Origin of the sequence: Streptomyces sp. NPDC005774 (assembly GCF_042871645.1) — a bacterium.
Taxonomy (GTDB): Bacteria; Actinomycetota; Actinomycetes; order Streptomycetales; family Streptomycetaceae; genus Streptomyces; species Streptomyces pratens.
The window spans coordinates 169,458-398,358 of sequence record NZ_JBIAIV010000001.1 but is presented as its reverse complement, the minus strand read 5'-3'; the positions used below and the strand labels follow the sequence as shown (position 1 = coordinate 398,358).

The 228,901-nt window shown below is 71.0% G+C and carries 201 protein-coding genes and 5 pseudogenes (2 of these 206 only partly in view); 71 read left to right on the top strand and 135 right to left on the bottom strand.

The genetic code is table 11. The features are described 5' to 3' along the window. Positions 1–747 carry the start of a methylmalonyl-CoA mutase gene (locus ACFYQA_RS01840; RefSeq protein ID WP_388910078.1) on the bottom strand. It extends 852 nt beyond the left edge of the window, so the window shows 747 of its 1,599 coding nt (coding positions 1–747); it begins with the start codon at positions 745–747; its stop codon lies off the left edge, out of view. Between the two features lie 477 nt (positions 748–1,224). Between ACFYQA_RS01840 and ACFYQA_RS01835 the strand changes: the two genes are divergently transcribed. Next, positions 1,225–2,082, top strand: coding sequence for a L,D-transpeptidase family protein (locus tag ACFYQA_RS01835; protein WP_388910305.1), 858 nt, complete (start codon positions 1,225–1,227; stop codon positions 2,080–2,082). 223 nt (positions 2,083–2,305) lie between these two features. Here the strand turns inward: ACFYQA_RS01835 and ACFYQA_RS01830 are convergent, their stop codons facing one another. From ACFYQA_RS01830 to ACFYQA_RS01810, 5 genes are all read right to left on the bottom strand, one after another. Next, positions 2,306–3,454, bottom strand: a complete 1,149-nt coding sequence (locus ACFYQA_RS01830; protein ID WP_388910075.1) for a hypothetical protein — start codon at positions 3,452–3,454, stop codon at positions 2,306–2,308. Next, positions 3,454–4,128: an RNA polymerase sigma factor gene (locus tag ACFYQA_RS01825; RefSeq protein WP_388910073.1), complete on the bottom strand. Its 675-nt coding sequence runs from the start codon at positions 4,126–4,128 to the stop codon at positions 3,454–3,456. The genes ACFYQA_RS01830 and ACFYQA_RS01825 overlap by 1 nt, the downstream gene beginning before the upstream one ends. Positions 4,129–4,470: 342 nt before the next feature. Then, entirely contained in the window at positions 4,471–5,445 is a 975-nt protein-coding gene (locus ACFYQA_RS01820) for a hypothetical protein (protein ID WP_388910070.1), read from the bottom strand. A gap of 181 nt (positions 5,446–5,626) precedes the next feature. Then, positions 5,627–6,244 (bottom strand): RNA polymerase sigma factor, encoded by a 618-nt coding sequence (locus ACFYQA_RS01815; protein ID WP_388910067.1) that lies wholly within the window; start codon positions 6,242–6,244, stop codon positions 5,627–5,629. Positions 6,245–6,408: 164 nt separating this feature from the next. Next, positions 6,409–6,804, bottom strand: coding sequence for a hypothetical protein (locus ACFYQA_RS01810; RefSeq protein WP_388910064.1), 396 nt, complete (start codon positions 6,802–6,804; stop codon positions 6,409–6,411). A 239-nt stretch (positions 6,805–7,043) separates the two neighbouring features. Here ACFYQA_RS01810 and ACFYQA_RS01805 point away from each other — a divergent pair, with 239 nt between their 5' ends. Then, positions 7,044–7,538, top strand: a complete 495-nt coding sequence (locus tag ACFYQA_RS01805; RefSeq protein ID WP_388910061.1) for a DUF1877 family protein — start codon at positions 7,044–7,046, stop codon at positions 7,536–7,538. A gap of 79 nt (positions 7,539–7,617) precedes the next feature. Here the strand turns inward: ACFYQA_RS01805 and ACFYQA_RS01800 are convergent, their stop codons facing one another. The 3 genes from ACFYQA_RS01800 to ACFYQA_RS01790 all read right to left on the bottom strand — a co-directional run bounded on the left by ACFYQA_RS01800 (position 7,618) and on the right by ACFYQA_RS01790 (position 10,672). Further along, a complete protein-coding gene (locus ACFYQA_RS01800; RefSeq protein WP_388910058.1) occupies positions 7,618–8,211 on the bottom strand; it encodes a hypothetical protein in 594 nt (197 codons plus the stop codon). A gap of 106 nt (positions 8,212–8,317) precedes the next feature. After that, positions 8,318–8,890 (bottom strand): hypothetical protein, encoded by a 573-nt coding sequence (locus tag ACFYQA_RS01795; protein ID WP_388910055.1) that lies wholly within the window; start codon positions 8,888–8,890, stop codon positions 8,318–8,320. A 180-nt stretch (positions 8,891–9,070) separates the two neighbouring features. Further along, positions 9,071–10,672 carry a glycoside hydrolase family 20 protein gene (locus ACFYQA_RS01790; RefSeq protein WP_388910302.1) on the bottom strand — a complete coding sequence of 534 codons (1,602 nt, stop codon included), beginning with the start codon at positions 10,670–10,672 and terminating at the stop codon, positions 9,071–9,073. 339 nt (positions 10,673–11,011) lie between these two features. Here ACFYQA_RS01790 and ACFYQA_RS01785 point away from each other — a divergent pair, with 339 nt between their 5' ends. The 5 genes from ACFYQA_RS01785 to ACFYQA_RS01765 all read left to right on the top strand — a co-directional run bounded on the left by ACFYQA_RS01785 (position 11,012) and on the right by ACFYQA_RS01765 (position 15,247). Then, complete coding sequence (locus ACFYQA_RS01785; RefSeq protein WP_388910052.1) at positions 11,012–11,539, top strand: 2-oxo-4-hydroxy-4-carboxy-5-ureidoimidazoline decarboxylase; 528 nt, start codon at positions 11,012–11,014, stop codon at positions 11,537–11,539. A 286-nt stretch (positions 11,540–11,825) separates the two neighbouring features. Then, positions 11,826–12,206 carry a succinate dehydrogenase, cytochrome b556 subunit gene (gene sdhC, locus ACFYQA_RS01780; protein WP_074994201.1) on the top strand — a complete coding sequence of 127 codons (381 nt, stop codon included), beginning with the start codon at positions 11,826–11,828 and terminating at the stop codon, positions 12,204–12,206. A 5-nt stretch (positions 12,207–12,211) separates the two neighbouring features. After that, positions 12,212–12,694, top strand: coding sequence for a succinate dehydrogenase hydrophobic membrane anchor subunit (locus ACFYQA_RS01775; protein ID WP_042165370.1), 483 nt, complete (start codon positions 12,212–12,214; stop codon positions 12,692–12,694). 19 nt (positions 12,695–12,713) lie between these two features. Then, complete coding sequence (gene sdhA / locus ACFYQA_RS01770; RefSeq protein ID WP_388910048.1) at positions 12,714–14,468, top strand: succinate dehydrogenase flavoprotein subunit; 1,755 nt, start codon at positions 12,714–12,716, stop codon at positions 14,466–14,468. Continuing rightward, the gene (locus ACFYQA_RS01765) at positions 14,468–15,247 is read left to right on the top strand and encodes a succinate dehydrogenase iron-sulfur subunit (protein ID WP_332430216.1); all 780 of its coding nucleotides are present in this window, start codon (positions 14,468–14,470) and stop codon (positions 15,245–15,247) included. Before sdhA ends, ACFYQA_RS01765 begins: the two co-directional genes overlap by 1 nt. Before the next feature lie 115 nt (positions 15,248–15,362). Here ACFYQA_RS01765 and ACFYQA_RS01760 read toward each other — a convergent pair whose 3' ends face one another. From ACFYQA_RS01760 to ACFYQA_RS01750, 3 genes are all read right to left on the bottom strand, one after another. Continuing rightward, positions 15,363–15,629 carry a TM2 domain-containing protein gene (locus ACFYQA_RS01760; RefSeq protein ID WP_388910045.1) on the bottom strand — a complete coding sequence of 89 codons (267 nt, stop codon included), beginning with the start codon at positions 15,627–15,629 and terminating at the stop codon, positions 15,363–15,365. Between the two features lie 230 nt (positions 15,630–15,859). Further along, positions 15,860–16,276 (bottom strand): DUF2752 domain-containing protein, encoded by a 417-nt coding sequence (locus ACFYQA_RS01755; protein ID WP_388910042.1) that lies wholly within the window; start codon positions 16,274–16,276, stop codon positions 15,860–15,862. Further along, a complete protein-coding gene (locus ACFYQA_RS01750; RefSeq protein WP_388910039.1) occupies positions 16,269–16,724 on the bottom strand; it encodes a TM2 domain-containing protein in 456 nt (151 codons plus the stop codon). Before ACFYQA_RS01750 ends, ACFYQA_RS01755 begins: the two co-directional genes overlap by 8 nt. Positions 16,725–16,925: 201 nt before the next feature. Here ACFYQA_RS01750 and ACFYQA_RS01745 point away from each other — a divergent pair, with 201 nt between their 5' ends. Then, the gene (locus tag ACFYQA_RS01745; protein ID WP_388910036.1) at positions 16,926–17,336 is read left to right on the top strand and encodes a VOC family protein; all 411 of its coding nucleotides are present in this window, start codon (positions 16,926–16,928) and stop codon (positions 17,334–17,336) included. A gap of 115 nt (positions 17,337–17,451) precedes the next feature. Further along, entirely contained in the window at positions 17,452–18,291 is an 840-nt protein-coding gene (locus tag ACFYQA_RS01740) for a TetR family transcriptional regulator (protein WP_388910033.1), read from the top strand. Here the strand turns inward: ACFYQA_RS01740 and ACFYQA_RS01735 are convergent. Then, positions 18,284–20,713 carry an MMPL family transporter gene (locus ACFYQA_RS01735; RefSeq protein ID WP_388910299.1) on the bottom strand — a complete coding sequence of 810 codons (2,430 nt, stop codon included), beginning with the start codon at positions 20,711–20,713 and terminating at the stop codon, positions 18,284–18,286. The genes ACFYQA_RS01740 and ACFYQA_RS01735 overlap by 8 nt on opposite strands. A gap of 162 nt (positions 20,714–20,875) precedes the next feature. On the opposite strand from ACFYQA_RS01735, the gene ACFYQA_RS01730 reads away from it, so the two are divergent. Together ACFYQA_RS01730 and ACFYQA_RS01725 are read left to right on the top strand one after the other, a co-directional pair. Then, positions 20,876–21,565: a response regulator transcription factor gene (locus tag ACFYQA_RS01730; protein ID WP_386397911.1), complete on the top strand. Its 690-nt coding sequence runs from the start codon at positions 20,876–20,878 to the stop codon at positions 21,563–21,565. 56 nt (positions 21,566–21,621) lie between these two features. Further along, entirely contained in the window at positions 21,622–23,256 is a 1,635-nt protein-coding gene (locus ACFYQA_RS01725) for a sensor histidine kinase (RefSeq protein ID WP_388910296.1), read from the top strand. Positions 23,257–23,443: 187 nt separating this feature from the next. Here the strand turns inward: ACFYQA_RS01725 and ACFYQA_RS01720 are convergent, their stop codons facing one another. Then, entirely contained in the window at positions 23,444–24,826 is a 1,383-nt protein-coding gene (locus ACFYQA_RS01720) for a metallophosphoesterase (RefSeq protein WP_388910030.1), read from the bottom strand. A gap of 24 nt (positions 24,827–24,850) precedes the next feature. After that, the gene (locus ACFYQA_RS01715; protein ID WP_388910027.1) at positions 24,851–25,099 is read right to left on the bottom strand and encodes an SCO4848 family membrane protein; all 249 of its coding nucleotides are present in this window, start codon (positions 25,097–25,099) and stop codon (positions 24,851–24,853) included. A gap of 172 nt (positions 25,100–25,271) precedes the next feature. Between ACFYQA_RS01715 and ACFYQA_RS01710 the strand changes: the two genes are divergently transcribed. Further along, entirely contained in the window at positions 25,272–26,672 is a 1,401-nt protein-coding gene (locus ACFYQA_RS01710) for a D-alanyl-D-alanine carboxypeptidase family protein (protein ID WP_388910024.1), read from the top strand. On the opposite strand, the gene ACFYQA_RS01705 is transcribed toward ACFYQA_RS01710, so the two are convergent. After that, positions 26,620–27,531 (bottom strand): YihY/virulence factor BrkB family protein, encoded by a 912-nt coding sequence (locus ACFYQA_RS01705; RefSeq protein WP_388910021.1) that lies wholly within the window; start codon positions 27,529–27,531, stop codon positions 26,620–26,622. The genes ACFYQA_RS01710 and ACFYQA_RS01705 overlap by 53 nt on opposite strands. 125 nt (positions 27,532–27,656) lie before the next feature. Here ACFYQA_RS01705 and ACFYQA_RS01700 point away from each other — a divergent pair, with 125 nt between their 5' ends. After that, entirely contained in the window at positions 27,657–28,454 is a 798-nt protein-coding gene (locus ACFYQA_RS01700; RefSeq protein ID WP_388910018.1) for a decaprenylphospho-beta-D-erythro-pentofuranosid-2-ulose 2-reductase, read from the top strand. 27 nt (positions 28,455–28,481) lie between these two features. Here ACFYQA_RS01700 and ACFYQA_RS01695 read toward each other — a convergent pair whose 3' ends face one another. Next, a complete protein-coding gene (locus ACFYQA_RS01695; protein ID WP_388910015.1) occupies positions 28,482–29,060 on the bottom strand; it encodes a 2'-5' RNA ligase family protein in 579 nt (192 codons plus the stop codon). Positions 29,061–29,299: 239 nt separating this feature from the next. Beyond that, positions 29,300–30,313 carry a tryptophan--tRNA ligase gene (trpS, locus tag ACFYQA_RS01690; protein ID WP_388910011.1) on the bottom strand — a complete coding sequence of 338 codons (1,014 nt, stop codon included), beginning with the start codon at positions 30,311–30,313 and terminating at the stop codon, positions 29,300–29,302. 131 nt (positions 30,314–30,444) lie between these two features. Between trpS and ACFYQA_RS01685 the strand changes: the two genes are divergently transcribed. From ACFYQA_RS01685 to ACFYQA_RS01675, 3 genes are all read left to right on the top strand, one after another. Continuing rightward, the gene (locus ACFYQA_RS01685) at positions 30,445–31,005 is read left to right on the top strand and encodes an RNA polymerase sigma factor (RefSeq protein ID WP_388910008.1); all 561 of its coding nucleotides are present in this window, start codon (positions 30,445–30,447) and stop codon (positions 31,003–31,005) included. Then, a complete protein-coding gene (locus tag ACFYQA_RS01680; RefSeq protein WP_388910005.1) occupies positions 31,002–31,910 on the top strand; it encodes a hypothetical protein in 909 nt (302 codons plus the stop codon). Before ACFYQA_RS01685 ends, ACFYQA_RS01680 begins: the two co-directional genes overlap by 4 nt. 181 nt (positions 31,911–32,091) lie before the next feature. Continuing rightward, positions 32,092–32,805, top strand: a complete 714-nt coding sequence (locus ACFYQA_RS01675; RefSeq protein WP_388910002.1) for a hypothetical protein — start codon at positions 32,092–32,094, stop codon at positions 32,803–32,805. 63 nt (positions 32,806–32,868) lie between these two features. On the opposite strand, the gene ACFYQA_RS01670 is transcribed toward ACFYQA_RS01675, so the two are convergent. From ACFYQA_RS01670 to ACFYQA_RS01655, 4 genes are all read right to left on the bottom strand, one after another. After that, positions 32,869–34,317 (bottom strand): glycine hydroxymethyltransferase, encoded by a 1,449-nt coding sequence (locus ACFYQA_RS01670; RefSeq protein ID WP_388909999.1) that lies wholly within the window; start codon positions 34,315–34,317, stop codon positions 32,869–32,871. Between the two features lie 324 nt (positions 34,318–34,641). After that, positions 34,642–35,865: a glutathionylspermidine synthase family protein gene (locus ACFYQA_RS01665; RefSeq protein WP_388909997.1), complete on the bottom strand. Its 1,224-nt coding sequence runs from the start codon at positions 35,863–35,865 to the stop codon at positions 34,642–34,644. Positions 35,866–35,900: 35 nt separating this feature from the next. Then, positions 35,901–36,203, bottom strand: coding sequence for a hypothetical protein (locus ACFYQA_RS01660; RefSeq protein WP_388910293.1), 303 nt, complete (start codon positions 36,201–36,203; stop codon positions 35,901–35,903). 328 nt (positions 36,204–36,531) lie between these two features. Continuing rightward, complete coding sequence (locus ACFYQA_RS01655) at positions 36,532–37,905, bottom strand: PLP-dependent aminotransferase family protein (protein WP_388909994.1); 1,374 nt, start codon at positions 37,903–37,905, stop codon at positions 36,532–36,534. 47 nt (positions 37,906–37,952) lie between these two features. Between ACFYQA_RS01655 and ACFYQA_RS01650 the strand changes: the two genes are divergently transcribed. Then, positions 37,953–38,516 carry a carboxymuconolactone decarboxylase family protein gene (locus ACFYQA_RS01650; protein ID WP_388909991.1) on the top strand — a complete coding sequence of 188 codons (564 nt, stop codon included), beginning with the start codon at positions 37,953–37,955 and terminating at the stop codon, positions 38,514–38,516. 165 nt (positions 38,517–38,681) lie between these two features. Here the strand turns inward: ACFYQA_RS01650 and ACFYQA_RS01645 are convergent, their stop codons facing one another. The 12 genes from ACFYQA_RS01645 to ACFYQA_RS01590 all read right to left on the bottom strand — a co-directional run bounded on the left by ACFYQA_RS01645 (position 38,682) and on the right by ACFYQA_RS01590 (position 54,422). Further along, positions 38,682–39,638 carry an ABC transporter substrate-binding protein gene (locus ACFYQA_RS01645; RefSeq protein WP_388909988.1) on the bottom strand — a complete coding sequence of 319 codons (957 nt, stop codon included), beginning with the start codon at positions 39,636–39,638 and terminating at the stop codon, positions 38,682–38,684. A gap of 1 nt (position 39,639) precedes the next feature. Next, the gene (locus tag ACFYQA_RS01640) at positions 39,640–41,586 is read right to left on the bottom strand and encodes an ABC transporter permease (RefSeq protein ID WP_388909985.1); all 1,947 of its coding nucleotides are present in this window, start codon (positions 41,584–41,586) and stop codon (positions 39,640–39,642) included. Beyond that, positions 41,586–42,797: a glycine betaine/L-proline ABC transporter ATP-binding protein gene (locus ACFYQA_RS01635; protein ID WP_388909983.1), complete on the bottom strand. Its 1,212-nt coding sequence runs from the start codon at positions 42,795–42,797 to the stop codon at positions 41,586–41,588. Before ACFYQA_RS01635 ends, ACFYQA_RS01640 begins: the two co-directional genes overlap by 1 nt. Then, a complete protein-coding gene (locus tag ACFYQA_RS01630; protein ID WP_386397951.1) occupies positions 42,797–44,332 on the bottom strand; it encodes a GMC family oxidoreductase in 1,536 nt (511 codons plus the stop codon). The genes ACFYQA_RS01635 and ACFYQA_RS01630 overlap by 1 nt, the downstream gene beginning before the upstream one ends. A 279-nt stretch (positions 44,333–44,611) precedes the next feature. Next, positions 44,612–46,132: an aldehyde dehydrogenase family protein gene (locus ACFYQA_RS01625; RefSeq protein ID WP_388909980.1), complete on the bottom strand. Its 1,521-nt coding sequence runs from the start codon at positions 46,130–46,132 to the stop codon at positions 44,612–44,614. A 211-nt stretch (positions 46,133–46,343) separates the two neighbouring features. Next, positions 46,344–47,075: a hypothetical protein gene (locus ACFYQA_RS01620; protein ID WP_388909977.1), complete on the bottom strand. Its 732-nt coding sequence runs from the start codon at positions 47,073–47,075 to the stop codon at positions 46,344–46,346. 432 nt (positions 47,076–47,507) lie between these two features. Beyond that, a complete protein-coding gene (locus ACFYQA_RS01615) occupies positions 47,508–47,864 on the bottom strand; it encodes a hypothetical protein (protein WP_388909974.1) in 357 nt (118 codons plus the stop codon). Beyond that, complete coding sequence (locus ACFYQA_RS01610; RefSeq protein ID WP_388909971.1) at positions 47,851–49,572, bottom strand: hypothetical protein; 1,722 nt, start codon at positions 49,570–49,572, stop codon at positions 47,851–47,853. Before ACFYQA_RS01610 ends, ACFYQA_RS01615 begins: the two co-directional genes overlap by 14 nt. Before the next feature lie 216 nt (positions 49,573–49,788). Continuing rightward, positions 49,789–50,778 carry a malate dehydrogenase gene (locus ACFYQA_RS01605; protein WP_332430190.1) on the bottom strand — a complete coding sequence of 330 codons (990 nt, stop codon included), beginning with the start codon at positions 50,776–50,778 and terminating at the stop codon, positions 49,789–49,791. 533 nt (positions 50,779–51,311) lie between these two features. Next, positions 51,312–52,472, bottom strand: coding sequence for a DUF2690 domain-containing protein (locus tag ACFYQA_RS01600; protein ID WP_388909968.1), 1,161 nt, complete (start codon positions 52,470–52,472; stop codon positions 51,312–51,314). 485 nt (positions 52,473–52,957) lie between these two features. Beyond that, positions 52,958–53,401, bottom strand: a complete 444-nt coding sequence (locus ACFYQA_RS01595; RefSeq protein ID WP_388910290.1) for a DUF3017 domain-containing protein — start codon at positions 53,399–53,401, stop codon at positions 52,958–52,960. 166 nt (positions 53,402–53,567) lie between these two features. Then, positions 53,568–54,422 (bottom strand): bifunctional methylenetetrahydrofolate dehydrogenase/methenyltetrahydrofolate cyclohydrolase, encoded by an 855-nt coding sequence (locus ACFYQA_RS01590; RefSeq protein ID WP_386397969.1) that lies wholly within the window; start codon positions 54,420–54,422, stop codon positions 53,568–53,570. A 368-nt stretch (positions 54,423–54,790) separates the two neighbouring features. Between ACFYQA_RS01590 and ACFYQA_RS01585 the strand changes: the two genes are divergently transcribed. Then, positions 54,791–55,426: a hypothetical protein gene (locus ACFYQA_RS01585; RefSeq protein ID WP_388909966.1), complete on the top strand. Its 636-nt coding sequence runs from the start codon at positions 54,791–54,793 to the stop codon at positions 55,424–55,426. A gap of 390 nt (positions 55,427–55,816) precedes the next feature. On the opposite strand, the gene purH is transcribed toward ACFYQA_RS01585, so the two are convergent. Together purH and purN are read right to left on the bottom strand one after the other, a co-directional pair. Next, positions 55,817–57,403, bottom strand: a complete 1,587-nt coding sequence (gene purH / locus ACFYQA_RS01580) for a bifunctional phosphoribosylaminoimidazolecarboxamide formyltransferase/IMP cyclohydrolase (RefSeq protein WP_388909964.1) — start codon at positions 57,401–57,403, stop codon at positions 55,817–55,819. Further along, the gene (purN, locus tag ACFYQA_RS01575; RefSeq protein ID WP_386397976.1) at positions 57,400–58,038 is read right to left on the bottom strand and encodes a phosphoribosylglycinamide formyltransferase; all 639 of its coding nucleotides are present in this window, start codon (positions 58,036–58,038) and stop codon (positions 57,400–57,402) included. The genes purH and purN overlap by 4 nt, the downstream gene beginning before the upstream one ends. Before the next feature lie 422 nt (positions 58,039–58,460). On the opposite strand from purN, the gene ACFYQA_RS01570 reads away from it, so the two are divergent. Beyond that, positions 58,461–59,264 (top strand): hypothetical protein, encoded by an 804-nt coding sequence (locus tag ACFYQA_RS01570; protein WP_388909962.1) that lies wholly within the window; start codon positions 58,461–58,463, stop codon positions 59,262–59,264. 129 nt (positions 59,265–59,393) lie between these two features. Here the strand turns inward: ACFYQA_RS01570 and ACFYQA_RS01565 are convergent, their stop codons facing one another. Further along, positions 59,394–60,965, bottom strand: a complete 1,572-nt coding sequence (locus ACFYQA_RS01565) for a DUF6350 family protein (protein WP_388909960.1) — start codon at positions 60,963–60,965, stop codon at positions 59,394–59,396. A 96-nt stretch (positions 60,966–61,061) separates the two neighbouring features. Here ACFYQA_RS01565 and ACFYQA_RS01560 point away from each other — a divergent pair, with 96 nt between their 5' ends. After that, positions 61,062–62,246: a helix-turn-helix domain-containing protein gene (locus tag ACFYQA_RS01560; protein WP_388909958.1), complete on the top strand. Its 1,185-nt coding sequence runs from the start codon at positions 61,062–61,064 to the stop codon at positions 62,244–62,246. 111 nt (positions 62,247–62,357) lie between these two features. Here the strand turns inward: ACFYQA_RS01560 and sucD are convergent, their stop codons facing one another. From sucD to ACFYQA_RS01530, 6 genes are all read right to left on the bottom strand, one after another. Beyond that, on the bottom strand, positions 62,358–63,242 hold the full coding sequence (gene sucD / locus ACFYQA_RS01555) for a succinate--CoA ligase subunit alpha (RefSeq protein ID WP_332430180.1): 885 nt from the start codon (positions 63,240–63,242) through the stop codon (positions 62,358–62,360). 21 nt (positions 63,243–63,263) lie between these two features. Further along, positions 63,264–64,442, bottom strand: coding sequence for an ADP-forming succinate--CoA ligase subunit beta (gene sucC, locus ACFYQA_RS01550; RefSeq protein WP_332430179.1), 1,179 nt, complete (start codon positions 64,440–64,442; stop codon positions 63,264–63,266). A gap of 574 nt (positions 64,443–65,016) precedes the next feature. After that, positions 65,017–66,198 (bottom strand): VWA domain-containing protein, encoded by a 1,182-nt coding sequence (locus ACFYQA_RS01545; protein WP_388909955.1) that lies wholly within the window; start codon positions 66,196–66,198, stop codon positions 65,017–65,019. Continuing rightward, positions 66,183–66,323 (bottom strand): hypothetical protein, encoded by a 141-nt coding sequence (locus ACFYQA_RS01540; RefSeq protein ID WP_388909953.1) that lies wholly within the window; start codon positions 66,321–66,323, stop codon positions 66,183–66,185. The genes ACFYQA_RS01545 and ACFYQA_RS01540 overlap by 16 nt, the downstream gene beginning before the upstream one ends. Next, the gene (locus ACFYQA_RS01535; protein WP_388910287.1) at positions 66,320–68,809 is read right to left on the bottom strand and encodes a DUF5682 family protein; all 2,490 of its coding nucleotides are present in this window, start codon (positions 68,807–68,809) and stop codon (positions 66,320–66,322) included. Before ACFYQA_RS01535 ends, ACFYQA_RS01540 begins: the two co-directional genes overlap by 4 nt. 98 nt (positions 68,810–68,907) lie before the next feature. Beyond that, positions 68,908–70,053: an AAA family ATPase gene (locus ACFYQA_RS01530; RefSeq protein WP_388909950.1), complete on the bottom strand. Its 1,146-nt coding sequence runs from the start codon at positions 70,051–70,053 to the stop codon at positions 68,908–68,910. 133 nt (positions 70,054–70,186) lie between these two features. On the opposite strand from ACFYQA_RS01530, the gene ACFYQA_RS01525 reads away from it, so the two are divergent. Together ACFYQA_RS01525 and ACFYQA_RS01520 are read left to right on the top strand one after the other, a co-directional pair. After that, positions 70,187–71,545 (top strand): SWIM zinc finger family protein, encoded by a 1,359-nt coding sequence (locus ACFYQA_RS01525; protein ID WP_388909947.1) that lies wholly within the window; start codon positions 70,187–70,189, stop codon positions 71,543–71,545. Positions 71,546–71,795: 250 nt separating this feature from the next. Then, positions 71,796–73,415 carry a DUF5691 domain-containing protein gene (locus tag ACFYQA_RS01520; protein WP_388910284.1) on the top strand — a complete coding sequence of 540 codons (1,620 nt, stop codon included), beginning with the start codon at positions 71,796–71,798 and terminating at the stop codon, positions 73,413–73,415. Between the two features lie 152 nt (positions 73,416–73,567). Here ACFYQA_RS01520 and ACFYQA_RS01515 read toward each other — a convergent pair whose 3' ends face one another. Then, positions 73,568–73,984 carry a cobalamin B12-binding domain-containing protein gene (locus ACFYQA_RS01515; protein ID WP_386398211.1) on the bottom strand — a complete coding sequence of 139 codons (417 nt, stop codon included), beginning with the start codon at positions 73,982–73,984 and terminating at the stop codon, positions 73,568–73,570. A 458-nt stretch (positions 73,985–74,442) separates the two neighbouring features. Here ACFYQA_RS01515 and ACFYQA_RS01510 point away from each other — a divergent pair, with 458 nt between their 5' ends. Both ACFYQA_RS01510 and ACFYQA_RS01505 read left to right on the top strand, forming a co-directional pair. Continuing rightward, entirely contained in the window at positions 74,443–75,300 is an 858-nt protein-coding gene (locus tag ACFYQA_RS01510) for an esterase/lipase family protein (RefSeq protein ID WP_388909945.1), read from the top strand. A 198-nt stretch (positions 75,301–75,498) separates the two neighbouring features. Beyond that, on the top strand, positions 75,499–77,268 hold the full coding sequence (locus ACFYQA_RS01505) for a peptidoglycan DD-metalloendopeptidase family protein (protein WP_388909942.1): 1,770 nt from the start codon (positions 75,499–75,501) through the stop codon (positions 77,266–77,268). 257 nt (positions 77,269–77,525) lie between these two features. Here the strand turns inward: ACFYQA_RS01505 and pcrA are convergent, their stop codons facing one another. Continuing rightward, positions 77,526–80,063, bottom strand: coding sequence for a DNA helicase PcrA (pcrA, locus tag ACFYQA_RS01500; protein WP_388909939.1), 2,538 nt, complete (start codon positions 80,061–80,063; stop codon positions 77,526–77,528). Positions 80,064–80,540: 477 nt separating this feature from the next. Here pcrA and ACFYQA_RS01495 point away from each other — a divergent pair, with 477 nt between their 5' ends. After that, positions 80,541–81,752 (top strand): NlpC/P60 family protein, encoded by a 1,212-nt coding sequence (locus tag ACFYQA_RS01495; protein ID WP_388909936.1) that lies wholly within the window; start codon positions 80,541–80,543, stop codon positions 81,750–81,752. A 159-nt stretch (positions 81,753–81,911) separates the two neighbouring features. Beyond that, positions 81,912–82,928 (top strand): tellurite resistance/C4-dicarboxylate transporter family protein, encoded by a 1,017-nt coding sequence (locus tag ACFYQA_RS01490; RefSeq protein WP_388909933.1) that lies wholly within the window; start codon positions 81,912–81,914, stop codon positions 82,926–82,928. On the opposite strand, the gene ACFYQA_RS01485 is transcribed toward ACFYQA_RS01490, so the two are convergent. Continuing rightward, positions 82,906–83,259, bottom strand: coding sequence for a hypothetical protein (locus ACFYQA_RS01485; protein WP_055609795.1), 354 nt, complete (start codon positions 83,257–83,259; stop codon positions 82,906–82,908). The two genes, ACFYQA_RS01490 and ACFYQA_RS01485, sit on opposite strands and share 23 nt — an antisense overlap. 403 nt (positions 83,260–83,662) lie before the next feature. On the opposite strand from ACFYQA_RS01485, the gene ACFYQA_RS01480 reads away from it, so the two are divergent. After that, positions 83,663–84,715 carry an NlpC/P60 family protein gene (locus tag ACFYQA_RS01480; RefSeq protein ID WP_388909930.1) on the top strand — a complete coding sequence of 351 codons (1,053 nt, stop codon included), beginning with the start codon at positions 83,663–83,665 and terminating at the stop codon, positions 84,713–84,715. 49 nt (positions 84,716–84,764) lie between these two features. Here the strand turns inward: ACFYQA_RS01480 and ACFYQA_RS01475 are convergent, their stop codons facing one another. The 3 genes from ACFYQA_RS01475 to ACFYQA_RS01465 form a co-directional block, all read right to left on the bottom strand. Continuing rightward, a complete protein-coding gene (locus ACFYQA_RS01475) occupies positions 84,765–85,334 on the bottom strand; it encodes a hypothetical protein (RefSeq protein ID WP_388909927.1) in 570 nt (189 codons plus the stop codon). Positions 85,335–85,450: 116 nt separating this feature from the next. Continuing rightward, positions 85,451–85,699 carry a DUF397 domain-containing protein gene (locus ACFYQA_RS01470; protein WP_388909924.1) on the bottom strand — a complete coding sequence of 83 codons (249 nt, stop codon included), beginning with the start codon at positions 85,697–85,699 and terminating at the stop codon, positions 85,451–85,453. Next, entirely contained in the window at positions 85,696–86,451 is a 756-nt protein-coding gene (locus ACFYQA_RS01465; protein WP_388909921.1) for a helix-turn-helix transcriptional regulator, read from the bottom strand. Before ACFYQA_RS01465 ends, ACFYQA_RS01470 begins: the two co-directional genes overlap by 4 nt. A 194-nt stretch (positions 86,452–86,645) precedes the next feature. On the opposite strand from ACFYQA_RS01465, the gene ACFYQA_RS01460 reads away from it, so the two are divergent. Beyond that, positions 86,646–87,086, top strand: coding sequence for an ATP-binding protein (locus ACFYQA_RS01460; protein ID WP_388909918.1), 441 nt, complete (start codon positions 86,646–86,648; stop codon positions 87,084–87,086). Positions 87,087–87,124: 38 nt separating this feature from the next. On the opposite strand, the gene ACFYQA_RS01455 is transcribed toward ACFYQA_RS01460, so the two are convergent. Together ACFYQA_RS01455 and ACFYQA_RS01450 are read right to left on the bottom strand one after the other, a co-directional pair. Then, entirely contained in the window at positions 87,125–87,877 is a 753-nt protein-coding gene (locus tag ACFYQA_RS01455; protein WP_388909915.1) for a LuxR C-terminal-related transcriptional regulator, read from the bottom strand. After that, positions 87,874–89,166, bottom strand: a complete 1,293-nt coding sequence (locus ACFYQA_RS01450; protein ID WP_388909912.1) for a PspC domain-containing protein — start codon at positions 89,164–89,166, stop codon at positions 87,874–87,876. The genes ACFYQA_RS01455 and ACFYQA_RS01450 overlap by 4 nt, the downstream gene beginning before the upstream one ends. A 179-nt stretch (positions 89,167–89,345) precedes the next feature. Here ACFYQA_RS01450 and ACFYQA_RS01445 point away from each other — a divergent pair, with 179 nt between their 5' ends. Together ACFYQA_RS01445 and ACFYQA_RS01440 are read left to right on the top strand one after the other, a co-directional pair. Then, a complete protein-coding gene (locus tag ACFYQA_RS01445) occupies positions 89,346–90,791 on the top strand; it encodes a PspC domain-containing protein (RefSeq protein ID WP_388909910.1) in 1,446 nt (481 codons plus the stop codon). Continuing rightward, a complete protein-coding gene (locus ACFYQA_RS01440; protein ID WP_388909907.1) occupies positions 90,778–91,011 on the top strand; it encodes a hypothetical protein in 234 nt (77 codons plus the stop codon). Before ACFYQA_RS01445 ends, ACFYQA_RS01440 begins: the two co-directional genes overlap by 14 nt. A gap of 186 nt (positions 91,012–91,197) precedes the next feature. On the opposite strand, the gene ACFYQA_RS01435 is transcribed toward ACFYQA_RS01440, so the two are convergent. The 3 genes from ACFYQA_RS01435 to ACFYQA_RS01425 all read right to left on the bottom strand — a co-directional run bounded on the left by ACFYQA_RS01435 (position 91,198) and on the right by ACFYQA_RS01425 (position 94,196). After that, positions 91,198–91,728, bottom strand: coding sequence for a DoxX family protein (locus ACFYQA_RS01435; RefSeq protein ID WP_388909904.1), 531 nt, complete (start codon positions 91,726–91,728; stop codon positions 91,198–91,200). A 133-nt stretch (positions 91,729–91,861) separates the two neighbouring features. After that, positions 91,862–93,142 carry a hypothetical protein gene (locus ACFYQA_RS01430; RefSeq protein ID WP_388909901.1) on the bottom strand — a complete coding sequence of 427 codons (1,281 nt, stop codon included), beginning with the start codon at positions 93,140–93,142 and terminating at the stop codon, positions 91,862–91,864. Between the two features lie 253 nt (positions 93,143–93,395). After that, entirely contained in the window at positions 93,396–94,196 is an 801-nt protein-coding gene (locus tag ACFYQA_RS01425; protein WP_388909898.1) for a class II aldolase/adducin family protein, read from the bottom strand. A 183-nt stretch (positions 94,197–94,379) separates the two neighbouring features. Between ACFYQA_RS01425 and ACFYQA_RS01420 the strand changes: the two genes are divergently transcribed. After that, the gene (locus ACFYQA_RS01420) at positions 94,380–94,853 is read left to right on the top strand and encodes a pyridoxamine 5'-phosphate oxidase family protein (RefSeq protein WP_388909895.1); all 474 of its coding nucleotides are present in this window, start codon (positions 94,380–94,382) and stop codon (positions 94,851–94,853) included. Positions 94,854–94,974: 121 nt separating this feature from the next. On the opposite strand, the gene guaA is transcribed toward ACFYQA_RS01420, so the two are convergent. Next, positions 94,975–96,555 carry a glutamine-hydrolyzing GMP synthase gene (guaA, locus tag ACFYQA_RS01415; protein WP_388909892.1) on the bottom strand — a complete coding sequence of 527 codons (1,581 nt, stop codon included), beginning with the start codon at positions 96,553–96,555 and terminating at the stop codon, positions 94,975–94,977. 370 nt (positions 96,556–96,925) lie between these two features. Between guaA and ACFYQA_RS01410 the strand changes: the two genes are divergently transcribed. Next, positions 96,926–97,315, top strand: a complete 390-nt coding sequence (locus ACFYQA_RS01410) for a chorismate mutase (protein ID WP_388909889.1) — start codon at positions 96,926–96,928, stop codon at positions 97,313–97,315. A 694-nt stretch (positions 97,316–98,009) separates the two neighbouring features. Here the strand turns inward: ACFYQA_RS01410 and ACFYQA_RS01405 are convergent. Then, entirely contained in the window at positions 98,010–99,176 is a 1,167-nt protein-coding gene (locus tag ACFYQA_RS01405; protein WP_388909886.1) for a hypothetical protein, read from the bottom strand. A gap of 288 nt (positions 99,177–99,464) precedes the next feature. On the opposite strand from ACFYQA_RS01405, the gene ACFYQA_RS01400 reads away from it, so the two are divergent. Further along, positions 99,465–100,526 carry an LPXTG cell wall anchor domain-containing protein gene (locus tag ACFYQA_RS01400; RefSeq protein ID WP_388909883.1) on the top strand — a complete coding sequence of 354 codons (1,062 nt, stop codon included), beginning with the start codon at positions 99,465–99,467 and terminating at the stop codon, positions 100,524–100,526. 105 nt (positions 100,527–100,631) lie between these two features. Here ACFYQA_RS01400 and ACFYQA_RS01395 read toward each other — a convergent pair whose 3' ends face one another. From ACFYQA_RS01395 to ACFYQA_RS01360, 8 genes and pseudogenes are all read right to left on the bottom strand, one after another. Continuing rightward, positions 100,632–102,626: a GMC oxidoreductase gene (locus ACFYQA_RS01395; RefSeq protein WP_388909880.1), complete on the bottom strand. Its 1,995-nt coding sequence runs from the start codon at positions 102,624–102,626 to the stop codon at positions 100,632–100,634. A gap of 109 nt (positions 102,627–102,735) precedes the next feature. Continuing rightward, the gene (locus tag ACFYQA_RS01390) at positions 102,736–104,349 is read right to left on the bottom strand and encodes a succinic semialdehyde dehydrogenase (RefSeq protein ID WP_388909878.1); all 1,614 of its coding nucleotides are present in this window, start codon (positions 104,347–104,349) and stop codon (positions 102,736–102,738) included. Positions 104,350–104,453: 104 nt separating this feature from the next. Beyond that, a complete protein-coding gene (locus ACFYQA_RS01385; protein ID WP_388909875.1) occupies positions 104,454–104,600 on the bottom strand; it encodes a hypothetical protein in 147 nt (48 codons plus the stop codon). A 106-nt stretch (positions 104,601–104,706) separates the two neighbouring features. Continuing rightward, positions 104,707–106,536, bottom strand: a complete 1,830-nt coding sequence (locus tag ACFYQA_RS01380; protein ID WP_388909872.1) for a serine/threonine-protein kinase — start codon at positions 106,534–106,536, stop codon at positions 104,707–104,709. 183 nt (positions 106,537–106,719) lie between these two features. Beyond that, a pseudogene (locus ACFYQA_RS01375) lies at positions 106,720–108,078 on the bottom strand (serine/threonine-protein kinase); the annotation flags it as partial. A gap of 119 nt (positions 108,079–108,197) precedes the next feature. Continuing rightward, positions 108,198–110,045 carry a serine/threonine-protein kinase gene (locus ACFYQA_RS01370; protein ID WP_388909869.1) on the bottom strand — a complete coding sequence of 616 codons (1,848 nt, stop codon included), beginning with the start codon at positions 110,043–110,045 and terminating at the stop codon, positions 108,198–108,200. 167 nt (positions 110,046–110,212) lie between these two features. Beyond that, entirely contained in the window at positions 110,213–113,101 is a 2,889-nt protein-coding gene (locus ACFYQA_RS01365; protein ID WP_388909866.1) for a protein kinase, read from the bottom strand. Between the two features lie 153 nt (positions 113,102–113,254). Next, positions 113,255–115,261: a serine/threonine-protein kinase gene (locus tag ACFYQA_RS01360; RefSeq protein WP_388909863.1), complete on the bottom strand. Its 2,007-nt coding sequence runs from the start codon at positions 115,259–115,261 to the stop codon at positions 113,255–113,257. 192 nt (positions 115,262–115,453) lie between these two features. Between ACFYQA_RS01360 and ACFYQA_RS01355 the strand changes: the two are divergent. Next, a pseudogene (locus ACFYQA_RS01355) lies at positions 115,454–116,103 on the top strand (serine hydrolase). A gap of 121 nt (positions 116,104–116,224) precedes the next feature. On the opposite strand, the gene ACFYQA_RS01350 reads toward ACFYQA_RS01355, so the two are convergent. Beyond that, positions 116,225–117,931, bottom strand: coding sequence for a glycerol-3-phosphate dehydrogenase/oxidase (locus ACFYQA_RS01350; protein ID WP_386398052.1), 1,707 nt, complete (start codon positions 117,929–117,931; stop codon positions 116,225–116,227). A gap of 270 nt (positions 117,932–118,201) precedes the next feature. Between ACFYQA_RS01350 and ACFYQA_RS01345 the strand changes: the two genes are divergently transcribed. Further along, a complete protein-coding gene (locus tag ACFYQA_RS01345) occupies positions 118,202–119,410 on the top strand; it encodes a nucleotide sugar dehydrogenase (RefSeq protein WP_388909860.1) in 1,209 nt (402 codons plus the stop codon). An 876-nt stretch (positions 119,411–120,286) separates the two neighbouring features. On the opposite strand, the gene ACFYQA_RS01340 is transcribed toward ACFYQA_RS01345, so the two are convergent. From ACFYQA_RS01340 to ACFYQA_RS01325, 4 genes are all read right to left on the bottom strand, one after another. Beyond that, entirely contained in the window at positions 120,287–121,411 is a 1,125-nt protein-coding gene (locus ACFYQA_RS01340; protein ID WP_055630763.1) for a GuaB3 family IMP dehydrogenase-related protein, read from the bottom strand. 223 nt (positions 121,412–121,634) lie between these two features. After that, on the bottom strand, positions 121,635–123,143 hold the full coding sequence (gene guaB, locus ACFYQA_RS01335; protein WP_388909857.1) for an IMP dehydrogenase: 1,509 nt from the start codon (positions 123,141–123,143) through the stop codon (positions 121,635–121,637). A 175-nt stretch (positions 123,144–123,318) separates the two neighbouring features. Continuing rightward, positions 123,319–123,906 (bottom strand): sigma-70 family RNA polymerase sigma factor, encoded by a 588-nt coding sequence (locus ACFYQA_RS01330; RefSeq protein ID WP_386398060.1) that lies wholly within the window; start codon positions 123,904–123,906, stop codon positions 123,319–123,321. A gap of 595 nt (positions 123,907–124,501) precedes the next feature. After that, positions 124,502–125,113, bottom strand: coding sequence for a response regulator transcription factor (locus ACFYQA_RS01325; protein ID WP_003948568.1), 612 nt, complete (start codon positions 125,111–125,113; stop codon positions 124,502–124,504). A gap of 380 nt (positions 125,114–125,493) precedes the next feature. Here ACFYQA_RS01325 and ACFYQA_RS01320 point away from each other — a divergent pair, with 380 nt between their 5' ends. Beyond that, positions 125,494–125,892, top strand: coding sequence for a WhiB family transcriptional regulator (locus tag ACFYQA_RS01320; RefSeq protein WP_388909854.1), 399 nt, complete (start codon positions 125,494–125,496; stop codon positions 125,890–125,892). A gap of 169 nt (positions 125,893–126,061) precedes the next feature. Here ACFYQA_RS01320 and ACFYQA_RS01315 read toward each other — a convergent pair whose 3' ends face one another. Then, positions 126,062–126,958, bottom strand: a complete 897-nt coding sequence (locus ACFYQA_RS01315) for a LysR family transcriptional regulator (protein WP_388909851.1) — start codon at positions 126,956–126,958, stop codon at positions 126,062–126,064. An 81-nt stretch (positions 126,959–127,039) separates the two neighbouring features. Between ACFYQA_RS01315 and ACFYQA_RS01310 the strand changes: the two genes are divergently transcribed. From ACFYQA_RS01310 to ACFYQA_RS01285, 6 genes are all read left to right on the top strand, one after another. Then, on the top strand, positions 127,040–127,744 hold the full coding sequence (locus ACFYQA_RS01310; protein ID WP_388909849.1) for an MOSC domain-containing protein: 705 nt from the start codon (positions 127,040–127,042) through the stop codon (positions 127,742–127,744). Between the two features lie 290 nt (positions 127,745–128,034). Continuing rightward, complete coding sequence (locus ACFYQA_RS01305; RefSeq protein WP_388909846.1) at positions 128,035–128,808, top strand: SDR family NAD(P)-dependent oxidoreductase; 774 nt, start codon at positions 128,035–128,037, stop codon at positions 128,806–128,808. A gap of 291 nt (positions 128,809–129,099) precedes the next feature. Beyond that, positions 129,100–133,530 (top strand): BREX system serine/threonine kinase PglW, encoded by a 4,431-nt coding sequence (gene pglW / locus ACFYQA_RS01300; protein WP_388909843.1) that lies wholly within the window; start codon positions 129,100–129,102, stop codon positions 133,528–133,530. A 119-nt stretch (positions 133,531–133,649) separates the two neighbouring features. Continuing rightward, positions 133,650–134,990: an ATP/GTP-binding protein gene (locus ACFYQA_RS01295; RefSeq protein ID WP_388909840.1), complete on the top strand. Its 1,341-nt coding sequence runs from the start codon at positions 133,650–133,652 to the stop codon at positions 134,988–134,990. Further along, entirely contained in the window at positions 134,944–135,576 is a 633-nt protein-coding gene (locus ACFYQA_RS01290) for an RloB family protein (protein WP_388909838.1), read from the top strand. The genes ACFYQA_RS01295 and ACFYQA_RS01290 overlap by 47 nt, the downstream gene beginning before the upstream one ends. Positions 135,577–135,896: 320 nt before the next feature. Continuing rightward, the gene (locus ACFYQA_RS01285; RefSeq protein ID WP_388909834.1) at positions 135,897–136,895 is read left to right on the top strand and encodes a hypothetical protein; all 999 of its coding nucleotides are present in this window, start codon (positions 135,897–135,899) and stop codon (positions 136,893–136,895) included. Between the two features lie 48 nt (positions 136,896–136,943). On the opposite strand, the gene ACFYQA_RS01280 is transcribed toward ACFYQA_RS01285, so the two are convergent. Together ACFYQA_RS01280 and ACFYQA_RS01275 are read right to left on the bottom strand one after the other, a co-directional pair. Next, on the bottom strand, positions 136,944–137,540 hold the full coding sequence (locus ACFYQA_RS01280) for a hypothetical protein (RefSeq protein WP_388909831.1): 597 nt from the start codon (positions 137,538–137,540) through the stop codon (positions 136,944–136,946). After that, positions 137,527–140,391, bottom strand: coding sequence for a putative dsRNA-binding protein (locus ACFYQA_RS01275; RefSeq protein ID WP_388909828.1), 2,865 nt, complete (start codon positions 140,389–140,391; stop codon positions 137,527–137,529). The genes ACFYQA_RS01280 and ACFYQA_RS01275 overlap by 14 nt, the downstream gene beginning before the upstream one ends. A gap of 277 nt (positions 140,392–140,668) precedes the next feature. On the opposite strand from ACFYQA_RS01275, the gene ACFYQA_RS01270 reads away from it, so the two are divergent. The 10 genes from ACFYQA_RS01270 (at position 140,669) to pglX (ending at position 152,136) form a co-directional block, all read left to right on the top strand. Then, positions 140,669–140,893, top strand: a complete 225-nt coding sequence (locus ACFYQA_RS01270) for a hypothetical protein (protein ID WP_388909825.1) — start codon at positions 140,669–140,671, stop codon at positions 140,891–140,893. A gap of 61 nt (positions 140,894–140,954) precedes the next feature. After that, complete coding sequence (locus ACFYQA_RS01265; RefSeq protein ID WP_388909822.1) at positions 140,955–141,356, top strand: hypothetical protein; 402 nt, start codon at positions 140,955–140,957, stop codon at positions 141,354–141,356. 261 nt (positions 141,357–141,617) lie between these two features. Then, positions 141,618–141,845, top strand: a complete 228-nt coding sequence (locus ACFYQA_RS01260) for a hypothetical protein (protein WP_386398076.1) — start codon at positions 141,618–141,620, stop codon at positions 141,843–141,845. Next, on the top strand, positions 141,846–142,415 hold the full coding sequence (locus ACFYQA_RS01255) for a DUF6879 family protein (RefSeq protein ID WP_388909819.1): 570 nt from the start codon (positions 141,846–141,848) through the stop codon (positions 142,413–142,415). 36 nt (positions 142,416–142,451) lie between these two features. Next, on the top strand, positions 142,452–144,626 hold the full coding sequence (locus ACFYQA_RS01250) for an ATP-binding protein (protein ID WP_388909816.1): 2,175 nt from the start codon (positions 142,452–142,454) through the stop codon (positions 144,624–144,626). Continuing rightward, positions 144,610–145,179 carry a GNAT family N-acetyltransferase gene (locus ACFYQA_RS01245; protein ID WP_388909813.1) on the top strand — a complete coding sequence of 190 codons (570 nt, stop codon included), beginning with the start codon at positions 144,610–144,612 and terminating at the stop codon, positions 145,177–145,179. Before ACFYQA_RS01250 ends, ACFYQA_RS01245 begins: the two co-directional genes overlap by 17 nt. 87 nt (positions 145,180–145,266) lie before the next feature. Then, on the top strand, positions 145,267–145,587 hold the full coding sequence (locus ACFYQA_RS01240; RefSeq protein ID WP_360031854.1) for a DUF3293 domain-containing protein: 321 nt from the start codon (positions 145,267–145,269) through the stop codon (positions 145,585–145,587). A gap of 514 nt (positions 145,588–146,101) precedes the next feature. Continuing rightward, the gene (locus ACFYQA_RS01235; protein WP_388909810.1) at positions 146,102–147,289 is read left to right on the top strand and encodes an amidase domain-containing protein; all 1,188 of its coding nucleotides are present in this window, start codon (positions 146,102–146,104) and stop codon (positions 147,287–147,289) included. 39 nt (positions 147,290–147,328) lie between these two features. Then, positions 147,329–147,805 (top strand): hypothetical protein, encoded by a 477-nt coding sequence (locus ACFYQA_RS01230; protein ID WP_388909807.1) that lies wholly within the window; start codon positions 147,329–147,331, stop codon positions 147,803–147,805. A gap of 599 nt (positions 147,806–148,404) precedes the next feature. Beyond that, positions 148,405–152,136 carry a BREX-2 system adenine-specific DNA-methyltransferase PglX gene (gene pglX, locus ACFYQA_RS01225; RefSeq protein WP_388909804.1) on the top strand — a complete coding sequence of 1,244 codons (3,732 nt, stop codon included), beginning with the start codon at positions 148,405–148,407 and terminating at the stop codon, positions 152,134–152,136. Between the two features lie 72 nt (positions 152,137–152,208). Here the strand turns inward: pglX and ACFYQA_RS01220 are convergent, their stop codons facing one another. Further along, positions 152,209–152,412: a DUF397 domain-containing protein gene (locus tag ACFYQA_RS01220; protein ID WP_388909801.1), complete on the bottom strand. Its 204-nt coding sequence runs from the start codon at positions 152,410–152,412 to the stop codon at positions 152,209–152,211. Beyond that, positions 152,409–153,257, bottom strand: coding sequence for a Scr1 family TA system antitoxin-like transcriptional regulator (locus tag ACFYQA_RS01215; protein WP_388909798.1), 849 nt, complete (start codon positions 153,255–153,257; stop codon positions 152,409–152,411). Before ACFYQA_RS01215 ends, ACFYQA_RS01220 begins: the two co-directional genes overlap by 4 nt. A gap of 424 nt (positions 153,258–153,681) precedes the next feature. On the opposite strand from ACFYQA_RS01215, the gene ACFYQA_RS01210 reads away from it, so the two are divergent. Beyond that, complete coding sequence (locus ACFYQA_RS01210; protein ID WP_388909795.1) at positions 153,682–154,449, top strand: hypothetical protein; 768 nt, start codon at positions 153,682–153,684, stop codon at positions 154,447–154,449. Between the two features lie 346 nt (positions 154,450–154,795). Continuing rightward, positions 154,796–155,839: a hypothetical protein gene (locus tag ACFYQA_RS01205; protein ID WP_388909792.1), complete on the top strand. Its 1,044-nt coding sequence runs from the start codon at positions 154,796–154,798 to the stop codon at positions 155,837–155,839. A 359-nt stretch (positions 155,840–156,198) separates the two neighbouring features. Here ACFYQA_RS01205 and ACFYQA_RS01200 read toward each other — a convergent pair whose 3' ends face one another. Next, positions 156,199–156,423 carry a helix-turn-helix domain-containing protein gene (locus ACFYQA_RS01200; RefSeq protein WP_388909789.1) on the bottom strand — a complete coding sequence of 75 codons (225 nt, stop codon included), beginning with the start codon at positions 156,421–156,423 and terminating at the stop codon, positions 156,199–156,201. Continuing rightward, positions 156,423–157,043 carry a DUF2975 domain-containing protein gene (locus tag ACFYQA_RS01195; protein WP_388909786.1) on the bottom strand — a complete coding sequence of 207 codons (621 nt, stop codon included), beginning with the start codon at positions 157,041–157,043 and terminating at the stop codon, positions 156,423–156,425. The genes ACFYQA_RS01200 and ACFYQA_RS01195 overlap by 1 nt, the downstream gene beginning before the upstream one ends. Before the next feature lie 490 nt (positions 157,044–157,533). Between ACFYQA_RS01195 and ACFYQA_RS01190 the strand changes: the two genes are divergently transcribed. From ACFYQA_RS01190 to ACFYQA_RS01170, 5 genes are all read left to right on the top strand, one after another. Then, complete coding sequence (locus ACFYQA_RS01190; RefSeq protein ID WP_388909783.1) at positions 157,534–158,061, top strand: ATP-binding protein; 528 nt, start codon at positions 157,534–157,536, stop codon at positions 158,059–158,061. A 164-nt stretch (positions 158,062–158,225) separates the two neighbouring features. Further along, positions 158,226–162,206 carry a hypothetical protein gene (locus ACFYQA_RS01185; RefSeq protein WP_388909780.1) on the top strand — a complete coding sequence of 1,327 codons (3,981 nt, stop codon included), beginning with the start codon at positions 158,226–158,228 and terminating at the stop codon, positions 162,204–162,206. After that, complete coding sequence (pglZ, locus tag ACFYQA_RS01180; RefSeq protein WP_388909777.1) at positions 162,206–164,965, top strand: BREX-2 system phosphatase PglZ; 2,760 nt, start codon at positions 162,206–162,208, stop codon at positions 164,963–164,965. The genes ACFYQA_RS01185 and pglZ overlap by 1 nt, the downstream gene beginning before the upstream one ends. Beyond that, entirely contained in the window at positions 164,962–166,323 is a 1,362-nt protein-coding gene (gene brxD / locus ACFYQA_RS01175; RefSeq protein ID WP_388909774.1) for a BREX system ATP-binding protein BrxD, read from the top strand. Before pglZ ends, brxD begins: the two co-directional genes overlap by 4 nt. Continuing rightward, positions 166,320–168,572, top strand: a complete 2,253-nt coding sequence (locus ACFYQA_RS01170; protein ID WP_388909771.1) for a DEAD/DEAH box helicase — start codon at positions 166,320–166,322, stop codon at positions 168,570–168,572. The genes brxD and ACFYQA_RS01170 overlap by 4 nt, the downstream gene beginning before the upstream one ends. A gap of 229 nt (positions 168,573–168,801) precedes the next feature. Here the strand turns inward: ACFYQA_RS01170 and groL are convergent, their stop codons facing one another. From groL to ACFYQA_RS01150, 4 genes are all read right to left on the bottom strand, one after another. After that, the gene (groL, locus tag ACFYQA_RS01165; RefSeq protein WP_386398154.1) at positions 168,802–170,421 is read right to left on the bottom strand and encodes a chaperonin GroEL; all 1,620 of its coding nucleotides are present in this window, start codon (positions 170,419–170,421) and stop codon (positions 168,802–168,804) included. 117 nt (positions 170,422–170,538) lie between these two features. Next, positions 170,539–170,847 carry a co-chaperone GroES gene (gene groES / locus ACFYQA_RS01160; protein WP_055609712.1) on the bottom strand — a complete coding sequence of 103 codons (309 nt, stop codon included), beginning with the start codon at positions 170,845–170,847 and terminating at the stop codon, positions 170,539–170,541. 344 nt (positions 170,848–171,191) lie between these two features. Beyond that, positions 171,192–171,899: a polysaccharide deacetylase family protein gene (locus ACFYQA_RS01155; RefSeq protein WP_388909767.1), complete on the bottom strand. Its 708-nt coding sequence runs from the start codon at positions 171,897–171,899 to the stop codon at positions 171,192–171,194. 134 nt (positions 171,900–172,033) lie between these two features. Continuing rightward, positions 172,034–172,918, bottom strand: coding sequence for a polysaccharide deacetylase family protein (locus ACFYQA_RS01150; RefSeq protein ID WP_388910281.1), 885 nt, complete (start codon positions 172,916–172,918; stop codon positions 172,034–172,036). Positions 172,919–173,075: 157 nt separating this feature from the next. Here ACFYQA_RS01150 and ACFYQA_RS01145 point away from each other — a divergent pair, with 157 nt between their 5' ends. Beyond that, positions 173,076–174,296 carry a methyltransferase domain-containing protein gene (locus ACFYQA_RS01145; protein WP_388909764.1) on the top strand — a complete coding sequence of 407 codons (1,221 nt, stop codon included), beginning with the start codon at positions 173,076–173,078 and terminating at the stop codon, positions 174,294–174,296. A gap of 85 nt (positions 174,297–174,381) precedes the next feature. Here ACFYQA_RS01145 and ACFYQA_RS01140 read toward each other — a convergent pair whose 3' ends face one another. Together ACFYQA_RS01140 and ACFYQA_RS01135 are read right to left on the bottom strand one after the other, a co-directional pair. Then, positions 174,382–175,425 (bottom strand): LCP family protein, encoded by a 1,044-nt coding sequence (locus ACFYQA_RS01140; protein ID WP_388910278.1) that lies wholly within the window; start codon positions 175,423–175,425, stop codon positions 174,382–174,384. A gap of 398 nt (positions 175,426–175,823) precedes the next feature. Next, entirely contained in the window at positions 175,824–176,882 is a 1,059-nt protein-coding gene (locus ACFYQA_RS01135) for a LacI family DNA-binding transcriptional regulator (RefSeq protein ID WP_388909761.1), read from the bottom strand. A 206-nt stretch (positions 176,883–177,088) separates the two neighbouring features. Here ACFYQA_RS01135 and ACFYQA_RS01130 point away from each other — a divergent pair. Beyond that, positions 177,089–177,744, top strand: a pseudogene (locus ACFYQA_RS01130) (fibronectin type III-like domain-contianing protein); the annotation flags it as partial. 107 nt (positions 177,745–177,851) lie between these two features. Here the strand turns inward: ACFYQA_RS01130 and ACFYQA_RS01125 are convergent. The 4 genes from ACFYQA_RS01125 to tsaB are packed head-to-tail and all read right to left on the bottom strand — an operon-like array spanning position 177,852 to position 180,475. After that, positions 177,852–178,121 (bottom strand): hypothetical protein, encoded by a 270-nt coding sequence (locus tag ACFYQA_RS01125; protein ID WP_388909758.1) that lies wholly within the window; start codon positions 178,119–178,121, stop codon positions 177,852–177,854. After that, positions 178,118–179,233 (bottom strand): tRNA (adenosine(37)-N6)-threonylcarbamoyltransferase complex transferase subunit TsaD, encoded by a 1,116-nt coding sequence (gene tsaD / locus ACFYQA_RS01120; protein WP_388909755.1) that lies wholly within the window; start codon positions 179,231–179,233, stop codon positions 178,118–178,120. The genes ACFYQA_RS01125 and tsaD overlap by 4 nt, the downstream gene beginning before the upstream one ends. After that, the gene (rimI, locus tag ACFYQA_RS01115; protein ID WP_388910275.1) at positions 179,226–179,816 is read right to left on the bottom strand and encodes a ribosomal protein S18-alanine N-acetyltransferase; all 591 of its coding nucleotides are present in this window, start codon (positions 179,814–179,816) and stop codon (positions 179,226–179,228) included. Before rimI ends, tsaD begins: the two co-directional genes overlap by 8 nt. Before the next feature lie 5 nt (positions 179,817–179,821). Beyond that, entirely contained in the window at positions 179,822–180,475 is a 654-nt protein-coding gene (gene tsaB / locus ACFYQA_RS01110) for a tRNA (adenosine(37)-N6)-threonylcarbamoyltransferase complex dimerization subunit type 1 TsaB (protein ID WP_388909752.1), read from the bottom strand. Positions 180,476–180,722: 247 nt separating this feature from the next. Here tsaB and ACFYQA_RS01105 point away from each other — a divergent pair, with 247 nt between their 5' ends. Next, entirely contained in the window at positions 180,723–181,271 is a 549-nt protein-coding gene (locus ACFYQA_RS01105; protein ID WP_388909749.1) for a hypothetical protein, read from the top strand. Between the two features lie 52 nt (positions 181,272–181,323). Here ACFYQA_RS01105 and ACFYQA_RS01100 read toward each other — a convergent pair whose 3' ends face one another. The 5 genes from ACFYQA_RS01100 to ACFYQA_RS01080 form a co-directional block, all read right to left on the bottom strand. Beyond that, on the bottom strand, positions 181,324–181,509 hold the full coding sequence (locus ACFYQA_RS01100; RefSeq protein ID WP_388909746.1) for a hypothetical protein: 186 nt from the start codon (positions 181,507–181,509) through the stop codon (positions 181,324–181,326). Positions 181,510–181,687: 178 nt separating this feature from the next. Continuing rightward, positions 181,688–182,194, bottom strand: coding sequence for a tRNA (adenosine(37)-N6)-threonylcarbamoyltransferase complex ATPase subunit type 1 TsaE (tsaE, locus tag ACFYQA_RS01095; RefSeq protein ID WP_388909743.1), 507 nt, complete (start codon positions 182,192–182,194; stop codon positions 181,688–181,690). A 91-nt stretch (positions 182,195–182,285) separates the two neighbouring features. After that, a complete protein-coding gene (locus tag ACFYQA_RS01090) occupies positions 182,286–183,524 on the bottom strand; it encodes an alpha/beta fold hydrolase (protein ID WP_388909740.1) in 1,239 nt (412 codons plus the stop codon). 145 nt (positions 183,525–183,669) lie between these two features. After that, on the bottom strand, positions 183,670–184,845 hold the full coding sequence (gene alr, locus ACFYQA_RS01085; protein WP_388909737.1) for an alanine racemase: 1,176 nt from the start codon (positions 184,843–184,845) through the stop codon (positions 183,670–183,672). 142 nt (positions 184,846–184,987) lie between these two features. Then, entirely contained in the window at positions 184,988–186,502 is a 1,515-nt protein-coding gene (locus ACFYQA_RS01080) for an NAD(P)H-hydrate dehydratase (RefSeq protein WP_388909734.1), read from the bottom strand. Positions 186,503–186,718: 216 nt separating this feature from the next. On the opposite strand from ACFYQA_RS01080, the gene ACFYQA_RS01075 reads away from it, so the two are divergent. After that, positions 186,719–187,921, top strand: a complete 1,203-nt coding sequence (locus tag ACFYQA_RS01075) for a hypothetical protein (protein WP_388909731.1) — start codon at positions 186,719–186,721, stop codon at positions 187,919–187,921. 265 nt (positions 187,922–188,186) lie between these two features. Here ACFYQA_RS01075 and ACFYQA_RS01070 read toward each other — a convergent pair whose 3' ends face one another. Then, entirely contained in the window at positions 188,187–188,558 is a 372-nt protein-coding gene (locus tag ACFYQA_RS01070) for a holo-ACP synthase (RefSeq protein ID WP_388909728.1), read from the bottom strand. 171 nt (positions 188,559–188,729) lie between these two features. Here ACFYQA_RS01070 and ACFYQA_RS01065 point away from each other — a divergent pair, with 171 nt between their 5' ends. Then, positions 188,730–188,873, top strand: a complete 144-nt coding sequence (locus ACFYQA_RS01065) for a hypothetical protein (RefSeq protein WP_388909725.1) — start codon at positions 188,730–188,732, stop codon at positions 188,871–188,873. A 30-nt stretch (positions 188,874–188,903) separates the two neighbouring features. Here the strand turns inward: ACFYQA_RS01065 and ACFYQA_RS01060 are convergent, their stop codons facing one another. The 3 genes from ACFYQA_RS01060 to ACFYQA_RS01050 all read right to left on the bottom strand — a co-directional run bounded on the left by ACFYQA_RS01060 (position 188,904) and on the right by ACFYQA_RS01050 (position 193,071). Then, the gene (locus ACFYQA_RS01060) at positions 188,904–189,932 is read right to left on the bottom strand and encodes a S66 peptidase family protein (protein WP_388909722.1); all 1,029 of its coding nucleotides are present in this window, start codon (positions 189,930–189,932) and stop codon (positions 188,904–188,906) included. A 404-nt stretch (positions 189,933–190,336) separates the two neighbouring features. Further along, a complete protein-coding gene (gene glmS / locus ACFYQA_RS01055) occupies positions 190,337–192,184 on the bottom strand; it encodes a glutamine--fructose-6-phosphate transaminase (isomerizing) (RefSeq protein WP_388909719.1) in 1,848 nt (615 codons plus the stop codon). Between the two features lie 104 nt (positions 192,185–192,288). Continuing rightward, positions 192,289–193,071: a hypothetical protein gene (locus ACFYQA_RS01050; RefSeq protein ID WP_388909716.1), complete on the bottom strand. Its 783-nt coding sequence runs from the start codon at positions 193,069–193,071 to the stop codon at positions 192,289–192,291. A gap of 356 nt (positions 193,072–193,427) precedes the next feature. On the opposite strand from ACFYQA_RS01050, the gene coaA reads away from it, so the two are divergent. Further along, positions 193,428–194,417: a type I pantothenate kinase gene (gene coaA, locus ACFYQA_RS01045; protein ID WP_388909713.1), complete on the top strand. Its 990-nt coding sequence runs from the start codon at positions 193,428–193,430 to the stop codon at positions 194,415–194,417. A gap of 182 nt (positions 194,418–194,599) precedes the next feature. Here coaA and glmM read toward each other — a convergent pair whose 3' ends face one another. From glmM to rplM, 3 genes are all read right to left on the bottom strand, one after another. After that, positions 194,600–195,958: a phosphoglucosamine mutase gene (gene glmM, locus ACFYQA_RS01040; RefSeq protein WP_388909710.1), complete on the bottom strand. Its 1,359-nt coding sequence runs from the start codon at positions 195,956–195,958 to the stop codon at positions 194,600–194,602. Between the two features lie 424 nt (positions 195,959–196,382). After that, positions 196,383–196,919, bottom strand: coding sequence for a 30S ribosomal protein S9 (gene rpsI, locus ACFYQA_RS01035; protein WP_388909707.1), 537 nt, complete (start codon positions 196,917–196,919; stop codon positions 196,383–196,385). Between the two features lie 42 nt (positions 196,920–196,961). After that, positions 196,962–197,405, bottom strand: a complete 444-nt coding sequence (gene rplM, locus ACFYQA_RS01030) for a 50S ribosomal protein L13 (RefSeq protein ID WP_388909704.1) — start codon at positions 197,403–197,405, stop codon at positions 196,962–196,964. A gap of 464 nt (positions 197,406–197,869) precedes the next feature. On the opposite strand from rplM, the gene ACFYQA_RS01025 reads away from it, so the two are divergent. Beyond that, positions 197,870–198,751: a hypothetical protein gene (locus tag ACFYQA_RS01025; RefSeq protein WP_388909701.1), complete on the top strand. Its 882-nt coding sequence runs from the start codon at positions 197,870–197,872 to the stop codon at positions 198,749–198,751. A gap of 88 nt (positions 198,752–198,839) precedes the next feature. Further along, positions 198,840–198,962, top strand: coding sequence for a hypothetical protein (locus ACFYQA_RS01020; RefSeq protein ID WP_388909698.1), 123 nt, complete (start codon positions 198,840–198,842; stop codon positions 198,960–198,962). Between the two features lie 33 nt (positions 198,963–198,995). On the opposite strand, the gene truA is transcribed toward ACFYQA_RS01020, so the two are convergent. The 31 genes from truA to rpsJ all read right to left on the bottom strand — a co-directional run bounded on the left by truA (position 198,996) and on the right by rpsJ (position 216,753). Further along, the gene (gene truA, locus ACFYQA_RS01015) at positions 198,996–199,859 is read right to left on the bottom strand and encodes a tRNA pseudouridine(38-40) synthase TruA (RefSeq protein ID WP_388909695.1); all 864 of its coding nucleotides are present in this window, start codon (positions 199,857–199,859) and stop codon (positions 198,996–198,998) included. Positions 199,860–199,932: 73 nt separating this feature from the next. Continuing rightward, positions 199,933–200,466 (bottom strand): 50S ribosomal protein L17, encoded by a 534-nt coding sequence (rplQ, locus tag ACFYQA_RS01010; RefSeq protein WP_388909692.1) that lies wholly within the window; start codon positions 200,464–200,466, stop codon positions 199,933–199,935. A 114-nt stretch (positions 200,467–200,580) separates the two neighbouring features. Continuing rightward, the gene (locus ACFYQA_RS01005) at positions 200,581–201,603 is read right to left on the bottom strand and encodes a DNA-directed RNA polymerase subunit alpha (protein ID WP_042165128.1); all 1,023 of its coding nucleotides are present in this window, start codon (positions 201,601–201,603) and stop codon (positions 200,581–200,583) included. Between the two features lie 257 nt (positions 201,604–201,860). After that, positions 201,861–202,265, bottom strand: coding sequence for a 30S ribosomal protein S11 (rpsK, locus tag ACFYQA_RS01000; RefSeq protein WP_003956432.1), 405 nt, complete (start codon positions 202,263–202,265; stop codon positions 201,861–201,863). A 65-nt stretch (positions 202,266–202,330) separates the two neighbouring features. After that, on the bottom strand, positions 202,331–202,711 hold the full coding sequence (gene rpsM, locus ACFYQA_RS00995) for a 30S ribosomal protein S13 (RefSeq protein WP_065004465.1): 381 nt from the start codon (positions 202,709–202,711) through the stop codon (positions 202,331–202,333). Positions 202,712–202,918: 207 nt separating this feature from the next. Continuing rightward, positions 202,919–203,032 (bottom strand): 50S ribosomal protein L36, encoded by a 114-nt coding sequence (gene rpmJ / locus ACFYQA_RS00990; protein ID WP_003974245.1) that lies wholly within the window; start codon positions 203,030–203,032, stop codon positions 202,919–202,921. Positions 203,033–203,096: 64 nt separating this feature from the next. Beyond that, a complete protein-coding gene (infA, locus tag ACFYQA_RS00985) occupies positions 203,097–203,318 on the bottom strand; it encodes a translation initiation factor IF-1 (RefSeq protein WP_003948620.1) in 222 nt (73 codons plus the stop codon). A 424-nt stretch (positions 203,319–203,742) separates the two neighbouring features. Further along, positions 203,743–204,579: a type I methionyl aminopeptidase gene (gene map, locus ACFYQA_RS00980; RefSeq protein WP_332430077.1), complete on the bottom strand. Its 837-nt coding sequence runs from the start codon at positions 204,577–204,579 to the stop codon at positions 203,743–203,745. Positions 204,580–204,714: 135 nt separating this feature from the next. After that, a complete protein-coding gene (locus tag ACFYQA_RS00975; protein ID WP_388909686.1) occupies positions 204,715–205,368 on the bottom strand; it encodes an adenylate kinase in 654 nt (217 codons plus the stop codon). Then, positions 205,368–206,681, bottom strand: a complete 1,314-nt coding sequence (gene secY, locus ACFYQA_RS00970) for a preprotein translocase subunit SecY (RefSeq protein ID WP_388909683.1) — start codon at positions 206,679–206,681, stop codon at positions 205,368–205,370. Before secY ends, ACFYQA_RS00975 begins: the two co-directional genes overlap by 1 nt. Before the next feature lie 233 nt (positions 206,682–206,914). Beyond that, positions 206,915–207,370 carry a 50S ribosomal protein L15 gene (gene rplO, locus ACFYQA_RS00965; RefSeq protein WP_355243955.1) on the bottom strand — a complete coding sequence of 152 codons (456 nt, stop codon included), beginning with the start codon at positions 207,368–207,370 and terminating at the stop codon, positions 206,915–206,917. A 2-nt stretch (positions 207,371–207,372) separates the two neighbouring features. Continuing rightward, positions 207,373–207,555, bottom strand: coding sequence for a 50S ribosomal protein L30 (gene rpmD, locus ACFYQA_RS00960; RefSeq protein WP_042165115.1), 183 nt, complete (start codon positions 207,553–207,555; stop codon positions 207,373–207,375). Between the two features lie 2 nt (positions 207,556–207,557). After that, positions 207,558–208,163, bottom strand: a complete 606-nt coding sequence (rpsE, locus tag ACFYQA_RS00955; RefSeq protein ID WP_307067899.1) for a 30S ribosomal protein S5 — start codon at positions 208,161–208,163, stop codon at positions 207,558–207,560. Between the two features lie 41 nt (positions 208,164–208,204). Beyond that, entirely contained in the window at positions 208,205–208,588 is a 384-nt protein-coding gene (gene rplR / locus ACFYQA_RS00950; protein WP_055592173.1) for a 50S ribosomal protein L18, read from the bottom strand. Between the two features lie 3 nt (positions 208,589–208,591). Further along, positions 208,592–209,131: a 50S ribosomal protein L6 gene (gene rplF, locus ACFYQA_RS00945; RefSeq protein WP_386403474.1), complete on the bottom strand. Its 540-nt coding sequence runs from the start codon at positions 209,129–209,131 to the stop codon at positions 208,592–208,594. Positions 209,132–209,155: 24 nt separating this feature from the next. After that, positions 209,156–209,554, bottom strand: coding sequence for a 30S ribosomal protein S8 (rpsH, locus tag ACFYQA_RS00940; protein WP_332430061.1), 399 nt, complete (start codon positions 209,552–209,554; stop codon positions 209,156–209,158). 237 nt (positions 209,555–209,791) lie between these two features. After that, positions 209,792–209,977 carry a type Z 30S ribosomal protein S14 gene (locus tag ACFYQA_RS00935; protein ID WP_003948630.1) on the bottom strand — a complete coding sequence of 62 codons (186 nt, stop codon included), beginning with the start codon at positions 209,975–209,977 and terminating at the stop codon, positions 209,792–209,794. Between the two features lie 5 nt (positions 209,978–209,982). Next, on the bottom strand, positions 209,983–210,540 hold the full coding sequence (rplE, locus tag ACFYQA_RS00930; protein ID WP_386403469.1) for a 50S ribosomal protein L5: 558 nt from the start codon (positions 210,538–210,540) through the stop codon (positions 209,983–209,985). After that, the gene (gene rplX / locus ACFYQA_RS00925) at positions 210,540–210,863 is read right to left on the bottom strand and encodes a 50S ribosomal protein L24 (protein WP_332430057.1); all 324 of its coding nucleotides are present in this window, start codon (positions 210,861–210,863) and stop codon (positions 210,540–210,542) included. Before rplX ends, rplE begins: the two co-directional genes overlap by 1 nt. Positions 210,864–210,865: 2 nt before the next feature. Next, the gene (gene rplN, locus ACFYQA_RS00920; protein WP_003992364.1) at positions 210,866–211,234 is read right to left on the bottom strand and encodes a 50S ribosomal protein L14; all 369 of its coding nucleotides are present in this window, start codon (positions 211,232–211,234) and stop codon (positions 210,866–210,868) included. 136 nt (positions 211,235–211,370) lie between these two features. Then, on the bottom strand, positions 211,371–211,658 hold the full coding sequence (rpsQ, locus tag ACFYQA_RS00915; protein ID WP_386403465.1) for a 30S ribosomal protein S17: 288 nt from the start codon (positions 211,656–211,658) through the stop codon (positions 211,371–211,373). Then, entirely contained in the window at positions 211,658–211,882 is a 225-nt protein-coding gene (rpmC, locus tag ACFYQA_RS00910; protein WP_030831683.1) for a 50S ribosomal protein L29, read from the bottom strand. The genes rpsQ and rpmC overlap by 1 nt, the downstream gene beginning before the upstream one ends. Further along, positions 211,882–212,301 carry a 50S ribosomal protein L16 gene (gene rplP / locus ACFYQA_RS00905; RefSeq protein WP_004927269.1) on the bottom strand — a complete coding sequence of 140 codons (420 nt, stop codon included), beginning with the start codon at positions 212,299–212,301 and terminating at the stop codon, positions 211,882–211,884. The genes rpmC and rplP overlap by 1 nt, the downstream gene beginning before the upstream one ends. 5 nt (positions 212,302–212,306) lie before the next feature. Continuing rightward, complete coding sequence (gene rpsC / locus ACFYQA_RS00900; RefSeq protein WP_386403460.1) at positions 212,307–213,134, bottom strand: 30S ribosomal protein S3; 828 nt, start codon at positions 213,132–213,134, stop codon at positions 212,307–212,309. After that, a complete protein-coding gene (rplV, locus tag ACFYQA_RS00895; protein ID WP_030619142.1) occupies positions 213,134–213,481 on the bottom strand; it encodes a 50S ribosomal protein L22 in 348 nt (115 codons plus the stop codon). Before rplV ends, rpsC begins: the two co-directional genes overlap by 1 nt. 42 nt (positions 213,482–213,523) lie before the next feature. Beyond that, a complete protein-coding gene (gene rpsS, locus ACFYQA_RS00890; protein ID WP_388909672.1) occupies positions 213,524–213,805 on the bottom strand; it encodes a 30S ribosomal protein S19 in 282 nt (93 codons plus the stop codon). A gap of 12 nt (positions 213,806–213,817) precedes the next feature. Next, entirely contained in the window at positions 213,818–214,654 is an 837-nt protein-coding gene (rplB, locus tag ACFYQA_RS00885) for a 50S ribosomal protein L2 (RefSeq protein WP_388909669.1), read from the bottom strand. Between the two features lie 40 nt (positions 214,655–214,694). Beyond that, positions 214,695–215,114 carry a 50S ribosomal protein L23 gene (gene rplW / locus ACFYQA_RS00880; protein ID WP_332430045.1) on the bottom strand — a complete coding sequence of 140 codons (420 nt, stop codon included), beginning with the start codon at positions 215,112–215,114 and terminating at the stop codon, positions 214,695–214,697. Beyond that, positions 215,114–215,773 carry a 50S ribosomal protein L4 gene (gene rplD, locus ACFYQA_RS00875; RefSeq protein WP_332430043.1) on the bottom strand — a complete coding sequence of 220 codons (660 nt, stop codon included), beginning with the start codon at positions 215,771–215,773 and terminating at the stop codon, positions 215,114–215,116. Before rplD ends, rplW begins: the two co-directional genes overlap by 1 nt. An 8-nt stretch (positions 215,774–215,781) precedes the next feature. After that, on the bottom strand, positions 215,782–216,426 hold the full coding sequence (gene rplC, locus ACFYQA_RS00870) for a 50S ribosomal protein L3 (RefSeq protein WP_326754270.1): 645 nt from the start codon (positions 216,424–216,426) through the stop codon (positions 215,782–215,784). Positions 216,427–216,444: 18 nt separating this feature from the next. Continuing rightward, positions 216,445–216,753 (bottom strand): 30S ribosomal protein S10, encoded by a 309-nt coding sequence (gene rpsJ / locus ACFYQA_RS00865; RefSeq protein WP_014054162.1) that lies wholly within the window; start codon positions 216,751–216,753, stop codon positions 216,445–216,447. A 481-nt stretch (positions 216,754–217,234) separates the two neighbouring features. On the opposite strand from rpsJ, the gene ACFYQA_RS00860 reads away from it, so the two are divergent. After that, on the top strand, positions 217,235–219,016 hold the full coding sequence (locus ACFYQA_RS00860) for an NlpC/P60 family protein (protein WP_388909664.1): 1,782 nt from the start codon (positions 217,235–217,237) through the stop codon (positions 219,014–219,016). Between the two features lie 76 nt (positions 219,017–219,092). Here ACFYQA_RS00860 and ACFYQA_RS00855 read toward each other — a convergent pair. From ACFYQA_RS00855 to gdhA, 3 genes and pseudogenes are all read right to left on the bottom strand, one after another. Beyond that, positions 219,093–219,421: pseudogene (locus ACFYQA_RS00855) on the bottom strand (hypothetical protein); the annotation flags it as partial. Between the two features lie 103 nt (positions 219,422–219,524). Next, positions 219,525–219,857, bottom strand: coding sequence for a cupin domain-containing protein (locus tag ACFYQA_RS00850; protein WP_388909661.1), 333 nt, complete (start codon positions 219,855–219,857; stop codon positions 219,525–219,527). A gap of 131 nt (positions 219,858–219,988) precedes the next feature. Continuing rightward, a complete protein-coding gene (gene gdhA / locus ACFYQA_RS00845) occupies positions 219,989–221,347 on the bottom strand; it encodes an NADP-specific glutamate dehydrogenase (RefSeq protein ID WP_388909658.1) in 1,359 nt (452 codons plus the stop codon). A 1,018-nt stretch (positions 221,348–222,365) separates the two neighbouring features. On the opposite strand from gdhA, the pseudogene ACFYQA_RS00840 reads away from it, so the two are divergent. After that, a pseudogene (locus tag ACFYQA_RS00840) lies at positions 222,366–222,713 on the top strand (hypothetical protein). 210 nt (positions 222,714–222,923) lie between these two features. Here ACFYQA_RS00840 and ACFYQA_RS00835 read toward each other — a convergent pair. Together ACFYQA_RS00835 and ACFYQA_RS00830 are read right to left on the bottom strand one after the other, a co-directional pair. Beyond that, the gene (locus ACFYQA_RS00835) at positions 222,924–223,583 is read right to left on the bottom strand and encodes a response regulator (protein WP_388909655.1); all 660 of its coding nucleotides are present in this window, start codon (positions 223,581–223,583) and stop codon (positions 222,924–222,926) included. After that, entirely contained in the window at positions 223,556–224,845 is a 1,290-nt protein-coding gene (locus tag ACFYQA_RS00830) for a sensor histidine kinase (RefSeq protein ID WP_388909652.1), read from the bottom strand. The genes ACFYQA_RS00835 and ACFYQA_RS00830 overlap by 28 nt, the downstream gene beginning before the upstream one ends. A gap of 194 nt (positions 224,846–225,039) precedes the next feature. On the opposite strand from ACFYQA_RS00830, the gene ACFYQA_RS00825 reads away from it, so the two are divergent. Together ACFYQA_RS00825 and ACFYQA_RS00820 are read left to right on the top strand one after the other, a co-directional pair. Then, complete coding sequence (locus ACFYQA_RS00825) at positions 225,040–225,777, top strand: ABC transporter ATP-binding protein (protein ID WP_388909649.1); 738 nt, start codon at positions 225,040–225,042, stop codon at positions 225,775–225,777. Further along, positions 225,771–228,239, top strand: coding sequence for an FtsX-like permease family protein (locus tag ACFYQA_RS00820; RefSeq protein WP_388909646.1), 2,469 nt, complete (start codon positions 225,771–225,773; stop codon positions 228,237–228,239). The genes ACFYQA_RS00825 and ACFYQA_RS00820 overlap by 7 nt, the downstream gene beginning before the upstream one ends. Positions 228,240–228,282: 43 nt before the next feature. On the opposite strand, the gene ACFYQA_RS00815 is transcribed toward ACFYQA_RS00820, so the two are convergent. Then, on the bottom strand, positions 228,283–228,901 hold the 3' portion of the coding sequence (locus ACFYQA_RS00815; RefSeq protein ID WP_388909643.1) for a hypothetical protein. It continues 290 nt past the right edge of the window; the window shows 619 of its 909 coding nt (coding positions 291–909); its start codon lies off the right edge, out of view — the gene reads right to left on this strand; the stop codon is at positions 228,283–228,285.

Sequence of the window (228,901 nt, the reverse complement as noted above, 5' to 3'; positions counted from 1 at the left end):
GTCCATGCCGGCCGCGACCGCGGTACGGACGTACTCGATGCCGTCGGCCAGGGTGAACGCGATCTCCTGCGCCGGGGAGGCCCCCGCCTCGGCCATGTGGTAGCCGGAGATCGAGATCGTGTTCCACTTCGGGATCTCGGCCCGGCAGTACTTGAAGATGTCCGCGATCAGCCGCAGGGAGGGCTTGGGCGGGAAGATGTAGGTGCCTCGGGCGATGTACTCCTTGAGCACGTCGTTCTGGATCGTGCCGGTGAGCTTGTCGGCCGGGACGCCCTGCTCCTCGGCGACGAGTTGGTACAGGAGCAGCAGGAGGGAGGCGGGCGCGTTGATCGTCATCGACGTGGAGACCTTGTCCAGCGGGATCCCGCCGAACAGCACTCGCATGTCGTCGATCGAGTCGATGGCGACGCCCACCTTGCCGACCTCGCCCGAGGCGATCGGGGCGTCGGAGTCGTGGCCCATCTGGGTGGGCAGGTCGAAGGCGACCGACAGGCCCATCGTGCCGTTGGCGATCAGCTGCTTGTACCGGGCGTTGGACTCGGTCGCCGTGCCGAAACCGGCGTACTGACGCATCGTCCACGGCCGGCCGGTGTACATCGTCGGGTACACGCCCCGGGTGAACGGGAACGTCCCCGGTTCGCCCAGCTGCTCGGCCGGGTCCCAGCCCTCGAGGGACTCCGGCCCGTAGACCGGTTCGATGGGCAGTCCGCTCTCGGTGGACCGGGCACTGCCCGACTCGCGTGCCATGGTGTGTTGCCTCCCACCGAGCGGCACTGTCGGCCTGCTCGCCCGTTTACCGTCAGTTGCTCACCGGTCGGACCGCCTACCCGCCGGTAAGGACCCGTTCTTCCGACGGACTGTAGTCGCGGGGCACCCCCGAGTGCAGGGACGCGCGCTGGGACCTTCCTCACAGGGCCACCGGGACCCCGCTCACAGCGCTCGCCTCCGCCGCCGTCCGCCTGCCACTCACCACCATGCCCCCTGGTTCGGGAGCGGTCACGTCGGGGAGCATCTCGGGGGACGGCCCGCAGGGGCCGGTGAGGCGAGGGGGCTCGCATGCGTACTACGGGCACGGGGACCGAAGTGGCAAGGACCGGGCTCATGGGGGCGACGGCGCGGACCCGGTCGCGGTTCGGCACAGGTACGGGCAGGGGTACGGCCACGAGGGCCGTAGCCGTGGGAGTGGCGCTGGCCGCGCTGGCCGGGGGTGCGGTGGGCTGCACCGTGCAGCCCGTCGACGCGGACGGCGACGGGCGGTCTCCGGTACGCATCGAGCTGCCGAGCCGGACGCCGTCGGCGTACCGGCCGTCCTCCGATACGGGTTCCGATTCCGGATCCGATTCCGGCAGTGGTTCCGGGTCCGGGGCCGGTTCGGGGGCCGGGTCCGAGGCCGGCGACGGCGGGAGGGGCGAGGGCTCTGACGCCGATGACCGCCCGGAGAGCGTGCCGGCACGGGTGCTCTGGTCCCCCGGTGACTCGGGCCGTGACATCCGTGAGCTCCAGGCCCGACTGCGGCAGATCGCCTGGCTGTTCGACGGCCCCACCGGGACGTACGACGGTCCCACGCGGGAGGCCGTCGAGGGATTCCAGAGCAAGCGCGGGCTGCCGCGGACCGGACGGACCGACACCGTCACCTGGCAGCGGCTGCTCGGCATGACGCGCGAGCCGGGCCGGTGGGAGCTGTACCTGATGGGCGGCCAGCCGGCCGCCGCCCCCGACGCACGCTGCCGGACGGGCCGGGTGCTGTGCATCAGCAAGTCCAGCCGCACCCTGCGCTGGATGGTCGACGGACGGACCCTGACGACGCTGCCCGTCCGCTTCGGCTCCGACCCCACGCCGACGCGCGACGGCGTCTTCGAGGTCTACTGGAAGTCCCGCGACCACGTGTCCACGCTCTACGACTCGCCGATGCCCTACGCCATGTTCTTCAGCGGCGGCCAGGCCGTGCACTTCTCGGCCGACTTCGCCGCGCGGGGCTACGCCGGTTCCTCGCACGGCTGCGTCAATGTGCGGGACGAGGCGGCCATCGCCCGGCTGTACGAGCAGGTGCGCAACGGCGACAAGGTCGTCGTCCACCGGTGAGCGCCGCGGGCGTCCGGCGGTATCGGACGGAGGGGTGAGAAGGGCGCGGGCGGGACCGGGGGAACGTGTCCCGCCCGCGCCGAGTGCAGGAGCCACAGGTACGGGGGGAACCCGGCTCCGTGCGAAAGCCGATGACCAGTCGGCTCACTCAGTACTGCGCCCCGGTGGCCGAAAACGTCACACCCGGCGTCGCGCAAACGCCGAACGTCCGTAAGGTCGCAGGTCAGCCGGATGCGTCGGCACCCTTGCCCTTCTTACCTCCGTTGCCCTTGCCACCGTTGCCCTTGCCACCGTTGCCCTTGTTGCCGTTGGCGTTCCCGTTCCCGGCGTTGCCCTTTTTCCCGTTGCCCTTGTTGCCGTTCCCGTTCGCCGCGCCTTCGCTGCCGCCGTTGCCGTTCCCGTTGCCGTTCCCGTTGCCGTTCCCGTTCCCGTTGGTGCTCCGGCCGTTGCCGGTGTCGTTGCCACCGTCCCTCTTGACCGTGGAGCCGGAGTCGGGTCCGGAGCCCGTGCCCGTGTCGGCTCCGGAGCCGTTGGACGCCAGGACGTTCTCGCAGTACGGCCCGACATGGTCGGAGCCGCCCGCCGCGCCCTCCAGCAGGCGTCTGCGGTTGCCCGGGAGCTTGCGGCCGTCGCGTAAGGCGCGGCAGGCCGAGACGATCTGCTTCCCGCGGCCGTTGCCGGCCGCGAGGTCGCCGGTCTTCGCGCCGGGCTCCGCCGCGCCGCCGTCCTCGTCCTCGTCGGCGCCGGCACCCGGCCCGTCCTGCTGCCCGGGGTCGCCGTCGGTGTCCCCGGACGGCTTGCCCGGCTCGCCCCCGGCGCTGGGACCGCCCGACGCGTCCTTCTCCGACGGGTGCGGCGGCAGGGGCCGTTCGGGTGGGCCGGTGGCGGTGGCGGTGGTCGTGGCGGCGGGGCCGGAGACTCCGGACGGTGTCGACAGCACTCCGGTACCGGCCAGGACCGCGGCACCGCCGACCATGCCCACGGTCAGCGCGGCAGCCAGTCCGAAGCGCACGGGACGCGGCCGGCGGAGTGCCCGCTCGGCTCCGGGCCGGTCCGCGGACGGGTCTCCGATCCTGACCAGTCCGACGTCAGTGCACTGGGCGGACCCGGCCTCGGCGGCCTGTCCCGCCTGTCCCGCCTGTCCCGCCCGTCCCGCCCGTTCCTCGCGGACCTCGCGGAAAGCGGCCAGCGCGGCGGCCTCACCGGGGAGTTCCCCGCCGGCCGGCGGGGGTGGGGCGGACAGCGCGCCGAGTGTCCTCGAGAGCCGTTCGGTCTGATCGCGGTGGGCCGGGTCGACAGCTTCGGGTGACTCTCCGCTCAGCAGTCGCTCCGCCGTTTCGCGGTTCAGCCACCTGTACTGATCGTCGGCCATCACATGTCCTTCTGCGTCCGCGCTCGCATATGCGTCACACTCGCGGACGTCACCGCAGGGCGGCGTGGTTCTCTCTGGGGCGGGAGGGCGGCGAGCGCCCCTGCCGATTCCGGATGTGCTTCCGGATCGCCGTCGAGTATCTCAGCCAGCCGTCTCAGGCCCCGGTGCGCGGCCGTGCGTACGGCACCCGGCCGCTTGCCCAGCGTCTCGGCGGCGGTCCTCGCGTCGAGGCCCACGACCACCCGCAGGACAACGGCCTCCGCCTGGTCCTGCGGCAGCCGCGAGATGAGAGCGAAGGCGCCGTCGGTGGCCATCGCCTCGATGGCCTGGTCTGCGGTGTCGGACTCGGCGGGCCGCCCGGTCAGTTCGGTCTCGTCGCCGCCGATCGCGGGGCGGCGCCCGCGCATGCGGATGTGGTCGAGGGCGCGGTTGCGGGCGATCCGGGCGGCCCAGCCGCGGAACCGGTCCGCGTCACCGCTGAAGCGTTGCAGGTCCCGGGCTATCTGCAGCCACGCCTCGGACGTCACGTCCTCGGCGTCGAGTTCGCCGACCAGCGTGCGTACGTACCCCAGCAGCCGCGGGTGCACAGCCCGGTACACCGTCCGGAACGCGTTCTCGTCCCCGTCCTGCGCCGCCCCGACCGCAGCCGTCAGCTCCGCGTCGTCCCCCAGCACCGCGCACCCTCTTTGCGCCTAAGCCGGCGCCGCTCTCGCGGACCGGGTTCTCGCCGTCGTGGTTCCTCAACTGATGGTTGCGGTCTCTGGCCGCGGGCGGATCGTGGTCATGTGTCCGTCGCGGCCTGGCGCGAAAGGCACGTTACGACCTCAAACTCTCCCCGTCCATGTCCGTCCATGATCCCGTGCATGATTCAAAGAACCTGTGACCATGTGGTGTGACAGAAAACGCACTCGTGGCGCTGTAGGAATCACGGGCCGCCGCGCGGCCCGTGCCGCGCGACGGCCGGGGCCTCTCCTGTGGGGGGTGGCGGCCCTGGCCGTTGCCTTGGCAGGCGTGGGCTACGGCTTCTTCTCGCCGCCCGGCCGGTCGGACGCGCCATGACGACCGCCCGCACCGTTTCCCGAACCACCAATACCGTTGCCGGAGTTGCCTGCGTCGCCGGGCCGGTTCCCCGGCGCGTCGGTGCCACCGGGCTCCGCCCCGCCCGCCGCCGACCGCGACTGCCCGGCGCAGTGCGCCTCGACGTGCGCCGCGCCGCCCGCCTCCTCGACGAGCCGCTTGCGGACGGCCGGTTCGAGCGCCTTGCCGCGCCCCTCGGCCTTCTCGTACGCGCGGCAGTGGGCCTCGGTGTCCTTGCCCCGGAGCACGCGCCCCGGGGCGGTGGGGCCGGAGTCCGTGTCCGGGGCGGTGGGGGGCCCGCCGACCGACGGGTGCTCGGACGGGTGCTCGGACGGGTGCTCGGACGGGTGCTCGGACGGGTGCTCGGACGGGGCGGAGGTGACGGCAGGGGCCGGCAGGCGGACCCCGCCCTCCCAGGAACCGTCCGTCGCCGTCCCGGTCCCGCCCATCCCCGCGACGGCGACCCCTCCCATGCTGAGGCCGGCGACCAGGACGGAGAGGGTGACCCTCACCGAGAAACGGCCGAGGCGCGGTTCCCGGGGGCGCCAGTCGTCGCGGCGCCGGGCGCGGGTGGTGCGATGCGTGCCCGCGCCCTGCGCCTCCCGCGCCTCCCGGAACGCGGCCACGGCCCGCTGTTCGGACCCGGCGTCGACACCGTCCCTGATCAGGGCTTCGGCGAGCAGGGCCGCGAGACCGGCTGCGGCGGGGCCGACGACGTCACGGGCGGGATCCCGGACTGAGGCGGGTACGGGGGCGGAGGCAGACGCGGAGGCAGAGGCAGAGGCAGGTGCGGAGGCGAGACCGGGGCCAAGGCCGGGACGGCCCTGCCGGTCCGCGCGGCGGCCCCCCGACGCGGCCTCGGGGTGCCCATGCCGACGTCCGGGCGTCCCGCCGTCGTTCCTCCGTTCACCCATGTCCGTATCCGTCCCCGCTCGAGCCGTTCGATCCGTTCGGTCCACCCGGTCCGTTCGCCCGGCCGGGCGACATCCTCCGACCGACGCATACGTTCCGCACGCCCGGCCTGTTCAGACCGTCGAACCGGCCGTACGTCACGGGGCGGCCCCGCCTGCCGTCACGCGCCGTCCCGGTCACCGGTCACTTCGACTCACCCAGCGTCCGGGAGGTCTCATCCGTCACACTTTCGCCGCCCAGCTGCCTGGCCAGGCGTTTCAGCCCCCGGTACGCGGCCATCCGCACGGCGCCCGGCCGCTTGCCGAGCACGCGGGCGGCGGCGGGGCCGTCGAGGCCGACGACCACCCGCAGCAGTACGGCCTCGGCCTGGTCCCGGGGCAGCCCGGCGACCAGGTCCAGGGCGCGCTCGGTGGAGAGGGCCTCCAGTGCCTGGTCGTGCGTGCTCTGCGGGCCGGGAAGGTCCAGTACGTCCTGTTCCAGCGCCGAGGGCCGTGGCCGCGCCCGTTGCCGGCGCAGGTGGTCCAGTGCCCGGTGCCGGGCGATGGTCGCCGTCCAGCCCCGGAACCCCGCTCCGTCGCCCTTGAACCGGCCGAGGTCGCGGGCTATCTCCAGCCAGGCGTCCGAGGTCACGTCCTCCGCGTCGTCGCCGACCAGTCCGCGTACGTAGCCGAGAAGTCGGGGCTGCACGAGCCGGTAGGCCATGGCGAAGGCGGCCTCGTCGCCGTCCTGGGCCCGCGCGACGGCCGCGCCCAGTTCCCCGTCGTGCGCCTGTGCGCGGCGGGGGTGCCCTCCCTTGCCCAAGAACTGTCCTCGTCCGTACCGGTCCGTGCCGCGGCCGTCCGGCGCGCCATGTCGGGTCGCGCCCACGGCCCCAAGGTCATCAGCGTCCAGCGCCACGAAAATGTCACAGCCCGTCAGCTGCTCCGTGGGTGCCGTCCGACCGGGCCCGGGCGCCGCCCGTCAACTCAGTGGTCCCCGCCCGACGCGTCCCGGCACAGCAGGCGCAGGGACCCCTCGGCCGTGTAGCAGCGGCGGGCCTCCTCCACCGGGTCCCAGAGGCGGCCGTCGGGAGTACGGACCCAGTGCTCGCCGCCCGAGGCCCACCACTCGCCACCGGTCCGACGCACGATCACCTCGCCGGCGTAGGCGCCGAACCCGCGCAGCACCGTCTCCACGGCGGCGTACGGGGCCGCCTCCCGGCGTATGTCCTCGATGGCGCGGTCGACGCTCCACAGACTGCGCGCCGAGTAGTCCAGGCGCAGCCGCGCCCCTTCGCGCATCGCCGTCACGGTGTCCGCCGCCCACCGCACGGGCTTGGTCACGGCCGGGGGCCGGGGCTCCTGCCGGGTCGTCACAGTCATCGCGGTCTCAGTCGTCGCAGTTGTCACAGGCGTCACAGTCGTCACACCCGATAGAGCGCTCCGACCCGCGGTTTCGTCACCCGGATGTGCACGGTCGCGGGCAACCGGCGCAGAACCGCCCCTACTCCACCGCACCGCGGTCACAGGAGCGGCCGTTCCGGCGGGCGTCCGGCCCGGCGGGCGACAGGACGATCGGCATCGGGGTGACGGATCGGGTCCCGGCCGCGCTCATGTCTTCGATGAGTACGTACTTCCACTTCCGCGCCGTGCCGCCCCCGGCCCTGCGCAACAGTCCCGTCTGGCTGCTGCGGCTGTTCGAGGACGACTGGGACACCGTGCGCGAACGCATCGGCCGGCACCGCGAGGAGGTCCTCGACAAGGGCTACCTCGACCACGAGTTCCTCTACGCGGGCGCGCTCCCGCCGCACACGCCGGACGGACCGCCCGCGCACGTCGTGCTCGGTGGCCGGCCGGTCTTCGCGCCCGGTCCCGACCGGCCGCCGTTCCTGTTACTCACCGCGGCGCAGGCCGGCCGGGTCGCCGGCTTCCTGAGGGCCGCCGACTTCGACGCGCTGTGGCGGCGGGCCCGCGACCGGATCGTCCCGTGCCACGGCGACCCGGACATGGAGGGGCAGATACGCGGCATCTTCGCGGCGGCCCACCGCGACCTGACCGCGTTCTACACGCGCACGGCACAGCAGCGCGAGGCGGTGGTGAAGTGGCTGCTCCCTTGAAACCGACGGCAGCCGCACCGCCCCGGCCCTTCGTCCCCGCCCGGCCCTCGTCCCCGCCCGGTCCCTCGTCCCGCCCCGGTCAGCCGTCCCTGCGGTTCCGGCGGGAGAGGGCCGCGACCAGGACGCGCCGGCCCTCCGTCGAGACCTCCAGCGCGCGCCGCAGCCCGGCCGGGCCATGACCGGCCAGGATCTCCAGGACGGTGATCTGGCGACGCAGTTCGGCGGTGCAGAGCGGGGACAGGGGCAGGCCTTCCATACGGCCCTCCCGGGCCGCCTCGACCGCGTCCGTCACGTCCTCGGCGGGATCGCCGCCGTCCAGGATGCGGTGGACCCGCAGCGCGGTGACCGAGCAGGCGTGGGCCCACCCGCGCAGTGCGTCGGCGGAGCGCTCCGCCGGGGCGGTGGTGAGCATCCGGTGCGCGAGCGCCGCCGCCTCGGCGCCGCGCGTGCGGCCCGCGCCGTGCGCGCCGTGCAGCGCGTCGAGCTTGCCGCGGATCTGCTCCAGCCGCTCGGCCCACTCCTCGGCGGCGGCGTCCTCGGCGAGGCTCTCCCACAGGGGGCGCAGCGTCTCGTCGTCACCGCCCAGCAACGGCACGCAGCGGTCCAAACAAGCCACCCCACTCGCGGCCAGCCCTCGCTCGTCGGCCTGCGCGATCAGTTCCACCAAGCTCATCCACGTCTCCTCAGCGGGTCTTCGCAGGCCTCTGAAGAGGCCCTTGACGGACCTCACCGGTACGGAGGCCGCACTTTCCCTTACTGCGTGCGACGGGCCTGGAATGTCACAGGGGGACGACACCGAGCCGGTCGAGCAGTCTGAAGAACAGGTTTTCGGCCAGGGGATCGGGGTCGGGTTCGGCGGTCAGTACCTCGAGCAGTTCCTCCGCGGACACCATGTGTCCGGCCTCGGCGGCCCACTCGACGGCCCGGTCGGCGGCGTCCCCGGGCTCCAGGAAGTAGTCCTCCAGCGTGAGCCCGTCCTGCACCACGCCCTCCCCGCCCTCCCCGCCCCCGCCGGCGTCCGCCCCGCCGGTGCCGTCCGCCGTCGGGGCGCCGAGGTAGCCGGCCATCGCGGACCGCGCCAGGCAGGTCGTCCAGGCGCCGCTCCGAGGTGCCGCCGCCTCCACCACCACGCAGTCGCTGTCCATCACGTAGCCGAACAGCGCGGGTGCGCCGGTCTCCCCGGCGAGGTCGTTCATGTTCCCTATGCCGCCGTCGCCGCTCGGGTACTCCCAGACCTGCCATCCGCCCGGGGCCGACGTGCGCAGGGTCATCCCCCGGGCGCCGGCCAGCGCGTCCCGTTCGGCAAGCGGCCGCTCGTCACGGCCCACGACGAAATACCCCCAGTAGCCCATGTGCCGGCATCCCCCCGGTGTATCGGTTTCGGCTCGTCAGAAGACCACCACAGCCGTACGGAGGTTCGCAGGAATACGCCGTGATCCACCCCGCGAAACCCGAGCCCCAGCAGTTCCCTGCCCCTCCGGAACCTTCGGGAACCCACCGAAAGCCACCGGAACCGCCGCACCCGGTCCGGCTCAGTCCACCTCGTCCGCCAGGCTCCGGAACTCCGACCAGGACAGCGCCGGTTCGGCCGGGTCCCAGAGCTTCTGCACGGTCGCCCGCAGCGGCATCCTGATCCCGGCCGCGACCTGGTCCTCACTCTGCGAACCGGACAGGTCGCACCAGATGGCGAAGGACCCGCCGAGGATCTGACCGTCGTATTGGGAGGGCACGGCGGTGGTGCCGCGCAGCACGCGCGGCGTCCACTGCTCGTAGATCCGCTCCCCTGTCGGGTAGACGAAGTCGTTCGGCTCACCCAGCACGTAGTAGAGGAACTCGTCGTTGTAGTTGAGGACCTCGCGGCCCTCGCTCAGATAGTCCGCCGGCTGCCGGGCGCCGATCTCCTTGCCGGTCCAGTAGGCGACCTGGATGTCCTTCGCGGCCCGCACCGAACCGCCCTCGAAGAAGCCGTCGTTCCAGGCACGGAGCGTGCGGCCGTGGGCGCGGACGGTGTCGGCGCGGTCGTTGAGCCAGCTCGTGGCCAGGTCCTCGACGGTGGCTCCGGAGCCGTGCTCCTTCCGCGCGGCGGCGGCGAGTCCCGGGAACGAGGCCTCGGGGTCGGACACCACCAGCGCCTGGTACTCGTCGGCGCCGAGGTTCCACTGCGCGCCGGGGAACAGCTCCGCGTACTCGTTCAGCAGGTCGTCGACGATCTCGGCGGATTCGGGATCGGAGATGTCGATCGCCCCGCGCACGGCCCCGCCGCCCGCGTTGCGCAGCTGGAGGCCGGGGTGGGCGTCGATGACGGCGCCGAGGTGTCCGGGCGAGTCGATCTCGGGCACGACGGTGATGTGCCGGCTCGCGGCGAGGTCGACGATCCGCTTGACCTGCGCCTTGGTCAGATGCTGGTCGGCCACGATCTCCGGGTGCGAGTCGGACTCGATGCGGAAGCTCTGGTCGTCGGAGAAGTGCAGACCCAGTTCGTTGAACTTCAGGTCACCGAGTTCACGGACCCGGTCCTCGATCCAGCCGGCGGTGAAGTGCTTGCGCGCGATGTCCAGCATCATCCCGCGCCGCTGCTTGGCGGGCTCGTCGCGCACGACTCCCTCGGGGGCGGTCTCGGCGCCGCGGATCTGCTGCTTGAGGGTGCGGGTGCCGTAGAAGACGCCCGCCTCGGCGGGGGCGCTGACGGTCACCCGCCCGCCCCGCACGGTCATCGTGTACGACTCGGGGTTCGCGCCCTTGCCCTTGTTCAGTTCCAGGCGCAGGTCCCCGGCGCGCTCGTCGTCCTTCTTCCCCGCGTACGTCAGGCCCAGCTCGCCGGCTATGAGGCGGCCCTCGTCCGCCAGGGCCGGATCGCCGACGACCACCCGGTGACCGCGCTCGGGCCGCCAGCCGGGGCCACGCTCGGCACTGTGGTCGCGGACGGCGGGGATGGTCCGGGGCGCCCGGGACAAGGGGTAGGAACGGGTGGGGCTCGGCTCGGGCTCCCCGGACGGCGGCGAATCCGCCGTGTCCCCGGAGCGGGAGGCGGCGGAACCGGCCGGACCGCCGTCGTCGTCCGACGTCGCCCAGAGGCCGACGCCCACGCCGGACGCCGCGACCACCACGCCCGCCGCGAGGGCCACGACCAGCATCCGCCGCTGTCTCACCTGGTGCGCGGACGGCCGACGCCTGTGCTGCCTGTGCTGACTCACACACCCAACCTACGGCCCATCCGGGTGGCGGACGTCGACGAGCTGTTCCGAAACTCTCCCGTCCGGGTGAATCTCGACTATCGATCGGACATGTCATGGACTCACTCGATAACGTGTCGGCACAACTCTCACACCATCTGCCACTCGCCCCCCACCCCTTCCCCCACAGACACACATGTGACGCCCCGAGGACCCACGCTGCCTGCGTACCGTCTCCCACACCTCTCCGACCGGGTCGCCGTGCCCGAACAGCCACGCGGCACCCCCGGAGCACCCGGCATGCCCGGAGCACCTGGGGCATCCGGGGCGCCCGACACGCCCGGCGCCCCGTCCGGACTGGACCACTTCAACGCCGCGACCACCGAGGACGCCGAGCGCGCCCTGCTGGCCTGCCTGCACAGCCCCCGCTGGGCCGTGCGCGTCGCGGCCCACCGTCCGTACCCGGACCTGGAAGCCCTCCTGGCGGCGGCGGACGAGGCGGCCTACGACCTGCCCCGCGCGGACCGCGCCGACGCGCTGGCCTCGGAAGCCCTCCCCGGTCTCCCGGCGGACGCCTACTCCGCCGCCCACACGGCCCTGAACGCGGCCAACGTGGCCTACGAGAGCCGTTTCGGACATCCGTTCGTCATTTGCGTCGATGGTCTGAAGCCGGATGAGGTCCTGGACCACGTACTCGAAGGCATCCGGTCACGATTGGCCAACGATCCCGAGGAGGAGCGCCTGGTGGCGGCGGAGGAACTCCGGCGCCTGGCCCGGGGCCGCCTGGCCACTCTCCTCGCGAAGGACGGATCACCCGCGGCCCGCTGACGGCCCGCGTCATCTGCCCGAAGGCGGCACCAAACCCGCACCAAGTCGCATCAAGTCACCTGAAAACCACCTCGAGGGCGCCTCGGAACCCGTCCCGGCCGCCCGTCCCGCGGCCCGCCCCTCTAGCCCGTAAGCGTGCCAGTTCGATCACAGCGGCAGGGCCCCTGTCCACCCCGCGGCCATACGTGGCTACGATGCTGGGGGCCGGTGGACCGTACCCGGCCGGGCCCGACCGACATGGAGAAAGCCGGCGCGGCCCCAACCCCCGCTCCCGGAGGAAAATTCCGTGCCGGCTGGAACGCTGTACCGCGGCCGGGAAGGAATGTGGTCCTGGGTGGCTCATCGAGTCACCGGCGTCCTCATCTTCTTCTTCCTGTTCGTCCACGTGCTGGACACCGCCCTCGTGCGAGTGTCCCCGGAGGCCTACGACACCGTCGTGGCCACGTACAAGACGCCGATCGTCGCGCTGCTGGAGTACGGCCTCGTCGCCGCCATCCTCTTCCACGCGCTCAACGGCCTGCGTGTCATCGCCGTCGACTTCTGGCTCCAGGGCGCCCGGTACCAGAAGCAGATGCTCTGGACCGTCGTCGCCGTGTGGGTCGTGCTGATGATCGGGGCGCTCTACCCCGTGCTCGGCCACGCCGCTCGTGAACTGTTCGGGAGCTGACGCCAATGTCCACGACTGAATCCACCGCTTCGGGCATCGGCCCCGTCGAGGGCGCGTCGCTCTACTCGGTCGACAACCCGGCTCCGGTCATCGAGCCCCCGCGCAAGCGGACCAAGAAGACCCCGAAGACCACCCGGGGCAACTTCGAGATGGCCGCCTGGCTGTTCATGCGCCTGTCCGGCGTCGTCCTGGTCGTCCTGGTCATCGGGCACCTGCTGATCCAGCTCGTGCTGGACGGCGGCGTCTCCAAGATCGGCTTCGCCTTCGTGGCGGGCCGCTGGGCCTCGCCGTTCTGGCAGGTCTGGGACCTGCTGATGCTCTGGCTCGCGATGCTGCACGGCGCGAACGGCCTGCGCACGGTCATCAACGACTACGCGGAGCGCGCGAACACCCGGCTGTGGCTCAAGGGCCTGCTCTACACCGCCACGGTGTTCACCATCCTGCTGGGCACGCTGGTGATCTTCACCTTCGACCCGAACATCCGCTAGGCACGGGGCTGCGAGAATCATGAAGATCCATAAGTACGACACCGTCATCGTCGGCGCCGGTGGCGCGGGCATGCGCGCGGCCATCGAGTCGACGAAGCGCAGCCGCACCGCCGTCCTGACCAAGCTCTACCCCACCCGCTCCCACACGGGCGCCGCGCAGGGCGGCATGGCCGCCGCGCTGGCCAACGTGGAGGAGGACAACTGGGAGTGGCACACCTTCGACACGGTCAAGGGCGGTGACTACCTGGTCGACCAGGACGCCGCCGAGATCCTGGCGAAGGAGGCCATCGACTCCGTTCTCGACCTGGAGAAGATGGGCCTGCCGTTCAACCGCACCCCGGACGGCACCATCGACCAGCGCCGCTTCGGCGGCCACAGCCGCAACCACGGCGAGGCCCCGGTCCGCCGCTCCTGCTACGCGGCCGACCGCACCGGTCACATGATCCTCCAGACGCTGTACCAGAACTGCGTCAAGGAGGGCGTGGAGTTCTTCAACGAGTTCTACGTCCTGGACCAGCTGATCGTCGAGGTCGACGGCGTCAGGAAGTCGGCCGGTGTGGTGGCGTACGAGCTGGCCACCGGCGAGATCCACATCTTCCAGGCGAAGTCCGTGATCTACGCCTCCGGCGGCAACGGCAAGTTCTTCAGGGTGACGTCCAACGCGCACACCCTGACCGGCGACGGCCAGGCGGCCGTGTACCGGCGCGGGCTGCCGCTGGAGGACATGGAGTTCTTCCAGTTCCACCCGACCGGCATCTGGCGCATGGGCATCCTGCTGACGGAGGGCGCCCGCGGTGAGGGCGGCATCCTGCGCAACAAGGACGGCGAGCGCTTCATGGAGAAGTACGCGCCGGTCATGAAGGACCTCGCCTCCCGCGACGTCGTGTCCCGGTCCATCTACACGGAGATCCGTGAGGGGCGCGGCTGCGGTCCCGAGGGCGACCACGTCTTCCTGGACCTCACCCACCTCCCGCCGGAGCAGCTGGACGCCAAGCTGCCCGACATCACGGAGTTCGCGCGGACCTACCTGGGCATCGAGCCGTACACGGACCCGATCCCGATCCAGCCGACCGCGCACTACGCCATGGGCGGCATCCCGACGAACGTCCGGGGCGAGGTGCTGGCGGACAACACCACCGTCGTCCCCGGCCTGTACGCGGCCGGCGAGGTCGCCTGCGTGTCGGTGCACGGCGCCAACCGGCTGGGCACCAACTCGCTGCTGGACATCAACGTGTTCGGCAAGCGGGCCGGCATCGCGGCCGCCGAGTACGCGCACACCGCCGACTACCTCGAGCTGCCGGACGACCCCGAGTCCTTCGTCGTCGGGCAGATCGAGCGGCTGCGGTCCTCCACCGGCACCGAGCGGGTGGCCGAGATCCGCCGCGAGCTGCAGGACACCATGGACGCCAACGTCATGGTGTTCCGCACCGAGCAGACGATCAAGACTGCGGTCGAGAAGATCGCGGAGCTGCGCGAGCGCTACCTGAACGTCTCCATCCAGGACAAGGGCAAGCGGTTCAACACCGACCTGCTGGAGGCGATCGAGCTGGGCAACCTGCTCGATCTGGCCGAGGTCATGGCCACGTCCGCGCTCGCCCGCAAGGAGTCCCGCGGCGGTCACTACCGCGAGGACTACCCGAACCGGGACGACGTCAACTTCATGCGCCACACCATGGCGTACCGCGAGGTGGGCGACGACGGCTCCGAGTCGATCCGGCTCGACTACAAGCCGGTCGTCCAGACCCGCTACCAGCCGATGGAGCGTAAGTACTGATGGCTACCCCTGTTATGGACAAGGCGGACGCGGCCGGATCGCCCGAGCCCGGCTTCGGCGACTCCCCGTACATCACCGCGACCTTCCGGATCCGCCGGTTCAACCCGGAGGTCTCCGACGAGGTGGTCTGGGAAGACTTCCAGCTGGAGATCGACCCCAAGGAGCGCGTCCTCGACGCGCTGCACAAGATCAAGTGGGATCAGGACGGCACGCTGACCTTCCGCCGTTCCTGCGCCCATGGCATCTGCGGCTCCGACGCCATGCGGATCAACGGCAAGAACCGCCTGGCGTGCAAGACGCTGATCAAGGACCTCAACCCCGAGAAGCCGATCACGGTCGAGGCCATAAAGGGCCTGACGGTCCTCAAGGACCTGATCGTGGACATGGAGCCGTTCTTCCAGGCGTACCGGGACGTGATGCCCTTCCTGATCACGAAGGAGACCAACGAGCCGACGCGCGAGCGACTGCAGTCCGCCGAGGACCGCGAGCGCTTCGACGACACGACGAAGTGCATCCTGTGCGCCGCCTGCACGTCCTCGTGCCCGGTGTTCTGGAACGACGGCCAGTACTTCGGTCCGGCCGCCATCGTCAACGCGCACCGGTTCATCTTCGACTCGCGCGACGAGGCCGGCGAGCAGCGCCTGGAGATCCTCAACGACCGTGACGGCGTGTGGCGTTGCCGTACGACCTTCAACTGCACGGACGCGTGCCCGCGCGGCATCGAGGTCACCAAGGCGATCGCGGAGGTGAAGCGGGCGCTCATCACGCGCCGCTTCTGACCCCCTCCCCCGTACACGGCTGAGGCCCCGATCCGGTGGATCGGGGCCTCAGCCGTGTACGGCCGCCGTGTCCGGCCGACCGCCGCGCTCGGCCGCCGAAGCGGCCGGTGTCGCGTCAGCCGCGCAGGACGCGGCCCTGCTTGTCGGTACGGTCGTTGCTCACGAGGAACATGACGCCGTCGATCAGCGACCAGAGGCCGAGGCCACCGCAGGTGAGCAGCTGGGCCACACCGATGCCGACGGAACCGACGTAGAAGCGACCGATACCCAGGGTCCCCAGGAAGATCTGGAGAAGACCGGCGACGATCTTCGACTTGTCGGAGTAGGGACGGCCCTGCGGGTCGTGGCCGTAGGGGGCCTGGGGGCCGGCGGGGACGGTCATGGCGCTGCTCCTGGGGAGAAGAGTGTGACGCGCCGGGCAGGTTGCCCGGACGGCTCAGGAGGGACCACCGGAAACCCGCGTACGGATCCCGCGCAACTACTGCGCTGTAACTCACGGTTCGCAAACCGTCCCCCCTGCGCCAGAGGAGCGTAAGGGCCGATGATCGAACATGGAAGCGAAAAGTCGAATGTTTTCGTTCCGTGATCAACTAGGCGCGGTTTTTGCGCATTTCAGATGATATTGCGAGCCACCGTCCAGGCCATCGCCGCCGCGAGGATCGCCGCCTGGGCCCGGGGCGCGATCCGGGGCGCCCAGGCGCGGCCGCGTAGCCCTTCCAGCGTCCAGCGCCCCCACAGTGCCAGCGCGAACGGCGCGGCGAGCAGCAGGGCCCTGTTGTCCAGCCAGGCGGCGGCGAACTGGCCGTGCATCAGGTCGTACACCATGCGCGTGCCCCCGCAGGCCGGGCACAGCAGTCCGGTGACGGACCGCAGCGGGCACTGGGGCAGGAGGTGACCCGGCTCGTGCGGGTCGGTGCCCCACAGGTAGGCGGCACCCGCCACGCCCGCGGCCAGCACCGCGACGGGGGCCACCGCGGGATGCCACCGCGGCTGCCCCCGGGGCGGGGCGGGCGAGGCCGCGTCAGCCACGCAGGATCCGCCCCTGGGCGTCCGTGCGATCGTTGCTGACCAGATACATGACGCCGTCGATCAGCGACCAGAAGCCGAGCCCGCCGCAGGTGAGCAGTTGGGCGATGCCGATGCCGACCGAACCGGTGTAGAAGCGGCCGATCCCGAACGAACCGAGGAAGAGCTGGAGAATACCGGCGACGATCTTCGACTTGTCGGAAAGGGGACGCCCGTAGGGGTCGTACCCGTAGGGCGCGCCGGGGTCGGGAGCGCCGGGGAAGAACCCGGGGGGCGGGGGCTGCTGGAAGCCGGGCGGAGGCGGGTAGCCACCGGGCGGCGGGGGATAACCACCGGGCGACGGCTGGGATCCGGGCTGCGGATAGCCGTAGGGGCCGGACGGGCCGGCTCCGCCGGAGTTCGGGGGGCCGAAACCGGACGGATTGGACGGCTGCTGCGGCTGCTCGCTCACAGTGGGTCTCTCCTGAAAGATACGGATAACTGTCGGTCATCTTGCAGGACTCGAGCGGCAATGAGAAGCCGGGGCCCGAGCAGGGACTTTCCGGCATGGTCCGCCGGACAGGCTCCGAGGCCGCCCGCCCGGACGAGTGACCCTCCACCTCCCCGCCACCACCTGAGCCCGCTTTGCCCTGGTACCGCCTGATGTGACGTCATGTCAGACGATGAGTCCTACGAACTGCTCGGGTTCGACCATGTGCTGCTGCCCGTCGGAGACCTCGACGAAGCCGTCGGATTCTACGGCCGGGCCGGGTTCCCGGTCGGCTTCCGGCTGGACGAGGCCGGGATCGTTCTGCTGAAGGTGGGCGGCGAGACACCCGGGGTGCTGCTGCGGCACGAGGAGGGTCTGGGCTGCCGACCGCCGGCCCGGCTCTCCGCCCGGCTGTGGCTGGAGGTGCCGGACGCCCGCGTCGCCGCCGAGGTGCTGGAGAGCGCCGGGATCGGTCTGCGCGACGGGTCGTTCTCGGGCGCCACCGGCTGGACCGTCGAGTTCTCCGACCCCTGGGGGAACGTGGTGGGCCTGACCGACTACACCAAGCGCCCGGAACTGGGCCGACGGCCGTAGGCCCGGTCGGTGCGGGCGCCACGCCCCTCGCCGGCGCGGACCGCGAGGCCGCAGGGCCGGGCGTCGCAGGGCCCGCGAGCCCTGCGTGTCCGGGGGCAGGCCCTAAGCTCTGTCCGTGTCCGTGAAGAACGACGGCCCCGGTGACGGTGCCGCACTCAGCAAGTCCGAGCAGACCCGCGCCCTGATCCTGGAGACGGCCATGCGGCTGTTCCAGGAACGCGGGTACGACAGGACGACCATGCGGGCCATCGCCACGGAGGCCGGGGTCTCCGTCGGCAACGCGTACTACTACTTCGAGGGCAAAGAACACCTGATCCAGGGGTTCTACGACCGGATCGCCGCCGAGCACCAGCGGGTGGCCCGGGAGACCCTGGAGCGGGAGACCGATCTGGAGGCCCGGTTCGCGGGCGTGCTGAAGGCGTGGCTGGACATCGCCACGCCGTACCACGAGTTCGCGGTGCAGTTCTTCAAGAACGCCGCCGATCCGGACAGCCCGCTCAGCCCCTTCTCGCCGGAGTCGGAGCACGCGCGCGCGGAGGCGATCAGCGTCCACCAGGAGGTGCTGGCCGGTTCCGGGGCCAAGGTGCCCCCGGAGCTGCGGGAGGTGCTGCCGGAGCTGATGTGGCTGGCGCAGATGGGTCTCGTCCTGTATTGGATCTTCGACCGTACCGAGGACCGTGAACGCAGTTACCGCCTCGCCGAGCGTGGCGCCCGCATCACCGCGCGGGGCGTCGCCCTGGCCCGTTTCCGGGTCCTGCGCCCGCTGGTCCGCGAGGTCCACGACATGTTCACGGAGTTCCTGCCGGGGATGACCAAGATGCTGCCGGACCCGGCGAAGGACCGGGGGGCACCCGCCGGCCCCGGCGAAGAGTCCCACGGAGCACCCGCCGGCCCCGGCGAAGAGTCCCAGGGGGCGCCCGCCGGCAGCGACGGGCGCCCCGGTCCGGTCAGTTGACGGCGTCCACCTCACCGGGTGCGAGTTCCACGTCGTGCACCAGCGAGCCGCCGGGCACCGTCACCTGCCCCGCGCGGGAGCCGTACGGGGCCGCCGTCACCGCCAGCAGGTACCTGCCGGGGGACGGGACGGAGACGATGTACGAGCCGTCGGCGAGGGAGACGACCCGGTCCACCTGCCGCCCGCCCGAGGTCAGCAGGGTGACGGCCGCGCCGTCCACGGGGTCGCCGTCGACGGTGCGGACGAAGCCGTGCACGACCGAGGCGGCCGGAGTGGACCCCTCGCCGGGCGGCCGGGGGGCCGGAACCACGCCCGAGCCGTCCTCCTCCTTCGGCTCGACCGCGAGATGCGGCAGCCGCTTCTCCAGCCCCGCCGGCAGCCACCAGTTGGCCTTGCCGATCAGATGCATCGCGGCCGGTACCAGCGCCGTACGCAGGATGAACGCGTCCAGGGCGACGGCCGCGGCGAGCCCCACGCCCGCCATGCCCGCCCCGTAGTCGCCGCTGAGCACGAAGGCGAGGAAGACGCACACCATGATCAGGGCCGCGGAGTTGATGACGCGGCTGGTCTCCGCGAGGCCGACGCGCACCGCGCGGGCGTTGTCCCGGGTGTGCACCCATTCCTCGTGCATCCGGCTCACCAGGAACACCTGGTAGTCCATGGAGAGCCCGAACAGCAGCGACAGCATGATGATCGGCAGGAAGGCCGCGATGGGGCCCTCCCTGCCGAAACCGAGCAGGTCCAGGCCCCAGCCCCACTGGAAGATCGCCACCAGGACGCCGAAGGAGGCCGCCGCCGCGAGCAGGTTCATCACGGCGGCCGTCAGCGGCACCACCAGGGAGCGGAACGCGAGCAGCAGAAGCAGGAAGCCCAGGCCGATGATCGTGCCGATGAAGAGCGGCAGGCGGTCCCCCGTCACGGACGCGAAGTCCTTCGACACCGCCGTGACCCCGCCGACGTGGGCCTCGGCCCCCGCCTCGGGGATCACGTCCTCGCGCAGGACGTCGATGAGCCGGTCCGTCCGCTCGTCCTGCGGTGAGGTCGTGGGGACGACCTGGATGACGGTGACGCCGTTCGCGGGCGGCATCGAGGCGACCTGGGCGACGCCCTCGGTCCGCTCGACGGCCGCCACCAGGCTGTTCGACGCCTCGCCGTCCACGACCACCTGGAGCGGGCCGTTGAAGCCCGGCCCGAAGCCTTCGGCGAGCAGGTCGTAGGCCTTCCTGGTGGTCGTGGACGCCCCGTCGTTGCCCTGGTCCACGGTGCCCAGGCGCAGCGACAGCAGCGGGACGGCGAGCACGGCCATCAGGACCACGGCGAGGAGGGCGGTGGACCGCGGGCGGCGTTCGACACCGGCGGCCCAGCGGGCCGCGAGTCCGGTGGTCCGCTCCGTCTCCGGGCCGCGCGCGGCGAGCGTGCGGCGCTGGCGGCGGCTGAGCACCCGGTGGCCGAGCAGCCCCAGCAGCGCCGGCAGCAGGGTGACGGCCGCGAGCACGCTCAGCACCACGGTCAGTGACGTGCCGATGACGACGCCGTCCAGGAAACGCAGGTTCGTCACCAGCATGCCGGCCAGCGCGATGCACACCGTGCCGCCCGCGAACAGCACCGCCCGCCCGGAGGTGTTGAGCGCGGTGACGGCGGCCTCCTCCGGGTCGTCGCCGCGCAGGATGCCGCGCCGGTGCCGGGTGACGATGAACAGGGCGTAGTCGATGCCCACACCGAGACCGATCAACGTCGACAGCAGCGAGGCGAGTTCGGGCACGTTCGTGACGTGGCTGATCAACTGGGTGCCGAACATGCCGGTGCCGACGCCGAACACGGCGATCACGATCGGCAGCAGCATCGCGAGCAGCGAGCCGAACGCCACGAACAGCACCACGGCGGCGGCGAGGACGCCGACCAGTTCGGCCGTGCCGGTGGGCGGCTCCTGGACCCTCGTGATGGCCTGGCCGCCCAGCTCCACCCGGAGTCCGTCGCCCGCGGCGTCCTTGGCCGTGTCGACGACGTCCTCGACGAGTTCCTTCGGGACGGCGTCCGCCTGTTCGGCGAAGGTGACCTGCGCGTACGCGGTCCGCCCGTCCCGGCTGATCCGGGCCGCGCCCTGCGGCCCGTAGGGGCCGGTGACGTCACCGACGCCCTCCATGCGCCCGATCGCCGCCAGTGCGGGCTCCATCCGGGACCGCACGGACGCGTCCCGCACGGAACCGCCCTCGACCTTCCACACCACGGTGTCGGTGTCGCCGGCGCGTTCCGGGAACGCCTTCTCCATCAGGTCGTACGCCCGCTTGGAGTCCGTGTCCGGCAGGGAGAAGACATTCGCGTAATTGGTGCCCGCGCTGCTCGCCGCCGCCCCCAGTCCGAGCAGCGCCCCCACCCACAGCAACACGACCACCAGCCGATGCCGATAGCACCAGCGTGCCAGTACCGCCACGTTCAAGCTCCTTCGTCGCTCCGGAGGTCCCCCAGGTCCTCACAGCAGAATCGACGGCGGGCCCCGCGCGGGGACACGGCTCGCCCGGGACTCTCAAGGAACTCCAAAGCGGGAAGCGGTACGGCCCCGGGCGTCCGCACCGATACTGGGAGCATGACGACGGCTCCGGGAACCGTGCTGGTGGTGGAGGACGAGGAGAGCATCGCCGATGTCCTCGCCATCGCCCTGCGCTACCACCGCTTCGAGGTCATGACGGCCGGCACCGTCCGCGAGGCGCTCGCGCTGACCGAGCACACCAGGCCCGACGCGGCCCTGCTCGACGTGATGCTGCCGGACGGCGACGGCCGGGGACTGGGCCGTGAACTGCGGCTCCGCCGGCCGGAGCTGGCGGTGGTGTTCCTCACCGCCCGGGACGCCCCGGCGGAGATCGTCGGTGCGCTCGGCTTCGGCGACGACTACATCACCAAGCCGTTCAACATCGACGAGGTCGTCGCACGGGTCACCGCGGTGCTGCGCCGCACCAGGCCCGCCGACGTCCTGCCGCAGCGGGCACCGCTGCGTCACGGCGACCTGGAACTGGACGAGACGACGTACTCGGTGCGCCGCGCGGGCCGTTCGGTCGAACTGACCCCCACCGAGTACGCCCTGCTGCGCTTCCTGGTGCGCAACGGCGGCCGGATCGTGCCCAAGGACCAACTGCTGCGCCATGTCTGGCAGTACGAGCACACTCCGCCGGAGTCGACCGTCGTCGAGACCTACATCAGCTACCTGCGGCGCAAACTCGACACCCTGGGACCGCCGGTGATCACCACCCGGCGCGGGGTCGGATACGGCCTGACGTGAGGACGCCGAAGCCGCGACCACGCCGCGGCCCTCACCTCTTCCGGCTGCGCCACCTGGTGTGCTGCGAGCGGGGCATCCACTCCCTGCGCGGCCGGCTGACGCTGGCGAACCTGGTACTGCTCGCCATCGGCATCACGGCGGCGACCCTGGTGAGCGTGCTGGTCATGCGGTACTACCTGCTCGACCAGATCGACGCGGAGCTGACCCAGAACCGCGACTCGCTCGGCGGTTCCCAGCTGACGCTGCGGCAGATCGACTCGCTGAGCGTGCTGAGCTTCTTCACCGAGCGGGTGCATCCGGAGTGGAACGGGGAGAACCGCCCCGACTCGATCTTCGCCGCCGTCGGTCCCGGGGGCGAGGCCGTGGGCATCCTCGGCTTCGAACCGACCGCCGCCCAGCGCGCCCTGGCCGACGAAGTGGGCGACCCGCGCGCCCTGGTCCGGGACCCCGAGCCGCACGACCTCACCGTCCGGGGTGCCGCCTACCGCGCGACGGCCACGCAGCTCGGGGACGGCACGTACGTCCTGATCGCCACCTCCACCGAGTCGCTCCACGAGGGGGTCGCCAAGGCGATCAGGCTCGACGCGGCCATCGGGACACTGCTGCTCGCGCTGCTGGCCTGTCTGACGATGGTCAGCGTCCGCCGCCGGATGCGGCCGCTGGAGGACATGGTGGAAACCTCGTCGGCGATCGCCGAGGGCGATCTGACCCGGCGCGTGCCCTCCAGCCGGGACCCCATCCTGGAGGTGGAGCAGCTGCGGCTCGCCCTGAACTCGATGCTCCAGCAGGTCGAGTCGGCGTACCGCACGCGCGAGCGCAGCGCGGCCCAGCTGCGCCGGTTCGTCGCCGACGCCTCGCACGAACTGCGCACCCCGCTGGCCGCGATCCGCGGCTACCTCCAGTTGTACGACCGGGGGATGCTGCGCGAGCCGGCGGAGCGGCGCCGGGCCTGGGACAGGATGCTGGCGGAGTCCGACCGCATGGCGCGGCTCGTGGACGAACTGCTCGTGCTGGCCCGCCTCGACCAGCGGCCCGAACTGCGGCTGCGGAACGTGGACGTGTGCCGTCTGGTGCGGGATGCCGCCGAGGACCTGCGGGTGCAGCAGCCGGAGCGGCCGGTGACCGTCGACGCCGGGGGTGTGGTGCTGGTACGGGCCGACGAGTCCGGGCTGCGGCAGGTGCTGGGCAACCTGCTGGGCAACGTGCGGACACACACTCCCGCCGAGGTGCCGGTACGGCTCGGAGTGGCCCGCGCCGGCGGCCTCGTGCGGCTGTGCGTGGCGGACGACGGGCCGGGGCTCGGCGCGCAGGACGCGGCACGCCTCTTCGACCGCTTCTTCCGGGCCGGCGGCGGGGCGGGCAGCGGGCTGGGCATGGCGATCGTGCAGGGCGTGGTCCACGCGCACGGCGGCGAGGTGACGGTACGGACGGCCCCGGGCGAGGGCCTGGCGGTGACGGTGACGCTCCCGGCGCGGGCGGAGGCGGAGGTGCCGGCGGAGGCAGCGGTGCCGGCGGAGGCGGGGCCGCCGTGGGCGGAGGCGGCGGTGCCGGACGGGACGCACAGCGCCCTCGGTGCCGTCGGGGAGGCGCGGCCGGGTCCGGGGAGCCCCCTGGAGCCCGTCCCGACCACCGCCGGGGACGGTACCGGGGCGGTCTCCGTGGCCCGCCGGGAGGAGCACGGTCCCGGTTAGGGCCCGTCCGGTGCGGATGAGCGCGGCCCGTACGTCCCGTGGTGGGCCGGTGCGGCCCGCCGGCACGTCGGAAGGAGCGCCGATGCGGTGGTCCGGGTACGGGTTTCCCTGTTCCGGAAGCCCGGGGCCGGGGTCCCGGGACCGCACCGCAGGCCCGGGGGGTGGCCCCGGGCCTGCGGTGCCGCCGTCAGGTCTGCTTCGACGCCAGTTCGATCACCGTGATGTCCGACGGCGCGCCGATCCGGGTCGGCGGGCCCCAGGCGCCGGCGCCGCGGCTGACGTACAGCTGGGTGTCGCCGTAGCGGTCCAGGCCCGCGAGGGTCGGGTTGGCGGCGGCGGCGAGGTAGCTGGCGGGCCAGAGCTGGCCGCCGTGGGTGTGGCCGGAGAGCTGGAGGTCGACGCCGTGGTCGACGGCCTCGTGGACCATCACCGGCTGGTGGGCGAGGAGCACGCACGCGCGGGCCCGGTCCCGGTCGCCGAGCGCCCGCGCGTAGTCGGGTCCCTGGCCGTCGCTCTCGCCGGCCAGGTCGTTCACCCCGGCGAGGTCGAAGTGCGGGAGTTCCGTACGCGCGTTCTCCAGCGGGTTCAGGCCGAGCCGGCGCACCTCGTCGACCCACTCCTCGGCACCGGAGAAGTACTCGTGGTTGCCGGTGACGAAGAAGGAGCCGTGACGTGCCCTCAGCTGCGCGAGCGGGGCCGCGGCCGGGCCGAGTTCCTTGACCGTGCCGTCCACCAGGTCGCCGACGACCGCGATCAGGTCGGGCTGGGTCGAGTTGATCGTGTCGACGACCTTCTGCGCGAAGCCCCGGCCGAGGATCGGCCCCAGGTGGATGTCGCTGACCACGGCGATCCGGTAGCCGTGCGCCGCGCGCGGCAGCTTGGCGAGCGGCACGGTGACCCGCTTCACCTGCGGCCCGCGCACCACGCCGTACGTTCCGTACCCGACCGTCCCGACGGCCGCCACTGCGGCGGCCCCGGCGACCACCCGGGAGACGAACAGCCGCCGGGAGGGACCGGCGGGGTCCGTCGGGGTGGCGGGTTCCTCGGGGGTGTCGGCAGCGGGAGCGGGACCGGAACCGGGGGGCGTGGTGCCGGTCGGCGCGGAGGCGTCCGCGTCCGTCGGCTGTGACGTTCCCGGGGCGGGCGGTGCCGCGGGCTCGGCGGGCGGTGCGGGCGCGACGGCCGCCGCGCCCGCCGGTATCGGTGTCGGTGTCGGCTCCTGGCTCGGCGGCGTTGCCGTGCGCTGTGCCCGGCGCTCCAGGACCCGGCGCAGCACCGGGCGGACGGCCTCACCCACGAGCACCGCGAGGAGCAGGTAGAGGCACAGGGCCAGCCAGAGGTAACCGGGCCAGGCCAGGACCTGCTTGAGCCAGAACGGGGCACCGCTGCGCGTGGCGAAGAACGCCGCGAAGGTCAGCGCCCAGCCTCCGACGATCACCACCGCGCCGACGCGGCGCACGGCGCCCGGAGCCCTGGTCGTGTCGCGGAACAGACGGCGCCACAGGTACCAGTTGCCCGTCACCAGGACGGACAGGACCAGCAGCGCGACGAGTACGAAGACGATGACCACGGTGCGGTGTTCCCCAGATTTCCGTTACGACGTCCGTGACGTCCGGCTCAGTGCGCGCAGACCACGCAACCCGATGCCTCCGACGACCGTCCCCAATACGAAGGAGACGACGGCCAGCAGCAGATGGACCCAGAAATACGCCGTCGGCCCGCCGTCGTCGAAGGCGAGTCCGCTGCCGTCCTTGACCAGGTTCTTGACGAAAGTGATCCAGATGATCCAGCTCCATACCCCGAAGGCGAGCAGGAACCAGGAGACGGGGCGGCTGAGTTTCACCAGATCTGACCTTTCATCGCAATGCCGGGCGCCCGGATTCGGCCGGGGCTCCGGGGGCGGCCCCCCGGGCGGGCACGGCATGGTTCCAGTATCACCGGACGGTGTCCGGTTCCGTTCGCGGGGTGGGGAGGGAGGGGGGACTTCCTCAGGCACTGCATGTACGTTTCCGACCGTGCCCGCACCCAAAAACTCCATCCGGCGCTCGCTGCTGGTCACTTCCGCCATAGTGTTGTCCACCGCGCTGACCGCTCCCGTTGCCCTCGCGGCCCCGAGCCCGTCGGCCGACCCTTCGTCCATACCCTCGGCCGACTCCTCGGCCACGGCCTCGGCCGACCCGTCGAAGAGTCCGTCGAAGGACTCGAAGAAGTCGAAGGACTCGAAAAAGCCGAACGGCTCCAAGGCCGCTCCCCCGGCGAAGATGTCGACGGTGGGCGGCACCCTGCTCGGGCAGGCGGGGACCCAGGTCAACCTCGCGAGCGGCGTGCCCGTGCTGCCGAAGGGCCTGTCGGCCCGGTCCTGGATCGTCGCCGACGCCGAGTCGGGCAAGGTGCTCGCCGCGCACAACGCGCACTGGAAACTGGCCCCGGCCAGCACCCTGAAGATGCTGTTCGCCGACACCCTGCTGCCGAAGTGGCCCAGCTCGACGAAGCACAAGGTCGAGTCCTCCGACCTGGCCGGCATCGGCTCCGGTTCCAGCATGGTCGGGATCAAGGAGGACGAGACGTACACCGTCCACGACCTGTGGCTCGGGGTCTTCCTCCGCTCGGGCAACGACGCCGTGCGGGTGCTGGCCGCCATGAACGGGGGTGTCGAGAAGACCGTCGAGGAGATGAACGAGCACGCCGAGGAGCTCCAGGCCCTCGACACGGCCGTGGTGAGCCCGGACGGTTACGACGCCGAGGAGCAGACGTCGTCCGCGTACGACCTGACCCTGATCGCCCGTTCCGGGCTGCAGAAGAAGGACTTCCGGGAGTACGCCTCGACGGTCCGCGCGGACTTCCCCGGTGAGACGAAGAAGAACAAGAAGGGCAAGAAGGTCCGCGAGTCCTTCGAGATCCAGAGCACCAACCGGCTGCTGTCCGGCGACTACGACGTGCCCGTCTACGAGGGCATCGCGGGAGTGAAGAACGGCAACACCACCGACGCGGGCGCCACCTTCACCGGGGTCGCCGAGCAGGACGGCAGGGTCCTGCTCGTCACCGTGATGAACCCGGAGAAGAAGGAGAGCAACGGGGTCTACAAGGAGACCGCGAAGCTGTTCGACTGGGGGTTCGAGGCTGTCGGCAAGGTCGATCCGGTGGGTGAGCTGGTGCCGCCCAGGAGCGCCGTGCAGGCCGACGCCCGGCCGGGTGCCAGTGCCTCCCCCGGCGAGGCGGGTGGCACGGGCGAGGACGCGCCGGGCGCCGCGGGCAGCAGGCCGGTGGCGAGTGCCGCGGCCAGGGGCGGGGCCGGCGGCGTCGGCACCGCGCTCGCCGTCACGGGCGGGGTGTTGGTGCTGCTCGCGGGCGGGGCGTTCCTGGTCAACCGCCGCTGGCCGCTGCCGGATCTGGTGCGCCGCCGTCCGCGTTCGTGACTCCCTCGTTCTCCTGGCTCTGCGTCGCCGTCCAGGCGGCGCAGAACACGACCAGTTTCATGGTGAAGTTGATCCACAGCAGCAGGGCGACCGGGACACCGAACGCGCCGTACATGCTCTTCGCGGCCACGCCCTGCATGTAGCCGCTGAGCAGTAGTTTCAACAGTTCGAAGCCGACCGCGCCGATGAGCGCGGCCACGACCAGACGGCGGCGGGCGGGTTCGACTCCGGGCAGCGGCGACAGGACGTACAGCAGGAGCAGGAAGTCGGCGCCCGCGGCGACGGCGAAGGCCGCGATCCGCAGCACGATCCCGCCCCAGCCGCCCTTCTCCAGCCCGATGGCGTCACTGATCCAGCCGACCGCCGTCGAGGCGACCGTGGAGGCGACCAGGGTGACCAGGACCGCGCCGCCGAGCCCGACCAGGATGCCCGCGTCCTTGGCCTTGCGCAGGGCGGGGTTCTCCTCCGGGTCGGACAGCTCCCACACCGCGCGCAGGCACTCCCGCATCGATCCGGCCCAGCCGATGCCGGTGAACAGCAGGACGGCACCGGCGATGAGGCCGACGGTGCCGGCGTTCTCCACCAGGCTCCCGATGTCCAGCTGGTCGGAGATGCCGGGCACCTGCTCGGTGAGCTTGTCCTGGAGGGTGTCCTGCTGCTCCTGGCTGAGCATGGCGGCGCCGACCGCGGCGGCGACGGTGAGCAGCGGGAACAGCGCGACGAAGCTGGTGAACGTCATCGCGGCGGCCAGCCGGGTCCAGTGCACCCGCTCCATCCGCTCGTAGGACCGCCACGCGTGCGTGAGCATCAGCCGCGTGGCCCACGGGCCGACGACCGGGAGTTTCTTCAGCCAGTCCATGAACCGTCTTTGCCCCTGCGGGGGAAATCCCATGTCCGGAGCGACATCCCATTAATCACCCGTTCCGACGAGTGGTGCAAGGTTTCAAAACTAATCACCCATATAGGGGCGATACGGTCACCGACATGCCTGATGACACCGTCTCCCCCACGGGATGGGACCGCATCGCTCCCGCCGCGGCCCGGCTGCCCCGGTCCCTGCTCGTCCTCGGCGGCACGTCCGAGATCGCCCTGGCCACGGCCCGCCGGCTGATCGCCCGCCGCACCCGCACGGTGTGGCTGGCGGGCCGGCTCTCCCCCGCGCTGGAACAGGCCGCGGAGCAGTTGCGCGGCCTGGGCGCCCAGGTGCGCGTCATCGCCTTCGACGCCCTCGACCCCGCCTCCCACGAGAGCGTCCTCGGCGAGGTCTTCACGGACGGTGACATCGACATGGTGCTGCTCGCCTTCGGCACCCTCGGCGACCAGGCCCACGACGAGCGGTCGCCCCGGGCCGCCGTCCGGGTCGCGCAGACCAACTACACCGGCGCGGTCTCCTCGGGCCTCGTGTGCGCGGGTGCCCTCCAGAACCAGGGGCACGGCTGCCTGGTGGTGCTGTCGTCCGTCGCCGGTGAGCGGGCCCGCCGCGCGGACTTCATCTACGGCTCCAGCAAGGCCGGCCTGGACACCTTCGCCCAGGGCCTCGGCGACGCGCTGTACGGCACGGGCGCGCACGTCATGGTCGTACGCCCCGGCTTCGTCCGTACCCGGACGGCCACCGCTTCGCGCGGGGCGCCGCTCACCACCACCCCGGAGGCGGTCGCGACGGCGGTCGAGCTGGGGCTGCGCCGCCGCGCGGAGGCGGTGTGGGTGCCGGGCAGGCTGCGCGTGGTGATGTCGGCGCTGCGGCACCTGCCCCGGGCGGTGTTCCGGCGGCTGCCGGTCTGAGGCCCTGCGGGCCGGAGGTCGCAAAGATCAGTGCGCGGTGACGGAGCCTCGGTCGGCGCGGCCGGGCTGCGGGGGCACCACCAGCGAGCCGAACGGGAACTCCCGCAGCTTGCGCCACACCCCGTCGGCGCCCTGTTCGTAGAGCGCGAACCCGGTGCAGGGCCACCGCGCCTCGTAGTCGGCGAGTTCCTCGAAGGCGCGGTCCATCGCCGCCTCCTCGATGCCGTGCGCCACGGTGACGTGCGGGTGGTACGGGAACTGCAGCTCCCGCGCGACGGGACCGGACACGTCGCGGACCTGCTTCTGCAGCCAGGTGCAGGCCTCGGCGCCCTCCACGATCTGAACGAACACGACCGGCGACAGGGGCCGGAAGGTGCCGGTGCCGGAGAGCCGCATGGGGAACGGGCGGCCGGTCGCGGCGACCTCGCTCAGATGTGTCTCGATGGCCGGCAGGTCGCCCTCGCCGACCTCAGTCGGCGGCAACAGGGTGACATGCGTGGGGATACCGTGAGCAGCGGCGTCCCCGAAGCCCGCGCGCAGCTGCTGAAGCCGGCTGCCGTGAGGCTCCGGGACCGCGATCGACACACCGATCGTTACGGTCCCCACGTCGTCTCCTTCGTTCCGTCGTTGCCGTCGTTTCCGTCGTTGTGGTGGTGCCGGCCCGGGTGGTGGTACCGGTCCGGCACACAGCGGGTGGCCGCCGGAGCGGCCGCCCTCGTACCGACTGTACGACCACGGCCCGCTTCCGGGCAGGCGCAGCCGGAGTGATGTACGGCGCTCACCCGGTGGTACGAATCGGTACCGGGTCCGCGTTCAGTTCCGTGGTGACCGGTGCCGGGGCCGGGTCAGTGCTTGGCGGGCAGGAAACCCACCCGCTCGTAGGCCAGGGCGAGGGTCTCCGCGGCGACGGCGCGGGCCTTCTCGGCGCCCTTGGCCAGGACCGAGTCGAGCGTCTCGGGGTCGTCCAGGTACTGCTGGGTGCGCTCCTTGAACGGGGTCACGAACTCGACCATGATCTCGGCGAGGTCCGTCTTCAGCGCACCGTAGCCCTTGCCGGCGTAACGCTCCTCCAGCTCGGCGACGCTCGCGCCGGTGAGGGTCGAGTGGATCGTGAGGAGGTTGCTCACACCCGGCTTGTTCTCGGCGTCGTAGCGGACGACGGTGTCGGTGTCGGTGACCGCGCTCTTCACCTTCTTGGCGGTGGCCTTCGGGTCGTCGAGGAGGTTGATGAGGCCCTTCGGCGTGGATGCCGACTTGCTCATCTTGGCCGTCGGGTCCTGAAGGTCGTAGATCTTCGCCGTCTCCTTGAGGATGTGCGGCTTCGGGACGGTGAAGGTCGGGCCGAACCGGCCGTTGAAGCGGTCGGCGAGGTCGCGGGTGAGCTCGACGTGCTGGCGCTGGTCCTCGCCCACCGGCACCTCGTTCGCCTGGTAGAGCAGGATGTCGGCGACTTGGAGGACCGGGTAGGTGAACAGGCCGACGGAGGCGCGGTCGGCGCCCTGCCTGGCGGACTTGTCCTTGAACTGGGTCATGCGGGAGGCCTCGCCGAAGCCGGTGAGGCAGTTCATGACCCAGGCGAGCTGGGCGTGCTCGGGGACGTGGCTCTGGACGAAGAGGGTGCAGCGGTCCGGGTCGAGCCCGGAGGCCAGCAGCTGGGCGGCGGCGAGCCGGGTGTTGGCCCGCAGCTCGGCCGGGTCCTGCGTGACCGTGATCGCGTGCAGGTCGGCGAGCATGTAGAACGCGTCGTGCGTCTCCTGCAGGGCCACCCACTGGCGGACGGCGCCGAGGTAGTTGCCGAGGTGGAACGAGCCTGCGGTGGGCTGGATTCCGGAGAGCACGCGAGGACTTTCAGAGGCCATGGCCCCTATTCTCTCAGGTTCCCGAGAGCGGTTCGGAACCGACCGGGAGCAGATGGGAACCGGATCGTCCCCGGCGGTGTAACAAAAGTGTGAGGACGCGGGAGGGGGGCCGCATCGTCGATGAGACCGCGGTGATCACACGGGTACGCGCCGGAGAGCCGGAGGCGTACGCGGAGCTGGTGCGAGCCCATACGGGCATCGCGCTCAGGGCGGCCACCGCGCTCGGGGCGGGGGCGGACGCGGAGGACGTGGTGCAGCAGGCCTTCGTCAAGGCGTACTGCGCGCTGGGCAGGTTCCGGGACGGCATGGCGTTCCGGCCGTGGCTGCTGTCGATCGTGGCCAATGAGACGAGGAACACCGTGCGCGCGGCGGCCCGCCGGTACAGCCTCGCCGGCCGTGAGGCGGCGTTCGCGGAGGCGGAGCCGGTGATACCGGAATCGGTGGACCCGGCGGTGGTGACGCTGGAGACGGAGCGCCGCGCCGCACTGACGGCTGCCCTGGAGAAGCTGAGCGAGGAGCACCGTCTGGTCGTCACCTACCGCTATCTGCTGGAGATGGACGAGCGGGAGACCGCCCAGGCCCTGGGCTGGCCCCGGGGCACGGTGAAGTCGCGGCTGAACCGCGCCCTGCGGAAGCTGGAGCGTCTGCTGCCGGACTTCCGGCCCCGGGAAGTGGGTGACAACCGAGCATGAGCGAGTCGTACGACGATGGCGGCGCCACCGAGGGCGGGCGCGCCGAGACCGCCCGGCTGCGAGAGGAGCTGCGGGCGCTCGGCCGGTCCCTGGACGGGCAGGGGGGCGCGGGCGGGCCCGAGTCGATGGTCGAGCGGGTGCTGGAGCGGATACTCACCGAGGACGTGCCCGTTGCGGTGGCCGGACCGCCGGGTGCCGCGGAGCGGCTGCGGGGGGTACGGAGCTGGGCGCGGTGGCGGTGGCGGTCGCTGGCCGCCACACTGTGCGGGCTGCTGACGGTGCTGGTGCTGACGCCGCCGGTGCGGGCGGCGGTGTCCGACTGGTTCGGCTTCGGCGGGGTGGAGGTGCGGTACGACCCGTCGGCGGTGCCTTCTCCGGGCGCCGAGGTGCCGGGCTGCGGGCGGTCGCTGTCGCTCGCCCAGGCGGAGCGGCAGGCCGGTTTCGCACCGCTGGTGCCGGAGGCGCTGGGTGCTCCGGACGCGGTGACGGTGAGCGGGCTGCCGCGCGGCCGGTTCCTGGTGAGCCTGTGCTGGCGGGAGCAGGGGCGCACGATCCGGCTGGACGAGTTTCCGGCCCGGCTGGACGTCACGTTCACCAAGAGCGTGCGGGAGCAGCCGGTGCGGTTGTCACTCGGCGGAGAGGGTTCCGAGGGCGGTGTCCCGGATCCGGCGCTGTGGTTCCCACGGCCGCATCTTCTGAGCTTCTGGCTGGTGGACGCGGACGGCCACCGGTTCACCCGGGAGAAGCGCACCTCCGGGCCGACCCTGCTGTGGACCGACCGCGGCGGGAACGCCGGTACGGGGGATGCGGGTGAGGTAACGCTCCGGCTGGAGGGGGAGGCCTCGAAGGCACGGGCGCTGGAGATCGCGGAATCCTTGGAGGAGCTGGGCGGGGCGGCGGGCTGACAGCCGGCCAGATGTCCGAGTGCGCCCCGGAATTGGGCCTGTCCGACTGGGAACCCCGGTGGGCCGGACGGTGTACCAGAAGTGACAGGCGGCTCACGGGTGGGCCGTACGGGGATCGACCGGCCGAGTGGGGGTCCGGATGCGCGGATGGACAGGCAGGGTTCGACGTCTTACGGCGGGCATGGGCGCGTTGACGGCGGCGATGGCCCTGATGGTGTGGGGGGCGTCGCCCGCCTCGGCCGGGGGGCCGACGAGCGTACTGGTGGTCTCGCCGGAGAGCGGGGAGACCGCGTCTCTGTATCACGACGACAAGAGGTATGCCGAGTTGGAGCGGCTGCTCGGCTCGATCGGCACGGGCATGCGGGAGAAGCCGCCGGAGGCCCCCTCGGCCTCGGCCCGGCTGATCAACGTGACGTGGATGGTGCACGATGTGACGCCCTGGCGCGTGGACCGGGTCTTCCTGGCGGACGTGGGCCAGGGCGCGTGGATACACACGGCGGGGGATCTCGCTGAAACGCCGAACGGCCTCTGGCACCGCGCCGAGCACCCGTCGGATGTGCACAAGTTCCTGTTCGAGCTGGGCGTGATGGGCAAGAGGTCGGGCTCGGGATCGGCCCCCGGGCTCTACCCGGCACCGTGGCAGCCGGAGCAGGCCGGGTCGGGAAAGGAACAGGCCGGCCCCGGGACGGACCAGGGTGCGGCCGCGGCAGCCTCCGAGACCCATGCCGCACCGGCGACGGGCGACGGCACCGACTGGTGGTGGGCGATACCGGGCCTGGCGGCCGGAGCGGCACTGGCCCTGGTGCTGCGCCCGTACGTGTTGCGGTTGCCGCTGATCCGCCGGCGGAAGGACCGGGAGGATCCGGGACCGAGGCAGGAGCTGCTGGACGCCTGACGACGGCGCATGGCGGCCCGGCACAGGGCCGGACCGCCATGGGACGCGTCGAGAAGGAACTCCTCAGCCGAGGTCGATCTCCGGGTACAGCGGGAAACCGGCGACCAGGTCGGTGGCGCGGCGGGAGATCTCGTCCGCGACCTTCGCGTCGAGGATGTGCTGGGCCTTGGAGGGGGCGCCCTTGCTGGTGGTGCCGGGCTCCGTGGTGGTCAGCACACGGTCGATGAGGGCGGCGACCTCGTCCATCTCGGCGGTGCCCAGGCCGCGCGTGGTCAGTGCGGGGGTGCCGATGCGGATGCCGGAGGTGTACCAGGCGCCGTTCGGGTCGGCCGGGATGGAGTTGCGGTTGGTGACGATGCCCGACTCGAGCAGGGCGGCCTCGGCCTGCCGGCCGGTGAGGCCGTAGGAGGTGGTGACGTCGATCAGGTTGAGGTGGTTGTCACTGCCGCCGGTGACCAGGGTGGCGCCGCGGCTCATCAGGCCCTCGGCGAGGGCGCGGGAGTTGTCCACGATGCGCTGAGCGTAATCCTGGAAGGCGGGCTGCCGGGCCTCAGCCAGGGCGACCGCCTTGGCGGCCATGACGTGCGGGAGCGGGCCGCCCAGAACCATCGGGCAGCCGCGGTCGACCTGGTCCTTGAGGGAGTCGTCGCACAGGACCATGCCGCCGCGCGGGCCGCGCAGCGACTTGTGGGTGGTGGTGGTGACGATCTGGGCGTGCGGGACCGGGTCGAAGTCGCCGGTGAGGACCTTGCCGGCGACGAGACCGGCGAAGTGCGCCATGTCCACCATGAGCGTGGCACCGACCTCGTCGGCGATCTCGCGCATGATCCGGAAGTTCACCAGACGGGGGTACGCGGAGTACCCGGCGACGATGATCAGCGGCTTGAACTCGCGGGCGGAGGTGCGCAGGGCCTCGTAGTCGATGAGGCCGGTGGCCGGGTCGGTGCCGTAGGAGCGCTGGTCGAACATCTTTCCTGAGATGTTCGGGCGGAAGCCGTGGGTGAGGTGGCCGCCGGCGTCCAGGGACATGCCGAGCATGCGCTGGTTGCCGAAGGCGCGGCGCAGCTCGGCCCAGTCCGCGTCGGAGAGGTCGTTGACCTGGCGGACGCCGGCTTTCTCCAGGGCGGGGACCTCGACACGCTGGGCGAGCACGGACCAGAAGGCGACCAGGTTGGCGTCGATGCCGGAGTGCGGCTGGACGTAGGCGTGGCGGGCGCCGAAAAGCTCCTTGGCGTGTTCGGCGGCCAGCGACTCGACGGTGTCGACGTTGCGGCAGCCGGCGTAGAAGCGGCGGCCGACGGTGCCCTCGGCGTACTTGTCGCTGAACCAGTTACCCATCGCCAGGAGGGTGGCCGGGGAGGCGTAGTTCTCGGAGGCGATGAGCTTGAGCATCTCGCGCTGGTCGGCGACCTCCTGGCCGATGGCGTCGGCGACGCGCGGCTCGACGGCGCGGATCACGTCGAGGGCGGAGCGGAAGGCGGTGGAAGCGGTGGAGAGGGGCTCGGCGGGCATGAGGGACCTCCGGACGTGGCGTTCGGCGTTCACGGCATGGCGGCCCAGGCGCGCGGCACTCGTACCGGGCCCACAGCACGGCCCGGGGGCCGCTCCCCGATGGTCGGTCCCATCCCAGCACGCCAGTCACGGCCCACCGGTCAGCCTACCGGGCGGCGCGGAGCGCCGTGGTGGGACGTCCGCCATGCGAGCGGGCGCGTCCGCCCGACGGCTGCCGGTTGCCGGTTGCCGTCGGGCGGACGCGGGTTCGGTACGGCCGCTCGCGCGATTCCCCGCGTCCCTTGGAGGGCCCGCGGCCCTCCAAGGCGTCGGATCAGGGGGTGATCACAGGATCACGTGTGGGAGGAAGCGGGCGTACTCGTCGGTGATCAGGCCCGACGACTCGCGGATGCCGAGGCCGGCGGACTCGTCCCCGACCGTCCAGGCGCCGAGGACGACATGGTTGCCGTCGAAGTCCGGCAGCGGGGCGAACTGCTGGTAGCAGCAGGGTTCGTCGCGGACCACGGGGGCGCTGCCCGGCGAGTGGATCGTCACCCCTGCGCCCTCGCGGCCGAGCAGTGGTTTGGCCACGTAGCCGGTGGACGACGCCAGGTCGCGGGGGCCGTCGAGGTGGGCCGGGAGGAGGTTGGGGTGGTCCGGGAAGAGCTCCCAGAGGATCGCCAGCAGGGCCTTGTTGCTGAGCAGCATCTTCCAGGCGGGCTCGATCCACAGGGTGCTGCCGGTGCCGCCGCCGTTGTCGAGGGTGTCGAGGACATGGCCGGCGAAGCGGTCGGTGGTGAGCCACTCCCAGGGGTACAGCTTGAAGATGCCGCGGATGAACCGGAGGCCGTTGTCGACGAAGCGGCCGGAGAGCCGGTCCCAGCCGATCTCCTCCACGGTGAGCCACTCGGTGTCGAGGCCCGCCTGTTCGGCGGTCTCCTTGAGGTAGGCGACGGTCATGAGGTCCTCGCCGAGCACGTCGGCCGAGGAGTGGGCGAAGTACAGCGGGCTGCCCGGCGGGAGGAGCGCGGCCTGCCCCCGCCAGGCGTCGACGAGGCGTTCGTGCATGGAGTTCCACTGGTCGGCGCCGGGGAACCGTTCCTCCATCCAGAACCACTGGGGCGAGGCGGCTTCCACCAGGGAGGTGGGGGTGTCGGCGTTGTACTCCAGCAGCTTCGCGGGACCGGTGCCGTCGTAACGGAGGTCGAAACGGCCGTAGAGGGAGGGGAGTTCGGCCCGCCGTCGCCAGGCCTCGGCGACCGCGCCGGCGACCCGCGCATCGGTGATGCCGAGGTCGGCGAAGCGGTCGGCGGTGACGATGTGGTCGGCGGCCGCGAGGCACATGCGGTGCAGTTCCTCGACGACCTTCTCCAGCGCCTCCACTTCGTCAAGGCCGAAGACGTAGTACGCGCTCTCGTCCCAGTACGGGACCCAGGCGTCGTCGGGGACGGGGAGGCCCGCCGCCCGGTCGGCCTCGAGCGGTTCGGGCAAGGTGAGGGGGTAGATGAGCCCCTGTTCCTCGACGGTCTGCTGCCAGCCGGGGCGGGGTTCGATGGTGCGGCGTTCCACGGGCGGGTCCCTCGTTCCTTCGCTCGACGGGGTGGTCAGCCGCCGCTGCTGCCCGAGGACGAGCCGAAGCCACCCCGGTCGACGGCCTGGCTCCGGCTGAAGGTGCCGTCGTCGGCCCAGTCGTCACTGACGTCGGCGTCGTAGTACCAGTCGGCGTCGGCTTCCTTGCCGAGGGAACCGGAGGTTGTCGTGCAGTTCTCGTCGGCGACGATCCTGTAGCCGTTGAGGTAGTCGTAGCTGTCCCGGTCCACGCAGCGGCGGTCCGGCTCCGAACTGCACGCGGACAGGGCCGCCGCGAGGAGCCCCGCGCCACCGAGCATCACCGTGCCGGACCGCATCCGCCGCCGTGTCCGCGCCGCGGGTATCGCCTTCGGGGCCGTCTCCTGGGCCGCCCTCCGGCCCGCCGTCTCCTGGCCCGCCGTCTCCTGGCCCACCGTCTCCTGGTCCGCCGTCTCCTGCGCCATGTTCTCCGCTCCCCCGTGTGTGCCGCCTTGCCGCCGCGGTGCGCCGTGCTCCCCGGCTCGCGGCGGACAGCCTAGGCGCCGGCCGGCGGGAGGGGGCAGGGGATCCTTGAACGCGGCCTCGATCGGTCATGGTTGTGGGGCTTTTGGGATGGTGTGCACGCCTGCTGCGGCAGCCTGTCGGGCAGGGGCCGCGGCACATCCCTCAGGGAAGCGCCCGGCACAGGGCGTCCAGGGTCGCCGCCCAGGCGTGGTCCGGCGGGGTTCCGTAACCGACGACCAGGGCGTCCGGGGGAGCGACCTCGGCGGCGGGGTGCCGGAAGTACGCCAGGCCCATGACCGAGAGGCCCTGCCAGGCGGCCGCCCGGACGACCGACTGTTCGGTGCCCGACGGCAGTCGGAGTACGGCGTGCAACCCGGCCGCGATGCCCGTGACCCGTACGTCGGGTGTCCGCTCGGCGAGGGCCTCGACCAGGGCGTCGCGACGGCGCCGGTAGCGCAGGCGGGCGGCACGCACATGCCGGTCGTGGGCTCCGGAGGTGAGGAACTCGGCGAAGGTGAGCTGTTCGAGGGCGCTGACGGTCCGGGCGGCACCGTGTTCGACGGCCTCCGGCAGGAGGGACGGGGGAAGCACCATCCAGCCCAGACGGAGGCCGGGGGCGAGGGACTTGCTGACCGTGCCGAGGTGGACCACGTGGTCGGGGTCCAGGTCCTGGAGCGCCCCGACGGGCTGGCGGTCGTACCTGAACTCGCTGTCGTAGTCGTCCTCCAGGATCAGGCCGCCGGTGCGGCGGGCCCAGTCGATGACGGCCGCCCGGCGTTCGGGGCGCAGCACACCGCCCAGGGGGAACTGGTGGGCGGGGTTGAGCAGCACCGCCGCGGCGTCGCCGGGGTCGGCGTCGTCGGAGGGGACCGGGGTGGTGCGCAGTCCGGTGCGTTCGATCAGGTTCCGGTGTTCGGGGAGGCCGTAGGGCTCCACGGCGAGCGTGCGGGCGCCTCGGGCGGCGCGCAGGATGTCGCACAGCAGGCGGAGGCCGTGGGCGAATCCGGAGCAGACGACGACGCGTTCGGGGTCGGTGCGCACGCCCCGTACCCGTGCCAGGTAGTCGGCGAGGGCGGTACGCAGTTCGGGGCGGCCTCTCGCGTCGCCGTAGCCGAGGGCGTCGTTGGGGGCGGACGCCAGGGCCCGGCGGGAGGCCCTGAGCCACGCGGCGCGCGGGAAGGAGGCGAGGTCGGGGGTGCCGGGCGTGAGGTCGTACCGAAGCCGGCCGGACGGGCGTCGCGGGGCGGGTGGCCGTGCGGGCGGCCGGGGCACCGCGTGGTCGGCGACCCGGGTCCCGGAGCCCTGCCGTGCGGTCAGCCGGCCCTCGGCGACCAGATCGGCGTAGGCCTCGGCGACCGTGTTGCGGGCGATGCCCAGATCGGTGGCGAGGGCGCGGGAGGAGGGCAGCCGGGTGCCGGGGGCCAGCCGGCCGCTGCGGACCGCTTCGCGCAGGGCGTCGGTCAGGCCGCGGCGCAGGCCGGGACCGGCCGGCTCCAGGTGGAGGTCGATACCGAAAGTGGCCCAGGGTTTCGCCATGCGAGTGGACCATACTCCTGGGCTGCCTTGCTCCTACGCTCGAGGACATGACGACGACCACGAACGACGGCACGACGGCAACCACGACAGCGACCACGCCGGCGTCCACGAACGCCGGCGGAGCGACGGCCGAGGGGTACGCGCCCGAGCAGGCCCCCCGGCTGGACTGGTCCGCGCTCGCCCCGGACGTTTTCAAGGCGATGGTGCGCCTCGACGCGGCGGCCCGTAAGGGGATCGACCCGAAGCTGCTCGAGCTGGTGAAGATCCGGGCCTCGCAGCTCAACCACTGTGCCTTCTGCCTGGACATGCACAGCAAGGACGCGCTCGCGGCGGGCGAGAGCGTGGAGCGGATCGTGCAGCTCGCCGCCTGGGAGGAGTCGCGGCACTTCTACACCGCCAAGGAGCTCGCGGCGATCGAGCTGACCGAGGCGGTGACGGTCCTGACCCACAGGTTCGTGCCGGACGAGGTGTACGGGCGGGCCGCCGAGCACTTCGGGGAGGCCGAGCTGGCGCACCTGATCGCCACCATCACGGTGATCAACGCCTGGAACCGGTTCGGCGTGACCTGCCGACTCACCCCGGGCCACTACCGGCCGGGCTCGCACGCCTGACCGGCATCCGGCATTCAGCCCCCAACCCCCGGCACCCGGCACCCGCCGCATGACCGCATGTGTCGCGTGACAAGCGGCCCCGGGTTCACCTCGCTCGGTGGCCCCGGGGCCGCGCGTCATGGCCGGACCGGACCGGTCAGCCCGACGGTCGGTCCGGTCCGGTCCTCAGGACAGCCAGGCCTTCCAGGTGGACTCGTTGCCGTCCACCCATTTCTCCGCCGCCTCCTGAGGCGCCATCCGCTGCTCGGCGATCATCAGGGAGACCTCGTTCTGGTCCTCGGTCGTCCACCGGAACTTCCTCAGGAAGTCCGCCGCGTCGCCGCCGTCCTTCGCGAAGTCCGCGTTGAGGTACTTCTGCAGCGGGGTGTGCGGGTAGGCGCAGGCGACCTTCGCCGGGTCGGCGTCGCAGCCCTCTTCGTACTCGGGCAGCTTCACTTCGGTCATCGGCACCTTCGCGGACAGCCACTGGGGTGTGTACCAGTAGCTGAGGAAGGGTTTCTTCTCCTTGGCGAACTGCTGGATCTGGGTGATCTGCGCGGCCTCCGACCCGGCGAACACCACCTTGAAGTCCAGCTTCAGGTTCTTCACCAGTGCCTTGTCGTTGGTGAGGTAGGCCGGTGACCCGTCTATCAGCTGGCCCTTGCCGCCGCTCTCCGCGGTGCGGAACTGATCGGCGTACTCGTTGAGGTTCTTCCAGTCGGTGATGTCGGGGTGCTTCTTCGCGAAGTACGTCGGCACGAACCAGCCGATGTGCCCGGTGACCCCGAGATCACCGCCGGGCGTGATCGTCTTCTTGTCCTCGACGTACCGCTGCTCCTGATCCGGGTGGCCCCAGTCCTCCAGGATGGCGTCGACCCGGCCCTGGCTGAGCGCGTCCCAGGCGGGCACCTCGTCGACCTGCACGGTGTCGACGCGGTAGCCGAGTTCCTGCTCCAGCAGGTACTGGGCGACGGCCACGTTGGCCTGGGCGCCCACCCAGGACTGCACGGACAGGGTGACCGTCCGCGCGCCCTCGGCGTTGGCGAACGGCGAGGCCTGCTTGGTCATGTCGGCGGCGCCGCAGCCGGTCAGCAGGACGAGCGCGGACACTCCGGCCACGGCCGACGTCGTACGAAGTCGCATCTCAGGCTCCCTTCTTCGCGCGGCGTTCGGTGGGCTGGGTCACCCGGTCGAGCATCAGGCCCAGGCAGACGATCGCGGCTCCCGCGACCAGGCCGGTCGCCAGGTCTCCCTGGGCGAGGCCGAAGACGACGTCGTAGCCGAGCGCGCCACCGCCGACCAGGCCGCCGATGATGACGACGGCGAGGACCAGGACCACGCCCTGGTTGACGGCGAGGAGCAGCGCCCGACGGGCCAGCGGGAGCTGGACCTGGCGCAGTTGCTGACCGCTGGTCGCGCCGAGCGAGCGGGCCGATTCCATCGCCGCCGGGTCGACCTGGCGCAGCCCCTGGGTGGTGATGCGGACGACGGCCGGCAGCGCGTAGACGATGGCGGCGGCGACGGCCGGGGCACGGCCGACGCCGAACAGGGCGACGACCGGGATCAGGTACACGAACTGCGGCATCGTCTGGAAGACGTCCAGGACCGGCCGCAGCAGCCGCTCGACGCGGTCGCTGCGGGACGCGGCGAGACCGATCGCAAAGCCGATGACGAGGGTGACGGCGACGGCCGCGAGGACCTGGGAGAGCGTGTCGAGGGACGGGTTCCACACCCCGAGCACTCCGATGGCGGCCATGGCGAGGACGGCGGTGAGCGCGGTGCGCCAGGTGCCGATCAGCCAGGCCAGGGCGGCGACGACGAGCAGCACCGACCACCAGGGCAGCCACTGCAGTCCGTCCCGCACCGGGTCGAGCACCCAGGTGGTGAAGCGGGCGGCCCAGTCGGCGGTGCCGCCGACGACGGGGACACCCGAGTAGAGGTGGTCGGTCATCCAGTCGACGGCCCGGTTGACCGGTTCGGCGATCGTGACGACCCACCCGTCCGGCCACTCCAGCCGGTCCGCCAGACGTCCGGCGACCGCGACGGCCGCGGCGCCGGCTACGACGTACAGCCAGTGCGTACGGGGCCGGGGTGTCCCGTCGGTGTTCGCCCCGGCCGCGGCGGTGACGCGGTCGAGGACGACGGCGAGGAGCACGATCGGGATGCCGGCGGCGAGGGCCGCGCCGACGTCGACCGAGGCCAGCGCCTGGTAGACGCGGTCGCCGAGGCCGCCCGCGCCGATCACCGAGGCGATGACGGCCATGGACAGCGCCATCATGATCGTCTGGTTGAGGCCGAGGAGGAGTTCCCTGCGGGCCAGCGGGATACGGGCGGTCAGCAGACGCTGACGGGCACCGGCGCCGAGCGACTCGACGGCCTCCAGCACCTCCTTGTCGGCGCCGCGCAGGCCGAGCGAGGTCAGCCGGGCCATGGGCGGCGCGGCGTAGATCACGGTGGCCAGGACTGCGGCGGGGACACCGATCCCGAACACCAGCACGACCGGCAGGAGGTAGGCGAAGGCGGGGAACACCTGCATGGTGTCCAGCACCGGGCGCAGAACGCGGTCCAGGCGGTCGGAGAGTCCGGCGGCGAGTCCCAGCAGTGCGCCGAGGACGACGGACGCGATGACCGCGACCACCATCAGGGCGAGCGTCTGCATGGTGGGCACCCACATGCCCAGCAGACCGCAGGCGAGGAACGCGACAGCGGTGCCGAGCGCGAGCCGTACACCCGCGACCCGCCAGGCGACCAGCCCGGCGACGGCGGTCACTCCCGCCCATCCGACGGCGAGGAGGGCGAGGTAGACGGCTCGTACGGCGAGGACGACGACGTTGCTGACGTGGCCGAAGAAGTAGAGGAAGAGGGGGTGGGAGTCCCGGTTGTCGATGATCCAGTCGCTGGCGCCGGCCAGCGGTCCGGAGACGTCGACGGTCAGCGCCTCGGGCCAGCTGCCGCCGGCCCAGCGGGCGGTGGCGAACGGAACGAGGACCACGGCGGCCACGGTGAGCAGCAGAAGCTTGCGCACGGCGGCACGTCCGAGCAGGCCCGGCCGCTCGCCGGCCCGGGGGACGACTGCGGTGACGGTCGCCATCAGACGGCCCCCTCGGGGCGCTCCGTCCCTGCGGAGGGCTCGGGGGCGGCTGAGGGCTCAGGTGCGGCGGACGGTTCCGTGGCGGTGGGCGGTTCCGTGGCGGTGGGCGGTTCCGTGGCGGTGGGCGTCCCCATCCCCGCGACGACCGACAGCAGGGCGGCGGAGTCGACGATTCCCACGCAGCGGCCCTGGTCGAGGACCCGGGCCGGGGAGCCCGCGCGGGCGACGGCCTCGATGGCCTCCGACACCGTGGCGTCGGGGCGGACGGCGGGTCCGCTGCCGGCCTCGTCCGCCGACGAGGCCGGGCGCATGGCCGTACGGACGGTGAGGACCTGTTCGCGCGGGACGTCCCGGACGAAGTCGCGGACGTAGGCGTCGGCGGGCGAGCCGACGATCTCCTCGGGGGTGCCCAGCTGGACCACCTGCCCGTCGCGCATCAGGGCGATGCGGTCACCCAGCCTCAGCGCCTCGCTGAGGTCGTGGGTGATGAAGACCATCGTGCGGCCCTCCTCGTGGTGCAGTCGGATCACCTCCTCCTGCATGTCGCGCCGGATGAGGGGGTCGAGCGCGCTGAACGGCTCGTCGAACAGCAGCACCTGGGGGTCGACGGCGAGCGCGCGGGCGAGCCCGACGCGCTGGCGCTGACCGCCGGAGAGCTGGGCGGGTCTGCGCTGCTCCATGCCTTCCAGGCCCACCTTGGCGACGACCTCGGCGGCCTTCGCGCGCCGCCGCGCCCGGCCCATGCCCTGGATCTCGAGGCCGTAGGCCACGTTGTCCAGGACCGTGCGGTGCGGCAGCAGGCCGAAGTGCTGGAAGACCATGGCGGCCCGGTGGCGGCGCAGTTCGCGCAGCCGTGCCTTGTCCATCGCGCGCACGTCCTCGCCGTCGATGGCTATGGCGCCCGCGGTCGGCTCGATCAGCCGGGTCAGACAGCGCACCAGCGTGGACTTGCCGGAGCCGGACAGGCCCATGACGACGAAGACCTCGCCCTTGCGGACGTCGAAGCTCACGTCCCGGACGGCGACCGTGCAGCCGGTGCGGCTGCGCAGTTCGGCCGGATCGAGTGCGGTGAGCCCGGGGTCGCCGGGGACACGGCCGGCCTTCGGGCCGAAGACCTTCCACAGTCCGTCGACGGAGAAGACGGGCGGGCCGCCCTCCGGGCCGTCGGTGGTACCGGAGGACTGGGGAGTAGCAGAGGTCGCGGTACTCATCACACATCGCCTCCGATCAGGTCGACAGCACGCTCGCCGACCATCAGCACGCCGATCATCGGGTTCACGGCGGTCATGGTCGGGAAGACGGAGGCGTCCGCGATCCGGATGCCCTGCAGTCCGCGGATCCGCAACTCGGGGTCCACCACGGCCAGTTCGTCGGTCGCGGCGCCCATCCTGCAGGTGCCCGCCGGGTGGTAGACGGTGTGCGCGACCTTACGGGCGTACTCGCTCAGCTCCTCGTCTCCCGTGACGTCGGGGCCGGGGGCCACCTCGCGCTTGAGCCAGTGGGCCAGCGGTTCGGTCTTCGCGATCTCGCGGGCGATGCGGATGCCGTCGACGAGGGTGCGGCCGTCGTAGTCGTCCTCGTCGGTGAAGTAGCGGAAGTCCAGCGCGGGCTTGACCTCCGGGTCGGCGCTGGTCAGGTAGAGCCGGCCGCGGCTCTTCGGCTTGGGGATGTTCGGGGTCATCGAGACGCCGAACTCCGGCCGCTGGTAGCCGAGACGTTCCGGATTGTCCGTGAACGGGATCTGGTAGAAGTGGAACATCAGGTCGGGGCCCGCGTGTCCGGGGTCCCGGCGCACGAACAGGCCGGCGTCGGAGTCCATCGCGGAGTTGTCCGGGATGGGCCCGTCCGTCTCCCAGACGATCACCGACTCGGGGTGGTCGAGCAGGTTCTCGCCGACGCCGGGAAGGTCGTGCGCCACGGGTATGCCGAGCGCCTCCAGGTCGGCCTTCGGACCGATGCCGGAGTGCAGCAGGAGCCGGGGCGAGTCGACCGCGCCGGCGCACAGCAGGACCTCGCCCCGGGCCCGGACGAGGATCTCCTCACCGTCCTTGGTGCGGACGTGGACGCCCTCGGCGCGGGTGCCGTTCAGTTCCAGCCGGTACGCCCAGGTCTCCAGCATGATCGTCAGGTTGGGGCGTTCGTCCATCACCGGGTGCAGATACGCGACCGACGCCGAGGAACGCTTGTTGTTCTCCGGGTGGTAGGCGAGGTCGAAGAAGCCGACGCCCTCGTCGAACGGCTTCTTGTTGAATCCCTCGACGCGCGGCACGCCGAGCGTGGCCTGCGCGGCGTCGACGAAGTCACGGGCGATGGCGTTCCGGTCCTTCTCGTCGACCGGGACGATGTTGTTCTTGAGCCGGGCGTAGTACGCCTCCATCTGTACCGCGCCCCACCCCTGGGCGCCGGCCTGCTCCCACTCGTCCCAGTCGGACGGGAGCGGCTTGAACGCGATGAGGGTGTTGTGCGAGGAGCATCCGCCGAGCACGCGGGCCCGGCTGTGCCGGATGTGCGAGTTGCCGCGCGGCTGCTCGGTGGTGGGGTAGTCGTAGTCCAGCTCGCCGCCGAGCAGGCCCATCCAGCGGCGCAGGGTCAGTACGTCGTCGCGGCCGACGTCGCTGGGGCCGCCCTCGATGACCGCGACGGTGACGTCGGGGTTCTCCGTCAGCCGGGAGGCGATGACGGATCCTGCGGTGCCGCCACCGATGACGACATAGTCGTACGTGTGTTCGTGGGTGTGATCCGGCATGGGGTTACTCCTCCGGGAACTCGGAAACAAGAGGTGTCGGCGGAACCACGGGCGAAGCCCCGGGCAGGGGGATGCCCGAAGTGGTACGTCGTCACTCGGGACGCGCGGGGCGCGCGGCAGGTGAAGGGCTCCGGGGCGGGCGGCCCGGGGGAGGGTGCCCCCGGTGTGCCGTCCGGCGGCTGCGACCGCACGCGGGCGGCGCGGACGCCGTGCACGCCGGGTGCCTCCCGCGGGGCGTGGGTGCCGTGTTCACCACGGGTGCCGCTCGGTGGTGGCGGCTCAGCCCGCGAACCAGCGCACCGGCTTCGGCGCGAGGTTCTGGTAGATGTGCTTGGTCTCGCGGTACTCGGCGAGGCCCGCCGGGCCGAGTTCGCGGCCCACTCCGCTCTTGCCGAATCCGCCCCACTCCGCCTGCGGGAGGTAGGGGTGGAAGTCGTTGATCCACACGGTGCCGTGGCGCAGCCGTCCGGCCACCCGCCGGGCGCGGCCCGCGTCGGCGGTCCAGACGGCACCGGCCAGCCCGTACTCGGTGTCGTTGGCGAGGTCGACGGCCTCGTCCTCGGTGCGGAAGGTCTCGACGGTGAGGACCGGCCCGAACACCTCCTCGCGCACCACCCGCATCTCGCGGTGGCAGTGGTCGAGAACGGTCGGCTCATAGAAGTAGCCGGCCTCGGGCCGCTCGGCGGACGGCTCGGGCCGCTTGCCGCCGGAGCGCAGCACCGCGCCCTCCTTCAGCGCGGAGGCGACGTACGCCTCGATCTTGTCGCGCTGCTGTTCCGAGACCAGCGGTCCGCACTCGACGCCGTCCACGGTGCCCCGGCCGAGCCTGATCCTCTCGGCGCGGCGGGCGAGTTCGGTGACGAAGCGGTCGCGGACGGACTCCTCGACGATGAGCCGCGCACCCGCCGAACAGACCTGGCCGCTGTGGATGAAGGCCGCGTTGAGCGCCTGGTCGACGGCGGTGTCGAAGCCCTCCTCGGTGGCGCACGCGTCGGCGAAGACCACGTTGGGGTTCTTGCCGCCGAGTTCCAGGGCGACCTTCTTCACGCCCGGCGCGGCGGCCTGCGCGACCTTGGTGCCGCTGGCCAGTCCGCCGGTGAAGGAGACCAGGTCGACGTCGGGGTGCTCGGCGAGCCGGGCGCCGACGGTGTGGCCGGGGCCGGTGACGATGTTGGCGACACCGGCGGGCAGTCCCGCCTCGGCCAGCAGGGCGATGAGTGCGGCGGTGGTCAGCGGGGTGATCTCGCTGGGCTTGACGACGAAGGTGTTGCCGGCCGCGAGCGCCGGGGCGATCTTCCAACTGGCCTGGAGCAGCGGATAGTTCCAGGGTGTGATCATGGCGCAGACACCGACGGGCTCGTGCACGACGACGCTGTGGACGTCGGTGGAGCCCGCGTCGACGACCCGGCCGGGGGCCTCCCCGGCGACCAGGTCGGCGAAGTAGCGGAAGGCGTCGGCGACACAGTCGATGTCGACGCGCCCCTCCTCGACGGTCTTGCCCGCGTCCCGGCTCTCCAGCAGGCCGAGTTCCTCCCGGTCCCGGGCGAGGAGACCGGCGACGCGGCGCAGCAGCGCGGCCCGCTCGGCGACGGGGGTGTGCGGCCACGGGCCCTCGTCGAACGCGTGCCGGGCGGCGGCCACCGCGAGGTCGGTGTCCTTCTCGTCGCCCTCCGCGACGACGGCGAACGGCAGGGCGTCCGCGGGGTCGAGGATCTCGCGCGTGGCCCCCGAGACGGCCGCCCGCCACTCGCCTCCCGCATGGATGGAGGTGCGCACCTGAAGTTCTGTACTGTCCGCCATGATCGCCTGCTGCCTTCCGTTCCTGTTCGGCGCCCATGAGTGACACAGGTCGAATGACCATGTCGAGTCACACGGGCGTCACCCACGGAACGGGAGGGCTCCTTCCCTCGAACCCCGAATGCATGCGCGATTCATCACGGGAAGTGTGCCGCATCACAGAACATGTGGTCGAAGCAGGGAAAAACATCACAAAACTTCGGTCCGGATCGGTTCAGCCGGGGTCCATGGCGGTCCCGCAGGTGGTCTCCGGTGGACAGAAGTGTTCGAGGGCGGTCCTGATCAGTTCCCGCTCGTCCTCGTGACCGTCGGAGTCGGCCCCGTAGGCGGCGAGCGCGTACAGCTTGCCGTCGGCGGCCTGGAAGCGCAGGTCGACGACGTGCCAGGTCCCGATGTCGGGCTCCCCCTTCATGGAGTCCGCCAGGTACTCCAGCCGGGAGCCGGTGAAGTCGCCGTCGTCCAGCGTTTCGAGGGAGAGCCGCTCGAACCCGGGGGCCTTGGGGGTGGCGTCGGAGAGGAACAGTTCGTACGACGCGTCGGGCGAGGGCTCCGCCACCTCGAACACCTGGAGCCGCATGCCGCGGTCGGGACTGCGGTAGGTGACCACGTCCATGCCGTACTGGGAGGACACGCTGCTACGGGCCCACCCCGTGGGGCGGGCGATGGTGAAGCCCTCGGAATCGGCGTACCGGTCATAACCGGCGGGGACGGTGCTGTCCGGGTCGGGAGCGGGCGAGGCGGGCTCCTCCGCGGCGGACGTCGGCTGCCGCGGTGCCGGGGCCTCCTCCGTCCCGGGCGCCCCGGAGCCGGCCGGCTGCGACACACTCGCCGAGGCGGCCTTGTCGTCCCCCTGGCCGTCCTCCCCGTTGCCGCCTCCCAGGGTCTGGGTCAGCACCAGTCCCACGACCACCCCGACCGCGGCGGCCCCGCCCACCACGGACCACACCCGCCTTCGGTCGAGCCCGTGCCGAGCCGGGGGCGGGCCCGGGAAAACGGGCGGGCCGAGGGGCCCGGCGGGACCGTGGGGCAGCTCGGGGGACGACCAGGGTGACGGTGCGGGCGGCCCGGCCGTCGGCGGGGCAGCGCCGCCCGGCCATCGGATGCCCGTGAGGGTGGGAGCGGAGGACGAAGCATCCGGAGGCGGCGGGGCAGTCGGGGACGGGGCAGCCGGGGACGCTGTCCCCGGGGACGGCGGAACCGCCGGAGGCGGCGTCACCGCCGGTGAGGCCGCGGCCTCACCCCCCGCCTCCCGCTGTTCCCTCTGCTCCCCCGGGCCCCTCTCCTCCCAGCGCTGGGTCTCCTCGTTCCAGTACCGCGGTGCCCCGTTCATCGCTTCCCCCTCGTTCCCCTCGCCCCTTCGGTCTTTCGCCCACCGGCGTCACATCCCGAGCAGCCCCGCCACGGTTGCGGCCGAGGCGAGCAGCGCCGTGAGTGTCTCGGCGCCCGCGAGCAGGTCACGCAGCCGCCGGCGGCGGCTCTCTCCGGCCGTACCGGTCCGGTCGATCTCCTCCTCGGTCTCCGCCAGGGCCTCGTCCAGCTGCGCGGTCTGCTCACCGGGCCTCAGCCGGGCCAGATCGGCCCGCAGTTCCTTCACCGCGGCGAGCAGTTCCGCACCGGCCGCGTCACCGGGCGCCGGGACCCCGTGGTGGCTCTCCGCGTGTGCGTTCTCGCCGATGGCGAAGGTACTGCGGTGGACGTCCCCGATGTGGACGCCGCCCTCCTCACGTGCCGTCATCGCCGGAGGTTCCCCTCTGCGGCACGGGGCCGCCGTTGGTGGCGCTGGAGTTCTCACCGATGGCGAAGGTGGAGCCCTCGACCCGGTTGATGCTGACCGCGCCGTTGCTGATGTTCACGATCTTCTGAGCGAACTCGCCGGTCTGGTAACCGGCGTCGGCGAGCGCCAGCCGCACCCCTTTCCCCACTCGGTCCTGAATGCTCCGGAGGTAGCGGGCCACGTCCATCTCCTGGAACATGGACTTCGCGTCCATCGCGGCCAGCTCACGCACCGACAGGGCGGGCCCTTCGGGCAGTGCGCTCCGGTCTTCCCCGATGAGCAGCCGCCACCCGAAGACAGCGCCACGGACCAGGGAGACCAGGGCACGGCCCGCGGAACCGGGCATCAGGGTGGCCGCCGAGACGATCCTGACCAGCACCGGGCCGGTACGGACCGCGTGCGCGACGCGGTCGGCGCGCTTGAATTCCTGGCGCACCGGCGACATCACGTGCGGGGCGATCTCCAGCATGAGCATGCGGCCCTGGGTGTGGACCCGTACGTACACCGTGACGCCCAGTTCCTCCTCCCAGGCGCCGACCCGGATCCGCAGGAAGTGCCGCCGCTTCTCGCCGCCCTCCTCGACCGCCCGCAGTAAATGCCGCTCGAACATCTCCGGCGTGTAGGGGGCCTGGTCGCGGTCGGTCAGTCCCTCGACGGGGAGAAACACGCACTCGTCGACCTCGAGCCCGCGCAGTCGGTCGCGCACGGGGGTACTCGCGTGCTCGGCCGGTTCGCGCAGCTGCTCGATCAACGGCCGGACCCGGTCGAGGATCACACGGTTGCCGAGCGGCTGCCGGTCGCGCTGCTCCTCGTCCGGTCTGAGTTCCACGGCGAGCACCCACGTGTCGTGCGCGGCTCCCGCTCCGCAGAACGGACGCTCCTCGTCATACATGATCAGCGGGGCGTACTGCTCCCGCCGGATGCGCCGCACCAGCCGGGCGAATCTTTCCCCCTCGCCCCTTTCCGCGGGGTCGTTCGCCACGTCCGGGAAGCGCTGCGGGGACAACTCCTCGCCCAGCACGCGGACGAACCCGTCGCGCTGGGCCGCCGCACACCACGCGATCAGGGCGACGACACCGATGCCCAGCCAGACCCGCCAGGGCTCGACCGCCTCCGTGAAGGGCAGGCCCAGGCCGTCGACACCACTGGACCCGTAAGGGTCGGACGAGGAGCCGGAGCCGGTGTCGGCACCGAAGGCCATGGCGACGCCGAGCACCGCGTACACCGCGAAGAGGACGCGGCCTCCCCAGCTCAGGACGGAGGCGGGGAGCTGCCGGTGCGGGGGCGGCTGTTCGGCGCCTCCCCTGACCCATGGCGCGAGACCGAGCAGCAGGCTGGGCAGCACCAGGCCGGCCAGCAGCCCGCCGCTCACCGGAATGCCCACCGCCCAGAGCCCGATGACGCCGGCGGACCAGAGCAACTCCTGCCGACGGGCGCGCAGCGCGTGCGCCAGGACCCGGGCGGCGTCGAAGCCCAGCGACGGGGCCACGATCCGCTGTTCGTGGAGGTACAGCTCGTCGATGACGCGGTCGCGGTAGTCGGGGTCCACGTAGACGCCCCCGCACAGCAGCCGGGTCGCCTCGCTGGCGTGCGGCGGGACCGACGCGGTCTCCGGCGGGGCCGGGCCGTCCGGGTGGTTCGCTTGCTGCGGCACGTGGACGGTGCTCATGGCGGTCCCCCCGATGCTGCATGTGTCCTCGGCGACGGATGAGTTGACGAGCCATCAGCATAAGGGAGGCGCCATGCCGAAAGGAACCGGATTGTCAAGAGTGCGATCATGTGACATGCGTCAAGCTTTGGCCAGAGCTTTGATTCCCCTACGCGGACGGGCCCCGCACCGGTCAGTACCGGTGCGGGGCCCGTGGTCCGTGGTCGGACGAGGTGATCAGATGAGGCCGAGGCCGCGGACCGCCTCGCGCTCCTCCTCGAGCTCCTTGACGGAGGCGTCGATACGGGCGCGGGAGAAGTCGTTGATCTCCAGGCCCTGGACGATCTCGTACGCGCCGTCCTTCACGGTGACCGGGAAGGAGGAGATCAGGCCCTGCGGGACGCCGTAGGAGCCGTCCGACGGGATGCCCATGGAGACCCAGTCGCCGTCCGCGGTGCCGTTGACCCAGGTGTGCACGTGGTCGACGGCCGCGTTGGCGGCGGAGGCGGCCGACGAGGCGCCACGGGCCTCGATGATCGCGGCGCCGCGCTTGGCGACGGTCGGGATGAAGTCCTCGGCCAGCCACTTCTCGTCGTTCACGACCTCGGCGGCGTTCTTGCCGGCGACCGTGGCGTGGAAGATGTCCGGGTACTGGGTGGCGGAGTGGTTGCCCCAGATGGTCAGGCGCTTGATGTCGGCGACCGTCGAACCCGTCTTCTTCGCCAGCTGCGTCAGCGCGCGGTTGTGGTCCAGGCGGGTCATCGCGGTGAAGCGCTCGGCCGGTACGTCCGGAGCGGCGGCCTGGGCGATGAGCGCGTTGGTGTTGGCCGGGTTGCCGACCACGAGCACCCGGATGTCGTCCGCGGCGTGGGCGTTGATGGCCTGGCCCTGCGGCTTGAAGATGCCCCCGTTGGCCTCCAGGAGGTCACCGCGCTCCATGCCCTTGGCACGCGGGCGGGCGCCCACGAGAAGGGCGACGTTGGCCCCGTCGAAGGCCACGTTCGGGTCGTCCGAGATGTCGATGCCCTGGAGCAGCGGGAACGCGCAGTCGTCCAGCTCCATGGCCGTGCCCTCGGCCGCCTTGAGCGCGGGGGTGATCTCCAGCAGACGCAGCTTGACCGGCACGTCCGCGCCGAGCAGCTGGCCGGAGGCGATGCGGAAGAGCAGGGCGTAACCGATCTGGCCGGCCGCGCCGGTGACGGTGACGTTCACGGGAGTGCGGGTCATGGCGTTCTCCGTATGACAGCTGGCGGTGGGGCGTCCCTGCCCCGGGGTACGGGATCCCGTCCGGCCCATGACCGGTGCCCGCCGCGATGATCGATCACCGGTACGGAGAGGTCGCCGCTGGATGATCGATCTCTTGGCGTCAAGAGATCCAGCGATCAGGCTATCGCGCATCCACGATCGTGGACGGCCGGGCTCCGTGTGGCCCGTCCCACAGAGTGACCGAGGGATACATGAGCGTACCCATGGGAAAGGCGGCCGCCCGTCCGGGAGAGGGGGACGGAGACGGCCGCCGTTCGGGTGACCGATCCTTCCGGACTCCCGTGGGGGTGACGTTCACGTGCCCGGTATCCGCCGCCCCATGCCGATCCCGCGCCACGAACTTCACGGAAATCCCCCTCGGCGCCGCCCCGGAGGCCGTCCCGGCGGGCCCGGTGCCGGAGGCCGTCCCGGCTACGTGCCCCCGGAGGCCGTCCCGGCTACGTGCCCCGGAGGCCGTCCCGCGCCCGCCGTCCCGGCGGGCGCACCGGACGGCCCTACTCCGTGACCCCCGCCTCCGCCTTCTCCGTGCACCCTTCCTCGCCGGAGGCCAGCACCACGCAGGCCCGGGCGTCCGTCGCCTTCGCGACCGCTGCCATCGGGGTGTACGTGACCGTGTCGCCGACCTCGGTGATGCCGGCGCTCTGCTTCGTCTTCCCGCCGGTGATCTCGACCTTGTCGCCCTGAGCGGCCTGGGTGATCCGGCCCCACGCGGCACCGCAAATCTTGCTGTAGCGGACCTCGACCAGGGTGGTGCCGACGGTCGCCGTCTGCGTCGTGGTCACGAGGTCACCGCTGCACCCCATGCTCTCCGCGTCCTTGCCGTCGCAACTGTCACCGCTGCACTCCACTCCGGCGGGCAGATTCGCGGGGACGGAGGCCGTGGGCGACGGGGACTTCGCGGCCTCGCCGTCCTTCTCGCTGTCGAGCCCGGTGACGTAGAAGGCTGCAGCGATCACCACCAGCGCGCCGACGGCGCCCGCGAGGAAGGTCCCCGTCCGCCGTTTGCCACCGGAACCGCCGGAGCCTCCACGGCCCGCCGCTCGCCGGGGCGGTGCGTCCGGCGCGCCCGGCGTGTGCCCGTCCCCCGCAGGCTGCGCGGCCGGGTACGCCGGGCCGTCCCGGCGGCCCGACGGGGACGGCCCGGCGTACCCGGCCATGCCCCAGGAGTTCGCCCCCGAGGCGTCACGGACGTCCGAGGCGGTGGGCTGAGGGGGCACGGACGGTGCGGCCCCGGCCGGCTCGGCGACGCCCGGCCGGACCGCGGCGCCCCCGCCCTTGCGCCCTCTGCCGCCCGCACCGGTCGACGACGGTCCGGCGAGCTCGCTCAGCGCGGAACGCGCCTGCGAGATCCTGATCGCCTCCATCGTCATGTCGTGACGCATCTCCGAGCGGCTCCAGGCCCGCTCGGCCAGCTCCCACATCGTGGTCAGGTGCACCGGATTGGTCCCGGTGACCTCGGCCAGGGCCACGATCGCGCCCTTGGGCGCGAGCAGCCGGCCGTTCAGGTAACGCTCCCAAGACGTCTTGCTGTAGCCCGTGCGGTCCGAGACCGACGCGACACTCATGCCGCTGCGGTCCACCACCCGCCTGAGCTGGCTGGTGAACTCCCTGATCTGCGGATCGAGTTCATCCGGCAAGGCCTTCCAACGAGGCATTGCTTCCCTACCTTCCCCCCGGTCGTGCTGGTTTTTCCCTCGCGCGTGGTGCCTCTGCCGAGTCCCCGGTCCGGCTACCCACATGGATGCCGCCAGTCAGGATCTCAGTTCCCAGGGTGGGGGCGCACGGGAGCGTCAGGGCCGCGGGCATGCGGCGTCGCGCGCTCACCCGCTCGTGTCCCCAGTCTCCCACCGGCACTCCCTTCGGCCGTACAGAACCATCACAACGCGTGGGACATCACGATTGTCCGGGATTGCCATGATTATCACGCCGGTTGCGTTCCGGGGGCACTTCGGGGCACGTCGAGAAGTTTCCAGAGCCATCCGGAGGACGTAGCGGAATGGTCACTTCCGTGCCACAGCACCCGGAGAGCCGTTGAACAGCCGGTCCGCGGTGCAGGAAGGTTGTTCCCGGCGGCGGCCCGTCCTTTCACGGGGGTGAGGACGGGCCGCCGCTCACCGGACGGCACGAGGCAGCGGCGGCGTCAGCTGTTGCTGACGGTGAAGTGCAGGGTGTCCTTCAGGAACGGGATCTCCAGCCAGGGCTTGGGCTGCACCATCAGTGCCAGCAGCACGATCACGAGGCCCAGTCCGCCGTACGTGACGATGTCCGTGAAACGGGAGCGCACGGCGAGCATCCCGACGTCCGGCACCGCCCAGCGCAGCACCCCGCCCGCCAGCAGCGCCGCACCGATCAGCAGTGTGCCGAGCCGGAACAGGTCGAACGCCGTCAGCAGCAGGCCGAGTCCGGCCATGAGCAGCACTGCGAGGATCGGCCACTGCCGGGCGGGCGCGGGAGCGTCGCCCGGTGCGGCCCGGCCGCCGCCCTCCGGGCGTGCGGTGTCCCTGGTGAACAGCGGGAAGCGGCGGGTGGCGCGCCGCGGCCGCCCCCTGGCGTCGGGCGCGCTGATGGGGTCGGTGACCGTGATGCCACCCTTGTCGGCGGCTTCCCCCTCGGCGGCTTCCTCGACTGCGCCCTCGGCCGACTCCTGCTCCTGCTCCTGCTCCTGGGTCTGTTCCTGCTCGTGCTCCTGCGTCTCATCCGGGTTCGTCCCGGCCTCGCGGGCCCTGGTCTCCGTCTCTCGGGCGCTGGGGTCAGCCGGCACTGCGCTCCGCCGCCTCGACCACGTTGACCAGCAGCTGGGCCCGGGTCATCGGGCCGACACCGCCGGGGTTCGGGGAGATCCAGCCGGCCACCTCGGCCACGCCGGGGTGCACGTCACCCACGATCTTGCCCTCTGCGGTACGGGAGACGCCGACGTCCAGGACGGCCGCGCCGGGCTTGACGTCCTCGGGGCGGACGAGGTGGGCGGAGCCGGCGGCGGCGACGATGATGTCCGCGCGCTTGAGATGCGCCGACAGGTCGCGGGTGCCGGTGTGACACTGGGTCACGGTGGCGTTCTCGCTGCGCCGGGTCAGCATCAGCGGCATCGGGCGGCCGATGGTCACTCCGCGGCCGACGACCACCACCTCCGCGCCCTTGATCTCCACGCCGTAGCGGCGCAGCAGGGTGAGGACACCGTTGGGGGTGCAGGGCAGGGGGGCCGGCTCATTCAGGACCAGACGGCCGAGGTTCATCGGGTGGAGGCCGTCGGCGTCCTTGTCCGGGTCCATGAGTTCGAGGATGCGGTTCTCGTCGATGCCCTTGGGCAGCGGCAGCTGGACGATGTACCCCGTGCAGGCCGGGTCCTCGTTCAGGTCGCGGACGACCATCTCGATCTCCTCCTGCGTGGCCGTTTCGGGCAGCTCACGCTGGATGGAGGCGATGCCGACCTGGGCGCAGTCCCGGTGCTTGCCGGCGACGTACTTCTGGCTGCCGGGGTCGTTCCCGACGAGGATCGTGCCGAGGCCGGGCGTGACGCCCTTCTCCTTCAGCGCCGCCACGCGGGCGGTCAGATCGGACTTGATCGCTGCTGCGGTGGCCTTGCCATCGAGAATTTGGGCGGTCATGGTCCCATCCTCGCGGATGACCGGGCCCGGGTTCCAATCCGCCCGCATTCCGGGCGCCGCGCACCGGGGCCGTACCCGGGTTCGTACCGCGGGCGCGCGCCGGGTGACCACGGGGTTCGCGATCCCACATGCCGGGCCCGGTCCGCCCCCGCACCGGTCATGTTCCACCCGTATCCGGCCAAGATCAGCGATGTTGCACTTGCACAACACAATCCGCCTGCGGCTGGACAACCGACAGATCCGTCGAGAACGATGAACGCACAGTGCCGCGGGCAGTACCGGGGGGACCGGACCGCATCTGTAGACCTTCCTCCGAACCGTGCTCCGCGCGTCCCCGCACCTGAAGCGACAACGGAGGAAGAACCGCCATGAGCTTCGGCGACCCGAACAACCCCTACGGGCAGCCGCCCCAGCAACCCGGTCAGCCCGGTCAGCCCGGCTACGGATATCCCCAGCAGCAGCCTCCCGGCGGGCCCGGCTACGGTTACCCCTCTCCGCCGGCGTTCCCGCAGTCCTACGGGCAGCCGGGTCCCGGTCCCGTGGCGGTCATGCCGGGCAGCGTGAAGGCCGCGCGTGTGATGCTGTTCGTGCTCGGCGGGCTCCAGGCCCTCGGCGGTGTGCTGGCGATGGTGGCCAGCGCACGGTTCGCCGATTACCTCGAGGAGGAGATCTCTTCGGACCCGAGCATCTCCTCGGACCCGAACATCTCGTCGGACGATCTGAACACCGTCAGCGACATCGGTGCGGGCGTCATGATCGTGCTCGGTGTGATCGTTCTGGCGTTCGCGTTCTGGGCGATCCTCACCGCCGTGAAAATGGCCTCGGGATACGGCGGGGTGCGCGTCTCCGCGATCATCTACGCCTCGGTGGTCACCCTGTTCAGCGTGATCACCCTGATACCCGGCAACGTCTTCGCGCTGATCAGCCTGATACCCGGCATCCTGATCATCGTGTTCTGCGCCAACCGGAACGGAAGCTACTGGTTCAACCGGCCCCGGCACTGAACCGGTTCCGCCACCGAACCGGCCTCGTCGCTGCTCCGGTTCCGCCGGGCACCACTCGGGCGGGGGGCCGCCCCCCCCCGGGGGGGGGCGCGGGGGGGGGGGGGGCGCCCGGGGGGGGGGGGGGGGGGGGGGGGGGGGGGGCCGCCGCGCCCGGGGCCGGCGCCCCCCGGGCCCCCCGCGGCCTCCCCCCCCCCGGGGCGGGGCCCCCCCCGGGGGGGCCCCACGGCCCTGGTGCGTGATCGGCCGAGGAAGCGGTGAACCTGCCGGGGACCCGGATCCGCTCGCACCGCTGGGTGGACAGCTGCTGACCCGAACCGTGCCTGTGACAGGTCGTGTCGTGTCGCCGGACGGCGTGGCGCTCGGCGTTCGTGCCGCCGGACGGCGTGGCGCTCAGTGGAAGAAGTGCCGCGTCCCCGTGAAGTACATCGTCACGCCGGCCTTGTTCGCTGCCTCGACGACCTGCTCGTCGCGGACCGAACCGCCCGGCTGGACCACGGCCCGGACGCCGGCCCCGGTGAGGATCTCCAGGCCGTCCGGGAAGGGGAAGAAGGCGTCGGAGGCGGCGTACGCCCCCTGCGCGCGCTCGGCTCCCGCCCGCTCCACCGCGAGCTTCGCGGAGTCGACCCGGTTGACCTGGCCCATCCCGACGCCGACCGAGGCGCCGTCCTTGGCGAGCAGGATGGCGTTGGACTTCACGGCCCGGCACGCCTTCCATGCGAAGGCCAGTTCGGCCAGCTCCGCTTCGGACAGCGCCTCACCGCTCGCCAGGGTCCAGTTCGCCGGGTCGTCGCCCTCGGCCTGGAGGCGGTCGGTGACCTGGAGGAGGGCGCCGCCGTCGATCGGCTTGACCTCGACCGGGGCGGCGGGGGCCTCGGGGGCACGCAGCACGCGGATGTTCTTCTTCTTGGTGAGGGCCTCGAGGGCGCCCTCCTCGTAGTCCGGCGCGACGACGACCTCGGTGAAGATCTCGGCGACCTGCTCGGCCATCTCCTTGCTGACCGGCCGGTTCACGGCGATCACACCGCCGAACGCGGACAGCGGGTCGCAGGCGTGCGCCTTGCGGTGCGCCTCGGCGACGTCCGCGCCGACCGCGATGCCGCACGGGTTGGCGTGCTTGATGATCGCGACACACGGCTCGCTGTGGTCGTACGCGGCACGGCGGGCGGCATCCGTGTCCGTGTAGTTGTTGTACGACATCTCCTTGCCGTGCAGCTGCTCGGCCTCGGCCAGGCCGCCGCCCGCGGCGGAGCCGCCGATGAATGCGGTGGAGGTGTAGAGGGCGGCGGGCTGGTGCGGGTTCTCGCCGTAGCGCAGGGTGTGCGCGCGGTCGTACGTGGCGCCGAGGAAGTCGGGGAAGTGCGACTCGTCGACCGGGGCGTACTCGGAGGCGAACCAGGAGGCGACGGCCACGTCGTACGCGGCGGTGTGCCGGAAGGCCTCGGCGGCGAGCCGCTTGCGGGTGGTGAGGTCGAAGCCGCCGTCCTGCAGCGCCGCCAGGACGTCTGCGTAGCGGGCGGGGCTGGTCACCACGGCGACCGAGGGGTGGTTCTTCGCCGCGGCGCGCACCATCGACGGTCCGCCGATGTCGATCTGCTCGACGCACTCGTCGGGTGTCGCGCCCGAGGCGACGGTCTCGCGGAACGGGTAGAGGTTCACCACGACCAGGTCGAACGGCTCCACGCCCAGCTCGCCGAGCTGCTGCCGGTGGCTGTCGAGGCGCAGGTCGGCGAGGATGCCGGCGTGGACCTTCGGGTGCAGGGTCTTGACGCGGCCGTCCAGGCACTCGGGGAAGCCGGTGAGCTCCTCGACCTTGGTGACGGGGACGTCGGCGGCGGAGATGCGGCCGGCGGTGGACCCGGTGGAGACGAGCTCCACGCCGGCCTCGTGCAGGCCGCGCGCGAGGTCCTCGAGGCCGGTCTTGTCGTAGACGCTGACGAGCGCCCGTCGGATGGCCCGCTTGTTGCTCTCGGCGGTCACTGGATAACTACCTTTCGTCCCTCGATGCGATAGCCGTTGCGGGCGAGCCGCCCCACGACCTCGACGAGCAGCCTTCGCTCGACTTCCTTGATGCGCTCGTGCAGCGCACTCTCGTCGTCCTCGTCCCGGACCTCCACCACGCCCTGCGCGATGATCGGTCCGGTGTCGACGCCGTCGTCGACGAAGTGGACGGTGCAGCCGGTGACCCTGGCGCCGTACGCGAGCGCGTCCCGTACGCCGTGGGCTCCGGGGAAACTGGGCAGCAGGGCGGGGTGGGTGTTGACGAACCGCCCGCCGAAGCGCGCGAGGAACTCCTTGCCCACGATCTTCATGAACCCCGCGGAGACCACAAGGTCGGGCTCATGGGCGGCGACGGCCTCGGCGAGCGCCGCGTCCCACTCCTGGCGGGTGGCGAAGTCCCCGACCCGGCACACGAAGGTCGGCAGCCCGGCGCGCTCGGCGCGGGCGAGCCCCTCGATGCCCCCTCGGTCGGCGCCGACGGCCACGACCTCGGCGCCGTACGCCCCGACGCCGGCGGCGCCGATCTCGTCGAGGAGCGCCTGAAGGTTGGTGCCGGATCCGGAGACCAGCACGACGAGACGCCTGGCGCGCTCGGCCACGGGCTTGGCGGCCACGGTGGGGCCCTTTCTCGGGGAGCGCCGGTGCGGTCGGAGACCAGCGCTTTGTACATTCATACGAATGCTTCGCACCCTCGGATACGGGGAAGCCTACGAAGCGGCCGACCGCCAGCAACGATACCGGCACAGGGAGCGGCCCCCACGGGACGGGGGCGTGGCCGGAAGGTAGCGTCTGGGAAGAGCCGGTTCGGGAACATCCGGGAACGTCCGGTCGCCCGGGAACGCCACCTGGGCACCAAGCGTTCACAGGACAAGGCACCGGAACCGGAAAACGGACGGGAATGCCCCGGCTCAGCCGTGCATGTCCAGCCCGTCGAGCGGTAGCCGTAAAAACAGTAGAAGCGATAGAAGCAGTAATCGAGCATTAGTCGTCACAGTCGTAACTTGATGGACTTGATTAAGGGGAAGACGCTCACTTGATGCCGGACCGCAGCCTGCGATTCCTCACGTTCCCCCGGCCATCGGCGCAGGGAGGGGAACGTGGCGCCGTGCTGCTGCGGGAGCGCCCCTCCTCGCCGCCCGAGACGCCCCGGGGCGAGGGCGACGGCGACGGGCGCCGTGGCTCCGAGGAGAACAATCCGTTCGCACCGCCACCGGAGGGATCTCCCGACCAGCTCTGGCAGCCCCGGCACCCGTCCGGCGACGAGGACGGTGACGGCCGCGGACAGCAGAGAGGCAGCGGCGGCCGCTCCCTCTGGGGCGGGCGGTGGAGCGACCGCCAGCCCGGCCGCTCCTCCGGCGGTTTCGGTGAGCGCCCGCGCGGTCCGGAGGGCCAGGGCGGCGGCGGAACCGGCGGCCCTCAACGCCCCGGCCCCCGCTGGGATCCCATGGATCCGGCCCAGCGCCGGGCGCGTTACTCCCTGCTGTCCGGCATGTGGGCCTTCTTCTTCGCTCTGTTCGGCTGGCCGTACGTCGCGCTGCTGCTGGGTGCGCTCGCCGTGCACTGGGCCGTCAGCGCCCTGCGGGCCAAGCCCAGCGCGGCCTCCGACCCCGACTCCCCGGCTCCGCCCGAGCAGAAGGGCCGCCCCCAGACCACGGCGGCAGTGAGCGGGTTGGTCACGGCCTCCCTGGCTCTCATCCTGGTCGCCGTCAGCTTCACGGCACAGATGGTCTACCAGGATTACTACACGTGCACGAGTGACGCCCTCACTCAGCAGTCCAAGGAGTCCTGCAACGACCTCCTGCCGAACGAGCTCCGGAACCTGCTCGGGACGACCGACTGACGGCCGACCGGCCGCCGCCCCCGAAGCCGCCCCCCGCCCTACTGGGCGGGGGGCGGCTTCGGCGTTTCGGGAGCGGTGGGGAGGCCACTGTCGGGGAGGTGACGACCGCGGGGTTCACGGCTGGGGAAATCACGGCCGAGAGGGGCCCGGTCGGGGACGGGGTCCGTCGGAAGCAAGTCGTAGGGGTCGGCGGCGCCCCGGAGCCGTCGGCCGCCCGCCGGTGTCGCCCTCCGGTGACCCCCGGCGCGGGCGGCCGATCCCCGAAATCTTGGCCCGCGCACCCGCCCACGCACCCGCACGTCTCTCCTCGTCCATGCCCGCCGATGCCCGCTTCGCCCGTTCGCTCCGGGGTGCGCGGCACCGCCAGGCCCGTACCGCCAGGGCCGTCACCGTGGCCGTCAGCCCGACCCACACCAGCGTCGCGCCCCCCGCCTGCCACCACACCGGCCCGAACCGGGAGAGTGCGGCAACCCCCATCGGTCCGCCCGCCAACGCGGCGAGCATCGCCAGCAGGGCCGCACACAGCGCCGCCGCCACTCCGGCGACACCGGCCGTCCGGCCCCGTGACCAGACCGTGCCCGGCCCCTGTCCCGGCCGCCCGCCTCCGGGCTCCGCCGGGTGCCCGGCCGTGGTGGCGCCCTTCGCGACGTACCACCCCGCCACCGCCCCGGCCGCCAACGGCACTGTCCCGGCCGCCCAGTTCACCGGCGTCCCCGCCCCCGCGTCCGGCACCGCCGCAAGGAGCGGGAACGCGGGCAGCAGCGGGGCCGGTGAGGCGGAGAGCGGTGTCACGGCATGGCCGACACCGAGGAGGAACCCGGGGCCCAGGGCGTACGACGCCGCCCACACCGCCGCGTTCGGCAGCAGGGCGACACCGAGCAGCAGCACCGCGACCCGCCCCGACCATCCCTCCGTCAGCCGCAGGAAGGCCGCACGGGTCTCGCCTCCGTGCCACAGCAGTGACACCGTCAGCAGCAACGCCCCACCGACGAGGAGCACCGCCGTCCCGGCCGCCGCCGCGCGCGCCGCGACGCCGAGGCGTCCGTCCGGGCCGAGGAGCAGATGACGTACGCCCCTCGGCAGCAGCGCACCCACGGTCCGTTCCAGCGGCCCTCGCGGGCAGCCGTACGCCCGCCACACCCCCACGCCCGCGGTCACCACCGCGACCAGCGGCACGCACACGCCCGTCGACGCCCACGCCGGTCGCAGCTCACCGCCCGCGGCGTAGAGCGCGGCGGGCGTGCCGACGGCCAGGTAGCCGAGGACGACGCCCGCCCAGGCCGTCGGGCCACCGACGAGCGGGGCGTCGTCCGAGGCCCCCGACGCGTCCGACACGCCCCCGTCGGTGACGTCGCGGGCCGCCCGGTGCAGCAACCACGCCGGGAGCGCGAGCAGCAGCAGAGGTGGGACGCCGAGTGGGGCCGGCACACCGGAGAGTGTGTCGGTGCGGACCAGTTCGGCACCGTGCGCCAGCAGCCACAGCGCCGCCGCAGTGCTCAGCGCGCCGTCGGGCCCGCTGTCCGGGTACGGCGAGCTGATCCACATCAGGATCACGAGCATGGCGAACGCGGCGAGCCCGAGTCCCGCCGCGAGGGCGCCGCCGAGAAGGGCGGAGTCCAGGCCGGGCGAGCGGTCGCGCATCCGGGTGAGCAGGAGGGCCGGCCTCGTTCGCCGGGCGGTCGTCTGGATCACACCCGTCATGCTCCCAACGACACGCGCTTTCCCTGCGTAACAGGCGAAGCGCCGTTGTGTCGCCCAATATGTAGTTATGCACTTTTTCGCACGAAGGGGCGTTCTGTGACACGGAGCCCTGCCACCCCCCTCCCCCCGCCCGAGGAACGCCGACGCCTGCGCAAGTCCCACTCGCTGACCCAGGCTCAGTTCGCCCGGCGGGTCGGCGTCAGCCGCGAGGCGGTGCGCGCGTGGGAGTCCGGCCGCACCCCACCGCATGGCCGGAAAGGGGAGACGTACGTGAAGCTGCTGACCACCGCCACCCCGACGAAACCCGAGCCCACCGGTCAGCAGCGATCCCCGGAGCCCCCCGAACACTCCGAGCCCGCCGAGCCCATCAAGTCGGCCAAGCCCTCGGCGCGTTCGGTCAAGCCTTCCCCCGTGCGCACTGGCGGGCGGAGCGTCCTTCGGCCGCCCGTCCGGTCCGTCCAGGAGGAGGCCGTCGATCCCACCACTCTGACGCCAGCTCAGGCGTTCGACGCCCTGTACACCTTCTGCACCCCGGCGCTCGTACGACAGACGTATCTCCTGTCCGGTCGTCGCGACCTGGCGCGTGAATCGGTCGAGCGGGCCTTCCAACTGGCCTGGGACCGCTGGCCCGAGGTGGCCCGCGACCGCGACCCGGCCGGCTGGGTGCGCGCGGCGGCGTACGAGTGGGCGCTCGCCCCGTGGCACCGGTTCCGGCCCCGCCACCGGCGCCCGGAACCACCGCCCTCGCAGCTCTCCGACCGCGTGCTGCTGGACGTCCTGCTGCACCTGCCACCGCCGTACCGTCGCACGGTCGTGCTCTACGACGGTGTCGGCCTCGACCTGCCGGAGACCGCGGCGGAGACGGAGGCGAGCACGCCCGCGGCCGCGAGCCGCCTGCTGCGCGCGCACGAGACCCTCGCGGCCCGGCTGCCGGAACTGTCGGATCCGCTCGTACTGCACCAGCGGTTGGCCGAACTGGCCTCCACCGAACACCTCCGGCCGGCCAAGCCTCCGGAGGTGCGCGACGGCAGCGAGCGCAGGGCCCGCTTCTGGACCCGGGCCGCCATCGCCTTCACACTCGCCCTGATCGGCGCCACCGCGCTCACCCTGTACACGGCTCCCACCCACTACGACCCGCCGGTGCCGCCCGGCGAGACGGCCCAGGGAGTGCCGCCGCGCGTGGCGCCGGGGCCCCTCTCGGACAAGGAGCGGAAGCTGCGCACCAAGCTTCGCGAGGAACTGCCGCACGGCCCGGAGCGGCTGGCACCGCAGCCGTGGTGACGGACCCGGACCCGGGCACCTGGGCACCCGGTTCAGGTTCGGGTTCCGCGTCCGGAACACGGATGGGCCCGTCCCCTCGAGGGGACGGGCCCATCCGTGTTCTGCGACTGATCAGCCCGCGAGGATCTCGCGCGCCAGCTTGGCCGTCTCGGTCGGCGTCTTGCCGACCTTGACGCCCGCGGCCTCGAGGGCCTCCTGCTTCGCCTGGGCGGTACCGGACGAACCGGAGACGATGGCGCCGGCGTGGCCCATGGTCTTGCCCTCGGGCGCGGTGAAGCCCGCGACATAGCCGACGACCGGCTTCTTCACGTTCTCCTTGATGTACGCCGCGGCCCGCTCCTCCGCGTCGCCACCGATCTCGCCGATCATCACGATCAGGTCGGTGTCGGGGTCGGCCTCGAACGCGGCCAGCGCGTCGATGTGGGTCGTGCCGATGACCGGGTCGCCACCGATGCCGACGGCCGAGGAGAAGCCGATGTCCCGCAGCTCGTACATCATCTGGTACGTCAGCGTGCCGGACTTCGAGACCAGGCCGATGCGGCCCGGCTTGGTGATGTCGCCCGGGATGATGCCGGCGTTCGACTGGCCCGGGGTGATCAGACCGGGGCAGTTCGGGCCGATGATCCGGGTCTTGTTGCCCTGCGACACAGCGTACGCGTAGAACGCCGCCGAGTCGTGGACCGCGATGCCCTCGGTGATGACGACCGCGAGCGGGATCTCGGCGTCGATGGCCTCGACCACGGCGGCCTTCGCGAACGCCGGCGGTACGAAGAGGACGGATACGTTCGCACCGGTCTTCTCGATCGCCTCGGCGACCGTACCGAAGACCGGGATCTCGTTGCCGTCGATGTCGACGGAGGTGCCCGCCTTGCGCGGGTTCACACCGCCGACGATGTTCGTGCCGTCGGCCAGCATGAGCTTGGTGTGCTTCATGCCGGTGGCGCCGGTCATGCCCTGGACAATGACCTTGGAGTCCTTGTTGAGGAAAATAGCCATGGCTGTTTAGTCCCTCGTCCCTTACTTCGCAGCCGCGAGCTCGGCGGCCTTGTCGGCCGCGCCGTCCATGGTGTCCACGCGCTGTACGAGCGGGTGGTTGGCGTCGGAGAGGATCCTGCGACCCAGTTCGGCGTTGTTGCCGTCCAGACGCACGACCAGCGGCTTGGTGACTTCCTCACCCTTGTCCGCGAGCAGCTGCAGCGCCTGCACGATGCCGTTGGCGACCTCGTCGCAGGCGGTGATGCCACCGAAGACGTTGACGAACACGGACTTGACGTCCGGGTCGCCGAGGATGATCTCCAGGCCGTTCGCCATGACGGCGGCGGAGGCGCCACCGCCGATGTCGAGGAAGTTGGCGGGCTTGACGCCGCCGTGTGCCTCACCGGCGTAGGCGACGACGTCCAGGGTGCTCATCACGAGCCCCGCGCCGTTGCCGATGATGCCGACCTCGCCGTCGAGCTTGACGTAGTTGAGGTTCTTCTCCTTGGCGGCGGCCTCGAGCGGGTTGGCCGCGGCCTTGTCGTGGAGGGCCTCGTGCTCCGGCTGACGGAACTCGGCGTTCTCGTCGAGGGAGACCTTGCCGTCGAGGGCGAGGACGTCGCCGGAGGCGACCTTGGCCAGCGGGTTGACCTCGACGAGGAGCGCGTCCTCGGCGATGAAGGTCTTCCACAGCGTGACGAGGACGTCGGCGACCTTGCCAGCCACCTCGGCCGGGAACTTCGCGGCCTCGACGATCTCGCGCGCCTTCTCGGGGGTCACACCCTCGTTGGCGTCGATCGGCGTCTTGGCGACGGCCTCCGGACGGGTGGCCGCCACCTCCTCGATGTCCATGCCGCCCTCAACGGACGCAATGGAGAGGAAGGTGCGGTTGGCCCGGTCGAGGAGGAAGGAGACGTAGTACTCCTCGACAATTTCCGGAGCGGTCTCGGCGATCATCACGTTGTGGACCGTGTGGCCCTTGATGTCCATGCCGAGAATGTCCGTCGCGCGGGCGACGGCCTCGTCCGGGGTCGCTGCCAGCTTCACTCCACCGGCCTTGCCGCGGCCACCGACCTTCACCTGCGCCTTGACGACGGACTTGCCGCCGAGACGCTCGGTGATCTCGCGCGCCGCCTCAGGCGTGTCGATGACTTCACCGGCCAGCACCGGTACATCGTGCTTGGCGAAGAGGTCCCTCGCCTGGTACTCGAACAGGTCCACGCGCTTCCGTCCCTATCAGTGATCTCGCGGTCGTTGATGCGTGGGCGTGCCGCGAAGGGCAACGTGACGACGTCCGCTGTGTCACAAGGGAAGCGCACACGGTGACCGAGCGCGCGGCATGTCCACCTCGCAGGCTATCGCCGGTTGTGAGGCCTCTCGAAACCGCGGGGTCACACCTGAGCGGTGATACCTGTCACATGATGCCTGAATTGGTGACACAGAGTGCCATCGATGGGTGGCCTCACCGGGCTGGGGTCGACCCGGTGAGGCCCGCCGCGCACTCGGAGGGGCAGGGTCGTTCCCGCCCCTCCGGGTACGGGATGACCGACCCCCACCCCATTGGAGGCAGGGGCGAGCAGGAGGCAGAGACGGGCGGGAGGCAGGGGCGGTGACTCACGGTGGCGGCTTGGGCGTCCCCGTGACGTGGGGTGCCATGGCCGGCGGCCGGGCGGTGACCCGTCGTGCCGTCCGGGCTCCCGCCAGGGCCGCGGGGAGCGAGGCGCGGGCCGGTGTGCGGCGCGGGTGCGCCGTGCCGCCTCTCCTCCTCCCCCTCCCCCTCACTCCTCGTGCGTCCTCACACGGGGTCCGGTACCGGCAGCGGCCTTTTCTCGATCGCCGCGGCCATCACCTCCGGGAACAGGTCGGGCGTACAGGCGAACGCCGGCGCGCCCAGTGCGGCAAGGGCGGCCGCGTGCTCCCGGTCGTAGGCGGGTGCCCCCTCGTCGGACAGTGCCAGCAACGTCACGAACTGCACCCCGGACGCCTTCATCGCCGCGACCCGCTTGAGCATCTCGTCACGGATGCCCCCTTCGTAGAGGTCGCTGATGAGGACGACCACCGTCTCCGCCGGCCGGATGATCTGCGACTGGCAGTACGCCAGCGCCCGGTTGATGTCCGTACCGCCGCCGAGCCGGGTCCCGAAGATCACGTCGACGGGGTCGTCGAGCTGGTCCGTGAGGTCGACGACCGCCGTGTCGAACACGACGAGCCGCGTGTCGATCGACCGCATGGACGCGAGGACCGCCCCGAACACCGACGCGTACACGACGGAGGCCGCCATCGACCCGGACTGGTCGACGCAGAGGACGACCTCCTTCTTCACCGACCGCGCGGCACGCCCGTAACCGATGAGCCGCGCGGGCACGACCGTCCGGTACTCGGGGAGGTAATGCTTCAGGTTGGCCGCGATGGTGCGGTTCCAGTCGATGTCGCGGTGGCGGGGCCGGTCGACGCGGGCGCTCCGGTCGAGGGCACCGGTGAGAGTGGCCCGGGTCCGGGTGGCGAGCCGCTTCTCCAGTTCGCCGACGACCTTGCGGACGACGGCCCGTGCGGTCTCCTTCGTCGTCTCCGGCATCGCCTTGTTGAGCGACATCAGGGTGCCCACGAGGTGGACGTCGGCCTCGACCGCCTCCAGCATCTCCGGTTCCAGGAGGAGGGTGGCGAGCCCCAGCCGGTCGATGGCGTCGCGCTGCATGATCTGGACGACGGAGGACGGGAAATAGGTCCGGATGTCCCCGAGCCAGCGCGCCACCGACGGCGCGGACGCCCCCAGCCCCGCCGAACGCTCCTGCCCTGCCCGCGGCCTGCTTCCCTTCCCCGGCCCGTCCTCCCTGCCGTAGAGCGCGGTGAGGGCTCCGTCCATGGCGGTGTCCTGTCCGGACAGACGGCATCCGGTGCCGTCCGCCTCGCCCCCGCCCAGCACCAGCCGCCACCGCCGCAGCCGCTCCTGTTCCACGTCCGTCACCGCAGCCGACATGGATCCCCCTTCGTGCCGTGCTCCTTCGTGCCGACGCCTTCGTCCTTGGCTCGTGCGTCCTTGGCTCGTGCGTCCTGGGCGCGCGGGCTCTGCGGCGGTGCGCCTTGCTGCCGTACGTCGGTCATCGCGCCACCTCGACCAGGCCGGCGCGCGCGTCCCCGCCGCCGCCTTCACCACCCCGGGTGTCCTCGTCCAGGCCGAGCAGCAGCCGTACCACGGGCAGGACCGCGTCCGCGCGACCGGAGTCGAGGCCGGACGCGAACCCGGGTGCCCCGAAACCGGTGGCCGCCGAGCCGCTCGGCGCCCCCGGTCCGCGCCGGACCAGCTCGCCCAGCGTGCGCCGAGCCCCGGACTCGTACACCGAGAACGTCCGCCGCAGCAGCGGCAGTACGTCCGTGAACGCCTCCGCCGGTACACCTGCCAGCCACGCGTCGACCAGTCCGAGGAGCCGCTCGTCGTGGACAAGGAGCAGGCCGCCGCCCGAGCCGCCGACGAAGCCCTCGATCCACGTCGCCGCGTCCGCCGGTGCCGTGCCCGGTGACGACAGCACCAGCCCCATCTGCCGGGCCGCCTCGTTCTGCCCCAGCTCCCCGTCGTCCAGCAGCAGGCGAACGGACCGCCCTCGTATCACCCCGGGCACGGTGTCCCGCGTCGCCAGCGTGCGCAGCACCGACGCCCAGCGGACACGCAGGTTCCCGTGGCCCGGCGCGGGCGCGTCACCGAGGAGGCCGACCGCCCCGTGCACCGCGTCGAGGTGACGCCGCATCTCCTCGGCCGCGTCCGCGTCCAGGCCGGCACACGCCGGTGGCAGACCGACCAGGATCCGCTCCGCCAACCCGGCGGCGACCTCCGCGAGCGCCGCGGTGCCGGTGCCGCGCACATCGCCGTAGCGCAGCGAGCGGACCAGGGCCGGCAGTGCCTGGGCAAGATGGCCGACGTCCGAGTCGAGGGCCGCGCGGTCGGCGAGTATCCGCATCACCGTCGGCAGAGCGTCGGGCAGTGCGGCCAGGAGGCAGCGCTCGGCGAGCCCGGTGACGTCGGCCAGGCCCCGCGCGGCGACGGCGTCCGCCTCGGCCTTGGCGGTCGCGGCGGCGCGTACGGTCGTCCCCCATATCCCGGCCTCGGCCACCCGCACGGACAGTTCCGGTTCCCAGTGCAGTCGCCAGGTCTCCCGGAAGGTGCCCGTGCTCCCGTACGAGGCCGTCGGCTCCCCCCAGTTCACGGCGAGCAGCCGCAGCCGGTGCAGCAGTCTGCTGCGCTCCCCGTCGGTCTCCTTGCGCAGGTCGAGTTCCAGCTCGCGCTCCGCGGCCTCGGGTTTCATCCGCAGTCTGCGCCGGGTCCTCGTGAGGTCCCGCTGGAGGGGTACCGCGGGCGTCGCCGCCGGCACCTCCCCGAGCACGTCACCGACGATCAGCCGGTCGTGCACCAGCGCCAGCGGCACGTCGGAGCCCTCGCACATCACCGCCCGTATCGCGTCGGTCGTCTCGCCCAGTCCGGGCAGGGGCCGGCCGCGCATCGCGGCGAGCGTGTCCGCCAGCCGTACCGCCTCGATGACATGGGCGGAGGACACGATCCGGTCCTCGGCCCGTAGCAGCCCCGCCACCTTGGTCATCCACCGTTCGACGGGCCGGTCCACCGAGCCGAACAGATGCCCGTACCAGCCGGGCGAGTCGATGCCCGCGCCGTATCCGCTGAAGCGGGACAGCCTACGGTTCGTCCACGGCACCCAGGTCATGTCCGCCTTGACCTTCGGCAGCCCCTTCAGCAGTGCCCGGTCGGCGGTGACGGTGGCCCTCCGCCGCAACGCGGGCACGTGCCAGGCACCGCAGACGACGGCCACGCCGCCCCTGAACTCACGCTGCGCCTCCCGGATCCGGAGCCGCATGTACGCCTCGCGCACAAGGTCCCGGCCCGGCACCACAGGAGAACCCGGGGCAGGACCGGGACCCGGGCCCCGCCCTCCTCTCCCGTGATCCTCCCGCAGCGCCGTCATGGCCTCCTCCAGGGCGGTGAACGGTGCGAGCGCGTCGCCCCTCTCGCCCACGCCCCGGTGCTCGACGGCGTCCTCCCACCACCGCTCGGCGTCGTCGTACCCGGCGGCCTCGGCCAGCGCCCCGAGCGGATCGAGCCGCACCTCGCCGCCCGCCGCTGCACCGGCCGCCCGCTCCCCGTCGTCTCCCCCGACCGCCGTTCCTTCCTCGACCGCCTCGACCGCCTCGTCCACCTCGTCCACCTCGTCCGCCTCCTCGTCCCTGCCCCAGGCCAGGCTGTGGGTGGCCGGCAGGTCGATGAAGCGGGCCGGGACGCCGTGCTCGAGCGCCCAGCGGATCGCGACCCACTCGGGAGAGAACTCGGCGAGCGGCCAGAACGCCGAGCGACCGGGCTCGTCCACGGCATGGGCAAGCAGGGCGACCGGCGGACGCATGTCGCCGTCCGCGGCAAGCGGAATCAGATCGTTCGCCTCGGGTGGACCCTCGATCAGGACGACCTCCGGCCTGGTCTCCTCCAGTGCGGCCCGCACCGCCCGCGCCGACCCCGGCCCGTGGTGGCGCACCCCGAGCAGCAGCGGCTCCGCTCCCCGGCCGCCGCCGGGCCGGTCCGGTCCGGTCATGCCGCCCATGCCGTCCCCGTCCCCCTCGAAGCCTCGCCGGGAGGGCAGGCCGGCTTCCGACATGCCCTCCTCCCGGTCCCCCCGGCTCTCCCCGCCCTTCATGCGCCGGCCTCCCGGCAGGCCCGGTAGAAGTCCGTCCAGCCGTCGCGCTCGCGGACGACGGTCTCCAGGTACTCCTGCCAGATGACACGGTCCGCCGCCTGGTCGCGGACGACCGCGCCGTGAATGCCTGCCACGACATCCCCGGCCCGCAGCACGCCGTCGCCGAAGTGGGCTGCCAGCGCCAGCCCGTTGGTGACGACGGAGATCGCCTCGGCCGTCGACAGGGTGCCGCTGGGCGACTTCAGCTTCGTCCGGCCGTCGGTGGTGACCCCGTCACGCAGCTCACGGAAGACGGTGACGACCCGGCGGATCTCGTCGATACCGTCGGGCGCGGGCGGCAGGTCGAGGGAGCGGCCGATCTGCTCCACTCGGCGCGAGACGATGTCGACCTCCGCCTCGGGGGTCTCCGGCAGCGGCAGCACAACGGTGTTGAAACGGCGGCGCAGGGCACTGGACAGGTCGTTGATCCCGCGGTCGCGGTCGTTGGCGGTGGCGATCAGGTTGAAGCCGCGGACCGCCTGCACCTCCTGGCCCAGTTCGGGAATCGGCAGTGTCTTCTCCGACAGGATCGTGATGAGCGTGTCCTGGACATCGGCCGGGATACGGGTCAGTTCCTCGACGCGGACCGTCGCCCCGTCCGCCATCGCGCGCATGACGGGGCTGGGCACGAGGGCCTCGCGGCTGGGCCCGTGGGCGAGCAGCCGGGCGTAGTTCCAGCCGTAGCGGATGGCCTCCTCCGGGGTGCCGGCGGTGCCCTGGACCAGCAGGGTGGAGTCGCCGCTGACCGCGGCGGCGAGGTGCTCGGACACCCAGGTCTTCGCGGTGCCGGGCACTCCGAGCAGGAGCAGCGCGCGATCGGTGGCCAGGGTGGTGACGGCGACCTCGACGATGCGGCGCGGGCCCACGTACTTGGGTGTGATCACGGTGCCGTCCGCCAGCGTGCCGCCGAGCAGGTAGGTCGCGACGGCCCACGGGGACAGCTTCCACCGGGCGGGCCGCGGACGGTCGTCCTGCGCGGCCAGTGCGGCGAGTTCGGCGGCGAAGGCGTCCTCGGCATGCGCTCGCAGGACCTCGGCCGGGGCCGCGGACACGGAGCCGTTTTGACGCGGGTCGACGGATGTCGGTTCGACGGAGACAGTCATGGCGGAGTTCCCCCTCCGGCTCAACCGGTTCGGATCTGGTGACCACCCTGCACCACTCCACTGACAATCACTGTGACCTGGGAAAACGCAATCGCTGAGGCGATTGTCAGTGGGGGGATCTACCTTCGATGACATGACTTTGCAGGGGGTGCGCTGGACCGCGGACCAGGTGCTGGCCTTGGCGCCCGACACCGCGTCGCGCAAGGCGGGAGGCAGGCTCGGCGTGGCCGGTCCGTGGTCCGGGGCCGGCCGTTCGGGCGAGGGTGCGATATGGGGGCTGTGCGAGGGCAGCGGCAGCAAGCCGTACCGGACGGTGGTCGACCTCGCGGGCGTCTCCGGGCCCGCGTACCGGTGCAGCTGCCCGAGTCGTAAGTTCCCGTGCAAGCACGCGCTCGGTCTGCTGCTGCTCTGGGCGGACGGCGAAGGGGCGGTGCCGCGGGCGGAGGTGCCGGAGTGGGCCGGCCGGTGGATCGAGGGCCGACGCGGGCGCGCGGAGCAGGAGAAGGCCGCGGCCTCCCCATCGGGTTCCTCGTCCGGGCTCGCCGACCCGGAGGCGGCCCGGCGCAGGGCGGAGCGGCGCGCCGAGCGGGTCACGGCGGGTGCGTCGGAGCTGGAGCATCGGCTGGCCGACCTGCTCCGCGGCGGGCTGGCCACGGCGGAGCAGTCCGGGTACGGCCTGTGGGAGGAGACGGCGGCCCGGATGGTCGACGCTCAGGCACAGGGACTGGCCGCCAGGGTGCGTGAGCTGGGGGCGGTCCCGGGCACGGGTCCGGAATGGCCGTCCAGGCTGCTGGAGGAGTGCGCGCTGCTCCACCTCCTCGATCAGGGCTGGCTGCGCCGCGAGCGGCTGCCGGAGGGCCTGGCCGCGACGGTCCGTTCCCGCATCGGACTGCCGGCCTCGGCGGACGGTCCGCCGGTGCGCGACCGCTGGCTGGTCCTCGCCCAGTACGACACGGCGGACGCACGTCTGACGACCCGCCGGATCTGGCTGTACGGCACACAGTCGCGGCGCACCTCGCTGCTCCTCTCCTACGGCGCCGCGGGGCGTGCCCCCGAACCGGCGCTGCCGGTGGGGCTGGCCCTGGACGCGGAGCTGTCCGCCTATCCGGGCGCGGGGCAGGCGCGAGCGGCGCTGGGCGAGCAGTTCGCACCGCCCTCCCCCACAGCCGAGCGGCCGCCCGGGACGACGACGGCCCTGGCCGTCGCCCGGTACGGCGACGCGCTGCGCGACGACCCCTGGCTGGATTCGGTGCCGGTGACCCTGGACCGGGTGACACCGGTCCCGGACGGCGACTCCTGGCAGCTCGCGGACGCGGACGAGGACGCGGCCCTGCCGCTCACCCCGGCCGCGCGTTCCCGTCCCGGCCTGTGGCGTCTCGTCGCTCTCTCGGGCGGCGCGCCGGTCAAGGTCTTCGGCGAATGCGGCCACCGGGGATTCACCCCGCTGTCGGCCTGGCCGGAGGGGCCCGGTGAGGTGGTGCCACTGTGCTGAGCCGCAGCTCCGGGCCCCTCCCCGGCCGCCCCTCGGGCATCGCCGCACACCCGGTGCGCGAGACCCCTCGGCCGCTCGCGGACACCCACCGGAAAGGAATCCGTTGAACAGGACCGTCACCGCCGCGGCATCGTCCGGCCCGCACGCCACCACTCCCTCCGGCCCCGCCTCGCACACCGCGGGATCGGCGAACACCCCGGACCTGTCGGGCCCGGCGACCTCGTCGGGCTCGGTGACCTCGTCGGGCTCGGTGACCTCGTCGGGCTCGTCCCTCCCGCACGTCTGGGAGGACCTCGTGACCACCGCCCTGCTGGGGACGGACCGCCGCACTCCGGCGGGCTCCGCACCCGGTGCGAACGCCCCGGCGGTCCTGCTGGACGCAGCGGCCGTGGCGACCCTACGGCGCCGGGCCGGGCTGCGCCCTGCCAGGGCGGCCGAGCGTCCGCGGCCGGCGCCCGAGGACCCGCGCCCCGAGCTGCCGCCGGCCGCCGCCCGCCGGCTGACGATGTTGCTCACCGACCGTTCCGGCGCCTCCGGCGGTGGCCGCCGGGGTGCGGCACCGGATCTGCTGGAGCTGCTGCCCCAGTGGCTCGCGGCAGCGAACGCCCACGGTTTCACGGCGCCCCCGCCGGCGCTGCCCGCCCTGCTCGACGCCGCGCGGGGGCGTACGGATCTACGGCCGGCGGCCCTGCGGTTCGCGGGACCGCGAGGCCTGTGGCTGGCCCGTCTCAACCCGGACTGGCGGTTCGCCCTGCGCTCGGCGCCGGGCGGGGGCACGTCGCTGCCGGGGCCCGGGGACACGGAGAGAGTCCTGCGGCTCTGGCAGGAGGGTCTCTTCGCGGAGCGGGTCGCCCTGCTCTCCTCACTGCGCTCCCGCGAGCCCGCCGCCGCACGCGAACTGCTCGCGACGACCTGGGCGACGGAGCGGGCCGAGGACCGGCTGATGTTTCTCGACTCGCTCCGCACCCGCCTCGGCCCGGACGACGAGCCGTTCCTGGAGCAGTCGCTCGCCGACCGCAGCCGCAACGTACGGGCGACGGCCGCCGAGTTGCTGTCGGCGCTGCCCGGCTCGGCCCTCGCGCGACGCATGGCGGTCCGGGCCGGGGCATGCGTGGCCGTGGACCACATGCGGGACGCGCCCATGCTCACGGTCGAGGCACCGCACGAGTGCGACGCGGGCATGGAGCGGGACGGTGTGGTGGCCAAGGCTCCCGCGGGCCGGGGTGAACGGTCTTGGTGGCTCGGGCAGTTGGTGGAGGCGGCACCTCTGAGCACGTGGTCGCGCCGACTCGGCGGGCGTACGCCGCAGCAGATCGTGGCCCTGCCGGTCGGGGACGAGTGGCGGAGCGAGCTGCATGCGGCCTGGTGCCGCGCGGCGGTGCGTCAGCGGGACGCCGGGTGGGCACAGGCGTTGCTCGGCGAGCCCTCCGCTGCGGAGGCGGGCGGCCCGGGGGCGGTGTCCCTGGCCGAACGCGCCAAGCTGCTCGGCACTCTGGCTGCCGCCGAACGGGCGGAGTGGGTGGCCGGGTTCATCGGGACACACGGACTGCCGGACGCGTTCCAACTGCTCGGCGTGTGTGCGGTGCCGTGGGCCCCGACCCTCGGGCGGGCTGTGGTGGACGCGCTCAACATCGCACGGGACGCCGGGAATTACCCCTGGAGTTTCAGCGGTGTCATGGGCCTGGCCGAGCGCTGCCTCGAGCCCTTGGATGCGAGCCACCTGGATGCGCTCCTGGCCGTACCCGACGAGGCGGAGGACGCCTCACCGGGTGCCGGTGGCTACTGGTCGGAGGCGTTCCAGCGGCTGGTCACCACCCTGCGCCTACGCGCCGCGATGCTGGCGGAACTGAGCCCGGCCGCCCAGCCCTGACACGCTTCCCCCGGCACGGCCCGCCGAACCCCGAAGCGGAACCCGGACCCGGACCGCGCGCCCACCACAGGGTGGAGCCTCGGGGGGCCGACAGCGACGCGCCGAGGCGTCGTGCCGGGCCCCGCGAACCCGGCCTGTCCGGACGACGGGCCCTACGCCTCCGCGGGATGCCGTACGGTCTCGCGGACCCAGTTCACGATCGACGCGGTCGTCGCTCCCGGAGTGAAGATCGCCGCGACACCCTTCTCCTTCAACGGTGCGATGTCCGCCTCGGGGATGATCCCGCCGCCGAAGACCACGATGTCCGCCGCGTCCCGCTCCTTGAGCAGGTCGATCACCGCCGCGAAGAGCGTGTTGTGCGCACCGGAGAGGATGGACAGACCGATCGCGTCGGCGTCCTCCTGGATCGCGGTGTCGACAACCTGCTCGGGGGTCTGGTGAAGCCCGGTATAGATGACCTCCATACCGGCGTCGCGCAGGGCGCGCGCGATCACCTTGGCCCCGCGATCGTGGCCGTCGAGCCCCGGCTTGGCCACCACCACGCGAATCGGACCGGCTGCCACACCCATCACTGCCTCCATGAAGCGACTCCATCCACCCGTACCGACACATAGCGCGTACATCAGTCGTCCGGTACCCCTCACGAGTACCGCACACTCCGCCGCCCACCGCACCGACGGCGCCACCGCGGTACGGGCGCCCAGGCCGAACCGGCCGGGGAAGTGAACGAACGTTATCGCCAGCATCCCGCAACCGGCGGTTTCACGGTGCGGAGCGAGGGGGAAATCACACGGAGGGACACGTTCACCGCGCACCGTTGCGGGGCCTCGGCAGCCGAACCCCGCGCCCATGCGTCACACGGGCATCAGTGGGAACATGCGCATAAGGGATTTCGCGACGAGGCCGCCGTACACCGCGGCCGCACCGAGCGCCTGCCGCGCGCGGCGTCGACCGCTTTCGTCGCGACGCCCCATGAGGGCACACGGGGGACAGAGCTGTCCCTCCGTATGCCGACAGGAGGTCGGCCATGAAGGTCACCGAGGCAGCACTTCCCTTTCTGCCGCTCTGCCGGCGCCTGGCGCCGAACCGGCCGGCGGTTCTCTCCACCGCCCTGCTGAAAGCCACCGCCCTGGAACTCGCGATCCTCGCGGGCCACGCCCTCCTCTATCCCGTCGGCATGGTGCAGGAGCGGCGGGACACGATCCCCGAGCCTCCCGCACCGGACGGCACCGCGAAGCTGCCGGCGAAGGCCCGGCCCCCGGTCATCCTGCTGCACGGATTCATCGACAACCGCTCGGTGTTCGTGCTGCTGCGCCGCAGCCTCGCCCAGCACGGCAGGCAGCGGGTCGAGTCGCTCAACTACTCTCCGCTGACGTGCGACATCCGCGTCGCGGCCGAACTGCTGGGCCGGCACATCGAAGAAGTGTGCGAGCGCACCGGCAGCAGCCGCGTCGACGTCGTCGGGCACAGCCTCGGAGGACTGATCGGGCGGTACTACGTGCAGCGCCTGGGCGGTGACAGCCGTGTACGGACCCTGGTCACGCTGGGTACCCCGCATTCCGGCACCCGCGTCGCGCCGCTGGCCAACGCGCACCCGATCGTGCGCCAGATGCGCCCCGGTTCACCGGTGATCGAGGAGCTCACCCGCCCCGCACCCGGCTGCCGCACGCACTTCGTCGCCTTCTGGAGCGATCTGGACCACATCATGGACCCGCTGGAAGCGGCTCGCATCGAGCACCAGGACCTCATCACGCAGAACGTGCGGGTGAGCGGCGTCGGTCACCTCGCCCTGCCCGTGCACCCCGCTGTGGCCTCGGGTATACGACAGGCACTGGACACGGCGCATCCCGGGGAACCGGTCGCCGGTCGCGCGCGGACGGCCTGACGGGGGCCCGGCCCCCACGCCTCGCCCCGTCCGACACGCCCGAATCATCCAGCCTTGGCAACCATCGCGACATCACGAGCCCACCCGAACAACGACAGCCCCACCCGGCCGACTTGAGGACGTGAACCCCAACAAATCTCGAACAGGTTTCGAACACAAAGCCAAGACCGCGCCTAAGCGCCACCAAAACGCAACCGAATGCCCGTTTCCTGCGCGCGTGAAACCTGCAGAAGATTGTCGCGCCCGCATACCGCCGGGTACAGTCGCCGCACTGCTCTGGCAGCCCCTGTTGTCGAGGCGAAAGAGAAGTTGGTGAACGACCGTCACCCGTCGGGGACCATGGCCCCGGCCCCGGCTTCCGACACCTCGTCGGCGCATTACGCGTCGTACGGCACCCCGGAAGCCCAGTACGGCGACTTCACCATGTACGGCGGCTACGACGCCAACGGTTTTGCCCCCATGGGTCCGGAAACCGGCGGCCACCCCACTGCGACCTTCTCCGCGGACCCCCTCTTCGCCGACCTCCCCGGCCACGACCAGGGGCCGTACGCCACTGGAAATGCCACCGGAACGTGGTCCACCGCGGGCCACGACACCGCGCACTACGACGCGTACGCGACTCAGCAGCAGGTCGGCTACGACACCGGCGGCTACGACGCGACCGCCTGGACCACCGGGCAGTTGCAGGCACCGGAGGTGCCACAGCAGGCCACGGCGCCCGATGCGAGCGGCCAGTGGGACTCCGGCGCGTGGCTCCGGCCCGACCAGGCCCAGAGCGCCGCCGATCCGACCCAGCAGTGGTACTGGGACACCCAGACCTTCGACACCGGCGCCCATGACGCCGCTCGGTGGAACTCCGACGGCAGCGCGGTCGCACCGGCCCCGGACTCCTACGCGGACCCCTACGAACACCAGTCCGTGCCCTTCGACCAGCAGGCCACGGCCACGTTCGAACAGCATCCCGCTCCGCAGGCGTCCGCCGCCTCCACCGCCCCGGACCTCGATCCGCAGGCTTCTGATTCCTCCACCTTCGATTCCCAGGCTCCCGCGCGGGAATCCGATGATTCCGGCCGTGACTCCTACGAGAACATCCACGACGACCCGTACAGGCCTCATCAGGACGCCTCGGGCGACACCGGCGAACCGCCCGCCATGGCCCCTCTGCTCGACGAGCAGGAGGAGTCGATCCCCGTCCCCTCGCCGCGCGCGGCCTCGCGGGGCGGCTCCCGTTCCCGCCGCCGTACGCCCGCCAAGCGCTCCGCGCTGCTGACGGTGGCCGTGCCCTCGGCGTGCGTCATGGGGGTCGCCGGTATCGCGGCGGCCTCGGTCGGCGATCTCGCGGAAGAAAGCGGTGGCCAGGAGACCACGAAGGCCGCCGCGGACACGCAGCCGGTGCAGCCCGCCGTGGCCAACAATCAGCTCGACACCCAGCTCGAGAGCCTTTCCGCCGGGGCGGGCGACTTCGCCGACCGGGCCAGCCGCACCCAGGAACGCATCGACCTGAAGGCACAGCAGGTGGCCGACCACAAGGCGGCGGTCGAGGAGGCGGCCCGCCAGGAGCGGCTGCGTCCGAAGTTCGCGCTCCCCGTCGCGCAGCACGGGCTCAGCGCCTACTACGGCCAGTCCGGCATCAACTGGATGTCCGTGCACAGTGGTATCGACTTCCCCGTCTCGTACGGCGCGACGGTGATGGCCGCGACCGACGGCACGGTCCGCACCCAGTACAACAGCGCTTACGGCAACATGATGATCGTGACGGCGATGGACGGCACGGAGACCTGGTACTGCCACCTCTCCAGCTACCAGGTCCCCTCCGGCACGACGGTGAAGGCCGGCCAGCCGATCGCATTCTCGGGCAACTCGGGCAACTCGACCGGTCCGCATCTCCACTTCGAGGTCCGCCCGGCCGGCGGATCGGCGATCGATCCCCTGGCGTGGTTCCGCAGCCACGGCCTCGAGCCGTCGTAGAACCGTCGGCCGTCGTAGAACCGTCGCCGTCGCAGAACCGTCCGGCCGTCGCAGAACCGGCCGTGGCCGGCTGGCGGCCCGTCCCGGAAGCAGAACCGGCCGAGCGTCGTGGACCGGCCGTCGGTCCGATCCCGGGCGGACGACCGTCCCCCGCCCGGCCTCGCCCCGCCTCAGCCTGCGCGCCGCCCGCGAGCCCTCACCGCTCAGCGGCCGCGAAGGCTCCGGGTGTGCCGGATTCCCGGTGACGACTTCTCGGCCTACAGCTTCTCGACCGGCGCGTACCGCAGCAACAACCGCTTCGGCTTGGTGTCCCCGAAGTCGACCGTCGCCTCGGCGTTGCCGCCCGTGCCCTTCACCCCGACGACGGTGCCGAGCCCGAACTGATCGTGCGTGACCCGGTCCCCGACCGTCAGCGACACCACCGGCTTCTCGGCGGTCCGGCGCGTGGCGAAGCCGGAGGCGCCCGACGCCGACGAACGGGACCGGGACGACAGCGAGGCCGCCACCCCGGACACCGGTCCGGAGGACATGGGCGCCGTCGCGCCCGTCCGCTTCCACTCCAGATGGGTGGCCGGGATCTCCTCCAGGAAACGCGAGGGCGGGTTGTACGACGGCTGTCCCCAGGCGCTGCGCAGCGTGGACCGGGTGAGATACAGACGCTCACGCGCGCGCGTGATGCCGACGTACGCCAGGCGCCGCTCCTCCTCCAGTTCCTTGGTCTCCCCCAGGGCGCGCATGTGCGGGAAGACGCCGTCCTCCATGCCGGTCAGGAAGACGACCGGGAACTCCAGGCCCTTGGCGGTGTGCAGGGTCATCAGGGTGATGACGCCGGAACCGTCCTCGTCCTCGTCGGGGATCTGGTCGGAGTCGGCGACCAGGGCGACCCGCTCCAGGAAGTCGGCCGGCGTGCTCCCCGGGGCGGCAGTCCCCGGTGTCGCCGGTGTCACCGCGCCCTCGCCACGCTCCTGCTCGAACTCCAGGGCGACGGCGGCGAGTTCCTGAAGGTTCTCGATCCGGGTCTCGTCCTGCGGGTCGGTGGAGGCCTGCAACTCGGCGAGGTAACCGGTGCGTTCGAGGATCGCCTCCAGGACGGTCGCCGGGCCCGCGCCGGACTCGACAATCGTACGGAGGTCCTCCATCAGCGTGTTGAACCGCTTGACCGCGTTCGTGGAGCGTGCGGCCATGCCGTACGCCTCGTCGACGCGCTTCAGCGCCTGGGGGAAACTGATCTTCTCCCGCTGGGAGAGGGCGTCGATCATGGCCTCCGCGCGGTCGCCGATGCCCCGTTTGGGGACGTTGAGGATGCGGCGCAGCGGCACCGAGTCCTCGGGGTTGGCGAGCACCCGCAGGTAGGCCAGGACGTCCCGGACCTCCTTGCGCTCGTAGAAGCGGACGCCGCCGACGACCTTGTAGGGCAGGCCGACCCGGATGAAGACCTCTTCGAAGACACGGGACTGTGCGTTGGTGCGGTAGAAGACGGCGACGTCGCCGGCCTTGGCCTTGCCCGCGTCCGTGAGCCGGTCTATCTCGTCGGAGACGAACTGGGCCTCGTCGTGCTCGGTGTCGGCGACGTATCCGGTGATCTGCGCGCCGGTGCCCGCGTTGGTCCACAGGTTCTTGGGGCGGCGGGACTCGTTGCGCTCGATGACGGCGTTGGCGGCGCTCAGGATCGTCTGCGTGGAGCGGTAGTTCTGTTCCAGCAGGATCGTCGTCGCGTTGGGGTAGTTCTCCTCGAACTGGAGGATGTTGCGGATGGTCGCGCCGCGGAAGGCGTAGATCGACTGGTCGGCGTCGCCCACCACGCACAGTTCGGCGGGCGGCAGGTGGTCCGCGACCGGCGGTACGTCGCCGGGGTGCTCGGCGGGGTGTTCTCCGGGGCGCTCTCCGGGACCGACGAGTTCGCGCACGAGGGCGTACTGGGCGTGGTTGGTGTCCTGGTACTCGTCCACGAGGACGTGCCGGAAACGGCGGCGGTAGTGCTCGGCGACGTCCGGGAAGGCCCGGAGCAGGTTGACCGTGGTCATGATCAGGTCGTCGAAGTCGAGCGCGTTGGCCTCGCGCAGCCGCGACTGGTAGAGCGCGTAGGCCTGGGCGAGGGTCTTCTCGAAGCCGTCGCCCGCCTGTGCGGCGAAGTCCTCCTCGTCGATCAGCTCGTTCTTGAGATTGCTGATCTTGGCACTGAAGGACTTGGGCGGGTAGCGCTTCGGGTCGAGGTCCAGGTCGCGGCAGACCAGGGCCATCAGCCGCTTGGAGTCGGCGGCGTCGTAGATGGAGAACGACGACGTGAAGCCGAGCTTCTTGCTCTCGCGGCGCAGGATGCGCACACAGGCACTGTGGAACGTCATCACCCACATCGCGCCCGCGCGCGGGCCGACGAGCTGCTCGACCCGCTCCCTCATCTCACCGGCGGCCTTGTTGGTGAAGGTGATCGCCAGGATCTGGCCCGGGTGGACACTCCGCGCGGCGAGCAGGTAGGCGATGCGGTGCGTGAGCACACGGGTCTTTCCGGAGCCGGCGCCGGCCACGATGAGCAGCGGGGAGCCGGAGTGCGCGACGGCGGCGCGCTGGTTGTCGTTCAGCCCTTCCAGGAGGGCCGCGGGGTCCAGCACCGGGCGCGGGGCGCCGTCGCGGTAGTGGGTGTCCCGGTCCGGTGGCACGTCGAACCTCCCGCCGAACAGATCGTCCGGAACCTGCTCCGGTACATGATCGTCCTCGGGTGGCGGCGGGGGTTCGTCCGCAGGGCCGCGCCGGGCCTGGAGGTCCGCCAGGAAACTGTCGTCAAAGAGGCTGCTCATCGCCCTCCGAGTCTAGGGCGCCCCACTGACAACCTGCGGCCACCCCGGGAACATCCCCGTATTCCGGCGATCGCCGCCGCCCCGCGTCCGGTGACCGGACATGCATCCACCCTCGAGGACCACACGCTCACTCTGGGTGACGTGACGAAGAAGGTCACGAAAACGTATCGGGCATATCACCCATCAACCTTCACATGAGGCACATGAGTTGGCTACGGTTCGGGCGGGCCGTGCGATCCCCACCGGCGAACCCCGCCGGGCGAGCGGCCTCCGCCGAGTCCGTCACTGCCGCCGCGGCAGCCGGAGCCGGGAACCCACCGGGAACCCGGGGTGAATCGGCCCGCTCCCTCCCGGAGCAGCCGTAGGGCGGCCCTTGCGGCCTACCCGCCCGCACCCCTCCCGAATCCCCTGGGGCCAGGACGGCCGGGGAGCCCCTGCCGCTCCCCCGCGGCGGAACGTTGGAAGGAGTCGCCTCCCTTGGCGTCGCACCGCAAGTCGCGCACCCCGGGTACGCGCGTGACCGGCATACGGACCCCCGCTCTCGCCACGGCGGCCCTCACCTCCGTGGCCCTCCTCTCCCAGACGGCCGACGCCGCGCCCTCGGACGACGACCGGCCGAGCCTGGAGGAGGTGGAGAAGAAGGTCGACGACCTGTACCGCCAGGCGGAGTCGGCGACCGAGAAGTACAACGCGGTCAAGGAGAAGAGCGCGAAGCAGCGCAAGCGCGTCGACACCCTTCTCGACGACGTGGCCAAGCGCACCCAGACGCTCAACGAGGCGCGGGAGGAACTGGGTTCCTTCGCCGCCGCCCAGTACCGGACCGGTGCCGGCGTCCCCGACACGGCGACCTTCCTGCTCGCGGACTCCCCGCAGGACTTCTTCGACCGGAACCAGCTGATGGACCGGATGACCGGCCACCAGAAGGCAGCGGTCGACGACTACGTCACCCAGCAGTCCGAGACGATGGAGAAGCGCAAGGAGGCCACCGAGAGCCTCGCGACGCTCACCGAGTCGCAGGACGACCTGAAGACCGCCAAGGCCACGGTCCAGAAGAAACTCGGCACCGCGCGTGAGCTGATGTCGAAGCTGACCTCCGAGGAGAAGGCGCGGCTCGCGGCGGCCGAGAAGAAGAAGCAGGAAGAAGCCGCCCGCAAGGCTGCCGAGCTCGCCCAGCAGCAGGCGGAGCGGCGGGAGGCCGAGGAGGAGGCGCGGCAACAGCAGCAGGCGGAGAGCGGCTCCTCCGGCACTTCCGAGTCCTCCGGCGCTTCCGGCTCCTCGTCCCCGGGTTCCACGTCGACCACGCCGTCGACCTCGACGGACTCCTCGTACGCGGCCAAGGCCGAGAAGGCCCTCGCCTTCGCCCGCGCGCAGATCGGCAAGCCCTACGTCTGGGGCGCCACCGGTCCCGGCTCCTACGACTGCTCGGGCCTGACCCAGGCCGCGTGGAAGGCCGCCGGTGTCTCCCTCCCCCGCACCACCTACGACCAGGTCGAGGCCGGCACCACGGTTGCGGTGTCCCAGGCCCAGCCCGGTGACCTCGTCTTCTTCTACGACGACCTCACTCATGTGGGCATCTACATCGGCAACGGCATGATGATCCACGCGCCGAAGCCCGGCACCTACGTCCGCGAGGAGTCGATCTTCTACGACGGCGAGTCGTCGATCCACAGCGTGGTCCGCCCGGCCTGACGGACACCAGGCGCGGCCGGGATGCGGTCTGGTGCGATGCGATGTGATGCGGCCCCGGTGTGGTGCCGTAGTCCATGTGCTGACGCCACACGTAAGGTGACCTTCCGGTCACCGCGCGGTGAACCTTTCCGGCGCGGCGGACTCTTCTAGCATCGGCTCATGCCCACCCCTCCCGCCCTCCCCGCCTCCCCCTTCCGCGCCTGGTGGGCGCAGCGTTCCCCGGCGGCCGGTGCCGCCGTGATGGCGACCGGCATCATCTCGATGGCCCTGCATCTGGCGGGGCGGGAGATCCTCTCGCGGATCTTCCTCGTGCTCGCCTGCGCTGCCTGGCTGGGGCTGGCGGCGGAATTCGTCCTACGGTTGCTGCGGGAACGCGAGCGGTGGATCGCGGAGGCGGAGACGCCGGGTGCGCTCACCGCGGTCGCCGCGACGACCGTGCTCGGCACACGGGTGTCCGCGCTGGGTCACGACGCGCTCGCCGGGGCGCTGCTCGCGCTGGCCACGGTGCTCTGGCCGGCGCTGCTCGTCCTGGTCGTACGACGCTGGCACCCGCGCATGCCCGGATCGGTGTTCCTGTGCTGTGTGGCCACGCAGGGGCTCGCCGTCCTGGCCGTGACACTCGCCGCGGCCGAGTCGGCGCCCTGGCTCGCGCGGGTGGCGCTGGTGCTGTTCTGGTCCGGGCTGGTGCTCTACGTCCTCGCCCTGTTCCGCTTCGACCTGCGGCAGGTGACCGAGGGGGCCGGGGACCACTGGGTCGCGGGCGGTGCGATCGCCATCTCGGCGCTCGCCGGGGCGGAACTGCTCGCCGCCGACAGCGCCCGGCTGTATCTGTGGAACGACGACGACCTCGGTGTCCTGCGCGTGACGACCGTCGGCCTGCTGGTGCTCGACCTGGCCTGGTACGGCGTGCTGCTGATCGGTGAGGCCGTCCGGCCGCGGCCGCGGTACGACACGCGGCGCTGGGCGACCGTGTTCCCCCTGGGCATGACGGCGGCGGCGACGCTGAGCGCGTCCGCCGCCGTCGGCGTCCCGTGGCTCGAGGGCCTGGGGAGTGTGCTGTTGTGGGTCGCGGTGGCCGTCTGGCTGATGGTCGCCGTCGGGGCGGTGACCTCGGCGCGGGCCGCGATCACGTCCGGACCCGTGCGGGAACCCGTCAGGTCCACAGCACGGCGATGAAGATGTTCGCCGTGGTCAGCAGGCCGACGAGGCCGAACAGGCTCTTGTCCACCTTCTCGTCGTCCCGCTTCACGTAGACCAGGCCGAGGATCACGATCAGCAGGGCCAGCTTGACACCGATCTTGATGTTGTCGACGGAATAGTCCTGCGCCTGGTTCAGCCCGACCAGGACCACACCGGTGACCAGCATCGTCAGCGCACCGTGCAGCATCGCGGGGACGAAGCGTGCGGTGCCCTGCCCCATCGCCTTCATCTGAGTGAGGAAGCCACCGAGGAGCGACGCGATGCCGATGATGTGCAGGCCGACGAAGAGGTGGATGAGTACGTCCATGAGGCCGGAGCCTAACGAGGCCCCCGTTCCCCATCCGACACCGCCCCATCCGACACCGCCCCGGCCCGCCGGCCTCGTGGCCCGGCGCGCCGCATAGCACCCAGGCCCACCGCCCCGCCCCTCATTCAGCGCTTTGATCATCGCGCTGACGGAAGGCGACGGCCGCGCCCTGCACCTTCGGTCTCCCGCACTCACTCAACGATCTACTCCTGTCATTTCCGATCAACCCGTCACCGGGCCGTCCGGACCCGGAATAGCGTCCTCCACCAGGTGACCGGCTCCCCACCGCTGCCCGGACCAGGGGCGGCAGCCGGACACCACCGCCCGGAAGGTGCGGCGGCCGAGCCTCCGGCCGGCCGTGCACACGGACCGGGCGGTCGTCGGGAAAGGACGTGGAGTCCACGTGGCAGCACACCGCAAGCCCAGACAGTTCCTGATGGGCGGCGGCAGGACCCGCAGGGCCGTCACTCTCGCCCTGGCCGGCGCGGCCACCGCGACCGGATTCGACGGGACGGGACACGCCGAGCCCCAGCTGACACCGGGACAGGTCAAGGCCGAGGCCGACAAGCTGTTCCAGGAGGCGGAAGCCGCCACCGAGAAGTACAACGGTGCGAAGGAGAAGGCGGAGTCGGCCCGGCGGCGGTTGCACGACCTGCAGGACGAGGCCGCCCGCGAGGAGGACCGGCTCAACTCCGCACGGACAGCGCTGGGGACGGTCGCGGCGACCCAGTACCGCAGTGGCGGCCTCGACCCCGCCCTGCAACTCGTCCTCTCCGACGACCCCGACGGCTACCTGGACGGCGCCGCGTTCGCCGAACGGGCGGGCAGCCGCCAGAACGCGGCGGTGGGACGCGTGCGCGGGCAACTCCGCGAGATCGAGCAACTACGCGGTGCCGCCCGCCTCGAACTCACCTCACTGACCTCCCGCCAGGCAGAGCTGAAACGGCACAAGAAGACAGTCACCGGCAAGCTGGACGCCGCACGCCGGCTGCTGTCCCGGCTGACACCCGAGCAGCGCACGCAACTCACCGACGGCGGCACGGACCGCACCGGCCCCACCTCCGCGCCCGGTTCCGCGCCCGGTTCCGTCACCGCCCAGGCACCCGGCCCCCGAGCCGCCGACGCCGTCTCCTACGCCTACCAGAAGCTCGGCAGCCCCTACGTCTGGGGCGCCACCGGCCCGAACACCTTCGACTGCTCGGGCCTCGTCCAGGCCGCGTACCGCTCGGCGGGCGTGTCCCTGCCCCGCACGACCTACGCCCAGATCAACGCCGGCCGCCGCGTCGAACGGTCCGAACTCCGCCCCGGCGACCTGGTCTTCTTCTACTCGGGCATCACCCACGTCGGCCTCTACATCGGCAACGGGCAGATGATCCACGCCCCGAACTCCGGCTCCTCGGTCCGCATCGCCCCGCTCACCGAGATGCCCTTCGCGGGGGCCGCCCGGGTGGCCTGAGGACGGTCTGGGACCGGGAGCCACTTTCAGGCAGGTCGAAGGCCGGTTTCTACGGGTGTGGCACCGACTCCGTACAGGATGTGGCCGGTTGCCCACGGTCGCGGGCAGCGAGGACGGCGTCGCGGGCGAGGGCGGCGGCGCGAGGCAAGGTGACCGACGAAGCCTCCCGTACGACGTTCCTCCGAGTGCCGCCAGGCTGCGCGACGGTACGGCAGCCCCGGCACAGACCACCGACGAACGCGGCGGGGCGCCCCGGCACACCGCACTCGGTGCACTCCGGCATGAGACGGCCGACGAGACGGGGCGCGGAGGCGTCCGGCGCCGGTTCCGGACCCGTGGAGGGCATGGGCAGGGGCGACAGCTTGTCCCGCAGTCGGCGGGCGACCAGCCCGCGCGGCACGTGGACGGCGTCGGGCAGACCGGCGGTGAGGGCCTGCACGAGGGACACGGGAGTCGCGCCGCGCTCCAGCCAGGGGACGACCAGGTCGGTGAGAGCGTTGCAGTCGGCGTCGGACAGGGTGAGGCGGGGTTCGACGCGGCCGAGCCGGGCGAGCGTGCGGTAGGCGGTGGCGCGATGCGTGTCGGGGGCGGTGGGGACGGTGCGTCGCAAGTCGATCACGAAAAGTCATGACGGCTGGCAGCGCGGCACGCTGCCGGGAGGGTAGGTGGCGGGTTGAACCCCACCACCCATTCCTTACAAACGCCGCTCGCACCTCGAAGCCTGTCTCTCGAAGCTCAAGCTCCGGTACGGGTGTACGCGACGAACGCGGTCCAGGCACCTCCGGCGACGGCGAACCGAGGACTCCGGGACCCGAGCTTCGAGTCCCGGACGTGGATGGTGTGGGGGCAGGGGGCTACTTCGACGTAGTTGCCTCCCTCGGTGCCGCTGTGGCTGGACTTGCGCCAGTCAGGGGCGAACTCCAGGCAGTTGCCACCCTGACTGTCGCTGTAGCTCGACTTGAACCAGGTCAAGCGTTCACTCATCGCTCTTCTGCCACCTCTCTGATGAATGTGGCCGACTCCTCCACACTGAGACAGTGCATGCGGATCATCGCATGAGCCTGAGTGAGAGCACTCACCTTGACAGGACTGCTGTGCAGGACACTGACCTCGGGCGCTTCGATGTACCCACAGTGCTCATGCTCAGGCGTCTCCAGCAGAACAATGCTGCCGTTCAAGGCAACACCGCTACAGCGGCCGAACGGCAAGACCTGGATCGAGACATTACGGAGCACACCCACCTCCATGATGTGCTGCAACTGCTCACGCATTACGTCAACCCCGCCCACATTGGTGCGCAGTGCAGCTTCGTAGATCACGAACCCGTACATCACTCCGACTTTGCGTCGAAGCGCCTCGGCCCTATGCAGCCTGGCCGCTACCCGCTCGGCAACTGTCTCGTCATCCAGGGGAGGCGAGCTGCCACCGATAAGTGCATGCGCGTATGCCTCTGTCTGCAACAAACCGGGGATCAGCAGCGGTTCGTAGCAGGAGAAGCTGATGGCCTCGGCCTCGATGGCCATGAACTCATGTGACCGCGCTGGAAACGGCTCCGGCTTCAGGTATTCCTGAGCCGCCACCAGCTTCCCACCCGCCCCGCACACCTGATCCGCGATCTGCAGGAACCGCAGCGTGGGTCGACGGCGGCCGTTCTCCATGGACTTGACGTACTCGTAGTCGTAGCCGGCCTCCTTGGCCAGCGCATCCCGGCCCACACCGGCTTCCGCACGCCACATCTTGATCTAGCTTCCGCAGTACCGCCAGGCCACGGGCGGCTGGGAGCTCACTTCGGTCGACACACGCGCCTCCGCCGGGTCCTAGGTGGGGACAACCACCTGCTGTACCCACGTCGCTCCTCGCGAGGCTATGCGCGAGCCACGAGCGTCATCCCACGAAACGTCAGAAAATCGACGCAAGGGATGAACAGCGCATGCAGAGCCCACGACTTCCGCTGCCCGTGACCGCCCCGAGGTACATCGAGTGGCACTTCCCGCGTCACGCGAGGAGCCCGAGCAGGGCCCGCGCGCTGTTCCGCGAACAGGCGGCGTCCTGGGAACTGCCGCAGGACGTGACGGATACGGCGGAACTCCTCCTGAGCGAACTGATGACCAACGCCTACCGCCACGCGAAGGCTCCGGCCGGCCGTGAGATCAGGGCCCGCTGCGAGCTCACCGGCGTCCGTCTCCGCATCACGGTGACGGACGCCAACAACACACTGCCGACGCCGACTGCGGCTTGCCCGGACGACGAGTCGGGCCGAGGCCTCGAATTGGTGGCAGCGCTGGCGGACGACTGGGGCACACAGGGAAGGGAGTGCGGCATCGGCAAGGAGGTGTGGTTCGAGGTAGCACTCACAGTGGGCACTATTTAGCCGACGCGGCTTACTCCCTGCAGTAGTTCATCGACCAGTCACACCAGACGGCGTGCCGTTGCCCAGCGGGTCAGTTCGTGGCGGTTGGAGAGCTGGAGCTTTCTGAGGACTGCCGAGACATGGGACTCGACCGTCTTCACCGAGATGAAGAGCTGCTTGGCGATCTCCTTGTACGCGTATCCCCGGGCGATCAGCCGCAGCACCTCGCGCTCGCGCTGGGTGAGGCGGTCGAGGTCCTCGTCGAGCGGCGGGGCGTCGGTCGAGGCGAAGGCGTCGAGAACGAAGCCGGCCAGGCGGGGGGAGAAGACGGCGTCGCCCTCCTGGACCCGGAAGACCGAGTCGACCAGGTCGGTCCCGGTGATCGTCTTGGTCACGTATCCGCGGGCGCCGCCCCTGATCACGCCGATCACGTCCTCCGCCGCGTCCGAGACGGACAGCGCGAGGAAACGAACCGGCCGCTCGGTGTCGCTCATCAACGGGGCGCATCGCCTGAGCACTTCCACGCCGCCGCCTCCGGGCAGGTGCACGTCGAGGAGGACGACTTCGGGCCGGGTCGCGGTGATGACCGTGACCGCCTGATCGACGTCCGCGGCCTCGCCGACCACCTCGACGCCGGTCTGTTCGGTCTGTCCGATCTCAGCCTGGACGCCCGTGCGGAACATGCGGTGGTCGTCGACGAGTACGACCCGCACATGGCGTCCGGCGCCGCCGGTGGGCTGCGCGGACTCGGCGGCCTGGCCGGCCGGTCCCGCCGTTCCGTTCGGCTCGGTCGGCTCGTTCGGCTCGCTCATGACGTGTTCTCCGCCCTCTCCATCTCCAGTTCGACCTCCGTGCCGCCGTCCGGCACCGCGCGCAGCCGCGCCGTGCCGCCGTTGCGCTCCATGCGGCCGATGATCGATTCTCTGACACCCATGCGGTCGGCGGGTATCGAGTCGAGGTCGAAACCGGGGCCGCGGTCCCGGACGGACACGAAGACCGTCCTTCCCTCGACTTCGGCGTAGACCTGTACGGCACCCCCCTCGCCACCGTACTTGGCCGCGTTCACCATCGCCTCGCGCGCGGCCTGCATCTGCGGGCCGATCTTCTCGTCGAGCGGGCAGTCGCCGACGACGACGACCTCGATGGGGACGCCGTGCTTGTCCTCCACCTCCGCGGCATTGCGCCGTACGGCGTCGGCGAGGGTGGTGGGTTCGTCGGCCTCGTCCTTGCCGGTGCCCTCGGGCTTGTAGAGCCAGGTGCGTAGGTCGCGCTCCTGGGCGCGGGCGAGCCGGCGCACCTCGCCCGGCCTGTCGGCGTTGCGCTGGATCAGGGTGAGGGTGTGCAGCACCGAGTCGTGGACGTGGGCGGCGACCTCGGCACGTTCTTGGGCACGGATGCGCATCAGCCGTTCCTCGGAGAGGTCCTGCGTCATGCGCACGAGGTAGGGACCGGCGAGAAGCGTGACCCCGACGAGGACCGCGAGGGCCGCCTGGAGCACCGACGCGAGGTGGGCGCCGGAGCCCCGCAGGACGAAGATGCCCGACACACCGGCCGTCACCAGCAGTACGCCGGCGCCGGCCCGCAGCAGGGTGATCGTGCGGCGGCGGCTGCCGACCTCGACCCAGCGGGCCCGGCGCGCGTTGTCCGCCTGCCGCCAGACCAGGGCGACGCCCGCGCCGACGAGCACGGTCGGCCAGAGGTAGGCCCTGGCACCGTTGGACAGGTTGACATTGCCGACGAAGACCATGGCCACGACGACCATGAGGAGCAGGGCGACGATCTGGCCCTTGTCCGGTCTACGGGTGACGAGTCTGCGCCGGCCGTCCGGCGAGCTCTCGGTCGCGACCAGCGTGGGCGGCTTCTGCGCGTCCACGCCGCCGACCCCGAGCGGTACGAAGAACCAGAAGGCGGCGTACAGCAGTGCGCCCAGGCCGTCGGCCATGAACAGGCCGACGAAGACGAGCCGTACCCAGATCACGGGCAGCCCGAGGTGTCCGGCGAGCCCCCGCGCCACACCACCGAGCCAGCGTCCGTCACTGCTGCGGTAGAGCTTGCGCGGCGGCCGCGGCTCTGCGAGTGGCGCTGCTGCGGCTTCCGACATGCCAATGATGGTCACACGGCCTTTGGTTCCGAGGCATCAGGGTCGGTCCCGGAGACTCCCCTGATCTCCGGGGGTCCGACCCCTCGAACGCTCCCCGGCCGCCCCTCAGGGCCGATATCAGGGTCCGTCCAGGGTCGTCCCGACTGCCGTCCCGGCGGCTCGCCCGTCACCATGGACTCATGACAGATCACCAGCACGCCGCGACGGGCCCGGGACCCGGCTTCGGCCCGCGCCCCTCCAAGGGCGCCGGGCCGCGGGAGGGCGCGTCCGCCTCGGGCGCGGCAGGCGGTACGTCTGCCGGGGAGACCGCCTCCGCCGGAGCTCCGCGCCCTCCCGGCGAGGCACCCGTGCCCGAGCCGCCGCACCGTTTCCGGCGCGACCGCCGGCACCAGATGCTCGGCGGAGTGTGCTCCGGGCTCGGCCGGCAGTGCGACATGGACCCGGTGATCTTCCGCATCACGCTGGCGGTGCTCTCCGCCACCGGTGGCGTCGGCCTCATCTTCTACGGCTTCGCCTGGCTCCTCGTCCCGTACGAGGGCGAGGAGGAGAATGAGATCCGCAGGCTGCTGACCGGCCGGGTCGACGGCCACACGCTGGCAGCCATACTCTTCGCGCTGGTCGGCTGCGGTGTCTTCCTCACCATGCTGAACAACGGCGGGGTGCTGAGCTTCGCCGTGATGCTCTCCCTGCTGCTCGCCGGTGCCGGGTACTGGTCGCGGCAGCGCGGTACCCCCAGCCCCGACCCCCTCGCCGCCCAGGCCGCCGCCGACGCCCCGCCGGAGCCCCAGGCACCGCCGGTTCCCGCCGCCTTCTCCTCCTGGTGGCGCGACCCCATCGTCAAGGACGGTACGCACATCGGCGGCACGGGCTATCTGTGGGGACCCCAGGGTTCCCGGGCCCCGGACATCGCCTCAGCGATCAACGTCAGACTCGACCCCCACTCCTCCGCCCGCCACGACTCTTCCACCCGGCACCTGGCGGCGAAGCCGCGCGGCCCCCGCTGGATCGGCGGCTGGATCTTCCTGCTCGCCCTGCTCGCGGCCGGCCTGGGCGCAGGCCTGACCTGGGAGACGCAGCCACTCGGCACCAGCCTGCAGACCGGTCTCGCGTGTGCGCTCGCCGTCTTCGGCATCGGCCTGGCGGTCAGTTCATTCCTGGGCCGCACCGGTGCGGGATCAATCTTCTTGGCGGTCATCACCGCGGGGCTGCTCGCCGCCTCGTCGGCCGTGCCCAAGGACATCGGCACCGAGTGGATGCGCACCACCTGGGAGCCCGCCTCGGTCGCCCGGATACGCCCGGTCTACGACTTGGGCACCGGCACCGGCACCCTGGATCTGTCCAAGGCACGGATACCCGAGGGAGAGACCGTGTCGACGCGGGCGAACGTCGGTGTGGGCCGCATACACGTGATCGTGCCCGAGGGCATGACCGTGAAGCTCAGCATCGACGTGGGAGTGGGCGACATCCAACTGCCCGGCGACAAGCAGAAGGACGTGGACGTGGCACCGGGCAAGCACAAGGAGGTGACCCTGCAGCCTTCCGGGGGCACCAAGAAGACGGGGACGCTCGACCTGGGCATCCAGGTCGGTGTGGGACAGGCGGAGGTGAGCCGTGCTACGTCATGAGTTCCAGCCCGGCAGGCTGATCGCCGGCCTCTTCCTGATCCTCGCCGCCGTGCTCTACGCAGGCGACGCGGGCGGCACCTGGGAGACGCCGTGGTTCGTCGTGATCCCCGTCGTCACGGGCGGTCTGTGCCTGGCCGGATCAGTGTCCGCGGTGACGGGACTGATACGGCGGCACAAACGCTCCGACTCTCGGGGGGCCCGGGCCAAGTCGCCCACCTGAGACCCCGACTGGGCGGGGTGACTTGACGAGGCGACCTGGCCAATGGAGCGGGCCGGGAGGCAGGCCGGGCCCGAGGCGCGGATGGCCTGCCCCGCCGGGCGGACGGGGGACCCGCCGGGCCCGGGCGGTGGACCCGGCGGGGTGAAGGGGCGGATCCGCCCGTTCGAGGAGCGGGTCCTACCGGTACTACCGGTAGGACCCCACCCGCCGGCGCCGTCGCGACCGTAGGGCGGCGTCCGCGGAGAGGAGGGGGGCACCCGCGAGCAGCAGCGGAGTCCAGGCCATGAGATAAGGGAGGTCGTTGCCGTAGTAGTAGGGCTCGGCGGCCCAGCTCACGGTCAGCCACAGGCTGAGGGAGATCAGCGCACCGCCGAGGGCGGCCAGTCGGGTGAGCAGACCGATCAGGGTTCCGATCCCGACGGCCAACTCACCGAAGGCGATGGCGTAACCGAAGGCGACGGGACTTTCCAGGGACATGTCGACCAGTGCGGGAATGACCGAGGAATCGCGGACGGCCCGCATCATGTCGCCGATCGACCCGGCCCCGGCATCCTTCATGAACGCGCTGTCGGTGAGTTTGTCGATTCCCGCGTAGATGAAGGTGACGCCCAGAAAGATCCGCAGAGGAAGGAGGGCGTACCGAGTGGCGGTGTCCCGCCAGTCTCTGTCGCCATCGAGGTGAGGGCTGTGCACATCCGTTCGCACACCGTGAGTCATCGCCGTCTGTCGCCTCTCGCCGCCGTACCGAGACCCCCTCAACAGACCATACGTACGGCAATCAACACCGGATCAATCCAAAACCGCTCGGATTTTTTCGGACGTTCACCGGACAGCGACGGAAAGGGCGCCTCTAGTCCGTCACGTCGATCGCGTACCGGTTCGTTTCCACCCCGGCGGCTGTGACGACCTGCACCTCGACCCGCCCCGGTTCCACGTCCGCCGGGACCGGAACCGTCAGCAGGGCGTCCGTCGGGTTGTCGAAGCCGCCGGCCACCGGCACCAGCGGCACATGGACGTGTACGGCCCCCACCCGGACGACCATCCGGGCCAGCCGGTCGGCTCCCTGCGCGCCCAGCGGAACGAAGCCGGCGCCGCGGATCTCGATGTCGTCGCCGGTCCGGATCGGCGCGTCCAGGTCACCGGCCTCCCGTGCCCGCACCACCGAAAGGATCACCGGCCGGCCGCCCTCCGCGTACTTCCCGGCGAGATAGGTCGCCGCCGACACCAGCACCACCACGGCGAGTCCCCAGGGCAGGTCCGGCAGTTGGTCCGGCCGCCGCGCCAGCCGCACCGCCGCGAACGCCAGCGCGACGCCGCTGATCACGACGTACTGGATGTCGGCGAAGCCGCCCCGGCCCGCGTCGTCGGTCAGCAGATCGGCTGCCCGGGGCCGGTCCGCACGGACCTTCTGCAGCCGCTGCCCCTGCACCCGGAGCCCGACCACCCGCCGCACCACCACGGCGATCCCGCACACCACGGCGAGGACGGTCACCACACCCGCACCGCGGGCGAGTTCCAGCCCCGCGATCAGCGCGTCTCGCTCCCGGTGATCGGAGGCGACGGCCAGTTGTCCGACCAGGACCAGGACCGCGTACGCCAGGAAAAGCACCCAGGCGGCCGCCACCGCGCGGGACGTGGAGAGGCGGTTGTCCTCTCCGATCACCGGGGCCAGGATCCCGCCGCGCGCCCGGTGGAACCACGAAGCCGCGGTCAGCGCACCGGCGACCACCAGCGCGGCCAGCAGCCCGGCCGTGCGGGCGGCACTCCACCCCGGACCGATCGCCGTGAGCGCCTGGCCCAGGAGCAGCAGGACGACCGCAGACCACACCACCACGGCCGTCCGGCGCCACAAGCGTGCCAGCCAGGCCGCACCCTCGGCCCGGCCGCGCCGGGCGACGAGTTCGGCGGCCTGCGCCAGTTCCTCCGAGACCCACTGGCGGGAGGCGGAGGCCGAGTGGGCCACCGCCGCGGGCAGCCCGTGCCCGGCCGCGAACTCCTCGCGTTTCAGCAGGAACGCGGCGACCGCGCGCCGATGCCCCTCACGCACTCCGTGCGGACAGTCCCCGCAGGCGCAGCCGCCCTCGTGGGCGCCCGCGTCCGCGCCGCCCTGCCTCGCCTCCTGCACCGCCACGCCCGAAGCCCGCCTTCCCCGCATCCACATTCACGATCATGATCCCGGCCACGTTCCCGGCCACCTGCGCCGGTGCACGCAACTACCCTGCAATGACAGCGAATTGTGCCCTACATTCGACCCTCTCCACCCGGCAGGTCCGGTCAGCGGGAGTGACGCCCGGGACACCGTGTTGACCCGGCAACAAGAACTACCTTATGGTCCATATTGCCCGGCAGGGTAAGTTCCACTCCCCGGGCACTGCTCGCTCCGGTCAGCTCAGCAGGTCGGGCTCGCTTCGGCTGATGTCCTGCCACATCGGCTGGTAGTTGATCCACGCCACCAGGTCCCCGCCCAGTTGCTCCCGTGTCGCCGCCGCCTGCCGGTGGTCGATCAGGACGGGCCGGCCCGCCGCCTTCGCGCTGAGCCGCACCTGGCAGGAGCGTTCCATGGACACGAACCACCAGGCCGCCGCGTCCACCGAGTCGCCCACGGTGAGCAGCCCGTGATTGCGCAGCACCAACGCCTTGTGGGAGCCGAGCGCGGTGGCGATGCGCCTGCCCTCGTCCGCGTCGACGGTGACACCGCTGTAGGTGTTGTAGAGGGCGTGGTCCTCGTAGAACGCGCAGCTCTCCTGGGTGATCGGGTCGAGCAGGTCGCCGAGGGCGGCGAGCGCGCGGCCGTGGACCGAGTGGCAGTGGGCGACCGCGACGACGTCGGGCCGCGCCGTGTGCACCTGCGCGTGCACGGTGAACGCCGCCTGGTTGACGTGGTGGCCGCCCTGGACGACCTGTCCCTCCCGGTTGGCCGGCACCAGGTCGCTCACGGTGACGTGCCGGAAGGGCATTCCGAACGGGTTGACCCAGAAACAGTCCGAGAACTCGGGATCGCGTGCGGTGATGTGGCCGGAGACCCCGTCCTCGAAGCCGAGCCGCCCGAAGAGCCGCAGTGCGCCCGCGAGCCTCTCCTTGCGATGCCGGCGCTCGTCCTCGACCGACTCGTGCATGGGCGGCATGGCGAACCACAGCCGGTCGGTGGGTACCGGCAGAAGCGGGGGCGGAGTCTGCCCGTGCATAAGTCCTCCTGCAAGGGGGGTCGCATGGTGCGGAAGTTACCGCCGTGCAGCCATGGACGACAGATCGATTCCGTAAAGATCCGGTGCGACGCGACAAAGGCGACACCGCTGCGGAGGGCCCCGTTCGGTGGACTCGGCGGATACCCGACACAAGACGTCCGGTATGCGCGCCACACTCGGCACATGAACACGAACTGGGGGGCCTTCACCACCGCCGAACCCGAATTCGCGAAGACCGTGGAGGAGCGCTTCGCCATGTACACCCACCACGTCCTCGCCACCCTGCGCAAGGACGGGTCGCCGCGCACCACCGGCCTGGAGGTGCGTTTCCTGAACGGCGAGCTGTGGCTCGGCATGATGCCCGACTCGCTCAAGGCGCTCGACCTGCGCCGCGACCCGCGCTTCGCGCTTCAGGCGAACCCCGGCTCGGGCACGGACATGGGCGGCGGGGACGTCCGGATCAGCGGGCGGGCGATCGAGGCCGAGGACGAGGAAGCCCGGCGCAGATACACCGAAGAGGTGGAACCGCCGGAGCCGTTCCACCTCTTCCGCACCGAGCTGACGGAGGTCGTACGCACCCACGTGGAGGACGAGACGTATCTCGTCCTCCAGGTCTGGAAGCCCGGTGAGCCGGTGCGCACGCTCAGGCGGGCCTGACGAGGACGGGCAGGACCGACAAGGCCCGACAAGGACTGCCAGGGCTGCCAGGTCCTGCCGGGACCCGTCAGGACCCGTCAGGACCCGTCAGGACCCGTCAGGGAGTACTCCCCGCCGGGCACTACTCCCACTCGATGGTCCCCGGCGGCTTGGACGTCACGTCGAGGACGACGCGGTTGACGTCCCGTACCTCGTTGGTGATGCGGGTCGAGATCTTCGCGAGGACGTCGTACGGCAGCCGCGACCAGTCCGCGGTCATGGCGTCCTCGGAGGACACCGGGCGCAGGACGACCGGGTGGCCGTAGGTCCGGCCGTCGCCCTGGACGCCGACGGACCGCACGTCCGCGAGCAGGACCACCGGGCACTGCCAGATGTCCCGGTCGAGGCCGGCCTCGGTCAGCTCCTTGCGGGCGATGGCGTCGGCCTCGCGCAGCAGGTCGAGCCGCTCCTTGGTCACCTCGCCGACGATACGGATGCCGAGCCCGGGGCCGGGGAACGGCTGGCGCTGGACGATCTCGTCGGGCAGGCCGAGTTCCTGGCCGACCCGCCGGACCTCGTCCTTGAACAGCTGGCGCAGCGGCTCGATCAGCTGGAACTCGAGGTCCTCGGGGAGTCCACCGACGTTGTGGTGCGACTTGATGTTGGCGGTGCCGGTGCCGCCGCCGGACTCGACGACGTCCGGGTAGAGGGTGCCCTGGACCAGGAACTCCACGGCCGGGCCCGCGTCCGCGATGATCTCGGCCTGGGCCTGCTCGAAGACCCGGATGAACTCGCGGCCGATGATCTTCCGCTTCTCCTCGGGGTCCGAGACGCCCTTGAGCGCGGCCAGGAACCGCTCCGACGCGTCGACGACCTTCAGCTGGACGCCGGTCGCGGCCACGAAGTCCTTCTCGACCTGCTCGGTCTCACCCTTGCGCATCAGACCGTGGTCGACGTACACGCAGGTCAGCTGGGATCCGATGGCCTTCTGGACGAGGGCCGCGGCGACGGCGGAGTCCACCCCGCCGGAGAGGCCGCAGATGGCGCGCCGGTCGCCGACCTGCTCGCGGATGACGGCGACCTGCTCCTCGATGACGCTGCCCGTGGTCCAGTCCGGGCTCAGGCCGGCACCCCGGTACAGGAAGTGCTCCAGCACCTGCTGCCCGTGCGTGGAGTGCATGACCTCGGGGTGGTACTGGACGCCGTAGAGCTTCTTGGCGTCGTTCTCGAAGGCGGCGACCGGGACGATGTCCGTGGACGCCGTGACGGCGAAGCCCTCGGGGGCGGCGGAGCAGGCGTCGCCGTGCGACATCCACACCTCCTGCTCCTCCGGGGTGCCCTCGAAGAGGGTGGAGGCCGGCTTGGAGACGTGCAGTCCGGTACGGCCGTACTCACGGGAGCCGGTGTTGTCCACCTGGCCGCCGAGGCTCTGAGCCATGAGCTGGAAGCCGTAGCACATGCCGAAGACCGGGACGCCGGCCTCGAAGAGCGCGCGGTCGACGGTGGGGGCGCCCTCGGCGTACACGGACGAGGGGCCGCCGGAGAGGATGATCGCCGCCGGGTTCTTGGCGAGGATCTCCGCGACCGGCATGGTGCTCGGCACGATCTCGCTGTAGACGCGGGCCTCGCGGACGCGACGGGCGATGAGCTGGGCGTACTGCGCGCCGAAGTCGACGACCAGGACGGTGTCGGGCGCGTGGGCAGCGGAAGTCGCTGATGACACGAGGTGCCTTCCGGCGGTGGGGCGGGATCTGGTGCCTCCCGATTCTACCGGGAGGCGCGTGCCCGCCCGCCCTCTCACTCCCGGAGCCCGCGCCTGTACCGCGCGACAGCCCCGTGCGGTGGGGCCCGTCTCAGCATGCGACCCGTGTTGAGCGGCCGGGCACCGCGCGGCATACTGGGACCATGCTCACGCACCCGACCTTCCTCTTTACCTATGGCAACCGGCCCACCGGCTGCCATGGTCGTGCTGCTTGAGCCACTGACAAGCAACTTTCCAGGCGCCCCGGGCCGACAAGGTCCGGGGCGCCTGGCGTTTTCGGACCCGGTCGCTCCGGGGCGCACCCCGCACCCACCCGACGAGGAGCCCCGACATGACCACCACCGACCTCACTCGCCCCGACCTCGCCAGCATCACCGGCCTCACCCGCACCGCCGGCACGGGCGACGACAGCACGGACGCGGAGGCCACGAGCCCCGACACCGCGCGCACCGAGAGGACCGGCGCCCGCACCGCCGAGGCCGCCGGCGTGATCACCGGGGCGCGCGAGCGGATCGACGCGCTCGACGCTCGGATCATCGGCCTGGTCCAGGAACGGATGGCCGTGTCGGCCGTCATCCAGCGGGAACGGATCACCTCCGGCGGCCGGCGCGTGAACCTCTCCCGCGAGATGGAGATCCTCGGCCACTACAGGGACGCCCTGGGCAAGCCGGGCACCGCGCTCGCGATGACCCTGCTGGAGCTGTGCCGCGGCAAGATCTGAACCCGCCGAGCACCGGAACCGAGCACCGAAGCCGGCCGCCGCCCACTGAATCCGTCTTCCAGGCACAGACGTACGTATCCGCCCTCACCCGCACGGCGCGTGACCGGAACCGCGGTCGCGCCGTTGGTACGGGTGTCCGTGTCAGCCAGGGGCGGGCCCGAAAGAACCACGCGTGGCTCGCCGGAGCGATGAGACGTACGGATCGTGCGTGCGTCATGGGACCTCGTTCCGGACGGGTGACCGGACGGCAGGGGACAGCAGCCCGGTCACCCGAGAGAACGGCCGGCTCCGGGGACGCCCGGGGCCGACCGGCGGGACAAGTCCCGGTCCGGCCGGAATCGTAGGCCCAGGTTCTCCATGGGCAGCGTCCTCCATGGACAGCGTCCTCCGCGGGCAGCGTCCTCGCGGACGGCGGACGAGACCGGCGGTGCCCACCCCCTGCGCCGCTTCTCGGCACCGGCGCCGCCCTGGCGTCGGTGCTCACGCAGGGGAAGGGGGCTCCGCAACCCCGCCTCGCGGGGCCCCCTTCCCCTGCGGCCGGCCTCCCGCACAGGAGGTGGTGTCAGGTGCGGGACACGGTGTCAGGTGCGGGACACGGTGTCAGGTGCGGGATGCGGCATCAGGTGCGGGACGCGACGCCGCATTCCTCGGCGGCCCCGTCCAGTCCCTGGCTCCGGTCGTACGGATCCCGCGCCTACCCCGTCGCCGTGGGGTCACCCTCCAGGTCGGCGAGGAAGTACGGACGGATCACTCCGTCGCCGTTGCGGCAGTCGTCGTTGCTGATCTCACTGTTGATATCGGCGAGCCAGATGTGTCCGTCGGTCACCTGGAACCTGGCGGGATCCACCGCCTCCACCTCGATCACCCGACGCACGATCACGCGGGCCACCTCGCCGCCACCGGGGCGGTGGAGCGTGTACACGAAGGTGTAGTCACCCTTGACCATGGCCTTCCCGGCGGTTCCGCGCACGGGCTCGACCGCCAGACGGCCACGAACCCTCACGTCATCCACCGGTTCGACCTCATCGGGGTCGAACCGGGTGAACATCCACACCGAGTCGTTCTCCACCGTGGGCTTGCGCAGTCCTGCGCGCACGTCGGCGAGGTAATCCACCATCAACGGGTCCAGGAGGGCCAGCGCCTTCTTCGGCTCGGCGCCCATGATCACCTCACGGTCGAGGTTCGAGGCGATCAGGAAGTTCCTCGCTCCCTTCAGAGCCTCCTCGACGGCGGCGGCCGAGACGCCGTTGACGGCCTTCGCCTTCCCCTCCGGCAACCGGATCGCCTTCGCCCCCGACTCCCACCGCGCGGCCGGAGATCCGGCGAACGGCCGCTCACGGGTCGGCACATCGGCGAGCTCCGCGGACGGGGCACTGCTGGGGCGGGTGGTTTCGTGGACCAGCGGCGCGGCGGAAGCGCCGTTCGCCCCGTCCGACGTGCCCCACCCGTCACCGAGGCCGCCGGGAAGCCGGGAGAGTGCGCCGGCCGGGTTGACGGCGACCACGGCCACGGCAGCGGCCACCAGCACGCCGACGACGCTCCAGCCCCTGCGCCGGCGCGTGGCCCGGCCGTCCATGTCCTGCCAGGCGGGTCCGGTGCGCCACCCTTCAGGCTGGGCGGGCGGGGCGGCAGGCTTGTTCCGGCCCCAGCCCCGTTTCCTGCCGCCACCGTTGGACCTGGCCTGGGCCTCGTCCATGGCACGCAGCCGTTCGGTCACCATCCGCGCCCGCGCGGACGGTTCCTTGGGAGCGGCGCCGCGGATGTCGCGCTCGCTGTCCTCGACGAATTTGCTCCACACGTCGTCCGGCAGGGGAGAGGACTCCGGTCTTGCGGGTTCTTCGGGCGGCTGCTGCTCGGGCACTGGGTGACGCGCTTCCTGTCAGGCGATGCCGGATTCCGTCCACGCGGATCGGGCGGATCTGGCGGATCTAGCGGATCTAGCGGATCGAAGAGTGAGCGTACGCCGGTGCTGATCAGCTCATATTAGTGATCCACCTCACATAAAGTTTCTGTCAGGCCTAGGACAACCATTCACAGGGTTCGGTGATCAAACTCACCGGAACCACGGGCCACTCCCGCGCCCCACCGCGGAGGCCTCTACTGACGCGTACCGCAACACGCGGTACCCCCGAGACTTCCCGAGGTCTTCATGAAGCTCCGCCGTGCCATGGCCGTCGCCGCCGCAACAGCAGTGATAGCCCCGGCTGCGCTCCTCGCGGCTCCGGCCGCCTACGCCACCGATTCGACGAGCCCATCACCGACCGCCACTTCGAGTGACACGCCCGGGACGGGCGAGGAGGGCGAGGAGGGGACGGACACCCCGCCGAGCACGACGGAGCCCACCGACGACACGGGCGCCCCCGACGACACCGAGAGCGAGGACACCGAGACCGGCGAGTCCGGGAACGACGAGTCCGGGAACGACGGGGAGCCCGCGCCCGACGACTCGGAGGACGAGGCGGAGCCGGCCCCGAGCACCTCCGCGACCGCCCCCGCCCCGAGCCCGTCCACGCCGGAGGAGTCGGAGTCCCCGGACCCCGAGTTCTCCATGTGCGAGGACACCAAGGTCGACGTCGGCATCTCCGGACTGCCCGGCAAGATCACTGCGGGCAGTGGCTGGCGCGAGTTCTCGCTGGACGTGGTGAACAACTCCGACTCCACGCTCGAGGACCTCGACTACCTCGCCGGAGCCGCCGCCGACGTGGACGGCTATGACCTGTTCAAGAGCAAGCAGGTCGAGCTGCAGGTCCAGAACCCGGACAACAAGACCTGGGCCACCCTCGACGAGGACGGCTACGCGGTCGGTTACATCGGCTACAGCACCGAGCTCGAGGCCGGCTACCAGGTCAACATCCCGATGCGCCTCAACGTGAAGGCCTCGGCCCCGGTCGGCGCCGGCTTCACCCTCGGCGCGACCATCTACGGCGACAGCGACGGCGATTGCCTCGGCTACGGCTCCGTGTCGTACAAGTTCCAGATCGTGGCCGCCGGTACGGACACGGACGGCACCAAGCCGCAGGTGGGCGGCAAGGCGCCCGTCACCGACAAGAAGCCGGTCCACAGCAACACCCCGAAGGTCACCGGCAGCCTCGCCGAGACCGGTGCGGGCTCCGCGCTTCCGATGATCGGACTCCTCGGCGGTGCCGCCGTCGTGGCCGGTGCGGGTGCGGTGTTCGTGGTGCGTCGCCGCAAGGCCGGTGCGGTGGCGTAAGCACGCCGTACGGCGGTTGACGCCGGATCGGACAAGGAAAGAGGACCTGCGCTCGGAGGGGGGCGCAGGTCCTCTTTCCTTTCCCGGCTCGCCCGGCTGCCGCGGCTACTTCTTCGGCGGCACCACCGGCATCCCCAGGAATGGCAGCCTCAGTGCGCCGAAGGCGTCCTCCGGGACCGCCGGGGACTTCGGCTCGACCGGCTGGAGCCGCTCGTAGGCCGCGCCCTGTTCCGGCCGCCGGTCGGGCTCGCCCTTGTTGGGCCAGTACGACATCGCCCGCTCGGCCTGTGCCGTGATCGTCAGGGACGGGTTCACTCCCAGGTTCGCCGAGACCGCCGCTCCGTCCACGACGGAGATGCCGGGGTGACCGTAGAGCCGGTGGTACGGGTCGATCACGCCGGTCTCCGGGGTGGCGCCGATGGTGCAGCCGCCCAGGAAATGGGCTGTCGGCGGCATGCCCGTCAACTCGCCGATGTTGGAGCCGGCGAACCCGTTGATCTCCGCGGCCAGGGCGGACGCGCCCTCCGTGGCCGCCTTGATCTGCTTGGGGTTGGCGGCGCCGTGGCCCTGCCGGGCGGTGAGCAGCCCGCGCCCCGGGCCGGACGGCTTCAGATACGTCGTCAGGGAGTTGTCCAACGACTGCATCACCAGCGCGATGATGGTCCGTTCCGACCAGCGCCGCTTGGAGAGGGACCGCACCATCAGCCAGGGGTGTTTCGCCGCGTGCCCGAGCCAGCCCAGGACCCTCGCCGGGCCCGACTCGGTGCCCGTGTAAGGGATCTGGAGGATCGAGAGGCTGCCCATCGAGTTGGATCCGCGGCCGTAACGGACCGGCTCGATGTGGGTGTGCTCGTCGGGGTGGATCGACGAGGTGATGGCCACACCGCGGGTGAAGTCGACCTTGGGTGCCCCCGTCGCCTTGCGGTAGTGGCGGTCATCGGTCTGGGCGCCGACGAGTGCCTCGGAGTTGGTGCGGGTCAGCTCGCCCAGCCTGTCCGAGAGGCGCGGCAGTCGCCCGTTCGCCTTCATGCGGTGCAGCAGTGTCTGGGTGCCGTACGTGCCGGCGGCCAGCACGACCCGGCCGGCCCGGAAGGTCCGGACCCTGCTCTTACCCTTGCCCTTGCCCTTGCCCTTGCGGCGGTTGCCGGTGGGGAGCGTGGCGACGGCGAACCCGCCCTGCGCATCCTCGGTCACCGACACGGCCGTCGTCATGGGGTGGACGACCGCACCGGCCTTCTCGGCGAGGTACAGGTAGTTCTCGTTGAGGGTGTTCTTCGCGCCGTGCCGGCAGCCCGTCATGCACTCGCCGCACTCCGCGCACGCCCTGCGCGACGGCCCCGCCCCGCCGAAGTACGGGTCGGGCACCTCCTGTCCCGGCTTCGCCTTCGCCTTCCCGTCGGCGTCCTCGCCGTCGCCGAAGAAGACGCCGACCGGGGCCATGTGGAAGGTGTCGCCCACGCCCATTCGTTCGGCCGCCGCCTTCAGATGCACATCGGTCGTGGTCGTCGTCGGGTTGAGCCGTACGCCCAGCATGCGCTGCGCCTGTGCGTAGTACGGCTTCAACTCCTCTTGCCAGTCGGTGATGTCACGCCACTGCGGGTCGTCGAAGAAGGGTTTGGGCGGTACGTAGAGGGTGTTGGCGTAGTTGAGGGAGCCGCCGCCGACGCCCGCGCCGGCCAGGACCATGACGTTGCCGAGGAGGTGAATTCGCTGGAGGCCGTACATACCGAGCCGAGGGGCCCACAGGTAGTTCTTCAGGTCCCATGAGGTCTTCGGGAGGGTCGCGCCGGTGAAGCGGCGACCCGCTTCCAGGACGCCGACGCGGTACCCCTTCTCGGTCAGGCGCAGGGCCGTGACGGAGCCGCCGAAACCCGAGCCGACGACGAGGACGTCGTAGTCGTACGCGGGGTCAGCACCGGCATCGGTATCGGTGCCGGTGCCGGTGCCGGTGCCGGTGCCGGTGCCGGTGCCGGTGCCGGTGCCGGTGCCGGTGCCGGGCACAGTGTCCTGGTCCGTGCCGGGCACGGTGTCGTGATCGGGGACGGGCTCACCGCCGTGACCGTCGTCGTCCTGTTTCGGGACGGAGTTCTCCTGTGACACGTGCTCTCCTCGTCGAAAGCTGCGGTGCGGGGCTGCCCGCCGGACGGGACTCTGTCGGCTGCTGCCGGCTGTGTGCGACTGTCCGCGGCTGTCCGCGGCACCGAGTCGGCTAACGGAAGCGGAAGGCCTTCATCAGGCGCAGGCTCCGGCTCATGAACGCCGCGTACTGCTCGTCGTCCATGCCGAGGGTGGGGGCCATGGGCAGCAGCCGCTGGTGGGCGACGGTCTGGGCCTCCGTGTACTTGAGGATGCCCTCGGAGCCGTGCCGGCGGCCGAGGCCGGAGTCCTTCATACCGCCCATCGGCGACTGGACGCTGCCGTAGGCGGGCGCGTATCCCTCGTTGATGTTGACCGTGCCGGTGCGCAGCCTGGCGGCCACCTCGCCGCCGCGCCGGGCGTCCTTCGTCCAGACCGAGGAGTTCAGGCCGTACGGGGTGGAGTTGGCGCGTTCGACGGCCTCGTCGTCGGACCCGAAGCGGTAGAGGGAGACGACCGGGCCGAAGGTCTCCTCCGCGCAGACGCTCATGGTCTCGTCGACGCCGTCGAGGATGGTCGGCTCGTAGAAATAAGGGCCGATGTCCGGTCGTGCCGTGCCGCCCGCGATCACCTTGGCGCCCTTGGCGACGGCGTCGTCCACGTGCCGGGTGACCGCGTCGAGCTGGCGTTCGCCGACCAGGGAGCCCATGTCGGCGCCGTAGGCCAGGGAGGTGCCGAGGCGGATCGCGCGGGTCCGGGCGGCGAAGCGCTCCAGGAAGGCGTCGGCGACCGACTCGTGGACGTACAGCCGCTCGATGGAGATGCAGAGCTGGCCTGCGGAGGAGAAGCAGGCGCGGACGGCACCCGCGGCGGCCCTGTCCAGGTCGGCGTCCTCCAGGACCAGCATGGCGTTCTTGCCGCCGAGTTCCAGGGACACGCCGACGAGCCGGGCGGCGGCGATCTGTGCCACCTCGCGGCCGGTGCGGGTGGAGCCGGTGAAGGAGACGTAGTCGGCACGCTTGACGACCTCCGGACCGACGACGGGTCCCTCACCGAGCACGACCTGGAAGAGGTCGGCGGGGAGTCCGGCCTCGATCAGCAGGTCACGGGCCCACAGGGCGGTGAGGCAGGTCTCCGTGTCGGGCTTCATCACGACCGCGTTGCCCGCGACGAACGCCGGGAGCGCGTCGCCGACGGACAGTTCGAGCGGGTAGTTCCAGGGGGCGATCTGGCCGACGACACCACGCGGGTGACGCCGCTCGGTCACCTTCGTGAGGGCCGGCATGGCACCCGCGTGCCGCTTGGGCCGCAGGTACGCGGCGGCCCGGCGGCCGTAGTGACGGGCGGCGATGGCGACGGCCTGGACCTCCTCGTGGGCGTGCAGGCGGGCCTTGCCGGTCTCCAGTTGGATCAGGTCGAGCACCTCGGCCTGGCGTTCGAGCACCAGGTCGTGGAAGCGGAGCAGCACGGCGGCCCGCTGACGTACCGGGGTCCGCTCCCACACGGCCTGGGCGGCGCGGGCCGCCTCGAAGGCCCGCTGCACGTCCTCGGGGGTCGACTCGGGCAGGTCGGCCAGCTTCTCGCCGGTGAACGGTGTGTGGTTGGCGGTCCGCCCGGACCCGACGACGCCCTTGGTGAGCTGGGCGACCAGTTCGGGCGTGACCACGTCGACCGCGGTCCGGGCGCCCGCCGGGGTGGGGGCGAGGGGATTGGTACCGGTCGTGTGCCGGGTCTGCGCGTCCGTCATGAGCCGCAGGGTATGCCCGCGCGAACACTTTGTGTACCCGGCAGTAACAGATTCACGGACTGCTCACACACCACGCCAGTGAATGCTGGCAACAAACCCGCTGATCAGGGCGTTGACGACCGGTCCGCCTCGATCTCGAGCCGGTCGCGAGCTCCCTTGAACACCGTCGCCCCCCTTTCCCCGGGCGTGCCCTTGGGCATGTCGACACGGAGCTCGTACATGCGGTCGTCGGTGAGGATCATCAGCCGCATGACCCGGATACGCAGCTCGTCCGGGCCGTACGTCGTGTCGGCGAGGACGGCTTCGTACCCGCACCCGCACCCGTACCGGGCGCGGCACAGCCCTGCCCGGACCGGCTCAGAGCTCGTCGACGTCCAGGTTGGCGATCACGGTCTCCGCCACTTCGCGCCCGCGCTCCGTGAAGTCGCCCTTGCCCGGGTAGCTGACGGTGAGTTTGTACATGTCCTCGTCGGACGTCATGTAGTAGAAGATCCGCATTTCGCGGGGGCGGGGGTTCTGACTGTCGTTCGTCTGGTAGACGACGGTGTTCTCCGCGGCCTTCTTCCCCTTGTACGTGAGGTCCGGCTTCGGCTTCGTCGCCGGGCCCTGCGGCATGTCGAGGGCGTAACTGCCGCTCTCCTTGAAGCTCTTGTTGTCGTCGTACATCTCGGCATCGGCGGAGGCCTCGATGTTGTTGCCGGTCTCCTCGGCCTTCCGGTCCAGCGTCAGACCGATCCAGATGCTGCCGCTGTGGTCCGTGTACCTGACCCAGCGCTTCTTGTCGCCGCCCACGGACTTCTCCGGGTCGGGCACGGTGCGCTGGTAGTCCTTCGGCACCGACACGGACGCCGCGACGTCCCTCTCCCTGTGGGTCTTCCAGTCGTCCGGCAGCGGTCCCGCGAACGGATCCGCGATCACCAGATACGCGGCCACCGCTCCGGCGACGATCGCCGCACCCAGTCCGATCAGCGTCTTGTAGCCGATCCGGATGCCCTTGCCTCCGGATCCACTGCCGGAACCGGACCCGGAACCGGACCCGGTGCCGTCGCCGAGGAACGGGGCGTGAACGATCTGCGCGGGCTGGGGCGCGGGCGGGTTCGCGACGGCGTCCAGCAGCGCGTGCACCCGGGCGGCGTTCGGGCGGTGCGCCGGGTCCTTCTGCAGCAAACCCGTGATGACCTCGGCCAGCGGACCCTGCGCGGCGGCGGGCGGCGCGGGTGCGGCGTTGAGGACGGACTGGAGTGTCGCAGGCGTGTTGCTGCGCCGGAACGGCGAGACGCCCTCCGTGGCCGCGTACAGCACGACACCGAGGGACCACAGGTCGGAGGCGGGTCCGGGGCGCTGGCCCAGCACCCGCTCGGGCGCGATGTACTCGGGCGAGCCCACGAAGCCGCCGGTGTCGGTCAGACTGGTCTCACCCTCGATCTGGGCGATGCCGAAGTCGGTGAGGACGACCCGGTCGTGCCGGCCGAGCAGTATGTTGTCCGGTTTCACGTCCCGGTGCAGGATGCCGGCCGCGTGCGCGGCCTCCAGCGCGCCGAGCACCTCCAGGCCGACCCTGGCCGCCTCGCGTGCTGAGAGGGTGCCCTCCTCCTGTAGTACGGCGCCCATGGAACGGCCCTGGACCAGCTCCATCACGATCCACGGCTGCCCGTCCACGACCGCGACGTCATGGACGTTGACCACCGCGGGGTGGTCCAGCCGGGCGGCCGCACGGGCCTCGCGCCGCATGCGCTCGAACGCGTTGGCGCGTTCGCGTTCGGGAAGGTGGTCCGGGACGCGGGGCTCCTTGACGGCAACCTCGCGGTCCACCGTCTCGTCCGCCGCCCGCCACACCGTGCCCATACCGCCGTGCCCGAGCTTGGAAAGCAGCCGGTAACGACCGGCGATGAGCCGACCGACACCGGGCTCGTCCTGCGACGACCGAGGGTGCGACGGCTCATGACGCGACGGCTGTGACGGGACCGGCGGCGACGCCGGCGGCTCGACCGGCGCCTGCCGGCGCGGGTGCGGCGGTTGCGGCGGTTGCTGCTGGGACTGCTGCGGAACCACCTGTGTGGGCGCCGCGTACGGGTTGCCCGGATGCGGCACGGACGCGGGCGGGTTCGGGCTCGGGTTCGGCGGTTGCAGACCAAAACTCGTTGGCTCGTCGGCCGCGCCGTGGCGGGCTCCCCCGTTGCTGCTCATGCTCCATCCATATCGCGCCAGGCCGTCGCGGAGCCACAACGGGTACCGTCCGGTCACAGACCCGTGACTCTGTTCGCGACTTATCTACCTTTTATACGGCTACGCGCCGGACGAAGTCGTGTCGGATGCCACAGACCCCTATAGCGGCACCACTGTGGAAGAAACCGGAGAAGCGAGAGATGCGGGAGAAGCGGGAGAAGCGGGAGAAGCGGGAGAAGCGGACGGACCTGCCGTACGGGACGGACCGGCCGTACGGGACGGACCGGCCGTACGGGACGGACCGGCCGTACGGGACGGACCGGCCGTACGGGACGGACCGGCCGTACGGGACGGGTGGGGCTCCGGGGGCCGGCTCGCGGGTGTCAGCGGCCCGGTGCTCGACGGCGTACCGCCCCCACCGCCCCCGCCGCCACTCCCGTCACCGTCGCGGTCCAGGAGCAGGACCGCCGCGGACACCCCGGCACCCATCAGCGCGGCGGCGGCCAGCGCGGCCACCAGCACGCTCCTCGCGGGCCGCCCCGGCGAGCGCACGACGGTGACGGCAAGGCCGTCGGGGGTACGTCCCCACCCGGCCGCTCCTCGCCGCTCCGGGGGCGGCCGACCAGTCCGACCCCGCCCGCGCGCCGGATATCCGGACGACGGGTACCCGGACGGCAGGTATCCGAGCGGTGGAGACTCCGGTGTGCGGCCGGTCTCGAGGAAGAACCGCAGCATCCCCTCCGCGCGGTCCGCGTCCAGCCGCCGGTCGGGGTCCCGTTCCAGCAGGCCGCGTACGACGGGCAGAATCGGGCCGGCCTGCGAGGGTGGCCGTATCTCGTCGGTCACGACCGCGTGTACGATCCCGCCGATCGAGTCCCGGCGGAACGGCGACTCGCCGCTGAGCGCCGTGCACAGCAGCGCGCCCAGCGACCACAGATCTGACTCGGGTCCGGTCCTGGCCCCGGACATCCGCTCGGGGGCGGTGTACTCGGGCGAGCCGACGAAGGAGCCGGACTCGGTGAGCGTGGTGGCGCCCGCGACCTGGGCGATACCGAAGTCGGTGAGGACGACCCGGCCGGTGCCACACTCGAGCAACACGTTCGCGGGTTTGAGATCGCGGTGCAGGACGCCCGCCGCGTGGGCGGAGCGCAGTGCGCCGAGCAGGTCGATACCGATGCGCGCGGCCTCCACCGCGTCGACCGGGCCCTGTGCGGCGATATGGTCGGCGAGCGAACCGCCGTCGATCAACTCCAGGACGATGTAGGGGCGCTCGTCGTCCTCGACGACATCATGGACGACGATGATGTGCGGATGGCTCAACTGGGCGAGCGCCCGCGCCTCCCGCAGGGTGCGGTCCCGCTGCCGCCGCGCCTCCGCCGCGGAGAGCGCCTCGTCCAGGGGGAGTTCCTTGACGGCTACGCCACGCCCGAGCAGTTGGTCGGTCGCCCGCCACACCACGCTCATGCCGCCGCGTCCGAGCCTCGCCTCCAGGCGATAACGGCCCGCGATGACACGGGTGTTGTGCCGTGCGGGCCCGCTTTCGGGCTCCCCCTCGGTCACCATGGGGCCATCATGCCCCACCGGATGTCATCCCTCCGGTAGGCCTATCCGGCCAAGCGCCGCCGTCACGGAACCGTCACGGAACCGGACAGTCGCATTCCCCCCGGGAACCGTGGCCTGTCCTAGCGGGGTTCCCGCCACCCCCGCAGGACCGTTTCGAACTGCTTGCCCGTCGTGGCCCAGTCCTCGGCCGGGGACGCCATGTAGATCGCGTACTCGACTCCGTCACGGGAGAGGTACATCTGATCGACGGCCTGGTACGGCCCCGGGAACTCCGTGTCCTTCGCCAGCGCGGTCCAGGTGTACTCCAGCCGCGCGCTCTCGCGGTCGCGGTAGACGCGGCGTTCCAGACCCAGCTGCCGGTAGTCGACCAGCCGCTGTCCTATCTGCTGGTCCAGATCGCTCAGGTGCTCGTACGGGTCGTCGAAGTCGGGGGAGTCGTCGACGGCGATCCGGATGAAGCTCCTGCCGCCGTCGGGCGTGTAGTCGACCTGGCGCGTCTCCTCGTCGAAGACGACCCGCTCCCAGTCGTCGCCGGGCAGGACGATGCTGAAGCCGAACGGATCGTCGCGGCGTACCCAGCCCGCCGGAAGCCCGCCCGTCTGCTCGCTGTCGTCCGCCCCGGTCTTCTCGGGTGTGGGCGTGGGTGTGGGCGTGGGCGTGGGCGTGGAATTCGGCATCGGCTTGTCGAAGGGTGACGCCGAGCTGCTGCTGTCCTGTGCCTTGCCGTCGTCCCTTTGGACGAGCAGCATCGCGGTCCCTCCGCCGATGAGCGCGGCCAGGACCACGACCAGGGCGACCGGACGCCAGCGCCCGAGCCGCCGCGGCCCGGCTGCGGTGACGCCTCCGGAGGACGACTGGACGGCCGTGGCACCGGAGCCCCCACCGCCCGCCGGACCAGAAGTCCCACCGGTCGTACCGGGGGTACCCGTCGCGCCGGGTGCAGGTCCGGTTCCCGTGCCGGCCGCCGGTGGAAAGTACGACGGCGGCACGGCACCCGCACCGGCGCCCGCCCCCGCCCCCGGCTCGTGCGCCGTCGCTCCCGACGGCCATGGCGACGGCACCGGCGAATGCGGTGCCGGTGCCGGTGCCGGCGCCGACGGCACCCGGGTGCCGTCGGCCTGCGTCATCACGTACGTCTGCGCCGAGGCGGGCCGTCGTCCCTCCGCCGCCTCGGCGAGCATCTGCTCGGTCGCCTCCGCGTCGGGCCGCGTGGCCGGATCCTTGCGCAGGAGCGCACTGATGACGGGTGCGAGCGGGCCTGCGTACGGCGGCTCGTCGGCCTCCTCCTCCACGACCGCCTGCATGGTGGTCAACGGAGACGTACGGCGGAACGGCGATCGGCCCTCCACCGCCGTGTACAGCGTCGCGCCGAGCGCCCAGAGGTCCGAGGCGGGGCCGGGATCCAGGCCGCGGATCCGCTCGGGTGCCAGGTAGTCGACCGAGCCGACGACCTCTCCGGTACGGGTGATCGCCGTGTCGCCCTCGATCTGCGCGATGCCGAAGTCGGTGAGCAGCACGCGTCCGTCACCGCCGAGGAGCACGTTGCCCGGCTTGACGTCACGGTGCACCACCCCTGCGGCGTGCGCGGCGCGCAGCGCGCGCAGCACCCACAGGCCTATCCGGGCCGCCTCACGGGGCTCGACGCGCTCCCGCTCCTTGACGGCGTCGGCGAGCGAATGCCCTTCGACCAGCTCCATGACGATCCACGGCCGGCCGTCGTGCTCCAGCACGTCGTGCACGGTGACGACCGCGGAGTGGTTGATCCGTGCCGCCGCGCGTGCCTCGGCACGGGTACGCGCCAGCAGCATGGCCTGGTCCCCGTCGGAGACGTAGAGCGCGGCGGTCAGCTCCTTGATGGCCACGGACCGGTGCAACACCTCATCATGCGCGCGCCACACCCGGCCCATGCCACCGCTGCCGATGGCATCGCCCAGCCGGTAGCGACCCGCGATGAGCAGGCCCTGCATCTGATTCACCTTGCCCCGCAATGGTCTTGACAGGGTCAGGTTAGGTTTCCGGGGTCCGGCCTGGGAACACCGGGCGGGCCATGGAAACCGCACTGTGATGGTTCCCACTGCGGAAACGGGCGGTGGCAGATGCGACAGTGGCGACTGCCGAGGCGTACGGCGCCGGGTCAGCCGGTGAACCGGTAGGTCGCCGAGGCCTGTTCGAACAGCCGGGTGACCTCGTCGCGTTCGCCCTCCGGGCCGCGCACCTGCAGCACGTGGTACCGGCCGTCGATCAGCACCGCGAGGTTGCGGATGTACAGCTCGCCGCTGTCGCCGGTCCAGGTGAACTGGCCCTCCGCCATGGTCCGTCCGCCCACCTCGATGGTCTTCAGACCGGTGGAGGTGGCCCAGCTGGAGTCGCGGTACGGCTGGAGCTCGCGTTCGTCGTCCCGCTGATAGGCCATCGGGTCGTCTCCGTACTGCGCGGCGCTGTCCCGGCCGGGTACGACGATCAACTCGAATGTGCCGCTGGAGTAGAGGACCTGACCGCTGCCGTTCTTTCCGGTGCGCTGCCAGCCCTCCGCCACGGCGACGCGGAAGCCCTCCGGGTCCTCGCGCAGGGTGAAGCCCTTGGGGACGCCGGGATCGTCGGGGCCGGTGGTCTGCGTCTCGTCGGCCGTGCCGGACTCCCCGGTACCGCCCTCCGGACTCTTCGGATCCTCCGGCTCCGCCGAGGAGTCACCGGATCCCGGCGCGCCGCCCGCCCCCTGCGACGGAGACGCCTCGCCGGCCGCGCCGGTGCGGTCGGCCGCCCCCGCGCCCCCGGACTCCTCGCCGGCCTTCGGCATGAACATCACGGCGTACACGATCGCCGCGGCCATGGCGAGCAGCACCAGCAGGAGCAGGGTACGGCCCAGCCGTCGCGGGGACCCCGACTCCTGCTTGGCGCGCTTGTGCCGTCCGTGGTGCGCGGGCAGCCCGGCGCGGCGCCTGCGCACCAGCTCGCCCCGACGGCGCACGATCGGCAGCCGGCTGCTGTCGACCGGGGGTGCCGCTATGACGTGCATGCCGGCTTCCGGCTCGGGCGCCGACCGCACCAGCGAACGCAGCCAGCCGCGCAGCTCCTCGAAGTCGAGCCGCTCGGTGGGATCCTGGCGCAGGAGCGACTCCACGACCGGCCTGAGCGGCCCGCACTCCTCGGCGAACGCGGCGGGCTCGGCGCACACCATCTGTACCAGCTCGGCCGTCGACTCCTCCGGATAGGGCGCGTGCCCCTGTACGGCCCGGAACAGAAGCGCGCCCAGCGCCCACAGGTCGGTCGCGGGGCCGATGGGCGCGGCCAGTTGCCAGTTCTCGTGCACGGGCCCGGCCTGCTCCGGCGCCCACCGCTCCGTCACGGGACCGACGACGGCCATCCGCGTCTGTCGTGCCCGCTCGGCGGCCAACGCGGTGGTGGGGCCCCGGCGCGTGGGTACGTGGGCCGCCGACTCGTCCCAGCGGGCGGCCGGGGCGGCTCCGTCGGGCCGCGCAGCCCCGGCCGGGCCTGTCACTCCGGCCGCGGGGCCGAGCGCGGGTGCCGGCGCAAACCCGCCGGGCGGCAGGGCCGTACGCCCGTACCCGTCGGCCCCGCCGAGACCGCCGCCGCTCCCGCTCCCGTTCCCACTGCCACTGCCACTGCCACTGCCACTGCCACTGCCACTGCCACTGGGCAACTGTGGGCTGTCGGTGCCCGGTTCGACGGCGGGAGCGCGGCGGGGCGTGGCACCGTACCGGCCGGTGGCCTCCACCCCGTACGGGTCGGTGATCAGCCCCGGCGGGAGCGCACCGGTCCCACTCCCGCCCGAAGTGCCCGACGAACCATTGGTGTGCGGTGCGAGGGCGACCGGGCCGCCGTCCTCGGTGGCGGGAGCGGCACCGGGCAGGGCGGTCCGGTCCAACCGCTGCGCCTCCTGCACCCGGGCAGCGGCACGGGCACCCGCACGGTACGCGGCGATCGCCCCCGCGCGGGCGGCCCTCACGTCCTCGGCGCCGTCGATGGCCCGCGGTTCCGCCGCGGCGGAGGCCCCACTGTCCGGGTCCGTCACCCCGCCCCCAGGCAGCCGACCGGCCCGCGCCTCGATGGCGGCCCGCCGCACGGCATCAGGATTCGGTTCGGAGCCCGGACCATGGTCGGGACCAGTACCGAAACGGTGTGCGGGACCAGAACCGGGTGCGGGGTCGGGGCCGGGTACGGGACCAGAACCGGGGCCGGGGCCGGCGGTGAAGCCGGGCGGCCACGACGGAGTGCGCCCCGGCGCCTGTGCCGGAATACCGGTTCCCGTGGGTGCCACGGGTCCCAAGGCCTCGGCTGCCGAGCCCGCGCCCGCGCCCGGCGCCGCCGGGTTCGGAACAGCCGTACCCGGAAGAGCCTTACCTGGAGAGGCAGTTTCCGGAAGGAACGTGTCAGGAGCAGGGACCGGGTCGTACCCGCACAGCGCCTCTTCCGCCGCGCCGACCGCGAGACCGGTCAGCATCACACGGCCGTCGTCGCAGACCAGCACCGTGCGCGTGGTGATGTTCCGGTGCACCCAGCCGTGGCCGTGCAGGACCCGTACGGCCATCAGAACGTCGGCGGCGACCTCGGCCGCCCGGTACGGGGTCAGCGGCCGTTCGGCCAGCAGTGCCGCCAGCGTTCGGGCCGACACCAGTTCGCTGACGATCCAGAGGGAACCGCCCTCCGCGAACACGTCGAAGACCTGGTCCAGCCGCGGATGGTCGGGGATGGCCGCCGCGGCCTGCGCGGCCTCGACCGCTCGCCGTACCACGGGGTCGGCGGGCCTCCGCGCGCCCGCGCGGTCGGCCGTGCGCCCGCCGGCCCGGCGGGCGCTTCCGTCACGCGCCGTGAAACCGTCGGGCAGTCCTTCCGCGTCGAGCACCTCGGCCTCGACGACCTCCGGCAACGGGACCTGCCTGACGAGGACTTCCTGCCCGCTGTAGGTGTCGAAGGCACGGGTCTCGGTCAGTTCGTACTCGTCCGAGGGCGGCAACGGCAGGCGGTAGCGGTCAGCGAGGACCCGCCCCGCGTATTCGTCCACTGCGCCTCCCCCGGCATGACGGTCGGTCAGGTCCGCTCGCCCAGCGGCCTGTTCCGGCTGTGTACGGTCCGCAAACATTCACGATACGTGCCGGAGGCAACCCGAAGAGAGGGGATGCCACATCTCATTCCCCAATCAGACGGCCACTCATGCTCAGGACGTGGGTTCAAAGGACTGCGTCAGCGCCTGCCAGGTCCCCTTGCGCTGCTCATCGCCCCACCCATCGGCCTTCGCCGTGTACATCAGCGCATACCCGACCCGGCCGTCCACGACGAACCCCCGGTCGATGGTCCGGTACTTCGTACCGCCGTCCACGTAGGTGAACTCCCAGTCGGCGGTGTTCCACCCCCGGTAGTCCACCGCCTCTATTCGGACCCTCTCGTACTGCGAACGCACCATGTAGCGTTCCTGGTTCTTCCAGTCGGCCACCGGGTCGCCCTTCGGCGTGGACGTCCAGGCGACGAGCAGCTTCTGCCCGTCGGGCCCGGTGAACCGGTCCCCGGCCGTCCCCCTCGATGCGTACTTCCAGCCCTCGGGCAGCCCGATCGTGTACCCCTGGCTTCCTTCGTACGTCTCCGCCACCGGGGCGTCCCCGGCGTCCCCGGCCGAGTCGCCCGAACCGTTGTCGCCCTCGTCGCTGTCGCCCGTCCCGGCGCCGGCGCCGGTGTCGGTGTCGCCGGATTCCGCTCCCGTGTCGTCGCCCTTCGGTTCGGCCGCCTCACCGTCGGTGCGGGTGCCGTCGTCCTCGCCGGCCTCGGAGCCGTCGGCCTTCTTGGTGCCGATGCTGGGCGCCTGGCCGGAGGCAACCTGCTCCGCACCGCCCTTCGCCCCCGCGCCGCCCTCGTCGTCATCGCCGCCGAGCGTGAGGGCGAGCACGGTACCGAGCACGGCGAGCACCACGACCACCGCGATGACGACCAATGTCCGCCGCGGCACCACATCGGTGAGCGACGCCTTCGGCACGGACCGCGCCGGCAGGTCCGGCGGTGTCATCACGGGCCACCCCGAATCCCGGGCACCCGACGCCGAGTTCGACGCCGGCCCGGAAGCCGCGCCAGGCACCGGACCGGACCCGCGGACCGCGGCCGGGCCACCCGGGCGCACCCCGCTCCCGGCCCCTGTTCCAGCCCGAGCCGTCGTCGGCGCGGTGGCCGCCCCCGCGGCCTTCCGCACGGAACGCATCGCGCCGCGCAGTTTCTCCCCGGCCTCCTCGCCGCCCCGTCTGCCCCTGCCACGTCCGTCGGGCTGCTCGGGCAGCGGCACGACCTTCGTCGCGTCCGCCGGTTCCGACTCGTCGCCCTTGGTCCCGGGCGCGTTGATCACCGCGTTCAGCATGGCCCGCGAAGTGGTGTCGTCGAGCCGCTGGGCCGGGTCCTTGGCGAGCAGCCCGTAGATGACGTCCCTGAGCGGTCCCGCGTTCTTGGGCTCCTCGAGCGGCTCGGTCATCACCGCCGTGAGCGTCGCGATCGCGGACCCCTTGTCGTACGGCGGCGTGCCCTCCACCGCGGCGTACAGCAGCCCGCCGAGCGACCACAGGTCGGCCGCCGGCCCCGGCTTGTGCCCGCGGGCCCGCTCCGGAGAGATGTACGAGGGGGCCCCGACCAGCATGCCGGTCGAGGTGATGGACGGGTCGCCCTCGACCTGGGCGATACCGAAGTCGGTGAGCACGACCCGGCCGTCCTCGGCGATCAGTACGTTCGACGGCTTCACATCACGGTGCAGGATGCCCTCGCGGTGCGCGGAACGCAGCACGTCGAGCACCGCGAGCCCGACCTCGGCGGCCCGCCGGGGCTCCAGCAGACCGTCCTCCCTGATGGCCTCGGCGAGCGACTTGCCCTCGACGAGCTCCATCACGATCCAGGGCCGGTCGTCCTCCTGGACCACGTCGAAGACCGTCACGGCGCTGTTGTTACGAATCCGCGCGATCGCCTTGGCCTCGCGCAGCGTCCGTGTGATCAGCCGCCGTTTCTCCTCCTCGTCGATGCTCGCCGGGAACCGAAGCTCCTTGACGGCGACGGTCCGTCCCAGGGTTTCGTCCTCGGCGCGCCACACCGTCCCCATGCCGCCGCGGCCGAGCACATCCCCCAGCCGGTACCGCCCGGCGAGCAGACGTGCGCTCTCGTCCTGACGGGTTGTCCCCGCCCGCTCCGGCTCCGACATGCGTCCCCTCATGCAACCCGGCCTGACAGAGCCTTCATTGTCCCTCACCCGACAAGTGCTCAGCGCCCAGGGTGCCCCTGGCCGTACCCTGCGCCCGGCGCACCCGGAACCCGTGTGAAGGACGTGCTCCGCGGCCCTGCACGATGTCCCTCCGGCAAGAGGGGAACCGGAGGCCGCCGCCCCGGGACGCTCTTGACCATCGCTGTGTCCCTGGCCTTGCTCTCCCTGGCGCCGCCGACCTCCTCGGCTCTGTCGCCCCCTTCCCCGGACGCACTCCTCCCGCTGCTGGTCACACAGGGTGGAGCCCCGGCGGCGGCCCTGCCGGCCGTGGAGGAATCCGGCCCGCGCCATGCCCCCGCCGCGAGGGCTTGAGCCGGACCGGCCACGTCCGCGCCGGCCACATCACGAAGACGTTCATCGCGACGCTCGTACTGCAACTGGCGGACGAGCACCGCCTGTCGCTGTCCGGCACCGTGGAAAAACATCTGCCGAAATCGGTGCGGGGAGAGCGCGACGACGGCCGCACGCCGACCCTGCGTTCTCTGCTCAACTTCTACGCGGGACTGCTCGGCGGTGAACCACAGCCACCGCGCCGGCTGCGCGAGAGGCTCGACACCCGTGCCACACGCGGCTCGTACGGCATGGGCCCGTTTCCCTTGAAACTTCCGTGCGGCACCACCGTGTGGGGGCACAACGGACACATCTCCGGCAACTACGTGCGCAGCGCGGTCACCGTCGACGGCCGGCATGTCCTCACCTTCCGGGTGAACACGGACGCGATAGCGGATCCCGGTCCCGAACCCGCGCTACTCGCGGCCGAGTTCTGCCCTCGCACCCAGTAGAACGGCCGGGTTCCGAACGGAGATCCCGGTTCACGACACTCGTTCGAGTGAACGTGAACCCGGGCTCCCTCTGCGCTGACGTGCCGACGTACCGACGTGCCGACGTGCCGACGGCACCGCCCTACAACGGCATGATGTCCGGAGCCCCCAGCCGGGCCGCGTCCGCCGTCAGGTCGTCCGGCTGCCGCTGCGACTCCCGTTCGGCCTCCACCCGCTTCTCGTAGTGCCGCACCTCGCGCTCGATCCGGTCCTTGTCCCAGCCCAGGACCGGCGCCATCAGCTCGGCGGCCTCCCGGGCACTGCGCGTCCCCCGGTCGAACGTCTCGATCGAAATGCGGGTGCGCCGGGTCAGCACGTCGTCCAGATGCCGCGCTCCCTCGTGCGAGGCGGCATAGGTGATCTCGGCACGCAGGTAGTCGTCGGCCGCCTGCAGCGGTTGGCCCAGCGAGGGGTCTCCGGCGATGAGTTCCAGAACCTCTTCGGCCAGCGACCCGTACCGGTTCAACAGATGCTCGACCCGCACCACGTGCAGTCCGGTGCGTGCGGCGATCCGGGCCCTCGCGTTCCACAGTGCCCGGTACCCCTCGGCCCCGACCAGCGGTGTGTCCTCGGTGACGCAGGCGGCGACCCGCACATCGAGCCCGTGTACGGCCTCGTCCACCGCGTCCTTGGCCATCACGCGGTACGTCGTGTACTTGCCGCCCGCGACCACCACGAGTCCGGGGACGGGATGCGCCACGGTGTGCTCCCGCGACAGCTTGCTGGTCGCGTCGGACTCACCGGCGAGCAGCGGCCGCAGACCGGCGAACACGCCCTGGACGTCGTCCCTCGTGAGCGGGACCGCGAGCACCGAGTTCACATGTTCGAGCAGATAGTCGATGTCCGCACTGGACGCGGCCGGGTGTGCCTTGTCGAGGTCCCAGCCGGTGTCCGTGGTCCCGACGATCCAGTGCCGCCCCCACGGGATGACGAACAGGACGGACTTCTCCGTACGCAGGATGAGCCCGGTGGTGGAGTGGATGCGGTCCTTGGGGACGACCAGGTGGATGCCCTTGGAGGCCCGTACGTGGAACTGGCCCCGCTCGCCCACCATCGCCTGGGTGTCGTCGGTCCACACCCCGGTGGCGTTGACGACCTGTTTGGCGCGGACTTCGTACTCCCCGCCGCCCTCGACGTCCTGCACCCGCGCGCCGACGACCCGTTCGCCCTCGCGCAGAAATCCGGTCACCCGCGCGCGGTTGGCGACCCTCGCGCCGTATGCCGCCGCGGTGCGCACCAGGGACGCCACGAACCGGGCGTCGTCCATCTGGGCGTCGTAGTACTGGAGCGCCCCGACCAGGGCGTCCTTCTTCAGACAGGGTGCCACGCGCAGCGCGTGACGGCGGCTCAGGTGCCGGTGCGCGGGGAGCCCCCGTCCGTGTCCGGGGGCCATCGACATGGCGTCGTAAAGGGCGACGCCCGCCCCCGCGTACAGCCGCTCCCAGCCCTTGTGCTGCAGCGGGTAGAGGAACGGCACCGGTTTCACCAGGTGCGGGGCGAGCCTCTCCAGCAGCAGACCGCGTTCCTTCAACGCCTCCCGCACGAGGGCGAAGTCGAGCATCTCCAGGTAGCGCAGGCCTCCATGGATCAGTTTGCTGGATCGGCTGGACGTGCCCGACGCCCAGTCGCGTGCCTCGACCAGCCCTGTGGACAGGCCGCGTGTCACGGCGTCCAGCGCGGTGCCCGCACCGACCACGCCGCCGCCCACCACCAGCACGTCCAGTTCACGCTCCGCCATGGATGCGAGTGACTCGGCGCGCTCCGCCGGTCCCAGTGTCGCTGTCCTCACCGCTGCCTCCCGCTCATCGGTTGCATCGGCCGCACCCGTCGGGCGAAGCCCGGCCCCCTCCCTCATGCCCAAATTCTCGCCGGGTTGTCCAACTTCAGCCACCACACGCCCCAGCCTGTGGACAACTCTCGCCTCGACTCGGCGAAACTCGGGCGATCAATACATCAAATCGGTCATATTTACTCCTAGTCTGACATTGCGCTCGCTCGTTCTGTCCACAGGACTTGCGCGCCTGTCCCGCTTCGGTTACTGGGAAGGACGGCCCACGCCATGCCCGCAGATCTCGCCGTCATCGGACTCGGCCCGTACGGCCTGCCCCTGGCCCAGGCCGCCGTCGCCGCCGGCATCCCCACCATCGGCTACCGGACCGGCCCGGAGGCCTCCTCCCTCAGCCCCGCCGAGCTGCGCCGCATGGTCGCGCAGGGATTCCGCGCGATCACCGGCCCCGCCGAGCTCGGCCGGGTACGTACCGCGGTCATCTGCGCGCCGACCCCGCGCGGCGCGGAAGGCGGGCTGGATCTCGGCCAGGTGGAAGCGGCAGCCCGCACCCTGGCCGCGCGGCTGCGACCGCACACCACGGTGATCCTCGAGTCCCCGGTCCCCCCCGGAACGACCGAGGAACGCCTCCGCCCCCTGCTCGAATCCGAATCCGGCCTCCGCGCGGGCCGTGACTTCCACCTCGCCTACTCCCCCAGCCGCGTCGACCCCGGCAACCGTGACTTCACCCCCGCCAACACGCCGAAGGTCATCGGCGGACTCACGCCGGCCTGCACCGAGTCGGCCGCCGCGTTCTACGGGAGGCTCAGCGACAAGGTCGTCCGCGCGCGCGGCCCGCGGGAAGCGGAGACCGTGCAGTTGCTGGAGACCAATTTCCGGCACGTCAACACCGCCCTCGTCAACGAGATGGCCGTGCTCTGCCACGACCTGGGTGTCGATCTGTGGGACGTCATCCGCTGCGCGGAGACCAAGCCCTTCGGCTTCCACTCCTTCCGCCCCGGCCCCGGCGTCGGCGGCCACGCCGTCGCCCAGGACCTGACCGCCCACACGGGCCGCACCCTGCGGATGGCGGAACTCGCCCAGCAGGTCAACGGCCGGATGCCCTGCTACGTCGTACAGCGCGCCGCCGCACTCCTCAACGAGCACGGCAAGTCGGCCCGCGGCGCACGCGTGCTGCTCCTCGGCGTCACCTACAAGGCCGACCTCGCCGACCAGCAGGGCAGCCCGGCGCGGGAGATCGCGATGCGGTTGATGGAGCTGGGCGCCTCCGTCAGTTATCACGACCCGCACGTCCCGTCCTGGAGCGTGCTCGACCGCCCCCTCCCCCGCGCGGACTCCCTGTACGAGGCCGCCGCCGACGCCGACCTGACGATCCTGCTCCAGCAGCACCGCACATACGACCTCCAGGGCCTGTCCGTGAAGGCCCAGCTGCTGCTGGACACGCGCGGGGCCACCCCGACGGGGGCAGCGCACCGGTTGTGAGAGGGGGCGCCCGCGGCTCACCGCGCTCCAGGGGGCGTCAGCTGCTTGCCGGAGAATACGCACAGGGGCGGTGTAACTCGTTCGTGTGAGGGTCGGCTTCCGGGCCTGCGGTGCCGTGGGCCGTCCGGGGTGACGTGATCGTGCGATCCGGGCGCCGGGTACGGCGCCGGTGAGCGGGGCCCCTGCTCCACCGGAGTGATGGTTCAGGGCCTCCCCGTCGCCTCCGGCCGTACCCATGTGGCCGGATCGCGCAGGAAACCGGCCTCCCGGGCCCGGACCACGCACAGGATGCGTGTCACCGCCCCGAGGTCGAGTACGCCGGAGACCTGGGGGCACCTCCCACGCCCTTGAGGCAGTAAGGGGAGCGCCCAGGACCGTTCGGGGCGTGCGGGCCCGGGCAGACTCACCCCTGCCCGGGCCAGAGGAACGGTGGCCGCTCACCGTCCGAAAATCCGCAAAATCCACCTCCTCCGGCACTTCACCGTCCACAGACGGGTCCGGTCCCGGCGGGTGGGCTTGCGGTGACGGCCCATGGGCACGCCCCCTTCCACGAGGCCGCCCGTCAGCCCGGTAGGGCGGCCCGTTCGGAATCGGGCCGGCCCCGAAGGCGGGGTCCGGAACGTGTTCCTTGGAAGGGGGCGACCCGGAGAGCCGAGCCGCCGGACATGGACGCCACCGCCCCGAATCGGCCCATCTCCCGATATGCACGTCGAAGGCAACCCCGCGCCCCTCTGCCGCCCCACGCGCCCCCACCGCCACGGCACCGCCACGGCACCGCCCTCACGACATACGACGGGGCCCGGCCATCCCCACATGGATGGCCGGGCCCCGTCGTCGCCTCAAGGGTGTCGCGCTCAGGGCGAGCGCGGCGTCACGTCATCGCCGGTGCTGCGAGTCCGCCACCGTCACCTCGACGCGCTGGAACTCCTTCAGCTCGCTGTAGCCGGTGGTGGCCATGGCGCGGCGCAGGGCGCCGAAAAGGTTCATCGAGCCGTCGGGCGTGTGCGACGGGCCGGTGAGGATCTCCTCGATGGTGCCGACGGTGCCGAGGTCGACCTTCTTGCCGCGCGGCAACTCCTCGTTCACCGCCTCCATGCCCCAGTGGTTGCCCTTGCCCGGACCGTCGGTGGCACGCGCGAGCGGGGAGCCCATCATCACCGCGTCGGCGCCGCAGGCGATCGCCTTGGCCAGGTCGCCCGACCAGCCCACACCGCCGTCAGCGATCACGTGCACGTACCGGCCGCCGGACTCGTCCATGTAGTCACGGCGGGCGGCGGCCACGTCCGCGACCGCGGTGGCCATGGGGACCTGGATGCCGAGCACATTGCGGGTGGTGTGCGCGGCGCCGCCGCCGAAGCCCACCAGGACACCGGCCGCACCGGTACGCATCAGGTGCAGGGCCGCGGTGTAGGTGGCGCAACCGCCGACGATCACCGGGACGTCGAGTTCGTAGATGAACTGCTTCAGGTTGAGCGGCTCGTGCGAGCCGGAGACATGCTCCGCGGAGACGGTCGTACCGCGGATCACGAAGATGTCCACGCCGGCGTCGACGACGGCCTTGGAGAACTGCGCGGTGCGCTGCGGGGAGAGCGCGGCCGCGGTGACCACACCCGAGTCGCGCACCTCCTTGATGCGCTGCCCGATCAGCTCCTCCTTGATGGGAGCGGCGTAGATCTCCTGGAAGCGGCGCGTGGCCGTCTCCGCGTCCAGCTCGGCGATCTCGTCGAGCAGCGGCTGCGGGTCCTCGTACCGCGTCCACAGTCCTTCGAGGTTCAGCACGCCGAGGCCGCCGAGCTCACCGATGCGGATCGCCGTGGCAGGCGAGACGACCGAGTCCATGGGGGCGGCCAGGAAGGGCAGCTCAAAGCGGTAGGCGTCGATCTGCCAGGCGATCGAGACCTCCTTCGGGTCCCGCGTACGGCGGCTGGGGACGACGGCGATGTCGTCGAAGGCGTACGCCCTGCGGCCGCGCTTGCCGCGCCCGATCTCGATCTCAGTCACGTTTGTGGCCTTTCCCTATGCGTTGCAGCACTTTCCAGTATCCCCGACAGTCCCGCACTGCATCGCCCCGGACGAACGGGGAGGGCGGCCCGGATCTCTCCCGGACCGCCCTCGGACGACTGTCACGCGCCCGTGCACCCCGTCGTACGGCCTGCACACGCGTACACACGAGGCGCGTAGGGGGGCCCGTCGTTGCCGAACGGCCCTACGCGGGCGCGGGCTGTCAGCGCTTGTTGCTGTAGTTGGGTGCTTCCACGGTCATCTGGATGTCGTGCGGGTGGCTCTCCTTGAGCCCCGCGGAGGTGATCCGCACGAAGCGGCCGTTCGCCTGCAGGTCGGGCACGGTCTGGCCGCCGACGTAGAACATCGACTGTCGCAGGCCTCCGACCAGCTGGTGAACCACGGAGGAGAGCGGGCCGCGATAGGGCACCTGGCCCTCGATGCCCTCGGGGACGAGCTGCTCGTCGGAGGCGACGCCCTCCTGGAAGTAACGGTCCTTGGAGAACGACTTGCGGTCGCCGCGGGTCTGCATCGCGCCGAGCGACCCCATGCCGCGGTACGACTTGAACTGCTTGCCGTTGATGAACATCAACTCGCCCGGAGACTCCTCGCAGCCCGCGAGCAGCGATCCCAGCATCACCGTGTCGGCGCCCGCCACCAGGGCCTTGGCGATGTCGCCGGAGTACTGCAGGCCGCCGTCGCCGATGACCGGGACGCCGGCCTCCTTGGCGGCGAGCGCGGCTTCGTAGATCGCGGTGACCTGCGGCACTCCTACGCCTGCGACGACGCGCGTGGTGCAGATGGAGCCGGGGCCGACGCCGACCTTGATGCCGTCGCAGCCCGCATCGACCAAGGCCTTCGCGCCGTCGCGCGTGGCGACGTTGCCGCCGATGACGTCGACGCCGGTGGAGTTCGACTTGATCTTGGCGACCATGTCGCCGACGAGGCGGGAGTGGCCGTGCGCGGTGTCGACGACGATGAAGTCGGCGCCCGCCCCGATCAGCGCCTGGGCGCGCTCGAAGGCGTCGCCGGCGACGCCGACCGCGGCACCGACCAGCAGCCGGCCCTCGCCGTCCTTCGCGGCGTTCGGGTACTGCTCGGCCTTGACGAAGTCCTTGACCGTGATCAGGCCCTTGAGAACGCCGTGGTCGTCGACCAGCGGAAGCTTCTCGATCTTGTGGCGGCGCAGCAGCTGCATGGCGTCCGCGCCGGAGATGCCGACCTTGCCGGTGACCAGCGGCATCGGCGTCATGACCTCGCGCACCGGCTGGAAGCGGTCGGTCTCGAAGGTCATGTCGCGGTTGGTGACGATGCCGAGGAGCTTCTTGTTACCGTCGGTGACCGGGACGCCGCTGATGCGGAACTTGGCGCACAGGGCGTCTGCCTCGGCGAGGGTGGCGTCCGGGTGGATGGTGATGGGGTCGGTGACCATGCCGGACTCGGAGCGCTTCACCAGGTCGACCTGGTTCGCCTGGTCCTCTATGGACAGGTTGCGGTGCAGGACGCCGACGCCGCCCTGGCGGGCCATCGCGATCGCCATGCGCGATTCGGTCACCTTGTCCATGGCGGCGGACAGCAGCGGGACGTTGACCCGCACGTTCCTGGAGACGTGCGAGGCGGTGTCGATCTCGTCGGGCGCCATGTCCGACGCGCCCGGCAGCAGCAGCACGTCGTCGTAGGTCAGCCCGAGTGTCGCGAATTTACCGGGCACTCCGTCGACGTTCGCAGTCATGACACCTTCCCCAAATGGCCTTGATCGGTGCGGATGTCCATGCTAACGGGAATGAGAGGTGTCTCATTCCACGATTCCACAGAGCTCCGGTCTTCGTATGTTCGTACGGAATCGGCCGGGCGCCCGTTCATTGTCCAAGGGGCGGCCGGGCGGCGGATGGTTTCCGCAACGGCGGTTACTGCTCCGCCAGGGCGCGCAGCCGGCTCAGGGCGCGGTGCTGGGCGACCCGGACGGCACCGGGTGACATTCCCAACATCTGGCCGGTCTCCTCCGCCGTGAGGCCCACGGCGATCCGCAGCAGAAGCAGTTCGCGCTGATTCTCGGGCAGGTTGGCCATCAGCTTCTTGGCCCATTCGGCGTCGCTGCTGAGCAGGGCGCGCTCCTCCGGACCGAGGGAGTCGTCGGGACGCTCGGGCATCTCGTCGGAGGGCACCGCTGTCAGGCCGGGACGACGCATCGCGGCGCGCTGCAGGTCGGCGACCTTGTGTGCGGCGATGGCGAAGACGAACGCCTCGAAGGGGCGGCCGGTGTCCTTGTAGCGGGGCAGTGCGAGGAGCACCGCTACGCAGACCTCCTGGGCGAGGTCCTCGACGAAGTGCCGGGCGTCGCCCGGGAGCCGGGACAGCCGGGTGCGGCAGTACCGCAGTGCCAGGGGGTGGACATGGGCGAGCAGATCGTGCGTGGCCTGCTCGTCCCCGTCGACGGCTCGGTGGACGAGCGCACCGATCGCCCCTTGGGCAGTGCCCGCCTCGTCGTCGCGCATCGGTCCATGGTGCCTTGCGGGCATCGGCTCTGCGGCACCCCGTCCGTTGTTGTGCACCGAAGCGTTATGAGCAGGTGCGGCGGAACTCATCCCCTGCGCCCTCCTCTTCCGCTCGACCGACTTGTCCCCAAGGAACTCCACACCTCAAGGATGCGTCATCCGCGGCGAAACAGGCACAGGGCACCCGGCCACCGCCTTCGACGCCCTGGCGAACCGGGCATTTCACGTCCCTGCCGACGAGGTGCGCGCGGACGACCGCGGGACCTGACGTCCGGATCGGCCCGAGGCCGTCCGGCGGGGTAGGCGCCCTACCGGACCACGGACCACGGACCGCGGACCGCGTCCGGACGGGCGACGGCAGCCCGCGCCAGAGAACGTCGCCCGTCTTCGACGCGATCCCGCAAGGACGCCGGCCTCGCAGACGCAGGCCTGGCAGACGCGGGCCTCGCAGACGCAGGCCTGGCAGACGCGGTCCGGACGGGTGCGGGCCGGGCGGGTGCGGTCCTGGCGGGTTCACCCGCGCGCCCCCACCCCCCACCCGCCGGCCGCCGCTCGGTGCCGTACACCGAAACCGGGCCGATCCGAAGGGCAGGCCCTAGCGCACCAGGCCCCACCGGAACCCGAGTGCCACGGCATGGGCCCGGTCCGACGCTCCGAGCTTCTTGAAGAGCCGCCGGGCGTGCGTCTTGACGGTGTCCTCGGAGAGGAACAGTTCACGGCCGATCTCGGCGTTGGAGCGGCCGTGACTCATGCCTTCGAGGACCTGGATCTCACGCGCGGTGAGCGTGGGCGCGGCGCCCATCTCCGCCGAGCGCAGCCGCCGCGGGGCGAGCCGCCAGGTCGGGTCGGCGAGGGCCTGCGTGACCGTCGCACGCAGTTCCGCGCGGGAGGCGTCCTTGTGCAGATAGCCACGGGCGCCGGCGGCCACCGCGAGCGCCACGCCGTCGAGGTCCTCGGCGACGGTGAGCATGATGATCCGCGCGCCGGGGTCGGCGGACAGCAGTCGCCGGACGGTCTCGACACCCCCCAGGCCGGGCATGCGCACGTCCATCAGAATCAGATCCGAGCGGTCGGCTCCCCAGCGGCGGAGAACTTCCTCGCCGTTGGCAGCCGTCGTCACGCGCTCGACGCCGGGCACGGTCGCGACCGCGCGGCGAAGCGCTTCTCGGGCAAGCGGGGAGTCGTCGCAGACGAGGACGGAAGTCATGACCGCCCTCCGCAGCTGATGCGCGTCACCTTGAGCCTCCAGGCTGGTACGAAATCGTCACCCGTGCGGTCGACCGCTTCGGACACCTGCCCGAGCGCTTGTTCCTTCAACCGCCTCGCACTCTCAACGACGGTCACTCAAAAGAGTTACGGGGCCGTCTGCCGTCTTCGGCACTCTACGTGAGGGGACGGACACGGTGCAGGCACGCGCGGGGGACCCTCGAACTTTCATCACAACCCGTGCCCCGTTCGGCCCCTTTTCTTCCCATTTGTTGGTGTCTGAGGCTAGATTCGCAATGAGTCATATTTTCATCTCCTTGGATCGCAGTTGTACGGTCGTGGACACCGGATCCGCCCAGAACGGCTACTAGGGGTCACGTAATGGCAGATTTCTCCCGCCTTCCAGGACCGAACGCGGACCTGTGGGACTGGCAGCTCCTGGCCGCGTGCCGCGGGGTGGACAGCTCGCTCTTCTTCCACCCCGAGGGTGAGCGCGGTGCGGCACGAAGTGCTCGCGAGAACTCGGCCAAAGAGGTCTGCATGAGGTGCCCGGTACGCGCCGAGTGCGCCGCCCACGCCCTGGCCGTGCGCGAGCCGTACGGCGTGTGGGGCGGACTGACCGAGGACGAGCGCGAAGAACTGATGGGCCGGGCGCGCCACCGGCTGGTATCGGCACCGGCAGCGACATCGGCACCGGGTTCGCCGACGGCGTCGGCGGTGTCGACGCCGGTCCCGGCGTCGGTCGCGTCGGTCGGCGAGCACGCCGCTTCGAACAACTGAAGGAACGTTTCTTCACATCGGGCGCACACGTGTGCCCTTTTAGCTTTTCGCGGGGGTGTCCGGCGTCCCTGTCCCTGCGGGGCGACGGCGGAGAGGAGACGGCGGACCGGACCGGACTCGAGAAGGGGCGGGACGGGAGAGGCCGGCTCCCTTGAGTGCCGGGTCCCGGCTAACGGCCGCCCGCGCGCGCCAGCTGGTCGAGTGTCGCGCCGACCGCGGGCACCTGGGCGAGGTCGGGGAGGGTCAGGGCGACGATCTCCCGCCGCACCGCGGGCTCCAGCGCGACAGTGCGCACACCCCTGGGCCGTACGGACTCGATGGCCAGCTGGGGCAGGACGGCCACCCCGAGCCCCGCGCCGACCAGGCCGGCCACAGCGGGGTAGTCGTCGGTCGCGAAGTCGATGCGGGGGGTGAAACCGGCCGTCTCGCACACCTCTATCAGCTGCCCCCGGCAGCGCGGACAGCCGGCGATCCACGGTTCTTCGGCGAGTTCCCCTATGGCCAGGGACTCCGCGTGCGCCAGCGGGTGCCGCTCGGGCAGGAGCCCCACGAGCCGGTCCGTGAGGAGCGGCCGCACGACGAGGTCGTCCCACTCCTCCGCGCCCGCCGCCCCTTCGTAGCGGAAGGCGAGGGCCACGTCGCAGTCGCCCTCCCGCAGCATCTCGACGGACCGGGGCGGTTCGGCCTCCTCCAGGGAGACACGGGTGCCCGGGTGGGCTTCGCGGAGCGCGGCGAGGGCTGTCGGGACGAGCGTCGAACTGCCGCTGGGAAAGGACACGAGCCGCACCCGCCCCGCCCGCAGCCCGGCGATCGCGGCGACCTCCTCCTCGGCGGCCGTCAGCCCGGCGAGGATGCCGGCGGCATGGCGCACCAGCGCGTCCCCGGCCTGCGTCATGCGCATCTCCCGTCCGGTGCGGACGAGCAGCGGTGTGCCGACGGACGCCTCCAGCGCCTTCATCTGCTGACTGACGGCAGGCTGGGTGCAGCCCAGTTCCCTGGCCGCCGCGGAGAACGAACCGGTGGCGGCCACGGCGCGCAGTACTCGGAGATGACGGGCCTCGATCACGCCCCAAGAATAAGCCGCCCTTTGATGCGGCACCGAATATCGCTTCGACGCTTTGAATCCGCAGCGCTTACGGTGCGCCCCATGAAGCTTCTGTCTGTGAACCTGGGTCGCCCCGAGGCCGTGCCGTACACGGATCAACCCGAGGGCCTGACCGGCATCGGCAAGCAGCCGGTGGACGGACCGGTGCGGGTGGCGGCGCCGGGACCGAAAGGGTTCGGCGCGAGCGGACTGGCCGGGGACGCGGTGTGCGATACGCGGCACCACGGGGGCAACGACCAGGCGGTGTACGCGATGGCCCGCGAGGACCTCGACGAGTGGGAAGGCGTGCTGGGGCGCACGCTGCCGAACGGCTCGTTCGGGGAGAACCTCACCACAGAGGGAATCGACCTCTCCGGTGCCCGGATCGGTGAACGGTGGGCCATCGGGTCCGAGGTGATATTGGAGGTCACCTCCGGGCGCGTTCCCTGCCGCACCTTCCAGGGCCACCTGGGTGAGAAGGGCTGGGTGAAGCGGTTCACGCGGCGGGGCGCGCCGGGTGCGTATCTGCGGGTGGTCCGGCCCGGTGGGATCCGGGCGGGCGACGCGATACGGATCGTGCACCGGCCGGATCACGAGGTGACGGTCGCTCTGCAGTTCCGGGCGGTGACGACCGAGCAGACGCTGTTGCCGCTGCTGCCGGCGGCGGGCGACGCTCTCCACCCGGAGGTACTGGCGAGGGCACGGAAGTACAAGGAGAAATACCAGGAGAACCCCGGAGTGAAGTCCGGCGCGGTCCAGGACTCCTGACGGGCGGTCGCCGCTCACCGGCCACGGACTGCAGAGCCGTCCCGCGAGCACCGAGCACCTGCTCTTGACCGGCCTTCCGGTCGTCCGGTCGTCCGGTCGTCCGGCCAATCGACCGGTACCCCGCCGGGCCATGCCGGACATGGGGACGGAAACGGAGACGGAAACGGGTGGAAGGGTGGGGCGGGTTGAGGGGCGGGCGCGGGAACGACTGATCCGGCCGGGCTTCAGTGCACCGCCCGGGACGGTGATGCCGGCCGGACGCCCCGACTCCGGGTAACTAGTCTTGCGCCATGACAACCGCTCTGATTACGGGATCGACGGCCGGCATCGGTGCCGCGTTCGCGCGGCGGCTGGCGGCCGACGGGCATGACCTGGTGCTGGTGGCCCGCGACATCGGCAGACTCCGGGAGCAGGCGACCGAGCTCCACGACCGTCATGGCATCGAGGCGGAGGTGCTGACGGCCGACCTGTCCGAGGACAAGGGCATCGAGACCGTGGCCGAGCGACTGGGTGATCGTAAGAACCCCGTCGACCTGCTGATCAACAACGCGGGCTTCGGCAACAAGGGCCGGTACCTCGAGGTCTCCATGGCGGACGAGCTGAGGATGCTCAAGGTGCACTGCGAGGCGGTGCTCCGGCTGACGACGGCGGCGGTGGAGGCGATGCGGGAGCGCGGGCGCGGAGGCGTCGTGAACGTCGCCTCGACCGCGGCGTTCGTGCCGCGCGGCACCTACGGGGCGTCCAAGGCGTGGGTCGTGCAGTTCACCCAGGGTGCAGCACAGGACCTGGCGGGCAACGGCGTACGGCTGATGGCGCTGTGCCCCGGCTTCGTACGCACCGAGTTCCATGAACGGGCGGGGATGGGGACGGACAACATCCCGAACTGGATGTGGCTGGACGCGGACAAGGTGGCCGAGGCGGCCCTCGCGGACCTGTCCCGCGGCAAGTCGGTGTCGATCCCGGATCCGCGGTACAAGGCGTTGATGGGGGCGGCGAAGCTGGTGCCGCGCGGCGTCCTGGGCGGCTTCTCCTCACGGACGGGTCGCAAGTACGGCCCGCAGTAGCGGACCGCCACGGCCGATCGGACCGCCATGACCGCCCGGGCCTGGGCGGTCATGGCGGTGGCCAATGGCAGTGCGACTGTCCAGAACTGCGGGTGGGACCGGCAGAGCTGAGGACTCCGGAGCCACGAAGCTCTGAGCTGTGCTCGAAAGCGGCCCCGCTCCACTGGGCAGAGGAAGCGCACATCCGCTGTCGGAGGCGGCGACTAGGATTCTGGACGTGTCTTCAGGGGAGACCCGGCACGCTGCGGCGTGGCTGTCCCCGCTTCCGCCGCCGTCTCCCGGAGGTGCTCGGTGTCCGCTGTCCCCAAACCGGCTGCTCCCGCTCCTCGTGAGCGCTGGTTCCAGCCGCGGCGATCGGGCTTCCGGTGGGAGCAGGAGGGGCTGGACCACGTTCGCGGTCTGATGCCGCGGACCGAGCCGTACCGGGCGTGGGCGACGTTTCAGTTCACCGCGGCGTCCGGCAGGACCAACGAGTGCGATGTGCTGATCGCCGTGCCCGGCGGCCTGTATCTGCTGGAGCTGAAGGGGCACCCCGGCCGGGTCGTGAACCACGGTGACACCTGGCAGTTCCACGGCGACCGGGTCCGTACCCTGCGCAACCCCCTCCACCTGACCGACCTGAAGGCCAAGGAGCTGAAGGGGCAGCTGGAGCGCGCCGCCCGGACGCTCGGTCTGTCTCCCCGGGACGTCCCGTTCATCAAGCCGGCCGTTTTCCTCCACGATCCCGGTCTGGTGAGCGCGCTGGACGAGTTCCAGCGCACGTCCGTCTTCGGCCGCAACGACGGCGCGAGCGGCCTGCCGAAGATCTGGGACGACCTGCTGGGCCGTCCGCCGGAGCGGGAGAACTGGCGCGTCACTCCTGTGATCAGCGAGCGCCTGGAACGGCTGATGCAGAAGATCGGCATCAGCCACTCCACCGCGCACCTGCGTTTCGGGGACGACTGGAAGCTCGAGCCCCGCGCGCTCGACGCGGGCCCCGGCTGGGAGGACCGGCTGGCGGTGCGCGACGACGGACTGGTCCAGGAGAGCGGTCGTGTCCGTATATACCTGTCCGGTGCCGCCGCGTCCGACGAGCAGCGCGCGAAGGTGGACCGTGCGGCCCGCCGCGAGTACCAGGTGTTGCAGGGCATCAACCACCGCGGCATCGTGCAGGCGGCACAGATCCGTGAGCACCAGGGCGGTCCGGCGATCCTCTTCCGGCACCGCGAGTCGGATCTCCGGCTGGACGCCTACCTGGATGCGTACGGCGGGCAGCTCGCCCCTGCTCAGCGGCTGGACCTGGTACGTCAGCTCGCCGAAGCGGTGCGCTATGCGCACAACCGTTCCCTGTACCATCGGGCGCTGTCCGCCCGGTCGGTGTACGTCTCGGCGCGTGAGGACGGCAGTGAGCCCGTCCTGCGGATCGCCGACTGGCAGACGGCCGCGCGCGACTTCGAGACGACGATGCACCGCTCACTCGGTGACACTCCGCTGGACGGAGGGCTGATCGCGGACACCGCACAGGTCTATCTGGCGCCGGAGACGGCCCAGGAGTTCGCCGATCCGGTCGACCTGGACGTCTTCGGTCTCGGTTCGCTCAGTTATCTGCTGCTCACGGGACGTTCCCCAGCGGACCGGCGCAGCGCCATGCTGGAGCGGCTGCAGAGCGACAAGGGCCTGCATCCGTATGCCGTCTCCGATTCCGTTTCGGCCGCTCTCGACACTCTCGTCTTCCGGGCCACGGCCGCCGATGTGAGGGACCGTCCGGCGTCGGTCGACGAGTTCCTGGAGCTGCTGGCGGCGGCCGAGGCGGACGCGGCGGCGCCGCAGTCCACGGGCGGCCCGGCCGTCGAGCCCCTTACGGTGCAGCCGGGGCAGCCGCTGGACGGCACCTGGACGGTGGCGCGGGTGCTCGGTACCGGCGCCACGGCTCGCGCGCTCCTGGTCCGCCGTACCTCCGCCGAGGACGGCGAGGATTCCCTCCGTGTGTTCAAGGTGGCCCTGGACCAGGAGAAGGAAGCCCGCCTGCACGCGGAGGCGAAGGCGCTGAAGGAGGTGGGCGGCGGGCGCATCGTGAAGCTGCTCGCCGAGCCGCGCGAGCTGGCCGGTCACACGGTTCTGGAGATCGAGTACGCGGGCGGTTTCCGCGGCGGGGACGACCGGGAGCCGGTGAGTCTCGGATCGCGGCTCCGCGACCAGGGCCCGCTGGGGTACGACCAGTTGGAGCGGTTCGGCAACGACCTGTTCGACGCTCTCGACGCCCTCGCCGCGCGCGGGGTGCGGCACCGGGACGTCAAGCCGGACAACCTCGGTCTGTTCAAGCGCAGTGACGGCTCCTGGCAGTTGATGCTGTTCGACTTCTCGCTGGCCGACGCTCCGGACCAGGACGTGCACGCGGGCACGCGCGGGTATCTCGATCCGTTCCTCGGCGGGGTGGGCCGTTCGCGTTACGACGATCACGCCGAGTGGTACGCCGCCGCGGTCACCTTGCACGAGATGGCCTCCGGGGAGCGGCCCGTATGGGGGGACGGGCAGGGCGATCCGCGACTGGTCGCGGACGCGGAGCTGCATGTGTCGGCCGAGTTGTTCCCGCAGGCCCTGAGCGAGGGGCTGAAGGGGTTCCTCGAGCGGGCGCTGCACCGGGACGTGGAGCAGCGGTACGACAGTCTGCGGCAGGTGCAGGAGGCGTGGCGGCAGGTTTTCCGCAGGGCGGACGCGGCACCTCCCGCGACGACTCCGGCCACGGTCGGTATCGGTGCGGAGGACTTGGAGGACGCCCGTGAGCAGGCGGCCGAGGCAGCCGGGCTGAGGACGCCTCTCGCGGCGGCGGGCTTGTCTCCCCGGGCCGTGTCGGTCGCCGAGGGCCTGAAGGCCCATACCGTCGAGCAGCTCCTGGACATCCCGCCGCACTACATCTCCCGGGCCCGCGGTGCCGGCAACGCGATCCGCAAGGAGCTGAACCGCCGCCACCGCCAGTGGACGCAGGCACTGCGCCGGCGGCCCGCCGCGAAGAAACCCGCGGAGATCCTGCCCGATGCGCAGGAGGAGGTACTGGAGTCGGTCGACACGCTGGCCGCGCGCCTCACTCCTCCGGCGGGCAAGCGCCGCACACGTCCCCGTCCGGACGTGGTGCGGGCCACCTTGCAGCTTCCGGGGGTGCTGGAGGCCGGGGAGGCGATGGAGCCGTGGCCGGCACAGAGCCTGATCGCGAAGGCTCTGGGCATCAGCCAGCCGACCGTTTCGCAGAACCAGCAGGCGGCGATCGCGGCGTGGGCCGAGCTGCCGTGGCTGGTCAGGGTGCGGGACGAGCTGGTGGCGATCCTGACCGACCGGGACCGGGTGTGCACGGCCGAGGAGTTGGCGTCGGAGCTGCGGGTCCGGCACGGCGCGGGCACGGGTGATCCGGCCGAGGCACAGGCCAAGGCGTTGGCCGTGGTGCGGGCCGCGGTCGAGACGGAGATCCGCAAGCGGGACGAGGAGCTGCCCGGACCCGGGTCCGCCGAGCCCGCCGACGGGGCCGAGCTCCCGGCCCGGTTCGCCGTGCAGCGCCGGGGCGGCCGGGTCGTCATCGCTCTGGAGGACCAGCCGGGCGCCGACGACCCGACGCCCGCCGAACTCGCCGACTACGCGACCCTGCTGGGCGAACAGGCCGCCGACCTGGCCGGGCGCGACCCGCTGCCCGGTCGCGCGACCGTGCTGAGGGAGCTGCGTTCCCTACCGGCACCCGAAGGCATGGCGCCGCTCGCCGACACCCGGCTGGTGGAGCTGGCCGCGTCGATGACGGGTGGTGTGGCCTTCTCCCCCCGGCTGGAACTGTTCCCGCTCTCCCTCGGCCTGGCTCGCGCCCTACGCATCTCGCAGGCACCGGCGGGTGTCCGCCCCGAGACCGGTATCACGACATCGGACCTGCTCTCCCGGGTCCGTGCGCGGTTCCCCGGTCTCACGGTGCTGGACGAGACGACGTACGTGGAGCTGGCGGAGGCTCTGACGGAGTCGGGGTTCCCTCTGGTGCACGACCAGGAGCGGCGCCGTTTCTTCCCCAAGGAGCAGCAGGGTCCGGGCAGCCGGATGGGACTGTCCTCCTCGGTCCTGACGAGCACCGGCTCTCTCTACGCCGCCGCGCAGGGCCGCATCGCCGAGGGCAGGGATCCGCGTGAGGTGCTGTCCGCGCGGCTGGGCGAGGCCCGCCGCCGGGGCGGTTTCGTGGCCCTGACCTTGAAGGGCGCCGAGCTGCCGGGGACCGCGCGGGCACTGGCGGAGCGGTTCGAGGTGACCGATGTCCCGCTGAACACCCTGTTCCTGGACGCGCTCAAGGAGCTGGCCGAGGAGCAGTCCGTGCGCTGGCAGGCCCTGTTGAAGGCGGACGCCAAGTTCACGGTGACCGGCGTGCTGGGTGCGGCGCTCGCCTCGTACACGCGGTCGGCGGCCGAGCGGGTCCGGCAGCGGGTGGTGGATCTCGCGGAGCGCTCGGGTCCGCGCACGGTCCTGCTCGCCCACGAGGCCGGTCTGATCGCCCGTTACTGGGAGGCGGGCGGCCGTGAACTCCTGGCCTCTCTCCAGCAGGCGGCCAGGCGGCCGGCCGACGTCCCGCACGGTCTGTGGCTGCTGCTGCCGGTGGAGGACCCGCGTGCCACACCCGTGCTGGACGGCCGCACCGTGGAGGTGGTGGACCGGGCCAGCGAGTGGGAGGTGCTGGACAGCCTCTTCGTGAAGGGCCTCCGGTCCGCGCCGGTGCGGCCCTGACGGCCTCCCACGTAAGGCTTATTCTGACGCCTAACTGCCCAGTTTCGCTTGCCACCTCCCCCTACCGGCGATTCACTTGCACGAAACGCGGTGAAACTAGCCTGCGGGAGGAGGTGCTCATGCTTTTGAACTTCAGGGTGGCCAATCACCGCTCGATCCGCGAGGAGCTGGAGTGGCAGCTTCAACCGGTGTACGAAGGGGACCGGCCGCCGGGCACCGCATGGGAGGCGGTACCGGTCGCGGGCATCTTCGGTTCGAACGCGGCCGGTAAATCGAATATCGTCGACGCGCTGCGCTACATGGCGGAGATGGTGAATCGCTCGCATCTCCTGGCGGAGGACGGCGAGGGTGTGAGCAGACAGCCGTTCCTCTCGGACGTCCGGGAGACGGACTCGTCCTGGTATATCGCCGACCTCCTGGTGCGCGGGGTCAGGTACGTGTACGGCTTCGAGGTGGACGACGAGTGTGTCGTCGGCGAGTGGCTGTACGCCTACCCGGAGGGGCGCAGGCGGGTGGTGTTCGAGCGGACCGGGGACGACTTCCGTGTCGGCAGCACGCAGGACCGTCCCAAGGAACTCCACACGGTCGCCGACGTGACGGCTCCCAACGCGCTGTTCCTTTCGATGGCCGCCCGATCGAAGAGGGTCACGGATGTCGTCTACCCGGTATACCGGTGGTTCCGGAGCGACCTGGTGTTTGGCGGCTCCTTGACGAATGGGCCGATGCACCGCGCGCTGATGCTCAGGAACCTCGCACGTCGGCTGGACCGACAGGGAGAGCCCGCCCATCTACGGGACCTGCTGCGCGTCGCGGACCTCGGGATCGAGGATTTCCGCGTGGAGACAGTCGAGGAGGAGCTGTACTCATCGCGGTCCGCTCCCCGGGGCGCCGAAAAGGACACGCTCTTCGACATGCCGAGGCCCCACCGACGGACACGCCACGAGTTGCTGTTGAGGCACACCGGCAGGAACGGTCCGTTCGAGGTACCGCTGGACGCGGAGTCCGCCGGTACGCAGGCACTGGTGGAGTACGCGTTCACGCTGGAGGGAGTGGCCCGTCGCGGCGGCACCCTGGTGGTGGACGAGCTGGGCAGCAGCCTGCACCCGCGGCTCAGCGCGTTCCTGGTCGGTCTCTTCCAGGACCCGGAGCGCAACCCGAGGGGCGCTCAATTGCTGTTCACCAGTCATGACGTGAGCCTGCTGGGCCGTAGGGCCGGGGAGGACATTCTGAAGCGGGACCAGATCTGGTTCGTGACGAAGAACGAGTTCGGAGAGAGCTCGCTGTATCCGCTGTCCGACTTCCGGCCGCGCCAGGACGAGAACCGGGAGCGGCGCTATCTGAGCGGGAGCTACGGCGCGGTGCCCATGGTCGACGACACGTTCACGCTGGCGATCGCCGGGCGGGGGGAAACGGGTGGCGAGGGATCCGAAGCGGGACGGCCGGAGGGCTCCGAGGCGTGAGTCCACGCTGCGCCGCAGGCCGGCGTATCGGGATTCGTTACCGACGATCCTGGTGGTGTGCGGGGCGAGGAACACCGAACCGGCATATCTCAAAGGCCTTTTGAGAGTGGTCGACAATCGTGCCGTGGATGTCCGGGTCAAGGTCTGTCCGCAGGATCCGGTGTCCGTGGTCCGGCACGCGGCGGGTGAGCGCAGGCGTGCGGGCGACCACTATTCGCGCACCTGGTGCGTCCTGGACGTGGATGACTTCGCGCATCTCGACGAGGCGCTGCGGCTGGCCCGGAGCGAGGACATCGACGTCGCCCTGTCGAATCCGTGCTTCGAGTTGTGGCTGCTGCTCCACTTCCGCGACCACCGTGCCCCGGTCGACGGCTTCCGGCACGCCGAGCGGCACCTCGTCCCCCACCACCATGGCTACAGCAAGGTCGCGGACCGGTTCGCCTTCGATCTCTACCGGCAGACCTGGCCGCAGGCAGTGGAACGGGCACGGGAGCTGGCGAAGCCGGGTGAGGAGCACAAGAGGAACCCGTCGACCGGAATGTGGCGACTGGTCGAGCACATCGTGCCGGTGTATCCGCAGACCTGAGCCGTACTTGTCTTCGGCCCCTGCCGCGGCTGAGGGAGAATCGGGACGACAGGGTAGCCAGGGGGCGGGTGGGCATGAACGTCGGTGAAGAGCTTCTCGGCAAGAGGGTCATCAAGATCCATCCGCCTCGTGGCAGCGTGCAGCTCGTCCGGTTGGAGTCGGTTGTTCCCTTCATCTGCTCGCGGTGCACCTCGGCAAAGACCGCACGTCTTGTCGCCGTCCGCGGTGATTCTCTGCTGTGCAACGGCTGTTACGGACGCATTACTGCCTCGGCTGCGGAGAGCGATCAGCAAGCGCGGAAAGGCACCGGTGGGCCGTCGGTGGTCGCGGATACTCGGGCGTCGTCCCTTCAGTCCGAGGACCTCGCGCGGGTCGTCGTGGAGGAACATGAAAGTGGGCTGCCCTACTCGGTGATCAACACCGGGCGCACCGTCGAGTGGAAGTTCCATGTGCGTGTCGAGCATCTCCTGCACGGCACATGCCCCGTGCCGGCCGAGATGGCTGACCGGGCCTCCCCTCATGAGTCGCTGGACCTCATATTTTTGCGAGGGCGTCACCGCATCGGGGTCCTGGACGAGCAGGAGGGTGCCAGGCTCCGGGTGGAGGGTGCTGAGCCACTGCTGACAGGGGTGAGGTGGCAGCCTTTCGTCCTCCCCGGAACGCGTGTGTCGGTGCGGTGGGAGACATGGGGGAAGCTCCGGCTGGCCTTCACCCCGCTGGACAAGCCCGTGGTCTTCGGCGGCACCGTGGTCCGCTACGACTACGACCCGAGAATCATGACCCGTGAACTCGCGGCGTTCGACGCCCGCGTGGACCGGGTGGAGGAACTCGTGCTGAACGCGTTGCGTGAGCTCGGGTACCTCGACGAGAAGGGCCGGGCCCTGCTCCCGCGGGAGGCGTTGCTCCGCAACACCATCGAGCGTGCGCAGACGGAGCGGCCTCCGGCGAAGAAGATCCGTGGGGCTGTCGACCGGTTGCTCTCGCGCGGGATCCTCACGTGGGAGCAGGGCAGCGTCAACCGAGCAGCCATGCTGCACTATCCCGCACGGCGTGGAGAGACGCCGGTTCCGCTGCTCTGCTACGCCCCGGCGCTTCGGGTGGCGGAACGCGAGGATCTTCGGAATGACGAAGGCACCGCGTACAGCACCAGCGCCCATCGCGTGTCGGGACACCTGATGCGCATTGGCCACCTCGGCAAGGAAGCGAGCCCTGAGGCGAAAGCCGCCTACCGAGAAGATCACAAGAGAGCCGGCCTGGCCGGGCCGCACGAACTGCCCCGCGGTTACACCTACGTACGTGAGCACGAGCGGGGGATTTAGGCAGCGTTCGTTCACGTGCTCAGTCGGGGCCCCGGCCGAGGGCCACGTTCAACTTTCCTCAGCCGGTTCCAGCTTGTCCGGCCAGCCGGTGACCGCACCGGTGTCGCGGAGTCGGTACAGGTCCGCCATGAGTTTGGCGCGTGCTGCTCCGTTCCGTGCGGACCAGCCGAAGAGCGCCAGGGCTTCGGCAACGGCCTTCTCCGCTCCGAGGGTGCGCGGCCGGTCTTCGACGAGGCCGAGCAGCGCGCGTCGGCGCTCGGCCGGTGCGATGTGCTCGACGGGCCGCGAGGTGAGGCCTGGCAGCGGCCAACGGGCCTGTGCGCACGGCCGGCCGGGAACGTCGAGGAAGTCGTCCGCCTCGGCGATCCGGCCCTCGTCCCGCAGCTGATCCACCGCTGTGTCCACTCGGGCCTTCGTCGGCTTGGGCTTGTACAACAGCTCACCCAGGTGCCGGAGGAGGACCTGCCGGTGGATCGGCCCCTCGGTCTCGACGACCCGGTACACGGCGTCTGTCAAGGGCGGGTTCGGTATCCCGCCCCGCCGGTCGGCGGTCGCCGGATCGAGGTCGGCCACGTCGGCGGGCTGGTACGGAACCGCCCAGTCGCCGTGGTCGGGAGCGCTGCGGGATGACTTACGGGATGTCACAGGTCGGCTCCTTGCTTCGCGATGCGTGTTCGGACAGGTAGGCGTCCAGCCCGGCTGCCGCCACGGAGGACAGCGTCTGCGTTTCGGGCCTGCTGTGCAGACGCAGCAATACATGGTCGTCATCGACGAGGCAATCGGTGTACGGCAGGGTGCGGGACAGGAGTTGGGCCAATTCGTCGCAGGTGGCGTGGACGTCGACGCCGTGCAGCCCGATCCACAGGTGCAGCGTGCCGTCCTGAATGGTCAGTTCGATGTCCACCGGAGTACCCACGGCGTCGGCCGCCTCACCGCACCAGGTCAGCGTCTCGTTCAACGCGCCAAGGTGGACGGACAGCGGCAGGAAGGTCTCCTGCCGCATGTCGTCGCGGACCGTGACACCGGTGCGTGGCGCCTGGTCGCGCCACCAGTCCTGTACGACGTCCCGTACCGACGCGGCCCGGGGCGCCGTGGCGGCCGCGCGTCGGACGGCTTCGGCGGCGTGACGTCGCACCACGCCGCCGGCGTCAGTGCCGGCTTCCGCAGCCATGCGGCGCAGCAAGGAGCGCGGCCCGCGCCGGGTGTCGTCGACGACCTTGCGGTACAGCTCGCGCAGCGCCTCGGGCGCCTGGTCCCCTGCGGGGCCGAGCAGGGCCGTGACGTGATCGGCCCAGGTGAGGAACGCCTTGGTGTCGCCGGTGGCAAGGAGGTCGGTGCCGAGATCGCCGCGGGCCATAACCCGGGCGCGCTGCCGTTCGGTGGTCGGGCCCAGGCCGTCGATCTGGGCGCGGAGCAGATAGGCCAGCAGGTCCCGTTCCGGGGCGGAAAGGTCGTCGACGACACCGTTGACGGGGGTGGCGAGGATGTCGAGGACTGCTTCGGCGCTCGCCTTCCTCGCTGCCGGTTTCCCGGAGGCTTCGACGAGCGGTTCGGTCCACCGGTGCACACGGCCACGCGTGTCCCGCAGGATGACGGTGGCCGTGTAGCTCGTGAGGTGCTCCGGTCCCGAGACGACGTACTCGTAGTCGTGGTCGATGCCGTAGGCGGCGGTCATGGCGGCGAGGAGGGTCACCGTGTCGAGTCGGTGTTCCAGTCCGGTGAGCCAGTCGTCCAGAACTGCGGGCCGCCGTAGCAGCATTCGCGGCCCGTGGGTACGCCAGGCCGCGGCGACCGCCGCCTGGGCGGCGCCCGACACCAGGCTGCGGCGCTGCCCGCTCTCGCCGCGGCCGGTCAGCAGACCTTCCGCGAGTTGGAGAGTGCCGCCGAGCCGGGCGGTGTCCTCTTCCGAAATGCTGTGGACGCGGGCCTCGTCCTCGTCCGGGGTGAGGCTGCGGGCGAGCGTCAGGCGAGCTCTGACGTGAGCCGCGAGGTGTTCGATGACGTGGGAGCCGTGGTGCGCCAGGAGCTGGTTGTCGCGCTGGCGGGCCGCGTGCGCGGTGGCCGGGTTCTCCTTGACCCAGGAAGCGTGGGTGAGCCCCTGGGCGAGGAGACCGTCCGCCCGGTGGCCGAGTTCGAACATCGCCGCCAGGTCGCTCATGGCGTCCCGGTGCCGGTTTCCCGGCTGGGCGTACGGCAGCGGTGACATGGTCGTGCGGTTCGCCGCCGGTTCCGCCTTCTGCCGTGCGTTCACCGTTCCGGTCGCCTGCGGGTACCTGTCCAGCAGGGCACGGGCCGCGGCCGCCCGCGCGGCCTTCTTCGACGCTCCGGTGCCCTCGGCCCTGCGGCCGGAGTCCGTGCGGGCCGTGGCGCAGAAGACCTTGCTGTGGTCGGGCCCTTCCTCTTCGTAGTCGTAGACCAGCCCTTCCGTACAGAAGGCCGTGTTCGCCAGGGTGACGAAATCGGTGACGAGCTCCGTGGACGGACGGTCGAGGTCGGGCCAGACGGCGGCGACGAGTCGGCGGGCGACCTGGTGCTTACCGCAGAGGCTGAGGACTCCGATGACCTGCCGGGCGACTCCTTCGGCCACGGACCGGGCGGGCTGCTGTGCCTCGCCCGCGCCCATACGGGCCAGGCCATGGCGGGCGGCCCAGCGCCCCAGTGCGGTCTCCGCAGCGCTGCGCCGCCGGGCGTGCTCGGCGGCTTGCTCTCCCGGCTTGTGCGGAGCGGCCCACCGCCCGTAGGCGTCGAGCAGGATCACGTCGAGCGCGGTGCCGCCAAGCCGGTCGAGCAGGCCGAGCACGTGCGGGGTGACCTGGTCGGTGTGCCGGCTTTCGTAGAGGTGGCTGCGGTGTTCGGCGGCCAGGCCGAGCCAGGCGGTCTCCTCGGGTCCGGCGTCCCACCCTCGCACGGCCTTTCCCACAGCGTCGCGGACTACTTCCCCGTAGGTGCCGACCAGTGTGAGGGGCGGCTTACACAGCGCCGGGTAGGTGACGTCGCGGGCGGCGAGCTGCCGTACGGCGCGGGAATAGGGCCGGACCGGCTCGGGCTGCGGGGGTTGCCGGGTAGTGAGCCGGGCTTTCGTGGGGGGCGTCGTCCGGCCCCCATGCTCGGACGGCGCGCCTCGGCGGTCGCGGCTCGGAATGGTGCGCTGTGGAGCCTTCCTGCTCCGGCCCCCCCTTCCCTGCATGCCGTCCCCGTCGAACAGGTCCTGGAGCTTGACGGTGAGCCAGGGGGGCAGACCGGCCGGGGGCACGCCGCCGTCGAAGAAGTCACCGGCCAGGTCGACGCAGTACGACCACCTGTCCCACTCCGAGCGTGCCGCGTACGTCTGGCCCACCCTGCGCAGCGCCCGGCGCATCCGCTCGTACGAGACCTTCCGTCCGCCCAGGCTGTACGACGTCCGTGCGCGTGCGGCCTCGATGGCGAGCGCGATCCTGTGCACGGGCGTCGGAGCCGCGGTCTCCCGCAGCGAGACGATGCCGACCCAGCGGTTCATGGCCCTCCCCCTGGCCGGGTGACCCGGGCCGCACGACAACGGGCGGCGTCGCGCGCTCCCCCGGCTCATACGGACGGACACTGCCCGGCCTTCTCGCTACCCCTCCTCGTTCCGCCGCATCTCACCGGCCTCGGTGGTCACAGCGGAACCCCCAGGTGAGCGTACGTCCACGTCGACCGGTTCGGGAGGGGTTCGGCAGCACGGGTCATTACGTCACGGATCGTCGGGCCAGCCGGGTTGACGCGACCTCCGGGCGTGGGAGACCGGCCCGATACGGATGGGCGCGGCGCTCGCCTCGTACACGTGGTCGGCGGCCGAGCGGGTCCGGCAGCGGGTGGTGGATCTCGTGGAGCGCTCGGGTCCGCGCACGGTCCTGCTCGCCCACGAGGCCGGTCTGATCGCCCGCTACTGGGAGGCGGGCGGCCGCGAGCTACTGCCCGGCTTCCCCGAGAGCCCGGGACAGGGGGTGCACGAACTGCTATACATCCCGTACGGTCCGTGATCGGCAGGGGGGAGGTGGGGATCGGGTGGATCCCATTTCGGCGGGGCTTCTCGTGGCACTCGTGAGCGGCGCCGGAGGTGCTGCCGGCACGCAGGCGTGGGCAGCGCTCAGCAGGCTGGTGCGCCGGCCGTTCTCGCGTGCCAATCGGGCACAGCCGGAGGAACCGGCTGCGGGACTGCGGGAGTTGGAGGATCTCGAGGACAGTCCTCAGGACACGGACCGGGCGCAGGCGCTCGCCGACGCGCTGCGGCGGCGGGCAGCTCACGACCCTGATTTCGCCCGCTCCCTCACCGCCTGGCTGGATGAGGCGAGCAGTGCGGCGCCCACAGGAGCCGGAGACGTGCACAACACCGTCAGCGGCGGTTCCCAGGGAAACCTCCTGCAGGCACGGGACCTGCACGGTCCCGTGACGTTCGGCACTCCACCCGCACCGGACGCCCCGGCCGGGGAGCGGGCCGACTGAGCGCCCTCGGCCCGGACAGCACGCACGGAGCCTGCTTCTCCGCCACTTGCTTCGATGCTGGTAACGGCCGCATCAAAAGTCACATCGGAATTCTCGCGGGCATGCACTCGGATCATTGAGATGATTGCATCTTCACCCCGGGAAAGAAGTGGAATCAGCCAAAGTTGCCCGACCTGCCCGTTCGGCTGCGAAAATCTTGACGGTCATATGCGCCAACTCTAGCCTTGCGCAAGCCGGGATTGCCATCCAGAAGGGGCAAGGATGAAGCTCACCAAGCTGTACAAGGACCAGGGCTCGGGCGGAAACGGCTGCCCCACGGTCTACTTGGGCGAGACCGGTGAGCTGGTCGTACAGGGACACGTCGTGGACAGCGCGACCTTCTCGGAACTGGAGAACGTCCTCCCGGGAGAGGGCGCCGTCCGTATCTCCGCGGACGTCGTGGCCGGCGCCATGGAGCAGTACTACAGTCAACACAGTGAGGGGCGGTAGGTGGGACGCAGGTTCTCTTCACTGGCAGACGAGGAATTCAACCGCCTGTTCACCGAATTCAAGTTCACGGCATACCGCCTGGAAGCCCTCCAGCGGTATGACGTGTCCTATGAGCAGGACGAGTTCGCACGCTTCCTCTCGGGCGAGTCGAGAGGCGAGTTCCCCGGCATCGCGGAGTGGATCGACGGCACCGTCGCCAAGGCGGTGGCGGCGGGAAAGATCCTGAGCCGGGTGCACGTGGTCGAGCTGCCGATGTCCGACTACGTCCGCTTCGAATGCGCGTGGGCGTACGAGCACACGGTCGAGGCGGGGGAGGACGTGCGGATCCTCCCCGTGTCCCGGCAGGAGTGGCCGCCGGAGCTGCCGCACTACGACTACTGGCTCTTCGACTCCACGCAACTGGTGGCGATGTACTACGAGGAGGACGGGAGCTTCTCGTCCGCCGAGATCATCGACGACCCGCGACGGGTCGTCGAGGCGAACCACTGGCGCGACGTGGCCCAGGCGTCCGCCGTCCCCTACCGGGAGTTCGCCCACACCCATCTGGATCAGCCGCGCGTTTCGGGCTGAGTGGACACACGAGTCACGGGGACCTGGACCAGACACATGGCCGACGAGCCGACATCCGTCTCGAACGAGTTCTCCGGCGGCGACAGTGACGTGGTGGTCCAGGCCGGGACCGTGCATGGTGGTGTACATGTGCACGGCCCCGATCACTCTTTCCCCCCGCCCCGCCAACTCCCCTACGAAGTACCGGGTTTCGTCAACCGCGTGCACGAGTTGGCCGCGCTGGACACGCTGCATCCACAGCCCGCCGACGAAGGTGAGGATGCTCCGGCCGTCGTGACGGCGATCACCGGGGGCCCGGGGGTGGGGAAGACCGCGCTCGCACTGCGCTGGGCGCACAGGGTCCGCCGGCACTTCGTCGACGGTGATCTGTACATCGACATGCGCGGATACAACAGCGGCAACGCGCTGGGACCCGAGCAGGCTCTGACCTCCTTCCTGCGGAGCCTCGGCGTGGAGGCGGACCGCATTCCGATCGACGAGCAGGAATGCGCCGCGTTGTTCCGCTCGATGGTGTACGGGAAAAAGATCCTGATATTCATCGACAACGCGTCGTCCGTCCAGCAGATCAGACAGGTCATTCCCGCCTCGCGCTCCAGCCTCGTCCTGATCACCAGTCGAACTAGACTGTCCGGTCTAGTGGCGCGGGAGGGAGCAGCGCGTGTGACACTCGACGTACTGTCACCGCAGGAGTCGGTGCGCCTCCTGCGTGAAGTGATCGGGCCCTTACGGGTCGACGCGGAGCCCGAGGCGGCCAGGCGAGTGGTTCAGCTCTGCGGCTGTCTCCCTTTGGCCCTCCGCGTCGTGGGGGAACGTGCGGCCGCTCGACCGTTGCTCTCCCTGGACGAACTCGTGGACGAACTCGTCCAGGAACAGGATCTCCTCGATGCCCTGGCCGATCGGGAGGACGAACTCAGCGATGTGCGCGCCGTCTTCTCATGGTCCTACAGAGCGCTCCCGGAGGAATCCCGAAGAGCTTTCCGAATCCTGGGACTGCATGAGGGAAAGGTGCTGAGCAGCAGCTCCGCGGCAGCACTTCTCGTCCTCACTCCGGCGGTTGCCCGGCGCAGGCTCGGCGAACTCGCCGATGTCCATCTTCTCCAGGAGACCGCCAGGGACAGATACCGCATGCACGATCTGCTGCGTTCCTACGCGGTGGAGCAGCTGGCCGCCGAAGAGCCGCAGGAAGAGAAAACCCGGGCCGTGCGCCGGATCCTCACCTGGTACCTGCTCAGCGCCGACGCGGGACGGAAGGCGATTCTTCCGCACTCCCACTCCATTCCCCTGGTCCCTCCGGGCCAGGTGCGCCCGGTCGAGCGTTTCGAGGGGGCCGCCGACGCGCTGCGGTGGTTCGAGACCGAACGCGAGAACCTGCTCTCCGCACTGCGACAGGCGGTCGCCTGGGGGCAGTACGACATCGCGTGGATGCTGCCCGTGGTGGCCGACGGATTCTTCGAGCTCGGGTCCCACTGGTCGGACTGGAACCATGTCCACGAGCTCGGGCTGGACGCCGCACGGCTGGTCGGAAACCCACTGGGAGAAGCGTCGAACCTGTTGTGTCTGGGTGATGTGAACTGGCGGTCCGGGGCGTACGACCTCGCCGTCGAGCACTACCGGCACACTGCGGAGATCAGCCGGGACATCGACGACCCCTGGATGCTGGGGTTCTCGCTGCGGGGTCTGGGGCTGGTGGCCCTGGAGCGGAGCGACCCCGGCGCCGAGGCGCACTTCGAGGCCGCACTGGCCGTGTTCCGGGAGCACGGCATCAGGCGGGGCGAGGGGATGAGCCTGCTCAGTCTCGCGAAGTGCGCCCGTTCCCGCGACGACCACGCGGAGGCCGCCGCGCTCTGCCGCCGCGCCATCGACATCTTCCGTTCGATCGACGACCGGTGGAGTGAGGCCTGGGGCGCGCTCCACCTCGCCGACAGTCTCGGCGAGCTGGGTGAGCTCCACGACGCGGAGGAGCACCTCGGGCGAGCCCTGGAGACGTTCCGCGAGTTCACCGACCGGCGCAGCGAGGCGTCGACGCTCAGAAGTCTGGGCGACGTGTCCCTGGCGCGCCGCGAGTTCGCCGCCGCCCGTGACTTCTGGACGCGGGCCGCGGGCCTCTACGAAGAGCTCGGCGACGCGCTTTCCGACACCCTGCGGAGGCAGGTGGAGGACATCGCGGACGCGAGGAGCAGAAAGGGGGAGGAAGGTGGTCGAGCCGGGTGAGGTCGTGTTCGAGGGCGGCGGACGGGAGTCGGCCGCCGACTGGTTCCGCCGGATCTGCGACCTGCACGACGGTGTCTTCTCCGCCGAGCCGTTCGCCTGGGTGCCGGAGATGTCGCCGGGACACGAGGAGGAGCTCGGAAGCCTGATGACGGTTCCGGGTTTCCGGCTGGTCGTGGCCAGGCAGCGGGATCGCCTCGTCGGCTACGTCTACGGTCATCCGCTCCCCGTCGACCACGGCTGGTGGCGCGACTTCACCCACCCGCTCCCCGCCGGCCTGGTACGGGAACGGCCGGGCCGGACCTTCGCCGTCATCAGCCTGGCGGTCCTCCCCGAACGGCGCGGCCGTGGCACGGGGAAGCGCCTGATGGAGGAGCTCCTGCGCGACCGCGAGGAACAGCGCGCGGTCCTCTCGGTGCAGCCCACCGCCCTCGCCACGCAGGGCGTCTACCGGCACTGGGGGTGGAGGAAGGTCGGCAGGAAGGGTCCTCTGGCCGGCGTCACACCGCCCTGCTGGGACATCTACGTCCGCGAACTGGGCGTTCCGCGCCGGTAGTCGGGCCCACCCCCTCCGGGGCATGTTCCGGGGTGGACGACCACCATGGTGGCCTGAGCCGACGATCCGGCCCGGGCCACCGGCCATGTGATCACCGCCTGGAACCCCCGTGGCCGTACCGCGTCGGACGACGCCAACGCCCACGCTCAATTCCTACTGCTCGACGAGGTCCGTCACCGTGGTCTCACCTGGTGGCCCGCTGAGGGAGGCGACGCGTGCGGCACGCATCGCGAGGAGAGCGTCGCCGTCGTCGGCCTGAGCGATACCGCGGCGCGTGACCTGGGACGCCTCTTCAGGCAGGACGCGGTCTTCGCCTGGACTCCCGGCGCCTGGCGGGTCCTGGCGTGTGACACCGCCGCCGTGGCGGTGAGCGGGTGGACGGCGTCCACGCAGTCGGCGCCGGCGTAGGCGGGAGAAGAACCATGGGCATGTATCCCATGCGCACACCCCGGACCACTGTCCCCGCTGCGGCAGGCGTCTCGCCGAGCCGTCGGCCGAGCGGGTCAGGGCCGACGGCTTCCCGGCCGAGGTGACGTACGCGACGGACCCGGTGTGCGGTGCGCGCCGGCACGTGTGGGACAGGACGTCCCCGCTGCGCCGCCTGGCCCGCCCGCATGTGGACGGCACGGGATGACGTCACCACACATCGGGGCGACTCGAGCGGCGCTCCTCCCAGATCGTCCTCCCCGAGCAGCTTCTCGCGTGTTGCCGCGCTCCTCGGCAGGCACGACGTGAGCCCGGTGGGCCGCAAGGCCCGTGCCGACATGCTCCAGCGGAACCAGATCTGGTTCACGTCGAAAATACCTCGAACAGGAACCGGCCATTCCTGGATCTGGAACTCGTCATACGGGAACGACGTGTTCGCATTCGATCTCCTGACATACAGGCTGAGGCCGACCAGTCAGCTCATGCAGGGGGATTCATGCGCACCACGGGGCACAGACGTGTCGTCGCCGCAGCCGCAACCACGGCGGCGGCGATGCTCACGCTCATCGGCACACCGGCACACGCTCAGACGTCCTCGCCCACGGCGACGCCGTCGGCGAGCGCCGACACCACCGAACTCACCCAGCTCGCCGAGGGCTACCTTCAGCAGCGGGCCGACCTGCTGACAACGGCCCGTCCGGCGGTGAAGTCCGCTCGCGGGCAGGTTCAGGCGACTCGTTCCATGACGGCCCAGATACAGGACGAGTTCGCCGCCCTGGTGGAGAAGGGCCGACGGTACGAGGAAGCCGACGGCGGCTACACCAAGGCGGAGGTCGACGTGGAGGTCACCGATGTGACCGTCACCGGCCAGTCGGCAACGCTTCAACTCACCGAGCACACCCGTCTGTATCTCCCGTTCACGCTTCAGGAGGTCGAGGAGGGCGCGCCGGAGTATGAGGAGTTGTCGCTCTCGCACACGGTGCAGTTCGCCCAGGGCCCCGACGGCGCCTGGCTGCTGTCGTCCGACGAGGCCGACGCGGAAGGCGGGCCGACCGCGACGACCCAGGTGGCCGACGTGGACGTCGACGCCGCCGTCGACGACGGGGGCGGCACACCGGACGAAGCCGAAGGGAGCAAGGACGCCGGAGCCGATGTCGAACCGCTGCCCGCCAACAGCGTCGACTACGTCAAACCCACGGTTTCGGCGAACTACAACTACGGCAAGATGGTGTCCTACGCCGACAAGTACTGGAAAAACCACAACAACGCCTACCGCACGTACGGCAACGACTGCACCAATTTCATCTCCCAGGCGATGCTGGCCGGCGGCTGGGGGCCCAAGGGCGGCGCCATCATCCAGCGGAAGAGCAACAAGTACTGGTTCTACGGGCCGACGAAGTCCACGACCAGCTACACATGGGCCGGGGCCGAGAACTGGTATTGGTTCGCGAAGAAGCATGCGAAGCGGACCAAGATACTCGACAACGTGTGGAAACTGGCCTCGGCCGACGTTCTCCAGGCCGACTTCAACCGCAACGACAACATCGACCACACCATGATCGTCACGAAGAAGTACAGCGGTACGCCGTATCTGACCTACCACACCAGCGACACCCACAACAAAAGCCTGAAGAAGATCCTCTCCGACTACCCGCGCGCCTGGTGGTATGCGCACCGCACCTGACAGGCTGCCCGTTCCCTCACCGGAAAACAGGAGTGTGCTGTGCAACGTCGACGCCTCTTGGCCGTGGCGGCCGCCCTGGTCGTCGCATCCGGCTGCTCGTCCCAGGAGGATGAAGCGCCGCCCGGTGTTTCGGCACCCTCGTCCTCGGCTTCGGCATCCTCCGACGGAGCCCGCGCGGCCGTCGAAGCCTATGTGCGGGCCCTCAACTCCCGTAGCGCCGACGGGCTGATGTCGGTCGGGGGCGTCAAGGACGAGGAGTGGTCCCGGCAGGAGGCCGAGCGGATCCTCGCCGATCAGGGCGGACGGGGGTGGAAGATCAAGGACGTGCGGATCCAGCACGACATGGGCCCGGACGTCGGCTCGGCCCGCCTCCTGGCCGAGGACAAGACGGGCAAGCCCCTCCAGGACACCTTCACCGTCACGCGGGAGAACGGCACCTGGCACCTGACGGTCTTCACCGATCAGCCCGGTGAGCCGGGCAAGGAAACCTCTGCGACCGACCCGCCTCGTTCCTGACGACCACCGTCGTGGTGGCCCGGCCCGACGATCCGGCCCGGGCCACCACCCCGCAGGACCCCGCGAGCCGGACGGCGGGGTCGTCCGCCACCGGGCGGGACCGGGCTCGGTGCCCGCGCTCCCGTTCCGCCCGCCTTCGCTTGCGCCGCCGTTCGGCTTCGCGGGCGCGTTCCAGGTCCCGCTGTGCGCGCGGGCGCCGCAGTTCCTCTTCCTGCGGGGAAAGCCGCCTCCCGGTCCTGCTCCGCTTGTTCCCGGTCTTCGCCGGTGGCCTGCCGGCTCGGCCGTTCCCCAGGCTGCCCATCGCACCCCCACGTGTCGCTGATCCGCGTGGACGGCGACCGGCCGTCCACCCCGCGGCCCTCCCCAGAGCCGCCGTCCCCTGCGGTCACACCGCACCACCAGGACGGCTGGCGCACGATCAACCGTCTGAGCAGCGCACATGCCGGATCGCACCCTGTGAATAGTTCAATGCGCATCGATCCTCCTGAGCCCGGTGCGGCCTGGCTGGCAGGATGGGACGGCGGGCCTTGGGGGGTTCGCTGGGAAATCGGCGCATCCGCGAAGATCGCGGGCCGACGAGCGGGATGTGAGGTGCGGCTGTGACGGTGACGGTTGAGGGGACGCAGGGGGCGGGGTCCGCGCTGGACCGGACGCGGCTGCTGAAGGATCTCCAGGCGCAGGCGCGTCTCCTGGAGGACGATCTCCGCGAGCGGACGGACAGCGAGGCGGAGTTCCGGGACGCGCTGCGGGCCGAGTACGAGAAGGCCGTCGCGGCGGAGCGTACGGCGGCCATGTACGAGACGTGGCGGGACGACCGGGTCGTCCAGATCGCGGCGGCGTGGGTGCTGGCCTGTGTGTTCGTACGGTTCAGCGAGGACAACGGGCTGATCGCGGACCCGTGGTTCTCCGGGCCCGGTGACCGGCTCGCGGAGGCGCAGGACCGGCACGACGCGTACTTCCGGGCGAACCCGTCGAAGAACGACCGGGACTGGCTGCTCGACTCCTTCGACGCGCTGGCCGCGTCGCACCGGACGGTGGCCGGGCTGTTCGACCGCACCCACAACCCGCTGTACGAGGTGACGCCCTCGTACGAGGCAGCAACGGCTCTGCTCGCCTTCTGGCGTCAGCGGGGCGCGGACGGCGAGATCGTCCACGACTTCACCGACCCCGAGCTGGACACGCGGTTCCTCGGCGACCTGTACCAGGACCTGTCCGAGCACGCCCGGAAGACGTACGCGCTGCTCCAGACCCCGGTGTTCGTCGAGGAGTTCATCCTCGACCTGACGCTGGAACCGGCCGTCGAGGAGTTCGGCCTCACGCCGGCGTGGAAGCACCGGCCCGGTGGGTGGCACGGAGAGGTCTCCGCCGACGGTCCCGACGGTGCGGACGTCGTGCGGGGGCTGCGGTGCATCGACCCCGCCTGCGGCTCCGGCCACTTCCTGCTGGGCCTCTTCGAGCGGCTGCTGGCGAAGTGGCGGGAGGCCGAGCCCGGGACCGAACCGTGGGTGCTGGTCCGGCGGGCCCTGGAGTCCGTCCACGGCGCCGACAAGAACCCGTTCGCCGTGGCCATCGCACGGTTCCGGTTGCTGGTGGCCGCGCTGAAGGCTTGCGGGGTGCGGGAGTTGGGGAGCGCGCCCGATCTGCCGATTCGGGTGGCGGTGGCGGACTCTCTGCTGCACGGGCGGGGCGCGGAGACGGTCACGGAGTCCCTGGACACCCTGTTCGCGGAGAACGAGCCGTTCTACTACCGCACGGAGGACGTGGAGGGGTACGCGCGGGAGGTGGATCTTCTCGGGCGGGGGTCGTATCACGTGGTGGTGGGGAATCCGCCGTACATCACCGTCAAGGACGCCAACGAGAACAAGAACTACAAGGCTGCTTACGACGCCTGCTATCGGCAGTACGCGTTGTCGGTGCCGTTTGCTCAGCGGATCTTTGAGTTGGGGATCAGGGCGGGGGGTGATCATCGGGATGGGGGGTTCAGTGGGCAAATCACCTCGAATTCCTTTATGAAGCGAGAGTTCGGGAAGAAGCTGATTGAGGATTTCTTTCCGAGAGTTGACCTGACGCATGTAATTGACACTTCGGGAGCGTTCATTCCGGGGCATGGGACGCCGACTGTAATCCTGGCTGGGCGCAACCAGGTAGCTCAACAGGCGCAACCGATCCGTGCAGTGCTGGGCGTAAGAGGTGAAGGAAGCCAGCCAAAGGTCCCAGAGAACGGGCTCGTTTGGCAGGCGATCGTGAAACAAGTCAGAACGCCTGGAAGCGAGTCGGACTGGGTGTCTGTTGAGGATGCGAAGCGTGAAAACTGGGCAGATCATCCATGGTCACTGGGCGGTGGTGGTAGCGGACCCCTCATGAAGCGCCTTGAGGAAAGCGGCGCTATCAAGCTTCGGGCTTCCGTGGAAAACATCGGCTTCAGTGCGGTCACACGGGAAAACGACGCTTATATTCTCGGAGATGCATCCTGGCTTCGCTCACACATCTCCGCAAGTAACTCCCGCCCGATCGTCGGAGGGACATCCTTGCGCGACTGGGGCTCCGACGGCGGCACTAATTCCCTCTTCCCATATCGGGACAGTGACCAGCAAGCCTGGATCGGCCTACGAGAGGAGCAATTCCTTTGGCCTAGCAGGACGCTTCTGAAGCTGAGGCGCGCTCTATCTGGAACCCAAGAGGAGCAAGGTCGAACCTGGTTCGAATATTCAAGTTTCTCAGCGAATCGCTACTGGTCCCCGAGGCTGATCAGCTTCGCATTTGTCGCAACCCACAATCACTTCACACTGGAGCGCGGAACGGACGTATTCATGCAGTCCGCGCCAGTTATCAAGTTGCCAAAGGAGGCGAGCGAGGAGCGTCATCTGGAGTTGCTGGGGGTCCTGAACTCGTCGACCGCAGGCTTCTGGTTGAAGCAGGTAAGTCACAACAAGGGCCGTCCTGGAGCAGAAAGAGGGGACGCTGACGAGCCTTGGGAATCCCGTTACGAATTCACAGCCACCAAGCTCCATGAATTCCCGCTACCTAAGCAACTCCCCCTCGTTCTTAGTCGAAAGCTTGACGCTCTCGCTCAAGCTTCAACCAAGCACGCCCCCTCCAGGCTGACCTGCCATGCCCTACCCACTCGCGAAGCTCTGAACCACACCCACCAGACAGAGGAAGAGATCCGCGCGCGGATGATCGCCTTGCAGGAGGAGCTTGACTGGACGGTGTACGGGTCGTACGGATTGCTCACCGCCGAGGAGGTCGCGCGGACCACTGTTCCTGTGGGCGCTGATGTCCCCGAAGTGGCACTCGGGGAGCGCTCCTTCGAAATCGTATGGGCTCGAAAAGCGCGGGGCGGCGAAGTAGGTAGCAAGTGGTTCGAGCGCCACGAGTCCACCCCAATCACCGAGATCCCCGCCCACTGGCCGGAGACTTACCGCAAGGTCGTCCAGGCCCGTATCGACCTCATCGAGGCCAACAAGGACATCCGCCTCATCGAGCGCCCCGAGTACAAGCGCCGCTGGTCCACCGAGCCCTGGGAGAAGCGGGAAGCCGCTGCCCTGCGGAACTGGCTGCTCGATGCCGCCGAGCGCGAGGAGCTGTGGTTCGAGGAGCGGGACGGGTTCACCGTGCCTCGGCCGCTGACCGTCAACCAGCTCGCCGACGAGCTGCGTCACGACGAGGACGTCCAGGCCGTCGCTGCGCTGTACGCCGCCGATCACCTCGGCAAGCGTGATGCCTCTCTTGCCACCGTCCTCGCCGCCGTCATCGAGGCCGAGCACGTGCCGTATCTCGCCGCCCTCCGCTACAAGGACTCCGGGCTGCGCAAGCGGGCGCAGTGGGAGCAGGTCTGGGAGCAGCAGCGCGAGGAGGACCGGACCGGGAAGCGGCTCGACATCAAGGTGCCGCCGAAGTACACCAGCGCGGACTTCACCAAGAACTCCTACTGGTCCCACCGCGGCAAGCTCGACGTGCCCAAGGAGCGCTTCATCTCCTACCCCGGCGCCTCCCTGGAGTCGGACACCTCCCTGCTCCTCGGCTGGGCCGGCTGGAACCACCGCGACCAGGCCGACGCCCTCGTGGGACTCGTCCGCAGCCGCGTCGAGGACGGCGGCTGGGAGAAGAAGGACCCCCGGTTCGTCCCGCTGCTCGCTGGACTGCGGGAAGTACTGCCCTGGGTGCACCAGTGGCACGGCGAGTACGACGAGGAGTGGGAGGGCAACCCCGCCGAGGAGTTCCAGGCCGCTCTGGAGCGAGGCCGCTCCGACGGACAGTGGTCCGAGAACGACCTCGTCAACTGGCGCCCCGAGAAGAAGACACGCGAGCGGCAGAAGAAGAGTGAGTGACTGAGCTGCGCCCATGAAGAAGGGGCGGTCGGAGGCCAAGTCCCGGCCTCCGACCGCCCCTCCCGCTTCAGATCAGTCGCGCGCTGTCATCCGTACGAACGCCGCCCACTGGTCGGCACCAACGGTCAGAACCGCATCGCCGGGCCGCTTGGAGTCGCGGACCAGCACGGCCGTACCGGCGTCCGCGACCTCGACACAGTCGCCGCCGTCGCCAGCGCTGTAGCTGCTCTTGAACCAGCTCAGCTCACCAGCAAAATCTGGGCTGTATGCCTTCATAGCTCTCCCAACAGCTTCTCGATGAAGGTCAGCGACTCTCGTGGAGTCAGCGCCTGCGCTCGCAGGACTCCATACGTTGCTTCCAACGGGCTGACCTTCTTCGGGTCCGTGTGCAAGGTGCTGAAACCCTGCACTTCCATGTATGCCATCCTGCGCTCGTTCTTCGAGTGGATCAATGTGAACGGACCAGAAAGGCCTGCATGTTCCTCTCGATCCACCGGCATGACCTGCATCTCGACGTTGCGCTGATGCCCGTAGATCAGAAGCTGCTCCAGCTGGCCGCGCCAGACTTCACGCCCGCCAAGGGGCCGCCGAAGAACGTGCTCTTCAAAGACGAAGCTCAGAAGGGGAGCTGGGCGACGTCCGAACAACCCTTGCCGCTCGAGTCGCGCCGCCACACCCTGCTCGATCGCCTCCTCGTCCAGCAAGGGACGCCACATCTGGAACACCGCCCGCGCGCATTCCTCCGTCTGCAGAAGGCCCTTGACCGCGTGGGTGACGTAGGCATGCAGCTCAACAGCCTCGGCCTCCAGCTGCACGTACCGCCGGAAGAACCCCGGATACCGAGCCTTCGCCACCTCCTCCTTCATGGCCATCAGCACGCTCCGCGCGCCCACCGCCCGGTCCACCGCGTCGATCAGCTCGGGCTTGGGGATGCGCCGCCCCTGCTCCACCGCCGCGATCTGCGCCTCGCCGTAACCGACCTGGCTCCCCAACTGCGCCTGCGTCAGCCCCGCCACTTCACGCAGCAACTTCATCTGGCGCCCGAAGCAGCGCAGGAACTCCCCGTTCGAGTCCGCGCCCGTGTCCTCCGCACCCGCGCCCGCATCCGCTCCCGACTCCATCGCGCTCGTCCCCTCAGCACATCCGTTCACCGGTCATCCGTGCTCGCACCGTAGGACGCCCCCGTGTCAACCACGCCGATAGCGGGACAAGTTGCGCCGGAAGAGTGAACGAGCAGGTCACCTCGTCCCAGGCGTCGTCCCCAACGTCCAGCGGGAGCGTCTCGCTCTCGTCGTCGTAGGTGAGTCAGGTCCCCGTCGCTGAGCGGCGTATACGACGTCGGTGTGCAGCAGCACACGCCGACTACGCCACCCCTGCCCGGGCGGTTGGAGAGGGGAGGTGGAGGTCGATCCTCGGGACTTTCCTCCTTCTCCGCAACACCCGAAGTACTCTGCGTGACAAGGGATGTTCGGACCCGGTGGGAGGTTGACGAGAGTGTCCGCACGGTGCACTGGCTGGATAGGCGAACTCCGAGGGCACACCATCATGTTCACCGGGAAAACCCTGGTGGACGGTGAATGGGTTGTCCGTGATGACTGCTTCTCTCGTTCGCAGGCATTAGGAGCTGTCCGCCAGGACAGCTTCTCCAGGAAGGTAACCCTCGTTGTCCATGGAGTGTTGGCAGGCAACGTCAAGGACACGGACCGAGGGCTGAGCAGAAAACTTCTGGCAGTCATCGACTCACGCACAGCAGGTCGACACATCCACGTGGTTGACGCTGCCGGCTACTCGGATCTTCTGTTCGGAGCTCCGGCTCAGTGCCGAAAGCTCGAGGTACAGGGCGATCACGTGACCGTCATGCCCGAGGTCGGGGAAGGGTTCCTCGGCGGCCCGTTCGACAGGCTTCGCCTGCGCACTCGGGGCATCAGTCGGTTCGAGGCCGGTGTGCTGGGGCGGGGCACGCCGCGACACGAGAAGCTGCTGTCACGCCTCATCGAGCGGGTGGCTGGACGAGCGACGCTCGACGTTCGCGCTCCGGCGCGGCGGGGCCCGCAGTTCGACCTCGGCTGGATCAGCGAACAGACCGCGTACGGCGCGTGGGTCGCGGCTCCCCAGCAATCAGTTGGCGAAGAGACGAACCGCCTCACAGAGGCCGTCGAGTACGTCGGCGGGTCGGCCCGTTCTGTTCCTCGGCACGGCCGGGTCCAGCGGGTAGTGGTGCTTGAGGATTCCGTCGACCTGAGCTCCGGGCTGAGGGAGAAGGCACAGGCGTTCGGCGTTCTGATCGGGAAAGCCAAGGACGTCCCCCGGTGAGACGGGGACCAAACGGCATGTGACGACCCGATGCGGAGAGCCCAGCTCCTCGCCGCAGGGCCTTCCGAGATTCTGTAAGGAGCCATGCTCCGTACCACGGCCACCGCCTGCTCGCTGCCCGTGTGAGGGATCGACGCGGGCGGGTAACGGGCCGCACTGGCAGGGCCATCGCCCTCGCACGAAAGCCTTCTTCACTCAACGCGTCCGCCCGTGCACGCTGCGTGCGGTAGCGTCGCCTCGACAACTCGTCTTTCGCGTGCCGCACCGGGCGCGAACGAAGGCGGCCCCCGCGACGGTTCCAGCCGTTCGCGAGGGCCTGAACCACCAGTGGAAAGAGACTCCACCCGTGATTTACCGGCACCATATCGCGCCCCCGCGCGCCTTCACCCAGCTCTCTCACGAGATCATCCGGCACCCGCGTCTGACCTCCGACGCCGTCCGTCTCCTGACCTGGCAGCTCTCCCTCCCGCAGGGGGCGCGCGAGTCCCTGTCGCGCACCGCCGAACGCGCCCACATCGGCGGGAGCGCCTTCACCCGGGCCAAGCGTCAGCTCAAGGACGAGGGCTTCGTGCACGAGCGGCGCGTCCAGGGGCCCGGCGGCCTCTGGGCCACCCAACAGCTCGTCTCCAGCACCCCGTTGAACGCGGCCGAGGCCGCCAAGCTCCTCGCGGGGATGCCCGTGGGCCCGGCCGGAGGGACCACCACCGAACGGGTATCGCCGCAGCTCGCACCGGGTGCCCGGATTCCGGCCGTCGGTGAGCCGACCACTCCGCCCACCGACGGTCATCCAAAGAAAGACCCATGGGAGAACACCTCCCACCGACCCCCCGAACCCCCCGGTCCGGGGCCGGAGCCGGAGGCAGAGACGGCAACGGCGACGGCAGCGACGGCGGAGACGGCGGAGACGGAAACGCAGCCGGAGACGACGACCGCCCCGCCCCTCCTCGAAGAGGCCCGCGCCCTCGTCTCCACCTATCCCCACCTCTCCCCCGCCCTCCACCACATCCCCCGCGCCATGCACGCCGAACTGGCCGGCCTCACCACCCACTGGCTCGCCGCCGGGCACCCGCCCGCCGCCGTCCGCCTGCACATCCTGCGCGGCCTCCCCGACGACGGCAGCACCGTCCACCGCCCCGGCGGCCTGCTGCGCTACCTCCTGCGCGACGTACCGCCCGTACCGCCCGTACCGACGGGGACGGGCCCCGCGCCGGAAGCAACCCCACCACCCGGTGGAGCCTCACCCGAGCAGCTCCTCGAACCCCGTCTGTCCCCCCGCCTGGCAGGCGCACGCGAGTGCGCGGGCGACCACACCCAGCCCACCCTCTTCCGGCCGATCGCCGACGAAGCCCTGTGCCGGGACTGCACGGCCCGCTCCGTACCGCCGAGGTGAGTCGCACCGTCCGGGCCAGGACCGGGGCATCGGCTCGGCACCCGAACGAACAGGGCCTCCGCTCCGTCGGTATCCGTGAGGCCGGACGCGGCTTCGGGCCGGGACACGTCGACAGGGGACACGTCCTGGCCCTCCGCTGCATCTACCGGGAGAACTCCATGAGCCGGTCGGGGCGAACCCCTCGCATGCTTCTGGTGGCAGCCATAGTGATGCCGACTGCGGCCTGCGCATCGGGCAGCGGCGACGGAGACGAGCAGGCGGCGTCCTGCGCCTACCGTGTCCTCGGAACGGATTCCGTGGTTCGGCTGCCGGAGCGGGCGGCGGAGTCATGACCTCTGTCCAGAGCTTCTGGGTCGGGATCAGTCCTCGCGGATGCTGAGCAGGTCGCCGGGCCCGCAGTTCAGTTCGCGGCAGATCGCGGTGAGGGTGGAGAAGCGGATCGCCTTCGCCCGGTCGTTCTTGAGAACGGAGAGGTTGACCACCGTCACCCCGACCCTGACCGCCAGTTCGGACAGGGTCATGCCGCGCTCGGCCAGCAGTCGGTCCAGGTGGACCTGGACCTGGTGTCCCTCCTCCGGCGGCATCAGACCAGCCCCTCGGTGTCGGCGCGCAGCCTCGTGCCGCGCCGGAAGACTTCACCCAGGGCCAGGATGAGGAAGGAGAGCAGGACGTACTCGCCGGTGAAGGTGGCCGAGAAGGGGATCTGGTCGGCCACGGGGGTGCCGCTCACCAGCATCTCCGTGGTGATCGCCAGGAGCGCCGGGGCGATGACGGCCTGCACCAGCACCGTGAGCCCTATGACGCTCAGGCGTCGGGCGTTCATCGGCACGAAGACGTCGCCGTCGCGCAGGGTCCTGGCCACCTTGAGGAGGAGGGCCAGGATGAGGAGCAGGGACAGGCCGCCGATGATCTCCGGCAGGGCGAGCAGCAGGCGCTGACCCAGGTCGGGGCCGACGAAGACGAGGTCGGCCCGGTGGGTGCCTGTGAGGGTCATGCCGTGGCCCGCCACCGCGTCGGTCACGGTGCCCGGCACCCGGGTCGTGGTCTCGGCCTCGATCTCGCGGGTGTCCACCGGATCGATGAGACCGACCACCCCGAGGGCCGGGAGCAGCACCCCGAAGACGCCGACCAGCAGAGCGGCCAGGCCCAGAGCGGCCTCCAGCAACCCGCTGTCGGTCCGGCTCCACCAGGACTTCGTACCCATGATCTCCCCTGCCGATCGCAGCACGCATATCGTTTATCGATACTATCGATAAACGATATGCGTGCTGTCAAGAAGACGCATCCGCTCCAGCGAGCCCGTTCACCCTGAGAGTCGCCGGTCGGGCCGTGGCCGGCTGTCCGGGACGTAGATCATCCGCCGGCGGACGATCTCAAGGCTTGTGAGGACGAGGAGGGCCCGTAGGAGCGTGGTGGCGTGCCGGGCCTGAAGGCGGAGTCCGGTCAGGACGCGTCAGTTCTTCAGGTGCGCGAAGGCGTGCCCGCAGGCCGCTGGACGCACCGACCAGGACCCCGGCCACAGAGGTGGACCGTGCCGAGGGGCGGCTTCTCGGACCGCCTCACCCGGGCGTGACCTCACCCACCCCCCCCCAGCACGCCGACAACCCCGACAGCCCTCCGCCCCACCGCCACAGAAACCGTCCGTAGGCACGTCATTGCTGGTCACAGCCTCGTCGACACGGAATCTTCGGGGCATGACCACCCCCACCTTCGCCCTCCGCTTCTCCCCCACCCCACGCGGCGCCCGGCTCGCCCGACGCCTCGCCTCCCAGCAGACGGACGCCTGGGGGTGGCCCTACGGCAGCCCGGTGCACGACACCGTCGAACTGGTCGTCGCCGAGCTGGCCGCCAACGCCGTCACCCACGGCCGGGTCCCCGGCCGGGACGCCGAGCTGCGGCTCAGCAGGGACGCGGACGGGACCCGGCTGCGCGTGGAGGTGAGCGACGCGCGCGGAGAGCGGCTGCCCGTCCCGGCGGCGGATGGCGGGCCGCTCACGGAGGGCGGCCGGGGGCTCGCCCTCGTCGCGGCGCTCGCCGAGGAGTGGGGCGTCGCCGAGCGGCCGGGGGCACCCGGCAAGACCGTGTGGGCGCTCGTCGCCACCAGCACGGACACCAGCCCCGTACCCGGCCGGGCCCCCGACCCGGTCGGCTGCCCGGCCCTCGGCCCCGTCCTCGCCCCGTCCTCGCCCGTCACCCTTCCCTCGGACACGGCACGGGCCTGATCCACGCTCGCCCCGCCCTGCCCCCATTGCCGCCCCGCCACCCGCCTCACCTCGTCTTCCGGTCCCGTCCACCCCCGATCCCGCCGCCCCGCCCCGGCACCCTTGTGTGGCCTGGCAGGATTGGGGGGACTTGTGTGGGATGCCATGGGGATCGGGAGCGTTATATGGCCAGGGGTGGCGGCGACACCGTCGTACTGAGGGACGTCCTCGACATCAAGGAGGACGTCACCGCCGGGGACTTCAAGATCGAGCTGTCCCAGGGGTTCCGGGGCGACTCGGCCGGGCGGGTCGAGGAGTACGTGGTGACCCCGCAGCTCCAGGAGGAGTTCCGCAGGGCGCTGAAGCTGGTGCGGGGCGCGGTGCGCAAGGGGTCCTCCGAGGCGGCCTACCTGCACGGGTCCTTCGGCGCCGGTAAGAGCCACTTCCTGACCGTGCTGCACGCCGTCCTCAACGGCGAACCGGCCGCCCGCGCCAAGCCGCGACTGCGCGAGGTCATCGCCGAGCACGACGAGTGGATGCGCGGCAAGCGGTTCCTGATGGTGCCGTACCACCTCGTCGGCGCCGCCAACCTGGACGAGGCACTGCTCGGCGGGTACGTGCGGACCGTACGCGACCTGCATCCGAACGCGCCGACCCCGGTCGTGTTCCGCTCCGACGCCCTGCTCGCCGACGCCCGCCGCTTGCGGGAGCAGCTCGGCGACGAGGCGTTCGTCGGACTGCTGCCCGCCGGCGCCCCGGCGGGCGGGGGCGCGGACGACGATGACGACGAACTCCAGGTGATCGGCACCGGCGGGGCCTGGACCTCCGCCGAGCTGGACGAGGCCTTCGCCGCGCCCGCCGGTGACCCGCGCCGGGAGCGGCTGGAGTCGACCCTGCTCACCGGCCCGCTCCAGTCGTACGCCGAGAGCGCGCGCGGCGACGCCGCCAAGTACGTGCCGCTGGAGAACGGGCTCGCCGCGATCAGCCGGCACGCCCGGTCGCTGGAGTACGACGGTGTGGTGCTGTTCCTGGACGAGCTGGTGCTGTGGCTCCAGGCGCACATGCGGGACCGCACCTTCGTCAACAACGAGATCCAGAAACTGGTCAAACTGATCGAGTCCGGCGACGCCGACCGGCCGGTGCCGATCGTGTCGCTGATCTCCCGGCAGCGCGATCTGTCGCAGCTTGTCGGGGCCGACGTCCTCGGCGCCGACGTCAAGGCGATGGAGCAGGCCCTCGAGTACCTGAACGAGCGGTTCACCACCGTCGACCTGGAGGACCGCAACCTCCCGGAGATCATCAAGGAACGGGTGCTCAAGCCGCGGCCCGGCAAGGAGGAGGTGCTGGAGAACGCCTTCGCCGGGATCGACCGCTCCAACCAGCAGGTCAAGGACATCCTGCTGGACGGCGGCGGCGCCACCCACGCCGACTGGACCGGCTTCCGGTCCGTCTACCCGCTCTCCCCCGCCCTGCTCAACGTGCTCGTCGCCCTCTCCGGCGCCCTCCAGCGCGAACGGACCGGACTCAAACTCGTCCAGCAGCTGCTGGAGAAGAACGCCGACGCCGCCGTCGGACAGCTCATCCCGCTCGGCGACCTGTGGGACGTCCTCGTCGACGGCACCGGAGCCGCCTTCACCGACAAACTGAAGCGCGAGTCCGAAGCCGCCGTGAAGTTCTACACCAAGGCGCGCACCCACCTCCTGGACAAGTACGGCTCCGACACGCACGCCGAGTTCCGGGCCGACGACCGGTTCGTCAAGACACTGCTGCTGGGCGCGCTCGCCCCCGACGTGCCCGCGCTGCGGCGGCTGACCGGGGCACGGCTCGCCGCCCTCAACCACGGCTCCGTGCGCTCGCGGACCGTGCCCGCCGGAGACGTCGTCGTCCGGCGCATGCGGGACCTCCAGGCCACGTTCCCCTCCGAGGTCCGGTCCGACGGCGAAGCCGACCCGGTGTTCTCGCTGCACCTGTCCGACCTCGACATCGAGCCGCTGCTGGACGCCGTCGCCGACGAGGACAAGGCGGGCGTACGCCGGGTGTGGCTGCGCGACCGGCTGTGGGAGGCGGCCGGGGTGCGCGACGGGCAGTTCGTCGCCGAGAAGGAGATCGTCTGGCGCGGCACGCGCCGCGTCGCCGAGTTCGTCTTCGGCAACGTACGGGACCGCTCCGACCTGCCCGACGAACAGTTCACCCCCGCCACGGCCGGCCATGTGCGGTTCGTCGTCGACTACCCCTTCGACGACGGCGACCACTACCCCAGCGACGACTTCCACCGCGTCGAGGAACTGAGGAAGGACGGGGTCACCGCCCCGACCCTGGTGTGGCTCACCGACTTCTTCTCCGACCAGCGCAGGGCCCAGCTCGGCCGGCTGATGCGCATCAACTTCCTGCTGGAACGCGACCGGCTCACCGACTACACCGGCACCTTCCCGCCCGACGACCGGACCAAGGTCAGGCGGCAGCTGGAGGTCGCCCGCGACACCCTCACCGACCAGCTCACCGGCGCCCTCGCCGAGGTGTACGGGCTGGCCCGGCCGACCGACTCCAACCCCGGCCCCGAGGTGCCGGACGGGCGCCATGTGCTCTCGCTCCAGCCCGAGTTCGGGCAGCCCCGGGAGGAGGGCGGCAAGGGCTTCGAGGCGAACGTGCAGCACCTCGCCGACGGCATGTTCTCCGCCCTGCACCCCAAGCACCCCGACTTCGGGCCGGACCTCAAGGGCCAGCGCAAGGCGGTGACGGCCGGTGAGCTGCGTACGGCCCTGGAGTGGATCACCCGGGCCATGGACGAGGGCGGGCGCGCCCAGAACGTCGACAGCCACCACCTGAAGACCGTCAAACGGATCGTGGAACCGCTGGAACTGGGCACGGTCCACGACGGTCCGCTCGTCATGCGGCAGGACTGGCGCACCCGCATCAACCAGGCCGCGTCCGTCCACAAGCAGCGCGGTGACCTCGCCGTCGAGGACATCCGCGGCTGGATCACCAAGGACCTCGGGTACGGCGGCCTCGACAAGCTCACCGGGAACCTCCTCATCTCCGCCTACGCGCTCCTCGACGACCGGGCCTGGGCGTACCAGGGCGGCCCGGAGCGGGAGGCGCCCGCGCTGCACGAGATCGGCCCCGGCTGGTCGCTGCGCGCACAGCCGCTGCCCAGCGAGGAGGAGTACGCGGCGGCCCGCGAGCGGGCGGCCCGGCTGCTCGGCGTCTCCGCCAAGCCGAACATGTACGCGCGCAACGTCAACCGGCTCGCCGACGGCATCCGCGCCAGGGCGGAGGCGTGGGAGAAGGACGTGGCCGGAGTGCGGGCCTCGCTGGACCGCCACGCCGCGCTGCTCGGCCTCGACGGCCCGGACCAGACCGCTCCGGCCGCTCCGGCCGCTCCGACCGCTCCAGACGCTTCGGCCGCTCCCCGTACCGCGATCCTGCGGGAGGCCGCCGCCCTGCTGGCCCGGCTCACCCGGCACGGCAGCGACGCCACCGCGCTGGTGCGCGAACTGGCCTCCGCGTCGTACACCGCGACCGAACGCGACCTCAACACCGCCATGGGCAGCGCCGGCGAGGTGCTGCGGGCCCTCGACGACGCCCCCTGGCCCGTCCTCGGCAACGTACGCGGTCTGACCGGCCGCGAGGACGGCGTGGGCGACCGGGCCCGGCGGCTCTTCGACGAGATCGCGCTGACCGCGCGGGCCTCGGAGTTCGAACGGTCCCTGGTGCCGGTGCTCGCGGAGGCGGGCGAGCGGGCCAACGCGATCATCAACGCCGCGCTCCAGGTGGAGAACGTGTTCACCACCCGGCAGGAGCCTGTGCCGGGGCCGCGGGACGTGCGGGTCACCGAGCCGGAGGTGGCCACGCACCATCCGGGCGCGGGGCAGGCCGAAGAAGGGGCGACGGACGCCCAGGCTCCTCAGCCGGCTTCCACCGCTCAGGAGAACGGTCAGGACCGCACCCGGCGAGCGGGGCACCGGCGCATCGCCGCCACCGGCGCCACCCCGCTGGAGGAGCAGCTGGCCGGTGAACTCGCGGGCGTCCGGGACGACATCCGCGCCTACCTCGCCGCCCACCCGGGCGCCACGGTGGAGGTCAGCTGGAAGCCGGTCGCGGCCGACAGGTCCGACGCGTCCGACGCGTCCGGTGACGGCGCCGAAGGCGTCGAGGGGGCCCGCTGATGGCGGCCCGGCCCGCCGCCGGGCGGCGTGCCGTCGAGGTGCTGCTGGAGGCCGAGCTGCCCCGCGCCGAAGGGCGTCGGCTGGTGCTGGTCGACGCGGTGTGGGCGGGCGGCGAGGAGGAACGCGAGTTCACGGTCCAGGTGGACGGCGTCGCGCGCCGGGTGCACGTCACCGACCAGGACTCGCCGCTCGGCATCGCCGACGCCTGGCGGCACCACACCACCGCCGTCGACCCGGACGGCGACAGCGTCCTCGTCGTCACCGGCCTGGTCCCCGCCGACCAGCTCGGCTGGGACCTGCGCGGGCACGCGGTGCGCCGCCGGCCGCTGGCCGTCGAGCGGGCCGACATCGTCAAGCAGCTGTTCGGAGCGGGCGACCTGGACACCCGCATGGTGCGCGAGAACTGGCTCCTCGACGCCCTCCTGGAGGCCGAGCCGTCCGGCGGCTGGCCCCGGGCGGGCTCCGTCCTCACCCGGAACCGGGCCCTGCGCGCCCTGCTCGCCGCCCGCGTCGGCCTCGGCGACACCAGCGACGAATCGCTGGACCTGGACGCCGACACCCTCTTCGACTGGAGCCGCACACCGGCCGGTCCCCGGCGGTTCGCCGAACTGCCGGAGCAGGAGCGAACCGGTCTCACCACCTGGCTGGAGGAGGTGACCGGCCCCGCCGCGCCCACGCTGCTCGCACTCGCCGCCGACGGACGCGGCGCCGACGCCCTGCCCCTGGGCGCGCTGGCATCGGCCGCCCTGACCTGCCCGGCCGCCGCCGACGCCGGATTCGCGCTCGGCACGCTCTTCGGACGTGCCCTCGGCTCGTTCGACGCGCTCGCCCCCTACGCGTCGGCCGCCACCGGCGTCCTGACCCGGTGGATCGCCCAGGCGGAAGCGGGCGGCAGCGCGGGCACGGACGCACGGGCCCGTGTCCTGGCCGTGCTGGAACGCGCCGACCGGCTCGCCGACACCGCGCACCTGACCGGGCTGCTCGCCGGGGACCGGCTGCTGCCCTCCGGCTACCGGGCCCGGCTACGGACCCTCGCCGCCTCGCTCGACGGGCGGCCCGGCCCCGCGCGGACCGCGCTGCGCGACCTCGCCGACCACCAGCTCGCCGTTCTCCACGCGGACTCCACCGAACGCGCCCGTACCGCCGTACGCCTGCTGCGCTGGCTCGACGGCCCGCAAGCCGCGCAGGAATCCGTCGGCAGAAGCGTGCGCCACCACCTGGAGTCCACCGGCTGGGTGGACCTGGCGACCGGCATCCTCGCCGAGGGCGACGCCTCACGCGACAGCGGGATCGGAGAGGCGTACCACCGGCTGATCGGCCGCGTCCGCGACCGGCGCCGACAGCTCGACGAGTCGTTCGCCGCGACCCTGGCCATCTGGACGGAGGCCGCCTCGCAGCAGGCACCGCACGGGGCGCTGCTGATCGAGGACGTGCTCGCCCAGGCCGCCGCACCACTGGCCCGCGACGGCGGCCGGCCCCTCGTGCTCGTCCTGGACGGGATGAGCGCCGACGTCGCCGTGGAACTAGCCGCCGGGCTCGCCCCGCGGTCCTGGACCGAGATCGTCCCCGCCTCACCGGTGGGCCGCCGCCCCGGCCGCCTCGCCGCCGTCGCCATGCTGCCCACCCTCACCCGGATCAGCCGCGCCTCGCTGCTGAGCGGAGCCCCCGCCGAGGGCGGGCAGGACACCGAACGCGCCGGGTTCACCGCCTTCTGGAAGAAACGGCACCGCGAAGCCGTGCTCTTCCACAAGGGCGGCTACGAAGGGACGGCCGGGCACCGGCTCGCCCCCGCCCTCCTCGAAGCCCTCGCCGACGAAAGACGCGTCATCGGCGTGATCGTCAACACCATCGACGACGCGCTCGCCGACGGACGCGACAACGGGCGCGCCCGCTGGCGCCCGACCGACATCGCCAAACTGGCCGACCTGCTCGACGCCGCCCGCGGCGCGGGCCGGCCGGTCCTGCTCGTCTCCGACCACGGGCACATCCTGGACCGCAGCCCCCGCGAGTCCGGTCCCGCCGTGTCCGAGGGCGTGCAGGGCGCCCGCTGGCGCACCGGCCCGGCCGGGCCCGGAGAAGTAGAACTCACCGGGCCGCGGGTACGGACCGCGGGCGGGCGGATCACCGCCGCCTGGCGCGACGACCTGCGCTACACCGCCCGCCAGGCCGGATACCACGGAGGCGCCTCGCTCGCCGAAGTCACCGTGCCCGTCCTGGCGTTCGTCCCAGCCGGCATCGAGATCCCCGCCGGCTGGACCGCCCTGCCCGCGGAGAACACCACCCCCGAGTGGTGGCGCGGGGACGCCGAAGCCGCACAGCCGCAGGAACCCGCACCGGCCCCCCGCGGCGGCAAGAGAGGTGGCGGCGGCAAGGGCGGCGGCAGCCGCAAGCAGCAGCCGCAGCACGAAAGCCTGTTCTCCCAGCCGGGGCGAGGCACGGTCGGCGAACAGACCGTACGCAGCAAGCCGTTCGAGACACAGCGCGAGTTCGTGCGCAACGCGCCCGGCAACACGGCCGTGGCCGCCGTGCTCGACGCCCTGCTCACAGCCGGCGGCAAACTCTCCCCCGCCGCCGTCGCCGCCGCCGCCCAGGCCGCCACCGGCAAGTCGGAACGCAACCCCCAGCGGTTCGTCACCATGCTCGAACGGCTCCTCAACATCGACGGCTACCCCGTGCTCCAACTGGTGGAGTCCGGGCGCACCGTCCACCTCGACAGGGAGCTGCTGCGCCAGCAGTTCCCGGAAGGCACCGCCCCGTGAGCACCCCGATCCCGCCCCCGGCCCCGCACGCGCCAAGCACCCCCGGCATCAGCGCCGCCCGAGCCCGCGACGTCGTCGACGCCCTGCGCCGCGGCACCGTGCCGCAGCAGGGGCTCGGACTGTTCGCCGTCGGCCTGGAGCGGTTCGCGGACGCCCTCGACGACGACCTCGCCACCGTCGTACGCGGCGGCTCCGCCTTCCACGCGCTGCGCGGCGAGTACGGCTCCGGCAAGACCTTCTTCGCGCGCTGGCTGGCCGAGCGGGCGAAACGGCGCGGCCTGGCCGTCAGCGAGGTCCAGATCTCCGAGACGGAGACGCCGCTGCACCGCCTGGAGACCGTATACCGGCGGCTCACCGAACGCCTGACCACCTCCACACACCCGGCCTCCGCGCTGCGCGCCGTGATCGACTCCTGGTTCTACGCGCTGGAGGAGGAGGTCCTCGACGCCGGAGACGCCGACGAGAACGACGAGGCCGGGCTCGCCCGTGCCGTCGACGAACTGCTGGAACGGCGGCTCGCGGACGTGGCCCGCACCACACCCGCCTTCTCCGCCGCACTGCGCGGCTACCGCGAGGCCGTGGCCGCCGGGGACGGCGCGCGGGCCGAGGCGCTGATCGCCTGGCTCGGCGGGCAGAAGTCCGTCGCCGCCGCCGCCAAGCGGGCCGCCGGAGTACGCGGCGACCTCGACCACTTCGCCGCGCTCGGCTTCCTCCAGGGCCTGCTGACCGTCCTGCGGGACTGCGGACACCCCGGCCTCCTGCTGGTCCTCGACGAGGTGGAGACCCTCCAGCGGGTACGCGGCGACGTACGGGAGAAGTCCCTGAACGCCCTGCGCCAACTCCTCGACGAGATCGACGCGGGCCGCTTCCCCGGCCTGTTCCTCGTCATCACCGGCACCCCCGCCTTCTACGACGGACAGCAGGGCGTGCAACGCCTCGCACCACTCGCCCAACGGCTGGCGACCGACTTCACCACCGACCCGCGCTTCGACTCCCCGCGCGCCGTCCAACTGCGCCTGACCGGCTTCGACCTGGCCTCCCTCGGACAACTGGGCCGCAAGGTACGCGGGGTGTACGAGGCCACGGCCCGCCACCCCGAACGGATCACCGCACGGGCCGACGACGCCTACCTCGACGAACTGGCCCGTGCCGTCACCGGATCGCTCGGCGGCAAGGCCGGCATCGCGCCCCGGCTGTACCTGCGGAAACTGGTCGCCGACATCCTCGACCGCATCGACACCTTCGACGACTTCGACCCACGCACCCACTACACGCTCACCGTGAACACCTCGGAACTCGACGAGGTGGAACGCAACGCGGCCGCGAACGCCGGAGACGTGGAGCTGGAGCTGCCGTGAGCGCCGACGCGCTGGACCTGCTCGACCCGATCCTCACCCACCACATCGTCAACTCGCTGGGCTGGCGCTCCCTCAGACCACTCCAGGAACAGGCGATCGAACCCCTGCTGTCCGGGCAGGATGCCGTACTGCTGGCCCCCACCGCCGGCGGCAAGACGGAGGCCGCCGCCTTCCCCCTGCTCACCCGCGCCGGGCGGCACGGGTGGAAGGGCACCGGCATCCTGTACGTCACCCCGCTGAAGGCCCTCCTCAACAACCTGCACCCCCGGCTGGAGACGTACACGGGCTGGGTGGGCCGGACCGCGGAACTGTGGCACGGCGACATCGCCTCGAGCCGGCGCCGGCGCATCCTGACCCAGCGCCCCGACCTCCTGCTCACCACGCCCGAGTCGCTGGAGGCCATGCTGGTCAGCACCCATGTGGACCACCGGGCGTTCTTCTCCGGGCTGCACAGCGTGGTGGTCGACGAGGTGCACGCGTTCGCGGGCGACGACCGCGGCTGGCATCTGCTCGCCGTACTGGAACGGCTCCAGAAGCTCGTCGAGCGGCCGGTGCAGCGGATCGGGCTGTCCGCCACCGTCGGCAACCCCCACGAGCTGCTGGACTGGCTCCAGGGGTCGGGGCGGGGGCGACGGCCGGGGCAGGTCATCGCGCCCGGTGTCGCGCTGCCCAGACCGGAGGTGCGGGCCGGACTCTCCGCGCCGGACGCGCCGGACGCGCCGGGTACGCCGAGTACGCGTGTGCCGGGTACGGGTGTGCCGGGTACGGATGCGCCGGGTACATCGGGTACGGATGCGCCGGGTGCGAGTGTGCCGCCGGGCGACATCGAACTGGACTACGTCGGCTCCGTCGCCAACGCGGCCACCGTCATCTCCGCCCTGCACAAGGGTGAGAAGCGCCTGGTCTTCTGCGAGAGCCGGCGCACCGTCGAGGAACTGGGCGAGCAGCTCCGGCTGCGCGGCGTGACCACCTTCCTCTCCCACGCCTCCCTCTCCACCGACGAACGGCGGCGCGCGGAGGAGGCGTTCGCCGAGGCCCGCGACTGTGTCATCGTCTCTACCAGCACCCTGGAACTCGGCATCGACGTCGGCGACCTGGACCGGGTCGTCCAACTCGACGCACCCGCCACGGTCGCCTCGTTCCTGCAGCGCCTCGGCCGTACCGGACGCCGTCCCGGCACCCACCGCAACTGCCTTTTCCTCGCCCTGGACGACGAGGGTTTCCTGGCCGCCGCGGCCCTGCTGCTGGCCTGGTCGCGCGGCTGGGTGGAGCCGGTGATCCCACCTCCCGAGCCGCGGCATCTCGTGGCCCAGCAACTGCTCGCACTGTGCCTCCAGGAGCACCGCGTCGGGGAGAACCTGTGGCAGGAGTGGTGGGGCGGTCTCGGCGTGTTCGGTGCCGCCGCCGAACCCGTCGTACGGCACCTGGTGGAACAGGGCTACCTGGAGCGGGACTCGGGCACCCTGTTCATCGGACCCGAGGCCGAACGCCGCTTCGGGCACCGGCACTTCATGAACCTGACGGCCTCGTTCACCGCACCGCCCGAGTTCACCGTGCTCAGCGGGCGCACGGAGATCGGCCGTACCGACCCGGACCTGCTCACCGAGGAGACCGACGGCCCGCGCAAGCTGCTTCTGGCGGGCCGCAGCTGGCTGGTGACGTACATCGACTGGCGGCGCAGACGCTGCTTCGTGGAGCCCGCGGACGAGGGCGGGCGCGCCAAGTGGAGCGGCTTCGGGGCGCATCGCGTCCGGTCGTTCACCCTGGCCCGTGCCGTACGCGATGTGCTGCTCGGGGGCAGCCCTCCCGTGCTCCTGACCCGTCGGGCGGAGGCGAAGCTCGCGGAAGCCCGGGAGAAGCACCTGGACGTGGTGCATCCGACGGGCACGGTCATCACCCGCCGAGGTGCCGACGACGTGCGCTGGTGGACCTGGGCCGGGCACCGGGCGAACGCCACTCTGGCCGCCTCGCTTCCCTCCGTCGTCCTGCGGCACCGGACGGTCGACGACCGCTTCGTCCGGCTGCGCGAGGACGCGACCCCGCAGTCGTGGCGGGCGGCGGTGGAGGACGCCGGGACGGGACTGACCCTGCCCGAGGTGGACCCGCACGCCGTGCGGGGGCTGAAGTTCGCGGAAGCGCTGCCCGCGCGGCTGGCGGAGGCCACCCTCGCCGCTCGGCTGGAGGACGCCGAAGGCGCACGGGCGGCACTGGCTGAACCGGTCCGGTTCCTGCTGCGACAGGACGGCTGACAGAACCCGCCTGCGGAGTCGCCCTCCTACGACAACGTCCTGGCGACCACGGACGCCGCTTCCTCGATCAGCTCGTCGTCGCAGTCGGCGTCCTCCGCACCGCGTACCGACATCGATACCGGGTGCGAGCACGGGCGCAGCACGAAGGCCCGGCGCCGCTGGGCAGCGGTACCGGGCCTTCGTGTCCGCTACGGGCGTCGGTCACCGACGTCCGTTACGAGCGCGGTGCTCAGTGGGAGTGGCCGTGGCCGCCGCCGGCCGGCTCCTCGTCTTCCTTCTTCTCGACGACCAGGGTCTCGGTCGTGAGGAGGAGGGAGGCGATGGAGGCGGCGTTCTCCAGGGCGGAGCGGGTGACCTTGACCGGGTCGATGACGCCGGCCTTGACCAGGTCGCCGTACTCGCCGGTGGCGGCGTTGTAGCCGCTGCCCTTCTCGAGCTCGGCGACCTTGGAGACGATGACGTAGCCCTCGAGGCCGGCGTTCTCGGCGATCCAGCGCAGCGGCTCGACGGCGGCGCGGCGGACGACCGCGACACCGGTGGCCTCGTCGCCGGTCTTGCCGAGGTTGCCCTCGAGGACCTTGACGGCGTGGACGAGCGCGGAGCCACCACCGGAGACGATGCCCTCCTCGACCGCGGCGCGGGTCGCGGAGATGGCGTCCTCCAGACGGTGCTTCTTCTCCTTCAGCTCCACCTCGGTGGCGGCGCCGACCTTGATGACGCACACGCCGCCGGCGAGCTTCGCGAGGCGCTCCTGGAGCTTCTCACGGTCCCAGTCGGAGTCCGTGGACTCGATCTCGGCCTTGATCTGGCCGATGCGACCGGTCACGTCCTCCTTCTTGCCGCCGCCGTCGACGAGCGTGGTGTCGTCCTTGGTGACGGTGACGCGGCGGGCGGAGCCCAGCACGTCCAGGCCGACCTGGTCGAGCTTGAGGCCGACCTCCTCGGAGACGACCGTGGCGCCGGTGAGGACGGCCATGTCCTGCAGCATCGCCTTGCGGCGGTCGCCGAAGCCCGGGGCCTTGATCGCGACGGCGTTGAACGTGCCGCGGATCTTGTTGACGACCAGGGTCGACAGGGCCTCGCCCTCGACGTCCTCGGCGATGATCAGCAGCGGCTTGGAGGAGTTGGCCTGGATGACCTTCTCCAGCAGCGGCAGCAGCTCGGCGATGGAGCCGATCTTGCCCTGCGTGATGAGGATGTACGGGTCGTCCAGGACGGCTTCCATGCGCTCCTGGTCCGTCACGAAGTACGGCGACAGGTAGCCCTTGTCGAAGGCCATGCCCTCGGTGAAGTCCAGCTCCAGACCGAAGGTGTTGGACTCCTCGACGGTGATGACACCGTCCTTGCCGACCTTGTCCATCGCCTCGGCGATGAGCTCGCCGACCTGCTGGTCCTGGGCGGACAGCCCGGCGACGGCGGCGATGTCGGCCTTGTCGTCGATCGGGCGGGCCGAGGCCAGGAGGTCCTCGCAGACCGCGGCGACCGCGGCGTCGATGCCCTTCTTCAGGGCGGCCGGGGAGGCGCCGGCGGCGACGTTGCGCAGGCCCTCGCGGACGAGCGCCTGGGCCAGCACGGTCGCGGTGGTCGTACCGTCACCCGCGATGTCGTTGGTCTTGGTCGCCACCTCCTTGACCAGCTGGGCACCGAGGTTCTCGAACGGGTCCTCGACCTCGACCTCGCGGGCGATCGTGACACCGTCGTTGGTGATGGTGGGGGCGCCGAACTTCTTGTCGATGACGACGTTGCGGCCCCTGGGGCCGATCGTCACCTTCACCGTGTCGGCAAGCTTGTTGACGCCGCGCTCAAGGGCGCGACGGGCGTCCTCGTCGAACTTCAGGATCTTCGCCATGGCAGCGGGAGCCCTCTCGGAATTCTGGGGTGAGAAAACACTGCGCCCCGGGCCCCCGGCTCAGTAAGCGTGTCGGGACCAGGGGCGCAGTTCGGAGCAAATCTGCTACGAGGTGACTTACTTCTCGATGATCGCGAGAACGTCGCGAGCCGAGAGGACGAGGTACTCCTCGCCGTTGTACTTCACCTCGGTGCCGCCGTACTTGCTGTAGAGCACGACGTCGCCGACGGTCACGTCGAGTTCGACGCGCTTACCGTCCTCGATGCGGCCCGGACCGGTGGCCAGGACAACGCCCTCCTGGGGCTTCTCCTTGGCCGTGTCCGGAATGACCAGGCCCGAAGCCGTGGTCTGCTCGGCGTCGAGCGGCTGGACCACAATGCGGTCTTCGAGCGGCTTGATGGCAACCTTGGAGCTGGCGGTCGTCACGATCCGACCTCCCCCTTCGGAGATCTCACGGGGTGAACTGTCTGAGGTGGCGACCAGGTGGATCCGTCGTCGCGGGTGCCGGACCTGCCCGTCGCTGTGTTGGCACTCTCCAGTGGGGAGTGCCAGACCCGAGACTATGGCCGCGATTAGCACTCGGTCAAGCGGAGTGCCAATTCACCGCGTGGCGTCGCCAGGATTTCCGGGTACGCAAGTCCGAAAAGTCGGACTGTGTTCGGATGACCGTCCCCCGGGAGCCGCCGTCCCCGGGCCCCCGCTTCGGCCTGAACGGCTTCGCCCTCGCCCGCCCCAGATCTACGGGCAGGGGTACCCCCGGACGGGCCCGTTCACCGGACGTAGTCCTCCAGCCTCCCGACCTTCAACCCTCGCTCCTCCAGCTCGCGCAGCAAGCGCGTAGTCCGTTCCGCAAGGGTCAGCGGCGGGGTCTCGCCCGCGGGGACGGAGATGATGTCGCCGGGGGCCAGGCGGTGGGCGCCGCGGGGGTACGTGAGGGTGCCGTCACCCTCCAGGGTGACCCGCCAGAGCACGACCGCCTTGATGCCGCAGTCGGCGGCGGCCCGGAGGGTCGTGGTGTCGTACGTGCCGTAGGGCGGGCGGAACAGGTGGGGGCGGATACCGAAGCGGGACGTGAGCTTGCGCTGCTGGCCGCAGATCTCGGCGCGCTGGCCGGCATAGGGCAGGCCGCGCAGGGCGGGGTGGTCGAGGGTGTGGTTCTGCAGGCTCGCGCCGACCGAGCGCAGCCGGGCGAAGTGGCCGTAGCCGGGCCCCACCACGCTGTCCGTGAGGAACATGCTGACGGGGAGGCGGCGCCGGCGGACGAGGTCGATGAAGCGGGGGTCGCGTTCGGCGCCGTCGTCGTAGGTCAGGAAGACGACCTTGTCCCGGGTGGGGACGTGGTCGACGACGGGCGGGCGGCCCGGAGCGGGGCGGTTCGGACCGGAGGGGCCGGACGACTGGCCTGCACCGCCCCCAGGACCCTTCCCCACCTCAGCCTCCGTTCCCGCCCCAACCTCCGTCTTCGCCTCCGTCCCCATCCCCGCCTTCGCCCCGGCCCCTTGAACCGTCGGGCCTGTGTCCGGCGGCCCGCCGGACGGGCCGCAGCCCGCCGGCACCGCCGGAAGGATGAGACCCGCCGCCAGGAGAACCGCCGCGGCAGCCCCCCGCCGGGTCACAGGTAGTCCTCCAGGCGCCCCACGGCGTATCCCTCGGCCGTGACCTTGTCCAGGAAGCGGCGGATCATGTCGGGCATGGTGCCCTTCCAGTCGTTGCGGCCCCGGAAGTGGGTGAGGACGATGTCGCCGGGGCGCAACTCCCTGTCCCACTCGCGGTAGTCCCAGCGGTCGACGAAGACCTCCTCGTTCCACAGCAGGGCGTACTCGATGCCGCAGGCCTTCGCCGCGCGCAGGGTGTCCTTGTTGTAGTTGCCGAACGGCGGGCGGAAGAGGACGGGGCGCTCGCCGTACCGTTTCTCGATGACGTCCTGCATGCCGCAGATCTCCCCCTTCTGGCGGGCGTAGGACAGGCCGGGCAGGTACGGGTGGTTCAGGGTGTGGTTGTGCAGGCCGACGCCCCGGTCCTGCATCTTCTCGAAGTAGCCGTAGTCCTCCCTGATGACGTAGTCGCTGAGGAACGCGGTGTACGGGATTTTCAGCTCGCTCATCATGCGCAGGAACGCGGGGTCCTTCTCGGCTCCGTCGTCGATGGTGAGGAAGACGACCTTCTCCTCGGTGGGGACGGTGGTGAAGACCGGGGGGAGGTCCAGTTTCCGGTGGCCGTCGACCTCGAAGCCCTTACGGGTGGTGATCCTGGGTTTCTTCTCCGGGGCGGGCGGGGCGGTCAGGGGCACCCGCTTGAGCCCCCAGCGCTTCGCGACGGCCGTGCGCGCGGCGTGCGCGGCGCGCAGTTCGGTGGCGTAGGGGTCGAGTGCGCGGGTCGGGGGTGCCTGGAGGGGTTGCTGACCGCCCGCGGGCGGGACGGCGGCGGGATCCTTGCCGCAGCCCGCGACGAGAGGGGCGAGGGTCGCGAGAGTGAGTGCGGCGGCACCGGCCCGCATGCCCACCACTGACCGCATTTTATCGTTTTGTCCTACTACTCGCATGGGGCCGGATCATCCCAGTCACCTGCCGCCCACCCGGCCCGACACCGCGGCGGGCGGCACACCGTCCACCGACTGGCCCACAGCGGGCCCGCACCTGACCCACAATGGGCCGGTGAACGACCGCACCCCCCTTTCCGCCCCGCCCCTGGCCCCGCTCCTCACCCCCGAGGGCCGCGCCCTCCTCGACGAGGTGCGCGACACCGACCCGGCCCGGGAACTCGCCGTCGCGACCCGGCTGCGCCGTGAGCATCCGGCGGAGCTCGTGTCCGCGGCGCTCGGCCAGGCCCGGCTGCGGCAGCGGGCGGTGGCGAAGTTCGGGGCCGAGGACGCCGGGCGGATGTTCTTCACGCCGAACGGGGTCGAGCAGTCGACCCGGGCGAGCGTGGCGGCGTACCGGGCGGGGCGGCTGAAGGAGCTGGGGGTGACCTCGGTGGCCGACCTGTGCTGCGGGATCGGCGGGGACGCGATCGCGCTGGCCCGCGCCGGAATCCGGGTGCTCGCGGTGGACCGGGATCCGCTGACCGCGGCGACGGCCCGTGCGAACGCGCAGGCGCTGGGCCTGGCCGCGCTGATCGAGGTACGGGAGGCCGATGTCACGGAGGTGGACGCGGCCGGCTACGACGCCGTCTTCGTCGACCCGGCCCGACGCGGCGGCCGGGGCCGCATCTTCGATCCCGAGGCCTACTCGCCCCCGCTGTCCTGGGCGATCGAGGCGGCCCGCAGGGCGCCCCTCGCCGCCGCCCTGAAGGTCGCGCCGGGCATCCCGCACGAGGCCGTTCCCGGTGACGCGGAGGCCGAGTGGATCTCGGACGGCGGGGACGTGAAGGAGGCGGTGCTGTGGTTCGGGACCGGGCAGGCGACCACCGGGTCGGGCACGGTCCCGGCGATCCGGGCGACGCTGCTCCCCGGGCCCCGCACGCTCCTCTCCCGCGGTCTGCCCGACCCCGCGGTGCGTCCGCCCGGCCGGTACCTGTACGAGCCCGACGGCGCCGTCATCCGCTCGCATCTCGTCGCCGAGGTCGCCGAACAGCTCGACGGCGGGCTCATCGACCCGATGATCGCCTACGTCACCGCCGACGAACACCGCCCGACGCCGTACGCCACCGCCTACGAGATCACCGACCGGCTCCCCTTCAACGTCAAGAAGCTGAAGGCGCTGCTGCGTGAGCGCCGGGTCGGCACCCTGACCGTCAAGAAGCGCGGCTCGGCCGTGGAACCGGAGGAACTCCGCCGCAAGGCCCTCCCCAAACCTCACGGCACCGCGTCCGTCACCGTCTTCCTCACCCGCGTCGCCGACGCTCCGACGATGCTGCTCGGCCATCCGGTGCGGTGAGATCCACGATCCCGGGAACAGGGCGAGGGCTCAGGGCTCAGGGCAGCCCTGATTTCCCGGGCCCCTTCGTCCGACACGTGGCGGGTCACCGCAGCGACGCCCACAGCTCCTCCGCCTCCGGCTGGTCCGCCACCACCCGGTTGGCGTCCCAGGGAGCCGGGAGCACCGGCATCGTGAGGGTGGTGACCGCGGACGAGGACAGGTCCCGCAGGCTCTGGGCGAAGCGGGTCAGCTCGGTCAGCGAGTCCAGGCCGGTGTCGGTCGTGAGGCTGCTGGTGACCGCGTCGGCGACCTCGTACAGCTTCACGGGGTCGGTCAGCAGGCTCTGCTTCCCGGTCCGGTCCAGCAGTGCCTTCACCAGCGTGTGCTGGAGGCCTATGCGGCCGAGGTCACTGCTGTCCCCGATGCCGTACCTGGTGCGGGCCAGCGCGAGGGCCTCGGTGCCGTCCAGGTGGTGGGTGCCCGCTTCGAGGTTCAGCCGGCTCCGGTCGTCGTCGATGTCCTCGTCCGTGGTGACGGTGACACCGCCGAGTGCGTCGACCAGGCGGGCGAAGCCGGTGAAGTCGATCTCGACGTAGTGGTCCATGCGGACGTCCGTGAGCAGCTCGGCCGTCTTCACCGCGCACACCGGCCCGCCCACCTCGTACGCGCTGTTGAACATCGCGCGGGACGCCGGCCGCGTCGACCCGCCGTCCGGCAGCGGGCAGGCCGGGCGGTCGACCAGGGTGTCGCGCGGAATGCTGACCACCGTCGCGGCGGTCCGGCCGGCGTCCAGGTGGACGACCATGGCCGTGTCGGAACGGGCCCCGCCGCTGTCGCCGCCGCCGAGTGCCTGGTTCTCCCCGCCACTGCGCGAGTCCGAGCCCAGCACCAGGATGTTGAGGGACCCCGTCGGCAGGGGTGAGGCCGAGGCCGACGCCGAAGCACCCTGGTCGGAGGTGGTTCCCCTGGCCGGACGGTCGTCGCCCAGGGCGCTGTCGATGTCGACACCCGTGATGTTGTCGCCGAGCTGCCAGTACGCCCAGCCGGCCGCCCCGACGCCCAGCACCAGCGCGCCCGCCAGAGCGAGGCCGGCGAACTTCAGCGCCCGCGCCCGACGGTCCGGCCGCCGCCCCGCCGGCACGTCGATCCGTGCGCCCGGCCGTATGTCAGTCCCTGTGTCCGGCTCTACGTCCGGTCCTGTGTCCGGCCGTATGTCCGCGCCCTCGGACTCGCCCGAGGGCGCGTCGCTGCCGGCCTCCTTGCGCCCTTCAGCACGCCCTTCGCCGTCGCCCTCGTCGCATCCCTCGTCACGGCCCTCATGTCCCCTCACAGACAGGAACGTAAGTCCGAATTACGACAACCAGCGTCCCCCGGACCGCTTTCTCGTGAAATTCTCAGACTTCACAGCCTGGACTCACCCTGAGAACAGCCGAGTTGGCGGCCAGGCCCCGGACACCGCACGAGCAGCACAGGACCAAAACTTTCGAACCCGTCGGTGACTCCCTTCGAGCACCGTCCGGCCGAAGCCCGAAAGACCGAAAACCGTCAGCCTCCGGCCGACGGCGCCCCCGTACTGCTGCGCACCACCAGGCTCGTCGCCAGTTCCACCCGGGTCGCGGCCGCCGCCGCGTCCTCGCCCTTGCCGAGGTCGAGCACCAGTCTGGCCGCCGCCTCCGCCATCTCCGTCAGCGGCTGCCGTACGGTCGTCAGCGGCGGCCCCACCCAGCGGGCCACCGGTAGATCGTCGAACCCGACCACGCTCAGGTCCTCGGGAATCCGCAGGCCCAGCTCACGCGCGGCCTCGTAGAGTCCGAGCGCCTGGAGGTCGTTGCCGGTGAAGACCGCGGTGGGCCGGTCGGGGCGGCGCAGCAGGGCGAGACCCTGGCGGTAACCGGTCTCGTGGTGGAAGTCGCCGGCCATGATCAGCCCGGGATCCACCGGGAGCCCGCCGGTCTCCAGCGCGGCCCGGTAACCGCCGATGCGGGCCCGGCTGCACATCATTTGCGAGGGCCCGCTGATCGCCCCGATCCTGGTGTGCCCCAGCTCGACCAGGTGCCGGGTGGCGGCGAGCCCGCCCTGCCAGTTGGTCGCGCCGATGGAGGGCACGTCGGTACCGGGGTCACCGGCCGGGTCCATCACCACGAACGGGATGGAGCGGCTGGTCAGCAGCGCCCGCCCGGACTCGTCGAGGCCGGACAGGACGAGGATCACCCCGTGCGGGCGGCGGGCGGCGACCTGGTCGGCCCAGGTCCGCCCCGGGGTGAGCCGCCCCGCGCTCTCGGAGAGCACGACGCTCAGTCCCGCGTCCCTCGCCACGTTCTCCACGCCCCGGATGACCTCCATCGCCCAGGCGCTCTCGAGTTCATGGAAGACCAGGTCGATCAGGGGCGAACGGGTGGCCTCGGCCCGCCGGCGCCGGTAGCCGTGGGCGCGCAGTAGTTCCTCGACCCTGCTCCGGGTGGCGGGGGCGACATCGGCACGGCCGTTGAGGACCTTCGAAACAGTCGGCGCCGAGACACCGGCCTCACGGGCGATCTCGGCGAGGGTCGCAGGCCGCGCACTGCGCCCTCGCGTCCGGGTTTCGGCGGGCTGCGAGGAAGTCATGGCCGCGATCGTATCCCTGCGGGCCCCATTGACGAAGTGTTCCTTGCGTCATGGATTCCCGGAACATTCGAAATATAGACCGAAACATTCGTAGCCCCGGCCGGTACACACCGGCCCCAGCCCGGCCGCAGACCCGGCCTCGCCCCGGTCACCGCGTCGAGAACCTTTGCGAGAGGGCCCGCCGTCCACCCGACAGGAGCTTCAGCCTGGGCGCGGCCGTCCAGGTCTTCTTTCCCGGGAGGAGGGCGGCCCGGCGGTGGCGGGAGTGCTGTCGGGCCGCGTCAACCCGTCCGGCCTGCTGCCCGTGAGCGTGCCCCAGGCGCCCGGCGGCCAGCCGTGGACATACCTCCAGCCGCCGCTCGGCCTCGCGGGCGAGGTCAGCAACCTCGACCCGACCCCGCTGTACACCTTCGGCCACGGCCGCTCGTACACGACGTTCGCCTGGGAGGACTTCACGGGCGGCGGCGAACCGGCCGAACTCGCGGCAAACAACGGAACGTACGACGTCTCCTTGACCGTGTACAACACGGGCGACCGCGACGGCGCGGAGGTCGTCCAGCTCTACCTGCACGACCCGGTGGCCTCGGTGACCCGCCCCGGCGTCCGTCTGATCGGCTACCGGCGCGTGGAACTGGCCCCGGGCACGGCGGCCCGGGTGACCTTCCGCTTCCACCCGGACCTCTCGGCGTTCACCGACCGCTCGGCCCGGCGGGTGGTCGAACCCGGCGCCCTGGAACTGCGGTTGGCGGCCTCCAGCGCGGGCATCCGCCACACGGCCCGCCTCCCCCTCACCGGCCCCCTCCGCGGACTCGGCCCCGACCGAAGGCTGGTGTGCGGGACGGAGGTGTCGGACGAAGCATGACGGGCGGGGCGTGACGGGCAGGGCGTGACCGAGCAGCGCATGACGGGCAGCGCATGACGGGCAGGGGCAAGGGTGGCGGGCAGGAGGGCAAGGGGGGCGGGGGACCGTCAGCCCGCCGCCACCGACTCGAACCGCCACCGGTGCGCCGCTCGCGTGACCAAGTCCGTCCCCGGTTCGGGGAGTTCGGGCAGGTCGGCATCGTACGGGGCGTCCCACCAGGTGATGACGAGGACCCGGTCCTGCGGGGCGCGGAAGGTCTCCCGGCGCAAGAGGGCGGGATCGGCGGGCAGTTCCCGCACCTGCTCCTCGGCCCAGGTCAGCAGCTCCTCGCCCCGGCCGGGCACGGCCCGCGCCTCCCACATCAGCGCGACGGTCACGAGTACAGGTTCTCCTTGCTGACCTCGTGCACGTGATCGTGACCGTGTGCGCCGGAGTGCGCGTGGGCCTCGCCCGGTACGTGCGGTTCCGTCACCGGGAGGGACGAGTCCGCGGACAGGTCCCAGTCGGAAGCCGCCCGGTTGCGGGCGACCATCTCCGCGCCCAGGGCGGCCACCATCGCGCCGTTGTCCGTGCACAGCCCCGGACGCGGCACCCGCAGCCGGATGCCCGCCGCCTCGCAGCGCTCCTGGGCCAGTGCCCGCAGCCGCGTGTTGGCGGCCACTCCGCCGCCGATCATCAGATGGTCGACGCCTTCGTCCTTGCAGGCACGTACGGCCTTGCGGGTGAGCACGTCCACGACCGCCTCCTGGAAGGAGGCCGACACATCACGCACCGGGACCTCCTCCCCCGCCGCCCGCCTGGCCTCGATCCAGCGGGCCACAGCCGTCTTCAGACCGGAGAAGGAGAAGTCGTACGCCGGGTCGCGCGGCCCGGTCAGCCCGCGCGGGAACGCGATCGCGGACGGGTCGCCCTCGCGCGCGTACCGGTCGATGACCGGACCGCCGGGGAAGCCGAGGTTCAGCACGCGCGCGATCTTGTCGAAGGCCTCGCCGGCCGCGTCGTCGATGGTGGCGCCCATCGGACGGACGTCGGAGGTGATGTCCGAGGAGAGCAGCAGCGAGGAGTGGCCGCCGGAGACCAGCAGCGCCATCGTCGGCTCGGGGAGCGGCCCGTGCTCCAGCTGGTCGACGCAGATGTGCGAGGCGAGGTGGTTGACGCCGTACAGGGGCTTGCCGAGGGCGTAGGCGTACGCCTTCGCCGCCGAGACGCCGACCAGCAGCGCGCCGGCGAGACCCGGGCCGGCGGTGACGGCGATGCCGTCCAGGTCCCGGCCGCTCACCCCCGCCTCCTTCAACGCGCGCTCGATGGTGGGGACCATCGCCTCCAGGTGGGCGCGCGAGGCGACCTCGGGGACGACACCGCCGAAGCGGGCGTGCTCGTCGACGCTGGAGGCGACGGCGTCCGCCAGCAGGGTGGTGCCCCGGACGACGCCGACACCGGTCTCGTCGCAGGAGGTCTCGATCCCCAGTACCAGGGGTTCGTCAGCCATGGGTCTCGGTTCCTTCTGCGGCGTTCACCGGGTTCGCGGGGTCCCCGGGGTTCGCCGGGTCGACGGTGGTGGACGGGTCGGTCAGTCGCATCACCAGGGCGTCCACGCTCCCCGGCTGGTAGTAGCCCTTCCTGACCCCGATGATCTCGAAGCCGAAGCGCTCGTACAGCTTCTGGGCCCGGGTGTTGTCGATCCGGCACTCCAGCAGCACCTCGGCGCACTCGAACGCGGTCGCCGCCCGCAGCAGCTCCGTCAGCAGCCGCGAGCCGAGGCCGGTGCCCCAGTGGTCCCGGCTGACGGCGATCGTCTGGACGTCGGCCACCCCGGTCGGCGCGCCCGTGCCCTCGTCGCCGTCGGCCGCCGCACCGGCGGAGGTGAGGCCCGCGTATCCGACGAGACTGCCGTCCTCCTCGGCGACCACGTAACGGCGGGTCGCCGCGGGGCCGCGCGCATGGGCGAGCTCGGACCAGAACATCCCTCGTGACCAGGCGTCCTCGGGGAACAGCTCGCGCTCCAGCCGGAACACGCGCTCGATGTCCCACCAGCGCATCTCGCGCAGCGCGACCCTCTCGGGCCCTGTCACTTGTGTCACTTGGGGGTGACCACCTTGTAGTTCTTGGGGACCTGGGCATCGGGGCGGCGCAGGTACAGCGGCCGGGGCGCGGGCAGTTCCACGCCGGCCGCCAGCCGCTCGGCGGCCAGCCGGGCAAGGGCGGCGGCACTCACGTACTCGGGCTCGTGCGCCTTGGGGAAGGTGTCGGGGTACAGCAGCGCGCCGGCACCGACCGCGGGCAGGCCCGCGACCAGACCGGCGATGTCGGCGGGCCGGTCGACGGCGGGGTCGGTGAGGCGGGTGCGGGAGTCGGCGTACCGCGCCCAGTAGACCTCCTTGCGGCGGGCGTCGGTCGCCACGACGAAGGGGCCCTCCAGGTCGGCGGCGTACGCGAGGCCGTCCAGCGTGCACACACCGTGCACGGGGACATCGAGCGCGAGCCCGAAGGTGTCCGCGGTCATCAGGCCGACCCTCAGCCCGGTGTACGGTCCGGGGCCGATGCCGACGACGACCCCGGTGAGAGCGCCCACTTTCAGGCCGGCCTCGGCGAGCACCCGGTCGATCGCCGGGAGCAGCAGTTCGCCGTGGCGGCGGGCGTCCACCTGGCTCGACGAGGCGATGACGTCGGCGCCGTCGTGCAGCGCGACGGTGACGGCGGGGGTGGCGGTATCCAGAGCGAGCAGGAGCACACAAACAGCCTACGGCTCTCCGCACCCCGTGTCGGACGGCCCGGTCCGACGGCCACGTACTGCTACCGTCGCATCGGCGTATGCATAATCCGGGTGATTCCGGGTGATCCCGGAGGATCGCCACCGGAGCGGTGGCGCCGGCGGGGACGACGCGGGAGCCGGGTGCGACGGACCACGGAACACGGCGGACCAGGGCGGACCAGGGCGGACCAGGGCGGACCGGGGCGGGACAGAGGTGGTGACGGCGGTGGCAGGCAACAGTTCAGCGATCGTGGCAGGGCTGACCGCGGCGGCCCTCCTGGCGGTCGGCGTCCTCGGCTACCAGGCGTCGGCGAACGCACGGGTCGCTCCGCACGCCGCACGCACGGACACCGCACGGGCCGCCCTGCAGGCGGACCGGGGCAAGGACTCCCCCACCGCCCCGCCCAAGGGCTCCGGCCAGGGCCTCCGGATCGTCTACGCCCTGAGCGCCGACCTGGTGTGGCTGGTCGAGAACGACGGCGAGGTCCGCCGCACCTTCGTGGTCAGCCCCAGCACGGTGGACCCGGAGCCGGGCACCTACCGGGTCACCTCCCGCTCGAAGACCGCCACGGGATCGGACGGCATCCCCATCGAGCACGTCGTCCGCTTCGCGAGCAACGACGGCACGGCGATCGGCTTCAGCGCGGCGATCGACGGATCGGCCCCGGAACTGGACCCGAAGGTCCCCACCGGCGGTATCCGCGAAACCCGTGCGGACGGCGAGGCGATGTGGAAGTTCGCCACCATCGGCCGCAAGGTCGTCGTCGTACGGTAGCCGCGCCCGCGCCCACAGACGTACGACGTACGACCACGGCGGCGGGGCTGGATCAGGCGGCCTCGCGGTGGCCGTTCCCCGGCTCAGCGCGGCGGGGCTGCTGCTGCGGCTCGGGAGCGCGGGGCGGGGTGGAGATCGCAGCGGCGGCCACGCCGGCCGCCAGCAGGTCGCGCATCGACACCCCGGCGAATGACTGCGGCCGCACCTCGGTCCGGCGAGAGCTCTCGGTGGCCGGCATGGACGCCTCCTGGGGTCGGGGGCGGAGATAGTTAGGCGTACCTAACTACGAGCTGGATACCATGTGACCACGCCCGGGACACCAAATGCAAGATTTTACCGACACCTTGTCGGAACGCAGGGAGGACGGACCCCACAGCCACAGTGCGCCGCCCCGCCCGGGCCGACCGGTGGTGCGCTCAGGCCGACAGTGCGCTCAGGTCCGTGCCCGTCCAGCGGTCGCCCAGGCCGGTCAGCGTCACGTGCCGGACCTCGTCCGTGGTGTCGCCGACCGCGCGGTGGATGACGATCCGGAGCCGGTCGTCGGTCAGCCCCTCGATCCTGCCCTCGCCCCACTCCACGACGATCACCGACTCGGGCAGCGAGACGTCGAGATCCAGGTCCTCCATCTCGTCCAGTCCGCCCGACAGCCGGTACGCGTCGACGTGGACCAGCGGCGGCCCGTCCCCCAGGGACGGGTGCACGCGGGCGATCACGAAGGTCGGGGAGGTGACGGCGCCCCGCACTCCGAGCCCCTCGCCGAGCCCGCGGGTCAGCGTGGTCTTGCCCGCCCCCAGCTCGCCGGTGAGCATCACGAGGTCGCCGGCGCGCAGCAGCTTGGCGAGGGCACGGCCCAGGTCCCGCATCCGGTCGGGGGAACCGACGACCAGCCGGACGGACGGAGGGGACGCTGCGACTTCTTCCATCATCACTCACTCGCAGTAGTACACGGGCCACACCCCGCAAGGGGCCGGTTCGGGCTGGACCACCGCCGGAAAGGGCCGGCAGCCGCCTCCGTCAGGAGGAGGCGGGGTCACAGCCACCCACGGTAGTCGTGGCGGGCACCGTCCCGGTACGGGCGAGCAGATCGGCGAGACGGTCGGTGACCACTTCCGGATGCTCCAGGATGACCAGGTGCCCGGCGTCCGGTACCAGCACCAGTTCGGCGTCCGACAGCAGCCCGGCGATGGCCTCGCTGTGCTCGCTGGGCGTGATCAGGTCCTTCACCCCGGCCAGCACGAGCACCGGGAGACCGGCGAAGTGGGCGAGGGCCTCGGTCTTGTCGTGCTCGCTGAAGGCCGGGTAGTACTCGGCGACGACGTCGATCGGGGTGGACTCGATCATCCGCTCGGCGAACCGGGCGACGGCCGGGTCGACGTCCCGGGCCGCGAACGAGTACCGCTTGATGATCCCGGCGAACAGGTCCGCGGTGGCCTGGCGTCCCCTCTCCACCAGCTCGGCCCGCTGCCCCAGCACCTTCAGCACCCCCGGAAGCACCCGCCGCACCGCGTTGACCCCGGCCACGGGCAGACCGAAATTGACCTCGCCCAGCCGTCCCGGCGACGTGCCGACGAGGGCGACACCGACGACCCGCTCACGGATCAGCTCGGGGTACCGGTCGGCGAGGGCCATCACCGTCATCCCGCCCATGGAGTGCCCGACCAGCACGATCGGCCCCTCGGGTGCGGCGGCGTCGATGACGGCCCTGAGATCCTGCCCCAGCTGGTCGATGGTGACCGGCTCGCCCCGCTCGACCTGGGCCGCGCCCCGCCCGGAACGGCCGTGACTGCGCTGGTCCCAGTACACGGCCCGTACGACGCCCCTGAGCGCGGCCCGCTGGAAGTGCCAGGAGTCCTGGCTGAGGCAGTAACCGTGGCTGAAGACGACGGTGACGGGTGCGGGCGACCTGCGGCCGAACAGCCGGCGGCGGCGCGCGGGAGTGGCGTCCGGGTCGGGGTCGGGGTCGTCGATCTCGTAGTACAGCTCGGTGCCGTCCTCCGCGTACGCCTTGCCGGGGGTGCCGCGCAGCGAGCCGTACGGCCCGGTGGAGTCGAGGGCGAGCCGGGCCTTCTTGCGCATGCCCCGGCCGACGGTCATCCGTTCTATGGCGACCCCGGCGGCGGCGCCCGTGGCGAGCACGCCTATCGCGACGCCGGCGATCCCGGTCGCCCGGCGCCAGCCGTTGGACGCTTCGGCGACGGAGGCGGCAACCGTCGTGACGGCGGTGCCGACGGCCTCCGCGCTGCTCTCGCTCACGTACTGGCTCCTCTGTCGTTCCTCATGCGTGTGCGGTCGGACGAGCGTACGGATGTACGGGCGTTCCGGCGTACGGGCGTTCCGGCGTACTGCTTCGTCACGCCGTCACGCCGTCACGTCACCCCGCTGTCATGCCGTCACGTCGTCACGTCGTCACGTCGTTCACATGGACGCGCGGGACGCGGGTTCCGATGCGGGTGACGATCTCGTACCCGATGGTGCCCGCGGCCTGCGCCCAGTCCTCGACGGTGGGCTCGCCGCGGTCGCCGGGGCCGAAGAGCACCACCTCGGTGCCCGGCGGGGGCTCGTCCCCGCCGAGGTCGACGACGAACTGGTCCATCGCGATCCGCCCCGCGACCGTACGCAACTTGCCCTCGACCAGCACCGGGCCGGTGGAGGAGGCGTGCCGCGGGATGCCGTCCGCGTAGCCGAGCGGGACCAGGCCGAGGGTGGTGGCGCCCGGGGTGACGTAGTGGTGGCCGTACGAGACGCCGTGCCCGCCCGGGACGTGCTTCACCAGGGCGAGGGAGGCGGTCAGGGTCATCACCTGGCGCAGCCCGAAGTCGGCGGGGGTACCGATCTCGGGGCTGGGCGAGACTCCGTACGTCGCGACGCCGGCCCGGACGAGGTCGAAGTGGCTGTCGGGGAGGGTGAGGATGGCCGGCGAGTTGGCGATGTGCCGGACCTCGGGGTCCACACCCTGCTGCTCGGCGTACGCCACCATTTCCCGGAAGCGGGTGAGCTGGGCCTCGATGGAGGGGTGTCCCGGCTCGTCGGCGCAGGCGAGGTGCGACCACAGGCCGACGACGCGCAGCAGCCCGTCGGCCTCGGCGGCGCGTGCCGCGGCGACCAGCCCGGTCCAGTCCGCGGGCACGCAGCCGCCCCGGCCGAGACCGGTGTCGGCCTTGAGGTGCACGCGCGCGGGCCGCCCGGCGGCACGCGCGGCCGCGGTGACCTCCTCCAGCGCCCACATGCCGCTGACACCGACGTCGAGGTCGGCCTCGATCGCCTCCCGCCACGGCCCGCCGGGCGTCCACAGCCAGCACATGACGCGCACGTCGGAGGGGATCCCGGCGCCGGGCGCGCGCAGCGCCAGCGCCTCCTGCGGGGTGGCCGTACCGAGCCAGGACGCCCCGGCCTCGACGGCCGCCCGCGCGCAGGCGAGGGCGCCGTGCCCGTAGGCGTCCGCCTTGACCACGGCCATGAGAGCGGCGCCGGACGCGTGGGCGCGCAGGCTTCGCACGTTGGCGCGCAGCGCGCCCAGGTCGATCTCGGCGCGGGCCCGGGGGGTCGCCTTGCGCACAGCATCGTTCTCGTTCATCGCACCCCAGTCTCTCAGAGCGGTACGACGCCTCACCGGGAGTGGTACAGGACCGCCGCGGTGGGATGGTACGACGCCGCCCGGGCCGGGACCCGGCCCGGGCTCCATGTCATGCCCGGCCCGGGTACGGAATCCCGCGGTCTCACCCGCGCGTGACGTCCCGCCACGCCCCCGGGATCGCCTCCGCCACGTCGTGCGCCCCCACCGGCGCGCCGTCCGCCGCATGACGTCCCGCGAGCCCGTGCAGGTAGGCCGCCACGCTGCCGGCGTCCCGGGCCGGCAGCCCCGCCGCCAGCAACGAGCCCGCCAGGCCGGACAGAACGTCCCCGCTCCCGGCCGTGGCCAGCCAGGACGTCCCGGTCGGATTCACCCGTACGGCGGTCGCGATACCTTTTCCGTCCGCGCTCCCGTTCCCCGGGTCGGCGACCAGCGTCGTGGAGCCCTTGAGCAGCACGGTCGCCCCATACCGTCCGGCCAGTTCACGTGCCGCGGCCAGCCGGCCGGCCTCGACCTCCTCGCGCTCCACGCCGAGCAGCGCGGCGGCCTCTCCGGCGTGCGGGGTCAGCAGCGTCGGCGCGGAGCGGGCCCGTACGACCGAGGCGTCGGCCAGCCGCAGACCGTCCGCGTCGATCAGCACCGGGACGTCCGCCGCCAGCACCTCCGCCACCGGGCCGGCGTCGTCCCCGATACCCGGCCCGACGACCCACGCCTGCACCCGCCCGGCGTGCTTCGGCCCCCGGTCGGACACCAGCGTCTCGGGAAAGCGCGCGATCACGTCCCGCGCGGCGGGGCCGGCGTACCGTACCGCCCCGGCGCCGCCCCGCAGCGCACCGGCGACCGCGAGCACGGCGGCTCCGGGATAGCGGGCGGACCCTGCGGCGATGCCGACGACACCACGCCGGTACTTGTCGCTCTCCGCACCGGGCACCGGCAGCAACCGGGCCACGTCGACGTGCTGGAGCGCCTCGAGTTCCGGCTCGGCGGGCAGGTCGAGACCGATGCCGACGAGCCGCACCGACCCCGCGTACTCCCGCGCCGGGTCGACGAGCAGCCCCGGCTTGTGCGTCCCGAAGGTCACCGTGAGGTCGGCCCGGAGCGCGGTGCCGCGCACCTCGCCGGTGTCCGCGTCGACGCCGCTCGGCAGGTCGACGGCGACGACCGTGGCACCGGACCGTTCGGCGGCCTCGGCAAGCGGTACCGCCTCCGGGCGCAGCCCGCCCGTGCCGCCGATTCCGACGATGCCGTCCACGACGAGATCGGCCCGCCGGACCGCCGCGACGGCAGCGGCGCCGGCCTCGGTCCCCAGGTCGGCGTCGGCATTGGCGTCGGTGATCTCCACGGTCCGGCCGCCCGCCCGGCGCAGTGCCGCGAGCCCGGCGGCATGGGCGCGCTCCGGCGTGAGCAGCACCGCCGTGACGCCCGCGCCGCGCCGGGCCAGTCTGGCCCCGGCGTAGAGGGCGTCGCCGCCGTTGTCCCCGCTGCCGACCAGCAGGACGACCCTGCTGCCGTAGACCCGGCCGTAACCCCGCCCGAGCAGGTCCGCGCAGGCTGCGGCGAGCCCGGCGGCGGCGCGCTGCATCAGCGCGCCCTCCGGCAGCCGCGCCATCAGGTCCCGCTCCGCCGCCCTGACCGTCTCCACGCTGTACGCAGTACGCATACGTCCGAGTGTCCCGTACGGAACGGTCCGACCGCCGCTCGTCGGAGACCGTCCCGCACTCCGCAAGCCGGTCGAAAGTTGTCGGAGCCCGCCCCCCGGCCGCATGCATTGACGGCATGGCGCGCCCTCGCCACACTCACCACCCCCCACCGGATGAATCGATTCAGTCGAATCGGTTCGACGAGAAGACCCAGAGGAAGAGGAAGCAGAGATCCCATGGGACGCAGAGCCGCACTCCTCGCCGCAGCCGGCGCCACCGCACTCCTCACCGCCGCTGGCGCGCTGACCACCCCCGCCACCGCCGCCCCCGCCGCACCTGCCACCGCCGCACCCGTTCCCGTCACCCAGGAGGCCCCCATCCGGGCCGCCGCCTGCGGGGACGGCTCCTACCAGGCCGAGGCCGTGCAGAGCGGCAGCACCTGGACCGCCCGGCGCGGCAGCACCGTCGTCCACACCGGTACCGACCTGCGCGCGGCGGTCCAGGCCGCGATCGGCAGCCTGTCCTCCGGCCGCACCTCCAAGGAACGGGTGGTGGTCCGCGGCTCCGGCTCGATCTCCGCCAACTCCCGTATCTCGCTGCCGAGCTACACGATTCTCGACGTCTGCGGCACGATCGACGTCACGGGCAGCGGCTCCGGCGACCAGGCACCGGTCTACTCCCGCGGCACACGGGACGTCGAGGTCCAGAACCTCAGCGTCACCGGCGCCCCGCTGTACGGCATCTTCCTGCGCAACGTGCAGAACGTGGTCCTGGGCCAGATCGACATGCGTCTGTCGGGCGGCCTCGGCGTCCGCATCGACAACCGCGGCGACACCAGCCAGTGGACGCGGAACGTCCGGATCGACAACGTCTACGTGTCCGGCGCGTCCAGCCACGCCGTGGAGACGTACGGGGTCGACGGCCTCACCGTCGGCACGGTCACGGCCCGCAACGTCGGCGAGTCGGGACTTCTCCTCAACCAGACCGTCAACGCCACGGTCGGCAAGGTGGACGCGGAGAACGCGGGCACCGGCACCGGTTACGCCGCCTTCCGCATGGCCAACCGCAACGGCCGGATCGGCAGCTCGTACGCGACCAACATCCGCGTCGGCGAGGTCGTCGCGCGCGGCGGCGGACGCGGCGTCTTCTGCGTCTCGGAGAGCGGCGGCGCGACGATCGACCGGATCAGTCTCTCCAACACCGGCAACAACGCGATCCTGATCGAGAACTGCTACAACCTGAACCTCGCCGCCCAGAGCGGCACCGTCACCGGCGGCGGCGAGATCCGGCTGGCCGCCCGCACGGAGTTCGCGAACAACCGGGACATCACCGTCCAGAACCTGACGGTGACCAACTCCTCGATCCGCGAGAGCCCGTGCGGCGAGAACACCACGTTCCGCAACAACAGGCTGGTCAACAGCAGCCAGTCCATCTGCTGACGCGGCCGACCCGGCCGACAACGGCAAGGTGACCGGCCGGCGAAGGCGAAGCCCCGCACGCCCGGCCGGTCACCGACGCCACCGCCCGCGCCCGCGCCCCGACCGACGGGCCAACCGCACCATGCGCACCACCGTGAACACCACGACGAGTAGAACGGCGACGGCGAGAAGCGCCTCGCCCCACACCGGCAGCCGGCCCCCGGCCTCCCCGACCCCGGGAAACCCCGGCAGGCCCGACCGGTCCATGTCCGTCACCCGTCCTCGTTCACCCTTCGGCGACGACGACCGCCGACGCCACACCCGCATCATGGCTGAGCGAGATGTGCCACGACCGCACCCCCAGCTCCTCGGCCCGCGCCGCCACCGTCCCCTTCACTCGCAGCCGCGGCTGCCCGCTGTCCTCGCAGTACACCTCGGCATCGGTCCAGTACAGGCCGCCGGGCGCGCCGAGCGCCTTGGCCAGCGCCTCCTTGGCGGCGAACCGCGCCGCCAGCGAGGCGATCCCCCGCCGTTCCCCACCGGGCAACAGCAACTCGCTGTCCACGAACAGCCGCCGCGCGAGGCCGGGCGTCCGCTCCAACGATGCCGCGAACCGCTCGATCTCGGCCACGTCGATCCCGACTCCGATAATGCTCATGCGCAGCACCTTACGAGCCCGCACCCCAGCACGGACGTCGGGCGGGTTCCCGCTCCTCTCCCCACCTCTGCCGGTTCACCCTCCCGACGCATCGGCACCCTGTCGGCGTCGGGCCCTACGGTGCGTCAGCAACCGCGCGCAGGAACACAGGGAAAGCAGAAGCACCGGCTCATGAGCCACACCGTCCTCATCGAATGCCACGGGGACCTCAAAGGCCTCCGCTTCCTGAACGGGCTCACGCTCGACAGCGCCGTCTCGCCCCCGGACCATACGGACGGCGGTAACCAGGTGCCCCGTGCGCTCCGCTACCGCTGACTCATGGGCGGTGAGGGGCGAACCGGTGTGTCAGACCAAGGTCTGGGTGAGTTCGCTCCGCATTGCCGTGTGGACCAGGCGGCCGTGCGCCCCATTGACGATCGGCATGTACGGCGGGACGTGACCGCACTCGACGTCGGCGATGATCGGCACGTTCAACGGGCCGAGCGCGTCCAGCACGGCCTGATGCTGGGACAGTGAGGGGGCGCCCGGTGCCGAGGTCCGCCCGACGAGCACCGCGTTCGCCGCGTCGAAGAAGCCGGCCAGCCGCATACCGTGCAGGTTCCGGCAGATGGTGAAGGCATCGTCGCCGGCGGCCTCCACATACACCAGCAGCCCGCCCGCGGCCTCGGTCCGTGCGAAGCCGGACACGTCGAGATAGCCGGTCCCGGTGAGGTTGCACAGTGTCTCGATGCAGCCCCCTATCAGGCGGCCCTCGACTTCCAGATCTCCGCTTCCGTCCAGCCGTGTCCATGCACCAGGGGCATCGAGTGCGTGTTCCCGTACCTCGGGCTGGACGGCGTAGTCGTCCCAGCCGGTGGATCTGTGGCGGCCGGGCGGGATCTGAGTGAACCGGTGTCCCCGTGGTGCGCTGACGATGTCGAGCCAGGAGACCAGCCCGTCGGGAGTTCGGTAGGGAGTGTCCATGAGGTTGTTGCCGTGAACGGTCGCGGTCCCGGTGAGGAGGGTCAGCGGGGTGATGACGGTCGACAGGTCGGAGAAGCCCACGAGCCAGGTCGGTTCGGCGACGCGTAGTCGGTCCCAGTCGAGCAGCGGCAGGAGGTCGATCGCCAACTCCCCGCCCCACGGCGGCACCACAGCACCGACGTCGGGGTCGGTCAGCAGTGACATCAGTTCGTCCGCGCGCGCGGCGGCGGGAGCACTGACATGTCCCGAGCCGTCCATGCACTGTCCGAGGACCACCTCGAATCCGCGTGCCTCCACGTCGCGGACGGCCACGCGGAGGCGCTCGCGGAGCTTTTCGTCGACTCCGCTGGACGGAGAGGTGACTCCGACGCGGTCACCAGGGCGTAAGGGGCGCGGGTATCGAACTGGCATGCGCTGGATTCTGGCACGGCACCGTGTCGGCGGGGCAGCGAGTTTCAGCGCATGTCCTCTGCTCGACGGCTCGTTCCACCGAGTTGCCGGCCCCGTGGCCCCGTGGCAGCCCACGCCCTTCCTCCGTTCCTCATCCACCGACCGGCCGAAGGGCGCCAACGCTTCAGGGGGACACTCAGGGCAAGCCGGGTCCGCATCGACTCGGTGCGCAGTCCTCCCGCCCGCCGGGCTCGCGAACGCGAAGGCCTCGGACCGACAGCAGGTGCCCTACCCGAAGAGCGTGAGCAGCCAGCAAGCGGATGCCGCATGACCGCTCGAACGAGCAGCGTATGGGCAATGACCGCCCAGAATGCTCACACGTCCCGGTCCCCGGCCTCCACCAGGCTTCCGAGCGGGCTCCGGCGTCACTCCACCGTGACCGACTTCGCCAGGTTGCGGGGCTGGTCCACCTCGTTGCCGCGGGCCGTGGCCAGTTCGCAGGCGAAGACCTGGAGCGGCACCGTCGTCACCAGTGGCTGCAACAGCGTGGGGGTGGCCGGGACGTGGATCAGGTGGTCGGCGTAGGGGACGACCTCGTCGTCGCCCTCCTCGGCGATGACGATGGTGCGGGCGCCGCGGGCACGGATCTCCTGGATGTTGGAGACCATCTTGCCGTGGAGGACGGAGCGGCCGCGCGGTGACGGGACGACCACGACGACCGGCAGGTCGTCCTCGATGAGGGCGATCGGGCCGTGTTTCAGCTCGCCCGCGGCGAAGCCCTCCGCGTGCATGTAGGCGAGCTCCTTGAGCTTGAGCGCGCCCTCCAGGGCGACCGGGTAGCCGACGTGCCGGCCCAGGAACAGCACGGTGTTCTTGTGGGCGAGAGTGCGGGCGAGTTCCCGTACGGGCTCCATGGTCTCCAGGACCCGTTCCACCGAGCGGGCGACGGAGGTCAGGTCCCGGACGACCGTGCGGATCTCGTCGGCGTACTTCGCGCCGCGGATCTGGGCGAGGTACAGGGCGACCAGGTAGCAGGCGACCAGTTGGGTCAGGAAGGCCTTGGTCGAGGCGACGGCGACCTCGGGGCCGGCGTGGGTGTAGAGGACGGCGTCGGACTCGCGGGGGACGGTCGAGCCGTTGGTGTTGCAGATGGCGAGGACGCGGGCGCCCTGTTCGCGCGCGTGCCGCAGGGCCATCAGGGTGTCCATGGTCTCGCCGGACTGGGAGATGGCGATGACGAGGGTCTGCGGGTCGAGGATCGGATCGCGGTAGCGGAACTCGCTCGCCAGCTCGACCTCGCAGGGGATCCGCGTCCAGTGCTCGATGGCGTACTTGGCGATCAGCCCGGCGTGGAAGGCCGTACCGCAGGCGACGATGACGACCTTGTCGACCTCGCGCAGCGCCTTCGGGGGGATGCGCACCTCGTCCAGGGACAGGGCTCCGGAGCCGTCGATGCGGCCCAGCAGGGTGTCGGCGACCGCCCTGGGCTGCTCGGCGATCTCCTTGAGCATGAAGGAGGTGTAGCCGCCCTTCTCCGCGGCCGACGCGTCCCAGTCGATGTGGTACGAGCGGACGTCCGCCGGTACGCCGTCGAAACCGGTCACCGTGACCTTGTCGCGGCGCAGTTCGACCACCTGGTCCTGGCCCAGTTCGATCGCGGAGCGGGTGTGCTCGATGAACGCGGTGACGTCCGAGGCGAGGAACGACTCGCCCTCGCCGACGCCCACCACGAGCGGCGAGTTGCGGCGCGCGCCGACGACCACGTCCGGCGCGTCCGCGTGGACGGCGACCAGGGTGAAGGCGCCGAGCAGCCGCTTGCAGACCAGGCGCATCGCCTCGGCGAGGTCGGCGCAGGAGGAGAACTCCTCGGCGAGCAGGTGGGCGACGACCTCGGTGTCCGTCTCGGAGACCAGGTCGTGGCCGCGCCCGGCCAGTTCGGCCCGCAGTCCGGCGAAGTTCTCGATGATGCCGTTGTGGACGACGGCGACCCGGCCCGCGTCGTCGAGATGCGGGTGGGCGTTGGCGTCGGTGGGGCCGCCGTGCGTGGCCCAGCGGGTGTGGCCGATGCCGGTCGCCCCGGTGGGCAGCGGCCGGGCGGCCAGTTCCTTCTCCAGGTTGACCAGTTTCCCGGCCCGTTTCGCCGTGGCGAGCCCGCCGTCCGCGAGGACGGCCACGCCCGCCGAGTCGTAGCCCCGGTACTCCAGCCGTTTCAGTCCGGCCGTCACGACGTCCAGCGCCGACTGCGGCCCCACGTATCCCACGATTCCGCACATGCCCGGCAGCCTACGATCCGTCAGGCGCCGGACAGGGCTGCCGCGTGCCCGGAATCGGAAATTCCCACCGGTGCGCGAGGCACCGGTGGGAACGGAGGGGTGCGTCAGCCGAGCTTGGCGAGCTGGGCGTCGGAGATCTGCGTCGGGAAGGGGACCTTCTCGCCGGCGACGATCGCACCGAAGTTGATCGCCGAGAAACCGGTGACGGTGGCGCCGGTGCGCGCGACGACGATCTTGACGGGCGCCTCGACGCCCTCGTCGGCGGCCATCGTCACGGTGATCTCGACGGACTCGTCGGCGCCCTTCGGCCCCTCGGCCTTGGCGGCCTTCAGGAACTTGAGCTTTTCGCCGGCGGCGGTGGCGGTGAAGCCCCCGGCGCACTTCTCGACGGCGGCGTCGACGTCCTTCATGACCTGCTCGGCGCCGCCGTCCTCGTAGGAGGCGAGCGTGACGAGGACCTTGTCCACGTCGAGGACGGCGGCCATGGCCTCCTCCGGGTCCGTACCCTCGGCGGGCTTCTTCGCCTCACCGGTCCAGGACCGCTTGACGGTGGCGGCGGGCGAGCCGACCGGGACCGCGGCCTGCAGGTTGGCGAGGGTCTGGCACGCCTCGTCGTCCGCCTTGACCTTGTCGGCGCTCAGGTCGTCCGTCGCGGGCACCTTCGTGACGACCTTGCCGTCCTCGACGTCGGCCTGGACCAGCCCGGCCTTCTCCAGCTCGGCCGCGGTCAGCGCTCCGGCCGCGGGCGCGGCGGCGGAGGAGTCGGCCTTGCCCTCGTCGCCCTTGCCGCTGTCGCTGTCGTCGGAGCCGCCACAGGCGGTGGCGAGCAGGGCGAGTGCGGCGACGGACGCGGCGAGAGCGGAACGGCGGACGGCGGTGGTTCTCACGTGGGAAAACTCTTTCTTCGAAGGCGCGGAGGACTCCGCGGCACAGTGCGCGAAATATAGACGCAACCCCTTCACGAGTGATCATCGGAAGATCACTCGTAGGGCAACTGTGACAACCACGTGATCTTGCTCTGCCCGCCTGCCGTTCCGGCCCGGCCCGGCCAGTCCTTCTCGCCGGGCTTCGAGATGCGGCGCTCCAGGGCCGGCAACCGGTCCGGGACGCCTGGAAGGCGGGGCGGAAGGCGGGGCGGAAGGCATTCGCCGACGGTACGACGAAGATGTCCTACCGCTCGTCGACCTCCATCACGTGACACAGCCCACGAACCATCCCGTTCAAACTCCGTTAACAATGGACTGTGATCTCACCGGTCTCCTCGACGTCCCGGAGCGCCCACCGGCAGCGGCCGGAGGCAACTCCCTATCTCGACCTCACCCGTGCGGAGTGGAGCGCGCTGCGCCACAAGACGCCGCTGCCGCTGTCCGCCGACGAGGTGGAACAACTGCGCGGGCTCGGGGACGTCATCGACCTCGACGAGGTACGGGACATCTACCTTCCGCTGTCCCGGCTGCTCAACCTCTACGTCGGCGCCACCGACGGGCTCCGGGGCGCGCTGAACACCTTCCTCGGTGAGCAGGGATCCCAGTCGGGCACGCCCTTCGTCATAGGGGTCGCCGGTTCCGTCGCCGTCGGGAAATCCACGGTCGCCCGTCTGCTGCGGGCCCTGCTGTCGCGCTGGCCCGAGCACCCGCGCGTCGAACTGGTCACCACGGACGGCTTCCTGCTGCCGACGAAAGAGCTCCAGGCGCGCGGCCTGATGTCGCGGAAAGGTTTCCCCGAGTCGTACGACCGTCGCGCGCTCACCCGTTTCGTCGCCGACATCAAGGCCGGCAAGGACGAGGTGACGGCCCCGGTCTACTCCCACCTCATCTACGACATCGTCCCGGGCGAACTGCTCACCGTGCGCCGCCCGGACATCCTCATCGTCGAGGGACTCAACGTGCTGCAGCCCGCGCTCCCCGGCAAGGACGGGCGCACCCGGGTCGGGCTCGCCGACTACTTCGACTTCAGCGTGTACGTGGACGCCCGCACCGAGGACATCGAGCGCTGGTACCTCAACCGCTTCCGCAAGCTGCGCGCGACCGCGTTCCAGGACCCCTCCTCGTACTTCCGCCAGTACACCCAGGTCGCGGAGGAGGAGGCCCTCGACTACGCCGGCACGATGTGGCGGACGATCAACCGGCCCAACCTGGTGGAGAACATCGCCCCCACCCGTGGCCGGGCCACCCTCGTCCTGCGCAAGGGCCCGGACCACAAGGTCCAACGCCTCAGCCTGCGCAAACTGTGACCGCGGGGCGGAACACCGACACCGGTCACGGCCCGAGGGCGGGGCGATCACCATCGCCGCCCCGCGGCCGCCCGCCCGGTGGGTGACCGCCCGGTGGGTGACCGCCCGGTGGGAGCCGGACCGGTGGGAGCCGGACCGGTGGGAGCCGGACCGGCACTGCCAGGCAGCGGCCCCCCGCTCCGTCAGCCCAGCGCCGACTTCACCACGTCCGCCAGGCGTCCCGCGACCGAGCGGGCCTGGTCGATGTCGGCGGCCTCCACCATCACGCGGACCAGCGGTTCGGTGCCCGAGGGGCGGAGCAGCACGCGGCCGGTCTCACCCAGCTCACGCTCGGCCTCCGTCACGGCCGCCGCGAGCTCCCCGGAGGTCTGCACCCGGGTCCTGTCCACGTCGGGCACGTTGATGAGCACCTGCGGCAGCCGCTCCATCACCGACGCCAGTTCGCGCAGTGGACGCCCGGTCTCGGCGACGCGCGCGGCCAGCAGCAGGCCGGTGAGCGTGCCGTCGCCGGTCGTGGCGTGGTCGAGGACGATGACGTGGCCGGACTGCTCGCCGCCGAGGGCGTAGCCCTGCTTCTTCATCTGTTCGAGCACGTACCGGTCGCCGACCGCGGTCTGCACGAAGTGGATGCCCTCGCGCTCCATGGCGAGCTTGAACCCGAGGTTGGACATCACGGTCGCGACGACGGTGTCGGAGCGCAGTGCGGAACGTTCCCGCATCGCCAGCGCGAGCACGGCGAGGATCTGGTCCCCGTCCACCTCTTCACCGGTGTGGTCGACGGCCAGGCAGCGGTCGGCGTCGCCGTCGTGCGCGATACCGAGGGCGGCCCCGTGCTCGACGACCGCGGCCTTCAGCTGCTCCAGGTGGGTCGAGCCGCAGCCGTCGTTGATGTTGAGCCCGTCCGGCTGGGTGCCGATGGTGACGACCTCGGCCCCGGCCCGCGCGAACGCCTCCGGCGAGACCCGGAAAGCGGCGCCGTGCGCCTCGTCGAGGACGATCCGCAGGCCGTCCAGCCGGTTCGGCAGGACGCCGACGAGGTGGGCGACGTACGTGTCGAGCCCTTCCTCGTAGTCCCGCACGCGGCCCACGCCGGCGCCGGTCGGGCGGTCCCAGGGGGCGCCGGTGCGGTGCTCCTCGTACACGGACTCGATCCGGTTCTCCAGCTCGTCGGCGAGCTTGTGGCCGCCGCGCGCGAAGAACTTGATGCCGTTGTCGGGCATGGCGTTGTGGCTCGCGGACAGCATCACGCCGAGGTCGGCGCCGAGCGCTCCGGTCAGATGCGCCACGGCGGGCGTCGGCAGCACGCCGACCCGCAGCACGTCCACACCGGCGCTGGCCAGCCCGGCGACCATGGCGGCCTCCAGGAACTCCCCGGACGCCCGCGGGTCACGCCCGACCACGGCGGTCGGCCGGTGCCCCTCGAACGTGCCCGCCTCGGCCAGTACGTGCGCGGCGGCCACGGAGAGGCCCAGCGCCATCTCGGCCGTCAGGTCCCCGTTGGCGACACCGCGCACGCCGTCCGTGCCGAAGAGTCGTCCCACTTGTCCTCCTGAGAAGCGTCAGTATCGAAATCCGTATCGAAATGCCGTATCGAAATGCCGTACCGGAAGTCGTATCAAGCGTGATGTCGCGAGGGCGGGATGCCGGACCGCGGACCAAAGACCGAGGATCCGGCCACCGGGCACCGGCCCCACCGGCCGCCAGGCATCGGCCCCGCCGGGCACCGAGCACCGGGCATGCCCCTCGGCCCGTAGGCCACGGCCCATGGGCGCAGGTGAGGTGTTCGACGGTCGTGATGCGGGTGCGGTTTCCGCATTCCGAGGCAAGCACTCCCGGGCCACCCCATCAGATTAGCCGTCGAGCGCCTTGTGCCGTTATACGCCCGCAGGGGAGAGAAAACGAACGCCCCGGCGGCACTGTGGCGTGCCGCCGGGGCGTTCGGAGTACATGCAGGGGCAGCTGCAATCAGCGCTTGCTGTACTGCGGGGCCTTGCGGGCCTTCTTCAGACCGGCCTTCTTGCGCTCGACCGCGCGGTCGTCGCGGCGGAGGAAGCCGGCCTTCTTGAGCGCGCCGCGGTTGTTGTCGACGTCCGCCTCGTTCAGCGCACGGGCGACACCGAGACGGAGCGCACCGGCCTGACCGGAGACACCGCCACCCGCGATGCGGGCGATGACGTCGTAGCGGCCCTCGAGCTCGAGCACCTTGAAGGGCTCGTTCACTTCCTGCTGGTGCACCTTGTTCGGGAAGTAGTCCTCGAGGGTGCGGCCGTTGATCTTCCACTTGCCGGTGCCCGGGACGATCCGGACGCGGGCAATGGCGTTCTTGCGACGGCCCAGGCCGGCGGCCGGCTGCGGGTCGCCGAAGGCGGACGCCATCGACTCCGAGGTGTACTCGCCCTCGACGGGCACCTCGGACTCGGTGGTGTAGCTGTCGACGTCGATGTTGACGTCGATGTCGGTGTCGGTCTCTTCGAGCGGCTGCTCGGCAGTGGTCTCGGCCACGATGCTCCTCAGATTCTCTTCAGTCTTAGGGGGTGGCCGGAACTACTGCGCGACCTGGGTGATCTCGAACGGCACCGGCTGCTGCGCAGCGTGCGGGTGCTGGTCGCCCGAGTAGACCTTCAGCTTCGACAGCATCTGACGGCCCAGGGTGTTCTTGGGGAGCATGCCCTTGACGGCCTTCTCGATGGCCTTCTCGGGGTTCTTCGTCAGCAGCTCGTCGTAGCTGACCGAGCGCAGACCGCCCGGGTAGCCCGAGTGGCGGTACGCCATCTTCTGGGTCCGCTTGTTGCCGGAGAGGTGCACCTTTTCGGCGTTGACGATGATGACGAAGTCACCGGTGTCGACGTGAGGGGCGTAGATCGGCTTGTGCTTGCCGCGCAGGATGGTGGCCGCAGTGGTGGCCAGACGACCCAGGACAATGTCCTGAGCGTCGATGACGTGCCACTGGCGCGTCACATCGCCGGGCTTGGGGCTGTACGTACGCACGGTTCGTAGCCTTCGCTTCTTCAGTGAGTGGTCCTGACATGGTCACCGAAGACGATCACGACAGCCCTGACCGCACCGCGGTGACGCATACCGCGTGCAGGTCGCTGGTCATCGGCCCGGTGGACCGGTGTAAGGGCCCCTCACGTGAGAATGAGCAAGCCAATACACATAACAAACATGCAGAATACCCATGCTCGGCCGGACGGGTCAAAACGAGTCCACCGGATATGGGCTACACCGACTCTACAGGGGCTCGCCACCACCCGTCCCTCTCCCGTTCGCCGGGCCTGTCCCTCTCTCACGCGTCGGGGCCTCCCCCTCCCACATATCGGGGCCTTCCCCGCGCGCCTCGCACCAACCACCCGGAGTTGTCGCTTTTGCCCACCGGGCGGTGGCAACGGCATGGACCGTGCACGGGGTCGGGGCGGGCCGGTGCACCCCGCGCCCCGTCTAAGATGCGCCCCATGAGTTATGGGCAGGGGGGACCTCCTTCGCAGTGGGATCCCTGGAAACCGCAGTCTCAGCAGCCCTGGAGCAGCGGGGGCGGCAGCGGCCAGTCACCGGACTGGGCCGCGCTCGCCGAGGCGTCCGAGACACGTCACAAGCGACGGCGGCTGCTGTTCATCGGCGGCGGCGCGATCGCCACCGTCGCGATAGGCACGGCCGTGGCGGTGGCCGTCGTCTCCGCGAACGGCAGCAACCAGGCCTCCGACCCGTCCTCCCAGCTACCGGCGGCCACCGATCTGCCGAGCGCCACCGGCACGGTCCCGTCGTTCGCCCCGACGAGCGCGCCGCCGCCGCTGGACCCGAAGGACTTCGTCTCCAGCGCGCAGAAGGACCGGGCGCCGCTGGGCCCCGACGTCCTCTTCCCGGGCACGCAGCTCACCATGGGCGACACGGTGTACAAGAAGGGGCCGACGGCCGACACCCGCAACTGCGCCTCGGCCGCCAAGGCCACACTGCCCAAGGTCCTCACGGACAACGGCTGCAGCCGCCTGCTCCGGGTCACCTACACCAAGGACGACATCGCGGTGACGGTGGGCGTGGCCGTCTTCGACACCGAGGCCCAGGCCGCCAAGGCCAAGCAGCAGGCCGACGCCAAGAGCATCATCAAGTCCCTCGCGGGCGGCGGTGTGAAGGAGTTCTGCGACGGCGCGGTCTGCCGCTCGACCACCAACTCCTACGGCCGCTACGCCTACTTCACCCTCTCCGGCTTCACCGCCGCCAAGAACGTGACGGAGAAGGACAAGGCCGTCTTCGCCACCGGCAACGACCTCGCCGAGTTCACCTTCCGTCAGATCCGCCGCCGCGGCGAGGCCCAGGCCTCGGCCGCCGCGGAGGAGTGACGACGGCCGAACGCACTTCTTGGACGACGAAGCACCGAGCCGGGCCCGGCTCGGTGCTTCGCGCTTCGTGCTTCGTGCTTCGTGCTTCGTGCCCTCAGCGCCTCACAACCGCTCCACGCTGCTCCAGGAGGTCGCCAGGGGGCTCGTGGACGCCCTGCCCGGACTGCTCACGACGTGGGCGGAGGAAGGAGCGGAGCGGGGAGCCGGGTAGGAAGTCGGGCGGAGAGCCGGGCCGCGCCCGGGATCAGCAGCACCGGGCCGGCTGAGCCGGCAGCGACCGCTTGTTGCGGGCCTCCTTGGAGCGTGCGGCCAGGAGATCGTCGGACGGATAGCCGACCTCCTCCAGGGTCAGCCCGTGCGGACGCACCACGTGCACCGCCGAGTCCCGTACGCCCGCCGCCAGCACCTTGCCCGGCCAGTCGGGCGCGCGGTGGCCGTCGCCGACGAACAGCAGCGCCCCGATCAGCGAGCGCACCATGTTGTGGCAGAAGGCGTCGGCCCGGACCCTCGCCGTGATCACCCCGTCCGCGCCACGCACCAGGCTCAGCTCCTGGAGCGTACGGATGGTCGTCGCGCCCTCCCGCCGCTTGCAGTACGCGGCGAAGTCGTGCTCCCCCAGCAGCCGGCCCGCCGCCTCGTTCATGGCGTCGACGTCGAGCGGCCAGTCGTGCCACAGCACATGGCCGCGCAGCAGCGGGTCCACCCCGCCGGGGTGGTCGGTGACGCGGTACGCGTAACGCCGCCAGACCGCGGAGAAGCGGGCGTTGAACCCCGCCGGGGCCTCGGCGAGGGACCAGATCCGCACATCGCGGGCCAGCCGCCCCGCGAGCCGCTTGAGCAGCTTCTCCCGGTGCTGCTCCCACAGTTCGGCGGGGAGGTCGACATGGGCCACCTGCCCGCGGGCGTGCACCCCGGCGTCGGTCCGTCCGGCCACGGTCAGTTCGTACGTCGTCCCCCCGGACCGCGTGACGGTCCGCAGGGCGTCCTCGATCTCCCCCTGCACGGTCCGCCTGCCCCCGGCCTGCTTGGCCCAGCCGGAGAACTCGGTCCCGTCGTAGGAGAGATCCAGGCGGATACGGACGTGTCCGGGCTGCGCTTCGTCACTCACGTACAGATCCTCTCAGGCATACGAAAACGGGCCCGCCCCGGGAAGGGCGGACCCGCTTCGGCGAGACAGTGCCTCAGGCGTCCTTGGACTCCTCGGCCGGGGCCTCGGCGGCCTCGTCCTTGGCGTCGTCCTCGGGCTTCGCGTCCTCGGGCTTCGCGTCCTCGACGGCCGCGTCCTTCTTGAGGGCGTCTTCCTTGACCGCGCGCTGGGTCGCGGCCTCGGCCTCACCGGTGGCCTCCTGGGCGACCGTCAGGGCCTCGACCAGCTCGATGACGGCCATGGGCGCGTTGTCGCCACGACGGTTACCGATCTTGGTGATACGGGTGTAGCCACCCGGCCGGTTCTCGTACCGCGGGCCGATCTCGGTGAAGAGCGTGTGCACGATGCTCTTGTCCGTGATGACCTGGAGCACCTGACGGCGGTTGTGAAGGTCGCCCTTCTTCGCCTTGGTGACCAGACGCTCGGCGTACGGACGCAGCTTGCGCGCCTTCGACTCGGTGGTGGTGATCCGGCCGTGCTCGAAGAGCGCCTTCGCGAGGTTCGCGAGGAGCTGCTTCTGGTGCGCGGCGCTGCCGCCCATACGGGTACCCTTGGCAGGCTTCGGCATGGTGTCTCTCCTAGGTGTCTGCCCCGGCCGTATCAGGTACCGGGGTCAGTATCCGAGCAGGCGGTCGCCTGTCGGAGATCCGGGGCGCCCCCGAAGGGAAGCCCCGGAAAGGGCTCAGTACTGCTCGGTCTCGACGAACCCGGCGTCCGCGTCGTCGTCCGCGCCGAACGCGTCCGCGGCCGCGGTGGGGTCGAATCCGGGCGGGCTGTCTTTCAGAGCCAGGCTCATGCCGGCCAGCTTCGCCTTGACCTCGTCGATCGACTTCGCACCGAAGTTGCGAATGTCGAGGAGGTCGGCCTCGGAGCGGGCGACGAGCTCACCCACGGAGTGGATGCCCTCACGCTTGAGGCAGTTGTACGAGCGGACCGTGAGCTCCAGCTCCTCGATCGGCAGCGCCAGATCGGCGGCGAGAGCGGCGTCCGTCGGGGACGGGCCCATGTCGATGCCCTCGGCGTCGATGTTGAGCTCGCGGGCCAGACCGAACAGCTCGACCAGGGTCTTACCGGCCGACGCCATGGCGTCACGCGGACGCATGGCCTGCTTGGTCTCGACGTCGACGATCAGCTTGTCGAAGTCGGTGCGCTGCTCGACACGGGTCGCCTCGACCTTGTACGTGACCTTCAGCACGGGGCTGTAGATGGAGTCGACCGGGATACGGCCGATCTCCTGGCCCACCTGCTTGTTCTGCACGGCGGAGACGTAGCCGCGACCGCGCTCGACGGTCAGCTCCATCTCCAGCTTGCCCTTGCCGTTGAGCGTGGCGAGGACGAGGTCGGGGTTGTGCACCTCGACACCGGCCGGGGGCGCGATGTCGGCGGCGGTGACCTGACCCGGGCCCTGCTTGCGCAGGTACATCACCACGGGCTCGTCGTGCTCGGAGGAGACGACCAGCTGCTTGATGTTGAGGATCAGGTCGGTGACGTCCTCCTTGACACCCGGCACGGTGGTGAACTCGTGCAGGACACCGTCGATGCGGATGCTGGTGACAGCAGCGCCGGGGATCGACGACAGGAGGGTGCGGCGGAGGGAGTTGCCGAGGGTGTAGCCGAAGCCCGGCTCCAGCGGCTCGATCACGAACCGGGACCGGAACTCGTCGACGACCTCTTCGGTCAACGAGGGACGCTGAGCGATCAGCATGTGTGGATCCTTCTTTCGTGGACGCCCGCTATTTGACGTCCGACGGAAACCGCACCCGGTGAAAAGTGCGGGCATTGCAAGGGTACGGGCGGTACGGTCCGTATACGGAGCGTACCGCCCGAAAAATCACTGCCTGCGTGGCGTTCGAGCCAAAGGCTCAGACGCGGCGACGCTTCGGCGGGCGGCAGCCGTGCTGCGACACCGCGGGGGACGACCCCCGCACCCCCAGCCGGAGGCCGACCACCGACACCGTCGACTCAGACGCGGCGACGCTTCGGCGGGCGGCAGCCGTTGTGCGGGGTCGGGGTGACGTCCTGAATGGAGCCGACCTCGAGACCGGTCGCCTGGAGCGAACGGATGGCGGTCTCACGACCGGAACCCGGGCCCTTGACGAACACGTCGACCTTGCGCATGCCGTGCTCCTGGGCGCGGCGGGCAGCCGACTCGGCGGCCATCTGCGCGGCGAACGGCGTGGACTTCCGGGAGCCCTTGAAGCCGACGTGGCCGGCGGAGGCCCAGGAGATCACGTTGCCGGACGGGTCCGTGATGGAGACGATCGTGTTGTTGAACGTGCTCTTGATGTGCGCGTGGCCGTGAGCGACGTTCTTCTTTTCCTTGCGGCGCACCTTCTTGGCAGCGCCCTGACGTCCCTTGGGGGGCATCTACTAACTCCTACGGGAGGTGGTCGGTCCTTCAGCGAAGACCGTGGACAGGTGTCCGCTGCGGACTACTTCTTGCCCGGCTTCTTCTTGCCGGCGATGGCGCGACGCGGGCCCTTGCGGGTACGCGCGTTGGTACTGGTGCGCTGACCGCGGACGGGCAGACCGCGACGGTGCCGCAGACCCTGGTAGGTGCCGATCTCGACCTTGCGGCGGATGTCGGCCTGGACCTCGCGGCGGAGGTCACCCTCGGTCTTGATGTTGTTGTCCACGAACTCACGGATCGCGACGAGCTGCTCCTCGGAGAGGTCGCGAACGCGGGTGTTCGGGTCGACGCCGACAGCGGCCAGCGTCTGCTGCGAGAGCGTTCGGCCGATGCCGAACACGTAGGTGAGGGCGATCTCCACGCGCTTTTCGCGCGGGATGTCAACACCGGAAACGCGTGCCATTCAATGGCTCCAGTTTGTTGTCGGAGGTCTTCCGCAGAACCGTCCCCCAGCCGCCGTCCTCGCCTGCTGTGGCGATTTGGTACGGACTGGGTCCCCAGCCTCCGAGCCGGGGGTGTCGAGCCGGAGGGCTCGGGCTCTGCGTATGAACATGTGTTGCTCGCGTCGCGCGAAGTTCTGCGGAAAGTCGCAGAGGGTGGATCGTGCGGTTCAGCCCTGGCGCTGCTTGTGGCGCGGGTTGTCGCAGATGACCATGACCCGGCCGTGACGGCGGATCACCCTGCACTTGTCGCAGATCTTCTTGACGCTCGGCTTGACCTTCATGGGATTGAAGTTCTCCGGGCTCAGTGCCCCCGCATCACAGGGAGAGGGGGCAAGATCTACTTGCTCACTTGTACCGGTAGACGATCCGGCCACGGGTCAGGTCGTACGGAGAGAGCTCCACCACGACCCGGTCGTCAGGGAGGATGCGGATGTAGTGCATACGCATCTTGCCGCTGATGTGTGCCAGAACCTGGTGGCCGTTCTGGAGCTCGACCTTGAACATGGCGTTCGGAAGAGACTCGACGACAGTGCCCTCGATCTCGATGGCACCTTGCTTCTTGGCCACGCTTCGCCCTTCGAATCGACTACCTTGATCGGCTCTGCCGCGCACCGTGTGTGCATGACGTGTATGCAGACATGCGGGTGCACAAGAGCCGACGAGTCAGTCTACGTCAGGGGCCCCCGGAAAGACGAATCGGGAAAGTCTGCCCCACCCACGAGATCCTTAACCCGCCGGCTTCCGCGAGCACCGGACCCATCCCGGCGGATCCGGCGCGGCGGACCCATCGCGGCGCATCCGGCGCGGCGCGGACGTGATCCTGTGCCCGGCGAGCCTCGGCCGGCCTCCGGCACCGCGACGGAGTGCTCCCCGCTCGAGGACCGGGGCCCGTCCGTCGTCATGACGTCCGGCCGGCCGGCGGTCGCGGCGAGGGCCGCCGTCAAGCGAGGGCCGCCGTCAGGCGAGGGCCGCCGTCAAGCGAGGGCCGCCGTCAGGCGAGCGGATCCGGCGCCGCCGTGATCCCGTACTCGGCCAGCTTCGCCTTCCCGCCGTCCGGGGCCGTCAGCACCAGCGGGCCCGCCTCCGTCACCGCCACGGAGTGCTCCCAGTGCGAGGACCAGGTCCCGTCCGTCGTGATGACGGTCCAGTCGTCCTCCAGCACCTGCGTCTTCGCCGTGCCCAGGGAGACCATCGGTTCGATGGCCAGGCAGAAACCCGGGACCAGCTTGGGCCCCTTGCCCCGGCGGCGTTCGACGTAGTTCAGCAGATGCGGGTCCATGTGCATCTCGGTGCCGATGCCGTGGCCGCCGTAGTCCTCGATGATCCCGTAGCGTCCGCCGCCGGGCTTCGGCTGCCGGCGGATGTAGGTCTCGATGGCGCGGGAGACGTCGACCAGCCGGTTGCCCTGCTTCATGGCCGCGATGCCGGCCCACATCGATTCCTCGGTCACCCGGGACAGCTCGACCAGCTCCGGCGCGTGCCCGGACCCGACGAAGGCCGTGTAGGCCGCGTCACCGTGCCAGCCGTCGATGACGGCACCGCAGTCGATGGAGATGACGTCCCCGTCCTTGAGGACGACCTCGTCGGAGGGGATGCCGTGGACGACGACCTCGTTGACGGAGGTGCAGATCGTCGCGGGGAAGCCGCCGTAGCCGAGGAAGTTCGGCTTCGCGTTGTGCTCCGCGAGCACCTTGCGGGCGACCTGGTCCAGATCCTTCGTCGTGGCCCCGGGCACGGCCGCCTCGCGGGTGGCCGCGTGGATGGCAGCGACCACCAGTCCCGCCTCACGCATCGTGGCGATCTGCTCGGGGGTCTTGATCTGCACCATGAGGACGACGGCCTTTCTGGACCGGAGAGAGTACGGACACCGTCAACGATACGGGGGACGGCATTCGCGCCCGCTTCCCCCCGCACACACGTCGGCCGCGGCTCCCCGCAGGGAACCGCGGCCGGACGGGCACAGCTACTGGTCCTGCTTGAGCGCCTCCAGCGCGCGCACGGTGACTTGGTCCACCGGGCCCATCGCCCCGATCGTCACTACGAGGCCCTGGGCCTTGTAGTAGTCGATGATCGGCTCGGTCTGCGTGTGGTAGACCTCCAGCCGGGTGCGCACCGTCTCCTCGGAGTCGTCGTCACGCTGGTACAGCTCGCCGCCGCAGAGGTCGCAGACGCCTTCTTTGACCGGCTTGCTGTACGTCACGTGGAAGACGTGACTGGAGTCTTTGCGGCAGACCCGCCGTCCGGCGATCCGCTTGACCACCTCGGCCTCGGGGGCCTCCAGGTCCAGGACCGCGTCCAGCGTGATGCCCTCGGTCTCCAGCAGCTCGTCCAGGGCCTCGGCCTGGGAGACGTTCCTCGGGAAGCCGTCCAGCAGGAAGCCGGCTTCGGCGTCCGGCTGTTCCATGCGGTCCTTCGCCATGGCGATGGTGACCTCGTCCGGTACCAGGTTGCCCGCGTCCATATAGGACTTCGCGAGCTTGCCCAGCTCGGTCTGCCGACTGATGTTGGCTCGGAACAGGTCGCCGGTGGAGATGTGGGGGATGCTCAGCTTCTCGGCTAGGCGGGTGGCCTGCGTGCCTTTCCCAGCACCGGGCGGCCCGACGAGGACGATTCGCATCAGCGGAGGAACCCTTCGTAATTGCGCTGCTGGAGCTGGCTCTCGATCTGCCTCACCGTCTCGAGACCGACACCCACGATGATGAGGATGCTGGTCCCGCCGAACGGGAAGTTCTGGTTTGCCCCGAAACCGGCCAACGCCATCGTCGGCACGAGAGCGATCAGGCCCAAGTACAGCGAACCCGGCCAGGTGATCCGGTTGAGTACGTAACTCAGGTACTCAGCGGTCGGTCGGCCAGCCCGGATGCCCGGGATGAAACCACCATACTTCTTCATGTTGTCAGCGACTTCTTCGGGGTTGAAGGTAATCGCCACATAGAAGAATGCGAAGAATACGATCAAGAAGAAGTACAGAATGATGTGCGCCGTGGCGCCGGTATCGGCCAGGTTCTTCGTGACCCACGTCGCCCAGCCCGCGGTGGAGCTGGAGAACTGGACGATCAGCGCCGGGATGTAGAGCAGCGACGAGGCGAAGATGACGGGGATGACACCCGCCTGGTTCACCTTGAGGGGGATGTAGGTGGACGTACCGCCGTAGGAACGGCGGCCGATCATGCGCTTCGCATACTGCACGGGAATCCGGCGCTGCGCCTGCTCGACGAAGACGACCAGGCCGACCATGGCCAGGCCGACGATCAGGACCGTGCCGAACTCGATCCAGCCGTCCGCCAGGGTGCCCTGCTCCTTGATGGCCCACAGGGCGGAGGGGAAGGTGGCGGCGATCGAGATGAACATCAGCATCGACATTCCGTTGCCGATGCCGCGGTCGGTGATCAGCTCACCGAGCCACATCACAGCGGCCGTACCGGCGGTCATCGTGATGACCATGGTGATGGTCACGAACATCGACTGGTCGGGGACGATCTCGCTCGCCACCGGGCAGCCCTGGAAGAGGGCGCCGCTGCGGGCGGTGGCCACCAGGCCGGTGCCCTGCAGGATGGCGAGGGCAATCGTCAGGTATCGGGTGTACTGCGTGATCTTGGCGGTACCGGCCTGGCCCTCCTTCTTCAGGGCCTCCAGCCGCGGGATCACCACGGTCAGCAGCTGCAGAATGATGCTCGCCGTGATGTACGGCATGATGCCCAGTGCGAAGACCGTGATCTGCAGCAGCGCGCCGCCGCTGAACATGTTGACCAGACCGAACAGGCCCTGGTTCGCCTGGGCCGCGTCGATACAGGTCTGCACGTTCCGGTAATCGACACCGGGAACCGGCACGTTCGTACCGATCCGGTACACCACGATGATTCCGAGCGTGAACAGCAGTTTCTTGCGCAGGTCGGGCGTCTTGAACGCCCGGGCGAACGCGGTGAGCACGGTGCCTCCTGCGACCCCCGCGCAACCGCGTCAAGGGTGATGGTCTTGAGGTTCGACGAATACGTAACGGTCAACCTTCGCCCAAAGTGCCCGTGTGGGGCGCCCGGGGAAAGTGGGCAGTGCAGGCCACCTTACCGGCGAGACCACCGCCCTAGGAACGACCAACCGGGGATACCCCATATGTGGGGTATCCCCGGTCGGGATCGCTCAAGTCATCGGCACGCCTGACTGATTCAGACGAGCTCGGTGACGGTACCGCCGGCGGCGGTGATCTTCTCCTTGGCGGAGCCGGAGACGGAATCGACCGTCACCTGCAGTGCCACGGAGATCTCGCCCTGGCCGAGGACCTTGACGAGGCTGTTCTTGCGAACGGCCCCCTTGGCCACCAGACCCTCGACGGTGACCTCGCCACCCTCGGGGTAGAGCGTGGCCAGCTTGTCGAGGTTCACGACCTGGAACTCGGTCTTGAACGGGTTCTTGAAGCCCTTCAGCTTCGGGAGACGCATGTGAAGGGGCATCTGGCCACCCTCGAAGCGCTCCGGAACCTGGTAACGGGCCTTGGTGCCCTTCGTACCACGACCGGCCGTCTTACCCTTCGACGCCTCACCACGACCCACACGGGTCTTGGCGGTCTTGGCGCCCGGGGCGGGACGGAGGTTGTGGATCTTGAGCGGGTTCTGCTCCGCCATGATCAGTCGACCTCCTCGACCGTCACGAGGTGGCGGACGGTGTGCACCATTCCGCGGAACTCGGGACGATCCTCCTTGACGACCACGTCGTTGAGCCTCTTCAGGCCCAGCGAACGCAGGGTGTCACGGTGGTTCTGCTTGCTGCCGATGTAGGACTTGACCTGCGTAATCCTGAGCTGCGCCATGATTACGCACCCGCCCCGGCACGTGCACGCAGGAGAGCCGCGGGAGCGACGTCCTCGAGCGGCAGGCCGCGGCGGGCCGCGACCTCCTCGGGGCGCTGCAGGCCCTTGAGGGCCGCCACGGTCGCGTGCACGATGTTGATCTGGTTGTCGGAGCCGAGCGACTTCGACAGGATGTCGTGGATACCGGCGCACTCGAGCACGGCACGCACCGGACCACCGGCGATCACGCCGGTACCCGGGGACGCGGGCTTGAGCAGCACGACGCCGGCAGCCTTCTCACCCTGGATCGGGTGCGGGATGGTGCCCTGGATGCGGGGGACCTTGAAGAAGTGCTTCTTGGCCTCCTCAACGCCCTTGGCGATGGCGGCCGGCACCTCCTTGGCCTTGCCGTATCCGACACCCACGGTGCCGTCACCGTCGCCCACCACGACCAGCGCGGTGAAGCTGAAGCGACGACCACCCTTCACAACCTTGGCGACACGGTTGATCGCGACGACGCGCTCAACGTATGCGGTCTTCTCGGCGGCAGATGCGCCACCGTCACGGCCCTTCCGGTCCCGCCGCTCGCCGCCACCGGCACCGCCACCGCGGCGCTGGGGTCCAGCCATTGGAATTACCTCTCTCTGTTTCCGCTAGCTACGGAACCGACTCAGAACTTGAGTCCGGCTTCGCGGGCGGCGTCCGCCAGGGCGGCGATGCGCCCCGCGTACTGGTTGCCACCGCGGTCGAATACGACAGCCTCGACACCGGCGGCCTTGGCGCGCTCCGCGACCAGGGCACCGACCTGCTTGGCCTGCGAGGACTTGTCGGCCTCGCCACCGCGGATCGATGCGTCCAGCGTGGACGCCGAAGCCAGCGTGTGGCCCTTCAGGTCGTCGATCACCTGTGCCACGATGTGGCGGTTGGAGCGGGTCACGACCAGGCGGGGACGCTCGGCGGTACCAGAGACGTTCTTGCGGATCCGGATGTGACGACGCTTGATAGCAGCACGCTTGTAGGCGTCGCCCTTGAGGATCTTCTGCCCGTATGCCATGGCTTACTTACCCGCCTTTCCGACCTTGCGCCGGATGACTTCGCCCTCGTACTTGACGCCCTTGGCCTTGTACGGGTCGGGCTTGCGCAGCTTGCGGATGTTCGCCGCAACCTCGCCGACCTTCTGCTTGTCGATGCCCTCGACCGAGAAACGGGTCGCGGACTCCACCTTGAAGGTGATGCCCTCGGGGGCCTCGACCAGAATCGAATGGCTGTAACCGAGAGAGAACTCCAGGTTCGAACCCTTGGCGAGCACGCGGTAACCGACACCGCTGATCTCGAGCTTCTTCACGTAACCCTGGGTCACGCCGGTGATCATGTTCGCCACCAGCGTGCGGGACAGGCCGTGGAGGGCCTTGTTCTGACGCTCGTCGTTGGGGCGGGTGACGCTCAGCACGCCGTCCTCACCCTTGGCGATCTCGATCGGCGCCACGACGGTGTGAGCCAGCGAGCCCTTCGGGCCCTTGACCTCGACCGTGCGGCCGTCGATGGTGACGTCCACGCCGGCGGGAACCGCGATGGGGAGCTTGCCGATGCGCGACATAGCTGTTTCCTCCGTTCCCTTCTGCTACCAGACGTAGGCGAGGACTTCCCCACCCACGCCCTTCTTGCCGGCCTGCTTGTCGGTGAGGAGCCCGTACGACGTGGAGATGATCGCCACGCCGAGGCCGCCCAGCACCTTCGGCAGGGAAGTGGACTTCGCGTACACCCGGAGACCGGGCTTGGAGATCCGCTTGATGCCCGCGATGGAGCGCTCACGGTTCGGGCCGAACTTCAGCTCGAGGACGAGGTTCTTGCCGACCTCGGCGTCCTCGGTCTTCCAGCCCGTGATGAAGCCCTCCTGCTGGAGGATCTCCGCGATGTGCGACTTGATCTTGGATGCCGGCATCGTCACAGAGTCGTGGTACGCCGAGTTCGCGTTCCGCAGACGAGTCAGCATGTCCGCGATCGGATCAGTCATGGTCATGAATTGGCCTTCGGCCTCTCTCGCCGTGGTTTCCTGGTGCGCCATCCCTCTCCCCGATCCGAGACGGGACGGGTGCGGCGCGGTGGACCTACGGCGTAGTAAGCAAACATTAGCGGGCGCGGCCCGCGTGCGTCCGGGCACGGCAGGTGCCCAACCCCACAAGCCTAAGCCATGCGGAGCGGGCCTCCTGCCGTCCCCCTTGCTTACCGAGAGCCCTGGGAGTCCGGAACTACCGGATTACCAGGAACTCTTGGTCACGCCCGGCAGCTCGCCACGGTGAGCCATCTCACGAAGGCACACGCGGCACAGGCCGAACTTGCGGTACACGGAGTGCGGACGACCGCAGCGCTGGCAGCGGGTGTAGCCGCGCACTCCGAACTTGGGCTTGCGAGCAGCCTTCGCGATGAGAGCTTTCTTCGCCATCTCGCTCACGCCTCCTTGAACGGGAAGCCGAGGTGACGGAGAAGGGCACGGCCCTCTTCGTCGTTGGTCGCCGTGGTGACCACGGTGATGTCCATACCCCGGACGCGGTCGATCTTGTCCTGGTCGATCTCGTGGAACATGACCTGCTCCGTGAGACCGAAGGTGTAGTTGCCACGGCCGTCGAACTGCTTGGGGGACAGACCGCGGAAGTCGCGGATGCGCGGCAGCGCGAGCGACAGGGTGCGGTCCAGGAACTCCCACATGCGGTCGCCACGGAGGGTGACGTGGGCACCGATCGGCTGACCCTCACGCAGCTTGAACTGCGCGATGGACTTGCGGGCCTTGGTGACGGCCGGCTTCTGACCGGTGATCGTGGTGAGGTCGCGCACGGCGCCGTCCATCAACTTCGAGTCGCGGGCGGCGTCGCCCACACCCATGTTGACCACGATCTTGACGAGGCCGGGAACCTGCATGACGTTCTCGTAGGAGAACTGCTCACGCAGCTTGCCCGTGATCTCCTCGCGGTACTTCGTCTTCAGACGCGGAGTGGTGGTGGTCGTCATCAGATGTCCTCGCCCGTCCGCTTGGCAACGCGGATCTTGTTGCCCTCGCCGTCGAAGCGGTAACCGACGCGCGTGACGACCTTGTTGCCGTCCTTCTCCACGACCAGCTGGACGTTGGAGACGTGGACCGGGGCCTCGGTGGTCACGATCCCGCCGGCCTGCGAACCGCCGGCGGTCGGGGCGGCCTTGGTGTGCTTCTTGACCCGGTTGACGCCCTCGACCAGGACACGGTCCTCGCGCGGGTAAGCGGCAATGACCTTGCCCTGCTTGCCCCTGTCCTTGCCGGTGACGACCTGGACCAGGTCACCCTTCTTGATCTTCATGCTCACAGCACCTCCGGCGCGAGGGAGATGATCTTCATGAACTTCTTCTCGCGCAGCTCTCGGCCGACCGGGCCGAAGATACGGGTGCCACGAGGGTCGCCGTCGTTCTTCAGAATGACGGCGGCGTTCTCGTCGAAGCGGATGTACGAGCCGTCCGGACGGCGGCGCTCCTTGACGGTGCGAACGATGACCGCCTTGATGACGTCACCCTTCTTCACGTTGCCGCCGGGGATCGCGTCCTTGACGGTGGCGACGATCACGTCACCGATGCCCGCGTAGCGGCGACCGGAGCCACCGAGTACACGGATGCAAAGGATTTCCTTCGCTCCCGTGTTGTCGGCGACGCGCAGTCGCGACTCCTGCTGGATCACGTCTGTCTCCTGTTTGTCTGCCGGTTCCCCGGGGGCCGCTCATCCACTTGGGCGAACGGTCCCCGGAGCCTGGCGGAACTGCCCTGCGAGGGGTGCCTCGCAGGCGTACTTGTCGGAATTCCCTTGCGGGAACTACCTACTTGGCCTTCTCGAGGACCTCGACGATGCGCCAGCGCTTCGTCGCGGACATCGGCCGGGTCTCCATCAGGAGGACACGGTCGCCGACGCCGGCCGAGTTCTGCTCGTCGTGGGCCTGGAGCTTGCTCGTGCTGCGGATGACCTTCCCGTACAGCCCGTGCTTCTTGCGGTCCTCGACGGCGACGACGACGGTCTTGTCCATCTTGTCGCCGACGACGATGCCCTCGCGGGTCTTGCGGAAACCCCGAGCCCCGGTGTTCGTCTCAGTCACATTGTTCTCGCTCATCAGGCGTTCTCCACCGTTTCGATGCCCAGCTCGCGCTCGCGCATCAGGGTGTAGATCCGCGCGATGTCCTTGCGGACGGCCTTCAGCCGACCGTGGTTCTCGAGCTGTCCGGTCGCCGCCTGGAAGCGGAGGTTGAACAGCTCTTCCTTGGCTTCGCGAAGCTTCGCCAGAAGCTCCTCGTCACCCAGTTCGCGCAGCTCGGACGCCTTGGTACCGGCCGACATCACGCTTCACCTGCCTCGCGCTTGACGATCCGGCACTTCATCGGCAGCTTGTGGGCCGCACGAGTCAGCGCCTCACGGGCGATCTTCTCGTTGGGGTAGGACAGCTCGAACATGACCCGACCGGGGTGCACGTTCGCGATCCACCACTCCGGAGAACCCTTACCGGAACCCATGCGGGTCTCGGCAGGCTTCTTCGTCAGCGGGCGGTCCGGGTAGATGTTGATCCAGACCTTGCCGCCACGCTTGATGTGGCGGGTCATCGCGATACGGGCCGCCTCGATCTGGCGGTTGGTCACGTACGCCGGCGTGAGGGCCTGAATGCCGTACTCGCCGAATGCGACCGTCGTACCACCCTTGGCCTGACCACGGCGCTTCGGGTGGTGCTGCTTGCGGTGCTTGACCCTACGGGGGATCAGCATGTCGGTCAGGCCTCCGTTCCGGTGCTCTCAGCCGGAGCGGCAGCCGGAGCCTCGGCCTTGGGGGCCTCGGCAGCGGCAGCCTGCTGCGGCTTGCGACCGCGACCGCCACGCTCACCACCGCGGCCACCACGGGCCGGGCGGTCAGTGCCACCACGGGCCGGGCGGTTGCCGGCGCGGGCAGCGGCGTTCTCGGCGCGGACCTCGGCGATGTTCTTGACGTCGCCCTTGTAGATCCAGACCTTCACACCGATGCGGCCGAAGGTCGTCTTGGCCTCGAAGAAGCCGTAGTCCACGTTCGCGCGGAGCGTGTGCAGGGGCACACGGCCCTCGCGGTAGAACTCCGAGCGGGACATCTCGGCGCCGCCGAGGCGGCCACCGCACTGGATCTTGATGCCCTTGGCGCCGGCCTTCATCGACGACTGCATGCTCTTACGCATGGCGCGGCGGAAGGAGACGCGGGAGGAGAGCTGCTCGGCGACGGCCTGGGCAACCAGCTGAGCGTCGGTCTCGGGGTTCTTGACCTCGAGGATGTTCAGCTGGACCTGCTTGCCCGTGAGCTTCTCGAGGTCGCCGCGGATGCGGTCGGCCTCGGCGCCACGGCGGCCGATGACGATGCCCGGACGCGCGGTGTGGATGTCCACCCGCACACGGTCACGGGTGCGCTCGATCTCCACCTTCGAGATGCCGGCGCGCTCCATGCCGGACGTCATCATCCGACGGATGGCGACGTCTTCCTTGACGTAGTCCTTGTACAGCTTGTCGGCGTACCAGCGCGACTTGAAGTCGGTGGTGATGCCGAGCCGGAACCCATGCGGGTTAACCTTCTGGCCCATTACCGGGTTCCTTCCTTGCTGCTGACGACCACGGTGATGTGGCTGGTCCGCTTGCGGATCCGGTAGGCGCGGCCCTGGGCGCGCGGCCGGAACCGCTTAAGGGTCGGGCCCTCGTCGACGTACGCCTCGGAGATGACGAGGCTGTCGGCGTCGGTGTGGTCGTAGTTGTGCGCGGCGTTGGCAATGGCGCTGTCCAGCACCTTGCCGACCGGCACGCTCGCGGCCTGCGGGGCGAAACGCAGGACCGCCTGAGCCTCCGTGGCATCCATGCCACGGATAAGGTCCACCACTCGGCGGGCCTTCATGGGCGTGACGCGGATGTACCGCGCCTGGGCCCTGGCTTCCATGGTTGTCCTTCCAGTGTTTGTCATGGTCATTCCACCCCGCGCTTAGCGGCGCTTCGACTTCCGGTCGTCCTTGACGTGACCCCGGAAGGTGCGCGTCGGCGAGAACTCACCGAGCTTGTGGCCGACCATCGCCTCGGTGACAAACACCGGAATGTGGGTCTTGCCGTTGTGCACCGCGATCGTGTGGCCGAGCATGGCCGGGATGATCATCGAGCGACGGGACCAGGTCTTGATGACGTTCTTGGTACCGGCTTCGTTCTGGACGTCCACCTTCTTGATCAGGTGGTCGTCGACGAAGGGCCCCTTCTTGAGACTACGCGGCATCTAAACCCGCTCCTAGCGCTTCTTGTTCGTCTTGCGGCGGCGGACGATGTACTTGTTCGACGCCTTCTTGGGCGAACGAGTACGGCCTTCCTTCTGACCCCACGGGGACACCGGGTGGCGACCACCGGAGGTACGGCCTTCGCCACCACCGTGCGGGTGGTCCACCGGGTTCATGACCACACCACGCACGGTCGGGCGGACGCCCAGCCAGCGCTTGCGCCCGGCCTTGCCCCAGTTGATGTTGCTCTGCTCGGCGTTGCCGACCTCACCGACGGTGGCGCGGCAGCGCTGGTCGACCAGGCGGATCTCTCCGGACGGCATGCGGAGGTGGGCCATCGAGCCCTCCTTCGCGAGCAGCTGCACGGAGGCACCGGCGGAGCGGGCGAGCTTGGCGCCGCCACCGGGACGGAGCTCGATCGCGTGGATCGTGGTACCGACCGGGATGTTGCGGAGCGCCAGGTTGCTGCCCGGCTTGATGTCGGCCCCGGGACCGTTCTCGACGCGGTCACCCTGCTGCAGGTTGCGCGGGGCGAGGATGTAGCGCTTCTCGCCGTCGGCGTAGTGCAGCAGCGCGATGCGCGCGGTGCGGTTGGGGTCGTACTCGATGTGCGCGACCTTCGCCGGCACGCCGTCCTTGTCGTGACGACGGAAGTCGATCACGCGGTAGGCGCGCTTGTGTCCGCCACCCTGGTGGCGAACGGTCACACGACCTGAGTTGTTACGGCCGCCCTTGCTGTGCAGGGGACGGACCAGCGACTTCTCCGGCGTGGACCGCGTGACCTCGACGAAGTCGGCGACGCTGGAGCCACGACGGCCCGGCGTAGTCGGCTTGTACTTGCGGATTCCCATTTCTCAGTCCTCGTCCGATTCCGGACGATCCGGACCTCCGTCAGGAGGTCGGACCGCCGAAGATGTCGATACGGTCGCCCTCGGCAAGGGTCACGATCGCGCGCTTGGTGCCCGCGCGCTGGCCGAAGCCGGTGCGGGTGCGCTTGCGCTTGCCCTGGCGGTTGATCGTGTTGACCCCGGTGACCTTGACCGAGAAGACCGCCTGCACGGCCTCCTTGATCTCCGTCTTGTTGGAGCCCGGAGCGACGATGAACGTGTACTTGTTCTCGTCGATGAGCGCGTAGCTCTTCTCCGACACAACCGGCTTGATCAGGACGTCACGGGGGTCCGTGTACGCCTTGCTCGCCGGGGTGACGACGGTGTTCTTGCCCTCGGTGGCGTGGCGGTGCGCCTTGGCGACGCGCGCGGCCTTGACCTTCTTCGCCGCCTTGGAGGCGATGGAGGGGTGACGGACTGCCATCAGACCTCGCTCCCTTCGTTGTCGTTGGCCTTGTTCGGGCCGGCGACGAAGGACTCGAAAGCGGCCTTGGTGAAGACCACGTCGTCCGAGACGAGAACGTCGTACGTGTTCAGCTGGCCCGGCTCCAGGATGTGGACCTGGGGCAGGTTGCGGGCGGACAGCCACGCGGCCTCGTCGGCGCGGTCGACGACCAGGAGCAGGTTCTTGCGCTCCGAGATCTTGCCGAACAGCGTCCGGGCGGCCTTCGTGGAGGGGTTCTCGCCCTCGATCACGCCGGTGACGACGTGAATGCGGTCGTGGCGGGCCCGGTCGGTGAGGGCGTGGCGCAGGGCCGCGGCCTTCATCTTCTTCGGGGTCCGCTGCGAGTAGTCGCGCGGCTGCGGGCCGTGGACGACGCCACCGCCGGCGAACTGCGGCGCACGGGTCGAGCCCTGACGGGCGCGGCCGGTGCCCTTCTGGCGGTACGGCTTCCTGCCGCCACCACGGACTTCACCGCGACGCTTGGTCTTGTGCGTGCCCTGGCGGGCAGCGGCGTTCTGCGCGACGACGACCTGGTGGATCAGCGGGATGCTGATCTTCTCCACGCCGAAGATCTCCGCGGGGAGCTCGACGCTTCCGGTCTTCTCGCCGGCAGGCGAAAGGATGTCAACAGTGCTCATCGGTTACCTCAGGCCCCCTTGGCCGCGGTGCGGACCAGGACGAGGCCGCCGTTCGGACCGGGAACCGCGCCCTTGATGAGCAGCAGACCCTTCTCCGCGTCAACGGCGTGGACGGTCAGGTTCTGGGTGGTGACCCGCTCGTTGCCCATGCGGCCCGCCATGCGCTGGCCCTTGAACACACGACCCGGGGTGGCGCAGCCGCCGATGGAACCGGGCATGCGGTGCACACGCTTGGCACCGTGCGAGGAGTTGTTGCCCTTGAAGTTGTGGCGCTTCATGACGCCGCTGAAGCCCTTGCCCTTGCTCTTCGCGGTCACGTCGACCTTCACGCCGGCCTCGAACACCTCGGCGGTGACTTCCTGGCCCAGCGTGTACTCGGAGGCGTCCGCGGTGCGGATCTCGACGAGGTGACGACGGGGGGTGACGTCGGCCTTGGCGAAGTGGCCCTTGAGGGGCTTGTTCACCTTGCGCGGGTCGATCTCACCGAACGCGATCTGGACGGACTCGTAGCCGTCGGCGTCGTTCGTACGGACCTGGGTGACGACATTGGGCCCGGCCTTGAGCACGGTGACGGGAACAACGCGGTTGTTCTCGTCCCACACCTGCGTCATGCCGAGCTTCTCGCCCAGGATGCCCTTGATCTGCTTGGTCATCTCTCAGATCACCGGCCCTCAGAGCTTGATCTCGATGTCGACACCGGCCGGGAGGTCGAGTCGCATCAGGGAGTCAACGGTCTTGGGCGTCGGGTCGAGGATGTCGATCAGGCGCTTGTGCGTGCGCATCTCGAAGTGCTCGCGCGCGTCCTTGTACTTGTGCGGCGACTTGATGACGCAGTACACGTTCTTCTCAGTGGGCAGCGGCACCGGGCCCGCGACCGACGCACCAGTACGCGTCACCGTCTCGACGATCTTCTTCGCCGAGGAGTCGATGACTTCGTGGTCGTAGGCCTTGAGCCGGATGCGGATCTTCTGTCCCGCCATGGCTGCTTCGTAGTCCTGTCTCTAGTAACGCTCCGGAACCCGATGGTTTGCCTGCTCTGTCACTCACCCTCCCCTCCTCCGACCCACGCGGTCGGGCGTGTCGCGCTCCCGTCGACATGAATGTCCCTTGTCGGAACTTCCCTGCGTGGGAGTGCGGGCCCTTCCGGAACCGCGGGCGGGGGCGAGAGGCCCACCGGGCGCCTGGTCTGCACCCCGCTGACACTTCCCGGAAGATTCCCGTACGTCCGCCCCTACATCTCTCGATGTAATGCATGGGACGACGAGTACTGTGGGACTCGCTTCCGGTCCCCCCGGCGGGGGGCGCACAGCATCGGCACTCGACCGAGCAACCCCGTTAGTCTGCCACAGCGGGCAGCGGCCTGGCCAATCGGGCCGGAGAGAATACCCCGAGGGCGACGCAGACCAAACACTGATCGCCCCAGGTCGGGGGCGGAGCCCTGTAACCCTGATCATGACAGGCATGTCGAACACTTCACGGCGCAGCGTGCTCGCCGTCTTCGCCGCCTCCGCCGCCTCGCTCCCGCTGGCCGGCACGGCCACCGCACCGGCCCATGCCGCCGGTGCGACCTCACCGGCCGAGCTGCTCGCGGCTCCGGCGGGACTGGGTTCCGCCCCCTCCTCCGTCACGATGGCGCCGCTGGACGCCACCCACTTCATCCGCGAGACGCTGCGGTCGCCCCTCACCGCGACCGTGCTGCCGGGCACCCCGGCCCGCACCGAGATCACCTCGGACGGCAGACGCGTCGCCCTCCTGACGCGCGGCGCCCGAACCGTGCTGCTGCCGGGGCCCGAGCGGACGTTCACGGAGAACAAGAGACCCTTCGACGACGTCTTCTATCGCACCCTGCCCGACCTCGACCTCCCCGCGGACAAGCGCTCGTACTGGGGCAGTTCCCCGGGCGGCGGCAGCTGGTCCACCCTCGGTCCCGTCGACTCCGACTACTCGACGGTGCGGGGAACCGGGGGGCGGGGCACCGGCGTCATCAACCTGACCACCGCCAACGCCAGCCGCCACGCCAGCGTCCGTGACGACGCCGTCACCGACGTGGACGTCCAGTCCGTCGCACGCTTCGACAAGGTGCCCACCGGAGAGGCCTGCTCCTACGCGCTGTCCTTCGGCTACCTGGACCCCCGCAACAACTACCGGGCCCGGCTGTCCTTCGTCACCTCCGGCGCGGTGCAACTGAGGGTGGAGAAGGAGGTCGAGGACGCCGTCACCCAGCTGACCCCGGCCCTCACCCTCGCCACGACCGTGCCCGCGGGCACGGACTGGACGATCCGCGTGCGCCGCGAGGGCAGCCGGATCCGGGTCAAGGCCTGGCCGTCCACCATCTCCCAGCCGTCCGGCTGGGAGGTCGACGTGAACGACTCGGCCCTCGGCGCCGGACGGGTCGGCCTGCGCGCGCTGGCCAACCAGGGCTGCACCAGCCTGCCGATGAAGCTGCTCGTCAGCCGCTTCCGAGTGACCGAGGGCACCTGGGCCGAACCCCCGACCGTCACGCACGGGGACTGGGTGCGGGTGCTGCCCGAGCCCTTCGACGGGAACTGGACGCCGGAGCTGGAGAGCACCATCCGTGCCTGGTCCGGCTCCACCGCGCCGGACGTCCTGGCCTACGCGGCCATGTTCCTGCCCGGCGCCCCCGCGGTGATCTCCGGCTCCGGACCGGCGGCGGGCAAGAAGGTCCTGGGCGCGGCGAAGTACGGCTACTCGAACGAGCGGGGCCACCGCGTCGAGGGCGCCGACTTCCACGAGTACATGGACACCGGCTGGACCTTCCCCGACGGCACCTACAGGGGTCCGGACAGCGACGAGGACAGCGATCAGAGGAACTCCCTCGACTGCTCGGGCTACACGCGCATGGTGTACGGCTACCACATGGGGGTGCCGATGGCCGCGAGGGCGGACACCTCCGGCACCCGGATACCCCGGATCTCCCGCGACATGGCCGACCACACCCCGGGGGTGCGCATCGCCCGCACCGACGGGACGAACCCGCCCGCGGCGGCGCAGCTCCAGCCGGGTGATCTCGTGCTGTTCAACGCGGACTCGGGCGACGACGGCCCCACGGCCACGGCGGACCACGTAGGCATCCACCTCGGCACGGACACGGACGGCAAGCGCCGCTTCCTGTCCAGCCGCAAGACGATCGACGGCCCCACCATGTCGGACCTGGGAGGCGCGTCCCACCTGGACGGCACGGGCACGTACGCCCGGACCCTGCACACCGTCCACCGCATCTGACGTCCCCGCCGGCGCTGCCGGGCCTCACGCCGTACCTGCTCCCGGTCGTCCGGGAGCGCGGGTACGGGAGCGGGTACGGGAGCGGGTCGCCCCCGCTCGTACGGCCGCCGACCGGCGAGACCGTCCCGAGCCGGTGATCGGGACGTCCCCGCCGAAGCCCTCGGCCATGCAACCGCATTACAGCGCGCCCGACTTCCAGGCGTCCGCCGCCGCTTTCCGCAGGAACGTGGTGTACGTGTCCCGGTGCGGCTCCCATTCCGGTTGCCGGCGCAGGCGTTCGGTGACCATCCGGTGGATCGAGTCGTCCCGCGACTCCGGCCGGACGTCGAAATCCCACCAGGACTCCGGCGTCTTGATCCGGAAACCGCCGCGCTCGACGGTCAGCGCCTCCGCGCAGCGGGCCACGACGCCGCACTCCCCCGTTCACGGTTCGATGATCCGCGCCGGCATCGTCCCGCTGTTCGATGCGGCTCCGTGGTGGGGAGGGCTCGGTCCTCGGTCTCGCCCCTCAGTTCGGCTTGGCGACGGTGAGGAGGACGGCCGCGTCCTCCAGGGCCTCCAGGGCGTGCCGGGCCGGCGGGATGACGATCAGGTCGCCGTCTCTGCCCTCCCACGCGGTGTCGCCGCTGGTGAGGCGGACCCGGCCGCGCAGCACCAGCAGGGTCGCCTCGCCGGGGTTCTCGTGCTCGGCGAGGGAGGTGCCGGAGGTCAGGGCGAGGAGGGTCTGGCGCAGGGTGTGCTCGTGGCCGCCGTAGACCGTGCTCGCGCTGCGGCCGGTGGAGGCGGCGGCAGCGCGTTCCAGGTGTTCGCGGGCGAGGGCGTCGAGGGAGAGCTTCTGCATGGGTCCGAGTCTCCACGGCCGGGCCGTGCGGGCGCCAGGGCCATGTGGGGTACTCCGGTACTCCCCCGGTCCGAGCGTCCGAGCGGGGGAAGGGCCTTCGCCCTCCCCCCGCCGGTGACGGTCCGGCACCGTCAGATGACGCCCTGCGCCAGCACCGCGTCCGCGACCCGCTCGAAGCCGGCGATGTTCGCGCCCGTGACGTAGTCGCCGGGGGCGCCGTAGCGCTCGGCGGTCTCGGCGCAGGTGCGGTGGATGTCGGTCATGATGCGGGCCAGCTCGTTCTCGACCTGGTCGGCCTTCCACGTCGTACGCGACGCGTTCTGCGTCATTTCCAGGGCGCTGACCGCGACCCCGCCCGCGTTGGCGGCCTTGCCGGGGCCGAAGGCGACTCCGGCCTGCTGGAGGAGCTGCACGGCCTTCGGTGTCGTGGGCATGTTCGCGCCCTCCGAGACGGCCTTCACGCCGTTGCGGACGAGCGTGGCGGCCGCGTCCTCGTCCAGCTCGTTCTGCGTGGCCGACGGGAGGGCGATGTCGGCCGGGACCTCCCAGACCCGCCCGCCGGGCACGAACCGCGCGGAGGAGCCGCGCCGCTCGGCGTACGTGCCCACCCGGCCGCGCTCGACCTCCTTGATCTGGCAGAGCAGCTCCAGGTCGATGCCCTTCTCGTCGACGACGTAGCCGCTGGAGTCGGAGCAGGTCACCGGGTTGGCGCCGAGGGCGATGAGCTTCTGGATGGTGTAGAGCGCGACGTTTCCGGAGCCGGAGACCACCGCGGTCTGGCCCTCGAGGTCCTCGCCGCGCTCGTGCAGCATCGCCTCGGCGAACAGCACGTTGCCGTACCCGGTCGCCTCCGGCCGGATCAGCGAGCCGCCCCAGCCGGCGCGCTTGCCGGTCAGGACGCCGCCCTCCCAGCGGTTGGTGATCCGCCGGTACTGGCCGAACAGGTAGCCGATCTCGCGCGCGCCGACGCCGATGTCGCCCGCGGGGACGTCGGTGTACTCGCCGATGTGCCGGTACAGCTCCGTCATGAAGGACTGGCAGAAGCGCATGACCTCCGCGTCGCTGCGGCCCTGCGGGTCGAAGTCGCTGCCGCCCTTGCCGCCGCCGATGCCGAGGCCGGTCAGCGCGTTCTTGAAGACCTGCTCGAAGCCGAGGAACTTGATGATCCCCAGGTTCACCGAGGGGTGGAAGCGCAGGCCGCCCTTGTACGGGCCCAGGGCGCTGTTGTATTCGATCCGGATTCCGCGATTGACGTGAACGCAACCCTGGTCGTCCTGCCACGGCACCCGGAAGATGATCTGCCGCTCCGGCTCGATCAGCCGCTCGACGAGCCCCGGGTCCCGGTACTCGGAGCGCGCCGCGAGCGCCGGTCCGAGGCTGTCCAGCACCTCGCGTGCGGCCTGGTGGAACTCGGGTTCGGCCGGATTGCGGCGGACGATTTCGGCATGCAGGTGGGCGAGCGCTGTGCTGCGGTCGGGTCGTGAGGTCACGGGGTCCCTTTCTGGCGCGGCTGACACCGGAGCGAGCCCGGTGATGGGCGCGCGGCGCCATTGCCTCGCGCGGGGACGGCGACTGCCCGGGGGGCTTCGGCACAGCAGTCGACCCTTCAGTGTTACTCATGTGTTAAGCGGAAGGCCAAGGGCCCCGCACGATTGTCCGCCATTCGAGACCCTTCGCGCGGAATATGGGACAGCGGCCCGGCGCTCGACTTCCCCCTCGCCGCCCCTTCACCACGCGTAGCCGATCGGCCACAACTCACGCCAGATCGCGACAGGAGCCCCCGGTGAGCCAAACGCATGATTCGCACTTTCGAGCATCACCACGTCATACCGGGCACCCATGGTCGGCGCCCCGTCCCATGCCCACACCCGCCGAAAACCGTGAACACTTCCCCAAGAAGTGTTCACGACCCGCTCATCCGAGTCCCACCTCAACAGAGTCGGCCGAAATGCTCACACAATCCCGGCAGCCCCCTCCCCCTTGCCCCAGCGCCCCTCCAGATCACCGTCGGCCAAGAGACGGGCAACACCCCCTTCGGCAGAGACAAGTCGATATACGACTGGCGTGATACAAGAACCCGGCTGCGGGAGGTCTGCGAAGCTCGCAGGGGGTCAGGGCGTAGCGGGCCAGAACTGCACGAGATGCCGCTCCACGCCCTGACCACCGGCCTGCCCGACGACCCCCTGCGCCGCCCCGCCGCCCTCCTCGCCCACCGCCTCACCTCCCAGTTGCCGCCTCCACCCCCGTTCCGTGCCCCGGCCGACCCACCCGCCGAGTGGCACCGCATGCGGAACCGCGACGGCTGCGACCGCGGCTTCCGCGCCCCCGAAACCGAGGCCCGCTGCCCCGACTGCCGAACGGCAACAAGCGGGGAAAACATCGCGGGACCGTCTGGCCGTGCCTTCTCACACACCCGTTGAGCAGGAGAAACACACTTCGATGTTCGCGTCTCAGCACCCCGACCGGCTCGGACGGCCACCCTGGCCGGCGCACTCCCGAAAGGACTCCATGAGCGCACAGGCCGACCACGGACACGAGCTGGTTCCCCGCCCCGAACAGACCCCCGACGCCTTGCGGGCCGCGCTCACCACCGTCGATCCGGGGCGCCTGCCGGAGATGCAGCGGACCAAGGACGAAGCCTTCGCCAAGGCCGTGGAGTGACAGTCCCTCAGCCCGGTACGGAGCTGGGCCCTGACCTGGGCCAGGAACATCGAGATCGCCCGTCGCACCGACCTCACCGTCCGCCATGCCCGCGCCGAGGGCAACCTCGAACACGAGGACGCGACGGTTGCTCGCGAGGCTCTGCCGGAGCTGAGCGCCGTCCTCGACGAGACCCTGAAGGCAGTACACACTTGAAGCTGGGCCTATGCCTGGGCCTGGGGGTACGCCTTCGACGCGGAGGAAGCCTCCCGTAGCGTTGCGTCCTCACCTCCCTCACCGTCCTCGCCGTCCTCACGCACCTGGACAACGCCTGACACGCCTCGGCCCCACCGCAGAATGTTGCCGCTGCTCGGAAGATGCGTGGCGCCGTGTGGGAGTCGTACCCGCAAAATCAGGCCAGCAGGATCAGGCCCGCAGATACGCCAGGACCGCCAGCACCCTGCGGTGGGTCTCGGCCGCCGGGGGCAGGTCGAGCTTGGTGAGGATGCTGCCGATGTGCTTGCCCACGGCCGCCTCGGAGACGACGAGTTCACGGGCGATGGCGCCGTTGGACCTGCCCTCCGCGATCAGGGCCAGCACCTCCCGCTCTCGCGGGCTGAGCCGCTCCAGGGGGTCCCGGCGGCGGCGCAGCAACTGGCGTACCACCTCCGGGTCGACGACCGTGCCGCCGTCCGCGACCTCGGCCAGCGCGTCGACGAACTCCTCGACCTGGCCGACGCGGTCCTTCAGCAGGTAGCCGACGCCCGTGCCGTCTCCGGAGTCCAGCAGTTCGACGGCGTACGCCCGCTGCACGTACTGGCTGAGGACGAGGACGGGCAGGGCGGGGCGCTTCTCCCGCAGCCGTACCGCCGCGTGCAGGCCCTCGTCCTGGAAGCCGGGCGGCATGCGGACGTCCGTCACGACGATGTCCGGGGCGTGTTCCTCCACGGCGGCAACGAGCCCCTCCGCGTCGCCCACAGCCACCACGACCTCGTGGCCGAAGCGGGTGAGCAGGCCGGTCAGGCCGTCCCGCAGCAGCACACTGTCCTCGGCCAGTACTACGCGAAGCGTTCGGTCCACTCGCAAGGAATCTCCACGCACAACAGGGTCGGGCCGCCCGGCGGGCTGGACAGGGAGAGTCTGCCATCCAGGACGGACACCCGGTCGGCGAGTCCGGTCAGTCCACTGCCCGCCCCGGCCTCGGCGCCGCCCCGGCCGTCGTCGCGGATCTCCAGGAACAGCCGGCCGTCGCGGTGCCCGCCGGTCACCTCCGCGCGGTCGGCGCCGCTGTGCCTGGCCGTGTTGGCGAGGGCCTCGCAGACCACGAAGTAGGCGGCGGCCTCGACCGCTTGGGGCAGCCGCCCGGACAGCTCCACACGGACGTCGACGGGGACGACGGACCGGTCGGCGGCATCGTCCACGGCCGCCTTGAGGCCGTAGTCGGCGAGTACCTTGGGGTGGATGCCGTGGATCAGCTCACGCAGTTCCTCCAGCGCCTTGCCCGCCTCCCCGTGGGCCTTGGCCAGCTGGTCGGCGAGAGGGCCGGGCGGGGCGTCGAGGCGGGCCAGGCCGAGGGCCATCGTCAGGGCGACGAGGCGCTGTTGGGCGCCGTCGTGCAGGTCGCGTTCGATCCGGCGCCGTTCGGCTTCGAAGGCATCCACCAACCGCACGCGGGACCGGGTGAGTTCGACGACCCTGACGCCCAGGTCGCCGCCGCGCGGGGCGACCAGGACGCGGGTGAGTTCGGCCCGCGCGCCCGCCGCCAGGCCCAGCGCGTAGGCGCCCAGGGCGAGGAGCAGCAGGCCCAGCACCGCCATGCCGAACGCGGTCGGCCAGGTGGTGACCGTCCACTGCTTGAGCACCTTCGCCTCTTCGCCCTCGCCGACGGTGGCCATCAGCACCGGCGTGGCGACCGTGGAGAGCGGTAGGGCCAGGGCGGCGGTGACGACGAGGGCGTCCACCGGCCAGAGCAGGACGGCGAACAGCAGGGCGTAGCCGAGCTCCCGCCAGGTCGCCCGCTCCCGCAGCCGGGTGGTCAGCCAGGCCCACAGGCCCGCGGCGGTGGGCTGCAGGTGCCGGCCGGGTGCTGGATCACGGTCGACCAGACGCAGGCGCCACCGTTCCACCTGGGCGACGGGGATGCCCGCAAGGGCGGTGAGGACCAGCAGCGGCAGACCCACCACGACGACGGCGAGGACACCGCCGGCGGCAGCCGCGGCCACGATCCCCACCAGGGTCACCGCACCGGCCACCGCCCCGGTCACCAGGTAGGCGGCCGCACGCCACGGCCACGCCGACAGCAGGAAGCCGGGGCCGGACACGGCCTGCCACACATTCCGAGGGTGCATGCGGATCACCGTAGAACTGCCGCGTACGGCGGGCCATCGGGCCAGGGGGCCTCCCCGGGGTAGGGCCGGCCCTACCCCGGTTCTCGCCCCTGCCGCACTGCGCCGGGATGATCGCAGACGGTTTCGTGGGGTCATCGACAAAGGAGCCGCCCGCCGGATGCGCGGGAGGCCCGGCACCCGACGAGTGGGGACGAATGAACGACGACGCGATCCGGTTGCGCTCCGTCAGCAGACGGTACGGGTCGGGCGACAGCGCGGTGACGGCCCTCGACGAGGTCTCTCTCGCCTTCCCCCGGGGCACTTTCACCGCCGTGATGGGCCCCTCCGGCTCAGGCAAGTCGACCCTCCTGCAGTGCGCCGCCGGTCTGGACCGGCCCACGTCGGGATCGGTCGTCGTCGGCGGCACCGAGCTGACCGGGCTGAGCGAGAGGAGGCTCACTCTGCTGCGCCGTGAGCACATCGGGTTCGTGTTCCAGGCGTTCAACCTGCTGCCGTCGCTGACCGCCGAGCAGAACGTGGCGCTCCCCCTGCGCCTGGCCGGCCGCCGCCCCTCCCGGGCCCGGGTGTGCGAGGCGCTCGCGCGGGTCGGCCTCGGCGACCGGGCCCGGCACCGGCCCACGGAGATGTCCGGCGGCCAGCAACAACGCGTTGCCTTGGCCCGCGCGCTGATCACCCGCCCCGAGGTGCTGTTCGGTGACGAGCCGACCGGCGCCCTGGACTCGCGGACCGGCCGCGAGGTGCTGGCGTTGCTGCGCGACATGGTCGACCGCGAGGGGCAGACCGTCATCATGGTCACGCACGACCCGGTGGCCGCCTCCTACGCCGACCGCGTGGTCTTCCTCGTCGACGGCCGGGTCCACGGCGAACTGGCCGGGGCCGGAGCCGACGGCATCGCCGCGCACCTGACCCGGCTGGAGACCGTTCCGTGCTGAGCGTCACCCTGTGCACCCTGCGCACCCGCTGGACCACCTTCGCCGGCAGCTTCGTCGCGCTGTCGCTGGGTGTCGCACTGCTCGTCGTCATGGGGCTGGCCCTGGCCTCCTCGCTGGACGCGCCGAACCGCGCGCCGGAGCGGTTCGCCGCCGCGCCGGTCGTGGTCCGGGGCCAGGACACCCTGCGGGTGCCGACGCCGATCGGCGACCGTACGCGGGAGCTCGCACAGCCGCGTGCCGTGCCCGCCGGGACGGTCTCGAAGCTGGAGAAGCTCGGCCGGGTCGTCCAGGACCGGTCCTTCGCGGTACGCGCCGAGGACGCGCCCGGTGTCCTGGTGGGTCACCCGTGGTCCACCGCCGCGTTCGCCCCGTACGGGATCGCGGCGGGCCGCGCTCCTCGCACGGCCGACGAGGTCGTCGTCACCGGCGGCTGGGCCGAGCCGGGCGAGCGGGTCCGCACGGACCGGGGCACCGTACGGGTCGTGGGCACCGTGCCCGACCGCGGCTTCGAGGACGCCGTCTTCTACACCGACGCGCGCGCCGCCCGGCTCTCCCCGCTCAGCGTGCAGCTGGTCGTCGACGCGGACGCGCCCGCGGTGCGGGACGCGGTGCGGGACGCGGTGCGCGGCAGCGCGGGCGTGCGGGTGCTCACCGGGGACGACCGCCGGTACGCCGACGCAGACCCCGACCGGGACAGCGAGGCGCTGACCGCGATGAACTCCCTGTTCGGCACGGCCGGCGGCGTCACCACGTTCGTCTCGGTGTTCGTCGTGGCGTCCACGTTCGCCTTCGCGGTCGCCCAGCGGCGGCGGGAGTTCGGGCTGCTGCGCACGGCCGGGGCGACACCGGGGCAGATCCGCAGGATGGTGCTGGCCGAAGCCCTCGGGGTCGGCGTGCTCGCCTCCGCGGCCGGCTGTGTGCTCGGCTCGTACGGCGCGCCGCACCTGGCCGCGTGGGTGGTCGACGGCGGACTGGCACCGGCCTGGTTCACCATCGGCGACCACACCTGGCCCTACCACATGGCCTTCTGGACAGGGCTTCTCGTCGCCCTGTGCGGCGTGATCGCGGCCTCCTGGCGGGCCGGCCGGACCAGCCCCGTCCAGGCACTGCGGGAAGCCTCCGTGGACACCAGGGCCATGACCTGGGGCCGGTGGCTGTCCGGCGCGGGGCTGCTGCTGACCGCCCTGGTGACGCTCGGCATCGCCCTGGCCGACGACCCCGGCGACCTGCTGCACCGCAAGACCTATGTGACCCGGCCGATGCTGCTGATCACCGCGGTGGCGCTGCTCGCGCCGGCCCTGATGCGTCCACTGACCCGGCTGCCGGCCTGGCTGCCGGCCCAACTGCCCGGTGCGGCGGGCATGCTGGTGCGCGAGAACGCGGCCGCCGGAGCGCGCCGTACGGCCGCGATCGCGGCACCCGTGCTGGTGACGGTCGCCCTCGCGGGCTCACTGCTCGGCGCCACCGCGACCCTGAACGAGGCCAAGGTCACCGAGACGCGCGAGCGGATCACCGCCGCCTTCGTGGTCACTGCGCCGGACGGCGCGGGCTTCGACGCGCGGACCGTGGAACGGCTGCGCGCCGTGCCCGGCGCCGAGGTGTCACCGACCTCGGCGAGCGCGGTGTACGTCCTCGAGGAGGGCACGGTCCTCCTCGAGTCCGACGCACGCGCCGCCGTCCCCGAGGCCCTGGCCGCCACCACCCGACTGCCGCTCGCCGCGGGGAAGGTGTCCGACCTCGACGACGGTTCGATCATCGTCAACGAGGAGTGGGAACGACACTCCCCCGGCCGGAACGTGCGGGTGTGGCTCGGGGACGGCACCGAAAAGACGCTGCGGATCGCCGCGGTGATGACCACCGGCACCGGTGACAACGGCGTCTACGTCACTCCCGCCAACGCTCCCGGCGCTCCCGTCGACCGGGTGGACGTGGCTCTGGCCGACGGCGCCGACACCGGGGCCATGGCTGCCGGGCTGCGCGAGGCGGCGCGGGCGGCCGGCGGACAGGTGCTCGGTAAGGACGAATGGGTCGCGGCCACCTCTCCGGAGACCAACCGTCCGACCCGGCTCGGCCTTCTGCTGGTCCTCGGCATCGCCCTGCTCTACACCGGCATCTCCCTGGTCAACACCATGGTGATGGCGACTTCCGACCGGGGCCCTGACCTGGCGGTGCTACGGCTGGCCGGAGCCACCAACGGGCAGGTGCTGCGGCTGGTCGGTGCCGAGTCACTGATGGTCGTGGGGGTCGGCGCGCTCCTGGGACTGGTCGTCGCCGGAGTCAACCTGGCCGGGATGTGGGCGGCGTTGGGGCTGCTCTCGGTGCGCCCCGTACTCGAACTGCCCTGGGCGACGATCGGCGCGGTAGTGGCCGCCTGCGCGTTCCTCGCGGTGCTCGCGTCGGTCGCCCCGGCCTGCCTGGTCCTGCGGCGTCGTGCGGTGGAACTCGCGGGCATCCGTGAATGACCGCCATGCGACACCTCGCTGCCGCGCCGCCGGACCTCCCGCCCTACGCGGTCTCTGGGTCCCCATCCGGCGCGAACAGCTCTGTCGCCGCTGTGGCCGTGATCGCCCGCATGAACCAGACATCCAGCACGCCCAGATCACCGCACCCGGCGATACGCTCCCGCTCCTCCTCCGACACCTCGACCCCCCGGCCGTCGAGCAGCCGCAGGATGTCCTCCACCCGGCCCTCCGCCCGGCCCTCGTCACGGCCCTCCGCCCGGAGCCTCTGAGCAGTCTCCGACTGGAAGAAAGAGAGGTCGACAGCCATCAGGTGCCTCCAGAGATCCGCGGCCGGCGTCTTGCCGAGGCCTTGTTCGGTGAGTTCGATGAAGGTGCCCGCGGTGTCCTCGTCGTCGGCCGACAAGCCCTTCAGTGCCTTTGCCAGCGCATTCAGTATGGCATCGGCGTCCGGATCCCGGCGGTGCAGCGCCGCCGACAGGACCGTGAGCGGAATGTCGCGAGCGGCCTCTTCGGGGCTGGCGATCACCGGCAGACTGTCCGGCCCCAGGACCAGAGGACGCAAGGTGAGCGAGGGCCACTGCGGCGGGCCGATGTCGACCTGCCGGGCCGCCCAGGCCGCGGTGGACCGGTCCGCGCAGACGACGAGGAGGACCGGGGGAATG

Excerpts from the sequence above, each read along its gene's own strand:
- ACFYQA_RS01830 (WP_388910075.1), bottom strand. The coding sequence starts at position 3,454 with ATGGCCGACGATCAGTACAGGTGGCTGAACCGCGAAACGGCGGAGCGA.
- ACFYQA_RS01820 (WP_388910070.1), bottom strand. The coding sequence starts at position 5,445 with ATGGGTGAACGGAGGAACGACGGCGGGACGCCCGGACGTCGGCATGGG.
- ACFYQA_RS01810 (WP_388910064.1), bottom strand. The coding sequence starts at position 6,804 with ATGACTGTGACGACCCGGCAGGAGCCCCGGCCCCCGGCCGTGACCAAG.
- ACFYQA_RS01805 (WP_388910061.1), top strand. The coding sequence starts at position 7,044 with ATGAGTACGTACTTCCACTTCCGCGCCGTGCCGCCCCCGGCCCTGCGC.
- ACFYQA_RS01800 (WP_388910058.1), bottom strand. The coding sequence starts at position 8,211 with ATGAGCTTGGTGGAACTGATCGCGCAGGCCGACGAGCGAGGGCTGGCC.
- ACFYQA_RS01795 (WP_388910055.1), bottom strand. The coding sequence starts at position 8,890 with ATGGGCTACTGGGGGTATTTCGTCGTGGGCCGTGACGAGCGGCCGCTT.
- ACFYQA_RS01790 (WP_388910302.1), bottom strand. The coding sequence starts at position 10,672 with ATGCTGGTCGTGGCCCTCGCGGCGGGCGTGGTGGTCGCGGCGTCCGGC.
- ACFYQA_RS01785 (WP_388910052.1), top strand. The coding sequence starts at position 11,012 with ATGCCCGGAGCACCTGGGGCATCCGGGGCGCCCGACACGCCCGGCGCC.
- ACFYQA_RS01775 (WP_042165370.1), top strand. The coding sequence starts at position 12,212 with ATGTCCACGACTGAATCCACCGCTTCGGGCATCGGCCCCGTCGAGGGC.
- sdhA (WP_388910048.1), top strand. The coding sequence starts at position 12,714 with ATGAAGATCCATAAGTACGACACCGTCATCGTCGGCGCCGGTGGCGCG.
- ACFYQA_RS01765 (WP_332430216.1), top strand. The coding sequence starts at position 14,468 with ATGGCTACCCCTGTTATGGACAAGGCGGACGCGGCCGGATCGCCCGAG.
- ACFYQA_RS01760 (WP_388910045.1), bottom strand. The coding sequence starts at position 15,629 with ATGACCGTCCCCGCCGGCCCCCAGGCCCCCTACGGCCACGACCCGCAG.
- ACFYQA_RS01745 (WP_388910036.1), top strand. The coding sequence starts at position 16,926 with ATGTCAGACGATGAGTCCTACGAACTGCTCGGGTTCGACCATGTGCTG.
- ACFYQA_RS01730 (WP_386397911.1), top strand. The coding sequence starts at position 20,876 with ATGACGACGGCTCCGGGAACCGTGCTGGTGGTGGAGGACGAGGAGAGC.
- ACFYQA_RS01705 (WP_388910021.1), bottom strand. The coding sequence starts at position 27,531 with ATGGACTGGCTGAAGAAACTCCCGGTCGTCGGCCCGTGGGCCACGCGG.
- ACFYQA_RS01700 (WP_388910018.1), top strand. The coding sequence starts at position 27,657 with ATGCCTGATGACACCGTCTCCCCCACGGGATGGGACCGCATCGCTCCC.
- trpS (WP_388910011.1), bottom strand. The coding sequence starts at position 30,313 with ATGGCCTCTGAAAGTCCTCGCGTGCTCTCCGGAATCCAGCCCACCGCA.
- ACFYQA_RS01680 (WP_388910005.1), top strand. The coding sequence starts at position 31,002 with ATGAGCGAGTCGTACGACGATGGCGGCGCCACCGAGGGCGGGCGCGCC.
- ACFYQA_RS01675 (WP_388910002.1), top strand. The coding sequence starts at position 32,092 with ATGGGCGCGTTGACGGCGGCGATGGCCCTGATGGTGTGGGGGGCGTCG.
- ACFYQA_RS01670 (WP_388909999.1), bottom strand. The coding sequence starts at position 34,317 with ATGCCCGCCGAGCCCCTCTCCACCGCTTCCACCGCCTTCCGCTCCGCC.
- ACFYQA_RS01660 (WP_388910293.1), bottom strand. The coding sequence starts at position 36,203 with ATGCGGTCCGGCACGGTGATGCTCGGTGGCGCGGGGCTCCTCGCGGCG.
- ACFYQA_RS01655 (WP_388909994.1), bottom strand. The coding sequence starts at position 37,905 with ATGGCGAAACCCTGGGCCACTTTCGGTATCGACCTCCACCTGGAGCCG.
- ACFYQA_RS01650 (WP_388909991.1), top strand. The coding sequence starts at position 37,953 with ATGACGACGACCACGAACGACGGCACGACGGCAACCACGACAGCGACC.
- ACFYQA_RS01645 (WP_388909988.1), bottom strand. The coding sequence starts at position 39,638 with ATGCGACTTCGTACGACGTCGGCCGTGGCCGGAGTGTCCGCGCTCGTC.
- ACFYQA_RS01640 (WP_388909985.1), bottom strand. The coding sequence starts at position 41,586 with ATGGCGACCGTCACCGCAGTCGTCCCCCGGGCCGGCGAGCGGCCGGGC.
- ACFYQA_RS01635 (WP_388909983.1), bottom strand. The coding sequence starts at position 42,797 with ATGAGTACCGCGACCTCTGCTACTCCCCAGTCCTCCGGTACCACCGAC.
- ACFYQA_RS01630 (WP_386397951.1), bottom strand. The coding sequence starts at position 44,332 with ATGCCGGATCACACCCACGAACACACGTACGACTATGTCGTCATCGGT.
- ACFYQA_RS01625 (WP_388909980.1), bottom strand. The coding sequence starts at position 46,132 with ATGGCGGACAGTACAGAACTTCAGGTGCGCACCTCCATCCATGCGGGA.
- ACFYQA_RS01615 (WP_388909974.1), bottom strand. The coding sequence starts at position 47,864 with ATGACGGCACGTGAGGAGGGCGGCGTCCACATCGGGGACGTCCACCGC.
- ACFYQA_RS01610 (WP_388909971.1), bottom strand. The coding sequence starts at position 49,572 with ATGAGCACCGTCCACGTGCCGCAGCAAGCGAACCACCCGGACGGCCCG.
- ACFYQA_RS01605 (WP_332430190.1), bottom strand. The coding sequence starts at position 50,778 with ATGACCCGCACTCCCGTGAACGTCACCGTCACCGGCGCGGCCGGCCAG.
- ACFYQA_RS01600 (WP_388909968.1), bottom strand. The coding sequence starts at position 52,472 with ATGCCTCGTTGGAAGGCCTTGCCGGATGAACTCGATCCGCAGATCAGG.
- ACFYQA_RS01590 (WP_386397969.1), bottom strand. The coding sequence starts at position 54,422 with ATGACCGCCCAAATTCTCGATGGCAAGGCCACCGCAGCAGCGATCAAG.
- ACFYQA_RS01585 (WP_388909966.1), top strand. The coding sequence starts at position 54,791 with ATGAGCTTCGGCGACCCGAACAACCCCTACGGGCAGCCGCCCCAGCAA.
- ACFYQA_RS01570 (WP_388909962.1), top strand. The coding sequence starts at position 58,461 with ATGCCGGACCGCAGCCTGCGATTCCTCACGTTCCCCCGGCCATCGGCG.
- ACFYQA_RS01565 (WP_388909960.1), bottom strand. The coding sequence starts at position 60,965 with ATGACGGGTGTGATCCAGACGACCGCCCGGCGAACGAGGCCGGCCCTC.
- sucD (WP_332430180.1), bottom strand. The coding sequence starts at position 63,242 with ATGGCTATTTTCCTCAACAAGGACTCCAAGGTCATTGTCCAGGGCATG.
- ACFYQA_RS01545 (WP_388909955.1), bottom strand. The coding sequence starts at position 66,198 with ATGTCGGCTGCGGTGACGGACGTGGAACAGGAGCGGCTGCGGCGGTGG.
- ACFYQA_RS01540 (WP_388909953.1), bottom strand. The coding sequence starts at position 66,323 with ATGACCGACGTACGGCAGCAAGGCGCACCGCCGCAGAGCCCGCGCGCC.
- ACFYQA_RS01535 (WP_388910287.1), bottom strand. The coding sequence starts at position 68,809 with ATGACCGGACCGGACCGGCCCGGCGGCGGCCGGGGAGCGGAGCCGCTG.
- ACFYQA_RS01530 (WP_388909950.1), bottom strand. The coding sequence starts at position 70,053 with ATGACTGTCTCCGTCGAACCGACATCCGTCGACCCGCGTCAAAACGGC.
- ACFYQA_RS01525 (WP_388909947.1), top strand. The coding sequence starts at position 70,187 with ATGACTTTGCAGGGGGTGCGCTGGACCGCGGACCAGGTGCTGGCCTTG.
- ACFYQA_RS01515 (WP_386398211.1), bottom strand. The coding sequence starts at position 73,984 with ATGGGTGTGGCAGCCGGTCCGATTCGCGTGGTGGTGGCCAAGCCGGGG.
- ACFYQA_RS01510 (WP_388909945.1), top strand. The coding sequence starts at position 74,443 with ATGAAGGTCACCGAGGCAGCACTTCCCTTTCTGCCGCTCTGCCGGCGC.
- ACFYQA_RS01505 (WP_388909942.1), top strand. The coding sequence starts at position 75,499 with ATGCCCGTTTCCTGCGCGCGTGAAACCTGCAGAAGATTGTCGCGCCCG.
- pcrA (WP_388909939.1), bottom strand. The coding sequence starts at position 80,063 with ATGAGCAGCCTCTTTGACGACAGTTTCCTGGCGGACCTCCAGGCCCGG.
- ACFYQA_RS01490 (WP_388909933.1), top strand. The coding sequence starts at position 81,912 with ATGCCCACCCCTCCCGCCCTCCCCGCCTCCCCCTTCCGCGCCTGGTGG.
- ACFYQA_RS01485 (WP_055609795.1), bottom strand. The coding sequence starts at position 83,259 with ATGGACGTACTCATCCACCTCTTCGTCGGCCTGCACATCATCGGCATC.
- ACFYQA_RS01470 (WP_388909924.1), bottom strand. The coding sequence starts at position 85,699 with ATGAGTGAACGCTTGACCTGGTTCAAGTCGAGCTACAGCGACAGTCAG.
- ACFYQA_RS01465 (WP_388909921.1), bottom strand. The coding sequence starts at position 86,451 with ATGTGGCGTGCGGAAGCCGGTGTGGGCCGGGATGCGCTGGCCAAGGAG.
- ACFYQA_RS01460 (WP_388909918.1), top strand. The coding sequence starts at position 86,646 with ATGCAGAGCCCACGACTTCCGCTGCCCGTGACCGCCCCGAGGTACATC.
- ACFYQA_RS01455 (WP_388909915.1), bottom strand. The coding sequence starts at position 87,877 with ATGAGCGAGCCGAACGAGCCGACCGAGCCGAACGGAACGGCGGGACCG.
- ACFYQA_RS01450 (WP_388909912.1), bottom strand. The coding sequence starts at position 89,166 with ATGTCGGAAGCCGCAGCAGCGCCACTCGCAGAGCCGCGGCCGCCGCGC.
- ACFYQA_RS01445 (WP_388909910.1), top strand. The coding sequence starts at position 89,346 with ATGACAGATCACCAGCACGCCGCGACGGGCCCGGGACCCGGCTTCGGC.
- ACFYQA_RS01435 (WP_388909904.1), bottom strand. The coding sequence starts at position 91,728 with ATGACTCACGGTGTGCGAACGGATGTGCACAGCCCTCACCTCGATGGC.
- ACFYQA_RS01425 (WP_388909898.1), bottom strand. The coding sequence starts at position 94,196 with ATGCACGGGCAGACTCCGCCCCCGCTTCTGCCGGTACCCACCGACCGG.
- ACFYQA_RS01420 (WP_388909895.1), top strand. The coding sequence starts at position 94,380 with ATGAACACGAACTGGGGGGCCTTCACCACCGCCGAACCCGAATTCGCG.
- ACFYQA_RS01410 (WP_388909889.1), top strand. The coding sequence starts at position 96,926 with ATGACCACCACCGACCTCACTCGCCCCGACCTCGCCAGCATCACCGGC.
- ACFYQA_RS01400 (WP_388909883.1), top strand. The coding sequence starts at position 99,465 with ATGAAGCTCCGCCGTGCCATGGCCGTCGCCGCCGCAACAGCAGTGATA.
- ACFYQA_RS01390 (WP_388909878.1), bottom strand. The coding sequence starts at position 104,349 with ATGACGGACGCGCAGACCCGGCACACGACCGGTACCAATCCCCTCGCC.
- ACFYQA_RS01385 (WP_388909875.1), bottom strand. The coding sequence starts at position 104,600 with ATGCGGCTGATGATCCTCACCGACGACCGCATGTACGAGCTCCGTGTC.
- ACFYQA_RS01380 (WP_388909872.1), bottom strand. The coding sequence starts at position 106,536 with ATGAGCAGCAACGGGGGAGCCCGCCACGGCGCGGCCGACGAGCCAACG.
- ACFYQA_RS01370 (WP_388909869.1), bottom strand. The coding sequence starts at position 110,045 with ATGCAGGGCCTGCTCATCGCGGGTCGCTACCGGCTGGGCGATGCCATC.
- ACFYQA_RS01360 (WP_388909863.1), bottom strand. The coding sequence starts at position 115,261 with ATGTCGGAGCCGGAGCGGGCGGGGACAACCCGTCAGGACGAGAGCGCA.
- ACFYQA_RS01345 (WP_388909860.1), top strand. The coding sequence starts at position 118,202 with ATGCCCGCAGATCTCGCCGTCATCGGACTCGGCCCGTACGGCCTGCCC.
- guaB (WP_388909857.1), bottom strand. The coding sequence starts at position 123,143 with ATGACTGCGAACGTCGACGGAGTGCCCGGTAAATTCGCGACACTCGGG.
- ACFYQA_RS01330 (WP_386398060.1), bottom strand. The coding sequence starts at position 123,906 with ATGCGCGACGACGAGGCGGGCACTGCCCAAGGGGCGATCGGTGCGCTC.
- ACFYQA_RS01325 (WP_003948568.1), bottom strand. The coding sequence starts at position 125,113 with ATGACTTCCGTCCTCGTCTGCGACGACTCCCCGCTTGCCCGAGAAGCG.
- ACFYQA_RS01320 (WP_388909854.1), top strand. The coding sequence starts at position 125,494 with ATGGCAGATTTCTCCCGCCTTCCAGGACCGAACGCGGACCTGTGGGAC.
- ACFYQA_RS01310 (WP_388909849.1), top strand. The coding sequence starts at position 127,040 with ATGAAGCTTCTGTCTGTGAACCTGGGTCGCCCCGAGGCCGTGCCGTAC.
- ACFYQA_RS01305 (WP_388909846.1), top strand. The coding sequence starts at position 128,035 with ATGACAACCGCTCTGATTACGGGATCGACGGCCGGCATCGGTGCCGCG.
- ACFYQA_RS01295 (WP_388909840.1), top strand. The coding sequence starts at position 133,650 with ATGCTTTTGAACTTCAGGGTGGCCAATCACCGCTCGATCCGCGAGGAG.
- ACFYQA_RS01275 (WP_388909828.1), bottom strand. The coding sequence starts at position 140,391 with ATGAACCGCTGGGTCGGCATCGTCTCGCTGCGGGAGACCGCGGCTCCG.
- ACFYQA_RS01270 (WP_388909825.1), top strand. The coding sequence starts at position 140,669 with ATGGGCGCGGCGCTCGCCTCGTACACGTGGTCGGCGGCCGAGCGGGTC.
- ACFYQA_RS01260 (WP_386398076.1), top strand. The coding sequence starts at position 141,618 with ATGAAGCTCACCAAGCTGTACAAGGACCAGGGCTCGGGCGGAAACGGC.
- ACFYQA_RS01250 (WP_388909816.1), top strand. The coding sequence starts at position 142,452 with ATGGCCGACGAGCCGACATCCGTCTCGAACGAGTTCTCCGGCGGCGAC.
- ACFYQA_RS01235 (WP_388909810.1), top strand. The coding sequence starts at position 146,102 with ATGCGCACCACGGGGCACAGACGTGTCGTCGCCGCAGCCGCAACCACG.
- ACFYQA_RS01220 (WP_388909801.1), bottom strand. The coding sequence starts at position 152,412 with ATGAAGGCATACAGCCCAGATTTTGCTGGTGAGCTGAGCTGGTTCAAG.
- ACFYQA_RS01215 (WP_388909798.1), bottom strand. The coding sequence starts at position 153,257 with ATGGAGTCGGGAGCGGATGCGGGCGCGGGTGCGGAGGACACGGGCGCG.
- ACFYQA_RS01210 (WP_388909795.1), top strand. The coding sequence starts at position 153,682 with ATGTTCACCGGGAAAACCCTGGTGGACGGTGAATGGGTTGTCCGTGAT.
- ACFYQA_RS01200 (WP_388909789.1), bottom strand. The coding sequence starts at position 156,423 with ATGCCGCCGGAGGAGGGACACCAGGTCCAGGTCCACCTGGACCGACTG.
- ACFYQA_RS01195 (WP_388909786.1), bottom strand. The coding sequence starts at position 157,043 with ATGGGTACGAAGTCCTGGTGGAGCCGGACCGACAGCGGGTTGCTGGAG.
- ACFYQA_RS01190 (WP_388909783.1), top strand. The coding sequence starts at position 157,534 with ATGACCACCCCCACCTTCGCCCTCCGCTTCTCCCCCACCCCACGCGGC.
- ACFYQA_RS01185 (WP_388909780.1), top strand. The coding sequence starts at position 158,226 with ATGGCCAGGGGTGGCGGCGACACCGTCGTACTGAGGGACGTCCTCGAC.
- pglZ (WP_388909777.1), top strand. The coding sequence starts at position 162,206 with ATGGCGGCCCGGCCCGCCGCCGGGCGGCGTGCCGTCGAGGTGCTGCTG.
- groL (WP_386398154.1), bottom strand. The coding sequence starts at position 170,421 with ATGGCGAAGATCCTGAAGTTCGACGAGGACGCCCGTCGCGCCCTTGAG.
- ACFYQA_RS01155 (WP_388909767.1), bottom strand. The coding sequence starts at position 171,899 with ATGGGGACGGAGGCGAAGACGGAGGTTGGGGCGGGAACGGAGGCTGAG.
- ACFYQA_RS01150 (WP_388910281.1), bottom strand. The coding sequence starts at position 172,918 with ATGCGGGCCGGTGCCGCCGCACTCACTCTCGCGACCCTCGCCCCTCTC.
- ACFYQA_RS01135 (WP_388909761.1), bottom strand. The coding sequence starts at position 176,882 with ATGACTTCCTCGCAGCCCGCCGAAACCCGGACGCGAGGGCGCAGTGCG.
- tsaD (WP_388909755.1), bottom strand. The coding sequence starts at position 179,233 with ATGGCTGACGAACCCCTGGTACTGGGGATCGAGACCTCCTGCGACGAG.
- ACFYQA_RS01100 (WP_388909746.1), bottom strand. The coding sequence starts at position 181,509 with ATGCCGGCCACCGAGAGCTCTCGCCGGACCGAGGTGCGGCCGCAGTCA.
- tsaE (WP_388909743.1), bottom strand. The coding sequence starts at position 182,194 with ATGGAAGAAGTCGCAGCGTCCCCTCCGTCCGTCCGGCTGGTCGTCGGT.
- alr (WP_388909737.1), bottom strand. The coding sequence starts at position 184,845 with ATGAACGAGAACGATGCTGTGCGCAAGGCGACCCCCCGGGCCCGCGCC.
- ACFYQA_RS01080 (WP_388909734.1), bottom strand. The coding sequence starts at position 186,502 with ATGCGTACTGCGTACAGCGTGGAGACGGTCAGGGCGGCGGAGCGGGAC.
- ACFYQA_RS01075 (WP_388909731.1), top strand. The coding sequence starts at position 186,719 with ATGGGACGCAGAGCCGCACTCCTCGCCGCAGCCGGCGCCACCGCACTC.
- ACFYQA_RS01070 (WP_388909728.1), bottom strand. The coding sequence starts at position 188,558 with ATGAGCATTATCGGAGTCGGGATCGACGTGGCCGAGATCGAGCGGTTC.
- ACFYQA_RS01065 (WP_388909725.1), top strand. The coding sequence starts at position 188,730 with ATGAGCCACACCGTCCTCATCGAATGCCACGGGGACCTCAAAGGCCTC.
- ACFYQA_RS01060 (WP_388909722.1), bottom strand. The coding sequence starts at position 189,932 with ATGCCAGTTCGATACCCGCGCCCCTTACGCCCTGGTGACCGCGTCGGA.
- glmS (WP_388909719.1), bottom strand. The coding sequence starts at position 192,184 with ATGTGCGGAATCGTGGGATACGTGGGGCCGCAGTCGGCGCTGGACGTC.
- ACFYQA_RS01025 (WP_388909701.1), top strand. The coding sequence starts at position 197,870 with ATGAGTTATGGGCAGGGGGGACCTCCTTCGCAGTGGGATCCCTGGAAA.
- rplQ (WP_388909692.1), bottom strand. The coding sequence starts at position 200,466 with ATGCCGAAGCCTGCCAAGGGTACCCGTATGGGCGGCAGCGCCGCGCAC.
- ACFYQA_RS01005 (WP_042165128.1), bottom strand. The coding sequence starts at position 201,603 with ATGCTGATCGCTCAGCGTCCCTCGTTGACCGAAGAGGTCGTCGACGAG.
- rpsK (WP_003956432.1), bottom strand. The coding sequence starts at position 202,265 with ATGCCCCCCAAGGGACGTCAGGGCGCTGCCAAGAAGGTGCGCCGCAAG.
- rpsM (WP_065004465.1), bottom strand. The coding sequence starts at position 202,711 with ATGGCACGCGTTTCCGGTGTTGACATCCCGCGCGAAAAGCGCGTGGAG.
- rpmJ (WP_003974245.1), bottom strand. The coding sequence starts at position 203,032 with ATGAAGGTCAAGCCGAGCGTCAAGAAGATCTGCGACAAGTGCAGGGTG.
- map (WP_332430077.1), bottom strand. The coding sequence starts at position 204,579 with ATGGTGCAGATCAAGACCCCCGAGCAGATCGCCACGATGCGTGAGGCG.
- ACFYQA_RS00975 (WP_388909686.1), bottom strand. The coding sequence starts at position 205,368 with ATGCGAATCGTCCTCGTCGGGCCGCCCGGTGCTGGGAAAGGCACGCAG.
- rplO (WP_355243955.1), bottom strand. The coding sequence starts at position 207,370 with ATGGCGGAGCAGAACCCGCTCAAGATCCACAACCTCCGTCCCGCCCCG.
- rpmD (WP_042165115.1), bottom strand. The coding sequence starts at position 207,555 with ATGGCGCAGCTCAGGATTACGCAGGTCAAGTCCTACATCGGCAGCAAG.
- rpsE (WP_307067899.1), bottom strand. The coding sequence starts at position 208,163 with ATGGCTGGACCCCAGCGCCGCGGTGGCGGTGCCGGTGGCGGCGAGCGG.
- rplR (WP_055592173.1), bottom strand. The coding sequence starts at position 208,588 with ATGGCATACGGGCAGAAGATCCTCAAGGGCGACGCCTACAAGCGTGCT.
- rplF (WP_386403474.1), bottom strand. The coding sequence starts at position 209,131 with ATGTCGCGCATCGGCAAGCTCCCCATCGCGGTTCCCGCCGGCGTGGAC.
- rpsH (WP_332430061.1), bottom strand. The coding sequence starts at position 209,554 with ATGACCATGACTGATCCGATCGCGGACATGCTGACTCGTCTGCGGAAC.
- ACFYQA_RS00935 (WP_003948630.1), bottom strand. The coding sequence starts at position 209,977 with ATGGCGAAGAAAGCTCTCATCGCGAAGGCTGCTCGCAAGCCCAAGTTC.
- rplE (WP_386403469.1), bottom strand. The coding sequence starts at position 210,540 with ATGACGACCACCACCACTCCGCGTCTGAAGACGAAGTACCGCGAGGAG.
- rplX (WP_332430057.1), bottom strand. The coding sequence starts at position 210,863 with ATGAAGATCAAGAAGGGTGACCTGGTCCAGGTCGTCACCGGCAAGGAC.
- rpsQ (WP_386403465.1), bottom strand. The coding sequence starts at position 211,658 with ATGAGCGAGAACAATGTGACTGAGACGAACACCGGGGCTCGGGGTTTC.
- rpmC (WP_030831683.1), bottom strand. The coding sequence starts at position 211,882 with ATGTCGGCCGGTACCAAGGCGTCCGAGCTGCGCGAACTGGGTGACGAG.
- rplP (WP_004927269.1), bottom strand. The coding sequence starts at position 212,301 with ATGCTGATCCCCCGTAGGGTCAAGCACCGCAAGCAGCACCACCCGAAG.
- rpsC (WP_386403460.1), bottom strand. The coding sequence starts at position 213,134 with ATGGGCCAGAAGGTTAACCCGCATGGGTTCCGGCTCGGCATCACCACC.
- rplV (WP_030619142.1), bottom strand. The coding sequence starts at position 213,481 with ATGGAAGCCAGGGCCCAGGCGCGGTACATCCGCGTCACGCCCATGAAG.
- rpsS (WP_388909672.1), bottom strand. The coding sequence starts at position 213,805 with ATGCCGCGTAGTCTCAAGAAGGGGCCCTTCGTCGACGACCACCTGATC.
- rplB (WP_388909669.1), bottom strand. The coding sequence starts at position 214,654 with ATGGGAATCCGCAAGTACAAGCCGACTACGCCGGGCCGTCGTGGCTCC.
- rplW (WP_332430045.1), bottom strand. The coding sequence starts at position 215,114 with ATGGCAGTCCGTCACCCCTCCATCGCCTCCAAGGCGGCGAAGAAGGTC.
- rplD (WP_332430043.1), bottom strand. The coding sequence starts at position 215,773 with ATGAGCACTGTTGACATCCTTTCGCCTGCCGGCGAGAAGACCGGAAGC.
- rplC (WP_326754270.1), bottom strand. The coding sequence starts at position 216,426 with ATGACCAAGCAGATCAAGGGCATCCTGGGCGAGAAGCTCGGCATGACG.
- rpsJ (WP_014054162.1), bottom strand. The coding sequence starts at position 216,753 with ATGGCGGGACAGAAGATCCGCATCCGGCTCAAGGCCTACGACCACGAA.
- ACFYQA_RS00860 (WP_388909664.1), top strand. The coding sequence starts at position 217,235 with ATGTCGAACACTTCACGGCGCAGCGTGCTCGCCGTCTTCGCCGCCTCC.
- ACFYQA_RS00850 (WP_388909661.1), bottom strand. The coding sequence starts at position 219,857 with ATGCAGAAGCTCTCCCTCGACGCCCTCGCCCGCGAACACCTGGAACGC.
- ACFYQA_RS00830 (WP_388909652.1), bottom strand. The coding sequence starts at position 224,845 with ATGCACCCTCGGAATGTGTGGCAGGCCGTGTCCGGCCCCGGCTTCCTG.
- ACFYQA_RS00825 (WP_388909649.1), top strand. The coding sequence starts at position 225,040 with ATGAACGACGACGCGATCCGGTTGCGCTCCGTCAGCAGACGGTACGGG.